We start from the raw sequence: 230686 nt of genomic DNA, 5'->3' as shown, positions 1-230686 counted from the left end.
AGCAATGGCTCGACACGGTCACGCAGGCCTACGACGAACTGGCCGCGCAATACGAGACATTCCATGTCATGGGCATGTGCCTGGGCGGCCTGCTGGCCCTGGCACTGGCCGAGCGCCGCCAGCACCGCAAGGGCCGGCTGGTGGCACTGGCCGCGCCGGTATATATCGACGGCTGGTCTACCCCCTGGTACCGCGCGCTGCGGCACGTGGTCTACCACATCCCCACGCTGCCCGCGCGCATGCGGGTGGAGGAAGATGAACCGTTCGGCATCAAGAACGATCTGGTGCGCGCCATCGTCAAGGCCAAGTTCGAGCGCGGCGACAACTTCCACTACCGCTGGGTGCCGCTGGCCTGCATCCGCCAGGTCGACCGGCTGCGCGGCTGGGTGCTGCGCGGCGCCCACCGCATCGCCTGCCCCACGCTGGTGGTGAATGCCCGCGAGGACGAGCTGACCAGCCTGCGCTCCGCCGACTTCCTGGACTCGGCGGTCCCCGACGTGCGCAAGGTGGTGGTGGAAAACAGCTATCACATGATCTGCGTGGACAACGACCGCGAGCAGGTGGTCAGCAGCGTGCTGGAGTTCCTCGGGTTCGATCCGGCGCAGGCGCGCCGCCCCGCGCGCGCCAGGGTCGAAGTGCCGATGAGCGAGGAAGCCGTCGCCGCGGTGGTCAACGAATACCTGCAGGCCCTTACCAGCGGCCACTTCGAGGCCATCTTCCCGCTGCTGGAGCCCGGCGTGCGCTGGCGTCACCACGGCGAGCATCCGCTGGCAGGCAGCTACGACGACCGCGACGCGGTGATCGGCATGTTCGCCAGGCTGCAGGCGCTGGCCGGCAAGACGGTGCGCATCGCCGTCACCGCGCCGCCGCGCATCGAGGGCAGTACCGCGGAAATCGACCTGGAGGCCTCCTCGGTCATGGACGGCGAAGCGCGCCACAGCCAGGGCACGCAAACCCTGCGCATGCGCAATGGCCGCATTTCGGCGGTGACTTTCCGGCCAAGCGATAGCACCGTAGCCGCCGCCGAAGCGCTGCCCGCGCCCGCGGGCTAGAACACGCGGCCCAGCTGCAGGTAGAGGTTCCACACGCCCTGCGGCGCCGCGGCAAAGCCGAAGTACAGCGGGCCGATCACGCTATTGCCGCCGATAAACAGGCTGGCACTGGTCTTGAACGGCCCGTTGCCGAAATTCCGGCGCCGCAGCCAGACATCGCCCGCCTCCAGGCTGGCGCCCACCACGGTGGTGCGCAGGCCCGGCAGGATGAACTCCCGCAAGTCGTTCAGGTAGGTCACGCGGCCGTACAGCAGGTAGTTGCCGGAAAACTGGTCTTGCGCATAGGCGGAAAGATGCTGGAAACCGCCCAGCGTAAAGCCCAGGCCGCCGCTGAAGCTGCTGTCGCTGCGATGGTCGCCATAGGTAACCGCGGCCTCGGCTGCCAGGTTCAGGGTGTGGCGGCCATAGCTGGTGGCCCACAGTGCCTTCGCATGGGCATCGTTGAAACGGTTGTCGGCGCCGCCGAAAGCCAGCTCGTTGGTCGCCAGCAGGTAGTAGCCTGTGCGCGGGAAGAGCGGATCGTCGAGCTGGTCGATGGTGAGCTGGGCACGCACGGTGGGCTGGCGCACACGGGCGTAGGGGAACAGCCGGCTGTTGCCGATGGGCAGGTTATAGACGGGCGAGTAGTAGACCTGTTGGTAGTTCACGCCCGCCCGGAACTCGCCCAGCCGGCCCAGCGGCACGCCCAGGTCCAGGCCCGCGACGGCGGTCTCGATCTGGTAGGCGGTGATCGGCTGGGTATTGCGGTTGGGCGCGCTGTCGCCATAGAGATCGATGTGCTTGCGCCCGTATTCCGCGTAGGGAGCGAGATAGAAGCCGAGCCGGTCGAATACCGGCTGGCGCAACTCGGTGTGCCACCTGGCCTGCTTGCTGCCCAGCACGATGTCATTGCGCCACTCCAGCCCGCCTTGCGTGAGCCACGGATAGCGATGCCCCAGTTGCAGGTTGAACACGCCCTGGCCATTGAAGGTGGTGGACACGCCAAAGCCGAACAGCAGGAACTGCGGACCCCAGGATTTCTGCTGCGCGTCGACCTTCAGCACATTGCGGCCATCCTCGGTGACGAGCTCCTGCGTCACGCTTTCGAAATCGCCCGATGTGGAGAGCTGCGCCATCTCGCGGTTAAGCGTGACCCCGTCGTAGTTGTCGCCCTCGTTCACGCCCAGGTATTTGCGAATGAAACTTGGCGGGATGCGGCCTTGCGACTGGATCTGGATGGCATCGATACGCACCGGACCCGCCATCGTCCCGGCTCCCTTGCGGGCCGCCAGGTGGGCCTGCCAGGCGTCGGCCGGCATCGCCAGCGACGCCAGCCGGGGCTCGGCCGCCAGCACCGCGTTCCAGCCGCCCTGGATGCCATCGTTGGCGCGCGAGAAGTCGGTGAAGGAAAGGTCGCCCAGCTGGGGCTCGATCAGCACGTCGCCCCGCCTGAGCTGCCCCTTCTGCGCACCCACGTTCTGGTTCATCAGGATGGTGACCATCTGTTGCGTCACCGCCGCCGGCGAGTCCAGGCTGTCGGGGTCGTCCAGCGGCGAAGCGATATTGACCGCGATGACCACATCCGCGCCCATATCGCGCGCCAGTTGCACCGGCAGGTTGCTGACCAGCCCGCCGTCGACCAGCGTGCGCCCGTTCACCTTGATCGGCGCGAACAATCCCGGCACGGCCACGCTGGCGCGGATGGCGCGCGGCAGCGAGCCATGGTCGAGCACCACCGGGGCCCCCGTGCCCAGGTCGGTGGCAATGGTGCGAAACGGCGTCGGCAGCTTGTCGAAGCTGGCTTCGGCCGGCACCTGCACCGTCCAGTTCTGCAGCAGCGCCAGCAGGCGGTTGCCCTGCACCAGGCCGGTGGGCAGCTTGATCTTGCCGTCGCCGTAGCCGGCCGAGATCCCGATCGGGTATTGCAGGTCGTCCTCGCGCTGCGATTGCGGCAGTTCGGCACGCTCGTTGCGGTCGAAAGCGATATCGCTCAGGTTGATATGCGACAACCGCGCCTCCAGCTCGTCGGCCGACAAGCCGCTGGCGTACAAGCCGCCCACCACCGCGCCCATGCTGGTGGCGGCGATGCAGTCGATCGGCACCTGCATCTTCTCGAGCGCCTTGATCACGCCGATATGCGCATAGCCGCGCGCGCCGCCCCCGGACAGCACCAGGCACACGCGCGGGCGATGGCCCGGCGCGGGCGCGTCGGCAACGCCGGGTATGGCGGCGGATTCGACGGCATGTTCGGCGACATGCCCGGCGGCCGGAGCGGACTGCGGCGCCACGGCGAGCGCCGCGGCCAGGGCCAGCAGCACCGGGAGCACCGGATAACCGCGCACCAGCGAGCGCAGGCGGCAGGCAACGCGTGAAAGATAGCGGGACATGGACAAACCGCGGCAAAACGGGACAAGACGGTGAAATCGCCGCGCAGATGTGGCGGGGAAGGACGTCACGATAGGGCAATTGCCCGAGCTTGAACAGCAGCGCATGCACCGGGAAAGTGCCGCGATTCCAACACTTGCGCCAGCACCCGCCTCGCTGCCGCGCGGCAGCAAGGCGGAGTGCGCCCCGGCGCACAGCCTGGCAAGGGGCCAAATGTATGCCGGATACAACAAAAGGAGCCGCTGGCAAGCCCGCCAGGGCCCCGTGCGCCGCCTCAGTGCTCCGCCGCAGCCTCCCAGCTGCCGGTTTGCGCCACCCACGGCGACATAGCCTCGAACTGCCAGCGCAGTGGCAGCACCCCCGAGCGCCTCACCACGCGCTCCACATGCAGGCGCACCAGCCGCTCGGCACCGTCAAAGCGCTCGACCTCCGGGCCTTCCCAGACGATTTCGCTGTGCCCGCTCAGGTGCAGCAGGCCGCCGCGCTCGAAATCCGGTACCAGCAGCCCGGCGCGCGGGTTGGCCACAAGGTTGCCAACGGTATTGAAGTAGTTGTTGCCGTTGAAATCCGGAAAGGTCACGGTCCGGGCGCCGTCGACCCGGACAAAGCCCGGCTTGCCGCCCCGGTGCGACACGTCCGCCCCGCCGCTGTGGCCAGACGCGGCATCGTGATGATGGGTGGCGATAAAGATCGTGTCGGCAGCGCGCAGCGCCTCCACAGCCTTGGTATCCAGGGCGTCGCCGTGCCACACGGCAGCGGTCCCGCTCTCGTCCGCGCCGGCCTCGCGCCAGTGCCGCAGCTGGATGTAGCGCGGGCAATTGCCGAAGCTCTGCTCCACCGCCACCGTCAGGCCGGTCTCGTCCTCCGCCGCAATGCGGCCGTTCATGCGGTTGCGGCGGCGCGTATGCAGCTCGATGCCGAGCAGGCCGATGTCGGCGCCGGCGCCCAGGGCATGCGCCAGCGGATCGTCCGCCAGCGGCCGCGCGGCAATGCGCAGGTGGCCGGGATCCGGCGCCTGCATAAAGCCCGGCGCACCGCTCAGCACGGTGGCCCAGGGCATGCCCGCGGCGTCCACGGCCCCCACCACCACGAACGGCAACTGGGCGAAGAACAGGCGATGCTGCTCGGGCATGGCGGGCCGGACCACTCGCCGTCCGGCCACCTCCATCTTCTCGCGGCTGCCGGCGCGCTGCTGCACGGCCTGCTCCCCGGCATGAAAAGGCGATTCGGCATGCGGCCATCCTTGCAGGTCCATTTCATCCTCCTTTGCGGTGCGGGGCGGGGCGGGGCGGGGCGGGGCGGCGCCTAAGCGACAGCCGCGAGGCCCACCGCCGAAACAGGCATCGGCACGAACCCCGGCAGCGCCTCCATCCTGTGCAGCCAGGCGCTCAGCGCGGGATACGGCGCCAGCGAGACATTGCCCTCCTCGGCACGCGCGATATAACTGTAGGCGGCCACATCGGCCAGCGTGGGCGACGCGCCGGCGAGGAACGGCGCCGCGGCCAGGATCGGCTCCATCACCGCGAACAGCCGCTGCGCGCGTGCAATGGCGTCATCGGCCGCCACCGGGGCACCGAACAAGGTTGCCAGCCGTGCCCGGGCAGGCCCGAAGGCGATCTCGCCCGCCGCCACCGACAGCCAGCGCTGCACCGCAGCCGCGCCCACCGGATCGCGCGGCAGCCAGCGGCCGTCGTCGTAGCGCATGGCCAGGTAGACCAGGATGGCATTGGAGTCGGCCAGCACGGTACCGTTGTCGTCGAGCACCGGAACCTGGCCAAAGGGGTTGAGCTTGAGGAAGGGCTCGCGGCGATGCTCGCCGCCGCGCAGGTCAACCTCCACGAGGCGGTACGGCAGTCCCAGCAGCGACAGCAGCAAGCGCACCCGGTGTGCGTGACCGGACAGAGACATGTGATAGAGCACCAGCGGCTCGGCCGGGGGAGCGATCGTGGTGCTATCTGGGGGGGTGGCGGACATCTCGGTTCCTGGTGGTTGGGGGGATCAAGGTCATTCTGGGCGCCTTCCAGGATGCAATAAATGGGGCAGAATGCAGTTGACTACTCCATAAACCGTAGTAATGTGACACGCATGGACAAACTCCGCGCCATGCAGACTTTCGTCAAGGTGGTCGACGAAGGCAGCCTCACCGCTGCCGCCAGCGCCCTGCACACTTCCCTGCCGGCGGTGGTGCGCACGCTCGCCGCGCTGGAGGCGGAACTGCAGGTCCGGCTGCTCAACCGCACCACGCGCCGCCAGTCGCTCACCGACGAAGGGCGCACCTACCTGGATAGCTGCCGCCGCATCCTCGCCACCATCGACGAAGCCGAGGCCGTGCTGAGCGCGCGCCATGTCGAGCCGAGCGGACAACTGGTACTGACCGCGCCGGTGCTGTTCGGCCAGATGCACGTGGCGCCGGCGGTAACCCGCTTTGTGCAGCGCTACCCCGCGGTGCACTGCCGGATGGAGTTCAGCGATCGCGTGGTCAACCTGCTGGAGGAACAGATCGACGTGGGCGTGCGCATCGGCCCGCTCGCGGACTCGACGCTGGTGGCCCGGCAGGTCGGCCGCATCCGCCGCGTGGTGGTAGCCACCCCGGACTTCCTGCGCGAGCATGGCGTGCCCGCCCACCCCGACGCACTGAGCCATGCCAGTTGCGTGCGCTTCATCGGCAATGCGGCGCACTGGTGGACTTTCCAGCAGGAAGGCCGCCCCTTCTACGTCGCCGTCAGCGGCAATCTCGAATTCAACCAGACGGCGCCCGCGGTGGCGGCCTGCGCCGCCGGCGCGGGCTTCGGGAATTTCCTGTCTTACCAGGTGGCGCCGCTGGTGGCCGAGGGAAAGCTGCGCATCGTACTGGAAGCATTCGAGCAGCCGCCCTGGCCGCTGTCGCTGATCTATCCGAACGCGCGGCTGCTGCCGGCGCGCACGCGCGTTTTCGTGGGCTGGATGAAGGACGAGCTGAGCCCGCAGTTCGGCTGAGGCGACAGCGCGTCCACGCCACGCCTTATTCGAGCTTGATCCCCGCCGACCTGATCAGCGGCCCCCACTTCGCCACCTCGGCATCGATAAACCGCGCGAACGAAGCACTGTCGCCCGCCTCCGGCTGCAACCCCAACCCGAGCAGCTTGCTGCGCATCTGCGCATCGGCCAGCACCGCGTTGGCATCGCGGTTGAGTTGCTGCACCACGGCCGCCGGCGTGCCGGCGGGCGCCATCAGGCCGAACCAGCCGTATCCGACCACGCCGGGAAATCCCTGCTCGCCAAACGTGGGCGCGTCCGGATAGACCGGCGTGCGCTGCTCCGCGGACACCGCGATCACGCGCAGCTTGCCGGCCTTGATAAACGGCAGCGCGGTGGTGATGGCGGTCAGCGTGGCATCGACCCGGCCGGCCAGCAGCTCGGTGTAGGCGGTGGAGTCGCCCCGGTAATGTACGTTGAGGCTCTTGAATTTCGCCTGGGCCGCAAAGAGTTCGGCGGTCAGGTGCGGGCCCGAGCCGACGCCCGGCGAGGCGAAAGTCACGCCGTCCTTCTTCTCGCGCGCCATGCGCACAAAGTCGGCCACCGTGCGCACCGGCGAATCGGCGTTGACGATCAGGAAGACCGGCCCCAGCACGCGCGGCCCCACGGCGACGAAATCCTTGTGGATGTCGTAGTGCTGCGAGAGTCCCGCGGCGGCATTGATGGCAAACGGCGCCGCCACCCACAGCAGCGTGTAGCCGTCCGGCGTGGCGCGGGCGAGCTGCTCGTTGGCCACGCGCGTGCCGGCGCCGGGCTTGTTCTCCACCACGAACTGTTGCTTGTACTTCCGGCTGAGCCCTTCGCCGAGCAAACGCGCCGAGATGTCGTTGGAACCACCGGGGCCGTAGGGCGAAATCAGGCGCACCGGGCGCGACGGATAGTCCTCGGCATGCAGCGGCGTCAGCATGGTGCCGCCCGCCGCGAACACCAAGGCGTTGCACGCCGCCTTGAGCACGCGCCGCCTTTGCGGATCCGGCTTCATGATGGCTCCCCGGCCGAACCCGCGCCAGCCAGCGGACGAATTGGCGGATAGACGAAGGTCTTGTCGAGATGCGCGGGCTGCGGCACGTACAGCCGCAGCGTCACGTAGAACGGGCCCGCGGGCGCCGGCAGCCAGTTGCCCTCGGCTGCGGGATCGGCCGGCGGCGACGCCGACAGGCGCAGCCGCAGGCTGCCGTCGGCGTCGTAGCGCAGGCTCGGCGAGCGGTCGCCCAGCGAGTAGCGTCCGAGCGCGTTGTCCACCAGCATGCAGTCGGTCTTGTCGTACATGGTGAGCGACCAGAACGCGCCTACCTGTGGCAGCGCATCCGCGGCAAAGGCCAGTTCGTAGCCGGCGCGGCCATCCAGCGGTGCGCCCTCGCTGTCGCGATCGGCCATGACGTACATCGCCTCTTCCACGCCAAGCGCGCCAATATAGTTGCGCGCTACCAGCGCGCGCTCGGCAAAGCGCGCGCCGAACGATTCGCGGATTTCCACCGGCAGGGTCCAGCCACCGCCAAGCTCGGAGGGCAGCGGCGCCGCCAGTTCGGCGAGCACCTCCTTGATCGCGGTGCCCAAACGCGCCAGCACGGCGTCGCCAGGCGCGGACCCGCCGCAATCCGCGCCGATGCCGGACTGCGCGAAGCCTGCCACCAGCGCGGCTTCGGCCGCCGGCGGCGGATTCTCGCGCAACGCCTGGTTGACCACTTCAGCGTAGCGACGCGGATCGCCCAGGTGCTCGCCCGGCTGCATGCCGACATCGAAGGGCCGCGCGGCGGGCGCGCCGTCGAGCGTGCTCAGGCGAAACTGGTCCTGCAGCGCGTGCACGGCCGGCAGGTCGGCCTCGCCGTCCACCAGCACGCGGCCGAGCAGCCAGACCGCGTCGGTCGGGCAGGCGATGGCGGTGGCACCCGCCGGCACATCGCCGTGCCAGCGCGGACCATGCAGCAGGAAGCGCCCGCGCCCGTTGCCGGTGGTGCGGGTGCCGATGTAGCCGAAGGGGTTGGTATAGAAGTCGAGCAGTCCGAGCACGTAGTAGCGCCCTGCGCTGTCGGGCACGTCCAGCAGCAGCGGCCCTTGCGACAGGTCGAGCCAGGCGTTGCTGTAAAGCGTGTCGTTGTTGGGCGTGACCACCTGGCGATGCTGCGGGCCGAGCAACTGGCGGGTGTGGATGAAATGATTGATCCAGCGCACCGGGGCATCGGGCTGCGGCGCGGCGAATGCACCCGCGCTGTTGCGGCGCGGACAGGTGGCGGCACGCATGCGCGCCATCTCGTAGAGTGGCAGCGTGTAGCGCACCGCATCATGGGCGGGAGTGGCGGTTCCGGTACGGGTCATGGTGGTTTCCATTGCAGGCTCCTATCAGTCGATGCGGCGCACGGCCGGGATGGTGTACTGGCCGTCCAGGAACGACCGGGCCGGATGGTAGAGCCGCAGGATCAGGTAGAACGGCCCCGCGGGCGCGGGCAGCCAGTTGTCCTCCTGCAGCGGGCGCGCATGCGAGATGGGAAGCACCAGGCTGCCGTCCGCCTCCATGCGCAGGCCCGGCGTGCGATCCCCCACCGCGTAGCGCCCGATCTCGTTGGCGCTGAAATAGCGGTCCTCGCCATACAGCGATACCGACCAGAATGCCTGCGCGGGCGGCAGCATGCCGGGTGCGAAGCGCAGTTCGTAGCGGTGACGGCCATCGAGCGGCTGGCCATCGGCGTCGAAATCGGCCATGGCGTAGATCGCCTCGTCGGCACGCAGGGCGCCGAGCCCCTTCATCGCGGTGCAGGCGCGCTGCAGCCAGTCGTCGCCGTACATGCCGAGCTTCAGGCTGTAGCCCCAGCTCTTGCGGCCCTGGCTGCGCGTATGCGCCTCGATCACCGCCATGGCCTGCGCGTAGGCGCTCTCCAGCCCGGCCACCACGGCCGGGCGCAATGCCGCCAGGTCGGTCTCGTCTTCCAGCCGGATGCCCGCTTTGCGCAGCAGGGTCAGCAGGCCGAGCTCCTCCGCCGCCGGCGGAAACTCGCGCAGCGCATTGAAAAGGTTGTGGAAGAAGTCCAGCGCGGGCCGGCCGCTGTCGCGCCATTGCGCCACGCAGCGCGGGCGCGCGGCGCCCGGCGTGCGGGTGAGCGCGAAGCCCTGCTCGAAAGCACGCGCCGCCGGCAGGTCCTGCGGCCCCTGCACCAGCACGCGGCCGAGCAGCCAGACCAGCGAGCTGGGGCATTGCACCGCGTGCTTGCCGCTGGCCTGCTCGCCCGGGCCGGTCAGCTCGATCTCGCCGCCTTCGGCAGCGACGTTACGCGGGCCCAGGTTCTCGAAGTTGTTGGTGTGGACGTCGAGCAGCTCGATCACGTAGTAGCGCCCCGCGTCGGGCAGCGGCGGAATGCGCAGCGTCACCGGGCCCTCGGCCAGGTTGATCCACCCGCAGAAGTACAGCAGGTCGTTGGCCGGGGTGACGATGTCGCGGTCCTCGTGCGTCCACTGGCGCTCGCTGGCCGACAGGGCATTCATCGGCGCGCGGCCGTAGCCCGTGGCCGCGTCGACCGAGGTCTGCAGGCGGCAGGTACGCAGCGTTTCGATCAGCGCGTAGCCATAGATCGCGAGCGGAAAGGCCGCGCCGGCGACGAGGGCCTGCTGCGGGCTGGCGTGGGTTGCCGGGGCGAGGGGCGGATTCATGTTCATGCGTTTGGCTCCTGACGATGTTATTCGAGCGCGGCACCGCTCGTCTTGACGAGGGCGGCCCAGGCGCGGATGTCTTGCTGCATTTGCGCGGCAAAGGCGGCGCGCGGCTGCTGGGTGAAGCGCATGCCCAGCGTTGCGGCCTGCGCCTGCATGGCGGGCTCGGCCATGATGGCGTCGACGGCGTGCTCCAGCCGGTCGACGATGGCCGCCGGCGTGCGGGCCGGCGCGAACAGCGCGAACCAGCTATCGATGCGGAACGGCACGCCGGACTCGGCGAAGGTCGGCACGTCGGGCAGCGCCACCGAGCGCTCCGATCCGGTGACCGCCAGCGCCCTGACCTTGCCGCTGCGGATCAGCGGCAAGGTGCCGGCCAGGTCGGACATGGCCACCGGCAGCGTGCCGCCCATCACGTCGGTCAGCATCGGGCTGACACCCTTGTACGGGATATGGCGCAGATGGATGCCGCTGCTCACGTTCAGGCTCTCGCCGGCCAGGTGGCCGCCAGAGCCGGGTCCCCAGGAGCCATAGGCCAGGTCCGCGCCGGGACGCCTGGCCTGCGCGATCAGCGCCGGCAGGTCCTTGCCCGTGAAGGCCGGGCCCGCCACCAGCACATTGCCGCCGTAGGCGAGGCGCCCCACCGGCACGAAATCGCGCACGGGATCGTAGGGCAGCCGGGGGAAGATCGCCGGCGCGATCGCATGCGTGGCGGAGATGCCCAGCAATAGCGTGTAGCCGTCCGGTGCGGCGCGCGCGACCTGCGCGGAGCCGATGGTGCCCGTGGCGCCCGCCACGTTCTCCACCAGCACGGTGCCGCCCAGCGCGGTCGAAAGCCTGGCGGCCACCAGCCGCCCGATCACGTCGGTGCCGCCGCCTGGCGGGAAAGGCACGACGAGGCGGATCGGCCGGTCGGGGAATTTGCCGGATTCCGCTGGCGCCGCATGCGCCGGTGCGGCGGTGAACGCGATCAGCATGGCGCAGGCGCCGATGGTGCGGGGAATGCTGGACGCCGGCGCGCATGCGGCCCTTGCTGCTTGCAAATGCATGATGGTTGTCTCCTGTTTTTGTCCGAGCCCATCCGCGCGCCCGGTCTGTGCCGGTCTGTGGTTGCGCGGTGGCGGTACGTTGCCTTGCTACGCCATCTCGCTCACGCCGGTGCGCCAGCCGGCAGCAAGGTGATCACGGCATCCGCCGCGACCGGCCCTTCGGCGCCGACGATGAAAGGATTGATTTCCAGCGTATCGAGCCGGGGCCCGAGCGCGGCGGCCAACTGCGATACCCGCACCAGCAAGCCGGCAGCCTGCGCCAGCGGCAGCACAGGGTTGCCGCGATGGCCCGCGAACAGCACCGCCGCGCGGCTTTGCTCCAGCATGGCAAGCGCGCGCTCCGGCGACAGCGGTGCGAGGCCGAAGGCCATCTGCCGGAAAATCTCCACGGCGGTGCCGCCGATGCCGGCCAGCACCACCAGCCCGAACACCGGATCGCGCCGCACGCCCACCATCAGCTCGCCCCAGCCGCGCACCATGCGCGCCACCAGCACGCCCTCGAAGGGCAAGGTGGCATCGGCCCGGGCCAGTGCCGCCTGCATCTGCGCAAAGGCCTGGCGCACGGCGCCGGCGTCCGTCAGGTTGAGGGCCACGCCGCCCACGTCGCTCTTGTGCAGCACCTGCGCCGAGCACAGCTTCACAACGACCGGGTAGCCGACGCGCTGCGCCAGGGCCACGGCCTCGTCGGCATTGCGGGCCAGGCCGTGCGGCGCCACCGGCACGCCGGCGTCCGCCAGCAGGCGCATGGATTCGAACTCGGACAGTGCGCTGGCGTCTTCCGGCACATCGCGCAACAGCGGAGCCATTGACACAACACGCTCGGTGGCCGACGGGCTTGCGGCCGCCGCCTCCAACGCCGCCGCGCGGGCCAGCGCGGCCACGGCCTCGATGGCGTGGGCCGGCTCGCGAAACACCAGGCAGCCGTGCGCTTCCAGCCAGGCGCGCTTGTCGTCGTCGACCACGCCGGACAGCAGCAGCGGCGCGGCGCGCTGGTCCTCGTGCAGCACGCCGATGGTGCGCTGGAGTTCTTCCCACAGGCGCGGTGCGTTGGCGCCGCCGGCCAGGAAAGCCACCACGCAGCCGTACTCGCCGCAGGTAGCCACGCCGGCCATCGCATCGAGCAGCACGGCGGGCTGGGCTACCACCTGGCCCGTGACATCGATCGGATTGGCGGTGCTGGCAAAGGGAATGCTCTTGCGCAGCGCCTGCGCGGCCGCCTCCGGCATGGGTGGCATCGGCATGCCGAGTTCCTCGGCGCGATCGGCCATCATGATGCCGACCCCGCCAGACACCGTGAGGATGGCCACCGGCGTCACGGCGTCCGCGACCAGGCCGCCCGGGCTGCTCCAGCGCGCCGGCCGCCGCCCGCGCGACAAGGTGTAGCCGAGCCGGAAGAAATCTTCCAGCGTATGGGCGCGGTGCACGCCGTATTCGTCGAACACGGCCTGGTAGACCGCATCCTCGCCGGCCAGGCTGGCCGTGTGCGATTGCGCCGAGCGCGCGCCGGCCTCGGTGGTGCCCACCTTGGTGATCACCACCGGCTTGCCGGCGGCGCGGGCGGCGGCCAGCGCCTGGCGCAGACGGTGGCCGTCGCGGCAGCCTTCCATATAGGCCAGGATCACGCGCGTGTCGTCGTCCTGCGCCATCCATTCGATCACGTCGGCCACTTGCAGCCCGGCCTCGTTGCCGGTGGTCACCCAGTGGCTCAGCCCCAGCCCGGCCTCGCGCGCCAGCGCGAAGGCATAGGCGCCGAACGCGCCGCTCTGGCTGACCAGGCCCACATCCCCCACCGGCGGCGCGCCGGTCAGCGGGATCGGCGAGAAGGTGGCGAACAGGCGCGCGCGCAGGTTCATCGCGCCCAGGCAATTGGGGCCCAGCAGTGCCACGCGGTGCCGGCGCGCGCTGTCGGCCAGCGCGAGCTGCATGGCCTGGCCTTCCTCGCCCACTTCGGCAAAGCCCGAGGTAAAGAAGATCGCGGCGCGCGTACCGTTCTGCGCCAGTTGCGCCATCACAGACTCCGTCGCCACGGCCGGCACGGCCACGATGGCAAGGTCGACGGGCTCGCCGATGGCCGCCATCGACGGGTACGCGGGCAAGCCCTGGATCTCGCCGGCGCTGGGGTGCACGGGATAGATGCGCCCGGCATAGCCAAGCTCGCGCAGCAGGCGGATGGGCATGCCGCCCACTTTGTCGGGCTGCGTGGACGCGCCGATGACCGCGACCGAACGCGGTTTCAGCAGGGAATCTAGATCGGGCATGGCTTAGTCTCCGGGTTGCCTTGAAGGCTTGATTCAGGATGGACGCCTGTACCGGCGCTGCCTGTGTGTCGTCTGGCGCGCGGCGCGGCTATTGCCGCAGCCCGGTCACCGATTCGATCGAACGCGTCATCTCCATCAGCATCGGCGCGATTTTTTTCTCCAGCATGCCGCGCCGCAATTGCGACGCCGCAACGGCGCAGTTGAACAGCAGCGGGCGGTTCAGGTAGACGATGCGCGAATACACGCCAACGCCATGCACGCCGCTGCCCGCGTCGCCTAAGTTGATGGCGAAGCCGCGCTTGGGGTAATGGGCTACGTTGTGGCAAACAGTGTCGTAGCAGGCCGCGTATTCCTCGGGACGCTCGCGCTGCGTGGCTTGCATCAGGGTTTCGAATTCCGCCTTGGACAAGGTGCTCAGGAAGGCGCGGCCCATGCCGGTGCTCAGCACCGAGCGCACCGCGCCCACGCCAGGGCGTGCGGGCGTGCCCTCGTTATGCGTGCAGGTCAGCAGGTAGGTCACGTCGAGCCGGTGCGCCACGCCCATCGACACCGCGCCCTCGATGCGGTCCGCCAGCGCCTGCATCAGCGGTCGCGCCACATGGCGCACCTGCAGGCCGGCCAGGTAGGGGTAGCCCAGCGCCAGCACCTGGGCGCCGACGAAGTACTTGTCCAGTTTGGGGTCCCAGTCCAGGTAGCCCAGTTCGAACAAGGTGCGGCAGATGCGCGACACCGTGGCGCGGGGCAGTTGCAGGCGTTCGGATAGTTCGCCGTTGCCCAGCGGCCGCGGCTCGTCGATGAAGCAGCGCAGCAGGGCAAACCCCTTGGCCAGCAGCCCGCCGAAAGAGGGGTCGTCTTTCCTGCGCTCGGCAATGAATTGTTCGACCGGCGTGTTCATCTTGTCTCCTTGCACTGCAGTGTGGGTGCGGTTTTTTTCTGTGTCAAAGATCGGAATTGATTTCCATATATTGGAAATATAGTCCTGCTCTTGACGAAACGCAGTGGTAACCATATGGTTCACAAAACCGAATCCGAATTCTCATACGGAATTTGCCATGCCTATCTCGTCCTCTGCAGCGTCCCCCGCCAAGCCCTCCAAGGGGACATCCGCGTTCCCCACCGTAGCCACCCCTTCGATCCTGCAGCCGCCGCGCCAGCGGCGTGCCCGCGAGACGGAACAAGCACTGCTCGATGCGGGCCGCGAGTTGCTGGCACAGCGGGATTTCACGGCGGTTTCCGTGGCGCAGATCGCCTCCGCCTGCGAAGTCTCCGTGGGCGCCTTCTACGGCCGCTTCCGCGACAAGCAAGCGTTCTTCGAGTCGCTGCGTACGCTGGTGATGCGGGAAACCGGAGAATCCGTGTCGCGTTACCTGCGCGTGGAGCGCTGGGAGGAAGTGTCCACCGACGTCATGCTCGAAAAAATCATGCGTTACGTGGTGCTGGGCTGCCACGCCAATCGCGGTGTGATCAAGGCTTCGCTCAAGCATGCCTCGATCCGTCCGGAGGAATGGCTGCCGCACCGGGAAAGCGGCCAGGCGGTGGTGGAGCGCATGGTGGCCCTGCTGGTGCCGCGCCTGCCGATGCCGCCCGAGCAGGCCGAACTGCGTGTGCGCTTTGCCATGCAGGCCGTGTTCAGCATCGTGGTCAATGCCATCCTCAACGATGCCGGCCCGCTGCCGCTCGACGACGAGCGCCTCCCTGGCGAAATGACCCGGCTCGTGGCCGGCTACCTGGCAATGCCCGGCTGACGCCACAACGCTCAGCTGGCATGCCGCCCCGCCCATGACTCCCGCCTGAAAGACTTCCACGGCGCGCGCACTCGCTCGGAGCGCGCGCCGGATCCAATAAAAACCCGAGGAGACAAACCATGACATTACGCAGCCCGTTCTGCGGGAAAGCTGCTGCCCTGCTCGCGTGCGCGTGCGCGGCACTGCTGCCGCTGGCCGCGCAAGCCCAGGCCGGCTACCCCAACAAACCCCTGCACCTGATCGTGCCCTACCCCGCCGGCGGCCTGACCGACACGCTCTCGCGCACGCTGGCGGAAGGCCTGGGCAAGCGGCTGGGTCAGACCGTGGTGGTAGAGAACAAAGGCGGCGCCGGCGGCATCATCGGCACCGACTATGTAGCCAAGTCCGCACCCGATGGCTACACGCTGCTGCTGACGATCCCCGGCCCCATCACCGCCAACCTGGCCCTTTACAAGAAGCTGCCCTACGATCCGCGCACCGACCTGCGGCAGGTATCCGACGTGGCGACGGCGCGCACGGTGCTGGCCGTCAACGGCGCGCTGCCGGTGAAGACGGTGGCCGAGCTGATCGCCTATGCCAGGAAGGAACCCGGCAAGCTGCGCATGGGCTCGTGGGGACCCGGCACCCAGCCGCACACCATCCAGGCCTACCTGGACAAGACCTACGGCATCGATATCCTGCACGTGCCCTATCGCGGCGAGGGTCCCATGGTGACGGACCTGCTGGCGGGCCAGGTCAATGTGACGGTCGGCTCGGTGACGTCGCTGAAGCAGCACTTCGCCAGCGGCAAGCTGCGCCCGCTGGCCGTCACCGGCAGCCGGCGCGCCAAGGCGCTGCCTGACGTGCCGACCTTTGCCGAGGCCGGCTACCCCGACGAGCCGTACAAGCTGGTCGGCCCCATCACGCTGCTGGCGCCCTCGCGCACGCCGAACGATATCGTCGAGCGCCTGGGCCGCGAGGTAAGCGCGCTGGTGAAATCGCCGGAGATCAGCCAGCGTATCGAGGACATGGGCGCCGAGCCGATCGGCAACCTGCCCGCCGAGGCCGTGAGCGCCTACAAGGCCTACCTGCCGGGGGTGCTCAAGCTGACCGCCGATACCGGGGTGACGCTGGATTAACGCCGGCCGGCGGCGGGATAATGCAGCGCGGAAATGGCCGCTATGAATCCGCCGGTGCTTCCCTTGGCCGCCATGCCCCGCGCCCATACAATGCCTGCTCCTCGCGCGGCGCCACCGCGCCGCGTGCCGATTCCCGCATTACCGCTTCCGGCGGTGCCTTCCGGCGCCGACATCACGCATGGCAACGCTCTTCCTGGTACGGCACGGTCAGGCCTCATTCGGCGCCGCCAACTACGACTGCCTCTCCGACACCGGACGGCAGCAAGCCCGCTGGCTGGGCGAGTATTTCCGCGAGCGCGGTATCTCGTTCAAGCGAGTGGTGGCCGGTTCGCTGGTGCGCCAGCAGGACACGGCGATGGAGATCCTGGCCGGCATGGGGGCTGGCGATGTGCCGGTCCAGACGGACCGGGGCGCGGTCACCACGGGCATCGAAACCCACCCCGGACTTAACGAATACGATGGCGAAGCGCTGTATCGCAGCCATACCGGTGGGGCGGATCATCGGACCCATCAGAATACGGATTACAACGACTACTGGCGGACGTTTCGCGCGGCGTATCAGGCGTGGACGATGGATCAGCTGGCGGGCATGCCGGAGTCGTGGGCTGAGTTTGGGCGGCGGATTCGCGATGGTTTGTTGCATGCGACGGACGGGGCTTCGCGAGAGGATGCGGTGTTGGTTGTTAGTTCTGGCGGGGCTATCGGGCGGGCTACCGCGGATTTGCTGGGTGCGCCGGCGCAGACTGCGATTGAGTTGAATCTGCAGTTTCGGAATACGGCTTTTTGCGAGATTATTTCTGGGCGTGGGATGCTGCGGTTGCTGAGTTTTAATGGTTTGCCGCATTTGGATCGGGTTGATCGGCGGGATGCCATTACGTTTGCTTGAGGGGTGGGTGGGGTGGTTTGCTGTTGGGGGTGGTGTTTTTTGAGCGGCGTTGGTTGTTGCACCCAACAGCGTACGACATCCCCCTGCGGGGGACGCCGGTCACTCTTCTTTGCCTCGGCAAAGAAGACTAACGAGAAGAAAGCACGACCCTGCCGGGGGCAGAGCAATCAGGCTTATGTGGGGCCGGTGGTTGCGTCGTACGGCCCTGAGTGTTGGCTAGTGTGTTCTACCGGCTTGAAGGGCAGCGCAATGGCCTGACCCATGGTTTTCGTGGTGAGGCCCCTGACCTCGTATGCGGTGCCCATTCCCGCATCTGCCGTTCGCGAGGCCAAAGGTCGCGATCCTGCCAGCCTTGCCGGTTTCGTGGTTTTGTCTCGGAGGGCGCGCGCGGTGATAGGCGAGCGCGGCCCTCGCGGACCTGGCCGTGGTGCATACCACGAATGATCAGGCGGCGATGTGGGCCTTCGCTGTTTCTTTTTGCGGCGTTGGTTGTTGCACCCAACAGCGTACGACATCCCCCTGCGGGGGACGCCGGTCACTCTTCTTTGCCTCGGCAAAGAAGACTAACGAGAAGAAAGCCGACCCTGCCGGGGGCAGAGCAATCAGGCTTATGTGGGCCGGTGGTTGCGTCGTACGGCCCTGAGTGTTGGCTAGCGTGTTCTACCGGCTTGAAGGGCATCGCAATGGCCTGACCCATGGGTTTCATGGTGGGGCCCCTGACCTCGTGCGCGGTGCCCACTCCCCCATCTGCCGTTCGCGAGGCCAAAGGTCGCGATCCTGCCAGCCCCGCTGGTTTCGTGGTTTTGTCTCTGGCGGCGAGCGCCCGGCCATTTGAGGCCCTGCCGTACCGGCGCTGACAGCTCCTTGCTATCAACTCCCTTGGTATCGTGGTGGGCATCGTGGCCCGGTTCGCGAGGGGGTGCTGCCATCAGGCGCTTGCCCTGTGAGACAAAACCACGAAACCAGCCACACCCGAAACGGCGCAGCCCCTCGCACCGCGAACGGCAGATGGGGGAATGGGCACCGCATACGAGGTCGGGGGCCCCACCACGAAACCCATGGGTCAGGCCATTGCGATACCCTGCAAGCCGGTACGGCAGATGCCAGCAGAACCGCTGGCCATACGACGAAACCAGCACCCTGCGCACCCGCGATTGCTCTGCCCCCGGCAGGGTCGGCTTTCTTCTCGTTAGTCTTCTTTGCCGAAGCAAAGAAGAGTGACCGGCGTCCCCCGCAGGGGGATGTCGTACGCTCTTGGGTGCAACAACCAACGCCGCAAAAAGAAACAGCGAAGGCAACCCAACAGCCAACAACCTACAGCCGCTCAACAATAGTCACATTAGCCATCCCACCACCCTCACACATCGTCTGCAACCCATACCGCTTACCCTGCGCATGCAGCGCATGCACAAGCGTAGTCATCAGCTTCGCCCCCGACCCCCCAAGCGGATGCCCCAACGCAATCGCCCCGCCATTCACATTCATCCGCGCCGGATCCGCACCCGTGGTCCGCAGCCACGCCAGCGGCACCGGCGCAAACGCCTCATTGATCTCGAACAGATCGATATCACCGATCTTCATGCCGGCCTTCTCCAGCGCCCGCAACGTAGCCGGCAACGGCGCTTCCAGCATGATCACAGGATCATGGCCCAGCACCGACATATGGTGAATGCGTGCCAGCGGCTTGACGCCCAGCTTCTTCAGCCCCGCTTCGCTGACCACCATCAGCCCGGCCGCGCCATCGCAGATCTGGCTGGCGCTGGCGGCGGTAACGGTGCCGCCTTCCTCGATCAGCTTGACGCTGGAGATGGACTCCAGGCTCGCTTCAAAGCGGATGCCTTCATCCACCGTGTGCAACTCGCCATTGCTGCTGCCATCAGCGGCGCGCACCGCCACCGGCACGATTTCGTCCTTGAAGCGCCCCGCCTGCGTAGCGGCGATGGCACGGCGATGGCTTTCCAGCGCGTAGCGGTCGAGATCGTCGCGCGTGAGGCCGTACTTGCGCGACATCATCTCGGCGCCGGTGAACTGGCTGAACTTCACGCCGGGATAGCGCTCCTGCATGGCCGGGCTCATCGAACTGCCAAAGCCGTTCTTGAACGGCAGCGTGGACGGCAGGCCCATCGGCACGCGCGTCATGCTTTCCACGCCGGCGGCGATGACGATGTCCATGGTGCCCGACATCACCGCCTGCGCGGCGAAGTGCAGGGCTTGTTGCGACGAGCCGCACTGGCGGTCGACCGAGGTGCCGGGCACGCTTTCCGGCAGGCGCGAGGCCAGCACGGCATTGCGCGCCACATTGCCAGCCTGTTCGCCGGCCTGCCCCACGCAGCCCATGATCACGTCGTCGATCAGCGCCGGGTCCGCGCCGCTGCGTTCCACCAGCGCATTCAGTACCTGCGCGGCGAGATCCGCCGGATGCCAGCCCGCCAGCTTGCCGCCCTTGCGCCCGCCCGCGGTCCGCGCGGCCGCTACGATGTATGCCTCTGCCATGTGTTCTCCTCTTATCGTTGCAGGCGGTTCCGCCCGTGGTGGCCGCGCGCCGGGAATGGCACGGCAAGCCTCGCTAACCTGTTGCGGATTCTGGCGCAGCAGCCGGGCGCCCGGCGTCGTCGGAAGCGACGATTGCGCGGTGCCGGCGATCGCGCCAGCGCCGGTTGCCGCTCTTCAGGTGCGGAGCGCCAGCACCGAGAAAATGGCCGTGGCGCGCAGCAGGCAGCGCTCGCCGGCCATCACGCGGCAATGGCCGAAGCGCAGCCGCGAACCCATCTTGTCGAACTCGACATGCGCCTCGATCCACTCGCCGAGGCGGGCGACATCGAAATAGTCCAGGCTGAGATTGACGGTCACGGCGGGCGGCATGCGCTCGCCCTCCATCAGCATCATCATGCCGATGGCGGTATCGGCCAGCGTGGCCAGCATGCCGCCATGCGGGATGCCGAGCGGGTTGAGGTGATGCTTGCCGATGCGCACGCCCACCGCGCGCTGCCCGCTGTCCACGTAGAGCTGGCCGAGATGGGCAAGAAAGCCGCCACTGGGACGCATGGCCTTGAAGCCCGGCGGGACCGCGTCGGCAGCGTCGGCGGCATCGGCACCAGCGGCGCCGGAAGATTGGTTGGATTCAGCCATGCCTGTCCCGCCGCCTCACGCCGCGAAATAGCGCGACGCCACGCCGAGCTGCTCGCGGCATTCGGCCACCATGCGCTCGATCAGCTCGGCACAGGTCGGGATATCGTCGATCAGGCCCACGCACTGGCCGGCGCTGATGATGCCGCCATCGGTCTCGCCGGCGGCGAGCGCGGCCTTGCCGCGCACGCCCGCCACCAGGTGCTTGACGTCCTCGAACTGGGCGCCGCCGGGCTGGCGTTCGATGGTGACGACTTCATCGGAGACCGCGTTCTTGAGCACGCGCGCCGTGTTGTGCAGCGTGCGGAAGATCAGGTTGGTGTCGCGCTCGCTCGCGTCCACCAGCGCCTGCTTGACGTTGTGGTGGATCGGCGCCTCGCGGGTGGCGCAGAAGCGCGTGCCCATGTTGACGCCTTCGGCGCCCAGCACCAGTGCCGCGGCCATGCCCCGCCCGTCGGCGATGCCGCCGGAAGCGATCACCGGAATGCCCAGCCGGCGCGCCGCCAGCGGGATCAGCACCATGCCCGGCACGTCGTCCTCGCCGGGATGGCCCGCGCACTCGAAACCGTCGATCGACACCGCGTCCACACCCAGGCGCTCGGCCGACAGCGCATGGCGGATCGCCACGCATTTGTGGATCACCTTGATGCCGGCGGCCTTGGCGCGCGCGATATGCTCCCTGGGATTGTTGCCGGCGGTTTCCAGCACCTTGATGCCGCTTTCGATGATCACGTCGAGGTAGCGCGCGTACGGCGGCGGGTTGATCGAGGGCAGCAGCGTCAGGTTGACGCCGAAGGGCTGGTCGGTCAGCTCGCGGGTGCGGCAGATCTCGGCGGCCAGGGCCTCGGGCGTGGGCTGGGTCAGCGCGGTCACCACGCCGAGCCCGCCGGCGTTGGATACCGCGGCGGCCATCTCGGCATAGCCTACCCACTGCATGCCGCCCTGGATGATCGGGTAACGGGTGCCCAGCAATTCGGTAATGCGCGTCTTCATGAGGTTCCTTCTCGCTTCTTGTCTTTCAGGTTCTTTGCCTTGCTGCCATGCCTGCGCCGCCAGGCCTCCTGGCGCCAGTCTACGGCGGGGCGGCGGCGGCTACCTCGTCGGATTCGACGATTGCAGGCGCACGATTCTGCACTACCTTAACTACCAACCCTTTCGAGCAGCCAAGGCCAGCCATGAGCAATTCCAGTTCCACGACTCCTCCCAGCTTCGAAACCCTGCAATACGCCGTCGACCGGGGTGTCGCCACCATCACCCTGCACCGCCCGGACAAGCTCAATGCCTTCACCGCGCAGATGATGCAGGAGCTGATCGATGCCTTCGACGCCACCGACGCCGACGACAACGTCCGCGCGGTGATCGTTACCGGCTCCGGGCGCGCCTTCTGCGCCGGCGCCGACCTGTCCTCGGGCGGCTCCACCTTCGACTACGAAAAGCGCTACGGCGCCAGCAAGGAAGCGGCGCACCGCGACGGCGGCGGGCGCGTGGCGCTGCGTATCTTCCGCAGCCTCAAGCCGGTGATCGCCGCGGTCAACGGGCCCGCGGTGGGCATCGGCGTGACCATGCAACTGCCGATGGATATCCGCCTGGCCTCCACCGACGCCAAGTTCGGCTTTGTGTTCGCGCGCCGCGGCATCACGCCGGAGGCGGCATCGTCGTGGTTCCTGTCGCGCGTGGTCGGCATCTCGACGGCGCTTGAGTGGTGCTATACCGGCCGCGTGTTCTCGGCGCAGGAAGCGCTGGAGCGCGGGCTGGTGCGCTCGCTGCACGCGCCCGAAGACCTGCTGCCGGCCGCGCAGGCGCTGGCCCGCGAGATCGCGGACAATGCCGCGCCGGTATCCGTCGCCATCTCGCGCCAGCTGATCTGGCGCATGGCGGGCGCCAGCCACCCGATGGAAGCGCACCGCCTGGACAGCCGCGCGATCCAGTCGCGCGGCCAGTCGGCGGACGTCAAGGAGGGCGTCAGCGCCTTCCTGGAGAAACGCCCGGCCAGCTTTCCGGAGCGCGTGTCGCAGGACATGCCGGACTTCTTCGACTGGGGCAGCGAACCGCCCTTTATCTGATGCCGTCGATCCACCGCCGAGCCCCAAGGAAAACAGCGTGAAAGTCAGCATGGCAGTCCAGACCCGCAAATCGGTACGCGGCTTCCTTCCCGCGCCGGTACCGCCGGAGATCATCCGCGACGTGCTGGAGCAGGCCGCGCGCGCGCCGTCGGGCGGCAACCTGCAACCCTGGCACCTGCACGTGGTGGGCGGCGAGCCGCTGGAGCGGCTCAAGGCCACCATGCGCGAGCGCATCGCCGGCATGCCCGGCGGCGAAGGGAGCGAGTACGACATCTACCCGCGCGAGCTGGTCTCGCCCTATCGCGAGCGCCGCTTCCAGGTGGGCGAGGACCTCTATCGCTGCCTGGGCATCCCGCGCGAGAACAAGCGGGCGCGCATGGCCCAGTTTGCCAATAATTTCACGTTCTTCGGCGCGCCGCTGGCCTTGTTCTGCACCGTGGACCGCCGCATGGGCCCGCCGCAATGGTCGGACCTGGGCATGTACCTGCAAACGGTGATGCTGCTGCTACGCGAGCATGGGCTGGACAGCTGCGCGCAGGAATGCTGGGCGATCTACCCGGAAACCATCTCGGGTTTTCTCGCCATTCCGCCCGAACGCATGCTGTTTACCGGCATGGCGATTGGCTATGAAGACACGGAAGCACCGGTCAACCAGCTGCGCGCCACGCGCGCGCCGCTCGCCGAGTTCACCGAGTTCATCGGTATCTGAGGCCCCTGCGGCAAGCAGTGGGCAGCGGCTTGCCACTATGCCGATTTCGTCATCGCCGCTGGGGAAAGGCGACAAGCCGGCAGGGGGCGGCCATGCCACGCTGTAGGGGTCATCCACACTTGGCCCCCTGGGCATTCCCGCCATGCATCCCAGCGCCCCGCCTTCCACCGCAAGCTCCACGGTGTCTTCACCGCCCGCTCCCCGCCAGATCAGGGTGATCGACTCCCACACCGGCGGCGAACCCACCCGGCTGGTCATCGACGGTTTCCCCGATCCGGGCAGCGGCGGCATGGCCGCGCGGCTGGAGCGGCTCGCGCGCGAGCACGACCGCTGGCGCGCCGCCACCGTGCTGGAGCCGCGCGGCAGCGACGTGATGGTCGGCGCGCTGCTGTGCCCGCCGGTTTCCGCCGGTGCCTGCGCGGGCGTGATCTTCTTCAACAACAGCGGCTACCTGGGCATGTGCGGCCACGGCACCATCGGGCTGGTGGCCTCGCTGGCGCATCTCGGGCGCATCGCGCCGGGCCGGCACAGCATCGATACGCCGGTGGGCACGGTGGAGGCCACGCTGCATGAGGACGGCACGGTCGGTGTGCGCAACGTGCCCGCCTGGCGCTACCGGCATGCGGTGGCCGTCGACGTGCCGGGCCACGGCCGTGTCTCCGGCGACATCGCCTGGGGCGGCAACTGGTTCTTCCTGATCGAAGCCCATGGCCAGCGCATCGAGCGCAACAACCTGGAGGCGCTAACCGCATTCGCATGGGCCGTGCGGCAGGCGCTCGAACAGGCGGGCATCGCGGCACCGGACGGCGCGCCGGTCGACCATATCGAACTGTTCTGCACGCCCGACGATGCCGATGAAGCCGACAGCCGCAATTTCGTGCTGTGCCCAGGCAAGGCGTACGACCGCTCTCCCTGCGGCACCGGCACCAGCGCCAAGCTCGCCTGCCTGGCAGCGGACGGCAAGCTCGCGCCCGGCGCGCCCTGGCGCCAGGCCAGCGTGACCGGCAGCCGCTTCGTGGCGCACTATGCGCCCGCCGATGAACCCGGCCGCATCATCCCGACCATCCACGGCCGCGCGCATGTGTATGCCGAGACCACGCTGCTGATCGCGCACGACGATCCCTTCGCCTGGGGCATCGGCGCATGAGGCCCGCGCAGGCTTGCGGCGATGTCATCGTGATCGGCGCCGGGATCGTCGGCGCGGCCTGCGCCTTCGAACTGGCCGGGCGCGGGCTGGATGTCTGCGTGCTGGACAGCCGCGCAGGCGGCGCCACCCACGCCGGCATGGGCCATCTGGTGATGATGGACGGCACCGCCGCCGAGCGTGACCTGTGCGCCTGCTCGCTCAGGCTCTGGCGGGAGCTCGCCCGCGACATGCCGGCCAGCTGCGCCTATCGCCAGTGCGGCACGCTGTGGGTGGCCAGCGACGCCGCGGAAATGGATCTGGCCCGCCAGCGGCAAGACGCGCTGCTGGCGCAGGGCATCCCTTGCGCCACGCTGGATGCCGGCGAACTGGCGCGTCAGGAGCCCATGCTGCGCTCGGGCTTGGCGGGCGCGCTCAAGGTCGCGGGCGATGCCATCGTCTACGCCCCGGCCGTGGCGTCATGGCTGCTCGCGCAGAGGGCATCGCGGATAAACGTTCTGCACGCCACGGTGAGCGCGGTGGAGGCAAACCATGTCTCCCTGGAAGACGGCAGGCGGCTGACCGCCACCGCGGTCGTCGTCGCCAACGGCATCCAGGCCACGCAACTGCTGCCCGCGCTGCCGATCCGCGCCAGGAAGGGACATCTCGTCATTACCGACCGCTACCCGGCCTGCGTGAACCATCAACTGGTCGAACTCGGCTATGCCGCGAGCGCGCACCACAGCGACGGGACCTCGGTTGCCTTCAATGTGCAGCCGCGCCCCACGGGCCAGTTGCTGATCGGCTCGTCGCGCCAGTTCGACAGCCTCGACACGGCCGTGGATAACCAGGTCATGGCCCACATGCTCCAGCGCGCCGCCGCCTACCTGCCCGCCCTCGCCGGCATGAACGCGATCCGCTGCTGGACCGGCTTTCGCGCCGCCACGCCCGACGGGCTGCCCATCGTCGGCGCCCACCCCGGTCAGCCGGGCCTGTGGCTGGCGGTGGGCCACGAGGGGCTGGGCGTGACCACCGCGCCCGGCAGCGCGCGCCTGCTGGCGGCGCTGCTGCTAGGCCAGCGGGTCCCGATAGATCCGGCGCCTTTTTCCTTCAGCCGCTTCGCCGCAGCCACGGAGACCGCTCCTGGCCCTGGCACGGAGAATACGCATGAAACGCAACCGGGCCGCTAACCCGACCGTGAACGTCCTCCTGGATGGCAGCGCGCTGCGGGTGCCGGCGGGCATCTCCGTGGCGGCGGCCATGGCCTATAGCGACCGTCCGTTCACCCGCCGCTCCTGTGGCGGCGAGCAGCGCGCGCCGTTTTGCGGCATGGGCGTTTGCCAGGAATGCCGCATGACCATCGACGGCCGGCGCCGGCTGGCGTGCCAGGCCACGTGCCGGGATGGCATGGTGCTGGAGCGCACGCCATGAGCGCGCGGCACATGGGCACCGGGCAAGCACTTGCCGCTTGCCAGCGCCGCTACGACGTATTGATCGTCGGCGCCGGGCCCGCCGGCATGGCGGCGGCGCGCGCGGCGGCCGGGAGCGGCTGCAGCGTCGCGCTCATTGACGACAACCCGGCGCCCGGCGGGCAGATCTGGCGCGATGGGCCGGGCGTGCGGCTGCCATCGCAGGCGCGCAGCCTGCGCCACGCCATCGCCGCGCACGGCCGCATCGCGCTGTACGCCTCGACGCGCGTGATCGCGGCGCCTGCGTCCCACACGCTGCTGGTCGAGAACGACGAGCGCGCCATGCACCTGCAATTCCGCAACCTGATCCTGTGCACCGGGGCGCGCGAACTGCTGCTGCCTTTTCCCGGCTGGACCCTGCCCGGCGTGACCGGAGCGGGCGGGTTGCAGGCCCTGGTCAAGGCGGGCACGCCGGTCAGGGGCGAGCGCATCGTCATTGCCGGCAGCGGGCCACTGCTGCTGGCGGCGGCCGCCACGGCGCAACGGCACGGCGCGCATGTCGCGCGCGTCGCCGAGCAGGCACCGCTGTCACGCCTGACGCGCTTCGCCGGCGCGCTGTGGCGCTGGCCGTCCAAGGCGGCACAGGCCGTCGCCCTGCTGGATGGCCACTATCGGGCGGGCTCCCATGTGGTGGAGGCACTGGGCGACGAGCGCCTGCGCGCGGTGCGCATCCGCCAGGGCGGCCGTACCGTGGCGCTTGCCTGCGACCGGCTGGCGTGCGGCTTCGGGCTGGTGCCGAATACCGGGCTGGCCGCGCTGCTGGGCTGCCCGCTCGACCCCGTATCGGATGCGATTGCCGTCGATGCGCTCCAGCGCACCGGCATTCCCCACGTCTATGCGGCGGGCGAATGCACTGGTATCGGCGGCGGCGAGCTGGCCCTGCTCGAAGGCAGGATCGCCGGCTACGCGGCAGCGGGCGCCGACGACCGGGCTGGCGCGCTGGCATGCGTTCGCGGAACAGGTGCGGACCACGTTCGCGCTCGACCCCGCGCTCAAGACCCTGGCCCGCGCCGACACACCGCTGTGCCGCTGCGAGGATGTGCCGCTATCGGCCATCCAGGCGTATCCGGATGCCTGGATGGCCAGGATGCAGACCCGCTGCGGCATGGGCGCCTGCCAGGGACGCGTCTGCGCCACGGCCGGGCGGGTCCTGTTCGGCTGGACGCAGCCCACGCCGCGCCCGCCGCTGTCTCCCGCCCGGATCGGCACATTGATGCTGGACGAGAATGGGCGAAGCTGACAGGCTGTGCCAACGCGGCTTGGAGCGCCCACCGGTAGATCCGTGGATCGACGCACACGGAAGTCCGATGAAGTAAGAAGCCATCAGGAGACAATATGCCGCCATCGCCCACCCTCTCCGCCGCCCCCTTCCCGGCCCGGCAACCCTCGCCGGCACCGGCGAGCCAGCACGAGGCCGGCAACATCGCCCACCTCGCCGACATCTGCGCGGGCATATCGAAGCAGCGCCCGCGCGACATGGCCACCCTGCTCGATACCCTCTCGCTGATCACGCCGTTGCTGAACGCCATCCCCAACGTGGTGTTCTTCATCAAGGACCGCCAGGCGCGCTACCTGGTCGCCAACCTGACGCTGGCTACCCGCTGCGGCTTCAAGCGGATCGAACCCCTGCTTGGCAAGACGTCGGCCGAGGTCTTTCCCGCCCATCTTGGCCAGCGCTACACGGAGCAGGACCGGCGCGTCCTGGATACCGGCTGCGCCATTGCGCAGCAGCTTGAGCTCCATCTCTATCCCGCGCGCGATGCGGGCTGGTGCATGACCTGCAAGCACCCCCTGCTGGATCGCGACGGCCGCATCATCGGCATGGCCGGCATCTCCCACGACCTGCAGTGCGCCAGGGACACGCATCCGGCCTACCAGCGGCTGGCGGCGGTGGACACCTATATCCGCGAGCACTACATGCGCCCCATCCTGCTGTCCGAACTGACCGGGCTGACCGGCCTGTCGGCGGCGCAACTGGAGCGCTACTGCAAGCGCATCTTCCACCTGACGCCGCGTCAAATGATCCACAAGGCGAGGCTGGAGCGCGCGTCCGAGCTGCTGTCCACCGATATGCCGATCACCGACATCGCGCTCGAGTGCGGCTATACCGATCACAGCGCCTTCACCCGGCAGTTCAAGGCCCTGACCGGACTCACGCCGCGGCAGGTCAGGCCGCCGGCCGGCAAGCCCGGCGCGCACGATTGAACGGCGAGCGCGCAACGGGCCGCTCCCGTCAAGCCCGCTTGCGCGGCCTCGCCCGATGCGGGCTCGTATTGTGCCGATTTCGTCTACCTGCTTTGCGGAAAGTCTCAAGCCCGAACGGCGCGCAACTGCGAACCTGAAGGCTGGTGGCCAGGTGATGCCCTGCCGGCACACCCCACGCACACAAAAGGAGACGATATGAGCCGCAACGCCATCCACTGGACCGGTGTATTCCCCGCCGTCAGCACGCAGTTCAAGGCCGACTACTCGCTGGATATCGAAGCCACCCACAAGGTGATGCGCAACCTGGTCGCCGACGGGGTCTCCGGCCTGGTGGTGTGCGGCACCGTGGGCGAGAACACATCGATGTCCACCCTGGAAAAGCTTGCCGTCATCGAAGCGGCGAAAGACGCCGCCAGGGGCCGCATCCCGGTCATCGCGGGCATTGCCGAATTCACCACCGCCTTCGCCCGGGACATGGTGAACGAAGCGGCGCGGGTCGGCGTCGACGGCGTGATGGTAATGCCGGCGCTGGTCTACTCCGCCAAGCCGCACGAAGCCGCCGCGCACTTCCGCGACATCGCCACCGCCACGGACCTGCCGGTCATGCTCTACAACAACCCGCTGGTCTACCGCAGCGACATCACGCCGGACATCCTGGTCTCGCTCGCCGATTGCGAGAACATCGTCTGCTTCAAGGATTCCTCCGGCGATACGCGCCGCTTCATCGACCTGCGCAACGCCGTGGGCGACCGCTTCGTGCTGTTCGCCGGGCTGGACGACGTGGTGCTGGAGAGCATTGCCGTGGGGGCCGAGGGCTGGATCTCGGGCATGTCCAACGCCTTCCCGAAGGAAGGCGAGACGCTGTTCCGCCTGGCCCGCCAACGGCGCTTCGACGAGGCGCTGGCGCTGTACCGCTGGTTCATGCCGCTGCTGCACCTGGACTCGCGCCCGGACCTGGTCCAGTGCATCAAGCTGTGCGAGGAACTCGCCGGGCGCGGGAGCGCCGTCACGCGGCCTCCGCGCTTGCCGCTGCAAGGCGAGGCACTGGAACAGGTGATGACGGTGGTCGCGCAGGCCATGGCCACGCGCCCGGTGCTGCCGGACGTCGGCCTGCGGGCCTGAGACTGCGCCGCCGGCCCGCGCGGCCGCCATCCGCCCGCCCGCCGCCCGCGTTCGCGGGCGGATGGCCGCATCGTCCGGACGGCCATCACCCGATGACCAAGGAGTCCCCATGTCTCCAGTGCAAGGCAAGTTCAAGCGGCAGCTCACCCTGACCGATCTCACCTTTATCGGCCTGGGTGCGATCTTCGGGTCGGGATGGCTGTTCGCCGCCAGCCACGTATCCGCCATCGCCGGGCCGGCCGGCATCGTCTCCTGGCTGCTGGGCGGCTTTGCCGTGCTGCTGCTCGGCATCGTCTACTGCGAGCTGGGCGCGGCGCTGCCGCGCGCGGGCGGCATCATCCGCTACCCGGTTTTTTCCCACGGCGAGCTGATGGGCTATCTGATGGGCCTGATCACGCTGATCGCCTTCTCCAGCCTGATCGCCATCGAAGTCGTGGCCGCGCGCCAGTATGCGGCGGCCTGGTTCCCCTTCCTGAGCCAGCCGGGATCGAGCGATCCCACCCCGCTCGGCTGGGCGGCGCAGTTCGCGATGCTGTGCCTGTTCTTCGTGCTCAACTACTACAGCGTCAAGACCTTCGCGCGCGCCAACAACATCGTCAGCGTGTTCAAGTTCGTGGTGCCGCTGCTGGTCATCGTGGTGCTGTTCACGCATTTCAAGCCGGCCAACCTGCAGATGCATGGCTTCGCGCCGTTCGGGCTGTCCGGCATCCAGGCCGCCGTTTCCGCCGGGGGCATCATCTTTGCCTACCTCGGGCTGACGCCGATCATCTCGGTGGCCAGCGAAGTCCGCTCGCCACAGCGCACCATTCCCATCGCGCTGATCCTGTCGGTATTGCTGTCCACCCTGATCTACGTGCTGCTGCAGATCGCCTTCCTCGGCGGCGTGCCGACCGAGACGCTGTCGGATGGCTGGCGTGGCGTCGGCAAGGCGTTCGCGCTGCCTTACCGCGATATCGCGCTGGCGCTCGGCGTGGGCTGGCTGGCCTTCCTGGTGGTCTCGGACGCGGTGATCTCGCCCAGCGGCACCGGCAATATCTACATGAACGCCACGCCCCGCGTGGTCTACGGCTGGGCGCGCGGCGGCACCTTTTTCAAGCTGTTCTCCCGTATCGATGCGCCCTCGGGCATTCCGCGGCCGGCCTTGTGGCTGACCTTCGCGCTGTCCGTGTTCTGGACCCTGCCCTTTCCCTCGTGGGAGGCCATGATCAACGTGGTGTCGGCCGCGCTGGTGCTGAGCTATGCGGTCGCGCCCGTCACGGTGGCCGCATTGCGCCGCAACGCGCCCGGCCTGCGCCGGCCGTTCCGGGTCCGGTGGCTGGCCGTGCTCGGCCCGCTCTCGTTCATCATCGCCGCGCTGATCGTGTACTGGTCCGGCTGGGGCACGGTGTCCTGGCTGCTGGGACTGCAGATCGCCATGTTCGTGGTCTACCTGCTTTGCAGGTGCGCGGTACCCACCCATCGCCTGAGCCTGGCGCAACAGGTGAAGTCCTCGCTGTGGCTGATCGCCTTTTATGTGCTGATCATCGTGGCCTCCTACCTGGGTTCCTTCGGCGGCATCAGCGCGATCGGTCATCCGTGGGACACCGCACTGGTGGCGCTTATCGCGCTGGGGATCTATGGCTGGGGAGCCCGCACCGGCATACCTTCCGCGCTGATGGATCTCGGCGCTGACGATGACGAATAGCGCTTGCCTCAACCTCAACCTCAACCCCCACCTCAACCCGGAGCCCCGATGAACGATCCCGTCGCCCCACCGCAGCACAGGCAGGCGCGCGGCACTGCCACCGAGCGCCTCTCCCTGCGCGAAGTCCGCGCGCTGGCCATCGCCGTGCTGCGGCATCACGGGTTCAGCGATCCGCATGTCGAGGCCGTGGCCGATACGCTGGTCGCCGGCGAGCGCGACGGCTGCGCTTCCCATGGCCTCTACCGGCTGCTCGGCTGCATCGCCACGCTCAAGGCCGGCAAGGTGTCGCCGGACGCCATGCCCAAGCTGCACGAGATGGCGCCCGCGCTGCTGCGGGCCGATGCCATGCGCGGCTTCTCGCAGGTGGCCTACAAGACGGCGCTGCCGCACCTGATCGGCAAGGCCCGCTCGCAGGGCATCGCGGCGCTGGGCATCAACCGCTGCGTGCATTTCTCCGCCTTGTGGGCGGACATCGAACCGCTGACCGACGCCGGCCTGGTCGCCCTGGCCTGCACGCCCAGCCATGCCTGGGTCACGCCCGCGGGCGGCAGCAAGCCGCTGTTCGGCACCAATCCGCTGGCCTTCGGCTGGCCGCGCGCCGGCCAGCCCGCTTTCATCTTCGACTTCGCCACCAGTGCGGTGGCGCGCGGCGAGATCGAACTGCATCGCCGCGCGGGCAAGCCGATCCCCGAGGGCTGGGGCATCGATGCCGACGGGAAATCCTGTACCGATGCCGCCACCGTGCTGGACCACGGCGCCATGCTGACCTTCGGCGGCCACAAGGGCGCAGCCCTCGCCGCCATGGTCGAACTGCTCGCCGGTCCGCTGATCGCCGACATGACCAGCATGGATTCGCTGGCCTACGATGCGGGCACGAAGTCGTCGCCGATGGGGGGCGAGCTGATCATCGCCATCGATCCCGCGCGCTTTCTAGGCGCGCAGTGCGAGGCGGAGCTGGCGCGGGCGGAAAGCCTGTTCGAGGCGATGCTCGGACAAGGGGCGCGGCTGCCTTCGCAGCGCCGCTATCGGGCGCGCGAAGCCAGCCTGCGCCATGGCGTGCTCATCCCGCGCGCGCTGTATGACGACGTCGTGGCCCTGCTTCCGCGCAGCGCGGCCTGAGGATCGCTACAGCAAACCCAGCTGCCGCGCGATAGCCACCGCCTGCGTGCGGTTGCTGGCGCGCAGCTTGGCGCTGATATTGCGCAGGTGGGTGCGCACTGTGGTCTCCGAGACAAAGAGCCGGTCAGCCATCGCCACATTGGAGAAGCCCTCGGCCAGCAGCTGCAGCACCTTCTGCTCCTTGGGCGTGAGCGGCTCCAGCAGGCCGTGGGGGGCCTGCATGGCGGCGGGGTCGGCTGGCTCCGGGGCGCCGCCGCAAGCCTGCAGCAACCGCTCGACGTAGCCCGCGGGCAGCGCGCTGCCCTGGCGCACGCAGGCCTCGCCCACCAGCCGCCGGATCTCGGCGCTCTCGTCGGCGAAGATGCGGATAAAGCCTTCCGCCGCCCCGAAGCGCAGTGCCTCGCCCATCGTCAGCAGCGCTCGCGCGGCATCGCCGCTGCGCTGGCAGGCCAGCGCCAGCAGGATGCGCAGCTTGAGCGCGCGCCGCATCAGTTGCGCCCGCTCGGCAGCGGCGAGTTCTCTCTCGATCGCCTCGCGCGTGGCGGCCGAGGGCTCGGTGAACAGTGCCAGCCGCAGCCGCCCCATGGGCACGTCTTCCACGTCGTTGGCAAAGGAACTGACGGCGCTGACGCCGGGCCGCGCCCGCCACAGTGCCGGGTCCGCCGCATGCAGCAGCGCCTCCTCCGCCGCATGCTGGTTGCCCTGCAGCAGGGCCAGCCGGGCGCGCTCCAGCATGGCGCCCAGCACCAGCCGCGGCAGGCCGCGATGATGGCCGAGGTGCTCGAGCGCGGCCAGCCATTCGTGCGCGCCGTCCACGTCGCCACGATCGCAGGCGATGCGGGCCAGCACGGTATGGCCGGTGATGATCTGGTCGGGCAGGCCGAGGTCGCGCGCCAGCGGTACGTACACATTAAGCAGGCGCTCCGCGCGCTCGCGCTCGTTGATCTCGTAGAGCGCTTCGGCCAGCAGGATGCCGGCCATGGCGTTGCCGTTGGTGGGACCATAGCGGTTCGGCAGCATGGTGCTGGCGGCAATGCGGAAACGCGCCAGCGCTTGCTGCAGGCGCCCCTGGCGCAGGTCGATCAGCCCCTCCACCGATTCCGAGAAAATCTTGTTGAAATTGCTGTCGGAACCGCGCACCACCTGGCGGGCCACGCCCAGCAGCCGGCGCGCCTCGCGGTAGTCGCCGGTCACCGCGGCCATGCGCGCCATCGAGGTGGCAAGGATGGAATCCGGGAACGGGTAGCCCATCGGCAGCGGCAGGGGATCGTCGCGGCTGTAGGCGCGCGCCTCGTCGAAGCGGTCCATCATGTTCAGCAGCATATGGCGCAGCGCGCGCACGTGGGCCAGCAGGTCGCCCTCGGCGCCGGCCAGCGGGATGGTCTGCAGCAGCGCGATGGCGTCCGCCGGTCCGCGCGTAAACGACAAGGCCCAGACATGGGCGATCTGCAGCTTGGGCCACGCCGCCAGCGCGTCGGCCGGCACGGCGTCCAGCCAGCGCGTCAGCAGGCGCATGCGCCCCTGCGCCAGCAGGTCGTCCACGGAGCCCGCCAGCAGCGGCAGCGCGTGGCCGACCGCGCCGGCCGCCAGCGCATGTTCGATGGCGGGCACAGGGCGGCCCTGCGCCTCGTACCAGCGCGAGGCGGCCATCTGCAGCGCCGGCACCTCGTCCGGCATGCCCTGCTGGAGTTGCGCGCGCAGGAAGCTGGAGAACAGGCTGTGATAACGGTACCAGCGCGCATTGGGTTGGGCGGGACGCTCGGCGCCGCCGTGGCGTTCGCCGTCCAGCGGCATCAGGAACAGGTTGGCCCGCTCCAGCCAGGCGAGGATTTCCTCGCTGTCGGCGGTGCCGCAGACGGCGTCGCACAGCGGCCCGCTGAGCTGGTCGAGGATGGAGGTGCGCAGCAGGAAAGCGCGCACCGCATCGGGCAGGTGCAGGTAGACGTCCTCGACGAGGTAATCGGCAATGGCTGCGTTGGAGCCGGAAAAGCCGGCGATGAAGGCGTCCGGCTGGCCGCGCCGCTCCAGCGCCACCGAGGCCAGCCACAGCGCCGTGGCCCAGCCTTCGGTACGGCGGTGCAGCGTGGAGATGGCCGCGGGTTGCAGCGCCAGGCCGCGCGCGCGGCGCAGGAAATGATCGGTTTCGTCGGCGGTAAAGCGCAGCTGGGCAGGCTCGATCTCCAGCAGTTCGCCGCGCGCGCGCAGGCGTGCCAGCCCGGAATCCGGCACCCAGCGCGTGCCGACCACCAGCCGGCCGCCAGGCGGCAATTGCTCCACCACCTGCCAGACCAGGCCGGCAACGGCGGGATTCTGCAAGGCCTCGAAGTCGTCCAGGAACAGGGTAAAGGGGCGGTCGTGGCCCGCCATGCGGTCGATCAGCGCCAGAGCCTGCTCGCCCACCGGCCGAGGCGCCGGCTGGCTGGCGGCGAGCGGCGCGCCCCCCTTGCGCAGCACCAGCTCGAAAGCGGCTTCCAGCGAGCCGAGAAACCGCGTGGCGTCGTTGTCCGCGCGGTCCAGCGTGAGCCAGGCGGTGGCAACGCCGTCGGCATCCAGCCGCGCGCGGCATTGCAGCATGGCGGTGGTCTTGCCGAAACCGGCCGGCGCGCGCACCAGCACCAGCTTGACGAAGCCGGCCGCGCACACCGCGTCGCAAATGGCGCGGCGTTCCACCTGGAACGGGGTCAGCATGGGCGGGCGCAGCTTTGCCACCAGCGTGGCCGCGCGGGCGGCGCCCCCGTGGCCCGCGCTGGTCTCCTCGATTATTGCCATTCGCCGTGTCTTCCTGTTGGCGGCGGCATCCACGCCGGGCGGATGCCGCGCGATCGGCACCGGCTTATGGTTGCCGGCTGCTGGCGCCACATGCGCCAGGGATCGAACGGCTGATTATGGCGTAAACGACCGCCTGGCACCCGGCGCACCCATGCGCGCCGGTGCCGCTGCCTAGACGAGCTTGTTCTCCCGTCCCGCCCAGTAGCGCTCGCGCAGCAGCCGCTTGAGCAGCTTGCCGGTCGGCAGCCGCGGCAGTTCGTCGGCAAAGTCCACCGAGCGCGGGCACTTGATGGGCGAAAGGTGCGTGCGGCAAAAGGCAAGCAATTCGTCGGCCAGCGCCGGGCTGGCGTGCGCCATGTCGAGTGGCTGCACCACCGCTTTGACTTCCTCCCCGAAGTCCTCGTTGGGCACGCCGATCACCGCCACGTCCATCACCTTGGGATGGGTCATCAGCAGGTTCTCGGCCTCCTGCGGATAGATGTTGACGCCGCCGGAGATGATCATGTTGGCTTTGCGGTCGGTCAGGTAGAGATAGCCGTCCTCGTCCACGTAGCCGACATCGCCCAGCGTGGTCCAGCCCGCATGCACGGGGTGGCGCGACTGCACGGTCTTCTCGGGATCGTTGTGATAGACAAAGCTGCGCCCCTCGGCGAAGTAGATGATGCCCGGCTCGCCCGGCGGCAACACGGCGCCGCTGTCGTCGCAGATACGCAACTCGCCCACCGACGCGCGGCCCACCGTGCCCTTGTGGCTGAGCCAGTCGGCGGAACCGACCGCGGTGGACCCGTTGCCCTCCGTGCCGGCGTAGTACTCCCAGATGATCGGGCCCCACCATTCGATCATCTGCTCCTTGACGGCCACCGGACAGGGCGCGGCGGCATGCACGGCAAAGCGCAGCGAGGAAACATCGTGGCGCTGGCGCACCGCCCCGGACAGCTTGAGCATGCGCGAGAACATCGTCGGCACGACCTGGGTGTGTGTGATGCGGTGCGCGGCCACCAGCCGCAGGAATGCTTCCGCGTCGAAATGCTCCATCACCACCGAGGTGCCGCCGAGTTGCTGCACCGCCATGTTGTAGCGCAGCGGCGCCGCATGATAGAGCGGTGCGGGCGAGAGGTAGCGCATGTCCGGGCCGAACTGGTAGAGCGACTGGCACATCAGCGCCAGCGTGCCCGGCACGTCGATCTGCGGGTTGGCCGGCGGCGTGAATACGCCCTTGGGGCGGCCGGTGGTGCCGGAGGAGTACAGCATGTCCGTGCCCGCGCATTCGTCCTCGATGCGCCAGCCGGGGTATTGCGCCAGGGTGGTCTCATAAGCGATGAAGCCGGGCACGGCGCCGTCCATCATCAGGCGCGCGCCCAGGCCCGGCGCTTTGGCCGCCAGCCCCTGCGCCACCGCGGCCTGCGCGTGGGAGGTGACGAGCATCCTGGCGCCGCTGTCGGCCACGATGTGCGCCGCGTCGTCCACATTGAGCCGCGTGCTGATACAGACGTAGATCAGCCCCGAGCGCTGCGCGCCCCAGCACAGCTCGAACAGGCGCGGATGGTTCTCCAGCAGGAAGGCCACGCGGTCGCCGGGCTGCAAGCCGTGATCGCGGAACAAGCGCGCCACCTGGTTGGAGCGCTCGTCAAGCTCGCGGTAGGTGACGACGGTGCCGCCCGCCATGATGATGGCCGGCTTGTCCGGGGTGCGCTGCGCGTGAACATGCGGGTGCATGACTGACCCTCCTGGAAGTGGGTGTGGCAGAACTGGCTGACTGGATGGATGCCGCGGAATCCGGCATGGAATACGACGACCCACATTGTCCGGACACGCGGCCGTCCCGGGCATCGTCCGAAGCGACGAACGCGCCTTGACGCGGTGCCGCAATCGATGCGCAGGCGCGCTTGCGCGCCGGGGACGATTCGTCGCATCGGACGATGCAGCGCCGCAGCCGCTTCGCATAATGGCAGGTGCCCTAAAGCAACCGCGCCGAGGACCCACAGTGGATTTCCAATTCAGCGAAGAACAATCAATGCTGCGCGACACGCTCGCGCGCTACCTGGCCGATCACTACGACTTCGAAACGCGCCAGGCGGCGCTCCGCTCGCCGGCCGGCTGGCGGCCCGCATGCTGGAAGGCGCTGGCGCAGGAACTGGGCCTGCTCGGCGCGGCGTTCCCGGAACGCTTCGGCGGGCTGGGCGGCGGCGCCATCGAACACATGATCGTGATGGAGCAGTTTGGCCGCCACCTGGTGGTAGAGCCCTACCTGTCAACCGTAGTGCTTGGCGGCGGCGCCTTGCTGCATGGCAGCGAAACGCTGGCGGCCAACTGGCTGCCCGCCATCATCGGCGGCGAAGCCACGGTAGCCTGGGCGCACGGCGAACCGCGCAGCCGCTATTGCCTGCACGACGTCGCGACCAGCGCCACGCGTGGCGAAGGCGGCTGGCGCCTGAGCGGGCACAAGGCCGTGGCGGTGGCCGCGCCGTGGGCCACGCACCTGGTGGTCAGCGCGCGCACCGCCGGCCAGCGCCGCGACCGCGCCGGCATCAGCTTGTTCTGGATCGAACGCAACGCGCCGGGCGTGACGCTGCTGGAATACCCCACGGTGGACGGCTCGCGCGCCGCCGACATCCTGCTCGACAACGTCTTCGTGCCGGACAGCGCCCGGCTGGGCGCCGAGGGCGACGCGCTGGCGCTGATCGAGCGCCTGAGCGACGACGCCGCCGTGGCGCTGTGCGCCGAAGCCGGCGGCGCGATGAGCCGGATGCTCGCCGATACGGTCGACTACGCGCGCCAGCGCAAGCAGTTCGGCGTGCCGATCGCCACCTTCCAGGTGCTGCAGCACCGCATGGCCGACATGTATGTGCAGCTCGAACAAACCGTGGCGCTGACCCAGGTCGCCGCCATGCAGGCAGGCGCCGATCCCACACAGCGCGCGCTTGCCGCCAGCGCCGCCAAGGCGCAGGCCGGACAGGCCGGCAAGTTCGTGGGCCAGGCCGCGGTGCAGATCCACGGTGGCATGGGCGTGACCGAAGAGCTTGCCGTCGGGCATTACTTCAAGCGCGTCACCGCCATCGACCTGCAGTTTGGCTCGGCCGAACATCACCTGCGCCGCCACGCCGACCTGCTGTATCCGGCTGCCGCGTGAGCGCACGCATCCCTGCCCGCACCGACGAACATCCCGAGGCCCACCGATGAATCTCGATTTCTCCCCGCAAGAACTGCAGTTCCGCGACGAGGTCCGCGCCTGGATCACCGAGGCCTTCGACCCCGGCCTCAAGGCCCTGATGGCGCGCACCAAGAATGGCTACCTCGACAAGGAAGGCCAGGTGCGCTGGCAGAAGAAACTGTTCGAGCGCGGCTGGGCCGCGCCCAACTGGCCCGAGGAATACGGCGGCCCCGGCTGGACGCCGGCGCAGCGCTACCTGTTCCAGGCCGAGACCGCCGCCGCCGGCTGCCCGACCGTATCGCCGATGGGCCTGAAGATGGTGGCGCCGGTGATCATGAAATACGGCAGCCCCGAGCAGAAGGCGCGTTTCCTGCCGCCCATCCTGCGCTCCGACATCTGGTGGTGCCAGGGCTACTCCGAACCCAACTCCGGCTCCGACCTGGCCTCCCTGCAGATGCGCGCCGAGCGCGGGCGCGATCAGGACGGCGAGCACTATGTCCTCAACGGCTCCAAGATCTGGACCACGCACGCGCAATGGGCCGACTGGATGTTCTGCCTGGTACGCACCAGCCGCGACGCACGCCGCCAGGACGGCATCTCCTTCGTGCTGGTGGACATGCGCACGCCCGGCATCACCGTGGCGCCGCTGCCCACGCTGGACGGCCCGGTCGCGGGCCAGCAGGAAGTCAACCAGGTCTTCTTTGAAAACGTGCGCGTGCCGGTCGAAAACCGCATCGGCGAAGAAGGCCTCGGCTGGACCTACGCCAAGTACCTGCTCGAATTCGAACGCGGCGGCAGCTATGGTCCGATGCTGCGCCAGCAACTGACCAAGGTAGCGCGCATCGCGGCGAACGAACCCGGCGAAGATGGCGGCCGCCTGCTCGACGATCCCGGCTTCCGCCGCAAACTGGCCGAGCTGCATGTACGCGCCGCCGCGCTGGAAGCGAGCGAGCTGCGGCTGTTCTCCAGCGTAGCGTCGGGCACCTCGATCGGCGCCGCCTCCAGCATGCTCAAGCTGGCAGGCACCGAAACCATCCAGGCCATCAGCGAACTGGCGGTGGAAGCCGCCGGACCTTACGCGCTGCCCTTCGTGCAGGACGGATGGGCGGAACAGCAGGGACGCCCCGCGGGGCCGCAGATAGGCCCCGACTACGCCGCACCGCTCGCGCCGCGCTACTTCAACTATCGCAAGGCATCGATCTACGCCGGCTCCAACGAAATCCAGCGCAACATCATCGCGAAGCTGGTGCTGGGGCTCTAAGGTTGAGAGCCTCGGCAGCAATCGCATGAACGGCGGACACGAGCCACCGGAAGCAAATCCGGTGGCCTCTCCAGCGCGACGACATAACGAGCGCCCGCCCTCTCCCCCGACCCCTCTCCCGCAGGCGGGAGAGGGGAGCGAACCGGCGGACCGATCGATATCACCACGCGAAAATTCGGTGTAGCCGTGCGGAGCGCCCCCAAGGGCGGGCCGCACCCCAGCGCGATGCGAAGCGAGCCGTGAAGGTGTACCAGGCCGTATGGGGCGCCTTCTTTGCCTACTTTCTTGGCAAGACAAGAAAGTAGGTCGCCCCCCGCAGGGGGGTGAAACCGCCTTTGACTTTAGGCTTTTAGGTTTTCAGGGCTTTTAAAGCTAACCCCCCCCCTCAATTAACCCTCCGCTCAAACCCCTCCCAATAAGGCTCCCTCAACTTCCTCCTCAACAACTTCCCCGACGGATTCCGCGGCAACGCATCCACAAACTCAATACTCTTGGGAATCTTGAACCCAGCCAACCGCTCCCGCGCCCAAGCCACAATGCCATCGCGGTCAGCAACCTGCCCCGCCTTTAGCACGACAATCGCCTTGACCGCCTCGCCCCACTTCTCGTCGGGCACCCCGATCACCGCCACGTCGGCCACCTGCGGGTGGCCATAGATGGCACTCTCCACCTCAGCCGGATAGACGTTCTCCCCCCCGCTGATGATCATGTCCTTGACCCGGTCGTGGATATAAACATAACCCTCGGCGTCGAGATAGCCCGCATCGCCGGTCCGCAACCACCCGTCCGCATCGATCGTCCGCGCAGTCTCATCAGGCTGCTTCCAGTACCCCGCCATATTCTGCGGCGACCGGATCATCAGTTCCCCGACTTCCCCGGGCGGCAACCGCCGGCCCTCCCAGTCCACCACCACTACCTCGACATCGGGCAAAGGCTTGCCCGCGGCCCGCATACGCGGCACATCCTCGGTCGTATGGTCCTCCGGTGGCAACGCCACCACCGTGCCGGTGGTTTCGGTCATCCCGTACTGTTGCGCGAAGCCGCACCCGAATACCTCGATGCCTTCACGCAGCAACGCCGCGGGAATCGGAGCAGCCCCGTACAGCAAGGTCTTCAGGCGGGAGTAATCGATGCTGCGCGCGCGCGGATCGCGCAATACGAACTGCATCGCGGCAGGCACCAGGAACAGCTTGCTGACACGCTCGCGCTCGAAGAAATCCAGCACCGCGGCAGGATCGAAATCGCGCGCGACCACGCCCTTGGCCCCCGCCAGCAAGCTGCGCAACCCCCAGCCGGACCCACCGATATGCGCGACCGGCATCGCCACCAGCGAGACATCGTCATCCGTCCAGCGCGACCAAGGGATATCCTCGCGCTCGCTCGCCTCGGTGCCGGCGGTGAGGTTGCGATGGGTCAGCATGGCGCCCTTGGGGCGGCCCGTGGTGCCGGAGGTGTAAAGCTGCAGCACCACGTCGTGCGCGGCAGGCTGGTGCGCCGGCGGCACGGGTGCATGCGCGTCGCGCCACGCGGCATAGGCGGGCCAGTCCGCCTGGCCGCCTTCCATGGCGATCACGCCGCGCACCAGCGGCAACGCCGGCAGCAGCTTGCGCACCAGTTCCACCGATTCCGGCCCGGCGAACAACAGCGCGGCATCGGAGTGGCCGACGATATAGCCGACCTCCGGGGGCGCCAGGCGCCAGCTTGCCGGCGCCATCACGGCGCCGATCTTGGCGGCGCCCAGCAGCAACTCGAAATAGTGATCGCAGTTCTTGCCGATATAGCCGATACGGTCCCCCGGCCCGATGCCCGCGGCCAGCAGCGCCTGGGCGACGCTGTCGGTGTGGCGGTCGAACTCGCGGTACGTCGTGAGCCTGCCCTCGAAGGCATAGGCCACGGCATCGGGCCGCCGCTGCGCGAAGTGACGCAACGCGTGCGGCAATGTCGTCAGGTAACTGAAATCCATCAGCGCCTCCTTCTCTCGGTCCTGCTGCATGCGCGCGTCCTTTTCCTTGGGGTGAGAGATCAGCGCGGCGCCATGCGGATGGCGCCGTCGAGCCTTACCGATTCGCCGTTGAAATAGCTGTTGCGGCACATCTCCAGCGCGAGCGAGGCAAACTCTTCCGGCGCGCCGAGCCGCTTCGGAAACGGCACCGAGGCGGCCAGCGCTGCCTTGACGTGCTCCTGCGCGCCTTGCAGCAGCGGCGTATTGAAGATGCCGGGCATGATGGTGTTGACGCGAATGCCTTCGCCGGACAGGTCGCGCGCAATGGGCAGGGTCATGCCGACCACGCCGGCCTTGGAGGCGGAGTACGCGGCCTGGCCCATCTGCCCGTCCTGCGCCGCCACCGAGGCGGTGTTGATGATGACGCCGCGATCGCCGTCGCGCGCGTCCAGTGTCAGCATGCCGGCGGCCGAACGCGCGAGGCAGCGGAAGGATCCGATCAGGTTGATCTGGATGATGCGCTCGAACGCATCCGAGGCAAAGAAGCGGATCTGGTCCGGCGCTTCCTTGGCCCGCGATGCGGTCTTGATGGCGTTGCCGGTGCCGGCGCAGTTGACCAGGATACGTTCCTGGCCCAGCGCCGCGCGTGCCTTGGCGAAGCCGGCTTCGACCTCGGCCTCCGAGGTCACGTTGACCTGGCAGAACACGCCGCCCAGTTCGCGTGCCACGGCTTCGCCCTTTTCCGCATTCATGTCGAACAGCGCGACGCGCACGCCGTGCGCCGCCAGCGCGCGCGCGGTGGCTTCGCCCAGGCCCGAGGCGCCACCCGTGATGACTGCCGTTACCGTTGCATCGAGTTCCATCTCTTCTCCACGTTTTCCCGTATCTGCTGAATCATTCCCGTCGGCGCGCGGCGATGCGCGGGCGGTGGAATGCCTGCGTCCGGCAGACCGCGAAGCGGCCCGGCCAGCGTGGTATGGAGATTCGGGGATGGCGGCGCGGCACGCATCGTCGGAAGCGACGAATGCATGAAAACACACCGGACGCCGCATGGCAGCGCCCATGCCGTCGCGCACGGGATGCTCCCGTGCGCAACGGCTTGCTGCGGCCTTGCGAATGGACGAACGGACGAATGGACGAGTTAATGAACTGACGAGCCGACGGACGCGCGTGTGCCCCGGAACCTAGCGCCTCGTCGCCAGGTGATACAGCAGCAACAGGATGACCGCGCCCACCACGGCACCGATAAAGCCGGCCGACTGTCCAGTCCGGTACCAGCCCAGCGCTTGCCCGAGGAACGTCGCGGCCAGCGAGCCGACAACGCCCAGGCCGGCGGTGAGGAAGAAGCCGCTCGGTCCGCGGCCCGGCGTTAGCATGCGCGCAACCAGCCCGGCGAGAAAGCCGATTAGAACGACCCAGATCAAGTGCATGTCATGCCCCCCCGGCAGCGATGTTCGTTGCTCACTTGCATGCCTTGCCGTGATCCGCATGGAAGCCTTGCGCGGTAGCATCGGCTTCACTCATGTAGGCGCCGCTCTTGGTCTTGCCATAGTACTTCGTGCCGGGGCAGTGATAGACCTTGGAACTCTTGTTGACCCATACCTGACCGGGCCCGCCACCCGGTGCGGCGGCACCGGACGCGGCGGCAGCGGGCGCGGCCGGCTTGGCCATCGGTGCGGTGGTGGCGGGCGCGGCAGGCTTGGCCATCGGCGGGGCGGCCGCGGGAGCGGCCGGCGCCGCCGGCGCGGCCTGGGCACGCGCCAGGTGCGGGATCGAGACGAAGAGCGCGGCGGCCAGCAGCATGGGCAAGCCGACGCGCCGGCTGAACATGGCGGGCGAGACGGTGACGGCTTTCATAGCATTCATGACAGGCTCCTGCGGTAACAATGCCAATGGGACAAGGAAACGACAGGGCTGCAGACAGCCGCAACCCGACCGACACGCAATACCTCACTCAACGGCCCGCATCGCCACTGCGTTGACCGCGAGCCCGGCACCGCACGCGTGCCCCGGCTTTGGGAGGGATCGGTCACACGTACGATGTGCCTCTGAATGCCCATGACGGCAAAGCGCTGGCCGAACAGGGGTGCGGTATCCGCGATGCGCTACAGTGTCAGGCATTCCCCGGCTAGGACCGGCAGCCCTCTACGTGCATGCGATGACGCTCCTGAACAGGTCCCCGAAAACGCCAATGGCCACCACCCGCGCCAGTGGCGCCGCACTGGTTCCGCTGCTGCTTGGGCTGTGGCTCGCGCTGGCCGGCGCCTTGCTGGCGCGCCCGGCGCTCGCGGCGCCGCCCGGACTGGCCACGCTGGCGGCAGCCGTCAAGGCCGACGCCGCGCCGGCCTCGCACCCCGCCGCCAGCGAGCCGCTTGCCCAGTCGCTTGATCAGGTCATCACCACGTTGCAGAGCGACAAGGATCGCAAGGCCCTGGTGGAGCAGTTGCAGACGCTGCGCCAGGGTGTCGATGCGGCCAGCGCGGCGTCGGCGCCGCAGCCGGGCCTGCTCGGGGCGATTGCCGAGGCGGTGGACCACCTCGACGCGACACTGGGCAAGGACAAGGGGCCATGGCATTACTGGCGCTGGCGGATCGATTTCGCCGGCGAGGAGTGGCAGGCCGCGCTGACCGTCAACGGGACCCGCTCGCCGTGGCAATCGGCGCGGGAGTTCTGCACGGTGCTCTCGGCCTGGTTCCTGGCCGGATGGCTGCTGCTGGAGGTCGTCAGGCGGGTGCGCCACCGGCGCATCCGGCCGGCCGTGCGCCACGAGTTGCCGACAGTACCGTCCTGGATGGACGTCGGGCTGTACATGTTGCGCAGGGTGGCGCCGTGGGTCGCGGCCTTCGCCCTGGCGATGCTGCTCTCCAGCAGCATGTTCGAGCGCTCGCCCGCCAGCGTGGCCGGCATGGTGATCGCTTATTCGGTGGTGGCGGGAGCCGTGATGGGTGCGGTGTGCCAGGTCATCTTCGCGCTGTTCAGGTCCGCGCATCGCTCCCACGCGGTGCATGACCTGCTGCTGCACTCGCGCGGGCTGCTGTTCGCCACCGGCGTCCTGGCGGCACTGGGCGACGTCACCAACGACGCCCGGGTGATCGCCTCGCTCGGCACCAACCTCTCGGCGCTGATCTCCACCGTGGCCAATATCGCCGCGGCGCTGCTGATCGCCTGTTTCACGCTGCGCTTTCGCCGGCAGATCGGCCAGATCATCGGCAACCGGCCGCTCGCCTTCCGCCAGGAACATCCCGCCATCATGGATCTGTTGCGCCTGGTGGGCTCGACCTGGCACCTGCCGGTGCTGGCGGTGGTGGTGGCCTCGGTGGCCGGCACAGTGCTGGCCACCGGCCACGCCGACATCTTCCTGCGGCGCACGGTGGGCTCGGTAGCGTTGTTCGTCGCCGCGCTGCTGCTGACGCTCATCACCGGCCGCTCGCCCAAGGCCGCGCACCGCGCGCCACGCTTTCGCGACCGCCAGCGCTCGGCCTACCTGGCGCGTTTCGGGCGCTTCGCCGTGGCGCTGGTACGGGTGGTGATCTGGTTCGCCTACTTCGAACTGGCCAGCCGCATCTGGGGCGTATCGCTGCTCTCGCTGATCGAGTCGACGCCGGTCGGCAAGCGCATCGGAGAGGCGGTGTTCAGCGTGACCAGCACGGTGCTGATGTCCTGGCTGCTGTGGCTGCTGATCGATACGGCCATCACGCAAACGCTGACGCCTGCCTATGGCCGCGGGCAGGCGCCCAGCCTGCGGGCCAAGACCATCCTGCCGCTGGTGCGCAATGCCTTGTTCGTGGCGCTGCTGGTCATCACGCTGATCGTGGTGCTGGCCAACCTCGGCGTCAATGTGACACCGCTGCTGGCCGGCGCCGGCGTGGTCGGCCTGGCGATCGGCTTCGGCGCGCAGAGCCTGGTGCAGGATCTGATCACCGGATTGTTTATCGTGGTGGAAGACTCCATCGCGATCGGCGATTCGGTGGAACTGCCCGACCATGCCGGCACGGTGGAGGCCATGACCATCCGCACCGTGAAGCTGCGCGACGGCAAGGGCGCGCTCCACGTGCTGCCGTACAGCCAGATCAAGGCCATCAAGAACATGTCGCGCGGCTATGCCTATGCCGTGTTCAACATCGGCGTGGCCTATGGCAGCGATCTCGATCGCGCCATCGAACTGATCCGCGAGACCGGCAACGAAGTAGCACGCGATTTCCGTTACGCCCGCAACCTGCTGTCCGGCCTCGATATCCTTGGCCTCGATCGCTTCGACCCCGGCGGGTCGGTGGTGCTGGCCCAGTTCAAGACCCGGCCGCTGACCCAGGCGGAAATCACGCGCGCCTTCAACCTCCGGCTCAAACGCAAGTTTGACCAGCACGGCATCAGCATGGCCACCCAACGGGTGACGGTGCAGGTCGAAGGCGGAACACTCGCCGCTGGCCAGGCAGTTCAGGCCGATGACCTGGCAGCTGGTGCCGCCGCCGCCCGCACGCCAGGCGCCCCCGCCGCCGGCTGAGCCTGCGACGGGATGCACAAGACGCACGCAGAAACGGGTACGCCTTGCCGGCCCGTGTGCCGGGCGGCGGTATTTCAGCGCTGAAATATTTTGAAATAATCGGCAAAACAACAGCTTATACAACACTGCCGTTTGCGAAGTTATGCTCGGATACGCATAATGCCGCCAGCGGTAACGCAGAGAAACGGCGCCCTGTAAAACGGGCGACCCGATCCTGTCCGGTGGCGCACGCCACATCGGAGCCGGCCATCGCGAGCCAGCCGTACCAGCTGGCCAGGAAAAAGCGCAAAGCGGAATCGGGCGAAAGCCACCGGGGAGAAAAACAATATGGGCTACCATCCATCGGCGGACGAAGACTTCCATCGTCTGATCGATTCGATTTATGAGTCGGCGCTTGATGTCACCGCCATGCCTGCCGCGCTCGGCCTCTTCTCCAGCTACACCGACACCGACAGCCCGCATTACCTGGTATGGGACAAGTTGTCCGGGCAGGCACGCCTCGGCGTCACCCCGCACGGCTGCTTCTCGGCGCAAGGCACGCATGTCCCGGAGGGCCTGCACGCGCTGGCGAACCTGCCGGCGCGCACGCTCGCCGTCGCCCACGCGGGCGAAGGCGAGGACGAAGCACCCTGGCGAGCGCCGGCGCATGGCGCCGACCTGGAGCAAGGCATCCGCCTGCTCGATACCGCCGAGGTCTGCGTGCTGATGGGCGGCACCGGCCGCGACGGCCGGCAGGGCGCCGGTTTCGGTGGCACGGACGCCTCGGCCTGCCGCAGCCGGCGTCTGGCGCGCGTGCTGCCGCACTGGGCACGCGCCGCGCGCATGCAGCAGCGCAACTTCGAACTGAGCGGCCTGGCCGCCCTTGGCCTGGCCGGGCTCGATTCGCTCGACTTCGGCGTGATGGTGCTGCAGGCCGACATGCGTGTGCGCTACGCCAATATCTGGGCCGAAGCGCTGGTGCAGGCCGACAGCCAGCTGGCGCTGGAAAACGGTGTGCTCACCGCCCACGATCCCAACCTGCACGTCACGCTGCACAAGCTGCTGGAGCGCGCCATGCATCCCCGCAGTGGCGAGGCGGCGGCCGGCTCGTGGATGCATATCACTTCGGGCGGCCAGCCCGTGCCCATCATCGTGCTGCCGCTGGTGGCGCGCCAGCCGGTGGAAGGCCCGTGGCAACTGCCGTTCGCCATGGTGCTGATGGGCAACTCGGAATCGCGCTCGGTGCTCGACACCTCGGTGCTGACCTCGCTGTTCGGCCTGTCGCGCAAGGAAAGCATCGTCGCCATCCGCCTTGCGGCCGGCGAAACCCTCAACGAAATCGCCGAACGCGAGTTTGTTTCTCCGCATACGGTACGCGTGCATATCCGCGACATCCTGCGCAAGACCGGCACCCACCGCCAAAGCGAACTGGTGCGCCTGCTACACCTGCTGCCGGGCGTGGCGCTGGAACGCGCCGGCACGCCGCGTGGCGGCCGGGTGTCCATCTGATCCAGGCCACGAGCCCGGCCTAGCCGGCCGCGGCGCGGGCTACCTCCAGCAGGCGCTGCACCTGGCGATCGTCGCTGTCGGTGGGCGTGGCCAGCGCAATGCCGATGCGCGCGGCCGGCCGCGGACTGGTCAGCCGCAGGAAACGCACGCGCCGGTTGGTATAGCGCGCCGCCACGCTGGGCACCAGCGCCACCCCCAGGCCGCTCTCCACCAGGCTGACGATGGTCTGCACCTGCACCGCCTCTTGCGTCACACGCGGCACGAAGCCCGCTTGCTGGCAAATCATCATGGCCACCGCCTGGAGGTTTGGCACATCCGCGATCGGATGCATGATGAAGGGCTCGCCGGCGAGTGCCTTGAGCGCGATCGCATCGCTCGCGGCAAAGCGGCTGTCGGCCGGCACCGCGGCCACGAATTCGTCGGTCTCCAGTGGCATGAGCGTATAGCCGCCACTGCTCAGGATGGGAAAGCGCACCAGCCCGGCATCGAGCTGATGGCGCTCCAGCCGGTCCAGGATCGCCGCCGAGGTGGATTCATGCAGGATCAGCTCGATGCCAGGGTGGGCCGCGCGGAACGCCGGGATCAGCCTGGGCAGCAAGGCATAGGTAGCCGATCCGACAAAGCCCACGCGCAACGCGCCGCGTTCGCCATGCGCCGCGGCCAGCGCCGCCGCACGCGCCTGGGCCACGTGGAACAGCGCGCGCCGGGCATCGTGCAGCGCGGCCTCGCCGGCCTGGGTCAGCCGCACCCCGCGCGAAGTGCGCACGAACAGCGGCGTGCCGAGCGAATCCTCCAGCTTGCGGATCGAAATGGATAGTGGCGGCTGCGCCATGTGCAGGCGCTCGGCCGCGCGATGGAAGTTCCCGGTCTCGGCCAGGGCAACGAACTGCTGAATTTGACGAAGGTCCACGTTGATATCCGCTGAATATCGGATCCTAAAAATCTAATATTAGACGCAAACCATTGCCCTGTTCTACCCTGTGACCATCGGCATTCGCACGGCCACACCCGGCCGCAAGCGGCAACCGGCACAAGAACAGACAGGAGACCCCAGGCATGTTGCCCCTCTCAGGCATCCGCGTGATCGACCTATCCACGGTCGTGATGGGCCCGTACGCCAGCCAGTGGCTGGCCGACCTCGGCGCCGAAGTGATCAAGGTGGAACCCCCCGAAGGCGATTCCACGCGGCGCACCGGCCCCGCCGCCGAAGACGGCATGTCGGCCATCTTCCTGGGCGTGAACCGCAGCAAGAAGAGCGTGGCGCTCAATCTCAAGCTGCCCGCGGCCCAGGCCGCGCTGGAGCGCCTGCTGGCGAGCGCCGATGTGTTCGTGCACAGCATGCGCCCGCAGAAGCTGGGCGGTCTGGGGCTGGAACCCGCCGCCGTGATGGCGCGCCATCCGCGCCTGGTCTACGTCAGCTTGCTGGGCTTTGCCGAGGAGGGTCCCTATGGCGGCCGCCCGGCCTACGACGACATCATCCAGGGCTTGTCCGGCAACGCCGCGCTGATGGCGGCGCAAACCGGCACTGTGCGCTATTTCCCCACCATCGCGGCCGACAAGACCAGTGGCCTGGTGGCGGCGCTGTCGATCTCGGCCGCCCTTGCCGGGCGCGAGCGCCAGGGCGGCAAGGGCACGCTGGTGGAAGTGCCGATGTTCGAGTCGATGGTGGCCTTCAACCTGGTCGAACATCTGTACGGCCAGCATTTCGAACCGCCGCGCGGGCCTGCCGGCTATCCGCGCGTGCTGGCGCCACTGCGCCGGCCGTACCAGACCGCCGACGGCCACGTCTGCATGATGCCGTACACCGATGCGCACTGGCGTGACTTCTTTACCGCCGCGGGCCGTCCCGACCTGGCGGCCGACGCGCGTTTCACCGGCATCGCCGCGCGCACGCAGCATATCGAAACGCTGTACGAACTGACCGGCGAAATCGTGCGCGCGCGCACCACCGACGCCTGGCTGGCGCTGTGCGAAACGCTGCAGATCCCGGTCGCGCGCGTCAACCAGCTCGCCGAACTGGTGGACGACCCGCACCTGCGCGCCACCGGCTTCTTCGACATGCTGGACGACCCGGCCATGGGCACGCTGCGCTTTCCCGGCGCACCGGTGCGGTTCGACGGTGAACGCGCGGCGCCGGCACTGCCGCCGCGCCTGGGGGAGCACACCCGCGGACTGCTCGGCGAGGCGGGCCTGACCACCCAGCAGATCGACGAGCTGGGACGGGACGGCGCAGCCTATTGCGCGCCCCCGGCCGCCGACGCCTAACCCCTGCCCCATTCCCGCTCCTAACATAAAGGAAGCCGGCCGCCGATGGCGGCCCTCACCAGGAGACGCCGTGCCCCATACCCAACTTCCCCGCCTCGGCCAGGGCTTTTATTGGCAGGACATCAAGGAAGGCCAGGCCTTCCAGACCTTTCGCCGCACCGTGACCGAGACCGACCTGGTCAACTTCATCTCGGTCACCGGCATGCTGGAGGCCATCTTTATCGAAGCGGGCTACGACGGCGGCGCCATTCATGGCCGGCCCGTGCCCGCCGCGCTGACCTACGCGATGATCGAGGGCTTCATCCTGCAGACCATGATCCAGGGCACCGGGCTGGCCATGCTGGAGCTGACCCAGAAAATCCTGGCCCCGGTGGTGGTAGGCGACACGATCTGGGCCACCGTCACCGTGACGGGCATCCGCCCGACCTCGCGCAACGGCCGCGCCGTGGTGGACTCGGACATCGAGGTCTTTAACCAGCGCCATGAACGCGTCATGACCTATTCCGCCCGGCGCCTGCTGGCCGGCCGCTAGCCCGTTGGCCCAGTTAGCCCGCGGCGCGAGCCGCCAACACCGGAGGAGACTGCATGCCAGGACAAGGCAAGAAGAAAAACGACAAGACGGATAAAGGGACCAGCGCGGCGATTCGCCGCCGCAGCCGCAGGCTCGCCCTGCTGGCCCCAGCGATCCTGGTGCTCGGCGCATTCGCAACCCCTGCCCGCGCCGCCGGCTATCCCGCCCACCCCGTCAAGCTGGTGGTGCCGTTTCCGCCGGGCGGGCCCACCGACCTGGTGTCGCGCGTCATCGCCAGGAAGATGTCGGAGGAACTGGGCCAGCAGGTGATCGTGGACAACCGGCCCGGCGCCAATGGCAATATCGCCGCGGAGCTGGTCGCCAAATCGCCGGCGGATGGCTACACGGTGCTCTACAACACCTCGTCGATCGCGCTAAGCCCGGCGTTGTACAAGCATCTGTCCTACGACGTGCGGCGCGACTTCGCCCCGGTGGCGATGACGGCGATGGTGCCGCTGGTGCTGGAGGTCAACGCCCAGGTACCGGCCACCAACCTGGCCGAGTTCATCCAGTACCTGAAAGCCAACCCCGGCAAGCTGACCTACGGCTCGGCCGGCAACGGCAACGTGACCCACCTCGCGGCCTTCCTGTTCCTGCAGGCCAACGGCCTGTCGGCGGTGCACGCGCCCTACAAGGGCAGCGCGCCGGCGCTGACCGACCTGGCCGGCGGCCAGGTGCAGTTCATGACCGACACCATCAACTCCTCGCTGCCGTTTATCCGCGACAAGCGCATGAAGGCGCTCGCGGTGACCAGCATCACGCGCAGCGCGCAACTGCCCGATGTGCCGACCGTGGCCGAGACCGTGATGCCTGGCTTTGAGGTGGGCGCCTGGCAAGGCATGCTGGTGCCGGCCAGGACGCCGCCCGAGATCGTGCAAAAACTCAACGCCGCCACGCTCAAGGCGCTGGCCGCGCCGGACGTGCGCGCCAGCCTGGCCGCGCAGGGCGCCGAGCCGCGCGGCAACAGCCCCGAAGCCTACGGGAAGTACCTGGCGCAGGAAATCACGCGCTGGCAAAAGGTGGTGAAGGACTCCGGCGTGACGCTGGAATGATCCGCCCCTTCCCCATCGCGCGCACCGCCTGTCACGGAGAACCGTCTTGACTTCCCTGCTGAGTACCTTCCAACTCACCGCCCTGCCACCGGCGGCTGCCGCCTTCCGGCGCGAGGTGAAAGCCTTCCTCGCCGAACATCTGCCCGAACTGCCGCCCGAGAAGCGCGCGCGCTCCTGGATGGGCTTCAACGCCCGTTTCAGCCGCGCGCTCGCGGGCCGCGGCTGGGTGGGCATCACCTTGCCCGCGCAATACGGCGGCGCCGGACTCGATCCGTTCTCGCGCTTCGTGCTGGTGGAGGAACTGCTGGCCTGCGGCGCCCCGGTTTCGGCCCACTGGATTGCCGACCGCCAAAGCGGGCCGCTGATCCTGCGCTACGGCAGCGACGAGCAGAAAGCCTTCTACCTGCCCCGCATCTGCAAGGGCGAGGCCTTCTTCTGCATCGGCATGAGCGAGCCCAACTCCGGCTCCGACCTCGCCAGCGTGGCCACCCGCGCCGTGCCCGAGCCGGACGGCGGCTGGCGCCTGAACGGCCGCAAGATCTGGACGACCAATGCCGACCGCTGCCACTACATGCTGGCGCTGGTGCGCACCTCCGGCAATGCCGAGGACCGCCAGCGCGGTTTGTCGCAGGTCATCGTCGACCTGTCCGCGCCAGGCGTCACGGTGCGCCCGATTCATGACCTGGCGGGCGATGCGCACTTCTCCGAAGTCAGCTTCGAGGACGTGATGCTGCCCGCGCAGGCACTGGTCGGCCGCGAAGGCAGCGGCTGGGAACAGGTCAACGCGGAGCTGGCCTTCGAGCGCAGCGGGCCGGAACGGCTGTATTCCAGCGTGGTGCTGCTCGATACCTGGATCGCGGCGCTGCGGCGCGTGCCGGAGGCGCGGCGCGACACCGTCACCATCGGCCGGCTGGCGGCCAGGCTGGCGGTGCTGCGCGCCATGTCGCTGGCGGTCACGGCCCGGCTCGCCGCTGGCGAAAGCCCGGTGGTGGAAGCCGCGCTGGTCAAGGACCTTGGCACGGAGTTCGAACAGTCCATCCCCGCGCTGGCCGAAGCCGCGCTGGGCGCCGACCCGCAACTCGCCGCCGATCCCGGCCTGTACCGCACCCTGGCCTATGTCAGCCAGGTCGCACCATCCTATTCGCTGCGCGGTGGCACGCGCGAGATCCTGCGCGGCATGATCGCCCGGGGCCTTGGCCTGCGCTGAACCGGAGTTCCAACATGCATAACGCTTACTCGGACGCGCTCGATACCGTGCTGCGCGACTGCTGCACGCCCGCCGCAGTCCGCGCCGTGGAACGCGGCGAAGATCACCAGCCGCTATGGCAGGCGCTGCAAGACAGCGGCTTTGCCGACTGCCTGCTGCCGGAGGACGCCGGCGGCGCCGGCCTGCCGCTGGACGACCTGGCGCCGGTGTTGTTTACGCTGGGCCGTCATGCGGTGCCCTTGCCGCTGGGCCAGACGCTGTTCGCCCGCGCGCTGCTGCATGCCGCCGGGCTGGCGGTGCCGCCCGAGCCCATCGCGCTCGCGAGCTTCGACAGCGGCGCGGATACCGCGCTGGTACCCGGGGGCGCGCAGGCGGCGTGGTTCCTGGTGCAGGAAGACACGCACTGCGTGCTGCTGCCGCGCGCCCAGGCACAGGCCAGCGCGACCGGCGTCCATGCGGACCTCGCCGTGAGCCTGCCGCGCCCCCCGCGCGATGGCTTGCCCGCCTTCACGCTGCCGGCCGGTGCCCTGCGCCAGACCGGCGCCTGCCTGCATGCCGCGCAACTGGCTGGCGCGATGTCGCATGTATTCGAGATGACGCTGCAATATGCCAACGACCGCCAGCAGTTCGGCCGCGCCATTGGCAAGTTCCAGGCCATCCAGCACCAGATCAGCATCATGGCCGAGCACGTCACCGCCGCGCGCATGGCCGCGCAGATCGCCTGCGCCGCCGGTGGCTGGCGGCCGGACCCGCTGCGCGCGGCCATCGGCAAGCTCAACGCCAGCGAGGCCGTCACGCCGGTGGCTGCCATCGCGCACGCCGTGCACGGCGCCATCGGCATCACCGAGGAATACGACCTGCAACTCTATACGCGCCGCCTGCATGCCTGGCGGCTGGCAGACGGGTCGGAAACGTACTGGGCGCGGGTGGTGGGTGAACTGGTGTGCGGCCAGGCCGGGCCAGGGGTGGTGGATACGGTGCGTGGCTGGAGTACCGACGCGGCCTGAACCGCAGAGCCGGCCAGGCCGGCCTAGCCGGCTTCCGGCTCGCGCTGCAGCAGGCCCCAGCACTGGCGAACGAGTTCGTCCTCCAGCGCAGGGCTGCCGAGCAGGGGCGAGCGCTCCAGCGAGGCCGCCCGCACCACGCCGAACAAGGCGCGGGTCAGCGCAAACATCTGGGCCGGGGCAGGCACCCGCAGCGCGCCCATGCCGAGCGCCTGCAGTTGCGCGCCAATCCGTTCGCTGGCCATGCGCAGCGCCGCCACGGCGTCTTCGTCGCGGTCGTGGCGCCAGGCCAGGCGGGCCAGCGCGCGGGTGTGGTCATCGTACCCGCCGAAACTGAGCACATAAGCCTGTACATAGGCGCGCAGCGCGGCGCGGGCGGCTTCCTTCCCGGACATGCCCGCCGTGGCCGGCACCGCCGCCATGCGCTCGGCCAGCATCGTTTCCAGCGCGATCATGGCGGCGTCGCGCTGTTGCTCGATCAAGGCCCGGAGGATGGCCGCGCGGTCGGCGAAGTACTGGTAGAGCGAGCCGACCGATACGCCCGCCAGGGCGGCGATCTGCTCGGTGGTAGGTTCGGGCTGGCCACGCATCTCGTGTTCCGCGAACAATTTCGCCGCGGCCTGCAAGATGGCTTGCACGGTATGTTGCGCGCGCTGCTGCGAGGGCTGGCGGCGCTTGGGCGGTTCGGTGGCGGCGGGCATGATGGAATCTGAGCGGAAAGCGAATTGGCCGGCATGCGGTAAGCCGCTAGATTGTCGCACGCTGCCCGTCACGCACGGGCCATCGAGACAGGTCCCAGATCATGCATGCCGCTTCCTCGCCGTCACCCGTTCCACCAACATCGACAGAGCCGGTTTACGCCCCCGGCGTGCACCGCGCGCCTACCGCGATCGTAGCCGGCGCCGGCATTGCCGGCCTGTGCGCGGCGGATGCACTCGCGCGTGCCGGCGTGCAGGTGCGCGTGTTCGAAGCCGCCCAGGAGGCTGGCGGCCGCATGCGCACTGAAACCTTCGGACGGCATGTGATCGAATGCGGCGCGCAGTTCCTGTCCACCGGCTATACGGTGCTAACGGCACTGGCTCGGCAGCTAGGCCTGGCTGGCGGCCTGCGCGCAGCCAGCCAGGTCAGCGCGGTGATACGGCAAGGCCGCCCGTGCCGCGTGCGCGCGCAGAGCATGCTGGACCCGCTGCGCAGCGGCCTGCTGGGACTGCCAGCCTGGCTGCGCCTGGGGCTGGCGCTGGGCCGTGAAGGCCGCGCACTGCGCACGCTCCCGCTCAACGACCTGCGCCAATGGGCTCGCTACGACGAGGAATCCGCCAGCGAGTGGCTTGACCGCCGTGGCTGCGGCGAAGCGCTCGCCTACGTCACGGAGCCATTGCTGCAAGGCTTCTATTTCCTCACGCCGGAAACATCATCCGCGGCGCTGATGCTGCTGGCCAGCGGCTTCGGCGCGCGCCGCTGCAGCACCACCTCGCTGGCCGGCGGCATGCAGAGCCTGCCGCGCGCGCTGGCGGGCCCGCTACGTGTGGAAACAGGACGGCGTGTCGATGCCATCCGCCAGCAAGACACCGGCGTGGTAGTGAGCGGTGCGGGCTTCGAAGCCCGCGCCGACTTTGTCGTGTGCGCGTTGCCGGCACCATTCGCCCGGCAAGCCTGGCCGGGCGCGGACGCGCTGGAGCGCCGCCTGCTCGCCACCGGCTACAGCCGCACCATCAACCTGTCGCTGCTCGCGCGGCCTGATTTCCGTGTGCCGCGGGCCCTGGCGGGCACCTATGGCGTGCTGGTGCCGCGTGCCGAGCGCCGCCATGTGGCCGCACTGGCACTGGATGCGGGAAAGCACCACCTTGGCGACCCCGCCAACGGACACGGACAGGTGATCCAGGTCATGCTGGAAGACCGCCCCGCCGCCGACCGGCTGGGCGCAAGCGATGCGCAAATCCTCGCCGACGTGCTGCCCGAGGTCGAGCGCCACCTGCCGGGGATTTCACGTCAGATAGAGGACTGCCTGGTCACGCGCTGGGCGCAGGCGATGCCCGCCGTGCCGGTCGGCCGCGCCGCCGATGTGCGGGCGTACCGCAGCCGTCCGCCTGCACCACGGCAACGGGTCTTCCTGGCGGGGGACTATATGAACGCGCCCTTCACGGAGGCTGCCGCGGCGACCGGGCACTGGGCCGCGGAGGCCATCATGCGGACGCTTCAGGCGGCGGCACGGGCCGGCGCGCGGCCGGCGTGACGCCGCGCGCGGACAACCGACAGCAGCCGCCCGCGCGGTAACGAAGCGATCAAGCGGCCTTGCGATGCCGGCGTTCCGGCTTGCATTCGTACTTGGATTCGCGGCGACCGTCTTCGTAGGCCACCTCCAGCCGCACCGTGAAACCCCACAGCCGCGTGACGTGGCGGATCACCTCATCGAAGTTCTGCGCCAGCGGACGGCGGTCGTTCTGCAGGTGGCGCAGCGTCAGCGAGCGGTCGCCGCCCACATCCACGTTGGTGATCTGGATATTGGGCTCCATGTTCGACAAGTCGTACTGGTTGGCCAGCAACTGCCGGATATTCCGGTAGCCCTCGTCGTCATGGATGGCGGTCACGCGCAGCTTGCCTTCGCGGTCGTCGTCGAGCACGGAGAACAGCTTGAGCTCACGGATCACGCGCGGCGACAGGAACTGCAGCAGGAAGCTCTCGTCCTTGAAGTTGCGCATGGCGAAATCGAGCGTCTTGCGCCAGTCGCTGCCGGCGAATTCCGGAGCCCAGCGATAGTCTTCCTCGGTCGGGTTCTCGCACATGCGGCGCAGGTCCTGGAACATCAGGAAACCCACGGTGTACGGGTTGAGGCCGCTGTAGTACGGGCTGTTGTACGGCGGCTGGTAAATCACGTTGGTGTGCGCCTGCAGCAATTCCATCATGAAGGCGTCGTTGACCAGGCCTTCTTCATATAGCTGGTGCAGGATGGTGTAGTGCCAGAACGTGGCCCAGCCTTCGTTCATGACCTTGGTCTGGCGCTGCGGATAGAAGTACTGCGCGATCTTGCGCACGATGCGCACGATCTCGCGCTGCCAGGGCGCGAGCTTGGGCGCATTCTTCTCGATGAAGTAGAGCAGGTTTTCCTGCGGCTCCGGCGGGAAGGGCACATCGCGCTCCAGCCCTTCATCGTCTTCGAGCGCGTGCGCGCGGTGCTTGGGCAGGGTGCGCCACAGGTCGTTGACCTGCGTCTGCAGGTAATTCTCCCGCTCGGTCTGGCGCGCCTGCTCCTCGGCAATGGAGAGCTTCTTGGGGCGCTTGTAGCGATCCACGCCGTAGTTCTGCAGCGCGTGGCAGGAATCCAGCAACTGTTCCACTTCCTGCTCGCCGTAACGCTGCTCGCATTCGGCTACATAGTTCTTGGCGAACAGCAGGTAGTCGATGATGGCGTCCGCATTGGTCCAGGTGCGGAACAGGTAGTTGCCCTTGAAGAAGGAGTTGTGGCCATAGCAGGCGTGCGCGATTGTCAGCGCCTGCATTGGCATGGTGTTCTCCTCCATCAGGTAGGCAATGCAGGGATTCGAGTTGATCACGATCTCGTAGGCCAGCCCCATATGCCCGCGCTGGTAGCTGCGCTCCGACGCCAGGAAATGCTTGCCATACGACCAGTGGTTGTAGCCGACGGGCAGCCCGGACGACGCGTACGCGTCGAGCATCTGCTCGGCGGTAATGATCTCGACCTGATTGGGATAGGTGTCCAGGCCGAAATCGCCGGCAATGCGGGCGATTTCGCGGTCATAGCGCTGGATCAGCTCGAAGGTCCACTCCGAGCCGGTGGAGAGATATGCCATTTACGACCCCCGTTGCGGGTGAAGCCCATGCCCGCGTGTCAGTCTCAAAACGACCTTGGGTTGTTCCCCTCTCCCGCGAGCGGGAGAGGGGGCGGGGAAGAGGGCGGGTGCATCGACGAAGCGTCCGCGCCTGAAAACCATCCCTCTCCCCTACCTCTCCCCAGAGGGGAGAGGGGGAAAACCTGCCTCAGCGGCTCGACGGCCAGGCCGCTTTCTTCTGGAACAGGTCATGCAGCACGGGATAGATCTCGTCCGGCCCGATGATGCGCTGCATGGCGAAGTTCTCGTAGCGCTCCTTCACCGCCAGATACTCTTCCCAGAGATTCTGCGGTTCCTCCGAAGCCACCTCCACATAGGCGTAATACTGCACCAGCGGCAGGATGGACTCGCGCAGCAAGCGCCCGCACAACTCCGAATCGCCCGCCCAGTTGTCGCCGTCCGACGCCTGGGCGCAGTAGATATTCCACTGGCTGGCGGGGTAGCGGTCGTGGATCACCTCGACCATCAGCTTGAGCGCGCTGGATACAACCGTACCACCGGATTCGCGCGAATGGAAGAAATCCTCCTCGTTGACTTCCTTCGCCACCGTGTGATGGCGAATGAACACCACGTCGATGCGATCGTAGTTGCGCTTGAGGAATAGATACAGAAGCATGAAGAAGCGCTTGGCGAGATCCTTGCGGCTCTCGTCCATGGAACCCGAGACGTCCATCAGGCAGAACATCACCGCCTGCGCCTGCGGCCGCTTCTTCAGCACGCGGTTGTTGTACCGCAGGTCGAGCTTCTCGATAAAGGGCACGCGTTCCACGCAGGAGCGCAGGTGGCGCATCTCCTTCATCAGTTCCAGCGCGCGTGCCGAATAAGGCCCGTCCTGCTCCAGCACCTCGCCATATTCCTGCTCCAGCAGCACGAGTTTTTTCTGGTAGGGGCTCGACAAGGCGATGCGCCGCCCGAGCGAGCTTCGCATCGTGCGCAGGATGGACAGATTGGAAGGGGTACCGTCGATGGAGAAGCCAGCCCTGACCTTGCGGACCTCGGCGATCTTGGCGAGGTGGCGCTTGGCCATGTCCGGCAGCGCCATGTCCTCGAAAAAGAAGTTGAGGAAATCCTCGCGCGACAGGGTGAAGACGAAATCATCCTCGCCTTCGCCCGAATCGCTCGCCTTGGAGCCGCCTCCACCGCCGCCTTGCTGCTGGCGGTCGAAGCTATCCCCCCGGACAAATTTCTTGTTGCCCGGATGGATCCACTCCCGCCGGCCGCCCTGGCCGTGGTGGAAGGCAGGTTCGGAGATGTCCTTGACCGGAATGGACACCTGCCCGCTTTGCTCGATGTCCATGATCTTCCGGCCGGACACCGCCTTCGCTACCGCCTGGCGTATCTGCTCGCGGTAGCGTTTGATGAAGCGTTGCTGGTTGACGGCACTCTTGTTGCCGCCGTTCTCGCGCCGATCGATGACCGTGGCCATATGCTTGCCCTCTTGGAGAGGCCTCGTCCAGGCGCCGTTACGATGATTTTCTTACGCGCAAATACCACTCCACAAGTAAGCGGACCTGCTTCGCCGTGTAGCCTTTCTCAACCATGCGGTTGACGAAATTCGCGTGCTTGTCCTGGTCCTCGCGAGAGGACTTGGCGTTGAACGAGATCACGGGCAGCAAGTCTTCGGTGGTGGAGAACATGCGCTTCTCGATCACCATGCGCAACTTCTCGTAGCTGGTCCACGCGGGGTTCTTGCCCGCGTTGTTGGCCCGCGCCCGCAGCACGAAGTTGACGATCTCGTTGCGGAAGTCCTTGGGGTTGGATATCCCCGCGGGTTTTTCCACTTTCTCCAGCTCGTCGTTCAGCGCATTGCGGTCGAGAATCTCGCCGGTGTTCGGGTCGCGATATTCCTGGTCCTGGATCCACAGGTCGGCAAACACCACGTAGCGGTCGAAGATGTTCTGGCCGTATTCGGAGTACGACTCCAGGTAAGCAGTCTGGATCTCCTTGCCGATGAAATCCACGAACGGCGCGGTCAGATACTCCTTGATGTAAGACCGCAGCTTGGCCTCCTGTTCCGGCGGGAACTGCTCGCGCTCGATCTGTTGCTCGAGCACATAGAGCAGGTGCACCGGATTGGCGGCCACCTCGGTGTTGTCGAAATTGAAGACCTTAGACAAGACCTTGAAGGCAAAGCGCGTGGACAAGCCGTTCATGCCTTCGTCGATGCCGGCGTAGTCGCGGTACTCCTGGTACGACTTGGCCTTGGGGTCGACGTCCTTCAGGCTCTCGCCGTCATAGACGCGCATCTTGGAGAAGATGTTCGAATTCTCCGGCTCCTTGATGCGGGTGAGCACGGCGAACTGTCCCATCATCTTCAAGGTGTTGGGCGCGCAGGGCGCGGCCGACAGCGAACTGCTGCGCAGCAGCTTGTCATAGATCTTCACCTCGTCCGACACGCGCAGGCAGTACGGCACCTTGACGATGTAGATCCGGTCGAGGAAAGCCTCGTTGTTCTTGTCCGCCTTGAAGGTCGTCCACTCGGCCTCGTTCGAGTGCGCCAGGATGACGCCGTCGAAGGGGATCGCGCCGAAGCCTTCGGTACCCTTGTAGTTTCCTTCCTGGGTGGCGGTCAGCAACGGGTGCAGGACCTTGATAGGCGCCTTGAACATTTCGACGAACTCGAGCAACCCGCGGTTGGCCAGGCAGAGGCCTCCGGAGTACGAGTAAGCATCTGGATCGTCCTGCGGGAAATCTTCCAGCTTGCGGATATCGACCTTACCGACCAGCGAGGAGATGTCCTGGTTGTTTTCATCGCCGGGCTCCGTCTTCGAGATCGCGATCTGCGAGAGCACCGAGGGACGCAGCTTGACCACACGGAAGCGCGTGATGTCACCGTTGAACTCGTGCAGGCGCTTGACGGCCCATGGCGAGGCGATGGTGTTGAGATAACGCACCGGGATGCCATAGTCCTCTTCCAGAATCTTGCCGTCCTCCTCGGGCGAGAACAGCCCGAGCGGCGATTCATGGATCGGCGAGCCCTTCAATGCGTAGATGGGAACCTGCTCCATCAGCGCCTTGAGTTTTTCCGCCAGCGAGGACTTGCCACCGCCCGGAGGCCCGAGCAGGTAGAGGATCTGCTTGCGTTCCTCGAGACCCTGGGCGGCATGCTTGAAGAACGCGACGATCTGCTCGATCGTGTCTTCCATGCCGTAGAACTCGCGGAAGGCCGGATAGATCCTGATGACCTTGTTGAAGAACAGGCGGGACAGCCGAGGATCGTGGTGGGTGTCCACCAGTTCAGGCTGACCGATGGCGGCGAGCATGCGCTCGGCCGCGGTCGCATAGGCGGAAGGATCCTTCTTGCAGATATCCAGATACTCCTGGATGCTGTATTCCTCTTCCTTGCGAGCTTCGAAGCGTGTGGCGTAGTGGCCGAAAATGTCCATACCTCACTCCCGTCAGAGTCCCGTCCGAGGCGATGGTAGATCTACTACATCTACTACAACTCAAGATTCCGCGGCAGCGCTTGCGGCTCCGCCACCCCGGCTTGGCGGTGCTGCCATGTTGCGAAATCTTTACTTAATCATAGTCAAATAACGGCAGGAACTGAGACTCGGTTGACGAACTTTGCAACTGTGCAACGGATCCGCTCGACTCACCGTACCACCACCCCAGGCCCCGCTCGCGACGGGCATTTGAACCATGTCTTGTGACACACATTACACCTTTCCTGTACTCCCTGCACAGTTGGTTTTGTAACGAGAAGCACGCATCGATACCTCCAACCCTCGCTGCGCCGGGCTTTGCGGGCAGCCTACTTCCAACGTCCTACGGCATTGGCATGAGTGGCTGCCCGCATGGCCCCTCGCGCATCAAAGCGTGCGCGCCACCAGCTCCTTCATGATCTCGTTGGAGCCGCCGTAAATCTTGCTGACCCGCGCGTTCGCATACATGCGGGCGATCGGGTATTCGAGCATATAGCCGTACCCGCCATGCAGCTGCAGGCATTCGTCGATGATTTCGCAGTTCTTCTGCGAGCACCACCACTTCGCCATCGCCGCGGTGGGGGCATCGAGTTCGCCGGCGAGCAAACGCACCATGCAATCATCGACGAAGGTTGCGGCGATGGTTGCCTCGGTCTTGCACTCCGCGAGCTTGAAGCGCGTGTTTTGCATATCGATCAGCGGTTTTCCGAACACCTGCCGCTCGCGTACGTAGTCGGTCGTGAGTTCGATGGCGCGCTGCATGCTCGCCACCGCACCGAGCGCGATGATCATGCGCTCCTGCGGCAGTTGCTGCATCAATTGATAGAAACCCTGCCCCTCCACTTCGCCCAGCAGGTTATCCACCGGCACGCAGACATCGTCGAAGAACAGCTCGGCGGTGTCCTGGCCCTTCTGTCCGATTTTTTCAAGGATACGTCCACGCCTGAAGCCGGGCAGGTCCCGGGTCTCGACCATGATGAGAGAGACGCCGCGCGCGCCGGCTTCAGGATCCGTCTTGGCCACCACGCAGATCAGGTCGGCGTGGTAGCCGTTGGTGATAAAGGTTTTTGCACCGTTGATGCGATAGATGTCTCCGTTCTGGGTCTTTTCACGCACCGCTCGGGTGCGTACCGACTTCAGATCGGAGCCCGCGCCGGGCTCCGACATGGCGATGGCGGCCACCATGGCGCCTGACGCCATCTGGGGCAGCCATTTGCGCTTCTGCGCCTCGGTACCGTAGTTGAGCAAGTAATGGGCCACGATGCCACTGTGCACGCCGTTGCCCAGGCTGGTGGCAATGGCACGCGCCATTTCGATACAGATCACCGCCTCGTGCGCAAAGTTCCCACCGCCGCCGCCGTACTCTTCCGGAATGCTGGCGCACAGCAGGCCGACTTCGCCCGCGCGGTTCCAGACTTCGCGGTCGATGTAGCCGCGTTCGGCCCAGCGGGCTTCGTTCGGCACCAGCTCGCGCTCGACGAAGCGGCGCACGGTGTCCTGGAACATGCCCAGCTCTTCATTCATCCAGGGCACCTTGCGGGCTGCCATCGCCATGTTCTTGTCGGTATTTCCCATGATGTCTCCTTGATGGATATTGCGTTGCGCGGCACGAACGAGGGTCCGCGCTGCCTGTTGCCTTCCTTTCTTCAAGCCGGTACGAGCCGTGTTGCGTTGCAGTTCCGCCTGCCCGGTCTCGCGGTCAATCAGCGCATATGTGTTGAAGGCGGCATAAATCCGCTGCCTCAGTCGAGCTGGATGTGCGCGTCGCGCACGATGCGGGCCCACTTGGGGGTATCCGTCGCGACCAACGCCGCCAGCTCTTCGGAAGAGGACCCGACCGGCTGCAGCCCCATCGCCGAGAGCTTCTGCGAGACTTCGGGCAGGCGCACAATGCGGCCGATCTCGGTCGAGAGCCGATTGACCACGTCGCGCGGCGTATTGGCCGGCAGGAACACCGAGAACCAGCCGCTTGGCTCAAACCCGGCGAAACCGGCCTCCGCGAAGGTCGGCACGGCCGCCAGCGATTTGTAGCGCTGGGTGCCGGTGATGGCGAGAATCCTGAACTTCCCGCTATTCAGATGGCTGTTGGCGGAGGTCACGTCGACGAAGGCCGAATCCACCTGCCCGCCAAGCACGTCGCTCATCAGCGGCGCGGCGCCCTTGTATGGAATGTGCGTCAGCTCCAGCCCCGCCTGCATCTTCAACAGCTCGCCGTGCAGGTGCGAGGAAGTGCCGTTGCCGTAGGAGCCGTAGCTGAGCTTGCCGGATTTGGCCAGGGCGACGAACTCGGCCAATGTATTGGCCGGCACCCGGTTGGGCACCACGAACAGGTCGGAGGACCTGGCAATCAGCGAGACCGGCGCGAAATCGCGCGTCACGTCATAGGGAATGCGCTTGTACAGGCTGGGCGACTGGATCATGGCGGTAATGCCGAGCAGCACCGTGTAGCCGTCTGGTGGCGCCTTGGCCACGATGTCGTTGCCGAGCATGCCGCTGGCGCCGGGCTTGTTGTCGACCACGACCGGCTGGCCCCAGGCCTCGGTCAGGCGCTGGCCGATCATGCGCGCGATAGTGTCGGTGCCACCGCCGGCGGGATAAGGCACCACCATGCGAATGGGCCGTGCCGGATAGTTGCCCTGCGCCAGTGCCGGCCATTGCCATCCGGCCAGCAGCACGCCGCTGCCCAGTGCTGCCGCCTGGCCCAGCCAGTTGCGTCTCGTTGCTTTCATGCTGTCTCCTCTTGTAGCGTTCAGGCCGCGCGTCCGGCGGCTTCCGGTTGCGGCGGCGGGTCCTGATCTTGTCCCTGCTCCTGCTCCTGCTCCTGCAGCGCCCGCCACTGGATCTTGCCGGTGGCGGACTTGGGCAGGGCATCGACGAAAGTGACGATGCGCGGCACCTTGTAGGCGGCCAGGCGCTCGCGGCACCACGCCATGATCTGCTCGGCGCTGGCCTCGGGCGTGCCGCGCGCTCCCGGCTTGAGCGCCACCACCGCCTTCACGGTCTCGCCCCGGCGCGCATCGCGCGCGGCGATCACGCAGGCTTCGTGGATGGCTGGATGCCCGTAGAGCAGGTTCTCCACCTCGGCCGGCCAGACCTTGAAGCCGGACGCATTGATCATGCGCTTGAGCCGGTCGCGCATGAAGAAGTAGCCTTCGGCATCCATGAAACCCAGGTCACCGGTGCGCAGGAAGCGCTTGCCATCGATCTCGACGAACGATTCGGCATCGGCCTGCGGGTTGCGCCAGTAGCCGCGCATCACCTGCGCGCCGTGGGTCACGATCTCGCCCAGTTCGCCCTGCGGCAACTCGGCCAGCGTGTGTGGGTCGATCACGCGCGCGTCCACGCCGAAGGTGGCGATGCCCAGGCATTCGCGCTTGGGCCGGTGGCGCGGGTTGGACAGCAGGAAGGCGGCGGTTTCGGTCAGGCCGTAAGCCTCCACGTAGGGCAGCCCGAAGCGCTCCTGCAGCATGGTCGCCACGGCGTCGGGCATGGCGGCGCCGCCGCCGCCCAGGTAGGCGAGGCTGGAAAGATCGCGCTCGGCGATGCCGGGCTGCGCGAAGAAGTCCACCAGCATGGCGGGTGGGGCGCCCCACGTGGAAACCTGGTAGCGCTCGATCAGGTCTGCTGCCAGCGCGCGATCCCAGCGCGGCAGCAGCACAATGGTGGCGCCCAGGTAAAGCGGTGCATGGATGCCGTTCTGCATCCCGAGCAGGTGGAACATCGGCGCGACCGACAGTGACACGCCTTCCGGGCTGGCGCCACGCCACAACTGCGAGCCCACCGCAGCGCTCATCAGCGATCCGTGCGTATGCATGCAGCCCTTCGGGTTGCCGGTGGTGCCGGATGTATAGGCCAGCATGCACAGGGTGTCGTAGCCAGCCTGGTGCTCGCGCGGGACATGGCCCGCGGCGTCGGCCTGCGTCCACTGCGCCAGCGTGGCGTTTTCCGGCACGGATGCGGGCAGCGGGGCGCGCTCGTAAAGCCAGGCGGGTATGCCGTCGGTGCCGCAGGCGCTGTCGAGCATGTCGCCGTACTGGTGCACGATCACATGCGGCAGCCTGGCGCCATGCAGCGGCGCGATGCGCGGATACAGCTCGGCCGCGACGAAGGCCGCCACCGCGCCGCTGTCCTCCACCACATGCTCCAGTTCGCCGGTCAGCCACATCGGGTTGGCAGGCACCACCACGGCCTCGGCGCGCAGGATGGCGTAGTACGCCACGATGAACTGGGGGCAGTTCTGGCTGAACAGCACCACCCGGTCGCCCGGCGCCACGCCAACTTGCTGCAGGTAGCCGGCCATGCGTTCGATCTGCGTGTGCAGGCTGGCGTAGGTGATGGGGGTATGGAGGTACTGGATCGCGGTCTTGCCGGGATAGCGCCGGGCGGCGACCTCGACGTTATAAACCAGGCTGGTGCGTGGAACGCGCACCTCGGCCGGCATGCCGGGCGGCCAGAAGGGAGAGCGGTAGGCCGGGGAGGGAGAAGCGCAAGCAACTTGATTCATGGCGAACACAAAGTAAGGAAATCGCCGGCCGCCGCCGGCTCGGCTCTAGTCAAGGCGGATATTCCGGGTGCGGATCACCTTGCCCCAGCGCGCGTAGTCGCTGCGCATGGTGTCGCCGAAGGCGTCCGGCGTGCTGCCCATGAGCACCACGCCCATCTCGCTCATGCGGCCGCGCACGGCGGGCATCGCCAGCACGCGGTTGACGTCGGCGGAGAACTTCTCCACCACCGGGCGCGGCGCGGCGGCCGGCAGCAACAGCCCGAACCAGCCCATCGCATCCATGCCCGCGATGCCGCACTCGCGGAAGGTCGGCACGTCTGGCAATTGCGGTGCGCGCGCCGGCCCGGTCACCGCGAGCGCGCGCAGCCGTCCGGTGGCGGTGTGCGGGCGGGCGCCCATGACGGAGATGATGGCGGCAGGCACCTGGCCGCCAAGCAGGTCGTTCAGCTCGGGCGCCTCGCCTTTGTAGGACACATGGGTCATGTCGAGCCCGGCGGCGTCGTTGAAGACTTCCCCGAAGAGATGGCCGCTGGAGCCGGTGCCGAAGGAGCCGTAGTTGAATTGCTTCGGCCTGGACTTCACCAGCGCGATGAACTCGGCCAGCGTGGTGGCGGGCACCGAGTTGTGCACCGCGAATACCAGGCTGGTGGTGCCAAGGTTGGACACCGGCGCAAAATCGCGCACCGGGTCGAAAGGCGCCTTGGCGTACAGGCTCGGCGCCTGGACCAGGGTGGTGATGGTCAGCAGCGCGGTATGGCCGTCGGCATCGGCCTTGGCCACCGCGTCGGCACCAATCATGCCGCTGGCGCCGGGGCGGCTTTCCACCACGATGGGACGCTGCCACATCTTGCCGAGCGGCTCGGCAATGGCGCGCGCCAGCACATCGGTGGCACCGCCCGCCGGATAGGGCACGACCAGCCGCACCGGCTTGGCCGGGAAGCTATCTGCGCGGGCCGGGCGCAAGCCTAGCCCGAGGCCACCGGCGGCGAGGGCGCCGGCTCCGATCTGCTGCAATGCCTTGCGGCGCGTGTGCTGCATCGCTGCTCCTGTCAGGTCGGTTCCAGAGGGGACCGGAGAATGCCGCCGGCTCAGTCGAGCCGGATATTGAGTTTGCGGATCACGCCGGCCCAGTAAGCCTGGTCGGCACGCGCCACCTCGGTGAACTCCTGCGGCCGCGACCCTTTCACGATCAAGCCGAGGTCGGTCATGCGCTGCTGGATATCGGGGCTGGCCAGGATGGCGTTCACATCCGCCGAAACCTTGTCCACGATGGGCCGGGGCGTGCCGGCCGGGGCGAACAGGCCGAACCAGCCGGGGCCGTCGAGGCCGCGGTAGCCCAGTTCCTGGAAGGTCGGCACATCCGGCAGCAGGGGCGCGCGGGTGTTCCCCACCACCGCCAGCGCGCGCAGTTTGCCGGTCCGCAAGTGCGGCTTGATTCCCATCACGGAAATCGTGCCCAGCGACACCTGGCCACCCAGCAGATCGTTGAGCAGCGGCGCCTCGCCTTTGTATGGCACATGGACCATGTCCAGGCCGGCGGTGCCGGTGAACACCTCCATATAGAGATGGGCACCGCTGCCGGTGCCGTAGGTGCCATAGGAATAAGCCTTGGGACGGCTCTTCGCCAACTGCACCATCTCGGCAAGGTTGCCTGGCATGGACGAGTTGGCAGCCACCACGAGGTGCGTGGTCGCCAGTTCCGACACGGCGGTCAGGTCGCGTACGGGGTCGAAGGGCGGCTTGGCGTACTGGCTGGGCAATTGCACCACGCTGGTCAGCGTCAGCAACAGCGTGTAGCCGTCGGGAGCGGCCTTGACCACCGCGTCGGCGCCGATCATGCCGCTGGCGCCGGGGCGGTTCTCCACCACCACCGTGCGTTGCCACTGCTGGCCGAGCGGAGCGGCAATGGCGCGCGCGAGCACATCGGTGGCGCCACCGGCCGGATACGGCACGACCAGACGCACGGGCCGGGCCGGATAGCCGGACGTCCCGGTGCCTTGCGCGAGCGCGCTGGCCAGCCCGGCGAAGCCGCCACCCGCGGCCAGCGAGGCCGCGCCAAACCGCAACAGGGTCCTGCGACGTTCTGACTGCATCCTGCCTCCCATCGTTGAAGCGCCCGCCACGCCCCAATGGCCTGGTGCCGGCAAGAGATGAGATTGCGCGATGCTGCACTGCGTGGACAATGACCATTCGGCCCAAAATGATTGGCCGAATCGCTCAGGAAAAAGCCTGCCTTTGGTAAATCCGGATTGTGCAGGTGCGCCGCATCGGGCTAACTGGCGAGCATGGCCGGCAGAGAACCGGCACCGAACCGGTACATGACGGGCAACGATCCGTCCGTGCGCCTGGCGCGCTGCGGTGCAGCGAAGGCGCGGATGGCCGGACTGACCGGGGCGTCCAACGAGGACAAGGAGACCATGCATATCGCCGTACTCAGAGCGCCCGCGCCTTCATCGATGCCGGCGCCGCTCGGCTCCCGCCCGGCCGGCGCGATGGCCGCGCGACTGCCGCGCGTGCACGAGGCGCCGCGCGCCGGCCAGCCGCCCGCACGCCATACCATCGCGGTCCTGCAAGTGCACCAGATCATTCAGGGGGCAAGGCGCCTGGGCTGCGACATCGACGCCTTGCTGCGCCGCGCGGCCATCTCGCCGGCCTTGCTGCAATCGCCCAGCGCGCGCGTGACCCAGGGCCAGTTTGCCGCGCTGATGCGATCCATGCGCCGCGTCATGCGCGACGAATTCTGGGGATTGCTCAGCCGACCGGTGGCGCCGGGCGTGTTCGCGCAGGCCTGCCAGGCACTGATCCATTGCGCCACGCTGGAAGACGCCCTGCACGCCGGCCTGCACCAGTACCGCCTGCACCTGGACGATTTCGTCCCGCGGTTGCAGCAGCGCGGCGGCGTCGCCACCCTGCTGCTGCTGCCGCGCGCGCCCGCCACGCCCTGCCGGCACTACGCGGAATCCACGTTTGCCTTCCAGGCCTACGGCGTGGCCAACTGGCTGGCGGCGCAGCGCATCCCGCTCGCCGGCGTGGACATGGCCGCGTCAGCCACGGGCCAGACTGGCGGACAGTCCCGCCTGACGGACACCGAACGGGTCTTCAACACGCGGGTCCGCTACGGCCAGCCGTACACCGCACTGCACTTCGATGCCGGCTGGCTGCGCCTGCCGGTAGTACAGGACGCGGGCAGCCTGCGAGAGTTCCTCCATGACACGCCGCGCAACCTGCTGACCCGCTACCGCGACGACTCCTGCCTGGCCGAGCGTATCCGCCGCCACCTGCGCTGCCACCTGGACGGCGAGTTGCCCTCGCTGGAGCAGATGGCCGAGACACTGCGCCTGACGCCGCAAACGCTGCGCCGCCGCCTGCGCGACGAAGGCCGCGGCTACCAGAGCATCAAGGACAGCCTGCGCCGCGATGCCGCCATTGCCTTCCTGGAACACACGGACTTGCCGCTGCTGCAGGTGGCGCTGCGCGTAGGATTCTCCGAGCCCAGCACCTTCCACCGGGCATTCAAGAAATGGACCGGCGTGGCGCCGGGGGAATACCGGCAGCGGCAGATGATGGAATGCGCGGCCTGAGCCGCCGGGAGATGGCCTTATGGCGGAGCGCCCGATGGTCCGCGCAGGGGGATAGCGTGAACGAGGGGGAGGTGGTGGCGGTGGTGGGGGGAGTAGCGGCGCCAGGTTGCACAAGGGCGGTCCGCTGGCATTGACCTTCCGATACGCTGCGTCTCACCCGCAAGCGGGCGAGACGCAAGCCCGTGCGCCCTCAGCGGAACACCACCACCGGGATATCGCTATGTGTCAGCACTTTCTGGGTCTCGCTGCCGAGCAGCAGGCCGCTGATGCCGCGCCGTCCATGCGAGGCCATGAAGATAACGTCGCAACCCAGCTCCGTCGCCGTGGCGATGATGCCCCGATAGGGCGCGGCCGCAATGGAGGTGGCACCTGTACACGGTACGCCCGCCTGCGCCGCGGCGGCTTCGATCTTCGCCAGTTCCTCGCGCGCTGCCGCCTCGATGCGATGCTCGAAAACCGATCTCTTCTCATGGCCCGCGTCGCTGGACTGCAGGAAGGGATATTCCTCCAGGCAAATGTAGGGCGTCAGTTTGGCGCCGGTCGTCCGTGCAAACTCGATGGCCGCCGGGGTTGCCTTTTGCGAGAGTTCCGACCCGTCAACGGGAAGCAGGATGTGTTTGAACATGTGATGGCCTTTGGTTGGCGGAGATGGAATTGGCGTCAGGAAGCCGAAGCTTTGCGCAGTATGACGTAGAGCTTGTCCTTCAAGTGTAGCTTCTCCTTCTTGAGGACTTCGATGGCGACGCCGTCGGCGGGCACCACGCCCGCCTCCATGTTCTTGATCTCCTGGTCCAGCTCGTTGTGGCGGGAAAACAGCCGCGCGAAGTGGGCGTCTTGTGTTTTGAGGATGGATATCTGGTCGCGGAATTCCGGGAACATGGGCCTCACCTTGGGTGGGAGTTGGAAGGCTTGCAATTCAGGAACATTCTGCCGGGAACCGGGCACGCCCGGCTTGATATGGATCATGTCCGGTGGACAAGCAACCGGCGGCAACGCCGGCCCGCGCTGCCCCTCAAACCACGCCTTTCCCCCGCAACGCCTTGATCCTCTCGGCCGACATCCCGAGAATCTCGCCTAGCACCGCCTCGGTATGCTCTCCCAGCCGCGGCGGCGCCGAGTCGTACCGCACCGGGGTAGCCGACAGCCGTAGCGGGCTCTTCACCGTGGGGCACACACCGCCGTCGCTGCGCAGCATATCCACCTGCAGTTCGCGATACCGGACCTGCGGATCTTCAAGCACCTGCGCATAGTCGTTGATCGGCCCGCAAGGAATCCCCTCGCGCTCCAGTGCTTCCACCCATTGCGCGGTAGTGCCCGTGCGCATATGGGCCTCCAGCAGCGGCACCAGCATGTCGCGATTGACGATGCGGCCCGTACCGGTGGTGAAGCGTTCGTCCTGGGCCAGGTCCGGGCGCCGCACACCGCGGCAATATCCCTGCCACTGCCCGTCGTTGCCGGCCGCCACGATCATGTACCCGTCGGCAGTGGCAAACACGTGATACGGCACCATGTTGGCGTGCGCGTTGCCGAAGCGCTGCGGCGTCTTGCCGGTGATCTTCTGCGCAAGGATGGGCGTGGCGCCGACCGCGACCACCGCATCGAGCAGCGCCATGTCGATACGCTGGCCTTCGCCGGTACGCTCCGCATGGCGCAGTGCGGCCAGCACGGCCACGGTGGCATACATGCCGGTGAGCATATCCACCACCGCCACGCCAACCTTCTGCGGGCCGCCGCCGGGCAGGTCGTCGCGTTCGCCGGTAATGCTCATCAGCCCGCCGATGCCCTGGAAGATGAAGTCGTAGCCCGGCTTGTGCGCGCTCGGGCCTTCCTGCCCGTAGCCGGTGATGGAGCAATAGACCAGCGACGGGTTGATGGCCTTGAGGCTGTCGTAGTCGAGCCCGTAGCGCTTCAGGTCGCCGACCTTGTAGTTCTCCAGCACGATCTGCGATTTCGCCGCCAGCTCGCGCACGATGGCCTGCCCTTCGGCGCTGGCGATATCGAGCGTGACCGAGCGCTTGCCGCGGTTGGCGCCGGCGTAATAGCTCGCATCGCGCGAGGGTTTTCCCTCCCCATCCGGCAGCCAGGGCGGGCCCCAGGAACGGGTGTCGTCGCCCACGCCGGGGCGCTCCACCTTGATCACCTCGGCGCCGAGATCCGCCAGGTTCTGCGCGCACCACGGGCCGGCCAGGATGCGGGAGAGGTCCAGCACGCGCACGCCGTCAAGCGCGCTCTTCATTGTTGTTGTCGTTGTCGTCATGCACGGAACTCCGCTACGCCGTTGCTGAGCACGGTGACGTCGCGCGCGGGCACCCGAGCGTCGAACAGCACGCGGCCGGCGCCTTCGCGCCACATGCGCACTTCGAGGGTTTCGCCGGGGAATACCGGCCGGGAGAAGCGCACGTTGAGTTCGAGCAGGCGGTCGCCATCGCCATCGGCAAGGGTATCGACCAGCGCACGGGCGGCAACGCCATAGGTGCACAGCCCATGCAGGATGGGCTTGTCGAAGCCGGCGGCGCGCGCCACTTCGGGATCGGCGTGCAGCGGGTTGGGATCGGCATTGAGGCGGTAGAGCAGCGCGGCTTGCGGCAGGATCGCCAGGCTGCGCTGCGTGTCTGGTGCGCGTGCCGGCGCCGCAGGAAGCGCCTCGGGCGCGGTATCGCCCTGGCCGAAGCCACCATCGGCGCGGCAGAACGTGGTGTGGTTCACGGTAGCCAGTTCGGCACCGGTGGCGTCGTCCACCAGCGTGCGTTCCACGATCACCAGCGCGCCCTTGTCGGCGCCCTTGTCGATCACATGCGTCACCCGTGCGCGGGCGCGCACGGTACCGGCCGCCGGCAGCGGACGATGCAGGCGCAGGCGCTGTTCGCCGTGCACGATGCGGACCCAGTCGATGCCGCTCTTCGGGTCCTGCATCCAGAAGCCAGGGTAGGCCAGCACCACGGCCTGCGTGGGAAACGCCTTGAGCCGCGCCTCGTAGACGTAGCGCAACTGGCGCGGATCGGTGGGTTGTTCGCCCAGGCCAAGGCCCAGCGCGTAGAGGATGGAATCCTTCTCGCCGTAGGTCTGCCTGACCTCCGGAAAGTCCCAGTTCTTGATGCGTTCGTAGTCGAGCGGCATGGCGTCAGATCGGGTCCCAGTTGATCACGTCGGGCGAGCGTTCGAGCTTGAAAAAGCTGTTGCGCATGGCGGGGATGGCGATCTCGGCGATGGATTCCGGGGTCCAGCCTTCGCTCATATGCACCGAGCGCACCGGACGCGGCTGGCTCATCAGCATGATCTCGTTGGCGCGCACGGCAAAGATCTGCGCATTGACTTCATGCGCGGCATCGCTGGCGAGAAAGGCGGCCATCGGCGCGACCTTGTTGGCTTCCATCTTTTGCAGCTTGAGCACGCGGGCTTTCTCTTCCGGGGTCTCGGAAGGAATCGAGCTGGTCATGCGGCTCCACGCAAACGGCGCGATGCAGTTCGAGCGCACGTTGAAGCGGGCCATATCCAGCGCGATCGACTTGGACAGCGCGGCAATGCCAAGCTTGGCGGCCGAATAATTGGCCTGGCCCAGGTTGCCGATCAGGCCGGAGGTGGAGGTCATGTGCACGTAGGCGCCACTTTCCTGGTCCTTGAAGTGGTTGGCGGCGGCGCGGCTGACAAAGAAAGTGCCGTTGAGGTGGACGTCGATCACCGAGCGCCATTCCTCTTCGTTCATCTTGAAGAACATGCGGTCGCGCAGGTTGCCGGCGTTGTTGACCACGGCGTCGATGCGGCCGAAGTTGTCGATCGCGCATTGCACGATGGCGTTGGCGCCCTGCCAGCTCGACACGCTGTCGGTATTGGCCACCGCGATGCCGCCGGCGGCAACGATCTCGTCGACCACGCGCTGCGCGGGTCCGGCATCGCCGCCTTCGCCGGTGAGCGATACGCCGATGTCGTTGACCACCACCTTGGCGCCCGCCTTGGCCAGTTCCAGCGCGACGCCGCGCCCGATGCCACCGCCCGCGCCGGTCACCAGCGCTACCTTGCCTGCCATCATTCCACTCATGCTTTGACTCCTGTCTACAGATTTGTACGGATTTGCTCGGCGGCCTGGCGCTCGCCAGGCCGGGTATTCAGTAGCTCACGTTTCACTCCAGCCGCGCGCCGGACTCCTTCACCACCTTGCTCCAGCGCGCGATCTCGGCATCGATATGCGCGCCCAGCGCGGCCGGCGTGGAGCCCACCGGCTCGTAGCCGTTGGCCGCCAGGTTGGCGCGCAGTTCGGGCTGGGCCAGCACCGCCGCGATCTCCTGGCTGAGCCGGTCGATAATCGCTGGCGGCGTGCCGGCCGGCGCCAGCACTGCGTACCAGCCGTTGATGTCGAAGCCCGGCACGCCGGCCTCCGCCAGCGTGGGCACCTCGGGCGCCAGCGTGGCGCGCCTGGCGCTGGTCACGGCCAGCGCTTTCAGGCGCCCGCTGCGGATATGCGGCATCGAGGTGGAGATGCTGTCGAAAGTCAGCTGCACCTCGCCCGCCAGCATGGCGTTGACCACCTGGGCGCTGCCCTTGTACGGCACATGGGTCATCTTGACGCCGGCCAGGCTGTCGAACAGTTCGCCGGCCAGGTGGCCGGTGTTGCCGTTGCCGGCGGAAGCAAAGGTGAGCTGTCCCGGCGCCGCCCTGGCCGCGGCGATCAGCTCCGGTACCGTCCTGGCTTTCAAGGAGGGGCTGCCGGCCAGGATCAGCGGCAGGTTGGCCACCAGCGACACCGGCGCGAAATCCTTGCGCGTGTCGTACGGCAGCTTGGGATAGAGGCTGGCGTTGATGGCATGCGCGGCCAGCACCAGGATCAGCGTATTGCCATCCGGCCTGGCGCGCGCGAGTTGCTGGCTGGCGATGGTGCCGCCGGCGCCCGGCCGGTAGTCGAGCACCACCGGCTGCCCGAGGCGCTCCTGCAGCTTGGCCGCCACCGGGCGCGCCAGCAGGTCGGCGCTGCCGCCCGGCGGATAGGGGATCAGCAGCTGGATCGGCTTGCTGGGCCAGGTGTCGGCGAGGGCAGCCGCGCTGGCGCCCAGCAGGGCCGCCGCGAAGGGGGCGATCAGCATGCCCCGGAGCCATGACCTGCGGTGGCGCGCTTTCGATGTTTCCATCATGCCTTGTCCCCTTGTTGTGTCGTGATCATGCGCGCCGTTCCGCGGCACGCCTTCATTGCTGCGGAATGCCCGTATCCTTGACCACCTTGGCCCAGCGCACCCGCTCCGCGTCGATAAACTTGCCGAAATGCTCGGGTGTGTCGCCGCCCGGCACACCGCCCAGTTCGGCCAGGCGGGTCTTGACTTCGGGCTCGGCCAGGATGCCGGCCACCATCTTCTGCAAGCGCGTGACAACTGCCGGCGGCGTGCCGGCCGGCGCCACCAGCCCGAACCATGCGGTCACCTGGAAATCGTCCAGCCCGGCCTCCTTCATGGTCGGCACGTCGGGCAACTCGGCCACGCGGGTGGCGCTGGTTACGGCCAGCGCGCGCAGCTTGCCGGACTGGATATGCGGCAGGGAGCTGGGCAGGTTGTCCACCATCATGGTCACCTGGCCGGCGATCAGGTCGGCCACGGCCGGAGCGGCACCCTTGTACGGCACATGGATGATGTCGATGCCGGTGCGTTTCTTGAACAGCTCGCCGGACAGATGCACCGACTGGCCGGTGCCCGAAGAGGCGAACGACAACTTGCCCGGCTGGGACTTCGCCAGCGCCACCAGCTCGGCCACGTTGCGGGCGGGCACCTTGGCGTTGACCACCAGCACATTGGGCACCGATACCACCATGGTGACCGGCGTGAAGTCCTCGGCACGGTAGGGAAGTTGCTTGTACAGGCCGTAGTTGATGGCATTGGGGCCGATATTGCCCATCATCAGGGTGTAGCCGTCCGGCGCGGCCTGGCGCAGCGCCTGCACGCCGACGATGCCGGCGGCGCCGGCCCGGTTCTCCACCACCACGGGCTGGCCCAGGATCTCGCCCAGCCGCTTGCCGACGAGGCGCGAGGCGATATCGGTGGTGCCGCCCGCCGCCGCGGGCACGATCAGGCGCACGGGCTTGTCGGGATACTCGGCGGCGGCAACGCCGGCGCTCATGAATGCCAGGCCCAGCATGGCGGCCAGGGCCGCCCGCCTGCGTGCGCTGTAGCGCCGAACTGTCATTTGTCGTCCTCCTGGGCGGCTTGCGGCGGCGCGGGAATTCCGCCCCGCTCGTACGGGCCTATCCGGTATTCGCCCGCGCAATACGGACGAAGCGGCCTTTCTGGTTCTATTGCCACCGCGAATACGATAAATTGATGGCGGGGACATTGCTATTCACGATTCACAATAGAGGCCTTTGGCCCAGCGAAACACATGCATTACGACCTGACCGACCTGCGCCTCTTCCTCAACGTCGGCGAAACCGAAAACCTGACCCGCGCCGCCGAGCGCAGCTTCCTTTCCCTGCCCGCCGCCAGCACCCGCATCAAGCAGCTGGAAGAAGCCTTTCAGACCCAGTTGCTGATCCGCCAGGTCAAGGGCGTGCGGCTGACGCCCGCCGGCGACGCGTTGCTGCGCCATGCGCGGGAAGTGTTCCGCGAACTGGAATGCCTGCACTCGGACCTGCGCCCCTACGCCAAGGGCGTCAAGGGCCGCGTGCGCCTGCTGGCCAACACCACCGCCACCAACTCCTTCCTCGCCACCGCGCTGTCGCGCTTCCTGGCCGAGAACCCGGACGTGGACATCGAACTGGAAGAGCAGCTTTCCCAGGCCATCGTCTCGTCCATCAGCGCCGGTGCGGCGGACCTTGGCATCGTCGCCGGCGAGGTAGCCACCAATGACCTCGAAGTCATGCAGCTATGCAGCGACGAGCTGATCGTGATCGCGCCGGTCAACCACCCGCTGCCGCAATTCACCAGCCTGCATTTCGCCGACCTGCTGGATACCTGCCGCTTTGTCGGCCTCAACCAGTTCAGCGCGATCCAGTCTTTCCTGGACCGGATCGCCAGCGGCATGGGCAAGCGCATCAGCCTGCGGATCCAGTTGGGCAGCTTCGACGCGGTGTGCCGGATGGTGGAAGCGGGCGCTGGGATCGCCATCGTGCCCAACAGCTGCGCGCGACGCTATGCAAGCCGCAAGGTGCTGCGGTTTATCCCGCTGGAAGATGAATGGGCGAAGCGCGACCTGCGCCTGGTGCGGCGGCCGGGAAGGGAACTGCCGCAGTTTGCGGAGACGCTGATCCAGTATTTGACGGAGGCGGCGCGGGAGCCGGTTTGACAAAGGAGCGGCCAGCCTGGGACGGTCCCGTCATATCGGGCATCGATACCTCAGATCATTCTTTGACCTTCTTCTTCCTGTCGCGCTCTAGCTGCTTGATGCTTTCCTTGGGTGTCGGCAGGGCTTCCGGCATGGTGCCACCCAACTCGGCAATGGTCTGGCGCACTTTCTTGCCAACCTCGAAATGCGTCTGCTTGGCCTGTTGCTTGCCACGCACCAGGTCTCGCCGCAGCTTGTCTTCAGTCTGCGTGGCGCGGAATAGATTCGCCGCAAGTTCGGTGCTACCCATGTGGTCGAGAATCTTCTGGCTCTTCTTCAAGCCCTTGATGGCGTGAATGTCCTTGGCCCCTTTGCCACCGTACAGCCCCTTGTAGCCATGATCCTGAAAGATCGCGTAGTCCAGGGGCGTCTCGACACCCGCGCCCCTGGCCGCCGCCGCCAAGTGCTTGTTGTGAGCGGCTAGCTCGTTACGGATCGCCAGCCGCTTCTCATCTTCAGTCAGCCGCGCGAAGGCCTCGTCGTCGCGAAGTTCCTGGCGACGGGTCTGCAAGGCAAAATAGGTCTGGCCATTCGCGATGACCGGCTTGCCGGGGTCACCGTTCTGGACGATCAGGTAGCAGGCATAGCGCGAGAGGCGGATGTCGGCGATCTGTCGCCTGGCCCCGAGCCGATCCCGACCATTTCGAGGACATCCTCGAAATGGTTCGCCACCGGCTGGCCGCTGTTGCGGCAGGCCTCTGTGTCAGCGACTTACCAGGCCATGGTGAATCGGCCCTTCTAACGCTGAGCAGCCAGCACGCCGGCTCCCACTCGCTCAGAGCGTCAACGTTAGTTTTCCAGTCAGCGCGCCAGGGAGCAGGGCGGAGTCGGTTTGCCGCTCACCATACGTACTGCTCGACACCCGCAACTGCCGCTCGCTCGTCAGCGCCTCCAGATGCTCGCCCAGGAAGCTGTAGATGCTGTCGTCGAACCGCATCGTGCCCAGCGGCGCCTGGATGCGGCCATCCTCCACCCAGAACGTCGCGAAGCGTGTCATGCCGGTCATGCGGCCCGCCGGCGCATCGGACCAGTTCAGGTACCAGAGATTGCCGATATAAAGACCCGTGCCCAGGGCCGCCAGCACGTCGGCCTGGGCCAGTTCGCCAGCGTCCATCGCAAGGGATAGCGGCGTTTCGCGGGCACTGGCGCAATTGGCAGCCAGATCGTACTCGCGCGCGCTGCGCGGATAGACCAGCCGGCCGGCAGGTTGTCCCGCGCGTACCAGCGTGACATCGCTGCGCGGAATGCCTTCTGGCCCGAAGGCGGGCGCCAGCATGCCACTCGCCCGCTCGTCCAGATCCAGCAGCCGGCTAAGTTGGGCGCCGCCGTCGTACAGGCGTTGCAGCGGACTTTCCTTCTGCGCCAGCGCGCGGGCCGAGAAGCCGCCCCAGGAGAGCATGCCCACCACCTCCTCGAGCGCGGCGGGGGCCAGATAAGCGCGGTAGTCGCCCGGCGACAGGACGCGCCGCGGCTGGCCCAGGTGTTCCAGTTGCCGGCGCGCATCCGCAAAGCGGCTGGCAAACTCCGCCGCGTCCCAGCGCGCGCCCGCGTAGTCGGCCTTTACCGCCTGACCGTTGGCATGGAACAGGCTCCAGTCGAAATGGAAGCCCTGCGCGGCATGCCAGCCGAAGGCGCCGAAGCTGTTGGCAAAGCCCCTGTACAGCGGGCCGGCGGCATAGATGCCCACCAGGTCGAGCCCATGCGCGGCTGCCTCGATCTGCGCCAGTACCTCCGAACTGTCTGGCGGCGCTGCCGCATTGGCCAGCACGCGCTGCCACGGGTCGCGCTCCAGCAGCAGGTAGGGGTCGGGCTGCAACTGGGCAATTGCCTCGCGCAGTTGCAGCAGCCCATCGGCAAGGCGCTGGCGATCGGTCGCCGGCTCGCCGGACAGCGCGATGCCGATGTCGGCATGACGGCCATCGCGAACCAGCTTGAGGCTCGCCGTGGCTTGCCGCACCTGCCCGGCCTGGCGCACCCGCGCCCGGTTGAAGCGAATGAACTCGGACGCCTCGGCGCTGTACCACAGGGTGAAGGCTTCACCCTCGCCCAGCGCGGCGCGCACATCTTCGGCAAGCGCCGCGAACAACGATTCCGCATCCGCCATCACGCGGCCCCTCCAAAGACTTCCACTTGCCGGAACACGCAGGCCGGCGATGCATGACCGACGCGCACCACCTGGTTGGGCTCGCCCTTGCCGCAGTAAGGCGTGCCATGCACCTCGAAGGTACTGGCGTCGCCCACGGCGGCCAGGCTGCGCCAGAAGTTGGCGGAAACGCCACGATAGTTCGGGTTCTTGACCACGCCCTTGAGCTCGCCGTCTTCGATCAGGCGCCCCCATTCGCAGCCGAACTGGAACTTGTTGCGCGCATCGTCGATGGACCATGAGCGGTTGGACGACATCAGGATGCCGCGCTCGATGCCGCCGACCAGTTGCGCCATGGTGCGGTCGCCCGGCTCCAGGTTGAGGTTGGCCATGCGGTCGATGGGCGGCCGGTTCCAGTTGCAGGCCCGGCTGTTGGCCACGCCCGGCAACCCGCTGCGCCACTGCGACAGCGCGCCGCCGAGCGGACGCAGCAGCAAGCCATCGCGGATCAGGAATTCCTTTTGCGCGGGCTGGCCCTCGTCGTCGTGGCCGTAGCTGGCCAGTTCCTCGGGGATGCCGGGGTCGAAGCTGATATTGAGCAGGGGCGAGCCATATTGATAACGGCCGAAGTCCTCCAGCCCGATAAAGCTGGCGCCGGCATAGTTGCGCTCGTCCCCGAGGATGCGGTCCAGTTCCAGCGGATGGCCGATGGATTCGTGGATCTGCAGCATCATCTGGTCCGGCATCAGCAACAGGTCGGTGGCGCCGCTGGGGGCGTTGGGTGCCAGCAGCAACTGCAGCGCCTCGTCCGCTACACGAGATGCGGCGCCGGCAAAGCCGAGACGCGCCATGACCTCGGCGCCGCCCTGCTGGCCGCTGCCGAAGCCGCCGAAGCTGCGGGTCTGGCTGTCGCCGCCGTCGAAAGCGGTCACGCTGATGCCGGGATAGACAAAGCGCAGCGCCTGCCATTGCTCGGCGCCCGCGCTATTGAGGTAAAGCTGCTCGTGGCGCTGGTGATCGAGATAAACGATCCAGTTCACCAGGCGCGAATCGGCGGGCACGGTAGCGGAGACCTCCGCCAGCAGCGCGAAGCGCTCGGCGAGACCGGGGAATTGGCCGTGCAGGCCGGGGGATTCGTAGCGGGCGTGGCCTGTCGGCGGTTCCAGTCCGCGCAGGTCGACCAGGCCGTGCGCGGCGATTCGCCGGGCGAGCGCTTCGGCGCTGTCGAGCGCGCCCTGCAGCCCGGCCAGGCTGAGATCGCTGGTGGCGGCGTAGGCTTCCACGCCATCCAGGCGCACGCTGAGCATGGCGCCCATGTCCTGCGTCAAGGAGGGCGGTTCGGCGATCCCGCGCCGCAGCATGCAATGCTCGCCGGTCTGCCTGACAAGGCGCAGCGAGTGAAACCCGGCGCGGGTGGTCAGCGCGGCGAAGTTCTGTCTGGCGCGTTCGAACAAAGAGGGCTCCGGGAACGGTTGCGGGCGAGCCAGTACTGGCCTGATCTGCTTCCAGACCGCAGCAAACGCTGACTCAGGGATCGGGAAATATTACTACCTTTGCACCGATCCGCCCCCCCCGCCTGCACTCGGCAACCCCATCACGATGCACGCGCCCAGCGCGATGGTCGGTCGCGCACACCGCCTCGTCTTATCAATCCGCCTTCACCCCCGCCGCCTTGATAATCGGCGACCATTTCTCGATCTCCGACTTCAGCCACGTACGCAGCCCTTCCGGCGTTTGCTTATCCTCCGGCACGATCTCGGCCCCCAGATCGGCGAGCCGCGCGGCCACCGCCGGGTCCTTCAACGCGGTGCGCAGCGCCCCGTTGAGCCGGTCGATGACCGCCGGCGGCGTGCCGCGCGGCGCGTAGATGCCGTGCCAGACCTTGACCTCGAAGCCCTTGATCCCGCTTTCCGCCAGCGTTGCGGTGTCAGGCAATGCCTTGATGCGCGAGGTGGTGGTGACGCCGTAGAGCCTGACCTTGTCGGCCTTGATTTGCGGCAGCGTCTGGGTGGTCTGGTCGCACAGGATATCGACCTGGCTGCCCAGCAGGGCCGTCATCGCTGGCGCGGTGCCCTGGTAGGGAATCGCGGTGAGCTCAACCCCGATGGCTTTCTGGAACAGCATGCCGCAAAGCTGCGAGACGGCGCCAAGCCCGGCATTGGCCAGGTTGACCTTGCCCTGGTTCTGGCGGATGTACGTGATCAGTTCCGGCAGCGTCCTGGCCGGCAGGTCATGACGGCCAAGCAGGGTCATGGGCACGTCGGCCACCTGGCCGACGAAGCTGAAATCCGTCAACGGCTTGTAGGAGAGCTTGCTGTACAGCGCCGGCGCGGTGGCCATGCCATTGTGGTGGATCAGGATGGTGTAGCCGTCCGGCGCGGCCTTGGCCACGTAGGCGGCGGACACGGTGCCGCCCGCGCCAAGGCGGTTCTCCACCACCACGCTCTGGCCCAGGGTCTTCGACATGGCCGCGGCCATGGTGCGCGCCACCACGTCGGTGGGGCCGCCCGCCGCAAAGGGCACCACCATGGTAATTGGCTTGGCGGGATAGGCATCGGTGGCGCGCGCCGGGGAAGGCAGCGTGAGCGTGACCGCCGCGCCCAGCGCGGCCAGCGCCATCCAGCGCCAGGGCGCCACTTTTGCGCGGGTCCGCACTGCATTCCCGCCACCAGCCTGCCACGCTTGACCCTGTTTCTTGCTACCTGCCATGGTTTTTGTCTCCTTGGACTAAGTTGGCCGGCTGATGCCGGCTCGCGCTCGCCTGCGTCGGCCCGTGGGCGGGCACGCGCGGCGTTGTGTTTGCAGGCAAGCGTGGCGACAAAGCGATGCGCATGCAATACGGATTTGCCTAAGGGTGGGCAAGGCAGGCCGGAAGGCGCCGGCGCCGTGGCGCCGCCGGGCAAGCGTGGGTGCCAGAAAGCGCACACAGCGGCTTATCCCCGCGCCCTCCTGTCGCTGTCCTGCCCCTTTATGACCCCCTGGCCATCCGCTTCCGGGGGCGCTAAGCCGCTCTTTCGCAAATCCGAATTACCGCGCGGCAGGCCCTCGGGAATAATGGCCGCAAGCTGAATCCAGTATCGTCCGTCGTCCGTCGCGTCCGTCGCGTCCGTCATTCCGCTGACTTCCATCATTTCCACAACGGGGCCCCATTTCATGTTCGCAGAACAATCGCACGACCAGCCGTATCCCGACATCCGCGAGGCCGTGCGCGCACTGTGCGCCGGCTTCGACTCCGCCTACTGGCAACGCGTGGAGGAGCAGAACGCATTCCCGGAAGAATTCGTCATCGCGCTGACCAAGGCCGGCTGGCTGTCGGCGCTGATCCCCGAGGAATTCGGCGGCTCGGGCCTGCCGCTGACCGCGGCGTCCGTCATCATGGAAGAAATCAACCGCAACGGCGGCAATTCCGGCGCCTGCCACGGCCAGATGTATGTGATGGGTTGCCTGCTGCGCCACGGCTCAGAGGCGCAGAAGCAGCGCTGGCTGCCCGGCATCGCTTCGGGCGAGCTGCGCATGCAGTCGATGGCGGTGACCGAGCCCACCACCGGCACCGACACCACCAAGCTCAAGACCACCGCTGTCAAGAAGGGCGACCGCTACGTCATCAACGGCCAGAAGGTGTGGATCTCGCGGGTGCAGCATTCGGACCTGATGCTGCTGCTGGCGCGCACCACGCCGCTGGACCAGGTCAAGCGCAAGTCGGAAGGGCTGTCGGTATTCGTGGTGGACCTGCGTGAAGCCATCGGCAAGGGCCTGACCGTGCGGCCCATCCGCAATATGGTCAACCACGAGACCAACGAACTGTTCTTCGACAACCTGGAGATCCCCGCCGAGAACCTGATCGGCGAGGAAGGCAAGGGGCTCAAGTACATCCTTGACGGCCTGAACGCCGAGCGCATCCTGATCGCTTCCGAATGCGTGGGCGACGGCTACTGGTTTATCGAGCGCGCCAGCGGCTATGCGCGCGAGCGCATCGTGTTCGACCGCCCCATCGGCCAGAACCAGGGCATCCAGTTCCCCATCGCGCGTGCCTATGTCAACGTGGAGGCCGCCAGCCTGATGCGCTACAAGGCCGCCGCGCTGTTCGACGCCGGCAAGGCCTGCGGCAAGGAGGCCAATATCTCCAAGCTGCTGGCGGCCGATGCCTCGTGGGAAGCGGCCAACGTCTGCCTGCAGACGCATGGCGGCTTCGGCTTTGCCGCCGAATACGATATCGAGCGCAAGTTCCGCGAGACGCGCCTGTACCAGGTGGCGCCGATCTCCACCAACCTGATCCTGTCGTATGTGGCCGAGCACGTGCTCGACCTGCCGCGTTCGTTCTGAGGCCCACGCATATGCTCGCTTCGCACCAGGGCATCCGCCCGCTGGACGGCATTCGCGTCGTCTCCCTCGAACATGCCGTGGCCGCGCCCTTTGCCACGCGCCAGCTGGCCGATCTCGGCGCGCGCGTGGTCAAGGTGGAGCGCCCCGGCGTGGGTGATTTCGCGCGCGGCTACGACGAGACCGTCAATGGCCAGGCTTCGCACTTCGTCTGGCTCAACCGCGGCAAGGAGAGCCTGACGCTCGACCTCAAGCAGGACGAGGCGCAATCCGTGCTGCACCGCCTGCTGGCCGATGCCGACGTGCTGGTGCAGAACCTGGCTCCCGGCGCGGCAGCGCGCATGGGACTGGATTTCGATACGCTGCACCCGCGCTACGGCAAGCTGATCGTCTGCGATATCTCGGGCTACGGCGATGCCGGGCCCTATCGCGACAAGAAGGCGTACGACCTGCTGATCCAGGCCGCCGCCGGGCTGATCGGCATCACGGGCAGCGCGGACGAACCATCGCGCGCGGGCATTTCGATTGCCGACATCGCGGCCGGCATGTACGCCTACAGCGGCATCCTCTCCGCGCTGCTGCAGCGCGGGCGCACGGGCCAGGGCCTGCGCGTGGAAGTAACCATGCTGGAGGCGCTGACCGAGTGGATGAACTACGCGCTGTACTTCGGCCACTACGGCGGCAACGCTCCGGCGCGCTTCGGCGCCTCGCATCCGGCCATCGCGCCTTACGGCGTGCACCGCACCGGCGACGGCGGCAGCGTGATCTTCGGGCTGCAGAACGAGCGCGAATGGCAGGCCTTCTGCAACAAGGTGCTGGCGCAGCCCGAATTGCTAAAGGACGAGCGTTTCTCCTCCAACTCGGGGCGCGTGAAGAATCGCGGCGAACTGACCGCGCTGATCGAGGCACGCTTCGCGCCAATGACGGTGACGCAGGTGGAAGCGCTGCTCGACGAAGCGCAGATCGCCAACGCGCCGATGAACGACATCGAGGCCGTGTGGAACCACCCGCAACTGGCGGCACGCGGGCGCTGGCGCGAAGTGGCCAGCCCCGGCGGCCCCATCGGCGCGCTGCTGCCGCCGGCCAACCTGTCGGGTGTGGAACCGGTGATGGGCGACGTGCCGGCGCTCGGCGCGCATAGCGCGGTCATCCTGGCGGAGCTGGGCTACGGCGCGGACGAAATCGCCAGGATGGCGGACAGCAAGACGATTTGAGCCTCGGAACCAGGCCATGACGTCTGCGCACAATTTCGCGCAGGCGTGGCTCCCCTCTCCCGCTGGTGTGGGAAAGGGGAGGAAAACAGAAAGACGAACAACCACCCCGAACACCGTCCGGAGCCGGCATGAGCCAAGCCACTGACCACACCTACCCTACCCGCCAGCTGTGCGAGTTCCTGGCCCGCTTCACGCTGGCCGACGTGCCCGCCGAAGTGGTGGAGCGCACCAAGGACCTCTTCCTCGACTGGATTGCCTCGGCCATCGCCGGCAAGGACGCTCCCGCCGTGCGCAAGCTGCAGGAGTTCGTCGCCGCCATGGGCCCGCAGCAGGGCCCGGCCGAAGTGCTGGTGGACCGCCGCCGCACTTCGCCCTACTTCGCCGCGCTGATCAACGGCGCGTCCTCGCACGTGGTGGAGCAGGACGACGTGCACAACAGCTCGGTGCTGCATCCCGCCGCCGTGGTGTTCCCCGCGGTGATCGCCGCCGCCCAGACTGAAGGCAAGAGCGGCGCGGACGTGCTGCTGGCCTCCATCGCCGGCTACGAAGCGGGCATCCGCATCGGCGAATTCATGGGCCGTTCGCACTATCGCGTGTTCCACACCACCGGCACCGTCGGCACGCTGGCGGCGGCCGCGGCCGTGGCCAAGCTCTACGGCATGGATGCCGAGGGCATCAACCAGGCGCTCGGCTCGGCCGGCACCCAGGCCGCCGGCCTGTGGGAATTCCTGCGCGACGCCGCGGACTCAAAGCAACTGCACACCGCCAAGGCCGCCGCCGACGGCCTGATGTCCGCGTGGATCGCGCGCGCGGGCTTCACCGGCGCCAGGCGTATCCTGGAAGGCCCGCAGGGCATGGCCGCCGGGATGTCCAGCGACGCCAACCCGGCCGCGCTGACCGACGGCCTGGGCAAGCGCTGGGCCACCGCCGAAACCTCCTTCAAGTTCTTCGCCTCGTGCCGCCACACGCACCCGGCGGCCGATGCCCTCAAGGACCTGATGCTGCGCGAGGCACTCCGCGCGGACCAGATCGCCGGCGTGACCGCGCACGTGCACCAGGGCGCCATCGACGTGCTTGGCCCGGTGACCGATCCCAAGACCATCCACCAGGCCAAGTTCTCCATGGGTACGGTACTGGGACTGGTGGCGGTGCACGCGCACGCCGGCCTGGGCGAATTCGAGGACCATGCGCTGCAGGACGCAAAGGTAGCCGCCTTCCGCGACAAGGTGGAGATGGTGCTGGACGACGAGATCAATGCCGCCTACCCGCGCCAGTGGATCGGCCGCGTTACGGTGAAGACCACCGACGGCCGCACGCTGGCGGGCCGCGTGGATGTGCCGAAGGGCGATCCGGGCAATACGCTGTCGCGCCCGGAACTCGAAGCCAAGGCGCTGCAGCTGGGCGCCTTCCGCCACGGCGCGGGCGAGGCCGAGATGCGTGCGATCATTGCCCGCGTGTGGGCGCTGGAAAAACAGGCGAACGTCAACGACTGGCTGCCCGTCACCAAGTAACGCCCCATCCTGACGAGACCCGCTTCATGTCCACCGCCATCACCTACCTGTTCGTGCCGGGCGACCGGCCCGAACGCTTCGACAAAGCGGCCGCCGCCGCGCCAGACGCGCTGATCCTCGATCTCGAGGATGCCGTGCATCCGGACGCCAAGCCAGCCGCGCGCACGGCCATTACCTCGTGGTTGCTTGAACGTGGCGCACAGGCGCAGGCCTATGTGCGCATCAACGACACCAGCTCCGCCGCCTTCGCCGCCGATATGGACTGGCTGCGCGCGCTGCCGTCCGACGCGCCGCTGGCGGGCCTGCTGGTGCCCAAGGCCGAAGACCCGGCCGCGCTTGGCGAGATCGCCCGGGCGCTGGCGCAGGTCAACCCGCAAGGCCGCATCGTGGCGATCATCGAAAGCGCGCGCGGGCTGCACGGCATCGACGCGGTCGCCACCGCGCGCGGCGTGTCGCGGCTGGCTTTCGGCTCCCTGGACTTCGCCGTGGACCTCGGCTGCGCCCATACGCGTGAAGCCTTGCTGATGGCGCGCTCGCGCATCGTGCTGGCCTCGCGCGTGGCGGCACTGCCGCCGCCCGTGGACGGCGTCACCACCGCGCTCAAGGACGAAGCCGTGCTGGCCGACGACGTGGCGCACGCGCGCGCGCTCGGCTTTGCCGCCAAGCTGTGCATCCACCCCGCCCAGCTTGCCGCGGTGCGCGCTGGCTTCCTGCCCACGGCGGAGCAACTGGACTGGGCGCAGCGCGTGCTGGCCGCCACCGCCAGTGGCAGCCACGCGGTACAGGTCGACGGCAAGATGGTCGACCGCCCCGTCATCGAACAGGCCCGGCGCATCCTCGCGCTGGCAAACCACCCCGCAGCGAACCAGCCATGACCCAACTCGAAACCCTGCGCGCCTGGATCGGCCGCAGTGAAAGCCGCACCGAGACCCTTGCCCCCGAGCCCGTGATCGGCCTCGCGGCCACCCTGGACCTCGATGGCGAAGCGCTGGTACGCGGCCCGTTGCCGCCGCTGTGGCACTGGCTCTACTTCCTGCCGCGCGCGCCGCAGCGCGAGCTCGGGCGGGACGGCCACCCGGCGCTGGGCGGCTTTATGCCGCCGGTGCCGCTGCCGCGCCGCATGTGGGCCGGCGGCGAGCTGGATTTCCACAAGCCGCTGCGGGTGGGCGATACCGTCACCCGCACGTCCACTGTGCGCAATGTCGAGCACAAGAGCGGGCGCAGCGGCGAGCTGTGGTTCGTCACCGTGGAACATGCGCTGACGGTCGACGGCGAGACCGCGCTGAGCGAGCGTCACGACCTGGTCTACCGCGCCATGCCGGAACCGGGACAGCCGCTGCCGCCGCGCCCGCGCCTGGCGCATCAGGCCCAGTGGCAGCGCCAGTTGCGCGCCGACCCGGTCATGCTGTTCCGCTTCTCGGCGCTCACCTTCAACGGCCACCGCATCCACTACGACCACGACTATGTGCGCGACGTGGAAGGCTACCCCGGCCTGGTCGTGCACGGCCCGCTGCAGGCCATGCTCACGCTGGACCTGCTGGCGCGCGAGATGCCCGGCGCCACGGTGCGCCGCTTCGGCTTCCGCGGGCTGGCGCCGATGTTCGATCACGACCTGGTGACCGTAGGCGGCACGCTCGATGCCGCCACACCTGGCAAGGTCACGCTGTGGACCGGCGACGATGCCGGCGGCCAGTCGATGGAGGCATGGGCCGTGGTGGAGAACTGACCGGCACGCAGGCGAAGGACAGCAGGACATCTACAACATCGGGGTAACGGGGAACCACATCAACAGGAGAATTCCGATGCATGCAGTCCGCAACACCCGGTCCAACATCCGGCGCAGAATCCGGCACATCGCCAGCGCCGCCCTCGTCCTGTGCGGCGCCACGCCTGCGCTCGCGCAGCCAGCGCAGCAAGCCCAGTCCTACCCCACCCGCCCGGTGACGCTGATCGTGCCCTACGCGCCCGGCGGCACCACCGACGTGGTGGTGCGCCAGTTCGCCGTGGCCTTGCAAAAGGCGCTGGGCCAGACCGTGGTGGTCGACAACAAGCCCGGCGTGGCCGGCACCATGGGCGCGCTCGCGCTCAGGCAGGCGAAGCCCGACGGCTATACGCTCTCGATGATGCCGGTGACCGTATTCCGCCAGCCCTTCATCCAGAAGACCGCCTTCGATCCGGCACACGATTTCACCTACCTCTCGCGCATCACCGGCTACACCTTCGGCGTGGTGGTGCGGGCCGATTCACCGTGGAAGAACTGGAGCGATTTCCTGCGCGACGCGCGCGCCCGGCCGGGCACCGTCAGCTACGGCTCGCCGGGCCAGTTCAGCTCGCCGCATATCACCATGATCGAGCTGGTCACCAAGGAGAAGCTGACGGTCAACCACGTCCCGTTCAAGGGCGATGCCGATTGCCTGAACTCTCTGATGGGCAACCATGTGCAGCTTTGCGCAGCCGGTAGTTCCGCCGGCACGCTGGTCGATGCGGGCAAGCTGCGCTGGATCAACCTGTGGACGGCGCAACGCTCGCCGCGCTGGCCCGACGTCCCTACGCTGCGCGAGCTGGGCTACGACATCGTCTCCAACTCGCCCTACGGCGTGGCCGGCCCGAAAGGCATGGACCCGAAAGTGGTCGGCATCCTGCAGGATGCGCTGCGGCGGGCTGCCGAAGACCCGCAGCACCTTGCCGCGCTAAAGCGGCAGGATCAGGACCTGATGTACCTGGACAGCGCCGGCTACACCCGCTTTGCCATGCAGCAGATCGCACAGGAGAAAGCGCTGGTGGAACGGCTGGGCATCAAGCCCGATTGATCCATCGCCCTCGCCGCGCCAGGCCGTGGCGCAGCGCGGGTTCTTCTGCTTGCGCGCTTCTTCGCGCCACCAACCCCGACACCAACCGATGACCATCAAGCCCTCCGCAGCGAACCCCGAAGCTGCCAGCTTCGACCCGCGCAGCCACCGCATGTGCGAACAACGCTATTTCGAAGATTTCGTGCCCGGCGAACGCTTTGTGCTTCCCTCGCGCACCATGACCGAGGCGCTGTTCGCCGCCTTCCAGCTGGCGAGCGGCGACAACCATCCCGTGCATTACGACGCGGAGTACTGCCGCGCCCACGGCATGCCGCACATGCTGGCGCACGGCTACCAGGTACTGATCCAGACCGCGGCGGGCGCCGGGCTGTTCCCGCACATGGTGGAAGAGTCGTTGAAGGGCTTTCTCGACCAGAGCAGCCGCTTCCTGCATCCGGTCTACGCGGGAGACACGCTGTACAGTACGCTGGAAGTCAGCGAACTCGCGCCGAACCGCACCACTGGCGTGCTGACCTTGCGCTCGACGGTACACAACCAGCACGGCGTGCTGGTGCTCGACGGCGTGCAGCGCTACCTGCTGCGCAAGCGCGCACCGGCCGCCTGAACGGCGCCGGGAAAAAAAGGGTTCATTCGACCGCTGCCGTAGCTCCCCTCTCCCACAATTCGGGGAGGGGAACCATCCGGCCTCAATCCACCTGGATATTCGCCGTCTTCACCACCCCGCCCCACAGCTTCAGTTCGCGCTGGATACGATCGGCCAGCGGCTTCGGCCCGGTGATATTGAGGTCATAGCCGCCCTGCGTCATGCGCTGCTGAAAGGCAGGATCATCGCCGATGGCCTTTTGCGCCTTGACCAGCTTGTCCACCACGTCGGCGGGCATTTTCTGCGGGCCGATCAGCGCGTACCAGCCGGTCAGGTCGTAATTCTTCATGCCGGACTCGACCATCGTCGGCACCGTCGGCAGCGCCGCGTTGCGCGTCTTCGACGTCACCGCCAGCGCGCGCACCTTGCCGCCCTGGATATAGCCGATGGCGGTGCCCGTGATATCGAACATGAACGTGACCTTGCCGCCGATCACATCGGCCATCGCAGGCGAATTGCCCTTGTACGGCACATGCAGCATCTTGACCCCGCTCATCTGCGCCAGCCACTCGGCCGACAAGTGGTTCGAGGCGCCGACACCGGCCGAGCCGAAGCTCACGCCCTCGGGATGCTTGCGCGCGTACTCGACCAACTCGCCTACGTCCTTCGCCGGGAAGTCCTTGTTGATCAGCAATACGTTGGTGTAATCGGTGATCAGGCCGATGTAGGTGAAATCCTTGTTCGGGTTGAAGTTCACCGACTTCTGGATCAGCGGCGTCATGGTCATGGTCGGGCTGGCCACGAAGTAGAGCGTGTAGCCGTCCGGCGTCGCGCGCGCGGTCAGGTCCGCGGCGATGGCGCCGCTGGCGCCGGCGCGGTTGTCCACCACCACCGGCTGCTTGAGCGCGCGGCCCAGGTAATCGGCATAGATGCGCGCGGCGGTATCGACCGGACCGCCAGGGGCGTAGCCCACGATCAGTTTCACGGGCCGCGTGGGATAGCTGTCCGCCATTGCCGTGCCTTGCACCAGCGCCAGCAGCGCGCCAGCCATCATCATCCATCGTTTCATCTGTCTCCTCCTTGTTGTGTGTTCTGCCAGCCCCCGTTTTGCCGGGGCGCTGGCGGCTAGTACGCTTCGACCCGCGGCGAAGCGGTGGCGGCGGCACCGGCCGCCGCAGGTCATGCCGCTACGGCGCCGCCGTCCAGCATGGCGCGCAGCGGCTGCTTCAGGAGCTTGCCGCTGGCGGTGGTGGGAATGGTCTCGATCAAGCGGATCTGCGCGGGCCGCTTGTACGGCGCCAGGCTTTCCCGCAGGTACGCTTCCAGGGCGGCGAGGTCCAGTTTCACGCCCGGTTGCGTTTCAATAAAGGCCACGACTTCTTCGTTGCCGTCGGCTGCCGCGCGCCCGACCACGGCGGACTGGCGCACGCCGGGGAAGGCATTGATGACGGACTCCACCTCGATCGGGTAGACGTTGAAGCCCGAGCGGATGATCAGGTCCTTGGAGCGGCCCACGATAAACAACGCGCCGTCTTCACCGAGGAAACCGAGATCTCCGGTGTTGAGCCAGCCGCCCGGCAGCAGCGCCTCGGCGGTCTGCTCCGCGTTGCGGAAATAGCCGCGCATCACGCCAGGCCCGCGCACGCGGATCTGGCCGCGTTCGCCGGCGGGCATCGGCTCGCCCTGCTCGTTGGTGATGTTGATCTCCACGCCTTCGACGATGTAGCCGGCCGAGCAATCGGCGCGCGGCGCATCCATGCGGGTGATGAACAGCGAACCGGCGTATTCGGTGATGCCGTAGCCGTGATGCAGCGGCTGGCCGAACCATGCCTCGGTGTCGCGCTTGAGGGTCGGGTCCAGCGGCGCGCCGCCGGTATAGAGATAGCGCAGGCGGGGAAATGCCGCGGAGCCGCTCTCCAGCGACGACTCCCGCGCCACCGCCATGATGCGCGTGAACATGGTCGGCACGCCTTGCAGCATGGTGACACCGGGCGATGCCAGCGCGGCGAAGACATCGGCGGCATCGAAGCGGGGGCGCATCACCAGGCTGGCGCCGGCGTACAGCGTGGCCATCAGCACGGTGGCGATGCCGAAGATGTGCGACAGCGGCAGCGCGCCGTAGGCGATATCGTCCGGCCCCAGGTTGCGCGAGGTTGCCGAGATCCGCGCGAAGACCGTCAGGCCGGCGTGCGGCACCATCACGCCCTTGGGCGCGCCGGTAGTGCCGGAGGTGTAGATCAGCGTGGCAACGTCGCGCGCCTGGGCGGCATCCACGCGCGCGGGCACCTGTTCGGCGCGCAGGCTGGCGAAGTCCGGATCGAGCGCGGCGCAACCGGTGGGCTGCGCCCCAAGCCGCCTGCCGTGGGCGGCGGCCACATCGGAGACATGGTTGGTAAAGAACGTCAGCAGCGGCTCGGCATGAGCGCGGATGCCGTCGATCTCGCGCGGCGAAAGCCGCGCGTTGACCTGGATCGGCCAGGCGTGCAGTGCGCTGCAGGCGAACAGCATCACCACCATCTCGGCGCAGTTCTCGCCCACCACCATCACGCGGTCGCCCTGCCCTACGCCTTGCGCGGCGAGCCAGTCGCGCGTGGCCGTGATGCGCTCCCACAGCGCGCCGTAGCTGAGCACGCCGCCGGTCTCGTACAGGCAGGGAGCCTGGGGCGATTGCTCGGCCCAGTGCCGGGGGATGTCATGGATGAACTCGGGACGGAAGGAGGACATGATGCGAGTGATGATGAGGTTGGAACCGGACGGACCCGGAAGAGACGCAGAGCAAGCTCACTGATCCAGGTGGATGTGAGCCGACTTGATCAGGCCGTCCCACTTCTGGTACTGGGTGCGCATATACGTACCGAACTGCGCCGGCGTGGAAGGAAAGGGCACGGTGCCCTGGCTTGCCAGCCGCGCCGCCAGCTCGGGCTGCGCGAGCGCAGCCACGATCTCGGCGTTGAGGCGGTCGACCACGGCCGCCGGCGTATTGGCGGGCGCCACCACACCGAACCACGCGGTCAGCTCGTAGCCGGGCACGCCGGCCGCCGCCAGCGTCGGCACGCCGGGCAACTGCCCGGACGGCGTGGCGGTGGTGACCGCCAGCGCCCGCACGCGGCCATCGCGCACATAGGGCAAGGCGGTGGAAATGCTGTCGAACATCATGGTGAGGCGCCCGCCGATGAGGTCGGTCATGGCCGGTGCGCTGCCCTTGTACGGCACATGCTCGATGCGCACGCCCGCCAGGTGGGTGAACAGTTCACCGGCGAGGTGCGAGGACGAACCGTTGCCGAAGGAGCCGTAGCTCAGCTTGCCGGGCTCGCGCCGCGCCAGCGCCAGCAGTTCGGCCACATTGCGCGCGGGCACCGCGGGGTGCACCACCAGTACGTTGGGCAGGTAGGCCACCGAGGCCACCGGCGCGAAATCCTTGAGCGGGTCGTAGCCGGGCTTGTCGTAGAGGCTCTTGTTCACGGCCAGCGAGCCGAAGGTGCCGAACAGCAGGGTGTAGCCGTCGGCCGGCGCGCGCGCCACCGCCACGGCGGCGATATTGCCGCCCGCGCCAGGCCGGTTCTCGATGACCACCGGCTGGCCCAGCCGTACTGAAAGTGCGTGGCTGACCTCGCGAGCCAGCAGGTCCGTGGCGCCACCCGGCGGGAAGGGCACGACCAGCCGCACCGGTTTGTCCGGATAGGCCGCAAACGCGCTCGCGGTGGCGGCAAGCCATCCGCAGAGCACGAACCATTTTGTCCAGCGTGACATCGCCCGTCTCCTCGGCGTTGATTGTGTTTTTGCTGCGATGGAACTGCGCCAGTGTGAGCCAGGCGCCGGTGGCGTGCTATTTGGATTTGGCTAAGGCCGTGTTCTGCCCGGCACGTGCGCCTGCGCAGGGCCGGCATCGGTTAGGAAGCGCAAAAGGACGGCTTTGTCATTCCGGAAGAAGCGAACGTCCGCCCCCCCATAGAATCGCAGCATCGTATCGAAGTGGCGGCCGGCGGCCAGCCTTTCCCAACCGAGGGGACAAGCAGATGGATTTGCGTTTCAACGCGGCGGAACAAGCGTTCCGCGAAGAGGTTCGGGGTTTTGTGCAGGGCAGCCTGCCCGCGGATATCCGGGACAAGGTGCTGGCCCACCAGCGCGTCGAGAAGGACGACTACGTGCGCTGGCACCGCATCCTGCACGCGCAGGGCTGGGGCGCGCCGACCTGGCCCACGGAATGGGGCGGCACGGGCTGGAACGCGCTGCAGCGTCTGATCTTCGAGATCGAGGCCTTCCGCGCGGGGGCGCCGCGCCTGCTGCCCTTCGGCCTGACCATGATCGGGCCGGTGCTGATGAAATATGCCAGCCAGGAACATAAGGAACGCTTCCTGCCGCGCATCCCCACGGTCGAGGATTTCTGGTGCCAGGGCTACTCCGAGCCCGGCTCCGGTTCCGACCTGGCCTCGCTCAAGACCCGCGCCGTGCGCCAGGGCGACCGCTACATCGTCAACGGCCAGAAAACCTGGACCACGATGGCGCACTTTGCCGACTGGATCTTCTGCCTGGTACGCACCGACACCGAAGCCAAGCCGCAGGAAGGCATCTCGATGCTGCTGATCGACATGAAGACGCCGGGCATGACGGTGCGCCCGATCGTCACGCTCGACGGCGGCCACGACGTCAACGAAGTCTGGTTCGAGGACGTGGAAGTGCCCGTGGGCAACCTGCTGGGCGAGGAAAACCGCGGCTGGACCTACGCCAAATACCTGCTGGGCCACGAGCGCACCGGCATTGCCGGCATCGGCCACTGCAACCGCGAACTGCGCCAGCTCAAGCATTACGCCGCGCAAGCCACCGATGGCGCCGGCCGCCCGCTGATCGACGATGTACGCATGCGCGACAAGATCGCCCGCATCGAGATGGACATCATGGCGCTGGAAATGCTGCTGCTGCGCGTCGCCACGCAAGACGCGGGCCGCGGCCCCGGCCCGGAAGCCTCCATCGTCAAGATCCGCGGCTCCGAGATCCAGCAGGACCTGGCCATGCTGCAGATGGAAGTAGCCGGCCCCAATGCCTGGCCGTATTCGCCGCGCTGGCTCGAAGCCGGCGAAGCGCCGCCGGCCGATGCGCCGCTGCACGCCCCGGCGTGGGCCGCGCCCGCCGCCTCGACGTACTTCGACATGCGCAAGACATCGATCTACGGCGGCACCACGGAAGTACAAAAGAACATCATCTCCAAGATGATCCTGGGCTTCTGAAGCCACGGAAGACGTCAGAGACTCCGCAAAACCCGGGATTCAAGGAACAGGCACAGCCATGGACTTTAACTACAGCGAAGAGCAGCAGATGCTGGCGGACAGCCTGCGCCGCTTCATCGACACCGAATACACCTTCGACAAACGCCGCAAGAACGCCCGCGGCGGCGGCAGCTTCGACCGCGCCACCTGGGCACAGCTTGCCGAGATGGGTGTGCTGGGCCTGACCGTGCCCGGCGAGTACGGCGGCTTTGGCGAAAGCGCCGCAAGCCAGCTCGTGGTGCAGCGCGAACTCGGGCGCGGCCTGGTGCTGGAACCAGTCACGCCCACTGCCGTGATGTCCGCCGCCGTGCTGAACGCCTACGGCAGCCAAGCCCAGAAAGACGAATGGCTGCCCGCGATCGCCACCGGCGAACGCGTCGTCACCCTCGCCTACCTGGAGCCCACCACCCGCTACCGCCCCGAGACCGCGCGCGCCGGCGCCGAGCGCAAGGGCGACGGCTATGTACTCAACGGCAACAAGAGCCTGGCCTGGCACGGCGAAGCCGCCGACGCCTTCCTGCTCACCGCGCGCATCGCCGGCAGCAACGAACTGGCGCTGTTCCTGGTCCCGCGCGACGCCACCGGACTCACGGTGCGCGGCTACCCCACCATGGACGGCCTGCGCGCCGCCGACCTTGCCTTGCAGAACGTCGCGGTAGACGCCACCGCGCTGGTAGGAGACGCGGCCGACGGCCTGGCCGCCCTGCTCCACGGCATCGACCACGGCATTGCCGCGCTCTGCGCGGAAGCCGCCGGCGCGATGGAAAAACTGATCGAAATCACCGGCGAATACCTGCGCACGCGGCAGCAGTTCGGCAAACCGCTGGCGGCGTTCCAGGCCCTGCAGCACCGGATGGCCGACATGCTGGTACAGAAAGAACTGGCGCTGTCGATGGCGTATGTGGCAGCGCAAGCGCTGGACGAAAGCGACCCCGCGCAACGGCGGCGAATGCTGAGCGCCGCGAAGGTAACTGTGGCCAAGGCCGGGAGAATTGTCGGCCAGCAAGCGGTGCAGCTACACGGCGGCATGGGGATGACGGATGAGCTGGAGGTAGGGGATTACTTCAAGCGATTGACGATGATCGATCCGCTGCTGGGAGACAGTGATTACCACGTGCAGCGATATGGAGAAGTAATGACAGCATGAGGAATTGAACTGGATTTCATTAAAAAATCCAGTTCAACTGCCCAGAAAAAAATGCAGGCCAAACGGCGCAACGATTATCCGTCCGGCCCTGCGGCAATCACGTCTCCGGCAGAAAAACGCATCAAAGCCTCGCAAGCCCCCCTCATCCCCGCAACGGGAAACAGGACCCAACGGGCGCGAATAAAGGCGAGGAAGCCAGGTCACAAGTCGGTGTAGCCGTGTGGAGCGCCCCCAAGGGCGGGCCACACCCCAACGCGATGCGAAGCGAGCCGTCAAGGTGTCCAGGCCGTATGGGGCGCCTCGTCGGCAGGCAAAAAGAGCGGAAAAGAGGGACCCATGTTTGAGTATCGCCTTAAGGCGATGCGAGTTTGGGTCCCGGCCGCTCTTTTTGTCTGCCGACGAGGGGGGGTCGCCCCATCCGGCGCGCTTCTTTGCCTACTTTCTTGGCAAGACAAGAAAGTAGGTCGCCTCCCCGAAGGGGAGGTGAAACTGCCTTTGACTTTAAGCCTTTAAGCCTTTAAGCCTTTAAGCCTTTAAGCCTTTGAACTTAATCAGTTGAATTTGAATTTCAAACCCTCAAATCACCAACTCAATCAAAAACGGCCCCGACCGCGCATTCGCCATACTAAACAACTCCGCAAACCGCCCCATATCCTCAGCCCGCGCAGCCTCCACCCCCATCCCATTAGCCAACTGCACCCAGTTCAGATCCGGATTCCCGATATCCAGCATATCGAGCGCAGTCTTCCCCGGACTAGCCCCGACCCCGGCCAGCTCCCCCAGCAAAATCGCATACTTCCGGTTAGCCAGGATCACCACGGTAACGTCGAGCTTCTCGCGCGCCATGGTCCACAGCGATTGCAGCGTATACATGCCGGAACCGTCAGCCTGCAACGCAACCACCCGGCGTCCGGGCGCCGCCACCGCGGCACCGGTGGCCAACGGCAGGCCATCGCCGATCGCACCGCCGGTGAGCTGCAACCAGTCATGGGGCGCGGCATGCACGGTGCCCGGATAGAAAGCACGCCCAAAGCTGACGCTCTCTTCCACCACGATGGCTTGCTCGGGCAACAACGCAGTCAATGTCTGCGCCACGGCTTCGGAAGTCACCGCGCCCTTGGCGATCTCGTGCGAGGACACGGAGGCCGGCAGCGAAACCGCCGGCGCACCCAGTTCGTCGGCAAGGCGCGCGAGCGCTTCCGCCAGGTCTTGTTCCGGACGCGCCAGCACATGGATTTCCGCATCTTCCGGGTAGGGCCGCGGCGACTTGCCCGGGTAAGCGAAGAAGGTAACCGGCGGCGGCGCGCCTACCAGGATCACATTGCGGATGCCGGCCAGCTTGGCGAGCGATGCGTCGCCGGAGTACGGCACCCGGTCCACATTGAAGCGGCCGCGGCCGCGCGTCACGCGCGCGTTGGACATCGGCGTGATCAGGCGGGCGTCGGTGGCGGCGGCAATGCGGTGCGCGTCGGCCAGCGCGGCTTCGCGCAGCGCGGTGCCGGCCAGCACGATCAGCGTGGGCTGGCCCGAGCGCAACACGCGCGCGGCTTGCCCGATGGCATCCGGGGAGACCTTGGGCAGGGGAATCGGCGCCAGCGGCGCGGCCACCTTGCCGCCGGCATCCCAGCAGACGTCGGACGGCAGGATCAGGCTGGCCACCCCGCCCGGCGCGGCGCATGCGGCCTGTACCGCAGTGGCGGCATCCGCACCTACCGAAGCGGCATGCGTGGCAGTACGGGTCCAGACCGAGACGGGACGCGCCCAGCCTTCGGTGTCGGCGGTCAGCGGCGCGTCGAGCGGGCGATGGTAGGTGGCCTGGTCGCCAACGATATTGATCACCGGCGTCTGCGCGCGGCGCGCGTTGTGCAGGTTGGCCAGGCCATTGGCCAGGCCCGGGCCGCAATGCAGCAGCGTGGCGGCCGGCTTGTCCGCCATGCGGGCGTAGCCGTCGGCCGCGCCCGTCACCACGCCTTCGAACAGGCCCAGCACACAACGCATGCCGGGAATCCGGTCGAGCGCGGCGACGAAATGCATCTCGCTGGTGCCTGGATTGGCAAAGCAGGTGTCCACGCCGCAGGCCAGCAGCGTCCTGACCAGGCTCTCGGCGCCGTTCATCTCGCCCTGCCCGTTGTCTGCCTGGCGGGCATGGTTCCCTTGGTTGCGGTCGGTAGTCTGCATCTTGTTGATTTCCAGTTGGCAGGTAATTGAGTTGGCATCAGCATTGCGCGCCCGGCGCAAGCAGGTCGAAATCCAGGCACACGAACTCGCTCGGGAATTCGATGCGCGCGTAGTAGACGATCACGCTGTCGACGCAGGCGTAGCGCCGCAGCTCGGCCACCGGCGCGCCAACCGGCAAGGCCAGCCGGGCGGCCGATTCCGCGCCCGCCGCGATGATTGACAGGCGCTGCCTGGCGGCAGTGACCTTCAGCTGCGGGAAACGGTCGAGCACCGGCACCGATGGGCCGTGGCGGAAGGCTTCGGGGTTACGCGCGAACACGCTGGCTTCGATGAAAACCTCGCCCAGCGCAAAGGGGCGCTGCTCGATCCGGTGCAGCCGGCGCAGGAAGTGATAGCCCGGCGCACGCGCCGCGCGGCAGGGCATGCCGAGGTCTTCCGGCAACGGCACGGTGCCGACGGATTCCGACAGCGCTTCGGTATCGAGCTGCTCGCCAACCGCAACCACCTGGTCCCAGCTGACTGGCAGCTTCAGCGCGCGGCGCTCACGGCAGCTTGCCTTGACGAAGGTGCCACGCCCGCGCTCGCGGGTCAGAAGGCCTTCCTCGTCCAGCAGCGAGAGTGCGTGGTGCATGGTCATGCGCGCCACGCCAAACTCGCGGCAGAGTTGCTCAAGCGACGGAATGCGCGCGCCCTGGCGCCATTCGCCGCTTTCGATATGGCGGCGGAAGATAGTGGCAAGCTGCAGGTAGACCGGCTGACGGCTGCGGGAAAGGAGATCGCTGTTGACAGGCAAGGCGGTGAAAGCTGGGTTCGGCATCTGCGGCATCTGCGGCATCTGCGGCATCTGCGGTGACGGCGGCCGTGGCGCCAGCGCGCCGCCGCTATATGGAAGCGACCTACTTTAATAAGGTCTATAAACCTAGACTACTGGGGTTTACTGCAAGGCGGACGAAAAAAAAGCGCGGGACGAAATCCCGCGCTGCCTGCATTTTTCTGGTTTGCATCCCCGGCGGGCCTGCCGCCACCCTCTTTTACGCCGCGAGCGCCTCGGGGCCTGCCGGCGCAATGACTTGCGTCAGGACCGGCGCCGGCGTCATGGCCGGTACCGCGCCGGGCGCCGCGAGCCAGTCGCGCACCGTCGCCTGGATGGACTCAACCTGTGCCAGCTTGCGCCTGTAGGCCGAGCGCTTCTTGGACGGCAGCTCCATCACATCGCGGCGCGGCTGGCTGACCGGCATCGCGACATTGCCGCAAGCCAGCGGCTCGCCGCCCGACTCCATCCAGAACCCTTCGTAGTCGCAGAGGATCTCGCGTGGGGTATGGCGCTGGCGCCCCACATGGTTGTTCCTGCAAACGCCCACGATGCGTTGCACGTCCAGCGCGGCGGCAAAGGCGAGCAGGGCCTCCATCACCACATCCTTGGGACGCAGGCCTTCGCAGGCCTTGGTCGCTTCGCGGATCAGGTCGCGGCTGTTTTCGCCCATGGGCCCTTGCAGCCCGCCCACGAAGATCTCCGGCCCGGTCTTGCCTTGCACCAGATAGAAACTAAGCTGGCTCAGGCAGACGCCAGTGGCCGTATCGCGCCAGTAGAAAGCCAGTTCGCCTTCCTTGGGATTGGGCCCGGAGTCGGCCAGGTGCAGTGCGTACCGCCCTTCGCCCACCGCGCATTCGAGGCCGCCGCCCAGGTAGATCCGCTCGTTAAGCGCCAATGGCACCAGCGTATTCAAAATCCGGTAGTGCTCCAGCACGATACGCATGCGCTCGCGGAAACGCAGCCCATATGCGCCGAGCGGACGATATGGACGCTCCAGCAGTGCGGGCCTGGCGAGGGCGACGCGCTGCATCAGCGCGCAGGAACTCACCGCTTGTAGCCAGCTGCGTACCGCCTTATGGCGGAATGCCGAGCTTCCAATCAGCTTGATACGCCTGAGCCACCACTTTCTGCCGCCCGGCGGGTGGCAGAAAGCCGACAGCGCGGCGAGAGCCCCCAGATAACGAAAATAGAAAAAAGGTCCGAGATCCAGAAAGAATCCCTTGGCACTAAGCCCCGATAGCCATTGAAGGCTCGAGATTGGTCCTTGCACGACTTGACGCTCTCCTGTTACCCAATGCAGCAAAGCCGGTGCCCGGTCTTGTGGTGCGCTGCCCTTGCGATCGACACGTCCGCGCTTGCCAGGCGGCAAGCTGCGGCCCTGCCGGGCCCGGATCACGAGGCATGGCCGGCGGCCTGGCAGAGCCTCCGGGTAAACGTATCGCCTCGTAATACTTCGTAACGAATAGTAATACTTCCGGTTGACATGAACACAAGTCATTACCGGCAGAGAGCAAAAAAAACCAGCCGACGCCGGCCGGCCATGCCCTGGGGAATGGCATAGGTCGGGCGTTCGGCGCACCGGCCGGCGTTCCGCGGCGAATTACGAGCGAGCGGCTACGGACAGGCCGACGCGCGGCCGGCCCCCGTGGGCAAAGGCCCGAATCCCGGCTTGCCCGGCGATCCGGGTTAACCAGATGTCGAAGGGCGGAATCATGTCTCAGAGGGCACAAGCTTGCTGGCGGCGCTCACGGCAGGTAGCCCAGCACCCGCCACCAGAAATAGTCCAGCGGCAACAGCACCAGCAAGGTCAGCGCGGCCAGTGCCAGGCACAGCCGGGTGCCCTCGCGCAGCCCTACCCCGCCGAGCTGCATCGCAATCACGATGGGCGGCGACTGGTAGGGGAAAAACACCGTCGAAAACACCGGTACCTGCAGCATCAGCACTGCTTCAAGAGACAAACCCGTGGCCTGCGCCAGTTGCCTGGCCAGCGGCGTCAGCACCGCCGGCAAGCCGGGCAGCGTCGTCATCAGGCCCAGGCTCGCCCCGACCGCGCCCAGCGCGGCCACGTTGGCAGCGGTATGTCCCGGCGAGAGCGGCAGCCAGCGCAGCAGCGCCGCGCTGATGGCCGTCCCCAGCCCGGTCGACTCCACCACGGCGCCCAGGCCAAGGAAGCCTGCTACATAGATGAGGGGCGTGAGATGCACCTGCTCGGCCAGCATGCGCGAGGACACCAGGCCCACGCCAGGCAGCAGGCAGACGATGCATGCAGCCAGCGAGATCCAGGCAGGCGAGATGCCGTGCAGGGTATCCGTGGCAAACCCCGCCACGGCCAGCGCCAGGATCGCCGCCAGCAGCTTTTCCTGGCGGCTCGGCGCGCCCGCTTCCTGGTGGGGCAGTGCCGCGATCGGCCCGTGCTCCGGAAACATCCGGCATACCAGCCAGACCAGCATGAAGGTCTTCAGCACGCCAAGGATGGGAAAATGCAGCAACAGGTAGCTGCCGTAGCTTAGGTTGACGCCATACAGCGAACTCGCCGCGCCGAGCAGCACGCTATTCGGGATATTGGCCGGCAGGATGGTGGTGGGCGGCATATAACTGGCCGCCGCCACGGTCAGCACCATGCCGATGCGGCCGTTGGAGCCCGGCGCGAAGCCGAGCCGGTCAGCCAGCGCCAGCACGATCGGCATCAGAAGCAGGACACGCCCGGTGGTCGAAGGCATCAGGAATGCCAGCCCCACCGCGCTCAGCGCCACGGTGCCGATCACCTGCCGGTAGCTGCCCACCCGGCCGCGGAAAATAATAGCCGCCAGCCGCTGCGCCAGCCCGGTCTGGCGCAAGGCCACCCCGGTTACGGCGCCGCCGAACATCAGCCACCACGCGGTGGAGGCGAAGCCCGAGAACACGACGGAAGCCGGCGCCACATGCAGCAGGATGGCGCACAGGAAGAACAGCAGGGTGGTGGCCGGCTCCGGCAACACGCCAAGCGCCCAGCAGCACACCGTCGACAGCACCAGCGCGGCCGCCAGCACGAGCCCGTCGGGTGCGCCGGTGGCGCGTCCCGCTAGCCACACCGCCGCCACGCACAGGGCAATGACCGTGGCGGCGCGCACGCTGTCCGATAGCTTGCCGGCCGGCGCGGTACCGGCGCCCGCCTTTGGCGCGGAAGCCGCCTGCCCGGCGAGACTGGCGGGAAGAGTGGCGGGGGGCGACAAGCCAGGCCGGCTGCTATTGCTCATGCTAAGGAACTCCGTGGTGCCGATGCGATGAGCGCCATCGTAGGGCGGCACGAAGTGGCTGAGTTACACTTCTCGGGCAATTTCTTACGAATTTCAGCCACCGCCGCGAAGCGCGGCCAATGCGGACATCGGCGGCGACAAGGAGCAACACCGGATGCCACGCACCACCTACCAGCCTGTCCCGCTGACAGAGCCCACCGCCGGGCAGCCGGTCATCGTGCACCTGCGCCTGCCACCACCCAACGCGATCATTCGCCGCCACCGGCATTCGTGGGGGCAGGTCTCCTGTCCCCTACGCGGCAGCATGCGCGTGACCGCGGCCGGGACCACCTGGGTGGTGCCGACCATGCGCGCGGTATGGATACCGCCGGACGTGGAACATGAAGTGGTCACGCTGGGCGAGGCCGCGCTCCACGCTTGCTATGTGCTGCCGGCAGCGTCGCCGCTGTCGCTCGCCACGTGCTCAGTCCTGGAAGTGTCGCCACTGATGCGCCACCTGATGATGGCCCTGACCGAAGCCGCCAGCCTGTCCGAGCGGCGGCGCCATCTGAGCGCCGCCCTGCTGATCGAGGAACTGCGTGCCGCCCCCACCCTCTGGCCGGGGCTGGCGCTGCCGACCGACCGCCGCCTCAAGGCACTGTGCGACGCCCTGATGGAGCAGCCCGGTTCGGCATTGAGCCTGGCGCAATGGGCAGAACTGACGGGCGCCAGCGAACGTACCCTGGCGCGCCTGTTCCGCACCGAGCTGCGCACCAGCTTTGCCGCGTGGCGCCAGCAGCTGCGGCTTGCGCACGCCGTCGACCTGATGAGCCGGGGCAAGCCGCTGGCGCATGTGGCATCCGAGACCGGCTATGCCAATGCCGGTGCGTTCTCCACCATGTTCCGGCGCGCGCTGGGCAAGGCGCCCCGGCACTTCATGGCGCGCAGGTCCGGCGAGTAGCACGCGGCGAAGCCACCCTGCGCGCCTCGCTGGCTGCCCGGCCGCTCAGGAACCGCCCCGCTCCTCCCCCACATCCGGGGCTGGCGCCGTGGCATCATGCGCGGCCAGCTTGAGCATGGCGTGCGCCGCCTTGCCCAGTGCATCACGCTCGCCGTCATCCAGCGCGGCGGCCAGGGCCTCCTCCAGCCACACGGTGCGGGCGTGCATATCGTTGGCCAGCACATCGCCGCCCTTGGGCGTCAGCGAGATCAGGATTTCCCTCCGGTCGGCTTCATTCCTCTCGCGCCGGATCCAGCCCGCCTGTTCCAGCTCGGCGATCAGCCGGGTGAGGGACTGGGGCGCAAGGCGCTCTTCAGCGGCCAGGCGCGACGCGGGGATCGAGCCCGTCCGTTTCAGCGTACTCGGCAGGCTGATTGCCGCGAGGCTTGCCGATCCGTCCGGGCGCTCCGCGCGCAACCGGCGGCCGAGCGCCAGGACGCCGCGCACGATCAGGCCAACTTGCTGGTTTTTCTCCGTCAAGATGACGCAGCGCGTGGCCGGAACCATCCTCGGCGTGATCGGCGCGGCCCTGCTGCTGGGCCATCAGCTCCCTTCCCGGGTCGTCGCTTTCAACGCTGGATGGCTGGCGGGCATCCGGCCGTTGCTGCGGCTGCGCAACTACCTCGTCTATTCGGCCGCGATGACCCCGCTGATGGTCATGATCATGGGGGCAAGCCGGCCCGCCGATGGCGGAATGCTGATGGACCGCGTGGCGGCCACGGTGATCGGCGCCGGCATTGTGCTGCTGGTCGACCGGATGGCAGCCAAGGCAAGAGCACTTGCCACTTAGTTAGGCGCCATATAATATGGCGCCACTATGAATACGCTCGAACAGAAATACCTGGCCCTGCTGGACGCGGCCAGACGACGCCAACTACCCGATCTGGACAGCATCCGGCTGTGCTTCCAGGCACTGTCGCTGGCGTCCGCGATCGACCGCGACTGCGCGGCGCTGCTGGCACCGCATGGGCTGTCCGAAGGCCGTTTCGTGCTGTTGTTCTTGCTGGACGCGGCCAAGGACGGACTGGCGCCCAACGCGCTCGCCGGGCAGGCTGGCGTGACTCGCGCCACCATCACCGGCCTGCTCGATGGGCTGGAGCGCGAGGCGCTGATCGAACGCCACGCCGACAGCATGGACAGGCGCGCGCTGACCATCCGGCTGACCCCCAGGGGCAAGCAAGTCGCGAGGAAGGTGTTCGACGAACACGGCCGCTGGATCGCCAGCCTGTTTGGCGACTTGTCCGCACAGGAGCGCAAGCTGCTCGCCGGGCTGCTGAACAAGGTCTCCGCGGGCATTGCCAGCCGCAGCGCCATGCCGGGGGATCCTGCATGACGCAACCGACAACACGCAAGGGCGCCGGCCGGGCGGCGGACATTCCACCCGACATCCTGGCCGCGCTGGAGCGTGGCGAACTGCAAAGCGCCACGCTGGCCGAATGCCTGGCGTTGAATCAGGCCACGCTGTTGCGAGCCGTGCTTCCAGAGCTCTCGCCACCCGCCATCCGGCAGGCCGAAGCCGCCTGCCAGCTTGGCATCCTCAAGCGCATGGCCAGCATCGGCACCGTTTTGTTCGAAGAGCTTGGCCCCGTGGGCATCGCACGCTGCCAGGCGCATCCATCGGACACCGTGCGCGGCTGGGCCTGCTTCATGGCCGGCATGCAGCCGGGACCGGACCTGAGCCAGCGGCTCGCGGCCATCCGGCCGCTGGCCGACGACCCGCATTTCGGCGTGCGCGAATGGGCCTGGATGGCCATGCGGCCGCATCTCGCCGCCGACCTCGATGCCAGCATCGCCCTGCTGGCCGCCTGGACCGCCGCACCGTCGGAAAGGCTGCGCCGTTTTGCCAGCGAAGCGTTGCGCCCGCGCGGCGTGTGGTGCGCGCACATCGCCGCGCTGAAGAAGAATCCGGCGCAAGCCCTGCCGCTCCTGGAACCGTTGAAGGCCGACACCTCGGCCTATGTACAGGACTCGGTGGCCAACTGGCTCAACGACGCTGCCAAGGATAGTCCAGACTGGGTCCGCGCACTGTGCCTGCACTGGCAGCAAGGCGAACCGGCGGCCGCCACCCGCCGCATTTGCAGCCGCGCGATGCGCAACCTGTAATGGCAGCAAGCGCCTGTCTCGCCATCTGATTGAACGCTCCGCGCCAACACCGGCCCGGCTGGCCATTGAACGCCTTCACCGCGCGAGCGGCTTGCGGAGCGTTTCGCGGGCAGCATCGGCCGAGCGAAAGCCGATAAAAAAACCCGCCACCAGGGTGACGGGTTTTTCGAGGCCGCGGGCGGCCGGAGCCGCCCGTCGATCAGGCCGGCATCGAATCCGACAGCCGGTTATCGCTCCCGTTGCCGTTTTCTTCATCCGGCCAGGTGCGTCCCACCATCCACTCATACAGCGTGGGCAGCACGATCAGCGTCAGCATGGTGGCGGTGATCAGCCCGCCGATGATGACGATGGCGAGCGGGCGCTGGGTTTCCGAGCCGATGGCGCGCGAGATGGCCATCGGGAACAAGCCCAGCATGGCCAGCAACGCGGTCATCAGCACCGTGCGCAGGCGGTCCATCGAACCGGTCAGCACGGCCTGGCGCACCGGCATGCCTTCGTCGCGCAACTGGTTGAAGTAGGTCACCATCACCACGCCGTTGAGCACGGCCTGGCCGAACAGCGCGATAAAGCCGATCGCCGCCGACACCGACAGCGGAATGCCGGTGAGGAACAGTGCGAACACGCCGCCGATCAGCGCGAACGGGATGTTCGAGATGATCAGCGTGGCGCTCTTGAACGACTTGAAGGCGTTGAACAGCAGCAGGAAGATCACCAGCACCGACAGCGGCACCACGATCGACAGGCGCGCCATGGCGCGTTCCTGGTTTTCGAACTCGCCGGACCAGCTGATCTTGACGTCGTCGGCCTTGACGTTCTTGGCCACCAGCGCCTGCATGTCCTTCACCACGCTGCCCATGTCGCGGTCGTGGATGAAGATGCCGATGGAGGTGGTGCGCTGGCCGTTCTCGCGGCTGATGTTCATCGCGCCGGAAGCGGCACGGAAGTGCACCAGCTGCGACAGCGGCACCTGCGCGCCGTCGGCGGTCTGCATGAAGATATTCGGCAGGTTGGGCAGCTCGCGCTCGTTCGGCTTGAGGCGCACCGCCACGCTGAAGTGCTTCTCGCCTTCCCACAGCTCGGTGGCTGCCTTGCCGGCCAGCGCGGTTTCCATCAGGTCCTGCACGTCGGCCACGTTGATGCCGTAGCGCGCGGCCTGGGCGCGGTCGAAGTCCAGCACGTACTGCGGCAGCTCGCCGTCACGGTCGATAAAGGCGCGCATCACACCCTTGACCGACTGCACATTGGCGAGGATCTGGTCGGCCACGCGCTTGTTCTGCTGCAGGCTGTCGCTCTGCACCTTGATCACGATCTGGCCCTTGATCTGGGAGATGCTCTCAAGAATGTTGTCGCGCACCGGCTGCGAGAAATTGGGCTCGATGCCGGGCAGCTGGCGCAGATTGTGGTTGATCTCGTTGATGATCTTGCGCTTGTCGTAGCCCGCGCGCCATTGCTTGTCGTTCTTCAGGTCGACCAGGATTTCAACGGTGTTGATCAGCTTGGGATCGGTGCCATCGTCGGGGCGGCCCACCTTGGAGATGGTGGTATTCACCTCGGGCGTCTGGCGAATGACGCCGCGCAACCGCTTGGCCTGTTCGCGCGCTTCGTTGGTCGAAACCGAAGCCGGCAGGTCGAAGCTGACCCACATCGAGCCTTCGTCCAACTCGGGCAGGAACTCGCTGCCGAGGAACTTGCCCACGCCGACGGTAGCCACCAGCAAACCCAGGGCAACGCCCACCACGGTGCGCTTGTGGTCCAGCGCCCAGGCCAGCATCGGCTCGTAGAGACGCTTGCTGTGGCGCACCATGAAGTTGTCTTCGTGGGCGATGTTCTTCGTGAGCAGCAGGTGGCACAGCAGCGGCACCAGCGTCAGCGAGATGATCAGCGAGCCGACCAGCGCCCCCGTGACGGTGTAGGCCATGGGCGCGAAGATCTTGCCCTCGTGGCGCTGCAGGGTAAAGATCGGGATGTGCGCGGCGATGATGATGATCATCGAGAACACTGTCGGGCGGCCCACTTCGGTGGTGGCTTGCAGGATCGCGTGCAGGCGCGCGCGGCTGTCCTTGATCTGCGCTTCCTTCAACTCGCCCAGCCGCTTGAAGATGTTCTCCACCACGATCACCGCGCCGTCGACGATGATACCGAAGTCCATCGCGCCGAGCGAAAGCAGGTTGGCCGGGATGCCCACCCAGGTCAGGCCGATGAAGGTGGACAGCATCGCCAGCGGGATCACGATTGCCACGATGGCCGCGGCGCGCACATTGGCCAGGAACAGGTACAGCACCGCCATCACCAGCAGCGCGCCTTCGACCAGGTTGCCGAACACGGTGTGCAAGGTCTTGTCGATCAGCGTGGAGCGGTCGTAGTAGGGCACGATCTTCACGCCCTTGGGCAGGATCGTGCTGTCGAGCAGGTCGATCTTCTTTTTGAGCGCTTCCAGCACCAGCGAGGGGTTCTCGCCCTTGCGCATCACCACGATGCCCGAGACGATGTCATCTTCGTCGTCCTGGCCCATCAGGCCCTGGGGCGGCGCGGAGCCGATGCGCACATCGGCGATGTCCTTGACCAGGATCGGCGTGCCGTTCACTTCCGACACCACCACGTTGGCAATATCGGCCGAGGTGTAGAAGCTGCCCAGCGAGCGCAGCAGGTACTGCTGTCGGCCGTGCGCGACGGCGCCGCCGCCGGCGTTGGAGTTGGCGCGCTGCAGGGCGGTGAAGAGCTGCGACAGCGAGATCTTCGCGTCGCGCATCCTCGCCAGGTTGGGGTTCACCTCGTACTGCTTGATGGTGCCGCCAATGGTCACCAGATCCGCCACGCCGGGAACCTGGCGCAGATTTTTCTCCACCACCCAGTCCTGCAGCGTGCGCAGTTCCTGCGCGGTGTAGCCCTTGCCGGTCAGGCGGAAACGGAAGATTTCGCCGATGGCGGTGGACAGCGGCGCCAGGTCGGGCTGCACGCCGTCTGGCAGGTCGACCCCGCGCAGGCGCTCGATCACCTGCTGGCGGGCCACCACGTCGGTGGCCTTGTCGTTGAAGGTGACCATCAGGAAGGACAGGCCGAACTGGGTGTGCGAAAACACCCGCACGGAATTCGGCGTGCCGGCCAGCGCGGTTTCGATCGGGATCGTGACCTGGCGTTCGACTTCCTCGGCGGCACGGCCCGGGTACAGCGTGATGACGTTGACCTGGATGTCGGAGACATCCGGGAAGGCTTCGATCGGCAGGTTCTTGAAGGCCGCCAGGCCACCCCCGATGAAGATGGCAAGGCCGAGCCAGACGAACAGCTTCTGGTGCAGCGCGAAATGGACGATACGCGAAATCATGTGGCGGTCTTCCTCACTGCTTCGCGCTGGCGCTGCTGGCTTCGCTGGCGCGGGCCGCGTTGACCGCGGTGGCGTCGCGCAAGATGTCCTGCAGGTACAGGTTGCCTTCGATCACCACCATGTCGCCATCCTTGAGGCCTTCGACCACTTCGGTGATGCCAGGCAACGACACGCCCAGCTTGACGAGACGGCGCTCGAAATGGTTCTGCGCGGTGCGCACGAACACGTAGCTGCGGTTGTCGGCCAGGAACACGGCCTTCGACGGCACGCTGATGCCCTGGAACGAGGCAGCCTGCAGCTTGGCGGTGACGAACATCTCGGCCTTCAGGCGGCGGTCCTGGTTGGGCACTGACAGTCGCACCTTGATGCTGCGCGCGGCGGGGTCGACGTAGTCGGCCACCTTGATCACCTTGCCGGCGAAGGTCTCGCCGGGGTAAGCGCTGGAGACGAGCTGCACGGTCACGCCGGGCTTGAACAGCGCCAGGTCGGACTCGGCGGCATCGACCTGCGCCCACAGCTCGCTGGGATCGGTCACCAGGAACAGCGGCGCGGTGGGCTGCTGGTCGGGACGCAGTTCCATGCCGACATTGATATTGCGCTCGACCAGCAGGCCATCGATGGGCGTGCGCAAGGCAAAGCGGTTGCTCGCGCCCTCGCCCTGCGCAGCGGCGCCGTACTGGCGCAGCGCTGCCTGGGTGCGCTGCAGGTCAGCGCTGGCACGGGCGGCGTCGGCCTGGGTCTGCTCCAGTTCCTTCTGCGCCACGATGCCGGCGTTGTACAACTCGCGCTGGCGCGCCAGCGCCTTGCCGGCGTAGGCGGAATCGGCGGCGGCCTTGCGGGCATCGGCCTGGGCGATGCCGAAGTCGGTCGAAGTCAGCGTGGCCAGCGACTGCCCGGCCTTCACATTGCTTCCCGGCTGCACCAGTACCTCGGTCACGCGGCCGGCAAACGGCGTCGTCACGCGCACGGTGCGGTCCTCGTTCCACACCAGGCGGCCGGGCAGGCTCAGCATGCGCTCGCCGCCGCTCTTGACGGCCTGGCCCGTAATGCCGGGCAGCGTCCTGACCGTGGCGGGGAATTCAATCGTATTGCCGCTGACCTTGGGCTCGTCGTTGGGGGGCGGGGCTTCCTGCTTGCCGCAGGCGGCCAGTGCCAGGGCAACCAGCGAAAACGCGGCCAGCCGCGCGGCAACGCCGTGGCGGGCCGTGGCACGGGCGGGGGACATCGAGGCAGGCGTAGCGGTCATCGAGGCGGACATCGAAGCGGACATCGGAACAGACACGGAATTAAGGACGCGGCACATCGGTACGAACCTGGGAATTGGGTGAGGACTGCAGGGCGGCGCGATAAGCCGCCAGGGATTTGGCGAATTCGCCTTGGGCGGTGACGGCATCCAGGCGCGTCTGGCGCAGCGCCCGGCGCGAATCGAGCAGGTCGAGCACGCTGCTGGCGCCCTTGGAGTAAGCGAACTCGGCACTGCCGGCAACGCTTTCCGCGGTCGGGACGACGCCTTCCATCATCTGCTTGAGCGACAGGCGCGCGGCTTCGAGCTGGTTTCGCGAGCGCTCCAGTTCGTTCTGCGCTTCGAGCAGCACGCGGTTGCGATCGTCCAGCGCGGCGTAGTAATCCACCTCCGCGCGGCGGGCTTCACCGCCAAAGCTGTGGCGCACGTAGAGCGGGATCGACACGAACACGCCGAAGCTGTTACCGCTGCCGGTCTGGTTGGAGGGCGAGGTGGGGTAGTGCTCAGCCTGCGCGCCAACGGTAACGTCGGGCACGCGGCCGGCGCGGGCCAGATCGCGCGCGCTGGCGGCGGCGGCCAGGCGGGCCTCGGCCGCGGTCACGTCGGGGCGGCGCTGCACGGTATCGGCATCGGGTTCCGGCACCGGCACATCGAGGGCAGGCCAATCGGCCACCAGGCGGTTGCTGGCCAGCGTGCCGGGCACGCCGATCGCCTGCGCCAGCGCAGCCTTGTCGCTCGCATGGTCGGCCATGGCGCTGCGCATGTCGGTCTGGGCGCGCATCACATCAAGCTGCAGCTTGCTGACATCCGCGCGCGAGACGTCGCCCGCCTTCAGCCGCGACTCATTGGCTTGCTGGGTGCGGCCATAGAGGGCCAGGGTCTCGGTGAGTACGGCGACGCGTTCCTGGCTCACCAGCGCTTCATAGAATGCCTGCTCGACAGCGCTGGTTTGCTGGGTGATCACGGCCTGCAGCACTTCGCCGGCAGCGCGGTTGTTGGCGCGCGCGGTATCCGCGCGCAATCCGCCCTTGTTGGCCGTCTCGATGGTCTGGTCCACGCGCAGGGTCGAATCGACCGTCTTGCTGCGCGGGCTGCCCGCGCCGACGCCGAGGTGGGGGTTGATATTGGCCACACCCAGGCTGAGCACCGGGTTCGGCCGCTGCGAGGCAATCTGGATATCGGCCTGGCTGGCCTCCTCGCCGCGCCGCGCCGCGATGATGTCGCGGTTGCAGCGCATCGCATCCAGGCGCACCTGGGCAATGGTCAGCGCTGCCTTGGACGGCGGCGCAACGCAGGGGCCATCCATTGGCAGGGGCGCACTTTGCGGCACATCCGAGCCGGCCATGGCAGCGCCCGCTGCGGCACTGAAGAGGCTGATCAGCAGGAAACGAGGAATGGAAAAAGACACGATCAATCTGGCTCGGTTCGACTTTAGTGTGCGGTAAACGACCATGCCCGCCAATCGGTGCACCGAGATAGCGAATATTCACGTATCTCCGTGGAACCGGCCGCGTTCTTGCCGGTATCCGGCGGTGGCAAAAGATCTTCCGAGCGCATTCAAACTGAACTGCATTACAAACGGCTTTCACGGAAGCAAATAAAACTGACGAAAGCACCGGAACATGGCAATTTCGAGGGAAAACCCTGACAAAGCCGTCGTATAGAGCACAAATCCAGCCACACCGCCGACGCTCGCCAAACCCACGTATCATTGCGCGCTTTCCGCTGCTCTTTTCCCTGTTCCGGCGGCCCGGCGGACGTTATCACGCCCCCATGCAGTGCACGCTCTTTGCGCCCCCCCAGCTTTCCATCCTCATGCCTGACCATTCCCTGCTGTCTTCCGCACTGATCTTTGGCCTCGGTGGCTTGCTGGGCGCCGTCGGCGGGCTATTCGGCATCGGCGGCGGCCTGATCGCCATTCCTGCGCTGGGGCTGCTCTACGGCATGGACCAGCAACTGGCGCAGGGCACCGCGCTGGTCATGATCGCGCCCAATGTGGTGATCGGCTTCTGGCAATACCGCCGGCGCGCGGACATCGCCCTGCGCACGGCGGCCGTACTCGGGCTGTCGGCGGTCGTGGCCACTTATGCCTCCGCGCGCCTCGCCACCGCCATCGATGCCGTGCTGCTGCGCCGCATATTTGCCTGCTTCATGATCGGGCTGGCGCTTTATTTCCTGTGGCGCCTGCTGCCGGGGCGCGCTGCCACGGTGCAGCAAAGCCGCCTGTCACCGCGCTGGATTCCGGCGCTCGGCGCGGTGGGCGGCGCATTTTCCGGGTTCTTCAGTGTCGGCGGCGGCGTGGTGGCCGCACCTGCCCTGGTGGGACTGTTCGGCTACCGGCAGGCGGCGGCGCAAGGCCTTGCGCTGGCGCTGGTCACGCCCGGCGCGGTGGTGGCACTGGCCACCTACGCCCACGCCGGCCATGTCGACTGGGCCAGCGGCATGCCGCTCTCCCTCGGCGGCATGCTGACCATCTCGTGGGGCGTGGCGCTGGCCCACCGCATGCCGGAACGGCGGCTGCGCGCGCTGTTCGCCGTGTGCCTGATCGCCACCGCCGCAATCATGCTGGCGCGCGGCTGACAGCCGCCCGGTCAAGCGCCCGTCTAGCCTTGCAGCCCCTTGCGCCGGTGCCACTCCGCCAGCGACTCGGCAGGCCAGGTACCGCAATGCACGTGGCCCCTCCCCTTGGGCACATCGACCCAGGGCGCGGCATAGTCCAGCGCGGCTTCCACCACCTCCGGCGGCCTGGGCAGCGGCGTGTCGATCGCCGACGCGTGCGGATGCACAAGTTCCGGCCAGCGCGGATCCCACAGCCATAGTGCGCTGCCGCATTTCAGGCAAAAATGCCGCCCCGCCTGCGAGCGCTGCGCACGCTGGCCCGGCTCGCGCATCACGGCGTGATAGATACCGATATGCTTCTTGCCGCGAACCTTCAGGGTGCTCGCGTCGCCGCCCAGATTGATGGCATAGCCGCCGCTGCCAGCCGTCTTGCGGCAGATCGAACAGTGACAGTGCATGAAGGGATAGGGCGAGTCCGACTCCAGGCTGAAGCTGACCGCGCCGCAATGACAGGAACCTTCGAGATGCATGAGATCTCCCGTGAGTTCGGGGAGCATTCATTCTAGGCGGCAGGCGCCGGTCCGGAAGCGATGCGCAGGGCGGCTGGCTGGACAAGGCCGTCCCGATATGGCATAAGAGATGTTGCTGCCTGTAAACACGCAGCGCTCCTGGCAGAATTTCCTACCCTTCATCCGAGACCACATGCTCCTCGTCCCGCACCTCAACGCAATCCGCCGGCATGCCATGCATGCCGCGGCCCTGCGTGCGTGCTCGGCACGGGGCGGCGTGCGCTCGTGCCGCGCCACAACGGCCGCGGCCTACTTCCATGGTTTCGCCGCCGTGCTTCTCTTGGCCGTGCGGGGAAACCAGGACTCACCAGCCCGGTCCTGACTTTCCCCGCACGGCACTTTGCCTGAGGGCGCCATCGCGCCCCTTGTCCAACGTGCAACCTGGGAGAAAGCCAATGTCTTCGTCTTCGATCTATCACAAGACCCTTTGTGCGATAGGCACCGTCGTCGCCGTCTACCTTCTCATCAATCTCTGATTGAGCACGGGGCACCGGCAAAGCCGTTGCCCCGTCATGGCCTTGCACGCCATTCCACTGCCGCGGCACGTCCGCGGCATTCATCACGCACGCCCATATCGCCATGGAGCTCACGAAGAATTTTGTCAAAGCCAAGCGCCCCTGCGCCGATGGCTACCGCTGGTTCGTCCGTAACCGCCAGGACGGCAGCGACTACCAGCGCCTGCTCGACGCCCTCGTCGAAGCCGGCCGCGTCGACGACGCCTGCTGGCTGCTGACGCAGTTCGGCCCCACCGATGCCGTACTGGCCGTGGATGCCATCGACGCAGAGGCCGTGGTCTTTGCCGGCTCGCTGCTGGTGCGCGGCGGCATCGACGTGGAGACCACGGTCAGGGCAGGCGGTGCCATCCAGGCCGGCGGCGGCATCCGCGCGGGCCGCGCCATCGTGGCCGGCGCGGACATCGTGGCCGCGGGTGGCATCCATTGCGGCGGCGTGCTGGAAACCGCCGGCGATATCAAGGCCGCATGGGGCATCGACGTGCTCGACGCCATCACTGGCGGCGGCAACCTGAAGGCGGGCTGGGATGTGCTTTGCGGCGGCAAGATCTCGCTGTCCGGCTGCGCGCTGGTTGGCCACGACCTGATTGCGCAGGCCGCCATCCATTGCGGCAAGAGCATTCGCGCCGGCGGCACGCTCGATGCGCGCCACACCATTCGCGCCGGCCACGGCATCGAGTGCGGCGCCTCGATCCGCTCCGGGATGCATCTCGAAGCGGGCTGGGGCATCAAGGCGCAAGAGGCCATCCTCGCCGAATGCGCCATCAAGGCCGGCGAGGGCCTGCAGGCGCGGGACGAAATCCGCGCGGGCGCGGGCTATGGCGTGTACGCCGGACTGGATGTGAGGGTCGATGCCTGGCCGGCGAGCGCGAAGGTGCTTGCCGCGGCGAAGCCCGAGGGTCTGGTGAGCGGCTGGTGGGAGGAACCCGCCATGCGCTGAGATGCCGCCGCGCGCGCACGGCCCTGCGTGACGCGGCGTCCCGCCTGAATCCCTTCCTTGATCCTTTCCCCGGAGGTAAAGCGATGTTCTACAAAGTCTTGCTGATCCTGGTCTTCTTCATGGTCGTGGTGTTTGCCCTGGCACGGGGCTTTCAGCACATGCCCGTTTAGCGCCTGCGCTACCTGGACCGATGATGAACCCCCATGCACCCCGCCCGGGGCGCATGGCAGCGAGGAGATTGCCATGGCCATCATGGCCCCAGTCATGACCTTCCCGTGGCTCGCGCGCAAGCTGGAACTGCGCATCGATGTCAGCCACCGTCCCGCCGAACTCGACCAGGAGTTCGGCTCCATCTACGGCCGCCTCCACCGGCCGGGCGACCGCCTGCACGATATCCCGGCGGTCGCCACGGACTCGCCCGGACTCGTGATCCGCTATCGCGAGGCCGACGGCGAGTACTACGTCTATGTGGAAGACGTCGCACGCAAGCGGCTGGCCGGCTACACCGTCTTCAACCGGCTGATCGAGGTAGGCCGGCGCGCCGATCCCCACCTGCGCGCACCGCACTCCAAATACGAGACGGCCTACCAGCGGCGCGGGCTGGCCACCGCAATCTACCGGTGGGGACTCGATGCGGGCCTCTGCCTGATGAGCGGCGCGCGGCAGTCGCCCGGCGCCAACGCGCTGTGGCACGCGCTGTCCCGGCACTATGAGCTGGGCTATGTGGATTTGCGCTGCAAGACCCTGACCTATCTCGGGCGCACGGTCAGCAGCCAGGTTCACGACGACCTGCACACGCGCATGATCCTGCTGGGCAAGGGCTGGAGCGTCGAGCGGCTGTCCGCGGCCACCGGCATGCTGTAGCGCAAGGTGTGCGGCTTCGTGAAAACCGGCTGCCGGAAGTGGATCGCCCCGCCAAGTTGTTTCTTGCCGAAACATATCGGTCGGGCGAATCGCTGATTTTTACCAAGTCGCATCTCAAGTTACAGATATGTTGCAACTTAGGCATTCCGTGCCTCTCCAGATTTCCGTGGTTGCGTCGTAATCTTCAAACGTGCCAACCAGGCGCTGCAACCAAAGGAAATCATGTCAGAACGCCTCATCATGCTCGACGTCCCCGGTGTCCTCTATTCGAGCCGCTCCGAGGCTCGGCTGGGCGGAATCCCCGATACGGGTACCCTGCGCGACGTCCGCTTCTTCGATCCCGTCGCCCTCGGTTTTGTGCGGCGGCTGTTCGGCCTGGCCGGTGCCCGCGTGGTGATCTCCGAGGCATGGCGCCGCGGCGTTCCCGCCGCCATCCTGCAGCAACTGGATCTCCAGGTCGAGGGCATGACGCCCGATGTGCCCGGCGGCCACGCCGCGCGCATCGCGGCTTACTTTGCGCACCGCCCGGCACCGCCGGCCTTCGCCATCCTGACCTGCGACACCGCATCGATGCAAGGCGAGCAATACGCGCACCTGCGTCCCCACGCGGTAGCGGTGAACCCCGCCGAGGGACTGACGCCCGCCAACTTCAGGCAGGCGCTCGATATCCTCGGTGTGGCGTGCCCGTCCACCCTCTGCCTCGACACACAGCCCGACGCTGGCCTGGAAGCCCGGCTGCAACGGCTGCGCCGCCTGGCCCGCGAAGCGCCCGCGCGTTTCGAGGTGGGCACCGTCGCCGCACCGCTGTTCCAGGCCGTGCCCGAGCTGGTCTTGCCAACGCAACGCCCGGAGACGATGCTGGCGCACGCCTGATACGCTGCCCCGCTTCGCAAAGCCGGCCCCGGCCCGCTGCGCGCCTTCAGGCGCGTTTGCGGCCGGGGCCGGTTTCGTTACCGGGCGCGCGCTTGTTCGCCGGCTTGTTCGCTGAACACCAGCACCAGCCCGAGCACGATCGCCACCATGCCCCCCATGCTCAACGCGGCAAGGCGATTACCCAGGAACAGGTAATCCATCAGCGCGGTCACGGCCGGCACCAGGTAGAACAGGCTGGTGACGTTGACCAGGCTGCCCGCCTGGATCACCTTGTAGAGCAGCAGCGTGGCGCCTACCGAAATCACCAGCGCCAGCCACGCGAGCGACAACACAAAGCCGGCCGCCGGCATCACGTCCATCGGCTGGAACGGCACGAACAACAGGCACAGCGCCAACCCCGCGCAGTACTGCAAGGGCAGCACGTCGAGCGGCGCCTGCCGGATGGTCTTCTGCAGGATGGCGCCGATCGTCATGCAGGCCAGTGCCGCCAGCGCGAAGCCCATGCCCGGCGCCGAAAAACGCGCCATGCCGATGCCCTGCCAGACCACCAGCACCAGTCCGCCCAGCGCCACGGCAAGGCCGGCCAGGCGGCGCGCTGAAAAGCGCCGCTCCACCAGCAGCAGGGTCAGGATCGGCTGCACGCCCAGCACCGTTGCCAGCACGCCAGGCGTAATGCCGCGCGCCAGCGCCAGCAGGTAGCAGATCGAGTACGCACCGGTCAGCAGCAGCCCCGCCGCTATCACTTGCAGCCGCGTGCCCGCCGCGGGCAACCAGCGGCGGCGCCATGCCGCGAGTACCAGAAGAACGGCCAGCGCAAGCGCGAAGCGCGCGACCAGCAGGGCAAAAGCGGAAGCATATTCAAGCCCCAGGCGCGCGAAGATCGCGCCGCTGCTCCATAACAGCACGAAGAGCGTGGTCGAGCCATACGCGCTCAGGGCGGTTTTGTTCAAAGCCATGAAATTCACCTGTCACGGGAAATCGATCGGCTCCGGCGCGCCCCGGCGTCACGCAGGCGCGAATTGCGCCCTGGCGCCAGTCAGGGAAAAGGCCGGAGCAGGATAAGACCGGAAAAAGCCGGAAAAGACAGGGCTGCGGATCAGCCCAGCACGGCAACGGGCGGCGGCGCAAGGCCAGCCCCCGCGCGCGGCGGCGAGGTGACAGGAGGAGCGAAAGCGGCGGCACACGGCCGGACCGCACCCGGAAGGGTGGCGATGGCGGCAAAAGCGTTGTGCGCGGCGTGGATCATGATGGTCCGTTGAAGATGGGATACCTGGCCCGCGGGCCGAAGGATGCCGCAACGTTACACCATGCCAAAGCGCAAGACAACGCCGCCTGCTTCCCGGTTGCCGGTTGCCGGTTGCCGGGCTATGCGGCTGGCTCGGGATCCACCGCCAGCCGGCTGGCGATCGCGAACAGCCACACCGCCAGCAAGGCCAGCGCCCACAGCACCAGCGCCCGGCCCGCAACCAGTTGCTCGTCGATCAGGTAGGTGCTGCATAGTTGCGCATCCGCCTCCTGGTACAGCAAGCCGGCAGTCAGCATCATCCACACGCCGTTGATGACAAAGAAGCCCTGCAGCACGGGGCCGGCAGCCTGCCAGGAAGCGCGCGCCAGCAAACCCGCGAGCACCATGCCCGCGACCTTGGCCATGCCAGCCGGGGCCGACAGCGTGGCCTCGTCAAGCGCCACCGGCAGCATCCAGTAGCTGGCGATGCACCACGCTGCCAGCAGGCCCGGCAGGCCGGCGGCATTCCATGGAGCCAGCCAATCCGCCAGCCGCCGGCCGGCGCAGCGCGCGGCCCACCAGCCCAGCAGCGCGAGCAAGGGCAATTCCAGCCCCATATGCCTGGCCATGGTGGCCTCAAGCCACGGCCGGAACAACGCGGCCAGCGCCAGCAGCACGCCGGGCAGGCAGGGTAGCCAGCCGCGCGCCGGCGCCTTCACAGCCGGCTCCGCAGTACGTCGGCCAGCGCCAGGTCCGGCCGCTCCACATCGTAGGCGGCAGCCAGCCGGCCGTCCCCGTCGACCAGGAACAGCGCGGCATTGTGCGAGTAGCCGCCCAGGCCATCGGGCAGCACGACGATGCCGAAGGCGTCGAGCAGGCTGCGCAGGCGCGCGGGTTCGGCCACCGTGGCAAAGGTCCAGAGCGCCGGATCTGCACGCAGGGTGCGTGCATAGGCGCGCAGCACAGCGGGCTGGTCATGCACCGGGTCGAAGCTCAGCGTCAGCAAGCGCACGCTGTCCTGCAAGCGGCGCTCGCGCAATTGCTGCTGCAGCCACGCCTGCCCCGAAGCACTGGTGCGGCAAACCGCCGTGCACTGCGTATAGACGAAGGTCACCAGCGTGAGCGGAGCGCCGCCCTTGGCCGCCGCCGGGCCGCCGAATGCGTGGCGCGCGCCGGCCTGGTCGAGCAGCACCAGCGCCGGCAGCTCGCGCGGTGCGCGGGCAAGATCAAGGCGGCGCGCGCCATCGGCGCTGACCGTGCGCAAGCCGCGCGTGGTGGCGAACACCGCCGCGCCGGCCGCCGCCAGCACCAGCGCCACCATCAGCAGCGTCTTGCCCCACGCGCGCGTCATGGCTTGGCGGCACCTCCCGCCCGGATGAATGCCTGCAGCGCCTCGCCGCCGTGCCAGGGCTCCTTTTGCGCGGTGGAAGCGGCGCGCGCCGCCGCTACCTGCGCGGCCTCCACCGGCGCGGCGCCGTTGCCCCACTGGCCGCGGATATGCGTGGCCAGCGCCGCGATCTCCGCGTCGGAGAACTGTTCGCCGAAGGCGGGCATGGCGCCGTTATAGGTGGTACCGAGCACGTCCAGCGGGCCGGTCATGCCGTGCAGCAAGATCTGCGCGAGCTGGTCCGGCTCGCCCGTGACCCAGGGCGAGCCGGCCAGCGGCGGGAACACGCCGGGAATGCCTTGCCCGCTGGCCTGGTGGCAAGCCTGGCAATTGGCCGCGAACAACTGCTTGCCGTCGGCCACGGTGCCCTGCCCTGCCGGCGCCGCCAGCGCGGCGACGTCGCGCCGGTCGCCCAGCGCGGCGCTGCCGTCGGCCCGCTCGATGGCGATGTAGCTGACGGCCCAGACCAGCAGGCCGCACACCAGTGCCAGCACTACCTTGGGCACCGGATTGTGCTGCTCGTGCGGATCGGCGTTCTCTGTCTTGTGGGCGGGTGGTTTCATCGGAGCGGAGCCACGCCGGCGGCGGAAGGTGCCGGCGAGCTGGAAGTGGATTGGGTGGAAGCGGCCGCACCGCGCGGGATGGACGGTGCGACCGGAAGGGAGGCAAGCGTGGCGCTGCCGGGTGCTTGCGCGGGAACGGCGGCCGCGGCGGACTGGTCCACCACAGGGTACGTGTGGCGCATGCCGATCAGGTAGGCCACCAGGTCCAGCGCCTGGGGCGTGGCCACCACCACCTTGCCGGGCGGCACCGTGCCGCCGGGCAGCGCGACAACCTTGTCGCTCTTGCTCACCGCGCCTTCCGGCTTCAGCTCGAACAGGAACGGATAACCCGGCATGATGCTGTCCGCCACGTAGGCGCGCGGCTGGTAAAGATGGCCGAGGTGCCAGTCGGCGCTGGGCTGGCGCACGCCGATATTGAACAGGTCCGGGCCGGTGCGCATGGTGCCGAGCAAGGGCGGGCTGTCGTAGTGATAGTCGGCCGCCACCGATGGGCGGCCCCAGCCGCGCTGCCCGTCGGCGCGCCCGGCGCCGGTGGAACTGGGCTGCTGGGTGTGGCAGGCAATGCAGCCGTTGGCGAGATAGACCTCGCGGCCGCGCAACTGCTCGCTGGTATAGGGCGCCAGCGCAGCGGGCGCGGGCACATCCTTGAGTTGCAGGAAGGGCACCACGATCATGGCCGAGGTGGCGAGCGAGAGCGTGACCATGGCCCCGCCCACAAGTTTGAGTTCGTTTTCCATGTTCAGGCAGCCGCTTGGGAAACCATGCGATCGGTCTGCGCAAGCGCGGAAGGACGCAAGACCATCAAGGCAAAGTGGAAGGCAAAGACAAGGTGCCCCAGCGTCATCAGCGCGCCGCCGAGCGAGCGTCCCTGCAGCCAGGGCAGCGTGACCGCCACCGAGTCCATGAAGGGGCGCGCCGGGTCCAGCAACGCCAGGCCCTGCAGTACACCGCCGATGCTCAGCGTGATGAGGTAGGTGAGGAAGCCCGCCACCACCAGCCAGAAATGCAGCGAGATCAGCGCGGGCCGGGGCCACGGCGCATCGACCATGCGCGGCAGGGCAAAGTAGATGCCGCCGAAGATCACCATCGACACGAAGCCGTACATGCCAAGGTGCGCGTGCGCTACCGTGAAGTGCGTGAAGTGCGTCACCGCGTTGAGCGAGCGCAGCGCCTCGAACGAGCCCTGCACCGATGCCAGCGTGTACATGATGGCGCCGAACACGATGAAGCGCAGCGTGGCCGAATGGCGCAGCGCGCCAAAATGCCCCTTGAGCGTCAGGTGCTGGTTCACCGAGAACGCAGTCACCGGGATGATCATCATCACGCTCTGCACGATCGACAGCGTGATCAGCCACGGGGGAATCGGCCCGCCGATCAGGTGGTGCGCGCCGACCTGGCCGTAGAAGAACGCCAGCGTCCAGAAGCCCAGCAGCGACAGGTTGTACGAGCGCACCGGGCGCCCAATCACCTTGGGCAGGAAGTAATACACGGCGGCAAGCGACAGCGGCGTATAGAACAGCCCCAGCACGTTGTGGCCGAACCACCAGTTCATCGTGGCCTGCTCCACGCCGAAGTGCACGCCGGGGATCTTGGCAACCACATACAGCACCGGAAACCAGAACAGCGCCGCGCCGATATACCAGACCGACACGTACAGATGGTGCACCCGGCGCTTCTGCAGCATGAACGCCAGCGGCAAGCCGATCAGCATCCCGCCCAGTGCGAACAGCAGGCCCACCTGCCATGGGATCTCCAGCCATTCCATGCCGGCATTGATGCCCACGGCAATGGCACCCAGCCCCGCCACCAGCCCGGCATTCCAGACCAGCGCGCCGATCATGGCGAAGCGCCCGCCCAGCAGCGGCGTGCGCAACAGCCTGGGCAGCATCCACAGCGTCAGCCCGAGCAGCCCCATCGGCGCCCAGCCGTAGGCCACCGCGTTCAGGTGCAGTGTGCGCAGGCGGCCAAAGGTCAGCCAGGCCTGCCCGGTCAGCAGGTCGGGCATGTGCAGCTTGAGCGAACTGAGCAGCCCGGCGGCGGAAGCCACCACCAGCCAGACCACGGCACAGCTCAGCATCAGCAGGGCCGGCAGGGAACTGGAGCGATCGGCCTCATGGCGCGCGGCCAGTTCGGCTTCTAGATCGGCTCGGGCCGCCGCGGCGGCGGACGCAGGCTGCCGGCTGGACGCGGCGCCGGTCCACAGCGCCTGCTGCTGCGCGGCATCGCTCGACGGCTCTTCCGGATGGCCGATTTCGCCAGACGCGAAGATGGTGCGCGCACCAGCCGACTCGAGATCGAACAGGCCCTTGCGCAGCGACCAGATAAAGGCAAACAGCCCACCTACGGACAGCAGGAAGGTAGCTAACAACAGACTCGTGGGATCCATGTTTTTCCTTGCACTCCCCACGACGGCGCCACGGCCGCCGCAGTCAACGGACAGCGCTGAATGCTAAGCAGACAAGACAGGACCGAACAGAAGCAGATCAACACGAATCGACCGGATCAGGGGGATTGGCACGCGACAAGTTGCCGCAGTGCACATATCCCGGCTGATTCGTTGCCGGCGCGGCATCGCCACTGCACCGTGCCCTTCGCTGATACGGTACAGTCATCAGAATCCGGCCATGTGCCAAACAGCGAATTCCCGAACCGCCGATGCCGCGCAGCAAACCACCCGCCTCCCGCCAGCCCCAGATGGAACCGCCCATCGGCACGCTCTATGAATTGCTGGCCGACGACATCGCGCAATCCATCCAGGCCGGCACGCTGCGGCCCGGCGACCGCCTGCCTTCGGTGCGGCAGGCCAGCGCCAGCCGCTGCCTGAGTCCGTCCACGGTGTTCCAGGCGTATTACCTGCTAGAGGCGCGCGGCCTGATCGTCGCGCGCCAGCGCTCGGGGTACTTCGTGGCGAGCACCACCCGCGTGCTGCCGCCGGAGCCCGAGGTGGCATCGCAGCCGGGAGAAGGCTCGACCGAGCTGAATGTGAGCGACCTGGTCTTCGACGTGCTGGCGTCGGCCAAGCAGCGCGACCTGGTGCCGCTGGGCTCCGCGTTCCCGAGCCCGCTGCTGTTCCCGCTGGAACGCCTGGCCAAGTCGATGTCCGGGGTGATCCAGCACCTGGACCCGTGGAGCTCGGTGGACGACATGACGCCGGGCAACGCCGGCCTGCGCCGCCAGATCGCGCTGCGCTACCTGATCGACGGGCTCACCGTGCACACCGATGAGATCGTCATCACCAACGGCGCGCTGGAAGCGCTGAACCTCTGCCTGGCGGCAGTCACGCGGCCGGGTGACGCGGTCATCATCGAGTCGCCCACCTTCTATGGTGCGCTGCAGGCGCTGGAGCGCCACGGACTGCGCGCCATCGAAGTGCCCACGCATCCGCGCGAAGGCATCGAACTCGACGCCCTCGCCCGCGCGCTGGAGCGCCATCGCCCAAGCGCATGCTGGCTGATGACCAATTTCCAGAACCCGCTGGGCAGCCTGATGCCCGACGCCAAGAAGCGCGAACTGGTGAAGCTGCTGGCGCGCTTCGAGGTGCCGCTGATCGAGGACGATGTGTACGGTGAACTGTACTTCGGCAACAAGCGGCCGACGCCGGCGAAGGCGTTCGACACGCAGGGCCTGGTGATGCATTGCGGCTCATTTTCCAAGTGCCTGGCGCCGGGATACCGGATCGGCTGGGCCGCGCCGGGACGCTTCGCGCGCGAGGTGGCACGGGCCAAGCTCACCAGCACGTTGACGGTGGCCGCGCCGACGCAGGCGGCCATTCTCAATTATCTGGAAAAGGGCGGGTATGACCGTCACCTGCGTCAGTTGCGGCAGGCGCTGGCGCAGCGGCAGGACGCGTTCGCGCAGGCCATCGCGCGGCATTTTCCGGCGGGTACCCGGGCTACGCGGCCCGCTGGCGGGTATTTCCTGTGGATTGAAATGCCGGTGGGGACCGATAGCCTTGCATTGCATCGTTTCGCGCTTTCCCATGGGATCAGTATTGCGCCCGGGCCGATTTTCTCCGCGCATGGGGGGTTTCGGCATTGCTTGCGGATTAATTGCGGGCATGATTTTGATGAGCGGAGTGACGCTGCGCTGGCTACGTTGGGGAGGTTGGCCAGGTTGACGATGGAGTAGGAGTTTGATGCATGGGGTGGCGTCGTCTTGCGCTCGGTTGTGGTTTTTTTTGGTGGCGGTGCGGGTTGGTGGACGATTGGATTTCTGCGCTGGTGGTGTTGCTTGATCGGTGTTGGTTTTTGCACCCAACAGCCATACGACATCCCCCCTGTGGGGGGCTGCCGGTGCGGGTTGGTGGACGATTGGATTTCTGCGCTGGCGGTGTTGCTTGATCGGTGTTGGTCTTTGCACCCAACAGCCATACGACATCCCCCCTGCGGGGGGCTGCCGGTCACTTTTCTTTGCGTTCGGCAAAGAAAACTAACGAAAAGAAAGCCGACCCTGCCGGGGGCAGAGCAATCAGGCTGTTCGGCGGTAGTGATTGCGTCGTACGGGCAGCGGCTTCGGCTGGCGTGCCCTACCGGCTTGAAGGGCCGCGCCACTGCGGATGGCACCGGTTTCGTGGTGCGGCCCCTGATGGCGGGCGCGGCGCCCATTCGGCCATCTGCCGTTCGCGGTGCAAGGGGCCGCTGCATTTCATACCTTGCTGGTCTCGTGGTTTTGTCTCCGACGGCAGATACCCTGCCATTTGACACCCTGCCGTACCGGCGCAAGCCGCGGCTGGAAATCGGCCATCTTCGTTTCGTGGTGGGCGCAGTGGCCCCGGGCGAACACGGTAGGGTGTAGCGATGATGTTGTGCGGTTCAGCTGCCAATTCGTGAGCGAGGCGCAGGCGACTGAATGCAGGCCACCGCGCCCACCACGAAACCCATTATTGCGAAGTTGCGCGGCGCCCAACCCTGCGAACGGCAGGGACCGAACAATCGCCGCGCTTGCCGTCGGAGACAAAACCACGGAACCAGTAAGTCTCGAAGAATCGTGGCCCGTTGCACCGCGAACGGCAGATGGTCGAATGGGCGCTGCGCCCGCCATCGGGGGCCGCACCACGAAACCGCTGGGGCATGCGGTAGTGCTGCCATTGAAGCCGGTAGGACATGCCAGCCGAAGCCGCTGCCCGTTCGACGCAATCACTACCGCCGAACAGCCTGATTGCTCTGCCCCCGGCAGGGTCGGCTTTCTTTTCGTTAGTTTTCTTTGCCGAACGCAAAGAAAAGTGACCGGCAGCCCCCCGCAGGGGGGATGTCGTATGGCTGTTGGGTGCAAAAACCAACACCGATCAAATAACACCACCAGCAAAGAAACCTCACCAAGCCCTTGAGTCCAACAGCCGACACCGCCCACTCACACCATCAACCCCCATCAAAAAGCCACCCAACCATTAAGCCTTACAATTCCCCACCCCCCAGGAAAACACAAAAATGGATTCCCGCCTGACCGAACTCGAAATCAAGGTTGCCTTCCAGGACGACCTCCTCGACAGCCTCAACCTCGCCGTAGCACGGCAACAACGCCAGATCGACCTGCTGCAAGAGCAGTTGCAGGCGCTCTACCAGCAAATGCGCTCCAGCGGCACCGGCGGCGCCGAAGGCGGCCCACAGCACGAAATCCCGCCGCATTATTGAGAACACATGGCGGCACTCCGCAACAACAAAATCCGCCTCGATTGAACAAAGCCATCACCACCGCGGTCAGACCGGGTAACGCGCAAAACGCCAACCTGGAGGCACCGCAGCATGCCGACCATGCAACCCCGCACCCGGCTCCTGCCCGCACGGTCCATCCGCGCCAGGACCTTGAAAGCCGTCACAGCACTCACCATGCTTGGCGCCGCCACCGCCTGGGCCGGCTATAACGTCTGGACCGGCGAATACACATTCACCCGCGAGGAATTGCAGGCTGCCGTGGAAAAACGCTTTCCCGCAACGCTGCGTTATGGCCAGGTAATCGACGTGCAACTGACGCATCCGCGCCTGGTATTCGACGGCGCCAATAATCGCGTGACCACCCAGATGGACGCGCAACTCGGCAATACCTTGCTGCCGGCACCGCCGATCAACGGCACGCTTTCGCTCAGCAGCGCACTCAAATACGATCCGGCAAAACGCGCCGTGCTGCTCGACAATCCATCCGTCGAGCGGGTCCAGGTAAACGGCATGCCGGCGCAATATGGGGAGCAACTGAACGCGATCGGCGCCGTGGTGGCGCAGCAGTTGCTACGCGATTACCCGCTTTACACCTTCACGCCGGAGCAATTGCGCATCGCCGGCAAAGATGTGGAGCCAGGCGCCATTACTGTGCTGCCCGATGGCATCAAGGTTCAGGTCAATACGCGTTAAACGCAATACGTATTGCGTATTCGCATCGATTGCCCCTGCCATTGCCGTGCAGGAAATGTTGTATCCGCGCACGCATTCAGCCAGGAACCACACCGATTAATATCACGGCGCGCGAGTAATGCCGCGCGACCGGTTATACTCCGCGCTCCTACAACTAACGGGTAAATACAATGGCCGTAGCTAAGAAAGTCGCACAAACCAGCGCAGCAGCAAAGACCAAGCCGGCAGCCGCCAAGAAGGCAGCAGCACCGGCAAAGAAGGCCAGCGTGCTGGCTCGCGAACTGGCAGCTGCAAAGAAGGGCCTGCTGAAGCTGCGCGCTGACGCGAAGAAGGCGATCGAAGCCGCCAAGCGCGAAATCAAGGTGGCTGCCGAAGCCGCCAAGCAAGCCGTGCTGGCAGAGCGCCAGGCCGCCAAGGAAAAGCTGGCAGCACAAAAGGCAAAGGCCAAGCCCGCTGCCAAGAAGCCGGTGGTGAAGGCCGCCGTGGCAAAGAAGGCTGCAGCCAAGCCGGCCGCCGCCAAGAAGGCCGCTGCACCGAAGGCAGCAGCTCCGAAGGCCGCCAAGCCGGCCGCCGCTCCCAAGGCAGCAGCTCCGAAGGCTCCCAGGAAGGCCGTCGTGAAGAGCGCCGCCAAGAAGCCGGCAGCACCGAAGAAGGCCGTGGCCGTCAAGGTCGAGGCAGAAGCGCCTGTCGCCGCGAAGTAAATCGCGCGAGGGCCAGCGCGGCGGGCGGCCCGGACATGCGCGCGGCAATCCGCGCCATGCTTCGACCCCCTTTCGCGCACCACTTTTGTGCGAACCGGCTGGCGCCTGGCAGGGCCAGCCGGACATCTCCTTTCGAAATTCCCCGTCTTTCCAGCAGTCCTGACCGATCGGCCAATTCGGCACGATCGCGTGAACACGCGCCCCGGTCCCCCCGCATTCCCGGCATCATTTCTGCCAGATCTCAAGCCAATACTTGAGCCAATACTTCAGCCGATGCGTCAGCCAAGAGTTAAGCGGACACCCGGCCGGAAAACCCAAATCGCCCTTTCCGCGATTACCTGCCCCCGGCATTAGCCAGCATCCATCCAGGCAAATCGGGCCGCGATCCGCCAGCATTCGGCCGGCAGTTTCCTATTTTCGGAATACCAGGCTGAAGTTATTGGCTGGCATCGGGATTGGCTCATCCATGCGGAAACCCTCGGCCTGGCCCAGCACCGCCACGTCCTCCATATTGCGCACGCCCCATTCCGGGTCGGCATTGCGCAACTGCGCATCGAACGCGGCATTGCTCGGCGCGGTGTGTTCGCCGTTGCGCCGGTAGGGGCCGTACAGGTAAAGCACGCCGCCGGCCGGCAACAGGCGCCCGGCGCCGGTGAACAGCGCCTGGGCCGCCGCCCACGGCGCGATGTGGATCATATTGATGCAGACCACCGCCTGTGCCGCTTCGATGCCCCAGGATGGCTGGCGCACGTCCAGCACCAGCGGCGCAAGCACGTTGGCCACGCCGGCATGCGCGGCCCAGCCTTCGATCGACGCGCACGCCGCCGCGTCGGGATCGCTCGGCTGCCAGGTCAGCCCCGGCAGCGCGGCGGAAAAATACGCCGCGTGCTGGCCGGTACCGCTGGCGACTTCCAGCACCAGACCGCTCTGCGGCAATACCCGGCGCAACACGGCCAGGATGGCGTCGCGATTGCGGTCGGTGGCCGGCGCGATCCGGCGTGCGTCAAGTTGGCCATCTTGGTTCGGCATGTCGTTTCTCCTGTTATGGGGACGGAATAGGGCGCGGAACATCGAGCCACCGCCAATGTGCTGCCGCAAGCGTAGCAGGCATGCCCCACCCCCCGCCACCGGGGCCGCCTTCGGCCTGTCCGGTTGCTCACGCCGCCAAACCCAGGGGGCACAAAGCAAAACGCCCCCGACGACGTTGTCATCGGGGGCGTTCAGCCACGCGGGCCTGGACCGTCCCGCGGCCAGGATTACCGTTGCTTGCGCACCGGCTTCAACCTCCGCGTGGTCCAGTCCGCACTCAGGCCTTGCTCGTCTTGAGGCTGGTGACATCGGCTGTCAGGTAGCCGACTGCCGCGCCAAAGCGGTCCTTGTAGTTGGCACGGACCAGCGGATCCAGCGCGGCCTTCACGGTGTTATGCAGGCTGCTCCAGTCGCCGGCGTGCTGGAAGTTGCTCATGATGTAGGTCCAGCCGTTGAGCTCGTCGACCGCATGCAGGCCGGTCGATTCGCCACCCGACGGCACCGACAGCAAGCGCGACAGCTTCTTGGTGTCGACGTTGTAGGCCCACAGGAAGTTGTTGACGTGCTGGCCGCTGTCTTCGCCGATAAACAGGGTGCGCAGCTTCTCCGAGAACTTGAGGTTGTCCGGATTGGCGATCGTCTCGGGGTCGCCGGTGTTGCCCAGCGCATCCGCGCCGATGTCCTTGCCGACGATCAGGGCCTTGGTATGCACCGGCACCCATTCGCTGTTGATCGCGGCGCCGTCCAGGTCCTTCTGGCCGCCGGCGAGGTTGTGCTGCATCACGCCGCCAGCCTTGAGCGCGGCGGGCAGCGAGATGCCGCTTTGCGCATTCCAGCCCTTGGCGTTGTTCGTGACCATCGAGTCCTGGATGTTCTGCAGCGCGGAGTAGGCCACCTTGTCCTTGATATTGACGGTGGTGCCTTCCATCTTGGTGAAGCCCATGCTGCCGCCCTTCAGGTAGGCGTAGCGGTGGGTTTCCAGGAAGGCGGCGGCCTTGTCCTTGCCCGGCAGGATCTTGACCCATTGCGCCTTGCCGCCGGAGAAGATCTTGGTGTATGCCGAATCGCTGGGATCGGCCCACTTGACGTCCATGACGTCGACCGGGCGGTTTGACTTGGCCATCGCCTCGACTTCTGCGCTGGTGGCATGGCCGAGCTTGACCCAGGACAGGTCCGCGCCGGAAGCCGCCGGATCGATGGAGAAGCCTGCACCGATCTTGGCAACGTACAGCGTGCCGGCGGAGAGGTCCTTCTCCTTGTCGGCCACGAACATGAACAGCCCGCTGTTGGTGGCGTCGTCACCCATCAGCACGGTGCGGTTGTCGGGCATCACCTGCACGAGTTCGTGCGAGATGCGGCCCAGGCAATAGTGCTTCCTGATGGAACCGGTGCCGTCGGGATTGACAGTCACTTCGGGCAGATGGCCATACAGATAGGGGTTGAACGCGATGTTCGCATTGCCGTACAGGTTCTTGGCGAACTTCGTGTACTGATCCGTCTGGTCGGTGTAGGTCGGAACATCCGCCGCATTGGGGAACGTTTCCGGCTCGTACTCTTCGCTGGACAGGTGGGTGTTCCACGGCGACAGGCTGGCGCCGCAGGTGATCCACAGGCCGTTGACGCCCGAGGTGTCGACGTTGTGGTACTTGACCAGCGCCAGCTTGCCGGTGGCCGGGTCCTGATCCAGCGTGAGCACGGCGATCGGCGACGGCAGGCGGCCGTAGGTGTCGGTGCCGAGCTGGTCGCGCGTGGTGTATTCGAACTGCACGACGGCGAATACGGTGTTGCCCTTCACGCCGGCCACCTTGGCGCCGTCGATCTTGAGCAGCGAGGTGCCATCCGGCGAGTCCGAGAAGAACTGGCGTTCCTTGCCGGCCACCGACGTGTCGATGATGGGCTGGTTGTTGATGTCGACATAGCCGCCCGCCAGGATGGTGCCGCCCTGGCCGTCCGGGACCATGTCGCCGGTGACGAAGAAGGGCTGGTAGGCCAGCTTGAAGGTCTGGCTGCTGCCATCGCTGAACGATACCTTCAGGCTCGAACCCACCGTGGTGGTCGCCATCGCTGCCGGGTTGGCCAGCGTGGGGGCCGCCATGCCGGTGAACTCGGCGGTGGTGAAGGTGGCGGCGGCGGGTGTGCCGGGTGCCGGTGCCGGCGCCGGCACCGGCGCGGCTACCGCGTCGCCGTCTCCGCCGCAACCGACCAGGAAGGCGGAAGCGCCAAGGCCCAGCGGCAGCATGGGTGCGCCGGCCAGGAATTTAAGCGCCTTGCGGCGGGATGCGTCCGGTTTGTCGAGCATTCTTCTTTCCCGTTTCGTTATGTGAGTGATTGGGCGGCGCGCGCTGCGCCGCCTTGCCGCGCGCTTGTGGGGAGCCGCGCGGCGTTCAGGCCGATTCGCATCCTATGAATGATTTGTTACAACTTGTTGAAAGTGTCTTAAATCGCAGACATCCAGGGACCGCCCGCGAAATCAGCCTAACCAGCGTAATCAGGGCAATCCGCGCATCCCGGACGGCCGCGGCCGCTGTTGTACACTGGCGCACGCTCCCTGCCAGGAGCTGATTCCCTTAGCTCTCAGCCCGCCGGCGCCGCTTATGGCCCGCCGTGACGCGGCCCCACCCGTGCCGACTTACACCCTCGCTTCTCCCGTCCAGGCGGACCTGGAAATCCGCAAAAGCCGTTTCATCGGCTACGCGATGCCCGTGCAGGACCGCGCAGCGGCCATGGCCGAACTACAGCGCCTGCGCGAAGCGCACGCCACCGCCACCCATGTCTGCTGGGCCTTGCTGGCAGGCGGCCAGTCCGGCATGTCGGACGATGGCGAGCCTTCCGGCACAGCCGGCCGGCCCATGCTGGAGGTATTGCGCCACCATGAACTGGAAGGCGTGCTGGCGGCCGTGGTGCGCTACTACGGCGGCATCAAGCTGGGCGCGGGCGGGCTGGTGCGGGCCTATACGGATGCCATCGCCGCGGCGCTGAAGGATGCGCAGCGCATCGAGCGCATCGCCTATGCCGAACTGGTTGCGGAGGTGGACTACGCCGACGAGGCGCGCGTGCGCCGCTGGATCGAGCAGGAGGGCCACGTGCTGGCGCATGGCGAGCATGGCGCCGCCGCCCGGCTGACGATCCGCCTGCCGGCCAGCGCGCTGGACGCGGCGCGGGCCGCGCTGCGCGACGCCACGCATGGCCGCGCCCGCTTTCCCGGCGCGGACGATGGCGAGGCGCAGCCATGAACAACGGCCCGCACGCGCCCGGTTCGGGTTCCGGCGGCGCGGCCGATGCCGCCACGCCCCCCTCGCCACCTTCGCCGGCCTTTGCCGCGCGCGTCGAACCGCTGGGCAGCAGCTTTCCCGCCTTGCCCACGCAGACGCTGCTGGAAGCCGCGCTGCTCGCCGGCGTGCAACTCCCCAGTTCCTGCCGCAATGGCACCTGCCGCACCTGCCTGTGCCGGCTGTCCGCAGGGCGGATTGCCTATCGCATCGAGTGGCCGGGCGTGAGCTTCGACGAACGCGACGAGGGCTATATCCTGCCCTGCGTGGCGTATCCCGAGAGCGATGTGGTGATAGAGGCGCCGCTGGCGCGCCTGCCGGACGCTTCCCGCGCTTAAGCCACACTGACCAACTTGCGCCTTCGCGCCGGCACGGCCCGCGCAGCGAGGCACTGCATGAAGAACTGCCACGCGATGCGCAGCGCATCCGGGCCGGAAGGATCGGCAAAGGCCTGGCTGGACGGGCCGCCGCTCCACGCATGCCCGAGCCCTTCGATCCGCACCAGGCGGACATAGGGCTGCCGCTCGCTCGACCATGCGTAGACGCTGAAGGGCCGCCGCTGCCCGCGCTGCCCCCGGCGTGGTGCGGCCAGCACGGGTGCTTGCGGCAACAACTGCTGCCACAACGCGGCCGAAGCCAGCGCGTTGTCGAAGTGCACCACGTGATCGGCATCGCCATGCAGCAGCAGCAATGGCGGCGGGCGGCGCCCCGTCAGTTGCAGCCGCGCGGCCGCCACGTCGGGGTGGCCCTTGCCTTGCATGACGCGCGCCGCCTGCGCGGCGTTGGACGCGCTCAGCGGCACCGCGCCGGAATGCGAACCCACCGCGGCGAAGCGGTCCGGATAGCGCAGCCCCAGTATCTGCGCCATGGCGCCGCCGGCCGACAGGCCAAGCGCGAACACGCGGTCGCGGCGAATCGGGCGCTGCTGGCACACATGCTCGACGATGGCCATCAGCAGGCTCGCCTCGGCCGCCACGCGCGCGGAAGCGCCGAACCAGTTCCAGCACCGCTGCGCGTTCGCGTGGGAGGATTGCTCGGGCATCAGGACCACGCAGCCCGCGCTGCGCGCCACCACCGCGGCGCGGGTACATGCGGCAAAGCTGGCCGTGTCCTGGCCGCAACCATGCAGCAGCACCAGCATAGGCGCCGGACGCGAAGCGCTCACCCCTGGCGGAATAAACAGCCGGTAACGGCGCTGCACGAGCGGCCCCAGCCCCCAGCTTCCTTCTTCCCAGCGCCCCCCGCCACGGCCTGCCGGCGCCGGCACCGGGGACACGACACCGCTCAACACGCGTTGCGTGGCCTTGCTCATGGCCTCGCCCTGCCTCACCGCCGTTTTGATTGCGGACTTCGTGACCGTGCGCTGCGCGCGCCGCATGTTGCGGGCGGCGATCTTGCCGAGGGTGCTCCAGAGTTTGCTGCCACTGCTCTTGCGACGCGTCATCGGCGGCATCTCCTGCGCGGGGTGATGGAATGCGCCGTCAGGGCGCATGGCTGGCATGGACGCGCAGCGTTTCGCTGCAGCGCACCACCAGTATGCCGTGCAGCGGGAAGTTCTGTCAGGCTTTCCCTCGCCTTCAGCAAGCCTAGAAGACCCCACGCAGCGCCAGTTCGGCGCCGAGCAGCAGCAGCCCGCAAAAGAACACCTTGCGAAACCGCGCCGGGCTGATGCGATGGCGCAGCCATTGGCCGACGAACATGCCGCCCAGCGCGGGCAACAGCGCCAGCACCGAAGCGCCCAGGACGGGCGTATGCAGCAACGCGCCATTCATCGCCAGGCTCACCGCAAGCGCGATGGTGGACACCGTGAACGACAAACCCAGTGCCTGCACCAGCGTCTCCCTGTCCAGGTCCAGGCCCTGGATGTAGGGCACCGCCGGAATCACGAACACGCCCGTGACGGCGGTGATGGCACCGGTGATCACGCCGGCCAGCGGTCCCAGCCAGGGTTCGGCGGCAGCCGGCACTTTCGGGTGGAAGGCGGCCAGGCCCAGCACCGCGTACAGCACCAGCGCCACGCCCAGCCAGGACGTGGCATGCGCCATCAGGCTGGCCGGCAGCAGCGCCGCCGCCAGCCATGTGCCCACGCAGATGGCCGCCAGCATGGGCCACATCCGTCGCATCAGCTGGCCCAGCCGCGGGCCGCTGTAGAGTTGCACCACATTGGTCACCATGGATGGCGCGACCAGCAGCGCCGCAGCCTGCGCGGGTGGCATCGCCAGGCCGAGCAGCCCCATCGCCACGGTCGGCAGGCCCAGCCCCACCACGCCCTTGACCAGCCCGGCGAGCAGGAAGGTAAAGCCGATCAGCGCCATCTGCGCGCTCAGGAACGTCGAGTCCATGGCCCGCTCACTCCGCCCGCGACGCAGGCGCCGCGATGGGCTGGTGCACCGCGCGGCTATCCGCCGGCGCCTGCTCGCGCTCGTTCAGGCCATAGTCGCGCAGCACGTGCGCCACCCGCAGGCGATAGCCCGCGAACACGCCGCCGCGCCCGGCCGACTGCGCGTGGCGGTGCTCCATCGTGTTGCGCCAGGCCATGACCGCGGCCTCGTCACGGAAGAACGAGAGCGACAGCAGCTTGCCCGGGTTGGTCAGGCTCTGGAAGCGTTCCACCGAGATAAAGCCGTCGATGGCTTCCAGCGTGGGCCGCAACTGTGCCGCGAGGCTCAGATACGTCTCCATCCGCCCCTCGGCGGGTTCGACTTCGAAGATGACTGCGATCATGGTGATTGTCCTTTTGTGATTGCGGTGTTTCAGGTGCCTGGCCGTTCAGGCACTCAGAGGAAATGCGGAATGCGCGTATTGAGCGAGGGCCGGTAGCGGAATGCCCGCACCAGCGCAGCGGGATCCGCGCCGCGTGCCAGCAGCGCGGCAACCACCGCCTGTGCCACCGAGGCGGCCAGCGCATCGCCGGGACACGCATGACGGCCGGCACCGAAGGTCCACGGCCGAGAGGCCTTGTCCGCGCACTCGCCCGGCATGCGCTCGTCGAACGAAGCGGCCGCCAGCACCAGCAGCACCCCATCGCCGGCCTTCAGGTCCGCGCCGCACAGGCGTGCATCGGTGGCCAGGAAGCGCCGTGTGTTCTGCACCGGCGGATCTTCGCGCAGCACCAGCGCGGCGACATCGCGCAACGCGCCGGATTCGTCCGGGCGCCGGCCTTGCGCCATCTCCCTGCCAAGCCGCACCAGCATGTTGCCGACCAGTCCAGCGGTGGCCTCGCACGCTTGTATCAGCAGGCCAATCGCATTGGTGGCGATCACCTCTTTCGCCACGCCGGCGGCAAGGGCTTCGCGTTGCAGCGCATCCAGCGGCCGGCCTGGCGCGGAGGGCGGCGCGCCCGCCGATAAGCTCTCGCGCATCCACGCCTGCAGCCAGGTGGCCGCCTCGCTCCCGGCGGCAATCTCCTGCGCGGTTGCCAACGGCGACATGGCCCGCGCGAATGCCGTCACCTGCGCAGCGGCCTGCATCGCCACACCGGGCTGGCCTGCTACGGCCAGGCCGAGCGCATCGGCCACGGCCAGCACCGGCAGGGAGAACATCCAGTGATTGACCGCAGCACCAGGCTGCGTCAGGTCGAAGGGCAGACCCTGCGCCAGCGCCGACACGCGCTGCCGCATGCCGCCCAGTTCCAGGGCCGCCATGCGTTTGAGCAGCACGCCCTTGAGCGGCGCGTTCCACGCGCCATCGTTCATGCGGATCAAGCCGCCAAACAGCGCGCCGGCAGGGCTGCCGGCCAGCCCGGGAGGCACTGGCTGCGCGGGCGGCCTCACGCGGCTGGCGGGATGCGCCAGCACCGCCGCGACCTCGGCAGCGCCGGCGGCAACCCACAGTCCGAGCGCCTCGTCGCGATAGAAAGGCCGGCGCGCGGCGAGGCCGCGGTAGTAGGGCGCCGGGTCGGCATGGGTGACGGCGGCAAGCGGATCTGACGGCATCGGGATCGGCATGGGCATCGGTGTGGGAACGCGGTTGATATTGGTGAGTATGCGTCTATACTGCGATCGTTGTTTCACCGCGAGATGAACTATGGAATACGCGCCCAGCATCAGCCAGATGGCCGGCCTGCTTGCCGACCCCGGACGGGCCGCCATGTTGTGGGCGCTGATGGACGGCAGCGCGCGCCCGGCTGGCGAGCTTGCTGTCATCGCCGGTTTGTCGGCATCGTCCACCAGCGGCCACCTTGCGCGGCTCAGCGAAGGGGGGCTGCTCGCGGTGCAGACGCGCGGGCGCAATCGCTACTACCGGCTTGCCACGCCCGAGATCGGCGTTGCCATCGAGGCGCTGGCCAGTGCGTCGCTGGCGAGCCAGCCGCCGCGCGTGCGCGCGGTACCCGCCTCGCGCACCGCGCCGGCGGCGCTGCGCCAGGCCCGCACCTGCTATGACCATCTCGCGGGAGAGCTTGCGGTTGCACTGTTCGAGCGCATGTCGCACGCCAACTGGATCGTGGTGGCCGGCACGGCCGTCGACCTGACCGAGAGCGGCACGCAAGGCATGGCGCAACTCGGCGTGGATCTCGACGTCGCGCGGCGCAAGCGGCGGCAGTTCGCCTGCACCTGTCCCGACTGGAGCGAACGCAAGCCGCACCTGGGCGGCGCGCTCGGCGCGGCGCTGCTCGAAAGCCTGATGGCCCGCAAATGGATAGAGCACACGTCCACCTCGCGCGCGCTGCGCGTGACGCCGCGCGGGCAACGCGAGATCTTGCGCATCGCCACTTGAGCGGCTGGCGCGCTTGCCCGGTTGGAATCCCCGTTTTCAAATGCGCCGGAACGTCATGGCGCCGCACCCATGGAGGGCTGATGCGATGAGCGATGAACTGGATGACGAAACGCACCGCGCGCTCTGGCGCCTGATCGAGCTGATCAACTTCGACGATCCCGTCATGATCGAGAAGCAGCAGACGCTGTTCGACGAGGCACTGGCCAGCTCGGACGACGCGGATGCGGTCGAGGGCCAGGAGCTGCTGTGGGTCCTCAAGGACGTCATCGACTGGGAGTCCGGCTTCTATGTGGACTGGAAAGACGCGCCGTCTTTCATCAGCTGCATGGACGAGCTTTGCGACCGCCTCGACATCGAACTCGACTGGGGCGTGGAAGATCCCGAAGACGAGGCGTTCCTGGAAAAAACCAGCGTGCCCGAGCTGATGGAACTGGCGCACGAGCAATTGCGCGTGGCCGGCATCACGCTATGGAACTGGGACACCGAGAGCGACGCCTATGCCGGCTGGCTGGCGCGCGGCGAGGACGATGAGGAAATGATCGGCCTGGGCGAAACACTGGGGCTGGAGATCAGGCCCGGCGACCAGCCGTATTGAGAGCGAGCGGATGCGGGTCCGCCTCCTCCGGGCCGGGGACGTTCCCTGTTAGTCAGTTGAAGTTGGGCTCTGTGTCGACAATTTCCGCGCCCCCAGGCCCCAACGTCTCCTCCAGCACATCGAGAAACACCCTCACGCTGGCCGGCATCAGCTTGCGCGCGGGCATCAGTACATAGACCTTGAGCGGCGCAGACGAATAAGCAGGCAACACCCGCACCAGCCGCCCCTGGTCCAGTTCGTCCTGCACATAGCGCGGCGACAGCCGCGCCACGCCCAGCCCGTCCAGGGCGGCCTTGAGCCGGATCTCCGCGTTCTGCGTGCGCATGCGCGGCTCCACCGCCAGGCTCGCCACCTCCACGCCATCGCGCAGGAACTCCCAGCGCCGGTCGTCGGCATTGCCCAGCGTCGGCCAGCTCGCCAGATCCTGCGGCGTGCGCGGCAATCCGCGCGCGCGTATCAGCGCCGGCGACGCAAAGAATCCGCGATCGATCAGCACCACGCGTTTGCTGGCGAAGGAGCTGTCGAGCAAGCCGGTGTGGGTCATCACGAACACCAGGTCGTAGCCCCGCTCGACCAGGTCGGGCTGCTCCCAGCTCACATCCACCTCGACGCGCAACTCGGGATGCAGCCGCAGCAGCCGCGTGAGGCTGGGCGACAGATGCAGCGAGCCAACCTCGTACGGAGTGGAAATGCGCAGGGTGCCGCTGACCTGCTCGCTGACGGACACCGCCTCGGCGCTGATTTCGCGCAGTTCGTTAAAGAGCGGGGCGACCCGGTCGTAGAGTTGCTGGCCCCGTTCGGTCACCCGCACGCGGCGCGTGGTGCGCTCGAACAGCCGCACACCGAGTTGCACCTCAAGCCGGGACACCGCCGCGCTGGCCGACGACTTCGGCACATCGGCCAGGTCGGCCCCTTTGGTAAAGCTCGCGCCTTCCACCACCCGGCAAAAAATCTCCCAGTCCTTCCATTCGATCGTCTTCATGCGCCAATCCCTTTTGCCGCCTTGGGCCGCCTTGGGCGCGCCATCGGTCGTGCGCGTCAATGCGGGCGATTGTCCCATATGGCGAACAATGGTGCGCCGATGTCTCCTGCAAAAGCTTTCCTTGACAATTTACATCGTAAATATACACTGTAAAACATCATCGCCAGACCATCTGACGATATGCCTCAAAAGGCATACGACATCCATCGCAGCACAACTGACAAATGGCAAAGAACCTTACCCAGGATGAAATCGAAACCTTCAAGGCGCGCCTGTGCGCGGTGGCCGAACGCCGCTTTGCCGAAGGCGGCGTAGCCAGCGTGAGCATGCGCCAGCTCGCCGAGGAAATGGGCTGCAGCCCGATGACGCCCTACCGCTACTTCAAGGACAAGGAAGACATCCTGGCGGCCGTGCGCACGGCGGCGTTCGACCGCTTCGCCGCCGCGCTGGAAGCCGCCGGCGCCAGCGTCGGCGAGCCGCGCGAGCGGGCGCGCGCGGTGGGCGAGGCCTACCTCGCCTTTGCCTTTGCCGAGCCCAACGCCTACCGGCTCATGTTCGACATGACGCAGCCGGGCGGCGACCGCTATCCCGAGCTGGAACGCGCCGGCTCCCGCGCGCACCGCACCATGAGCGCGCACCTGGAGACCATGGTGGAGCGCGGCCTGATCCACGGCGACCCGCAGGTGCTGAGCTATGTGATCTGGGCCTCGATCCACGGCCTGGTGATGCTGCACCTGGCCGGCAAGCTGCCCGGCGGGCCCGGTTTCCGGGCCATCCATGCCGAGATGATGCGGCTGCTGGCGCAAGGCATGCGCGCGCCCATCCCCGAAACCGGCGTCGAAAACGAATAAGCGAATAACGCAACAAGTAACGAAGCCAGCAACGAACCCGGCCCCCCGGCTACGCTGGAGCCAACCCCGCAGCAGACAACAAGGAGCACGAGATGAGCCAGCCGTTCCCGTCATCCCCCTATCTCAGCGGCAACTTCGCCCCCATCCTGATGGAGTGCGACGCGCCCGATCTGCCGGTGCTGGGCGAGCTGCCGCGCGCGCTGCGCGGCACGCTCTACCGCAACGGCCCGAACCCGCAATACGCGCCGCGCGACGCGCAGTACCACTGGTTTATCGGCGATGGCATGGTGCACGCCTTCCACATCGAGAATGGCCGCGCGCGCTACCGCAACCGCTGGGTGCGCACCAACAAATTCCAGCGCGAGCAGGCTGCCGGTCATGCGCTGTTCGGCAGCTGGGGCAACCCCGCCACCACCGACCCTTCGGTGCTTGGCCAGAACGACGGCGTGGCCAACACCAATATCCTCTGGCACGCTGGCCGGCTGCTGGCGCTGGAAGAAGCCGACCCGCCGGTCGAAATGGACAGCGAGAGCCTGGCCACGCGCGGCGACGTCGACTACGGCGGCAAGCTCAAGGGCGCCATGACCGCGCACCCCAAGGTGGACCCGGTCACCGGCGAGATGGTGTTCTTCGCCTATTCCGTCGATGGCCCTTTCACGCCCGGCATGCGCTACGGCGTGGTGGACCGCAACGGCCAGTTGCAGCGCCTCGAACGCTTCGAAGCGCCGTTCCCCAGCATGGTCCACGATTTCATGGTGACGCAGAACCATGTGCTGTTTCCCATCCTGCCGCTCACCGGCAGCATGGACCGCGCCATGCGCGGCGAGCCGGCCTATGCGTGGGAGCCGGAGAAGGGTTCGCACATCGGCATCATGCCGCGCAACGGCGGCACCGCGCAGATGCGCTGGTTCCGCGGCGCCGCCTGCTATGTGTTCCACGTCATGAACGCCTGGGAAGCCGGCAACAAGATCATCGCCGACGTGATGCAGTACGAGAGCGCGCCCCTGTTCAATCCGGGCGCCAATGGCGAAGGTGCGCGCCTGTGCCGCTGGACCTTTGACATGGCCGGGAAGTCCGACAGTTTCACGCGCGAGTACCTGGACGACATGCCGGGGGAATTCCCTCGCTTCGATGAGCGCTTCGCCACGCTGCCCTACCGTCACGGCTACTTCGCGTTCCGCCAGCACGAGAGCAGCGCGCGCGGCAGCTATGACAGCCTGGCGCACATCGACCTGCGCAGCGGCAAGCGCGCGGTCCATGTGCTGCCGCAAGGCGACGCCATCTCCGAGCCGGTGTTCGTGCCGCGCGCGGCCGACAGCGCCGAAGGCGACGGCTGGCTGCTGGCCACGGTCTACCGCGGCGCGCAGGCGCGCAGCGACCTGGTGGTGCTGGACGCCGGCGCGGTGGCCGACGGCCCGATCGCCACGGTACAGCTTTCGCACCGCGTGCCATTCGGCTTCCACGGCAACTGGCACGGCGCGGACTGAGCCGGCGCCTTGGCGCTTCTTTGCCTCACTGTTCATTCACGCAAGACGGCACGACACGCATCGTGCCGCATCACGACACCAAGGAGACCAGCATGGGAATGCTGACCGGCTTTGCCCCCTTCATCGCCTTCTTCATCGCCATGCGGCTGGCATCCCCGCTGGCTGGCCTGGCCTCGGCCTGCGCGGTCTCGCTGTTCATGTGCCTGCGCATGTGGCGGCGCGGCGAATCGCTAAAGGTGCTGGAAATAGGGAGCCTTGCCTTGTTCGCACTGCTGCTGCTCTATACCTTCATGGCGTCGCCCCAATGGACAGTGGCCACGGTGCGGCTCGCGGTGGATGCCGGCCTGTTTGCCATCGTGGCGATCTCGCTGGCGATCGGACGCCCGTTCACGCTGCAATATGCGCGCGAGCGCGTGCCACAGGAATACTGGAATGCGCCGCGCTTCCTGGCGGTGAACCGCCACATCACGCTGGCGTGGGCCGTCGCGCTGGCGATCATGGTGGCCGCCGACGCGTCGGCGGAATATGTCAGCGCGATCCCGTTGTGGATCGACATCGCGGCCACCGTGGCCGCCTTCGCCGGCGCCGTGATCTTTACCGTGCGCTACCCGGCGGCGGTACGGCGCGCGGCGGAGGCCGCCGCGGCGGGGCAGACACGGGCGTAGGAACAAGCGCTAGCTTCGGATTCCGTCGTGCCGGGCAAAACCGTTGGCTTCGCTTCCCGTGGCTCCTGGCCAGACCGCCCCTCACTCCAACCCTCTCCCCATGAGGGGAGAGGGCGTGAAGGCCTTCGTCATCGCGGGCGGCTTTGGCGCATCCTGGCCGCTTCGTTCGGTGCGTTGTGCGTCAGGTTTCCTGACTTCCGGCTTTCAAGGCGCCCAGCCCGTCTTCTATCTCCTGCTGGAATGCTGGCCATAGCACCTGAAAGCTATCGAGTCCCTCGCTGCGAACCACTTGCCGCATGCCGTTACAGAGTTCTGCCAGGGTCGCATTTCCCACCAGTGCGAAGCCACCGCTCAGCGAGTGCAGTGCATTGAGGACTGCGCCGGCGTCGCCCGCATGCAAGGCATCCGCAATCGCCGCCGTTGCCTCCCGCGTAGCGGAATGCATCGCCTCGCACACCTGCGGGGTGATCGGCAATTCCGCCGGCGTCTTGTCGCTATCCGGTTCTCTTCTAGGGCTTCTACCGGCACGCGCCCGCAGGACACGCTCCAGCACCGCGAGCGGCAAAGGCTTGTTCAGCACGGTGGAAATGGACGCTTCCAGACGGCGAGCCGCGTCTTCCGGCATGCTATGCGCGCTCATCGCTACAACCGGCAAGCCTGGGTACTGCTGCCGGATGGCAGATGCCAGTGCATAGCCATCCATCACCGGCATGCCGATGTCCGTCAGCACGATGTCATATTGACTGTGCGCAAGCGTCTCCAGTGCCTTCGCGCCATGTTCGACAATCGTCGCGTCAAAGCCGAGCTGTTCGAGCTGGTCGGCCAGCATGGCACGGGTTGCCGGGTGGTCTTCCGCGACAAGCACCCGGATGGGCGGCTCGCCGGCATCGGACTCCACCGCACTTGCGGCATCCGATGCCTTGGCCGACGTTGCGCCGCCGTCCTGTGACCCGTGCGAAGGCGCCTCCGTCCGTTGCAATGGCCACCTGACCGTGAACGTGGTGCCCCGCCCCGGCGCGGTGTCGACGGAAATATGGCCTTGCACTGCCTCCACGATGCGCCGGCACAGCGGCAGCCCGAGGCCAGTACCTCCGTAACGTCTGTGGATAGAGCTGTCAGCCTGCGTATAGAGCGCAAACAGCGTTGGTACAACGGCCGGATCCATCCCGATACCGGTATCCGCAATCTCGAATTGCACTTCGGATACCTCGTTGTCTTGCACGAAGCCGGCGCGAATTGCCACATGGCCTGATTCCGTAAACTTGATCGCGTTGCTGACCAGGTTGGCGATCACTTGCCGGATCCGGGTCGGATCGCCGAGGAAGTGGCCGGCGGCGCCCGGCGCGATTTCGCAAGTCAGCGCCAGGCCCTTGGCCTCCGCCAGCGGCGCGAACGTGTCGCGCACGTCTTGCAGCAACTGGTCGCAACGGAAAGGAATGGATTCGAAGGTCAGCTGCCCCGCTTCGACCTTGGAAACGTCCAGCACGTCATTGATGATGCGAAGCAGCGAAGCGGACGAAGACTCGACAATCGCCAGCCTACGCCGCTGGCCGGCAGGCAACGGTGAGCGCCCCATCAGTTCCAGGCTGCCGATCATCGCATTCAGCGGCGTACGGATCTCGTGGCTCATCGTGGCAAGGAACGTGGATTTCGCCTTGTTGGCCTGATCGGCTGCCTGGCGCGCCTCCCTGAGCTTCTGCTCCGTTTTCTTCTGCGCGCTGATGTCAAGCAGCGCGCAAAGCACTGCCGCTTCCCCTCGATACTTGACATGGGTGAAATTCACCAGCAGATGCGTCAAGGCCTGTGTGTCCGCCCCAAGGGTCAACTCCTGGCCAATCAACGGCCGGATCCGGTTTGGACGCTCTTCCGACGCACGGCGATAGAGTTCCCACAGCCGCTGGTTCAGCGGCGGCGCGCTGACCTGCTCGGCATATCGGGCCATCACGTTGTTGTCCACGATCACGCGGCCATCGCCATGCGCAAGCAGGCTAAGGCCCACGGGCGCCGTATGGATCAGCGCGCGGTTGAGCTTCTGGCTCTCCTTCAGGCGCACTGCGCGCTCGTAGGCCGGCATGAGGATCTTGCGGCGATAGATGGCAATGCGGATCCACAGCAACAGCCATCCCACCACGGCAAGGGCGCCGATCGTCAGCAGGCGATACTTGAGGCCGGCCAGGATTGCGTAAGGGCTATAAGCGTAAATGAGGGTCCAGTCCGTCCCCGGAATGCGCTCACTGACCTTGAAGATGCCATCCCTGAAGGTCTGTTGCACGCCCGGCCGCGCCGCAGCGACATGCGCGGCTGCCACACGGTTGATGAAGGCGCTCCGATCGCCGTCGGGCGTCAACAGTACCTTGCCGCGCCCGTCGAGAATGGCGAACTCGCCCCCATGGAACGGATTCTGCAGGCCATTCAGGAACCGGCCCGGACGCCTGCTGGCAACGACGATGCCGAGCGGCCTGCGATCGCTGTCGAACAGGAACTGTGCGAAGCGGACCATCAGCTCACCCGATAGCGGATCAAATTGCGGCGCCATCCAGACCACGTCCGCCGGCGCGGCTTCGGGATGCGCTACAGCAGCCTGCGTGAGGCTGACGACGTCCGGCCAGGCCTCCCTGAACAACCGGAGCGCATCGGGCAGCCGTGACGACGGTACAGCGTAGCCGCTTCCCGACCGGAGCAGCGTAGCCAGGAAATCCCCCTGTACTGAATAGAAATAGGTGTTCGCGGAAAGCTCGGGAGTCCGCGTCAGCACGATACTGGACTTGAGCTGTTTCTCCACCATTGCCAGCAGTGGCAGGAAGCTCGATGCTGGCCGGACGTCGGTGACCTCGGTGGCCACGGCATAGACGCGGCGGCCCGAATCCTGGCTGATCCACAGTTGACCGTTATGCGAAAGGTACTGTTCGCGCAAGGCTGCCGACGGTTGCCCCTGGCTATCCCACACGCCTTCTGCATAGCCCGTGCCCCGCTTCAGGACCGCGCCGGCCCCTGTCATGCTGACAAGGAGCCTGGATTCCTGCGTCAGAAAGCTGGCGCGTGCGGCCGCATTGTAGTCACTGGCCGCCATCCACACGGCCAACACCGAGCACAGCAGGATAAAAGCCGATAATGCGGCACCACCTCCGTACAGCAGGGCAAGCTGACGCCGCTTCATCAACTCGGGATTGAAGTCGCGGCGGCCGCGCATGCTGCGGTGCCTGACAAGGCGTTTCAGTTTCATGGCGAAATTGACATCACGTGGCGCGCTCGCATCACGCTTGCTCCGGGCCGTCTTCCGGCTCCTGCTGCGTTTCGTTGCCGGCGTAACGGATCAGGTCCGCATCGCGCGTGACCCCAAGCTTTTTCATGGCCGCGACCTTCTGCGCGCTGATGGTCTGCTTGCTGCGATGCAGTTGGGCGGCGATCTCGCCCACTTTGTAGCCCGCGCGGAACAATCTCACGATTTCCGCTTCGCGGACACTCAGCTTGCGAGTACCGTCCGGGGACTCCTGATCTTCGAGCAAGGACACAACGGTGGGCGACAAGTACTGCCCACCGGTATGGGCGGCATGCACAGCAGTGACGATATGCGCCATTGCATCGGATTTGCTCAGGATGCAAGTCACGCCAAGCTTCTGGATGGCACGCAGCACCGCGGGATCATCCACCATGGTGATGGTCACGATGCGGACCTCGGGATACCGCCGCAGGATCATCGAGATAAGTGCCTGTCCGTCGCCGTACTTGCCATCCGGCATGACATAGTCGAGAACCAGGACGTCGCACTGCTGCTGACTCAGGGCGTCAATCAGCTCCGTGGAACTTGAGGCTGTCCCCGCCACCTGGATTCCGCTGACCCCCTGCAGCGAATGGGCAATGCCAAGCAACGTGACAGGGTGGTCGTCCGCGACCACGACACGCAAATGAAAGTCATCCATCGAGCCCACGCTTGTAGAAAGTTGCACAAGACCCCCGGGGTGCGAATGGCAAATAGCGCAAGCTCACCACAAACAACAGTTGTCAGGCCGCACAGCGGCAGCGCTTAAATTCAACACCAAATGATAACTAAAGATCACTATTGGTCCGCCGATGTGCAAATAGGGTCATATCAATGGTATCCGATCCCAGCCAATGGCCACTTCCTCGCGACGAGGGGTATGGTAAGCGCTTCGCTCGTTCATTCATTCGGTAAGTAAGTACCTCGCCACCCCCTCAATTCAGACTCGTCCTATTCTGAAATGCCGGCCATCCTCGTATCCTGTCGGTATGAAAGGATCTCTCAATTCCCTCGCGCTTCATCAAGCCCAGGTTCATGGCAACCCAATGCACGGTTGTGGCGCACGCACCCACGCCAGGCCTGCAGGTATGGGCAGCGCGAGCCGTCATCGCATCCTGGTCGTGGAAGAGAGTCCGCAGCACCTTTCCACCACGATGCAAATGTTCGCCTGCCAGGGCCAGCATCATGTCGAAGGCTACATTGACGGAGCCAAAGCCTTGCAGCGCCTGGGCGAGTGCGCCTTCGACCTGATTGTCACCGGCCTCAATGTAGCCGGCGTCGACGGCATCCAGATCATCCAGAGCCTGCCTACGTCGCCGTTCGCACCGGCCCTGGTGGTCACCAGTGCCGCATCGGAGCCGATACTGGTCGGCGCCCGCAAGGTCGCCGAATCGCGGGGCATAGCGGTGATGGCCACGTTGCCGAAGCCGCTCGCCCAGGATGCCGTGAATGCAGCCCTCGACACATATATCGGGAGTGTCAAGCGTGCACATCCCGTCCGTTCCGGCAACATCCCGGATTTTCAGCGCGATACCCTGATCTCCGCCATGGAAAACGGCGAAATGCAGGCCTGGTTCCAGCCAAAATACGCGCTGGCCGAAAACCTGGGCCACGCCGCGGAGGCGTTGGTGCGTTGGGAGCATCCGGAATTCGGGCTGCTGCTGCCCGGCGCCTTCATGCCCGACATTGAGCGTGAAGGGCTTGAGGCCCACTTGCTGCAAACCATGCTGGCACAGACACTCGCCGCACAAAGACAGTGGAGCGCATCCGGCCACGATATTGCCGTCTCCGTGAACCTCACGACAAAGCTGCTCGACGACCCGGATCTTCCCGATCGATTGCACGCGCAGGTGAAAGCATGCAACGGCAACCCGCGTCTTATCGGTTTCGAGTTGACCGAAGACACCATGGAAGCGCAGGAAAGCAACTACTACGCTGGCGCATGCAGACTGCGCATGCACGGCTTTGGCCTGGCGCAGGATGATTTCAGCAGCGGGTTCAGTTCGTTCTACAGACTGGTGGCGACGCCCTTCACGGAACTGAAGCTGGATCGGTCCATGGTGAAAGACGCCATCATGATCGATGCCTTTCGTGCCGCCCTTTCGAGCGTGGTGCGGCTTGGACGCGAAATGGGCCTGACCGTCGTCGCGGAAGGCGTGGAAACCGAAGCCGAACTGCGCATTGTCCAGGAGGCCGGCTGTCACAGAGCCCAGGGCTTTCTGATCTCGCCCGCGATCCGGCAGGATGCAATAGTCCGCTTCTTCTCCGCAGGCTGACGGCCGCCCGGCGTCCCGTCGTCCTGTCGTCCCGTCGTCCTGTCGTCCTGTCGTCCTGTCGTCCTGTCGTCCTGTCGTCCTGTCGTCCTGCGCCACTTTGCAATTTGACCTGAAGCGGATCGCCGTGATTCGCGACGAATCATGGTGTGGCCCCTCTCTCAGCACCTTCGCTTTCGCATAGGCAACCGCGCTCCCCTTCCTTTCCTGCTCCCCTTCCCCGCCCCCGGGCACGAGGCTCTGCGGCATGCGCCGCCCCCCAGCAGGCGAGTTCGGCGCACCCTCATTGACATGGCAAGTGGCGTGTCCCAAGCCCCCAAATGCTCCCGCTTCGACCTTGATCCGCTCCTGTTTCCCGCGAGCTCGCGCCGGCATCGCCGGGCATGCCTGCGCGGCCTGCCCAGGCTGGGATGCCGCAAGATCCAAAGTGTGAACAATTCTTAAAATTAGGACTCGTCCTATTAAGTAGCGTGAATTTCGTACTTGTCCCATATTTTTGGGATCGAAAATCGGACATCATATACATATTGCAAGCCCACCCACCTACACCGTTACAGGGGATGACTATTTAATCTGCAGAAAGGCGCCAAGGTTAATATGCGTAAATTTAATATAAGCGTTGTTCTGGCTGACGACACTCCATTGATGTTGAGTGGCCTGAAATGCGCGCTGAATTCAATTTCGAAGATATCCATCTTGGCTTCGTGTGAAACGTCGCAAGAACTATTTAATACACTATCCGACATCCAGTGTGATGTTGTTATTACGAATTACGCGATTCGCGGAAGCGAATCTGGCGATGGGCTGGCTTACCTCTCTCGTCTTCGGCGTCTTCACCCAAATGTGAAAATTGTCGTCCTGACGAGCTACAAGCAGCCCGCCATTATCAAGTCTGTATTGTCCCTTGGCGTCTCCGCAATTGTAGGGTGGCAAGACGATGCAGCAGAGATAATCACCGCAATTCTTGTCAGTTCATCTGGCGGCGAATATGTTTCTTCGCAGATCCGTGCGGCGTTATCTTGTTTTGAGTCCGATATCGAACAATCGCAACCGCTTTCTCCCCGCGAATCGGAGGTTATGCGCCTCTATATCTCCGGGATGACCGTCGGTGAAATCGCAGCCCTGCTCAAGAAGGGCAAGCAGACAATAAGCTGCCAGAAGATGAGCGCCATGCGAAAGCTCGGAATAAAGAGCAATGTAGATCTCATCAGATATGGCATTGACAGCAGTGTCGGCCAGCATTGATGAATCGTAGTCGCAGAAGCCAATCATCATCTTCTGGCTGACTTCCCTGATACGGGGTCGCCCACGGTACCGGCTGTGAGCCACTCTGTACCGAGGCACGTCTCATAACAGAGTGCGTAGTCTCGACCATGCCTGAATGTAAAGCCATTCACTCGCAGCACCGCTGACTGGCTCCGCATATCAAGCGTTATTTGCAACCTTTTTCGCAACCTCCGAAAGGAAACCTAAATGAAAACGAAAATCCTGGCAATCACCCTGGCAACCGCTGGCCTGATGACCGCAGCCGGTTCGGCGCAAGCTGCCGATGGCACGATCAACTTCACCGGCAGCGTGATCGCTTCCACCTGCAAGATCAATGGCGGCACCAACGACCTGACCGTGGCGCTGCCGCGCGTGGGTACCAACACCCTGTCCAAGGCAGGCGCCACTGCTGGCCGTACGCCGTTCGTCCTCACGCTGACGGGCTGCAGCGTCGCTAAGGATGCACCCACCAAGGTCGCGGTTTCCTTCGAACCCGGCACGACCGTCAACGCCGACACGGGCCGTCTGAAGCTGCAAGGTACCGACGCCGCTACCAACGTGGAAATCGGCCTGCTGAACGATCAGTCCGCGCCGATCAAGGTGGGTGCAGCCAGCGCCGACCAGAACTCGCAGGTCGTGAACATCGATTCCACCAGCGGTGGCGCGAAGATGAGCTACGCCGCCGAATACACGGCAACTGGCGTGTCGACGGCGGGTACCGCGAACTCGTTCGTGCAATACACCCTGATGTATCCCTAAGCGCGAAGACGGATCCCTGATTTCCGGGGATTGATCGTACCAGCTTTGCAAGCCGCCCGACCCGAACGGGTCGGCGGCTTGCGACAGGAGGTATAACTCAAAGGACAGTCATATGAGACACAGCATTCCGAAGTTACTGACGGCGATGGCGATTGCGTCCGCATCGATTGTTTCCGCATCGATTGCGACATCGGCCAATGCCACGGTCGTCGTGTCAGGAACCCGCCTGATCTTTCCCGCGGAAGAGCGGGAGATGACCATCAAGCTCACGAACGATGGCAAGCTCCCTTCGCTGGTTCAGGCCTGGATCGATAAGGGAAACGGCAATGAAAATGAAACGCCGGACAAGATCGATGTGCCGTTCACGCTCACACCGACCATGTTCCGGGTCGAGCCAGGCAAAGGCCAGACCCTGCGTGTGATCCATACCAACGAGCCGATGGCGACTGACAAGGAAACGCTGTTCTGGCTCAACGTACTGGACGTTCCCCCGAAACCGAGCGCCGAAGATGAGCGCAACCTGCTCCAGGTCGCCTTTCGCACACGGATCAAACTGATGTACCGGCCGACCGGCTTGCCCGGCAAAGCCGAGGAAGCCCCCGCCCAGCTCAAATGGCAGCTCACCAGGGGCGCAAGCGATCAGCAGTATGTCTTGAAAACCGTCAACCCAACCCCTTATGTCGTCAGCCTCGGCAGCGTCCAGTTGAAGATGGGTGGGAAGACACTCGATGCCGGCATGGGCCATGTGCTGCCCGGCGCGTCGCAGACCTTCCCGGTCAAGGGGCTGGAATCGATGCCCACCACGGAAGCGACAGTCGAGTTCAGCAGCATCGACGATTGGGGCGGCAGCAGGAATGCCCAAATGCCCGTCGTCACCGACCTCCGGTAGTAGCCTGGCCGGTCAGCACGTCATCACCAGCCCCACTGCTGGGGCACCAGAAATCTCTCACAAGTAGCCGTTGCGCATCCGTGTGCCACGTACGCATGTCGGGCGGCAAGATCGGACCCTAGCTCTGATGTCGTGGTCCGATCCATGATCGCCTGAAGTTTTCCTCCCGGAGTGTTTTGTATGCCGCCGATTCAGCGTCCGAATTCCGATATTGGTCACATGCCGCAGCTGCGGCCAATATGCGCGTTGCTGCTGACCAGCCTGGCCGGCTGGCAGAGCAACGCGCACGCGGACGGCGGAACTCCGGAGGCGCTGCAGGTCGCGCAAGTCGAGTTCGAGGGCGGCTTTCTCAACAACAGCGCCGGCACCGTTGACCTGTCGAAGTTCCAGCGCGCCAATGTCGTCCAGCCGGGCACGTACAGTGTCGACCTCTATGTCGAGCAGAACTGGGTGGGGCGCGCGAGCGTTCCGTTCAAGGCCGTGCCCGGTACGGCGGATGCCCAGCCTTGCTTCAACGAAGCGCTGCTGAAGCAGGCCGGTGTCAATCTCGGCAAGTTGCCTCACCATGTGAAGGTCTCGCTCGCCGAGCCCGATGCATGCATTCGTCTCGGGCAAGCCATTCCGGACGCGAGCACCAGTTTCGATTTCAGCGAACAACGGCTCACGCTCAGCATTCCGCAGGTTTCGCTCGTGCGTAACCCGCGCGGGTACGTGAGTCCGGATCAATGGGATCAGGGCGTTCCCGTCGGGATGCTCGGCTACAACCTCAACGTCTACAGCACCAAGAACCAGGGCAGCAACACCCAGACACAGGGATATCTCGGCCTGAACACGGGCATCAACCTGGGGCCCTGGCATTTCCGTCACGACGGGTCGTACAACTGGGATGACAAAGGACGCCAGAAGTACCAGAACATTGCAACCTATGTGCAGCGGAGTCTGCCGTCGCTGTCGTCGCAGCTCGTCATCGGCGAATCCTATACCTCAGGCGAGCTGTTCGATTCCACCCAGTTCCGCGGGGTGCGCGTCTACTCGGACGACCGGATGCTGCCGGATTCGTTGCGCGGCTACGCGCCGGTCGTGCGCGGCGTGGCCAAGAGCAACGCGCGGGTCACGATTTCGCAGAACGGCGTCAAGCTCTACGAAACCACGGTCGCACCGGGCGCGTTCGAAATCGACGATCTTTACCCGACCGGGTACGGCGGCGACCTGAACGTTTCCGTCACGGAAGCGGACGGCGTCGTGCATTCGTTCTCCGTGCCGTACGCGGCGGTGCCGCTTTCGCTGCGTCCTGGCACCAACCGCTACAGCGTGGTGGCGGGAACGGTGCGCAATCAGCAGAGCTCGAAGAATCCCCTCTTCACCCAGGCCACCTGGCAGCGCGGCTTCACCAACCTGCTGACCGGCTATGGCGGTATCACCGTGGCCGAAGGCTACGTGTCCGTGATGGGCGGCGGCGTGCTGAACACCTCGTTCGGCGCAATGGGGGCCGACATCACGCAGGCACGCACCTTGATTCCGGGCGTGAAGCGGTTCGACGGCTCCAGTGTGCGGGTGAGCTATGCGAAGAACGTGGTGCAAACCGGCACCAACGTTTCGATTGCGGCTTACCGCTATTCGACAGCCGGGTATTTCGGCCTCAATGACGCCATGCTCGCACGCGAGCAGGCCGAACGCGGCAACTCGATCGACACGGTATGGCGGCAGCGCAATCGCGCATCGCTGACGCTCAACCAGCGCCTGGGCGAGCGCGGCGGCAACCTCAGCGCGACCGCCTCCACGGCAACGTACTGGAACCGCGGCGGTTCGGACGTGAATTATTCGGTGGGCTACAGCAATGCCTACAAGAATATTTCCTACAGCGTTTCGGCAACGCGCCAGCGCAGCCCGAGCGGCGGCATGAGCACGCAGTACTACGTCGGCGTGACGATTCCGCTGGGCCGCAAGACCCCCGTGACGGTGTCGGGCAACATGGTGCACGACAGCAACGGGAGAACCCAGCTGCAATCGTCGCTCTCCGGTTCGGCCGGCCTGGACAACAACTTCTCCTACGGCCTGAACGCCAATCACTCGTCCGGAGACGGCAGCTCGACGACCAATGGCGGCGCCAACGTGATGTATCGCGCGCCGGTCGCCGAGCTCAGCGCCAGTGTCAGCGGCGGCGCGGATTACCAGCAGGCCTCCGTGTCGGCGCGCGGCGCCATGGTCGCACATAGCGGCGGGATCACGCTGTCGCAGCCGCTGTCGGAGACGTTCGCGATCATCGAAGCGCCGGAAGCGGCCGGTGCGCGCGTGACCAATGCATCGGGCGTGCGGGTGGACAGCCGGGGCTACGCGATCGTGCCGTACCTCACGCCGTTCAATATGAACATGATCGAGCTGGATCCGAAGGGCTTGTCGACCGACGTCGAGCTCAAGGAGACCAGCCAGCGCGTGGCGCCGCTGGCGGGATCCGTCCCGCTGCTGAAATTTGCCACGGAGTCCGGGCGTTCCGCCCTGATCCGGTCCCGGCGGCCGGACGGCTCGCCGCTGCCCTTTGGCGCCACCGTGCTCAACGAGCAAGGGAAAGAGGTCGGCTCGGTCGGCCAGATGGGCAAGATCTTCGCGCGCGGCCTGGAGTCGCAGGGCGAGCTGACCGTCAAATGGGGCAAGGACAAATCGGCGGTGTGCCATGTCCCCTACAAGCTGCCGGAGCGGAAGAAGGAGAAGGGGCTGCAGCCGCTGCAGCGCATCGATGCGGCATGCGCGGACGGAGCAGAAAGGCCGTCCTATGCGGTGAACCGGCCGAATCGCTAAGAGGTTCGGACGAGCAGGACGCTGCGCGATGTGGGGGGCTACGCGCGCAGCGAAATCTTCGGGATCCATCAATCTTCAAAGACATACGATATCGACCCTGATGAATTGGTGGAATTGGCCTCGCTGGTCCGTATCTGCATTTGATGCAGCGCGAAAAAATTAAATTAGCAATTAAAAAATCAATTGCAAAATACAAACAACATATCACGTTGGAACAGCGATGAAAAATCTTACCAGCTATATCAATAGCCATCTCAATAAATCGATCTTGCGTCGGTATTTGATGGCATGCCTTGGCACCCTGACGCTAGGTGCGACGTTCTTGCCAAACGCTGCGCATGCGGTCTGCAAGACCACCGATACGGGATTCCCCATCAACCCCTCCTATCCCAGTTCCATTAGTACTTCACGAGATGCCGCCATCCCGGGGACTCAGCTTCCGTCAAGTACGATTGGGGCCAAGGTTTCTGGCTACTTCAACGGTTGCGCCGTAGATACGCTAACGTCGACCCCCTTGGGAATCTTGGTCCCCGGCCTTACGTTCCAAAACAGGGGGCTCACCTATCCTGTTTATGAAACGGGAATTCCCGGCATCGGCTACGTAATGGATGGGGGCCGGGACAATTTTGGGTCCGTCTCCGAGCAGAGAGCCATAGGCCCGGGAACGACGCTACTCATCCCAGAGTCGGGTACGAGTCCCATTCACAGGGTGTACCTGGTTATGACCGGGCCGCTTGTTACCGGCTCCTACAGCACGCCGACGCAAAGGATAGCGAGCTTGCGGGGAACGAACAAAGGGGTCGAAGTCGATTTCAGCCCTCCAATGTACGCACTGTTGGGGCCTCTGAATATCAAGGTGACGGCACGGGCGTGCGCTGTGACTTCCGGCGCGAACAATGCTGTCACGATGCCCACCTTGCTGGTACATAGCCTGAAAACGGTCGGCGCCGTGTCGGATGCATCGGCCTCTTTCTCCATCGCGGTGAAATGTGATGCCAACCTGGGGTTGTACGCGACGGTCACTGATGCCTCGGATCCTACCAATACCAGCAATACGCTGACGTTAGCCGGCGATTCCACCGCATCCGGCGTGGGCATTCAGATGTTTCGGTCGGGCAAGACGACGCCGCTGTTGTTCGGCCCGGATTCGTCGAAAAAGGGGAACATCAACCAATGGCTGGTCGGCAACGCGTCGGCTTCGGGCAGCACCTTCACCATTCCCATGGTTGCCAAGTATGTGAAGACCCTTCCGGTCATCAAGCCTGGCTCGGTCAGCGCGCGCAGCACGATTACGTTTTCGTATCAGTAGTGCAAATCAGATTTTGAAAGAGATGCGATGGATTTTTCGGCCGACGCGGGAAACCCCAAAGGAGATCGCAGCGCCACGAAAGGAGAGAGGCATCGCTTTCCGCTGCTAGGCAATGTTTGGCTTTGCGGCAGTCAGCTTTATCTTTTCATTTTTCGGACGAACAGGCGGCCCGCACGGTGAGATGGAAAGATGCACCCGATGACGTATTCCGATGTTCGGATGGTATTGGAAACTTTGGTGGATCCGCCACGCATCTGGCAAAGGGACTTATGATGCTATTTAAAATGACTTCGCGCGCTCCAATCCTGGGCATCATATTTCTGTCTGAATCAGCGTTTGCTGCTTGTTGGGTGGATTCAATGGGTTCCGATCAGGCATTTGCAAAACTTCCGACCTCGATCAGCACTGTTAGAGATTCGGTAGCCCCCGGGATTCAGTTTCCGTCATCGACTGCCGGATACGGCGCTAGCGGTGTTGACAGCGGCAGCTGCTGGATCGATGAAATCGTCATAACGCCGCTCGGGAAAGTGGTTCCGGGTGTGACGTTTAAGGGCGCCAGGGGCCCCGCTGCTGTATTTGAAACCGGAATTCCCGGCATAGGTTATGCCGTGGAAGGGGGGAATTTCAACCAAACTCTTTACCCTATTGGGATTGGGCCAACTGTGCTTCCGGCCGGGCCCACCGGCTCTACCGGTTGGGGTTACAACGAGAAGGTGACTCTCGTCGTAACGGGGGCTATCGAAACGGGAACCTATAGTGTCCCGGCTCAAAAAATCCTGACCATCGGCGCCATGCAGGGTGGAGCTGTCGTGACGAATCGGAGGCCGATAAGTCTGGCCGCATTGAGCATTGCCGTTACGGCAAGAACATGCACGATCACGTCCGGCGCGACCAACACGGTCGTTATGCCGCAGTTGGTGACGTATAGCCTGAAAGCGGTAGGCGATGTCTCTGCCGCCAAATCGACGCCGTTTTCGTTGGGGCTCCAATGCGATGCGAACCTCAGTGTCTATGCAACGTTGACGGATGCGACAAATCCCGCGAATACCGGCAATGTCCTTAGCCTGGCAAAGAATTCGACGGCATCTGGCTTGGGTATTCAAATAATGAAGCAAGGCACGACCATTCCATTGAATTTTGGGCCGGATTCATCGGCCAAAGGTAATACCAATCAGTGGCTGGTCGGTAAATCCGGGACATCCGCTAGTGTCATCAAGGTGCCCTTCGAAGCGCGCTATATCAAGACGGAAGAGACGATCAAGCCGGGTACCGTGAGTGCGCGCAGCACGATTACGTTCTCGTACCAGTAGCGCCAGCCGATTGCCTCGCACTTCATGCCATGCCCGGCCGCCCTCCCCGCTGGCCGCCAACCAAAAATCATAAGGAGAATCAAGATGCCACGAAAGCATCGCCTTGTTCAGAAAAGCGCCGTGCGGTGTCGCAGGGCAATACTTGGCTGCACCGCAGCATTTGCCCTTCCTGTTTCGGAGGCACTGGCGGGCTGCTCGATCATCGCCAGGGACGTCGGACCCGTCGAGTATCTCGAGGTCAGGCTCCCCTCCTGGTCGCCCTCCTCGTTTGATCCCATGGTTCCAGACGGGACGGTTCTTTTTTCCGAAAAGGGGACGGCAACCGGGCCAAGTGGCGACGTTACCTGTACATCCCTGATTGGCACGGTCAAATACGAGGGAAAAGGGGCTCCAGGGGCCTTTAATACTTATGCCACCGGCGTTCCCGGTGTCGGTGTGCGCATCGAAGGAGGGTGGATCGGATGGTGGCCGCAACAGTCCTATATCCCAAAGAACGCGGGCTGGTACCTGGGAGGCGGGGATTTCAAGGTGGAACTGGTCAAGACAGGCCCGATCACGGTGGGCGGGTCACTGTCGGGCGAAATCGGCACGACTACCGCGGTCGATCACGCGTTCGTCATCCGGCGTGTCTTCATCAACGGTTCGCTCCCCATCAGGCCGCAAATCCCCGCATGCAGGGTGATGACGCCGTCCATCTCGGTGCCGCTCGGCCAGATTCCGATCCGCGCGTTCAAGGGCGTTGGCACGACCACCGACGAGCAGCCGTTCGAGATTCGGCTGCAGTGCTCAGGGGGCACGCAGGGAACGTCCACGCGGATGTATTTCACGATGACGGACGGCACCAACTGGTCGAATCGAAGCAACCTGCTGTCCCTGTCGCGTGACTCCAAGGCAAAGGGCGTCGGCATTCAGGTACTGCGCGGGACCGACAATAGCTTGGTCAGTTATGGCCCCGATTCTTCCCAAAGCAACAATCCGAACCAGTGGTTCATCGGGCAGTTCGGCAATGTCCCGGTGACGATCCCGTTCAAGGCGCGCTACATCCAGACCGCATCTACCGTGACACCCGGAGAGGCAAAAGGCTACGCCACGTTCACGATGAGCTATCAGTAATCGCGCGGCAAGCGGGCACGCTGCCGCGCCCTCCCGATTTCCGATTTCCGGTTCACAACAACTTCACAACGACTTAAGGACTTTCAGATGCATTCGTCGAACACATGGCAGTTATGGCAGCTCGCATCGAAGGGCAGCGGGTACTGCGCGCTGGCTACCGCATCCCTGGCCAGCCTGCCGCCACAAATGCAGGCAATGGCGCAGGGCATCACGGCCAGCCTCGTGCCGCGCGACCGCTACTCCGCCCTCAAGACCGCGCTTTTGGTCCATGTCACATTGGAGCTAAGAGATGAAAACCGCCTCGAAGCTGAACGCAGTGTCGTCGGCCGCGCGTTGCACTATCTGTACGCGCCCTGGAGTTCGCGAGTGCCCAAGTATCGCCATGTCGACTACACCAATCCCGTTGGCTATCGAAAGTCCGTGGCACAGGGATCGGCTGGCAGGCCCGCTTGATCCGTCTGGTTGTGCAGCTTCAACAGTTTATTGCGACAGCGGTCGACAGATGGCGCTCCGGCGACGCCACTGGTGGCGATCGCGCGCGTGGCCGTCCCGGCAGCCATGCCCCGGCCCTCTGCAACCTGGCTTCATCAGATCGGCGGAGTCGTTCCCGGCAGCCTCATCGACCTGCCCGCCAGACGCCGACGACGAAATGCTCGTCTTCGTCTTCGTCTTCGTCCTACATTGCATCGCATTTTCTAACTTGTCCGATTGTGTTCTCTTCCTAGGACACTCAGAATATTCCTGCTTCGCTTACGACAGCAGCGACACGACACACAAGACACAGCGACTGCCACCGGGCCCACCAAGCGGCTTCGGCATCGGCGGCTGGCATTTCCGCAACAGATCCGCGCCCATGTTCCAGACATGGACGCGCAGCATTGGCAGCATGACATCCTTCCGTAAGATCGGCGGCGCAGCAGCACTGCTCCTGCTTCAGATCTCTCCCGGCATCGCACAGTCCCTGACACCGCACGCGGCGGCCGAGACCAGCGAAGCGACACGCCGACAGGCGCAGCAGGTCGACGAGGCGCTCACACGCGCCGCGGCCGCGGCGCCCGTCCTGTCCGGTGGCGAGACTTCCCCGCACGCGATACTCGCCTTTCCCGCCGAGTCGCCGTGCTTCGACATCTCGCGCCTTGAATGGAAGAACGCCGAGGCGTTCGCATGGCTCGTGCGCGCCGTGCAGGTGCAGGACGTGTGCATCGGATCCGAAGGGATCACGCGCCTGCGCGACCATCTGCGCTACCAGCTTATCGAGCGCGGCTACCTCACCACGCAAGTCCTGATTGGCCAGCAAGACGTGCGCACCGGCACGCTGGTGATCGAACTCGTGCCCGGCCGCATCGGCAGCATCGCCGAAACCGGCGACGCCCCGGGCCGCCGCCAGGCGGCGATGCCGATGGCCGAAGGCGATGTGCTCAGCCTGCGGGATCTCGACCAGACGCTGGAGAACATCCGCACCGTGGCCGGCGACGCATCGGTACGGATGGAGCTGTCGCCCGGCAAGGAATTTGGCCAGACCGATCTCGCCATTCACCATGCGCCAACGGTGCGCCGCTGGCGCGCCATCGTCACCGCCGACAACTCGGGCATCGACGCGACCGGCAAGAATCAGCTCGGCGGCGTACTGGTGGTGGATTCACCCCTGGGACTGTACGACCAGCTCATCGCTACCTACAACAATGACGCGCACTTCGGCAACCATGCCGTCGGCTCCCGCTCGATGGGCCTGCAATGGACGGTGCCGTATGGATATGGCTCCTTCTGGCTGGGCGCAAACCAGTACGATTTCCTGCAGACGGTGGCCACGAATGCCGGCGGCCTGCCCTACACGGGCCGCACGCGCACGTTCGAGGTGGGCGCCAGCCGCGTGGCTTACCGTACCGGCACGATGAAGGGCACGGTGCGCGCCAAGCTGTCGCGGCGATCGGACGATGTCTGGCTCAGCGATTGGCCGATCGGTGTGCAGACGCGCGACATCACCGGCTACACCCTCAGCTACTCCCACTATCAACGCTTGAGCCGCATGACGTTCACTGGCGGGCTCGGCCTGCGCGGGAGCATTCCCGCGTGGTCAGCCAACAGCGGCTATGTGAGCGGAAGAACGCAATGGAACGGCCGCTACAGCATCCTCAGCGCCAACGCGAGCGTCGACGCGCCCTTCTCTCTCGGCGGGCAGCGCCTGGGCTATCGCGCCAGCGTGAATGCGCAGGCCGCGCCGAATGCGATCCCAGCAACCGAAATGCTTTCGATCGGCAGCCGGTACACCGTGCGCGGCTTCGATGGCTCGCGCACCCTGGTGGGGCAAAGCGGATGGGTGCTGCGCAATGAAATCGCGGTGGCGATCGGGCGCACCGGGCAGGAAGCCTATATCGCGGCCGACACGGGCGCCGTGGGCGGCAGCGTGACGCGCGAACTGGCCGGGCGAACACTCGTTGGCGCCGCGCTCGGGGTCCGGGGCGCTTACGGCAGGCTCGGCTACGACGTGTCGGTCGGCAAGCCGGTGGCCAAGCCCGCCGGGTTCGAGGCCGCCCGGACGACCGTGGCCGTGCAGATATCCATCACGCTCTGAATCCCACATTGAAATTAATCCGCAACCTGAAGGAGGAAGCCAACCACAGCCATCACTGAATCTCCCAAGCCCTGACCCGGCATGCCTGCACCGAACCCGGCACGGATCTCCGTATGCCGGCGGCTGCCGTCTCTCCTTACTTACCATGGTCCAAACGATGAAAAAGACATCCATGATTACCCGCGCGCCCCGCTGCAGCACCCTGCTGCGCGCTCTGTTGCTGGCCGCCCCCGCGCTGCACGCCTCCGTCGCTTCCGCGCAGATCAGCGCTGCGCCTGGCGGTCCGGCTATCGGCTCGACGTCCAACGGCGTACCGCTCGTCCAGATCAACGCGCCGAACGCCGCCGGCGTATCGCACAACCAGTTCCAGAACTACAACGTCGGTGCCAATGGCCTGGTGCTCAACAACAGCGCCAACGGCGCTGCCACGCAGATCGGCGGCAACGTCGCGGGCAATGCCGCACTCGCCAATGGCGCCGCCGGCGTCATCCTGAACGAGGTGGTCGGCAACTCCCGCACCATGCTGAACGGTACGACGGAAATTGCCGGGCAGCGCGCCGCGCTGATCGTCGCCAACCCGAACGGCATCTCCGTCGATGGCGGCAGCGTGCTGAACGCCTCCCGCGTCACGCTGACCACGGGCACGCCGACGCTCACCAGCGGCGGCTCCGTGTCCGGCTTCACGGTGGCTGGCGGCGACATCGCCATCACCGGCAGGGGGTTCGATGCCAGCACGGTGGACAAGGTCGACCTGCTGTCGCGCTCCATGAAGATCGACGCGGCGGTCCGTGCCAAGGACCTGATCCGCGCCGTGGCGGGCCGCAACGATATCGCCTATGACGGCGACCGTATCGATGCCGAGCAAACCAAGGGGACCGATCACGTGCCCGTGCACGCGATCGACGTGGCCGCGCTCGGCGGCATGTACGCGAACGCCATTTCGCTGCGCAGCACCGAAGGTGGCGCCGGCGTAAACATCGCCGGCAAGGTGCAGGCGCTCACGGGCGACCTGAAGATCGAGAAGACCGGCCTGATCATCACGACGGCGGATCAGGGCGGTGGGAAGGTCAGCGACGACAAGGCTGGCGGCGAAACGGTCGGCACCGAAGTCGCGCCTGGCTTCGTCGTAGCCGAGAAGGCCACCGAGGACAAGATCAGCGTACGGGCCGGCGCGCAACTGCTGGCGGCGGGCGCCACCGATATCCGCTCGAACAGCGTGAACAATGCCGGCGCAATCAGCGGCACATCCGGCGTCAAGTTCAAGTCGGCGGTGTTGTCCAATGACGGGACCATCTCGTCGGACGGTGACATCACGCTGAACACGGCCACGTTGCAGAACACGAAGACCATCAAGGCCGGCGGCGCGCTGTCGGCCGATACTGCCACCATGGGCAATGGCGCTGGCGGCACGATGGAATCGGAGCGGGACCTTTCGGTAAAGGCGGCAACCCTGATTAACGATGGCGTGATCCGCTCCAACACCGGGAACCTCAACGTAGATGGCACAGCCACCAATAACAAGGGTACGCTCGCCAGCGTGACCGGCACCACCAAGGTGAAGGCAACCACGTTTACGAACTCCGGCAAGATCACCGCGAGCCAGAATCTTTCGGTCAATACAACGACCGGCAGGAACGAAGGCACGCTGTCCAGCGAGCACGGCAACGTTGACGTCTCCAGCCTCACGTTCGCCAACGTGGACCGCTTGTCCGCCAAGGAAGGCAAGGTGAAGGTGCAGTCGATGATCTATTCCAACTCCGGGACCATTGAGCAGGCCCCGCTGGTGGCGCAGGTCAAGCCCACGGAGCCGGCCAAGCCCGTGGAACCAGCCAAGCCGGTAGAGCAGGCCAAGCCCGTTGAGCCGACCAAGCCGGTGGAGCAGGCCAAGCCCGTTGAGCCGACCAAGCCGGTGGAGCAGGCCAAACCCGTTGCACCGACCAAGCCGGTGGAGCAGGCCAAGCCCGTTGAACCGACCAAGCCGGTGGAGCAGGCCAAGCCCGTTGAACCGGCCAAGCCGGTAGAGCAGGCCAAGCCCGTTGAACCGGCCAAGCCGGTGGAGCAGGCCAAGCCCGTTGCACCGACCAAGCCGGTAGAGCAGGCCAAGCCCGTTGAGCCGGCCAAGCCCGTGCAGCAAGCCAAGCCCGTGCAGGTCTGGCCCGGGCAGCAGGCCTGGCAGGCGCAGCAGGTCTGGCCGATGCAGCAGGTCTGGCCCGTGCAGCAGACCTGGGCCGTGCAGGCGCCCGTAGTCAACCCCTGGTGGCAAACGATGTACACCGGCTGGAATATGAATAGGGGCTGGTACTGAAGCGCTGAAGACATCCGGCCGCATTGTGCGGCCTGAATGAGCCAAGGCGAGGCGGGCGCCTTCCCGGCGCCCGCCTTTGGAATGGCGGCGAGCCCTCCCTATGTGATTCCTTGTGTCGCCATTGCCGGGTGGTTATTCCCGCGTGGCATACATACTCAATACCTTCAGGCTTTCCCATGAACGAACGACTGCCTTGCACAGCTTGCAGCGAATTCATTCTTGCAGACACCGCAGCGAGAACCGGCGGCTTGTGCATGCCGTGTAAAGGCGGCTATCGGCAACAGATTGACGACGGCAGGAAGCGCCGGGAACTCGAGCGCCAATACGAGGAGAGCGCCGAGCGGAAATACTGGATCGACCTGGTCAGCCGTGTTCACGGCGAAGGTGGCGGATTTCAGTCCCTTGTGGCACGTGAGAGAACATATTTCGCCGTGATCTGCCTCATAGGCGAGGTTTATGGCGGCGGATTCCATCAGTTCTTCTCCAACAGCGCCGGAGAACTTTACGATTGCGCTTTCGATGGCCTCCTGGAGATGGAGGCGAGCCAGTCGCCGGCGCTCCTGCTGCGCGCCAAAGAGTTGCTCTTTGGGCAACAGGTTGTGCCTCTGGAGCGCAGACGCCGCAATGAACTGCTGCCCAACCTTGAGACGTTCGACACAACGGAACTTGATGCGCTGGAGAAGGACTTCTGGGCTGACCCGGATAAGCTAGGCGATCGATGTGCGCGGTTCGCACATCGGCATGGACTGTATTCGCGCGACTGAGGTGAATAACCGGACAGCAGCCGGTCATTCCGGTTCGCCATACGCGCTATTGCCGCCCCGCATTTTCCATTATTTTGTGCGCACTTTATGGCCCGATGAGCCGATAAATGAGCGCACCACTCGTTGCACCTTGTGCGTTCGCACCCCATCAACATCGCGGCGATAGATCAAAAAGGTACCGGGCCGGTGTGATTGAGCTGGCGATAGGCAAATTGCAGACTCCAGGGCGCGTAAACGTAGTGCAGCGCTCGCCCCACGGCTGTGCCAGCGGCTTGCGGGCGGCCCTCATCGCCCACCTTATCGCCCAACTCCAGCGCGACAAGGACCAATAGCGCTGCCTTGACGTCGGAGTAACGGTCGCGTGGCAAGAGCCTGGCTGCGATGTTCTGGGCGATGTCCTGCTTTTGCGGCGGCAGGCTTGCCAGGGATACGGTGGCCAGCGCGCAGTATCCGCTGCCCTTCGAGGCAAGCTGCCACAATTGCCATTTTCTTGGGGCATTCATCTTCATCTTCATTTGAGAGTCCTTATGTCTTCAAGTCGTTGTCAGCGGGGGCGGCAGGGCAGACCGAACCGAAACCGGTTGCCGCTACGGATACGAGAACGTAATCGTGCTCCGCGGGCTAACCGTGGCTGGCTTGATGGTCGGTTCGGTCTTCACATATTTTGCAGCCGGGGGAATGTTGAGGTTGCCCCGCCGACGCCGACGAGCGGCCGACATGCCATGGGTTGGTGTTTCCCTTCGCCGCCGAATCCGGAAAGGTGGGCAACACGATGGCATTGGTCGCTCCGGATGTCACCTTGATCGTCCCGGGGGCTGAAAGATGGAGGCTATTTTCGGTGCGCCGCTTACTGTCTGCATTCCGCGGCCTTACGACGGCCATAGTCTGCAGCGGAATGGTGCAAATGCCGGCGACAAGGTGCCCTGAAGCAACCAGGATATCGAGATTGCAGGTCGTTCAGAATAGGACGAGTACTAAAATGCATGCCGTCGACGAGGATACGCTTCGTCGTTGGCGTATCGAGGGCAGGTCGATGCCGCGGTCGGTGAGCATCATTGTGTCTCCTTGCCATGCGGTGAAGATTCGCGCGGCCTTCCCCGGAACTTGGTGAGAAACCCAAAAAAAGCCCAGGCTGTCAAGGGGAGAACAGCCTGGGGTGCGAGCGCGGGCAGGAGGGGGTCACCCACTATGCAAAGGTGGATCGGCACACGCGGGCGTGCCGACCGACGAAGTCTAACGAGACTTCATCGTGCAGGGAATCGGATAAGTCCGAAATCGCAGGGGCATTCGGCGAAAATATTCAGCGCGCCGTGGCGGCGCCAACCGGGCTGATGATGAGCGGCCTGACCAGCGCGGTGATGTGTGTGGTCGCGGTGTGGTCGCGGTGTGGTCGCGGTGTGGTCGCGGTGTGGGAGAGCGTTGCGGCGGCGCGGCCGGCATGCCGTGGCGGACGGGACGACGGTGGCCTGGGCGGAGCACACCCGGGCCACGCCTGCGGCGCTCAGTGCTCGAACATGATCACCGAGCGTGCCAGTTCACCCCGGCGCAGTTCGTCGAACGCTTCGTTGATGTTTTCCAGCGGCATGCGGCGCGAGATCAGCTCGTCCAGCTTGAGCTTGCCCGACAGGTAGAAATCCACCAGGCGCGGCATATCCACCGGGAAGCGGTTGGAGCCCATCATCGAGCCCTGGATGCGCTTTTCAGCCAGGAAGTCGGTGCCCTTGATCTCGATCTTCACGCCCGGCGCGATCATGCCGATCACCGTGGCGGTGCCGCCGCGCCGCAGCATGGAGAAAGCCTGCTCGGCGGTCTGCTTCAGGCCGATGGCTTCGAAAGCGTGATGCACGCCGCCGCGCGTGAGTTCGCGCACGGCTTCCACCGCGTCCACGTCGGCGGCGTTGATCACATCGGTCGCGCCGAATTTTCTGGCCAGCTCCAGCTTGCCGGGCACGCGGTCGATGGCGATGATGCGGCCGGCGCCGGCAATGGCGGCGCCGTTGATGGTCGCCAGGCCGATGCCGCCGCAGCCGATCACCGCCACGGTTTCGCCGGGGCTCACGCGCGCGGTGTGCACCACGGCGCCGACGCCAGTGGTCACGGCGCAGCCGATCAGCGCCGCGCGGTCCAGCGGCATCTCGCGGCGGATCGCCACCAGCGCGTGCTCGTGGATCAGCATCTGCTCGGCGAACGCCGACAGGTTCAGGAACTGGTTCATCGGCGCGCCCTTGGCCAGCAGGCGCGGCTCCTCGCCTTCGCGGCGCTTGGTGTCCGGCTCGACGCACAGCGACAGGTGCCCCGTCAGGCAGTGTTCGCAATGGCCGCAATAGGCCGACAGGCAGGTGATCACATGATCGCCGGGCTTGACCGTGCGCACTTCCGAGCCCACCTGCTCCACCACCCCGGCGGCTTCATGGCCCAGCACCACCGGCATCGGAAAAGGATAGGCGCCGTCGAGAAAATGCAGGTCCGAATGGCAAACGCCCACCGCCGCCGTACGCAGCAGCACCTCGTGCGGCCCCGGCTTGCCGATGGCGACGTCTTCGATCACAAGCGGGGTCTTGGGTTGATGCAGGACAGCGGCTTTCATAGGTCTCCTCGTTGTTCGATATCGTTCGACACAGTTCGCTACGATTCCCGTCCCCGGCAAGGGCGGCGGCACGGCTACCATACAACCGAAACGCGGTTCAGTGAAGCCTTAAACGGTTCCGTCCGCGGCCAAACGCTTGAGCATCAGGAATGCGGCGCCGCCTTGTCCTGCTGTACAGGCGCGGGTTCCGCGCTGGCCGCCACCGTTGCCGACGCCAGCGCCGCGTTCCGTTGCTGGTGGTACTTGCGCAGGATCTGCTGCGCGGTCGACAGCCTCGAGGCCACCGGCACCGGGAACCGCACCAGCACATCGAGCCGGTCCGCCGCCATGGCTTCGAACATCACGCGCGGCTCGAACTGCGAGAGATCGAGAAAGCGCGAGCCGCCGTATTCCTGCAGGCTGTGCCGGGCCTCGGCCAGGAACGGCGCGCACACTTGCTCGGTGATCGCGATCAGGTCGGCCTCGACACGGTCCGGGTCGCTTTTCTCGGGCAGCGGGATGCGCAGCGTGTCCAGCGTGTACTTGCCGGACTGCGAGTGGTTGCGCACGGCCACGGTCAGCAACATGCTGTTGGGAATCTGCACCGTGGAGCCGGTGAACTGGCGCGCGCCGGCGATCTCCACCAGCGTGGTGGTCAGCGCATCCATGTCGACCACTTCGCCGGAATGCGGGCCGATTTCCACGATATCGCCAAGCTGGAAGGGGCGCGCCATCATGCGCAGGAAGGCGCCGAGGAAACACATCACCAGCTCCTTGCCACCGATCACCAGCGCCACCGCGAAGGCGGTCAGCGAGATCGCCACGCTCTTGAGCTCTGACACCCAGATACCCAGCAGCAGCAGGAACACCACCGCGGCAACCGCGTTGCGCGAGGCCACGGTCCAGGTGCGATAGCTGCCGCGATTGTCCTTGTCCCCTTGCTGGCGGGCCTGGAAGAAGCGGTTGATGAACTTCACGGCCAGCATGCCGGCCAGCACGATGCCGGCGCTCAGCGCGATGTGTAGGAGATAGCTGTCGTTGAAGGGCAGGTTCATGAGGTTCGGTCCGAATACCGCGAGGATGCAAACCCTCGATTCTAGCCATGCCGCAGTGCAACGAACGCAAATGCGGCCGCACGCGCCGCGCCGCCTTTCCCCACGCGGCGTTTTCTCTTATGATGCCGCCCAATGTACCAGCCGGTGAATGTATTCCATGTATCCCCGTTTGCCCAGGCCGGGCACGGCCGGATGCGGACGACACCGGTGAATGCGGGCGCGTCCGGCCCGGGCGCCCCAATCCTTTTCTTCTCTATGACCCGCCAGCCATCCACTCCCCACGTTCCGCCGCCCGCCCTGCGCCGCACCCTGCGCGCGCGCCATCTCACCATGATCGCCATCGGCGGCTCGATCGGCACGGGGTTGTTCGTGGCCTCGGGCGCCACCATCGCGCAAGCCGGGCCGGGCGGCGCGCTGGTGGCCTATGTGCTGATCGGGGCCATGGTGTATTTCCTGATGACCAGCCTGGGCGAACTGGCTGCGTATATGCCGGTGTCGGGCTCGTTCGCCACCTACGGCGCGCTGTATGTCGATGAAGGATTCGGCTTCGCGCTGGGCTGGAACTACTGGTACAACTGGGCGGTGACCATCGCCGTGGAGCTGGCGGCGGCGCAACTGGTGATGCAGTACTGGTTCCCCGACACGCCCGGCTTGCTGTGGAGCGCGTTGTTTCTCGGATTGATGTTCCTGCTCAACGCCATCTCCGTGCGGGGCTTCGGCGAGGCCGAGTACTGGTTCGCGCTGGTCAAGGTGGTGACGGTGGTCGCCTTTATCGTCATTGGCGTGCTGATGATCTTCGGCATCCTGCGCGGCGATACGGGCGGGGTGCCGGCGGGACTGGTGAACCTGACCGCGGGCGACGCGCCCTTCGTCGGCGGCCTGCCGGCGATGATCGGCGTGGCCATGATCGCCGGTTTTTCCTTCCAGGGGACCGAGCTGATCGGCGTGGCCGCCGGCGAATCGGCCGATCCCGCCAAGAACATCCCGCGCGCCGTGAGGCAGGTGTTCTGGCGCATCCTGCTGTTCTATGTGCTGGCGATCCTGATCATCGGCATCCTGATTCCCTACACCGATCCCAGCCTGCTCAAGAGCGATGTGGAAACGGTTGGCGTAAGCCCGTTTACGCTGGTGTTCCGCCATGCGGGACTAGCATTCGCCGCCGGCGTGATGAACGCGGTGATCCTGACGGCGGTGCTGTCCGCCGGCAACTCCGGCATGTACGCCTCCACCCGCATGCTCTACAACCTGGCGACCGAGGGCCGCGCGCCGCGCCTCTTCGCCCGCCTGACGCGCAACGGCGTGCCGATGGCGGCGCTGCTGGCTACCACCGCGGTGGGCGCGCTGTGCTTCCTGACCTCGATGTTCGAGAGCAAGTCGGTCTACCTGTGGCTGCTCAACCTGTCGGGCATGACGGGCTTTATCGCCTGGCTCGGCATTGCCATCAGCCACTACCGCTTCCGCCGCGGCTTCGTCGTGCAGGGCCTGGACCTGTCGCGCCTGCCCTATCGCTCGCCCTTCTTCCCGTACGGCCCGATCTTCGCGTTCGCGCTGTGCCTGATCGTCACGCTGGGGCAGAACTACCAGGCTTTCATGGACGGCAAGATCGACTGGGTGGCAGTGACCGCCACCTATGTCGGCATCCCCATCTTCCTGCTGATCTGGCTGGGCTACCGCATCTTGCGCAAGACGCGTTTCGTGCGCTATGCCGACATGAAATTCCCGCCGCTGCCGCCGGCGCGCAGCGAGGCAGGCGGCGCCGCCTTTCCCGCCACGGCGACGGGCGAATAAAGAGCAGTCCGCAGCAAGCAGTCAATCCTGAGAGCACATAAGAAAACCCAAGCGCTGTACCACAACAACAAGGAGAGTTGATTTGAAACACGCGATCCGCAAGAGCCTGCTGGCCCTGGCCGCCGGCACCGCCCTGTCCGCGCACGCCGCGCCCACCCTGATCGAGTCCGTGCAGGGCTACACCCTGAAGAACGACCAGGTCGCCAGCTTCACCGGCCTGGTGTTCGACCAGGGCAAGGTGCTGGCCACCGGCGACGCCGCCGCGCTGCGCGCGCAATACCCGCAGGCCAAGCGCATCGACGGGCAGGGCAAGACCCTGCTGCCGGGCCTGATCGACGCCCACGGCCACGTGTTCCGCCTGGGCTTCAAGACCACCGAGATCTCGCTGTCGGGCACCAAGGACCTAGCTGAAGCACAAGGCATGATCCGCGCCTACGGAGACAAGAATCCGCAGCGCAAATGGCTGCTGGGCTACGGCTGGAACCAGGTCAACTGGAAGCTGGGCCGCTTCCCCACCGCGGCTGAGCTGGACGCCGCCGTATCGGACCGCCCGGTGCGCCTGGTGCGCGTGGACGGCCACGCCGCCTGGCTCAACACCAAGGCCATGCAGGCCGCCGGCATCACGCGCGACACCAAGGACCCGGCAGGCGGGCGCATCGAGCGCGACGCCAGCGGCAACCCCACCGGCGTGCTGGTCGACAAGGCGATGGCGCTGGTCAACAACGTGATCCCGCCGTATTCCGACGACGACCGCCGCGCCGCGCTGGCCGCCGCGCTGGCGCACATGAACGCGCTCGGCCTGACCGGCGCGGGCGACGCCGGCGTGACCGCGCAGGAAGACCGTATCTACCGCGAGTTCGCCGACCAGGGCAAGCTGACCACGCGCATCTACGGCATGATCCGCGACACCGGCGACGACTTCAAGGCGCTCTCCGCCAAGGGCCCGCTCTCCGGCTACGGCAACGACCGCTACTACCTGCGCGCGGTCAAGCTGTACGGCGATGGCGCGCTGGGCAGCCGAGGCGCCGCGCTGATGGCGCCGTACTCCGACGACCACGTGCACAGCGGCCTGCTGTTCATGAGCGACGCCGCCATGCAGGCCAGCGTCAAGATGGCCATCAAGGCCGGCTACCAAGTCAACGTCCACGCCATCGGCGACGCCACCAACCACCAGGTGCTGGACGCGATCGAAGTCGCCTACAAGGAAGTCGGCGGCCGCGAACTGCGCAACCGCATCGAGCACGCGCAAGTGGTGGCGCTGCCCGACATCCCGCGCTTCAAGCAGCTCGACCTGATCGCCTCGATGCAGCCCACCCATGCCACCAGCGACATGAACATGGCGGAAGACCGCATCGGCAAGGAACGCATCAAGGGCGCCTACGCCTGGCAGACCATGCTCAAGCAAGGCACCGTGATCGCCGGCGGCTCGGACTTCCCGGTGGAATCGGCCAACCCTTTCTACGGCCTGCACGCGGCGGTGACGCGTACCGACCACGAAGGACGCCCGATCAAGGGCTGGCATCCGGAAGAGGCCATGACGCTGACCCAGGCCTTTCGCGCCTTCACACTGGACGCCGCCTACGCGGAGCACCAGGAGAAGACGCTGGGGTCGCTGGAGCCGGGCAAGTGGGCCGACTTCATCCTGGTCGACCAGGACCTGTTCAAGGTGGCGCCGGCCGAGATCTGGAAGACCCGCGTGACGCAGACGTGGGTGGCGGGCGAGCGGGTGTACGCGCAAGGCGAAAGGCAGTAAGCGTTACGTAGCGCCACAGGGGCCGGCGCTGCCGGCTCCGCGTGGCGGCAAGCAGCAGCACCGCCACGCTTTCAATCCCCACGCAGATGAAGAAGTAAAGCAGCGCCACCGCGGCAAACACCTGCGCCGCATACCCCACGCTGCGCCCGTTGACCTGCGTCGCCACGGTAGACAATTCCACCACGCCCACGATATAGGCCAGCGACGTATCCTTGGCCAGCGACACCCAGACATTGCCCAGCGACGGCAGCATGGCGCGCAGCGTGCGCGGCAGCACCACCAGCCACAGCGCCTGCAACGGCGTCATCCCGAGCGCCAGCGCCGCATTGCGCTGGCCCTGCCCGATCGCGGCGAAGCCGGCTTCCATCACCTGCGCGATGTAGGCCGCGCCGATCAGTGCGAGCGCCAGCACCACGGTCTGCACCTCGCCCACATGGACGCCGGCCAGCATCGGCAGCAGGAAGTAAGCCCAGAAGATCAGCATCAGCACGGGGATCGCCCGCAGGCCGGCCAGCAGCGCGCGTATCGCGCGCGCCAGCGGCGCTGGCGCCTGGTCCAGCAGCACGGCAACGCCGACGCCCAGCACGGTGGCACCGGCGCAGGCCAGCACCGCCATCCACAAGGTCAGCGCGGCGCCTGCCAGGGGGCCGTCCGGAAAGGCGCCCGAGAGCAGGTAAGGCAACTGCCCGAGCACCACGGCCCAGCCGGAGATCGCGTGATCAGGCACGTGCCGCCTCCGTCCATCCCAGCCACCGCAGCAGCAGCGGCGCGGCCGCCTGCAACAGCAGAATCAGCGCCATGTATAGCAAGGTGGCCAGGCCAAACGCCTGGAAAGTCATCAGGCTGTCCGTCTCCACCTGCCGCGCGGCGTAGGACATCTCGGCAAAGCCGATCGCCATCGCCAGCGAAGTGTTCTTGATGGTCTGGCAGAACTGCCCCGCCATCGGGCGCGCGGCAATACGCAGCGCCTGCGGCAGCACCACGCGCCAGAACGCGGCGGCGGGCGTGAAGCCCAGTGCCAGCGCTGCCGCGCTTTGGCCCGCGGGCACATTGGCCAGCCCCGCCTCCAGCTCACGCGCATAGAAGGCGCTGGCATAGAGGCCGATGCCAACCAGGCTGGCGAGCGCTTCGAGCGAAGGCGCGGGCAGGTGCAAGCCACCCAGGTGGATGCCCCGCCAGCTGTAGAGAACGCCGATCGCGTCCTCGCCGAGCAGTTGTGCCGCACCGAAATACCAGAAGAACAACTGCACCAGCAATGGCGTGCGGCGCAGGAAGCCAACCGCGCCGCGCGCTGCCACGCGCAGCGGCGCCAGCGGGCTACGCGCGAGCGCCAGCCAGAATGCGGCAAGCACGCAGCCGAGCACGAACACCGCGAGAGACAGCGCTACCGTCAGGCCGAAGCCGGCGGCAATCCAGCCGACGTACCTGGCAGGCAGCGGCTGCAGCAGGATGGCTTGCATCCCCACGGCTAGCGTTGCCCGTCGGCAAGAGGCAACGCGCTCATTTCACCGCGCTGCCAATCGTGAAATCGCGCGCCAGCGGCGCCGCGCTCTTCGGGCCGAACCACTTGTCATAGATGCGCGCGGCGGTGCCATTCTTCTCCAGGTCCGCCAGGATGCGGTCGATCTCGGCCGTCAGGCGGTCCTCGCCCTTGGGAATGCCCACGCCCATGTATTCGCGCGTCAGCGTGAACGAAGAAATCTCGAACTGATCCTTGTTCGGCAGCGTAGCCATCAGGGCACCCAGCTTCGCCCCGTCCTGCGCGAATGCCTGGATCGCGCCGCTGCGCAGCGCGGTCAGCGCCAGCGGGGAGTCGTCATAAGCGATCACGCGCGCGTCCGGATACTTCTGCCGCAGCGTGGTCTCCTGCGTGGTGCCCTTATCCACGCCCAGGCGCCACGCCCTGAGGTCATCCGGCTGCCTGAGCGTGCCCTTCTTCGCGATAAACTGCAGGCCGCTGGCGAAATACGGGGTAGAGAAGCCGATCTGCTGGCGGCGCTCATCCGTAATGGTGAAGTTCGCGGCAACGATATCCACCTTCTGCGAAGCCAGCAGCGGAATGCGGTTAGCCGGATTGGTAGCGCGGAACTCCGGCTTCACGCCCAGCCGTTTGGCGATCTCGGCGGCGTAGTCCACATCGAGGCCCACCGGCGTGGCGCTGCCCGCCTCGACAAAGCCGAACGGCGGGTTCGCATCGAACACGCCCACGCGGAGCACGCCGGCCTTCCTGATGTCATCGAGGCGGTCCGCCATGGCGGGCGTGGAGGCGAGCACGGTGAGGCCGGCCACCAGGCTTAGGGCGGCCTTGAACAACGGCGAAGGGATACGCATGGAAGTCTCGCAAAGGTTGGATGGCGAGACGATAGCGGCGGCAAGGCAGGCAGGGAACGAATGGTTTCGCAGATGGATATGCCGGCCGGCAACAGGGCTCCACTCCCGCCGCTTTCAGCCCTTTGCTCGCCCCTTCCCGATTTCCATGCAAAAATACGCCTATAACGCGCTGCAGCAAAACCATCTGCGAGCAGTACAAGCCCCCTGCAATCGACCCGCCCAGCGACCGTTACAGGAGAACCAACGACATGTACCGTGGAGAACGTTTCAACGGCTACAGCCACCTGGCAGGCGCCATTCTTGCCGCCGCCGGCACCGCCGTCCTGATCACCACCTCTGCCCTTTACCATGACGCGTGGAAGGTCGTCAGCTCGGTCGTCTACGGCACCACGCTCGTCTTCCTCTACACCATCTCCACCCTCTACCACAGCCTGCGCGGCCGCCCGAAAGACATCCTGCGCCGGCTCGACTACTGCGCCATCTACCTTCTGATCGCGGGGAGCTATACGCCCTTCGCGCTGGTCACGCTGCGCGGGCCCTGGGGCTGGACGCTGTTCGGGGTGAACTGGGGGCTGGCCGTCATCGGCATCGCGCAGGAACTATGGATCGGCCACCGCACGCGCGTGTTCTCGCTGCTGATCTATGTCCTGATGGGCTGGCTGGTGCTGTTCGCCTTCGGCCCGCTGGTGGCTGCGTTGCCGGCCGCCGGCCTGTACTGGCTGGTGGCAGGCGGCGTGCTCTATACGGCCGGCATCGTGTTCTTCCTGTTCGACGAGAAGGTGCGGCATTTTCACGGCATCTGGCACCTGTTCGTGCTGGCCGGCAGCGCCTGCCAGTTCGTCAGCATCCTCTGGTACGTGGGCTAGGGCTTGCCGGGTCCGGGTGTGCTTCCTGTCTCCTCCACGGCCAGGCGCATGGGCACATAGGCGATGCCCTTTGTCTGCGCGCGGGGGCCGGCGGACCGGAAGCCGAAACGTTCATACACAACCGTAGCGAACGGGCTCGAATTCACGGTGAATTCGCGAACCCCGCCAGACGCCATCGCCGTACGGCTGGCCACCCCCCAGAGTTGCGCGGCAACGCCTGTCCGATGCATATGCGGCGCGACGAACAGGTGGAAGAGGTGGCTACCGTCTCGCATGGCAATGACACCAGCCAACTGCTGGCCACGAAAGGCAACCTGATAATCGAAGCGCGGACTGCAGACATAGCCCGCGATCGAGTCTGGCGAGAGGCTGGCAAGGAATGATTCCGCACCCTCCCCCGACGCCTTGATGGTGAAGTAGTGTGCAACGCTCGTTGCCAGCGCGCTGATTGCGGCAGCGTCCTTGATATCGGCCCGGCGAATGATCAACGTATCCATGGTGGTAAATAATCGACTCGGTGTAGCCGTATTTCCCGCCCAAAAAGGCCGGAAGCACCCCGGCGCGATGCGAAGCGAACCGTGAAGGTGTACCTGACCGTATGGGCGCCCCGTCGGCTGACAGGAAGAACAGAAAAGAGGGACACTTGTCTGAGTATCGCTTTAATCACGCGCTGGCTGCAAATGGGACCGAAAGATATGGGGCCTGGGTTGGCCGGATGTCACCCCCTCCCGCTCCTCCCGCTCTTGTGTTGTCCTTTCATTAAACTAGACCAGCTGAACTTGGTTCAACCGAAGGATCGGCTGGAGGCACTGTATCGCCAGGTGTCAGCGGACGGCGCGACGGAGAGGCGGGCGAATTTTATAGGGTGCGCCCCACAGCCATGCCATGACGACTAAGTCCCATCGATAGCTGCTTTCAAGCGCCTCTTTCTCCACTCCGCTTCCTTGCCGATGACTGCTTTTGCGGGCAGTGCCGGCGCTTGCGTTGCGATTGAAAGCGGCATATGCTTTGGCATATGCCAGGAGAGTAATCGTGACTACCAATACCGAAAGCCGGCATGTCCGGCTATTCCGCAATGGCCGCAACCAGGCCATCCGTATCCCGCGCGAATTCGAACTGCCGGGAGACGAGGCCATCTTGCGCAAGGAGGGGACCAAACTAGTGATCGAACCCGTGCTGACGTCACCGCTGCGCGCTTTGCTAGCGCAATGGGCACCCTTGGAGGAAGGCTGGCCGGACATCGACAATTTGCCCGCCGAAGCCGTGGACTTGTGATGCCAGTGTATCTGCTCGACACTAACATCATTTCCGATGCTATCCGCAACACCCGTGGGGCCTCTGCCGCCCGCATCGGTGTGGTCGATCCCGATTCGTTGTGCACGTCAATCATCGTGGCGGCGGAACTGCGCTTCGGCGTGGCCAAGAAGGGCTCCGCAGCATTGGCTCAGCGCGTCGACCAAGCCCTGGGCGGCCTGCGGGTTCTGCCGCTTGATAGCGACGCTGACCGGCACTATGGTCAACTGCGCTCCGACTTGGAGCGCCGAGGCCAATTGATCGGCGCCAATGACATGCTGATCGCGGCGCACGCGATGGCATTGGACGCGGTGCTGGTGACGGACAATACCGGGGAGTTTTCTCGCATCGGTGGTCTACGGTTCGAGAACTGGATCGCCTGAACGGAAAGCACCGCCAAGCAATCCCCGATCGTCCAATCCCTCACTGCGGCACCAGTTCCACCCTCTCCCGGCTTTCCTTCTCCACCGCCTTGCGTGTATAGAGCAGCGGAAAATACTCGCCCCTCGCCCATAGCGGCGCAAGATCCCGGTAGTGCGGGCTGGCCGGATTCCCGGACTGCCCCGGCGCATTGATCGCCCGCGAAGCATCCCAGTTGCCCACATCCAGCACCATGCGAAACGACGCACCCGCGGTAAGCTGGTAGTCATTGTTCCGGTAGCTGGTATTCATCGGCGTAAACGCGGAGCCTCCAATCGGTCCGGCATTCACGTCATATCGCTGCCGTGCCGCGCCGTCCAGGATCGGATCCAGCGGATGACTGAACACCGCCGCATGCAGCTTGCCCCATTGCCAGGCCTTGGGGTCCGGTCCGAGCTTGCGCTCCACCTCCGCCATGGCGCTCTTGAGCGAAGCGACAATGACTTCGTTGCGGCGCTCCGGCGGCATCCATGGCTCGGGCTTCTCCAGTACCGCCAGCACGCGGCTGGCGTCGCCGTAACCCGCGAGCCTGGCGCCTTCGGCCGATAACGCCGCGCGCACTACGGCCGGACGCAGGTATTTGCTGAACCACACTTCGAACAGCGCCGCCTGCGCGCTGTCGGCGCGCTCGTTGCCATCCCAGCCGCGCAGCAGGTCCAGGGCGCGCCGCGCCTGCGGATCGTCGGTGCGCACACTGGCCAGCAACGCCACCGCGCGCAGCGCCGGCAGCGAGGTGGTGTCGTTCTGCCAGGCCATGCTGTCGGCCACCGACGAGTGCGGGTTGCCCGCGACCAGGCTCTTCAGGCGGCGCGCGCGAGCGGTGTCGCTCCATTCGTAGCCCACGCCCATCCTGGCGGCGGGGTGATTCGGCGGGATGTTGTTCTCGTTGGCGGTCACCACGAAGCCGGCGGCCGGGTTGTAGGCCCAGGGCAGTTCGTCCATGTTGCGATAGCCCGACCACTCGTAGCGGCCGTCGCCCGGTACCGGCGTAAGGCCGTCCCAGTTGGGCCGGATCACGGTCAGCCCGCCGGGAATCCAGCCGATATTGCCGTCACGGTCGGCATAGACCTGATTCTCGCCGGGCGCGCCCCAGCGGTTCATGGCGGCGCGGAACTGGTCCCAGTTCTGGGCGCGCATATAGTCCATCGAGCCGAAGTATGGCGCCATGCCCAGGTCCAGCCACGCCGCGCGCAGCGTGTAGGCGCGGTTGCCCTTGGCGTCGGCAACCAGCACCGGGCCATGGCGCGTGAAGTCGATGCTGACCTTGCGCGGCACCGGCTCGCCCTTGACGGCGATCTCCTCGGTCACCGTTTCCATCGGTTCCCAGCGGCCGCGATACTTGTATTCGTGCGCCTGCGCCGGGTTGGTCTCGTAGACGTAGAGATCTTCCTGATCCATATAGAAGCGCGTCAGGCCGAACCCGATGATGCCGTTGTGCCCGATCGAAATGCCCGGCAGGAAGGGCTCGCCGGCGCCGATCACCGACATCCCCGGCGCGTTCAGGTGGCTGATATAGCGCAGGCTGGGCGCGCCATGCGCCCGGTGCGGGTCGTTGGCCAGGATCGGGCGGCCGGTGCTGGTGCGCGAACCGGCGATGACCCAGTTGTTGGAGCCGAGGCTGCGCGCCGTGTCGCTGTTGACGTCGAGCGTGGCATAGAGCGCTTCGTGCGCGATGCCGTCCGCCTGGGCGGAGGGCCACCATTCCTTCGGGAAGCGCGGCGCGGCGGTGGCCAGCTCGTAGGCGCGGCGCAGTTCGGCCGCGGGCAGCGCGCAGGGATCCAGGCCGTCCGGCAGCTTGGGCTGGACCGGTGGATCCAGTTCGCGCTGCACCCAGTCGGTGCGGGCGGCATCGGGCTTGACCTGGCAGTAGACCTGCGCGCGATTGACCTCGCCCATGGCATTGAGCGTGAGCCCGTGATGGCGGATGCGCACGATATCTTCGGCGCGCCAGCGCGCCGGCTTGTAGTTCAGCAGGCGAAACTCGGGCGGCAGCAGTTCCGGCTTGCTCTCCGTCTGGGCCACGTAGGCGTTCACCCCCGCCACGAAGGCCTCGGCCACGCGCTTGGCGTCCGAGCCATAGGCCAGCCATTCGCGGTACATGTCGCCGCGGAACAGCACGGCGCGCGCCATGCGGTCGCCTTCCACATAGGCCGGCCCGAAGTCCCTGGCCATCTCGCCCAGGCCACGCTTGCGCCAAAGGTCGATCTGCCACAGGCGGTCGCGCGCGGCCATGAAGCCCTGCACATAGAAGGCGTCGTACAGCGTATTGGCGTAGATGTGCGGCACGCCCCAGCGGTCGACCAGGATGCTGGCGGGCTTTTCCAGGCCAGCCACCTTAAAGGTTTCGGTGGCGGGGGCCTCGGAAGCGGCGGGCGGTGCGGCCTGGGCGGCGGTTGCCGCGGTGCTCAGGACGAGCAGGGCGGCAAGGCGGCGGGCTCGGCAAACCATGATGTCTCCTTTGGGACTTGGGGATCGCATTATCGAAGCCGCGCCGGGGCCGGCACGGCGAATCGCGCCAAGGATAGCGGAAGACGCATGGGCCAGCCTGATCGGGCGGCGCTTTTTTGCCGGAAGCGCGCCCGGCGCGGGCGTCCCCGACGGCCGCCAAAGCCCGTCCGGCGCGCGCTGCATGGAATTTCAGCCGGCAAAACTTTGATGCACTGCAAAATGACGGACCGCAAATAGGAGCCTATAACCCCATAACCGGTTTCATTCAACGAAACCAGTCTATCCGGAGTGCGCGCGCGTGACGGTTCCGACCACCTCCCTACAGAAGGCCTGCAGGCTGCTGCGCGCGCTGTCGGATGCGCGCAATACGCGCCTGACCGACCTCGCCGTCGCCGCGGGCGTCGACAAGGCCTCGGCGCTGCGCCTGCTGGACACGCTGGCCGCGGAAGGCTTTATCGCCCGCGACGCCGACACCAAGGCTTTCTCGCTGGGCCCCGAATGGCTGGCGCTACGCGCGGCCAGCGTGCGCCGCATCGACCCGCGCGCCAGCGTGCGGCCCGCGCTGATCCGCCTTGCCCACGCCTTCGAGGACACCGCGATGCTGTCGGTACCGAGCGGCTGGGAATCCGTCTGCCTGGAACTGCGCCCCGGTACCTTTCCCATCCGGGCCAACTATCTGGACGTGGGCAGCCGGCGACCGCTCGGCGTCGGCGCGGGCAGCCTGGCGCTGCTGGCGGCGCTGCCCGATGCCGAGGTGGAGGCCACCTTGCAATGCATCGCGCCCGCGCTCAAGCGCTACCCGCGCATCAACGCGGCACTGCTGCTGCGCGAGGTGGAGGCCACCCGCACGCGGGGCTATGCGGTGCTGCTGGATGTGGTGGTGGAGCGCATGGGCGGGATCGCCATCGCGCTGCCGGACCCCGACGGCTATCCGCTCGGCGCCATCAGCATCGCCGCGCTCAACGAACGCATCAGCGAGCGCGAGCCCGCGCTGGCACGCGCGCTGCGGCGCGAGGCCGAGACCGTCTGCGCGGCCTGGACGCCGCCGGCACCCAATTCGACGGCGGCACGGCGCCGCGGCGGCGCGATGGCAAGGACATCGCCCGCGCGGAAGACGCCACGAACATCCACCGCGATTACCGACCTACAACCGGAGACATAGAGCATGCGCTGGAAGCAACGACCGCAGGGTTCCAACTGGGGCGATTTCGGCCCCGACGACCAGCTTGGCCGCGTCAACCTGATCGGCCCCGAGCAGGTCCGCAAGGGCGCGCGCGAGATTCAGGCCGGGCTGTCGTTCTGCCTGTCGCTGCCGCTGGACTATCCCGGCGGCAACAAGCTCAACCCGCGTCGCCATCCGCCGGTGCTGCGCCCCACGTTCCGCGACGACATCCCGTATGTGAACTTCCCGCTGGCCAAGGTGGACCCCACCGCCACCGACGTGATCAGCGACGACCAGGTGCTGCTGTCGCTGCAGTACTCCACGCAATGGGACTCCCTGGCCCACGTGGGCGCGCTGTTCGACGCCGACGGCGACGGGCGGCCGGAGCGCGTCTACTACAACGGCTATCGCGCCAACGAGCATATCGTGGGCCCGGTGGACTACGCTGAGGACGACCACTTCGCCGCCCACGCGTGCGGCCACGACCATAGCGAGGCGCGCGCGCTCGGCATCGAGAACTTCGCCGTAAAGGGCATGCAGGGGCGCGGCGTGCTGGTCGACCTGGCCCATGCCTTCGGCCAGGATTTCCGCAACGTCGGCTACGACGACCTGATGCGCGCGCTGGAGGCCGACCGCATCGAGGTGGAGACGGGCGACATGCTGTTGCTGCGTACCGGCTTTGCCGAAGTGGTGCTGTCGATGCAGCGCGAGCCGGATGAAACCGTGCTGCATCACAGCTGCTGCGCGCTGGACGGCCGCGACGACCGCCTGCTGAACTGGATCACAGACTCCGGCATCGCCGCGCTGATTGCCGACAACTACGCGGTGGAGCGCTACCCCGCGCGGCCCGCGCCGGCGGACCAGCCCAACCACCCGCTGCTGCCGCTGCACCACCACTGCCTGTTCAAGCTCGGCCTGCCGCTGGGCGAGCTTTGGTACATGAAGGAACTGGCGCAGTGGCTGCGCGCCAACCAGCGCTCGCGTTTCATGCTGACGGCGCCGCCGCTGCGGCTGCCGGGCGCGGTGGGCTCGCCTGCCACGCCGATCGCCACGGTCTAGCTAGACAAGCCGGCGCCGACGGCGCCGTGCCGTTCCCCGCTGTTTCGCCGAAGCACCATAAAGAAGCAGGCCCGAGAGGCCGCGCTGGAGGAGATCACCATGAAACGAAGCCATTCGCTGCTGCGCCGTCCATTGGGCGCACTGACCATTGCGGCCGCGCTGCTGTGCGGCGCCGGGCAGGCCAGCGCGCAAGCCGCCAAGGCCGGCATTTCCGATGACGAGGTCAAGATCGGGCTGATCCTCGACATGAGCGGCCTGTACGCCGACGTCACCGGGCGCGGCAGCGCCGCCGCCGCGCAGATGGCCATCGACGACTTCGGCGGCAAGGTGCTGGGCAAGAAGATCGAGCTGGTGGTGGCCGATCACCAGAACAAGGCCGACATCGCCGCCAGCAAGGCGCGCGAGTGGTTCGATACGGGCCACGTCGACGCCATCCTCGACGTCGCCGCCTCCGCTCCCGCGCTGGCGGTGCTGGAAGTCGCCAAGCAGAAGAACCGCATCGTGGTGTTCTCCGGCCCCGGTACCGAGCGCATTACCAACGACCTGTGCACGCCGATCTCGGTGCACTACGCGTACGACACCTACGCGCTCGCCAACTCCACCGCGCGCGCAGTGGTGCAGCGCGGCGGCAAGACCTGGTTCTTCCTGACCGCGGACTACGCCTTCGGCCACACGCTGCAGGAATCGGCCACGGCGGTGATCAACGAAACCGGCGGCAAGGTGCTGGGCGCGGCGCGCCATCCCATCGGCGCCAGCGATTTCGCCTCCTACCTGCTGCAAGCGCAGTCCAGCAAGGCGCAGGTGGTGGGCCTGGCCAACGCCGGCGGCGACGCCGTCAACGCCATCAAGGCGGCCAGCGAATTCGGCCTGACCAAGGGCGGCAACCAGCGCATGGCGGGGCTGCTGCTGTACATCAACGACATCCACGCCATCGGCCTGAAGACCGCGTCCGGGCTGCTGCTCACCGAAGGCTTCTACTGGGACATGAACGACGCCACGCGCGCATGGTCGCGCCGGTACTTCGAGAAGCTGAAGAAGATGCCGAACATGAGCCAGGCCGGGACTTACTCATCGGTGATGCATTACCTCAAGGCGATCCAGGCCGCGGGCACCGACGAGACCGCAGCGGTGATGAAGCAGATGAAGGCCATGCCGATCAACGATTTCTTCGCCAGGAACGGCCGCATCCGCGAAGACGGCCGCATGATCCACGACATGTACCTGTTCGAGGTCAAGACGCCGGCGGAGTCGAAGTACCCGTGGGACTACTACAAGCTGCTGGCCACGGTGCCGGGCGACCAGGCCTTCATGCCGGTGTCCAAGTCCCAGTGCCCGCTGCTGAAACGTGGAAATCCTGAAGCGTCGAAATCATGAAGCACTGAGCGAGGCATCATGCAACACGCAGCCTACCTGCGCGGCGCGGGCAATACGCGCTTTGGCCGTATCGAGGGCAGCACGCCGCTGACGCTGATGGCGGCCGCCACCGACGCCGCGCTGGCCGATGCGGGCCTGGCCCGCACCGATATCGACGGCGTGCTGTGCGGCTACGCCACCACCCTGCCCCACCTGATGCTGGCCACGCGCTTTTGCGAGTACGCGTCGCTCGATCCCGCTTACGCGCATGGCGTGGCCTCGGGCGGCGCGACCGGCGGCGTCATGGCGATGCTGGCGCGCGAGCTGGTGGGTGCGGGCCGCTGCCGCCATGTGCTGGTGGTGGCCGGCGAGAACCGGCTCTCCGGCCAGAGCCGCGACCAGTCGATCCAGACGCTGGCACAGGTCGGCGAGCCGGAGATGGAAGTGCCAAATGGCGCCTCCGTGCCGGCGTACTACGCCTTGCTGGCTTCGCGCTATCTTGCCGAGACCGGCATGCACGCCGACGCGCTCAGCGGCTTCGCGGTGCTGATGCGCGAGCACGCCGCGAGCCATCCCGACGCCCACCTGCGCGAGCCCATGACGCTGGACGCCGCGCGCGCCGCCAGGCCCATCGCCACGCCGCTGCGGCTGTCGGACTGCTGCCCGATCTCCGATGGCGCGGTGGCGCTGGTGGTGTCCGCCGGGCCGGGCAGCGGCACCCCGGTGCGCGTGACCGGCGCGGGCCAGGCGCATCGCCACCAGCACCTGTGCGCGCTGGAAAGCGTGCTGGCCACGGGCGCGGCCGATGCCGCGCGGCGCGCGCTGGCGGAAGCCGGCAACACGGTGGCGCAGATCGATTACCTGGCGATCTACGACTCATTCACCATCACGCTGGCGATGCTGCTGGAGGAACTTGGCGTGGCCGGGCGCGGTGCGTCCCCGGCGCGGCTGGCGGCGGGAGATTTCGGCCGCGATGGCGCGCTGCCGCTCAACACGCATGGCGGCTTGCTGGCGTTCGGACATTCGGGCGTCGCGGGCGGGCTGATGCATCTGGCGGAAGCCATGCGGCAGCTTGCGGGGAAGGCGGGCGCGCGACAGGTGCCGGCGCGCAAACGCGCGCTGTTTCACGCGGACGGGGGCGTGCTCTCGTCGCATGTGAGCCTGGTGCTGGAGGCGGGATGAGAGCGCATGCAATGCCTGATGCCTGGCTCGCTGGCAGTGAGCATCTTTGCTCTTGCGCACGCCCGCCCTCTCCCCCGCCCCCTCTCCCGCAAGCGGGAGAGGGGAGCGAACCAGCGCTGCATTTGGTGCACTCGCCAAGGACATTGTCATGAGCACAGACCATCCCTACCAGGCAGGCCTGGACGCCGGCCTCGTGCGTTACCAGGCGTGCGAGGATTGCGGCGCGTGGCAGCCGCTGCAGCGCCACGCGTGCCGCGCCTGCGGCAGCACGCGGCTGGCCTGGCGCGATGCGGGCGGCGGCGCCACCATCCATTCCGTCACCGAAGTCTCACGCGCCCCTACTGAAGAATTCCGCGCGCTGGCGCCTTACACACTGGTGCTGGCCACACTCGACGAAGGCCCGCGCGTCATGGCCCATGCCGAGCCTGGCGTGACCATCGGCGAGCGCGTGCGGGCCGCCTTCATGCGCCACGGCGAACGCACGCTGCTGCGCTTCCGGCGCGAGTAGCCGCATCGCATGACGTAGCCGCCCTGCTGGCGGGCACGATCGCGCTTGCCGCCGTGCTGCCGGCGCCGCCCGGCCTTAGCTTTTGGATCGCATCATCATGAACCAGACCTTGCAAGCCTTGCTGGCACCGCGCTCGATCGCGGTGATCGGCGCTTCCGACCATATCCACAAGATCGGCGGCCGTCCCATCCACTACATGCGCGAGCATGGCTACGCCGGCAAGCTCTACCCGGTGAACCCGCAGCGCGACACCATCCAGGGACTGCAGGCCTTTGCCTCGCTCGATGCGCTGCCCGAGGTGCCCGAACTGGCCATCGTCGTAGTGAGCGGCGATGCGGCGGTATCCGCGGTGCGCGATTGCGCTCGCCTTGGTGTGGCCGCCGCCATCGTGATTGCCTCGGGCTTCGGCGAAGCCGGCGAGGAGGGCCGCCGCCAGCAGGACGAAATGGTGCGCGTCGCGGCGGCTGCCGGACTGCGCCTGGTGGGGCCGAACAGCCAGGGCCTGGCCAACTTCGGCACCGGCACCATTGCCAGCTTCTCCACCATGTTTATCGAAGTGCCGCCGCAGGATGGCCCGGTGGCCGTGTTGAGCCAGAGCGGCGGCGTCGGCGCCATGGTCTACGGCCTGCTGCGCGGACAAGGCATCGGCGTGCGGCATATGCACGCCACCGGCAACGAGGCCGACATCACGGTGAGCGAACTGGCGCTGGCCGTGGCGCACGATCCCGATGTGCGGCTGATCCTGCTCTACCTGGAAGGCCTGACCGACCCCGCGGTGCTGGCCGAAGCCGCCGCGGTGGCGCGCCGGCGCGGCGTGCCCATCGTGGCGGTCAAGGCAGGCCGCTCCAGCGCGGGGCAGCGCGCGGCGGCATCGCATACCGGCGCCATCGCCAACGAGGACCGCGCGGTGGGGGCATTCCTGGCGCGGCACGGCATCTGGCGCGTGGACGACGCGCACGCGCTGGTGCGCTGCGCGCCGCTGTACCTGCGCGGCTGGCAGGCCAGCGGGCGGGGGCTGGTGGTGGTGAGCAATTCCGGCGCGAGCTGCGTCATGGCCGCCGACGCCGCCGAGCCGCTCGGCCTGTCGCTGGCACCGCTGGCGCAGGCCACGCAGGCGGCGCTGGGCGCGCGGCTGCCGGGGTTCGCGTCCACCGCCAATCCGGTCGACGTCACCGCTGCCCTGCTGACCAACAGCGGACTGTTTGGCGACGTGCTCCCCGTGGTGGCGGCGGACCCCTCGGCCGACCTGCTGCTGCTCGATATCCCTGTGGCCGGGATGGGCTACGACCTGCCGCGCTTCGCCCGCGATGCCGCCAGCTTTGCCGACAGCGCCGGCAAGCCGATTGCCGTCGCGGCATGGCAGGCCCCGGTGGCGGCCGCCTTCCGCGCCGTCAACGTGCCCGTGTACACGAGCGGGGCCGAGGCGCTGGCGGCCTTCGCGCAACTGGTCACGCACCAGCAGCGGCTGCGCGACATCGCCACGGAAGACACGCTGTTGCAGGCGCGCCAGCCGCCGGCTGCGGGGGCCGTATCGCGTGTTGCCGGCCACACGCTGAGCGAGGCGGCGAGCCTCGCGCGGCTGGCGTCGGCCGGCTTCCCGGTGGTGGCGCACCAGCTGTGCCACAGCGTGGACGAGGCCGTCGCGGCGTGGCGCGCGCTGCAGGGGCCGGTGGCCGTCAAGGCTAGCTCCCCACAGGTGCCGCACAAGAGCGAACATGGCCTGGTGGCGCTGAACTGCAATGACGAGCACGCGGTGGCGCATGCCTATCTCGCGCAGACCGGCATCCTGGAAACGCTCGGCGCGGCTTGCGAAGGCGTGGTCGTGGCGCGCATGGAGCGCGGCCAGCGCGAATGCATGGTGGGCGCGCACTGGGACCCGGTATTCGGGCCGGTGGTGCTGGTGGGCGACGGGGGCAAATACGTGGAGGTGCTGCGCGACACGGCGGTACTGCTGGCACCCTGCACCGAAGCCGCGGTGGAGCGCGCCGTGGCCGGCTTGCGCATCGCGCCGCTGCTGGCGGGCGTGCGCGGCGAACCTGCCGTGGACGTGGCCGCGCTGTGCCGGATCGCGGTACGCGTGGGCAACCTGATGCATGAGGCGAACGGCGCGATCCGCTCGGTCGATCTCAACCCGGTGATGGTGAGCGCGGGCGGGGCGGTGGTGGTGGATGCGCTGATGGAGGTGACGGCGGACACCGCCTGACAGGCCGGCATGGCGCTGCCGTGGCCCGATCCGCCTTCAGTAAACGTCGCGCCGGTAGCGCCCTTGCTCCCCCAGTTGCAGCAGCGCCTCTTCGCCCAGCACCTCGGCGAGCGCCTCGTTGACGCCGCCCGCCATGCCCTGCAGGCTGCCGCAAACGTAGATGGCCGCGCCCGCCCCGACCCAATCCCGCACTGCGCCGGCCAACGCGCGCACCGCGTCCTGCACGTAATGCAGGGCACCGCCGTCGCGCGAGAACACCAGATCCATCCGCTGCAAGACCCCTTCGGCCTGCCATGCGGCAAGTTCATCGCGGTGGAACGCGTCGTGCTGCGCGGTGCGCTCGCCGAACAGCAGCCAGTTGCGATGATGGCCAGCCGCTGCGCGCGCCTTGAGATGCGCGCGCAGGCCAGCCAGGCCGGTGCCATTGCCGATCAGGATCAGCGGACGGCCGTCGGCGGGCGGATGAAAGCCGCGGTTGGTGCGGATACGCAGCGCAATGCCGGCGCCCGGCTGCGCATGCGCGGTCAGCCAGCCGGAGGCCAGCCCGAGGCGGCCATCGTCATGGCGCTGCTGGCGCACCAGCAGTTCCAGCCGCCCGTCCTGCGGGATCGAGGCAATCGAATACTCGCGGTGCGGCAGCAGCGGCAACGTATCCACCAGCCGCTGCGGCGTCACCCCGGCAAGTGCGGCAAGATGCGGCTCGGGCAGGACGATGCGCGTGGCCAGCGCTTGCGCCAGCGTGGCCGACACACCGTCGCAGCGCACCGGCGTGGCGCCGTCCAGCGACAGCCTTGCCAGCATGCGTTCCACTTCGGCCGGCGCGTGGCAGGGGCCGATCTCGGCGATGTCGCCGGCTTGCCATGACGGCGCCTCGCCCGCCGGCGGCACCAGCGCCAGGTGGAAGGCCGGCGAGCCGGGGCTGCCCGGGTTGAGCAGGCGGCGCTCGTGCAGCAGCCATTCGGCGTAGCGTGGCTTTTCCCAGTCGGCGATCTCCGCGCCGCCACTGAGTGCGCTGAGGTGGTTCTGCCAGTGGCGCAGCGCGCCGGCGTCGCCGTTGTCGACCTCCACCATGTCGAAGAGCGCTTGCGCGTGCTGCCGCTGCAGCCATGCCGACAGCGTGTGGCCAAAGGCACAGAAATGGGCATAGCTGCGGTCGCCGAGCGCGAGAATGCCGTAGCGCAGTTCGCGCAGGCCGCCGGGGCCGGCCGCCGCCGTCAGCCGGCGCGCGAAGCCCGACGCGCTGTCGGGCGCATCGCCCTCACCGGTGGTGCTGACCACGAACAGGGCCTGGCGGCAGTTGCCAAGCCGGCCGGCGTCCAGCTCGGCGAAGGACAGCAACTGCGCGGGCACGCCGGCATCCTGCAGCGCCTGCGCGGTCTGCAGCGCAAGCTGCCCGGCAAACCCGCTCTGGCTGGCGTAGGCCACCAGCGTGGCACCATCCCTGGCTTGCGCCAGCAGACCGGCGCGCGCGTGCCGGCGGCGATGCCGGGCGATCACGGCCGCGCAGAACCCGGCGTAGGCGATGACCACGCCGGCGGCCATGCCCGCGCGGGTCGGCGCGAAGAAGGCGAGGGCCAGACCGGCGAGGCCTGCCAGCATGCCGAGCGCGGTTGCGATGCGGATGGCGCGCATGTGCCGCTCGGCGCGGCTGACGTGGTTCTGCGTGCGCGCGCTCTGCGCGGCGGGCGCTTCGGCCGGTAGCGAGGCAGCGGTATCCGGCGGACTCATGACAGCATGGCCTCGAAAGCCGGTGACAGGCGTTCGTCGAAGCCACCGCTATGGCGGATCAGGAAGCGCGCGGCCAGCGCATGGCGGCGCGCGAACACCATGCCGGCCTCCGGCCCCAGCACGGTCAGCGCGGTGGAGAACGCATCGGCCAGCATGCATTGCGGGTGCAGCACCGTGACCGAGGCTAGCGCATGGCTGGCCGGATACCCGGTGCGCGGGTCCAGCGTGTGGGCGTAGCGGCGCCCTTCGCTGTCGAAGTAGCGGCGGTAGTCGCCCGAGGTGGCGACCGACAGGCCATGCAGCGCGACCAGCGTCTCGTGGCCTGCCGCGCCGCCGCCGGGCGGCGTTTCCAGCGCCACCCACCACGGCAGCCCGTCGGGCTTGACGCCGCGGCCGCGCAACTCGCCGCCAATCTCGACCAGGTGGCTGCCGATGCCCTGCCCGGTCAGGTAGCGCGACACGGCGTCCACCCCGAAGCCCTTGGCGATGGCGCAGAAATCCAGCCGGAGGCCGCCCGGCTGCCGCACGCGGCAGCCGGCCTCGTCGAACGCGATACGCTGCCACCCGCACAGCGCGTGCGCCTGTTCGATCTCGGCCAGCGCCGGCGCTTCGCTGCGCCGAGGCGCCGGGCCGAAGCCCCAAAGGTCCACCAGCGGCCCCGCGCTGGGATCGTAGGCACCGCCGCTATCGCGCGCGACTTGCAGCGCGGCTTGCAGCACGTTAAAGCAGTCGGCCGGCAGCACCTGCCAGTCGCCCGCCGCGGCGCGGTTGAAGCGGCTGAGGTCCGAGGTTTCGTCCCAGTTGCTCATCTGCGCGATCACGCCGGCCAGCACGGCACGGATGCCGGCGTCGAGCGCGTCTTCGCCGATGGCGCCAGGCGGCGCGGCCCATGCTACCGACCATGTGGTGCCCATGGTCTCGCCCTGCCGCCGGCAAACGCGCGCCGCCGCATCGGGCGTGGGCGGGGCGGCGCCAAGCGAAAGGGGAACGAGGACACGCTGCATGCGGGTGAACCTGGAAAGACGATGAAAGCGAAACTACGGGAACACAAAAAGCGCACCGGCGGCCCGGGGCTTGCGCCGCCAGCCGGACGAAGGTCCGGCTGGCGGCCTGCTGTCGACAGCGATTACTGCGGCAGCACCTCGACCGTGGCCGCGTAGCTGGCGCGGCGTGTCTTGGCTTCCTTGACCGCGACCTTGTCGTCGCGGACCTCGGCTTCCATCCAGTACATGCCCGGCGCCGGCCACTTGACGCTGAACTTGCCGTCGGCGTCGGTGGTGAACGACATCTCCTGCAACTGGTCGCGATAGCGGATGCCGCCCGGCACCACCGCCACCTTGACGTTGCCGGCGGGCTTGCCGTCGAGCAGCAGGCGGAAGCTGGCGGCATCGCCCGCGACCAGGTCGTTCGGGTGCGTCACCGGCGCCAGTTCCAGCCCGCGGCCCGTAGTCTGCAGCACCTTGGCGGTCGGCTTGCCCGCCGTGACGAAGGCTTCCAGGCGGCTGTCGGCCTGCGTCACCTGCAGGTCCTGCGCGCCGGCCGGCACCTCCCTGGCGAAGGCTTCCGCCGAACCGCGCCAGCGCTTGGCCTGGCCATCCACCTTGTAGCTGGCGAACAGGCCGTGGCTGACCATGGCTACCTTGTAGGTGCCCGGCTGGGTCAGGTGCACGTCGAAGGTGCTGCGGTAGCGGCCCGTGCTGGCGTTCTCGACTTTCGCCGCGGCGCCGTCCGGCGCGGTCACGGCGAGGTTGTCCAGGCGCAGCGGGACGTGTTCGAAGTAGAACAGGTCGTTCGACACGGCTGCGTCGACCGTCACCCACGGGTCGCTGCCCGAGAGCACGGTGGCCGACGGCAACAGCCACTGGCGGTGTGCGTGAGCGGCCAGCGGCATCAGCGCGGCGAGAGCCAGCACGGCGGCCCGGACGGGCAGTTTGGTGGCGAAAGTCTTCATCGTCATGCTCCTAGGGAATGGGGGGCTCAGGGCTTCAGGTCGACCGAAACGCCACCGAGTTCATGCTCGCCTTTTGCCTTGGCCGAGGCGGCGGCCTTCGGCGGCCATGCAAAGGGCACGCGCAGCAGTTCGCGACCACCGACCTCGCGGGCGGCTTCCACCACGAGCTGGTAGTCGCCAGCGGGCAGCTTGCCCAGCGGTGCCTTGGCATCGGTGAAAGTGAGCGTGTGCTCCCCGGCTGCGCGCGTGGCGCCGGAGATGCCATCGGCGGGCATCTGCATATCGCGCCCGGCCTTGCGCCACCACTGGCGCATGTCCTTGAGCCACTTGGTGCCTTCGCCATCCTTGTGCTTGACGTCGTACCAGACCGCCAGCGTGGCGGCCGGGCTCTGGTCGGCCCGCTCGATCCACATCGAGACGTAGGGCCGGTGGTACTCCGCCACGTTCAGCCGCGGAATCTCTACCTTGACGTTCATTTCGGCCGCCACGGCCGGGCCGGCGAACGGAACCGCGGCCATGCCGGTAAGGGTGACGGTAAGCAATCGGCGCATAAACGGGTCCTCGTCTGTGAACTGTGAAACTGTGAAAGCGATCGTTAAAGGCACGGCTCGCTGGCGGTGCCGCTCAGTGGATGTACAGCAGGGCCAGCAGCAGCGGCACCACCAGGCCCAGCCCGACCAGCGGCCAGGTTGCCATGCGGCCACCGGCGTGCAGCTTGAGCAGGAACAGCCCGGTGATGCTGAAGATCAGGCAGGCCGCGGCGAACACGTCCAGGAACAGACTCCAGGCGCGGCCGGTGTTGCGGCCCTTGTGCAGGTCGTTCAGGTAGGAGATCCAGCCGCGCGTGGTCTTCTCGTACTGCACCTCGCCGCTGTCCAGCGCCAGGCTGACCCAGGCGTCGCCACCCGGCCGGGGCAGCGCGACGTAAATCTCATCGCCCGACCACTCGGCCTCGCGGCCGCCTGCGTCGATATCGAATTCCCGCGTGAGCCAGTCGCCGAGCGCCGCGGGCACCGGACCCTTGTCGGCATGCCGGGCCTGGCGCAAGGCAGCCGTCAGGCTGGCCGGCGCGGTCGCAGTGCGAGTGACCACTTGCGGGCGAGCCTCTATCTGGCCGGCGTGATTCAACGTAAAGCCGGTGACAGCAAACAGCAGCATGCCGATCAGGCAAAGCGCCGAGCTGATCCAGTGCCACTGATGCAGGTGCTTGAGCCAGAAGGCCCGCTGCTGCTGGCCTGCCCCCAGCGATGTTTCGGTCATGTCGATTTTCCGGCGCCCGGCAGCCTGTTTTTTCCTGGCGCCACACTTGTCAGCCTGCCTCAGCCGCCATGTTCCCCGGTCTCGGGTGGCGGCTTAAGCAAATAGGCGAAAGGATAATGGTTCTCATTTGAAACCGCAATGACGTGACGCATGGCAGGTGGTTACGTTCCATTACAGGCGCCTGCGATGGTGGTGGTCGCCTGCACGTTTGGACGCCACACACTCTATTCACAAACATTATATTTATCAATATAATATCAACATTGAAATTGATGGCAGACCATGAGCGAGAACCATCCCGCCATTGACCTTGGCACCATGCAAGCCGCTGCCGCGCAAGCCTGCGCGCTGCTCAAGGTGCTCGCCAATCAAGACCGCCTGCTGCTCATGTGCCAGTTGTCCCGGGGCGAGTTGTCCGTCGGCGAGCTGGAAGAACAGCTCGGCATCCGGCAACCGACGCTTTCCCAGCAGCTCGCCGTGCTACGCGAAAGCGGTCTGGTGACAACGCGCCGCGAGGGGAAGAGCATCTTCTATTCCATTGCCAGCCAGGAGGCGCTTGCCGTCATGGCTGTGCTGTATGAGCAGTTTTGCGCCAACACCAAGTAGGAGGCGGTATGTTGATTGACCTGGGTAATTTCACGCCTGCCTTATCGCTGGCCGGAGGGCTCATCATCGGCGCGGCTGCTGCCGTGCTCGTCCTGTTCAACGGCCGGATTGCGGGCATCAGCGGCATCGTCGGGGGTCTGCTCAGCTCGCCGCGCAATGACATGGCGTGGCGCGTGGCCTTCCTCGCCGGGTTGGTCGGGACTCCTGTCCTCGCCAGCCTGCTTGGCAAGCCGGCGACTCCCGACATTCAGGCCAGCTGGGGCGAAATCCTGGTCGCCGGCTTCCTGGTCGGCATAGGCACCCGCTACGCAAGCGGCTGCACGAGCGGCCATGGCGTGTGCGGTATCTCGCGCGGGTCCATGCGTTCGCTGGTCGCGACCATGACCTTCATGGCGGCGGGCTTCCTGACCGTCCTGGTGGGACGACACATGATTGGAGGCTGACATGAGCGCCGTCACTGCATTGCTGGCCGGCCTGCTCTTCGGCATCGGCCTGATGGTTTCCGGCATGGCCAATCCGGCCAAGGTGCTGGGCTTCCTCGACCTGGCGGGACGCTGGGACCCCTCCCTGGCCTTTGTGATGGCCGGAGCGATAGTCCTCGGCTCGCTCGCTTTTTTCATTGCCAAGCGCCGCAAGCGCTCGTTGCTGGGACTGCCGGTCCAACTCCCGGCCAGCACCGGGATAACGCCGAGGCTTGTCCTGGGCAGCACCGCGTTCGGCATCGGCTGGGGCCTGGCGGGCTTCTGCCCGGGTCCCGCGCTGGTTGCAATGGGTGCGGGCTATCCGAAGGCCGTGGGCTTTGTTGTCGCCATGGTGGCCGGCATGGTCGTCTTCGAGGTGGTTGAGCGAATGAAATCGGACATGCAACGGGCTTAGGCCCCGGGGCTCGCTGCAGCCTGGAGCCACCTGGGCTTGTTGATGACAACACTAGGCAAGTCATGAACAGATGGAGAGCACGCCAAGTGCAGATCCACAAAAATACAAACACAAACCCGTCGGCACACCCTTCCCGGAGGAGACACTCGTGAACACCATCAAACTTGGCATTGCGGCCATGGCCTTGCTGGCGGCAGTCAGCGCGCCAGCACTTTCGCAGCCGGCGACCGTGGCCATGCCCGTGCCTGATGAAGCATCGATTCCCAAGGGACCGATGGGCGATGCCATCAAGCGCGGCAAGGTGTTGCTGACGGACACCCATAAACAACTTCCCCGCAATGTCGGCAATGGCCTGAATTGCTCAAGCTGTCACCTCAATGCCGGGACAACGGCCTATGCGTCGCCCTGGGTGGGCCTCACCGGCGTCTTTCCGGAATACCGGTCCCGCAGCGCCAAGGTCAACTCCCTTCAGGAACGCATTAACGACTGCTTCCAGCGCTCGATGAATGGCAAGCCGCTTCCATTCGACTCGGCTGAGATGAATGCCATCCTGTCCTACATGAAGTGGCTCTCCACCGGAGTCCCGACTGGCACGAACGTGACTGGCAGAGGATTCGAAAAAATGGATACCTCGCTGGTGCCGGACCGTGTGCATGGCAAGGCGGTGTACGCAGCGCAATGTGCCTCCTGCCATGGGGCGGAAGGCCAAGGTACCAGGAACCCGCAAGGCGGCTACATTTTCCCGCCAGTCTGGGGCAAGGACTCGTTCAATGTCGGGGCCGGCATGGCACGCATGTACACGGCAGCCGCCTTCGTCAAACACAATATGCCGCTCGGCCAGGGCGGAACGCTATCGGCGCAGGATGCCGTGGATGTCGCGGCCTACTTCACCCAGCAGCCGCGTCCAGATTATGCGGGCAGGGCAAAGGACTGGCCCAAGGGCGACCGGCCGAAGGACGCCCGCTAAACGCGCCAGGCAATTGGCCCGTCCAACCGGGTCAAGTGCGCGAATATCCACGCCGTGAAAGGGATTGTGCGGCGACGCGCACGTGAGACATCCGATCGCCCTGAATCCCTTTCCACACCTGAGGAAATCCCCTAGCGCCATAGCGTCAAGTTTGCCTTCCGGTGCGCCGTTATCGCGGAGGAGTGGAGTCAATCCATATCTAAGAACCGGGGAGAAAAGATGCTGGAACGCCTGAGCCTGAGGAAGAAATTACTGTTGCCATTGCTCCTGAGCTGGGTCTGCCTGCTCGGGCTGACGCTGTGGGATGCCTGGCAGATGCGCGAGTTGCGGCTCGAAGAGAGGAAACTCGACCTGGCCCACGTCACGGATACCGCGCTGTCCGTCGTGCAGTCGTACGAGGCGCTGGCGCGCGGCGGCAAGATGCCGATGGAGGAAGCCCGGCAGCAGGCCATGGAGCGCGTGCGCGCCATGCGCTTTGGCGAAGACGGCTACTTCACGCTAATGCGCTCCGACGCGGTCGTGGTGATGCATCCATTCAAGCCCGAAATGAACGGCAAGAACATGGAGGACACCAAGGATCCGAACGGGACCTACCTGTTCCGGGAAATCGCCGCGATCGGCAAGAGCGTGGGACGCGGCTATGTGCACTACCTGTGGGCCAAACCCGGCGCCGAGGCGCCGCAGCCCAAGCTGAGCTACGTGGCGAACTTCAAGCCGTGGGACTGGAATTTCATCGCCGGCGTCTACCTGGACGATATCAATGCGGCATTCCGCCAAGCGCTGTTCAAATCCCTCGCCCTGCTGCTGGGGATCGGCACGCTCATGACCGTGGTGGTGCTGCGCATTGCCAGCGGCCTGCAGAAACAGCTTGGCGGAGAGCCTGCGCTGACTTCGCGCATCGCGGCGCGTATCGCGGAAGGCGACCTGGCCAGCGAAGTGCACACCGCCCCTGGCGACCAGCAGAGCGTGTTGTTCGCCATGCAGCAAATGCAAACCCGGCTGACCGGCGCGATCGGCAGCATCCGCGGCTCGGCCGATTCCATCGCCGGGGCGGCAAGGGAGATCGCCACCGGCAACGCCGACCTCTCGCGCCGCAGCGAGGAACAGGCGGCGTCGCTGGAGCAGACCGCGGCCAGCATGGAGCAACTCACCGGCACCGTGCGCCAGAGCGCGGATAACGCGCGCCAGGCCAGCCGGCTGGCCGAGGGCGCCTCGGAGATCGCGGTGCGCGGCGGCGCCATCGTGAGCAAGGTGGTCAACACCATGGGCGAAATCAAGACGGCCTCGGGCAAGGTCGTCGACATCATCGGCGTGATCGAAGGCATCGCGTTCCAGACCAATATCCTCGCGCTCAACGCCGCGGTGGAAGCCGCCCGGGCCGGCGACCAGGGCCGCGGCTTCGCGGTGGTGGCCGGCGAGGTGCGCAGCCTGGCCCAGCGCAGCGCCACCGCCGCCAAGGAGATCAAGGCCTTGATCGGCAACTCCGCGCAGCGGGTGGACGATGGCTCGGCACTGGTGGAAACCGCGGGCCAGGCCATGGACGAGATCGTGGAAGCCGTCAAACGCGTTACCGACCTGATGGGCGAAATGCGGGCCGCCACCGAAGAGCAGACCGGCGGCATCGAGCAGGTCAACCAGGCTGTCACGCAGATGGACCAGATGGCGCAGCAGAACGCCGCGCTGGTGGAGCAGGCGGCGGCCGCGGCGGCCTCGCTTGAAGACCAGGCCGATGCGTTGCACCGCGCAGTTGGCGCGTTCCGGCTCGCAGGCGCCTGAGGCCCGCGGGCCGTCACAAGGCAGTAGATAGCGGCGCCAGGAGCCAGCAAGCCCGGCGCCGCTAGCCGCGCATGCGTTATCGCGCGCTTCTCGTGCGCCGGGGACTTTCCCGCTGCCCGGTGCACGATTTTTGGCTCCCGCGCCCAGCCAGGGCTCACCCTGCCGCGCCCCGCCTGCTTTCGAAACAAGATGAAAATTTTCCTTGTAATGAGATTAATTCCCATTTACCATAGGTTCACTGTCTGACGCGGGGCAAGCAAAACGCTCCCCGGCGCGAGACAAGAAGGATACGAGCAAGGCCGGCGGCAAGTCCGCGGCAACCGAAATTTTGTGGTGTCGCAACGCGGCATCCATCACCGTCTTTTGTGGGGACCGCTCCGTACCGCGGAGCGTTTGGCAGTAGCCAGTCACCGGAGGATCGGGAAAGCAACCAGACCCCGCTTTCCCGATCGCCTCTTCGGCTGACAAGCCAAGCCATTTTTTTATTCCGCGAGCCGTGCCAGCACGGCTTGCAGCCGCGGGTGGCCTTCCTGCCGGGAAGCCGCCCGCCGCACTCTTACGGCACGCAATGGCGTACGTCAGCGCAAAGCGCGAGGCGGCGCGGCCGCGCCGGAGCACCTTCCTTTCCGATAGATGCGTCCGTTCCGGGCGCGAAGCCGCAGTATGCTGATGCCTCCCGACAGTATCGAACCCATTGACCTCAAGCGCGCCGGACTCAAGGCAACATCACCGCGCGTTCGCGTGCTTGAAGTCTTCCGCGCCAGCCCGCGCCGGCATCTCAGTGCCGAAGACGTCTACCGCATCCTGCTGGCGCAGGAAGTCGATGCAGGCTTGTCGACGATCTACCGCGTGCTTAACCAACTCGTGCAAGCCAATATCCTGCTACGCCACAGCTTCGAAGCCGATCATGCGGTATTCGAGCTCAATGAGGGCGGTCATCACGACCACCTCATCTGCGTAGCCTGCGGGCGCGTGGAAGAGTTTCGGGACGAAGCCATCGAAGCCCGCCAGCGTGAAGTGGCCACCGCCAATTCCTTTGTGCTGCGTGAACACATGCTGGTGCTATACGGCCTTTGCCCGGGATGCCGGGCCGACAAGGCGATCAACTGATACGGCCATCGGTTCCCCTGCTTCCGCCCCCGGAACCTCGGCCCCGCCCGGCCCCGCCCAGTCTGCTGTGAGCGCCGGCGAGCAACCGGAGTCCATGATGGATCGCCAGACCAAACCACTGCCCGAACTCAAACGCTTGCTTAACGACTGCCTGCGGGAGCAGCCTGGATGCCAAGGTTGCCAGTTGCACGCGGTGTGCTTGCACCGGCCTGACCATACCGGGTGCAACTGGAGCGCGGAAGTGGACTTTCCCGGGCGGAGCGAGGAGGAAGCCGTCAGGAGTTTGCCGCTGGCGCGGCGGGTGGTGGTGATGGTCAGGGAGAGGTTTAATGTTGAGGGGATCGGGGCGTTGGGGCTGGTTTGATGTTTTTTTGGTTCGGCTTCGATTTCGACTTCGACTTCGGCTGCATGACGTCAAAATCAACTTCAAAGGCTCAAAGTCAAAGGCAGTTTCACCACCCCTGCGGGGCGGCGACCTACTTTTTTGTCTTGCCAAAAAAGTAGGCAAAAAAGGCGCGCCGGATGGGGCGCCCCCCCTCGGGGGCGCTCCACACGACTACACCGAATCGTCGATCCGGCGATATCGCGCATCGTCGAAATCTCTCGGCTCTTCGGACGCCGAATTTCCTGTCTTCTCCCTTCCGTCTTTGTGCGCTAGCTGCCACTTGCAATCCGCTGGTTTGCTCACCCCAGCAACAAGGGAAGACGATCGCAGGAGCGAGCCGCCAAACCAACGATTGGTAGCCGTGTGGAGCGCCCCCAAGGGCGGGTCCGCACCCCAGCGCGATGCGAAGCGAGCCGTCAAGGTGTACCAGGCCGTATGGGGCGCCTCGTCGGCATGCAAAAAGAGCGGAAAAGAGGGGGCCATGTTTGAGTATCGCCTTAAGGCGATGCGAGTTTGGCCCCCGGCCGCTCTTTTTGTCTGCCGACGAGGAGGGGGTCGCCCCATCCGGCGCGCCTTCTTTGCCTACTTTCTTGGCAAGACAAAAAAGTAGGTCGCCGCCCCGCAGGGGTGGTGAAACTGCCTTTGACTTTAAGCCTTTGAAGTTGAAGTTAAGGCCCTCCCAAGTCCCAATACCCCAGCAAAAAACCAACACGATCCCCCCCGCCACGCCACCCCCACCACATCCAGCTAAAATCCCCCTGCCCCCCGCGCGCAGCGCGGCCCACAAACCGCTACCCCGCGCCCCCCATGCCCACCTACCCGGCGCCCCGCCACGCCCTCCTGGCTCTCGCCCTTTACCTGGGCACCACAGCCGCATGGGCCGCGCCCGAAATGCCCGACGTACCGGCTTCCACCGCTACCACCACCAGCAACTGGAAAATCTCCGCCGGCCCCGGCATCTACGTCGCACCGAAATTCCCCGGTGCCCGCGACTCGCTCATCTACCCGATCATCTACCAGGACATCGACTACAAAGGCCGCTTCTTCTCGCGCGGTTTCGATTTCCTAGGGATCTACGCCGTCAACAACGACATCTGGCAGGTTGGCGCGGATTTCCAGCTCGACCCGACCTGGCGCAAGAGCAAGGACGACAGCCGGCTGAACGGCCTGGGCGACGTCAACATGACCGTGCGGGCGCGGGCATTTGCGCAGGCACAGGTGTCGTTCGTGACCTTCTCGGCGGATGTCGCGCAGGATATCGCTGGCCAGGGACAAGGCCTGATCGCAAACGGCGACATACTGTTCAGCCTGCCCGCGGGTAAGTGGCTATTCACTTTGGGGCCGGGACTGACGTGGACCAACAGCAAGTACATGCAGACTTTCTTCGGTGTCACGGCGGACCAGAGCGCACGCTCCGGCTTGCCCACGCATGCCGTGGGGGCTGGCCTGCGCGAATGGCATGCGAATGGCATCGTCAGCTATGAAATCTCGCGCAACTGGTCCGCGCTGGGCTCGGTGACATTTGCACGGTTGCAGGGCGATGCGGCCAGCAGCCCTATCACCGAGCGGCGTCAGCAATGGACCGGCATGGGCGCGGTGACCTACCGCTTCCGCTAGCCGGCGGCCTTATGGCACGGCCCGCAGTCCTCAGGACCGGCCCGGCCCCGGCACTGCCGTGCCCCCGGCCGCGACCGGGGCGGTGGGCCGCAGCACCAGCCAGACGGCCAGCCCGATCAGCGCCCCGCCCGCCACATGCGCCCATGACAACTGCTCGCCAAGGAAAATGGCGCCCCAAACGATGCCGAACGGCGGGATCAGGAAGGTGACCGTCAGCGAGCGTACCGGTCCGAGGTCGGCGATCAGGCGGTAGTACAGGATGTAGGCGATGGCCGTGCAAAGCATCCCCACCCCGAGCATCGCCAGCCATACACCCGGCCCGGCAGCCGGCAACGTGTTTTCGCGCGCCAGCGCGATCGCGCAGAACGGCAGCAGGAACAGGCTCGCGCCAAACATGCTGCCAGTCGCCACCAGGCGGCTGTCCAGCCCGCCTTGCGCGGTGATCCAGCGCCGCGCAAGGAAGCCGGCCAGGCCATAGCAGGCGGTAGCCACCAGGCAGGCGGCGGCGCCGAGCATCACCTGCGGCGAAAACGCCACCGGACCGGTGCGGGTCAGCACCGCGACGCCGGCCACACCGAGGACGACCCCGCCGGCCTTGGGTAGCGTCAGGCGTTCGCCAAAGCACAGTGCGCCGATCAGGACACCCATCAGCGGCGTCATCGCATTGAACACTGCCGAGTAGCCCGCCGGCAGCCAGAGTGCCGCGAACGAGTACATGACGAAGGGGATGCCGGAGTTGATCACGCCCAGCGCCATGACCTGCCGCAACTTGCCCCGCATATCCCAGCGCACGCGCATAAGGGCCAGGCAGACCGCAAGGGTGATTGCGCCGATCAGTACACGCAGGAAGGCCGCGGTCAGCGGGCCGAGCACCGGCGCCCCGATCCGCAGGAACAGGAAACTGGCGCCCCAGATGGCGGCAAGGCTAAGCAGGCGAATCAGGTCTGCGGGTTTCATGTGAGGGCATCGAGGATGGTGTGCACGGATTAAACCCCGCAGCCGAAGTGGCCGCAAGCTGGTTTCGGACATCTCCCTGCCTGAAACAGGCGCCACGGCAAGGCACTGGAAACAGGCAAAAAAAGTGCCGCACAAGGCTCTCGCATGTAAGATTGCAACGTTCATACCCTACTGATGAGGGGACGCCCACATGTGGTACGTGACAAGTCGTATTTAGTTATTTTAAAATCTGATCTGCGCCAGAGTTAATTGACCCCTCCGACGCATTCCCGACAAGCCGCCACTCACGTGGCGGCTTCTTTTTTTGCGGCGCACGGTTCACAACTATAAATCAACGTCAACCGCAACGGGAGATGCCGCGTTTGCAGCGTCATGAAACGACAGTTCCTTGGCTTGCTAGCCCGCATCTACGTCCTCCAATTTGCCGTCGAGGTGCCGGCCACCGTGGCCATGCTGGCCGAGATGCTGATGGAGTACGGCTTCCAGGTCGACATCGGCACCGTCCGCCCCTTGCTGCGTGCCTTGCAGATGGAAGGCTATCTCGAGAGCGTCCTGCGCGACGGCATTGGCCGCGTCTACCTGATCACGGAGCGTGGCCGGGAAGAGCTGCAAAGCAGCCGCGCCCACGTCGACGATCTCCACCGCCGGCTGCACTCCCGCAACAATCCTTCGGAAATCTCCCACAGCTGATTGCCCCGGAGGCCGGCCAACGATATTGGCCGCCCCCTGGCGCCGCCACAGCCCGGTGTCGGCGCGAGCCCGTACGGGCTTCTCCGATCGCGTTTCCCCCGTACACGTCCCCCCCGCAAAATCGCCCCATGCAGGATCGCTTCGCCGCAATGCTGCATGCGATGCATAACGTACCCGTTTCTGCGTGAGGCAACATGCTTCGCGTCAATGAAGACGGCCCGGCGAGGCCGGCGCGCGGTTGCACCGGCCGCACCGGGCCTGCTGACTGACCGCTCTTGCTGGCTTACTTCTTCTCTGCCTTGCCTTCGTAGCGCTTGCTCCATTCGGCGAGGATGCGATCGCGATTGGCGCTGGCCCAGGTGAAGTCGTTCTTGATCAGGCGCTTCTCGTAGTCGGCCGGCAGCAGCGGATCCGGCTTGGCGATGCCCGGAATGGCCAGGACCGCGAAATTCTTCTCGTACAGCGCCATGGCCTCGGACGAGGCGGAGAAGTCGGCGAGCTTGCGCGCGGCGTCCAGGTTCCTGGTGCCCTTGATGATCGCGGTGGCCTCGATGTCCCAGCCCAGTCCTTCGGCGGGCAGCACGATATCGATCGGCGCGCCTTCCTTCTTGGACTTCATGGCGCGGTATTCAAACGCGATGCCGATCGGGAACTCGCCCTGGGCGGCCATCTTGCAGGGCTTGGAGCCGGAGTGCGTATACAGGCCGATGTTCTTGTGCAGGGCGTCCATGTAGGACCAGCCCTTCTGCTCGCCCATCATCTGCAGCCAGGCGCTGACATCCAGGTAGCCGGTGCCCGACGACGCCGGGTGCGGCATGACGATCTTGCCCGCGTATACCGGCTTGGTCAGGTCGGCCCACGACGTGGGCTTGGGCAAGCCCTGCTTCTGTGCCTCGATCGTGTTGAAGCAGATCGCCGCGCCCCATACGTCCATGCCGACCCATGCCGGCGGGTTGGCGGCGCTGCGGTATTGCGCATCCACCGCGGCCAGGTTCTTGGGCGCGTAGGGCTGCAGCATGCCTTCCTTGTCGAGGATGGCGAGGCTGGAGCCCGCCAGGCCCCACACCGCATCGGCGCGCGGCGCGGCCTTCTCGGCCAGCAGCTTGGCGGTCACGATGCCGGTGGAATCGCGCACCCACTTGATCTCGATCTCGGGATTGGCTTTTTCGAAGGCAGCCTTGTAGGCGGCAATCTGGTCGGCTTCGAGCGCCGTGTAGACTGTCAGCACGGTGCTGGCATGGGCGGCGCCGGCCAGCAGCGAGAAGGCGGCCACAGCGGTGGCGGTGCGGAACAGGTGAGGCATGGTTTCTCCTTGGGATGCGTGTCTTGGTGTCGGGCAAACAGGGTTGGCAGGTCTCAGCCTTGCGGCGCGCGCCAGGCTTGGGTGCGCCGCAGCCAGCCGCGCGCGGCGCCCATCAGCAGCAGGCAGGCCAGCGCGGAGGTCAGCAGGATCAGCGTGGACATGGCCGCCGCCGGCGCGGTGTCGCCGGCATCGTCCATGTTCAGCACAGAAATGGCGGCCAGCACGGTATCCGGGCTGTAGAGGAAGACCACGGCGGACACCGTGGTCATCGCCGAGACAAAGAGGTAGCGGAAGATATCGATCAGTGCCGGCAGGCAAATCGGCACCGTCACGCGCCAGCAGGTGACCAGCGGCGCCACGCCGAGCGAGAGTGCCGCGGCTTCGAACTCCGCATCGAGCTGGCGCAGCGCGGCGGCGGCAGTGAGATGGCCCGTGGTGTAGAAGTGCGCCACGTTGCAGATCACCAGCAGCGTCATGGTGCCGTACAGCGTGTGCAGCGGATTGGACGGCGCGTTGAAGAAGAACACATAGCCCAGCCCGAGGACCAGGCCGGGCACCGCCATCGGCAGCACAAAGCCTGCCCGCAGCACGCCATGCAGCCAGGCCGGCCCGCGCGTGCGTTCGGTCAGCCAGGCGCCGAAGAAAATCGCCAGCGTGCCCGCCAGCGCGGTGAGCGCGGCCAGGCGCAGGCTGTTGCGGTAGGCCAGCCAGCCGCCGCCGTCCATATTGTCGAAGTCGTAGTGCGCCAGCGTCAGCTGCAGGTTGTACGGCCACAGCTTGACCAGCGAAGCGCCCACCGCCGCGGCCAGCACAGTCAGCAGGAGCGCCCCGGTCACGATCACCACGAGCGTGCAGCAGGCGTCGCGCAGCGGGTCACGGCCAGGCACATAGACCTGCGCGCGGCTCGACATCTGCGCGCGCTGGCGGCGCTGCATGGCGATATCCACACCGAAGGTCAGCAAGGCCGGCAACAGCAGCAGCATGCCGATCAGCGCGCCGCGCGCGAACTGCTGCTGGCCTACTACCGCCTTGTAGGCTTCCAGCGCCAGCACCGGGTAGCCGCCGCCCACCACCTTGGGCACACCAAAATCCGTCACTACCAGCGTCAGTACCAGGCAGGCCGCGCCAAACAGCCCGTGGCGGGCCCCTGGCAGCGTCACCGTCAGGAACGTCCGCCACGGCGAAGCGCCCATCGCGCGCGCGGCCTCGTACAGGCGCGCGTCTGCCAGCGAGAGCGCCGCGATCAGCACCATCAGCGCGTGCGGAAAGGTGTAGAAGGCCTCGCCCAGCACGATGCCCCAGAAGCCATAGATGCCGCCCGCGCCAAACGCGCCTTTGAAAATGCCCTGGTTGCCGAACAGGTAGACCAGCGCGATGCCCGGCAGCAGCGAGGGCGCAAACAACGGCAGCAGTGCGATGCCGCGCCACAGCGGCTTGAAGGCGATACGCGAACGCTGCAGCGCATAGGCAAAGCCGAAGGCCAGCGGCACCACCAGAGCGGCCACGGTCAGGGAGACGGCGAGACTGCGCCCCAGCAGCGGTACGAAATTGGGATTGGCTGCAAGCTCCGCCATGCGCGCGGGAAGGGCCCAGTGCCCGGCCTCGTCGAACCAGGCTTGTCCGAACAGCGCCAGCAGCGGAAGCGCCAGCGCCACGGCCAGCGCTGCCAGCCAGAGCCATTTCATCGCGGCGGGCGCGCCGTGGGCGATGCGGTCCGCCAGGCTGCCGGCGCCGCGCGCGCGGCTGGCGATGGTGGCAGCATCGTTCGCTTTGGCGGCGGCCACGGGCAACGCGCGCGTCATGCGAACACCTGCAGCGCCTGGCTCGGCAGCGACACCCAGAACTTGTGGCTGCCCTGCGCCGGCAGCAGGTGGCGTTCCTCGCGCAGTACGTCGGCGAACAGCGTGATGCCCGGCAGGCGATCGGCCTCCAGCATCAGGCGGTAACGGCTGCCCAGGTAGGTCTGGTCAACGATGCGCGCCAGCAAGCGGTTAGGCTCGCCGTCGGCAGGGTGCAGCCGGACCGCTTCCGGCCGGCAGCACAGGCGAACGGCGCCATCGGCGACCTCGCCGGCGCGGGCCGGAGAAACCGCCAGCTCAAGCTCGCCCACGCTGAAGGTGTCGCGCCCGCTGAGCCGTCCCGCCAGCCAGTTGGCCTGCCCGATAAATTCAGCGACGAAAGGCGACGCCGGGCGCTCGTAGATTTCGCCGGGCGTGCCGACCTGGGCGATGCGCCCGCCCTCCATCACGGCGATGCGGTCCGCCATCGCCATGGCTTCTTCCTGGTCGTGCGTGACCATCACGGTGGTGATGTTCAGGCGGCGCTGCAACTGGCGCAGTTCCAGCCGCAGGTGCTCGCGCACGCGTGCGTCGAGCGCCGACATCGGCTCATCGAGCAGCAGCAGCGAGGGCGCCGGCGCCAGCGCGCGCGCCAGCGCCACGCGCTGCTGCTGGCCGCCGGAGAGCTGCCCGGGAAACTTGCGCTCGCTGCCGGCCAGCCCCACCAGCGCCAGCATTTCACCGACGCGTGCCTCGCGATGCGCGCGCCCCATGCCGCGGCCCTGCAGGCCGTAGGCTACGTTCTGCGCCACGGACAGGTTGGGAAACAGCGCATAGGACTGGAACAGGATGCCGTAGTCGCGCGCTTGCGGCGGCAAGCCGGTCAGCTCCCGCCCGCCGGCGTGGATGCGCCCACCGTCTTCACGCTCCAGCCCGGCGACGATCCGCAGCAAAGTGGTCTTGCCGCAACCCGACGGGCCGAGCAGGCACAACAGCTCGCCTTGCGGCACCGACAGCGAAACACCATCCAGTGCCTGGAAACCGCCTGCCCCGCCGAAACGCTTGCCTACCCCTTCGATCGCCAGGAACGCGCGCTCCGGCACGGACTCACCTGCTTGCATGAACAACCCTCTGCGCTTTGGTAACAGCGGGCAGCATAGGGAAACCGGATGCCAGGCGTGTGGCAGCCGGGCAAAGAATCCCGATAAGGGTATTGGCGGATTTTGGGGTCAGTGGCCTGTCGGCACAGCTTGCACCTTGGCGTGCATCGTCGCTTTCCCACCCGCCGCGCAGATCTCCATCAGGCCGGCGAGCGGCACCGGCTGCCAGAACAGGTAGCCCTGTACCGCGTCGCAGCCCCGGTCGCGCAGGAAGGCGAACTGCGCCGGCGACTCCACGCCTTCGGCCACCACCTGCAGATTCAGCTGGTGCCCGAGGGTGATGATGGCGGACGCCACCGCCTGGTGATGTTCATCATGGGCCACGTCGTCGACAAAGGATTTGTCGATCTTGAGCTTGTCGATCGGCAGCCGCGTGAGGTAGTTCAGGCCCGAATAGCCGGTGCCGAAATCATCGATCGACAAGCCCACGCCGAGCGCGCGCACGCGCTCGAAGGTATCGATGGTCTTGCTGCCACCCTCGATCAGGATGCCCTCGGTGACCTCGATGGTCAGGCTCGCGGCCGGCAGGCCGGCCGCCGCCAGGCATTGCGTGACCATGGCGGGAAACCCGGCCTGCCGCAGTTGCAGCGGCGAGATATTCACCGCCACCTCCAGGTCCAGCCCGAGGCTGGTGCGCAACTGCTGGATCTCGCGGCAGGCCGTGGCCAGGATCCATTCGCCCAGCGGCATGATCAGGCCGCTCTCTTCGGCGATGGGGATGAACTCGGCCGGCGGGATCACGCCGCGCTCGGGCGTGTCCCAATGAATCAGCGCCTCCACGCCGAGGATGCGCAAGCTGGCGGCATCGACGATGGGCTGGTAGCGCAGCCTGAAGGCTTGCGCGGCCAGCGCGCGCCGCAGCAGCCCCTCGATGGTGAAACGCGCCATCGACGCCTCCGCCATTTCGCTGGAGAAGCGGCTGAGTTGCGCGCCACCGCCACGCTTGGCTGCGTACATGGCGGCATCGGCGTTCTTGAGGAGGTCTGCAAGGTTGTCGCCGTCATCCGGACAGATCACCATGCCGATCGAAGGCGTCACACGCAGCCGCTGGTTGCCCAGTTGCAGGTCTTCCGACAAGCGCGCCAGGATCTTGGCGGCGACCAGCTCGGCCTCGCTGTCCTGGCTCACCGGGTCGAGCACCACCACGAACTCGTCGCCGCCCATGCGCGCGACGAGGTCGGCGTGGCGCACGGCGGCCTTGAGGCGGTCGGCGACGATGCGCAGGACCTCGTCGCCGATGTGGTGGCCGAGCGATTCGTTGATGCGCTTGAACTGGTCGAGATCGAGCAGCAGGAGCGCGATGCGCTCCCCCTTGCGCAATGCGCGCTGCAGCACCAGCTCCGTGCGTGCATGGAGCTGGGCACGGTTGGGCAAACCCGTGAGGGCGTCGTGATGCGCCAGGTGCCGGATATATTCGTCGGCACGCTTGCGCTCCGTCAGGTCATGCGCGATAGCGAGATAACCGCCGGCGTTCAGCCCCGCGATGACAGCGCCGCCGGCTACGGCAGCCGCCGGCGTATCGTCCGAGGCGCCTGGGGCGCGCGCCTCGGGCAGGGCGCTCAGCGTCAGCTGCACCGGCAAGCGCGAGCCGCCCTTGCGGACATAGGTCCACTCTTGTTCATCGGCCAGCCCAAGGCGCGCCTTGCCGACCACGGCAGGCAAGCCTGCGGCGACCGGCTCGCCCAGCTCGTTCGTCAGCGCGGCAGCGCGCACCGCGACCTCCCGGGGGTCGAGAAGATCGAGAAAGCGCATGTGCCCGGCCACCTCGCCGGCCTGGTACCACAGCATGCGCTGGGCGGCGCGGTTGATGCCCGTCACCAGGCCGTCGCGGTCGAAGGTAATGACGCTAAGCGCCGTGTGGTCAAGCACGCGTGCGCTGCGCTCGGCCTGCTCGGCGGCAGCCAGTTCGGCGCGGCGGATGGCGCTCAGGTCGGTCACCACCCACATCACGCGGCCGGGACCGGCGGCGGGCACTGACGTCACCGCTACGCGCACGGGAAAGACCGTGCCATCGGCCTTGCGGGCGCGGGTCTCGCGCCGCCCGTCCGGCGCGGGCAGCATGGCGGCGTCAGGGAGCAAGGTGGCAATGGGCGTACCGGCGAACTGGTCCGCCGCCTTGCCGAACAATGTCGTGGCAGCGGCACTGGCGATCTGGACCTGGCCATCGGCATCGCACACCAGGAAGGCATCGGTGGCACTGGCCAGGCCCGCGCGCTGCAATGCGGCGTCCGCCTGCCGGCCCTGACGGGCCCGCGCCGCGAGCCGCCACGCCCTGTCCCGCTGCCGGGCCAGCACCAGGACCAGCCACGCCGCCATCAGCGTCGCCGCCAGGCCGCCCGCCAGCGTCAGCCGGGAGCGCCGCGGGCGATGCGCCGTCTCGAAGGCTGGCAGGGGGGCGGCACGCAGGGTCCAGATCCGGCCGCCGAATGTCAATTCGCGCTCTGCCTGCTGCTCCGGCGCCGGCGCGGCCGCCGCCACGGGCTCCGCGTCGCCGGCCAGCAGCGCGCCGGGCCGGGTGTCGCGCCCGTCATAGAGCGTCAGCGACAAGGTGCCGGCGGCGGGCAAGCCGACGCTGCGCAACAAATCCTCCAGGCGCAAGGACGTATAGACGTAGCCGGTCACGGCCAGCTGGCGCTGGACCGGCGTGTTCAGCGGCAAGCCGCTGCCGTACACCGGCAGGTAGAGCACCGCGCCGCGTTGCGGCGTCTGCGTTTCGTTCTCGTGCACGAGTTCCACGCCGGTGGTCAGGCGCACCTCGCCGCTGTTGCGGGCAGCCTCGGCGGCGGCCCGGCGCACGGGGTCCGAGAGGATGTCGAAGCCAAGCGCCCGCGTGTTGCGCCCGGCGAAGGGCTCGACATAGACAACCGGCGCGTACACGTCGCGCGGGCCCAGCGGGTAGACCTCGAAGCCTGGCTGGCCCTGGTGACGTATCGTCTCGACCAGCCAGTCGAGCTCCCTGGGAGGGGTCAGGCGCGCATAGCCGATCGATTGCGTGCCGGGCGGCAGCTCGTCCAGTTGCGTGGTGTACAGGTAGTTGCGCCATTGCTCGCGCGTGGCGACGGGATCGGCGGCGAACAGCCCCGCGGTCCCGCGCAGCAATTGCTCGTTCTCCTGCAGGCGCCGTTGCAAGGCCGTAAAGACTGGCGAGAACAACGCATCGAAATCGTCGCGCACTACCCGGTCCTCCAGCGTGCGCATGCCGTACCAGGCGCCGCCCGTGGCCAGGGCGCCGGTAGCGGCAACCAGCAGGGATAGCAAGACGGGCGAAAGTGAGGGCAGTTTCATGAACAGGGGGAGCGGATGGGAGCCCTCGACGGCCTCACCCTGCCGTCGCACGGCTTCGAGCCACTATACCGTGACGTCAACGGCTCGCCCACCCCCGGCATCCCGGAGTAACGTGCGGCGCCACACGCACTCGCGCGGCACGCCCCGCGCGCCCATCCGGACTCGCGCGGGGCAGGCGCTTGTGGTAGGGTTGGCGGGCCCGCAAGCCTGCCGGAGCCCGACTCCGGCAGCTACGCGGGCCGGCCGGCCAGAAGGCACGCGCCATTCCCCGACACCGCCGGCTCGCATGCCCCAAGTTTCGCTTTCCCTGAAGGCGCGTCTCGCGCTGATTTCCACGGCGTTCGCCGCCGTACTTGGTACCGGCATCGTGCTGGCTTCGCTCTATTATGCGCACGACGACCTGCGCGCCGCGTTGCAGGACCAGCAGGACTCCATCGTCAAGCTCGCCTCGAACCAGCTCGACACCGCGATGGAAGACCGCATCACCCTGCTATCCCACGTGGCCCCGCAGCTCGCCGGGGAGCTCGGGCGCCCCGGCAACGAGCTGCGCCGCCTGCTGGAACGGCGGATTCCCGTTCCGGGCACCTTCAATTCGTTCATGGTGGCCGATGCCCAGGGCCGCATCCTGGCCCACGACGGCGTGCCAGTGAACGTCGGCGACCGCGACTATTTCCGCGAGGCCGCGCGTACCCTGGAGCCGGTGATCACGCCGCCCATCCGCGCCCGCATCAATGGCGCGACCGGGGTGCTGGTGGCCGTGCCGATCGTCTCCCCGCAAGGTGAATTCGTCGGCCTGCTGGGGGGCTGGCTCGACCTGTCGAGCGCCAACTTCCTGGTGGAAATCACGCACAACCGGCTTGGCACCACCGGCTTCTATTGCCTGGTATCGGCCGGGCGCATGCCGGTCTACGTGCGGCACCCGGATCCGGGCATGACAGCGCAACCGGCACGCGCGCTGGGCGACACCTGTGGCGTCTATGATCGCAGCAGCGCTATCGAGTTTCTCTCGCCTTTCAGGCCGCTGATTTCCCGCTACCTGATGGAGAGCACGGGATGGGAGCTGGTGGCGGTGCTGCCCGCGCGCGAGGCCTTCGCCCCGCTGCATGCCATGCAGGCGCGCTTCCTCGGGCTGGCCTTGCTGGCGCTGGCGGTGGTGGCGCTACTGATCTGGCTGACCCTGCGGCACCTGCTGGCGCCGCTCACGCGCCTGCACCAGGTGGTACGCGACAGCGCCCGTGACCTTGCCGCCTACGAACGGCTGCCGGCACTGCAGAACGACGAGATCGGCGATCTCGCGCGCGCCTTCGGGCAGTTGATGCAAGACGTGCGCGAGCGGCGCGAACAGCTCGACCTGAGCGAGCGCCAGCTGCGCGCGGTCACCGATACCCTGCCCGCGCTGCTGGCCTTTGTCGGGCCCGACGAACGCTATGTCTTCAACAACCTGGCCTATGAGCGGACCTTTGGCATTCCGGTGCAAACGCTGCGCGGCATGACCGTGCGCGAGGTGATCGGCGAAACCCGCTATGCGCGCGTCCGGCCGTTCCTGCAAAATGCCTTGTCCGGTACCTCGGTAACGTTCGAGGTGGAGGAAAGCGATCCCGAGTACCGCTGCATGGAAACCAATTTCCGCCCCGAATGGAGCGCCGACCGCAGCCAGGTGATGGGCGTGCACGTGCATGTGCAGGACGTGACCCAGCGCAAGCTGGAGACCATGCGGCTATCGCGCATCTCCCGGCTGGATCACCTGACCCAATTGCTCAATCGCGGCGCCTTCGAGTCGCTGTTGCAGGCGGCCATGGCGCGCAGCCGTGAAGATGGCCGGCTGATGGCGCTGCTTTACCTGGACATGGACCGCTTCAAGGCCGTCAATGATTTCCACGGCCATATCACCGGCGACCTGCTGTTGCAGGCCTTCGGGCGGCGGCTGCTGCGCTGCGTCCGCGAACGCGACACCGTGGCACGCCTGGGCGGAGACGAGTTCGCCGTGGTGCTGGAGGATATCGGCGCTGCCGCCAACGCGCGGCGCATCGCCCAGGCCATCGTGCATTCGGTTGGCCGGCGGTTCTTTATCGACGGCGTGTTCGCGGATGTCGACGTGAGTATCGGGGTGGCGCTCTATCAGGGGGCGCCGATGCCGGACCAGGAGCTGATGCGGCAGGCCGATACGCTGCTCTATCGTGCCAAGGCCGCGGGGCGCGGGCGGTTCGAGATGGGGCCGGATGCGCTATTGGGGGAAGGGGACGAGGACTGAGGCCAGGGCCGCGGCACGGCTTGCACAGCGTCGCGAAGCACGGCATCACCCCGATTCCCGAAACGCCGGACACGGACGGCGATGACTTGCCCCGCCTCCCGCGGCGCTTCGGAAAACGGATGTCGGCGATGGTCCGCGTGGGCGCCCGCACCCGGGCGCGGCAGGTCAATGCAAGCGCCTTTACTTTGCCGCCGCTTCCCTTTACTTGCCTTGCGGCGGCGCTGCGCCTACTCCTTCCCCTCGTTGAATGGCACGTGCTTGCCGTCCCGCGACTGATACCCAAGCTTGGTATCCGCCCCCATCATCCTCTCCCACGCCACCATCGCATCGGCCACGGCATTGGGCTCGCCCTTGAACACGAGTACATCGTTCCCGCAATTGGGACACTGCCCGCCAAACACCGCATCGATGCCACGCAGGTTAGGCGCATCGATCGCATCGAAGGTGCTGAACGCCGTCTTGCACGAGCCGCACACCAGTTGCGCGGGCCGCAGGCCCTCAAGCCGTGTGCGTGCCTGCTCGGCACGCTCTGCCTGGCTGCCCCGTCGTTTTGCTTCACCCATGATGAACTTCCTTCCACAGCCTGTTTGCTGCGCTCTCACTTGATTGATGGATCGTCGCGCGCCCGGCTCCTCCGTATGGTCCCGTGCCCATTCAAAACGGCACCGGGCCAATCGCCGATTGCGGCGCTACCGGCGGGAACGCGATCTGGCCGGTCTGGCGTTGCAGCGAATAGCGCACGTAGACGCCGGCATACCACTGGCTGTAGTCACGCGCGTTGTCGAGCCCGACCAGGCCACCCACAAACAGCTGCTGGGCCGCCTGGTACTCCACCGAGCCAACCAGATTGTAGGCCACGCCGGTCTTGGACTGGCCCGGATATACCGCCTTGGTCGAGCTGGTCAGGCCGGCCTTGAAGGCCGTCGCCGCCGCGGCATTGGCGGCCGACTGGGCGCCGGCATCGGTCGGGAAATAGTTCGAATCATCCTCGCGGAAGGCCTGCATGCCGAGCCCGCCGCGCACATTGTAGGCCAGCCGCCCGCTGCGGCCCGCCAGCGAGAGCGGCACCGTCACGGCGAAGTACGTCTGCGGGCTGAAATAACCGCCCTGCCCAAACGTGAAGTAGCGCAGGTTGTCCGAGTAGCCCATCGAGGTGAAGTTGACGCCGCTCATCAGCCGCTGCTCGGCGTTGTCGATCAAGCGCAGGTAGAAGCCACCGCCCCCTTCCCAGCGGTTGTTGCGCATGACGTTGTGCCCGGTCAGCACGCCGTAGCCGCCATAGCCGTAGAGGCCGAAGAGGCCATCGTCCCAACCAAGGTCGACGCGGCCGCCGCTGTTCATCACGCCACCCCACTGCAGGCCGACGCGATCGTCGCTGACGCCCGCGTAGGACAGCAGGCTGTCCGTCACGGGCCGGCGCGACGCGCCCAGCGACAGCGTGGTGCGCTGCGTCACCGGCAGGTTGAGGCGAGCGCCGGCGTTAACGTCGGTATAGCGGAAGCCCAGTGGCGTGCTGCCGATATCGGCCTTGAAATTGTCCGACTCGTAGGCCACACCGAGCGCCACCCCAAAAGCGTTCTGCGAGCCTGGCGAAGTGGACTGCAACGGCGTGCCATTCAGGTTGACCGGCGCCCCTCCCACCGGGAAGGCCAGCGGACCGCCGCCAAATCGCGAGGCGCTGTTGTAGTCGCCGCCCACCGAGCCGGCGTCGAGCGCGACCGGCGTCACCCGTGCCACCAGCTTGCCATTGCCGGCGGCCATCTTGGCTTCTGCCACCACCTGCATTTCGGTGAGCTGGCTCATGCCAGAGTCGCCGTTGCGTCCACGCAGCGTGGGGCCGCCAGCAAAGGTGCTGCTGCGCTGCGCCTCGATCTCGCGCAGTTCTTCTTGCGCGGTCTTGGGCCCCACCGGATTCGCCTGCGAGTCGGCATCGGCCAGCCAGGGCGCGCGAGACTGCGCGCCGATCGGCTGGCGCGCTGGCGCGGCGGGCACGGGTGCCGCCGCGTAGCCGCCGGCCGGCGCCGCGTATTGCGCCCCTGGATACTGGGGAGCCGCCGCAGCCTGCGGGGCCGGATACGGTACGCCGGGCTGCTGGGCGGCCTGCGCGTTGCCCGGATAGGCCGGATAGGCCGGATAGGCCGGGGCCGGGTAAGCGGCATAGCCTTGATTGGGCTGCGTGGCCTGGTTAGCCGCCTTGGTGCCGCCGCGCGTGCTCTTGCCACGCGTGCCGGCGGTGCTGGAGGGGGCCTGCGCCGGGGCGGGCGCCTGCTGCGGATAGTAGGCTTGCGGCTGCTGGATCACGGGAGCCATCGGCTGCCCGCCGGCGGACACCGGCGCCGGGATATAGGGCTGCGAGGGCTGCCCGCCTGCATTCATCATCACCGGCGCCGGGATCATCGCGGGCTGGGGCGCCGCCACGGCACGGCTGGGGCCTGGCACAACCGGATAGGGCGCTTGCGAGCCGGGCGGCGGCAACTGCGAGCTATCGCGCTGGCCGGGCAATCCGACAAACGGGTTGGACGGCACGCGGTCAAAGCCCGCGCCACCCGGGCGTGCGGAGCCGCTCGAAGTGCCCAGCGCGTTCTCGGCGGCCACCGCCGCGCGGAAATAGTCCGCCGCGCGCGAGGTCTTGCCCTCGGCGCGGTAGAGCCGCCCGGCGGCGGTCAGCACCTTGGGCGAGTTGGGCGCCTGCGCCAGCGCCATCTGCAGCGTGCCTTCGGCCCAGCTGTATTCCTTGGCGGCGGTGGCGGTGCCGATGGCCGCCAGCATCAGGTCGAGGTTGCGCGGATCCTTCTCCAGCACGCTCTCGTACAGCGTCAGTGCCTTCTTGTTCTCGCCGGCCTGGGCGTACATGCGCGCCAGGCTGGCACGCACGGCGCCGTTGCCCGGACGCTCGGACAGCGCCGGCGCCAGCATGTCGTAGGCGGCCACCAGGTCGCCGCTCTCGGTCAGCGCGTCGGCCTGCCGCACGATATAGGCCACGCGCAGGTCGTCGTAGTCGCGGCGCTGCGATGCGCTCATGCTGGCGTTGGCGAGCTGGCGCAGCACGCCGGCCAGTTCCACGTCCTGTTTGGTCTTGAGCAGGATGGCCGCGTACTGCAGTTGCATGCCGACATCCGGGCGCACCGTGCGGCTCATCACGTTGCGCATCAGCGACAGCGCGCGCGCCTCGTCGCCGGCATCGGCGTAGGCCAGCGCCAGCGCGCCAAGCTGGTCTGCGTCCTGCTGGGCGTAGCGCTCGGTCTGTTGCAGCACGCCAAGCGCGGCGGCTTGCTGGCCGGCGGCGGCGAGTCCGCTGGCGCGGTCGGCTTCGGCGTGCACCCACAGGCGACGCTGCAGGGTGCCCATGTCACGGGTGCGGTTCTGCGGGGGAATACGCTCCAGCGCGTCCAGCCCGCTTTGCCAGTCGCCGGTTTCGGCGGACAGCAGCGCGCTGGCGTACAGCGCGTCAGGCATATTGGGATTGGACAGCAGCAAGCCGTCCATGACGCTGCGCGCCTGCTCCTTCAAACCCATCGCGGCATAGGCGCGCGCCACGTCCAGCCGTACCCACGGGTTGGTGGGATCGGCCGCCATGGCATCTTCCAGCGCGCGGCGGGCGCCGGCGGTATCGCCGCGCTGCAGCGCGGCGCGCGCCTGGCCGCGCGCTTCTTCCGCGCGCAGCTTGCCCAGCGAGCCAACCTTGTCCTGCTGGGCCGGCGTCAGGTTCTGCACGATGGCGAGCGCTTCGGCGCTCTTGTTCTGCGCCGCCAGCACGCCGACCAGGCCGCGCGTGGCATCGGGATTGTCGGGCTGTTGCTTGAGCACCCGCCGGTAAGCCGCTTCGGCCTGGGCGTACTGGCCCTCCTCGGCCATCACGTCGGCCAGCGCCACCTGCGCCGAAGGCTCGCGCGGGTCGAGCCTGATCGCGCGCTCCAGCAGGCTGCGTGCCTCGACGCGATTGCCCGCGCTGCGCGCGGCGCTTGCCTGTTCGGACAGCAGCCAGTACGTGGCGCTGTTCTGCGCGCTGCGGTAGCGCCCGCCCGCGCCATGCTTGGCAGCCTGGTCGAGAAAGTCCACGGCCTCGGCGAACTTCTCCTGCTTGAGCCGCAGCACGCCCATGCCGCCGAGGGCATCGGCGTCGCCGGGGTGTTGGGCCAGCGCGGCCTGGAAGCGTTCGCCGGCGCGCTCGAGGTCGCCGGCATCCATCGCGTCGAAGCCCTGCTGCACGATCTGGCGCACCGGGTTGCTGGCGGCGCCGGCGACCTGCGTGGCCTGCTGCTGTTGCTGCTGACCCTTGATCGCATCGAGCTTGGCGCGGATGGTGGCATCGTCGGGATGGCTTGCCAGCCATGCCTGGTACATCGGCGCGTCGGCCGGGCGGCCGCCCAGCCAGGTCAGTGCCCGGCGCCAGCTCTCGCTGGCCGCGGCCGCTACGTCGCTGCTCTTCGAGAGCGCTTCAAGCTGGCGGATACCGTCGCGCCGGGTGGATTCGCGATAGGTCAGGTGTTGCGCCAGCGCGAGCTGGGCACGGTTGTCGGAAGGATTGGCGCGCGCCAGTTGCTCGAGGCCCTTGCGCGCCTCTTCCCAGCCTTGCGCGGTGCCGCCCAGCGTCTGGTAGTACTCCAGCGCCAGGTTGCCTTGCGGTACCGCGCCGCCCGCGGCCTGCTGGTAGCGCTTGACCGCTTCCTCGCTTTGGCCGCTGCGCGCCAGCTGGCGCGCCTGCTCGACCTGCCTGGTCTCGCCGCCGCTGCTGATCACCTGCGTCAGGCGCGCCACCAGCGGTGAGTTGGGCTGCGCCTTCTTCAGGCGCTCAAGGTAGGTGCGCGCACCGTCGGCGCGGCCCGCTTCGGTTTCGGCCACACCCATGCCGTACAGGGCTTCGGGCTGGTTCGGGTTAAGCCGCAGGATTTTCTGCCATGCTTCGGCGGCGCGATCGCTGCGCCCACGTTCCTGCCAGTACTTGCCCTGGTCCACCAGCAGCTTGACCGGGTCCTCCTGCGCGGTGGCTGCCGCGGCAAATACCGTCAGCAGGCTCAGCACCAGCGTCTTGGCGCGCAGGCCCCTGGCCCGCGCGGCGTCGCCGGAATTTGCCAGTCCGTGCGTCGCCCTGGATGCGGTCGCGCCTCCGGTCATGGCCGGGCGCTTGCGGTTCGACATGTCTTCTCCCACTCCAGCTCCAGTTGCCCCGAAGGCGCGAACCGGAAGCGGCCTTCGGCAAAGCCGAGGCCAAATAATCCCAATACGGTGTCGTAATACATGGCGGCGGGCTTGCCTTGCGCGGCATCGAGCATCGACTCGGCGCGCGTGCGTTGCACCGCTGCGGCCGGCGATCCCGCGGCCTGCAGGAAAGGCACCAGCGCGGCGGAGAAACCTGTCGGCCCTTCGCCTTCCAGCACGCCGCTGTCGGCGTGCATGCGCTCGGGCGGCGCGGCGCGCCCGGCCATGCGCTGCGCCTGCGGCGCCAGCGCCTTCATCAGCACGCGCCCGGCGGCGTCGCCGCGCGGCGTCATGCCGGCCCAGAGATAGACACGGATGGCATCGTAGCTGCTGACGTCGCCCTTGTCGGGGTCGGCAACAAAACCGCTGCCGGCATTGTCGCTGCGATAGGCCGACCAGTCCGGCACGATGCCCTGCCGGGCCACCGCCTCAACCAGCCTGCCAGTCTGCGTGGCCAGCGTGCCCCAGGGGCCGGCCGGCTCCGCGGCGGCCAGGCGGCGCAGCAGCGGGACGGGCAGGTAGCTGGCATTGAGGCGCCATTGGCGCGGGCCATCGGCCTTGCCTTGTGCGAAGCCCTGCGGCCCCGGCAACAGCATGGTGCCGAAGCCCGGCAGCGACACGACTTCGTGCTGCGCCGCCAGCTTGAGCAGCGCGCGCGCCGATTCGGCATAGCGCGGCTGGCGCCACAAGCGGGCAGCCTCGAGCAGGGCGAAGGCGAACCACAGGTCGGCGTCGGAGGCCGGATTGGCATCGATCACGCCCCACGAGCCGTCGGCGCGGTGGCCCCATTGCCAGGCGGGCAGCTTGTCCTGCAGGCTGCCCGCGCCCAGGTTGGCAATGCTCCACTGCCAGAGCCGGTCGAAGGTGGCGCGGTCGTTGGCCACCAGCGCGAACACCATGCCGTAGGACTGGCCCTCGGAGGTGCTTTGCTGCTCCTTGGTGGAAGGATCGACCACGCGCCCATCGGCCTGCACGAACCGCGACAGGAACTGCTGGTATAGCGGCCAGGCGCAGGCGGCGGGCGCGGCAGGCCTGGGCGTCGCCGCCCCTGCAAGCGCGGGCCAGCCGCCCAGTGCCGCCAGCGCGCCCAGCCCGGGCAGGCCAGCCAGCCAGCGGCGGCGCGGTTGATTCACGCGCAGTTGGTTCACGCTCACTTGTCTTCTCCCCGCTTGCGGCGGGCCGCGCGTGCCCGCAGCGACAGGAAGAGCAAGGCGGCCAGCAGCAGCGCGGACCCGCCGATCATCAGCACCATGGCCAGAGGCCGCTGCGAGAGCCACCACTGCACATAGGTCCAGGGCGGCAGCTTGCCCACGTAGTAGTTCTGCTGGGCCGCCAGGCTGTCGATCTCCTTGCCGCGCACCAGGGCCAGGCTGCCCTGCACGTTGGCGACCTGGTCGGGATCGAGCAGTACCTCCGTCATCGCCAGCAAGCCTTGCGGCGCGTTGCTGGTGACCGCGACCACGCTGCGCCCGGACGCCAGCGGCGACTCGAAGGCGCTGAGCGCGGCGTCGGTGCTGGCGCTGCTGATCGACATCCGTGCTTCCAGCGAACGGTTGCGCGTGCCGTCCGCGCCGTTCCACCAGCCTGCTACGGTCGAGACAATATCCGTCAGCGAGAAGCGCTTTTCATTGCCCCCCAGCGACACCGGCATGCGCTCGGCCCACTGCGTGAACAGCGGCTGGCTCTGCGTAGTGCCGATCACCAGCAGATCGCGCGCGGACTGCTTGTCGACCTGCGCCGCTACGCTCACGGCCACGCCGGTAGCGGGATAGCCGGTGGACTCACCCATGCGCCCCATCAGCGTGAGATAGGTCGAATAGTCCTCGGCGGCCGGATTGTCCGGCAGAATCACCGCGGTCTCGGACAGATCGGCCATCCGCGTGAACGGGAAGCCGCTGTTGCCGAACACCGCCAGGTCGGGCAGCGCGATAAAGTGCGGCAGTCCGGAGATGTTGAGGGTCGAATCCGGATCGATGGCGCCCTTGACGTTGTCGAGCAGCACGTCCTTGCAGGCACCCTGCTTGAGATAGTCGTAATAGAAGTGGAACTGCAACTGCGAGTGCGCGGGCAGCATGAACAGCGGCAGGTCGATGTGTTCGCTGACCGGCACCGAGCCATCCGGCAGCACCTTGGCCAGCAACTGGCTGGCGCGGCCATCCTGGTTCTTCACCGAGCGTAGCGGATAGGCACGCAGGAACTGGTTGCTGACGTTGATATTGAGCGTGGACTTATCCACCACCGGGCGCGGCGTATAGCGGTACTTCAGGTCGATCGGGATGCCCTTGGTGCGCCAGCCGAACAGGTCGGGCGGCAGGCGGAAATTCACGCGCACAAGGTCGGGGTTGTAGCCCGAGACGTTGAGGTCGCGCACTTCGGCGAGTTCGCCGAAACGCACCGGCCGGTCGCTGCGGATCCAGTTCGGCGCGTCGTAGGGCACGCGCGGCGCCACGTCTTCGAGCTTGTTGATGGTGGCACTCTGCCCCGACAGCGCGCGGGCGCCGAGCGTGAGCGCTCGCGCCGCGGTCTTCAGCTCGGCGCTGTCGCGCCCCATCACCAGCAGCAGCTTGGCGTTGGCATCGCCCGGATTGGGCACCACCGCGATCGACGGCCCGTTGATGGCGGGCACCTGCACGCCCGCTGGCTTTTCCTCGTTGGTAGCGAACACCACCGCATTGCCTTTGGCCGGCACCTGGTTCAGCGTGGCGGCAAACGATGCGCCGCGATAGCCGGCCAGCGCACCGAACCACGACGAGACGGTTCCCGCCGCTTCCAGCGTGGCCAGCGACGGCGCGCCGGCGAATACGAAGGGCAGCCTGAGGCGGCCGACGTCGCGGCGATCGAAGAACGGCAGCGGCAGCAGCGACAGCTCGTTGGCCAGTGCCAGCGGCGTCAGCGTGAGTTCCAGCACGCTGCTATTGCCGACGGTGGCCCACAGGCTGGAGTGGAAAGGATCCTCGCAGTCGGTGGTGTAGTGGCCGATCAGTTGCAGGTTGAGGCGGTTGAACTCGGAGATCAGCCGCGGATCGATCGGCACCTCGCGCTCCAGGCTGGTGCCAGCGGTCTCCTTGGGCACCGGTACGGTACCGGCGACCTCGCCGTTGACCATCACGTTGATATGCGACAGCGCCGGTATCAGCGCGGGCGAATAGGTGTATCGCAACTTGAGCCGGGCCGAGGTCACGATCTCGTCGGCGCGGACCGAGAACGGCACGCCATTGATGGCGTCCACGCCGCGCAACTGGAAAGGCGCGGTGGCGCCCAGTTGCTTGAGCGTGAGCTGGAGGGTGCGCGCGCCGCCGCGGGGCGCGCCCGTGGCGGCCTGCGCGGCGCTGGCGGCAGGCGCCTGCGCCGCTACGGCGTCACGTGTGGCATCGGGCACGCCGGCGCGCTGGGCGCCAGCCGGGTTGACCGTCAGCATGGCGAGCGCGAGCAGCGCACCCAGGCGGGTCAATGCTGGCAAGCGCGCGGGTGGCCTTGTGGACAAACGTGCGGGCAGGCGTGGTGTCTTGGTCAAACGCATTCTCTTCTTTCTTGCCAGTGGTCCGGTGCGTGGTCAGATCGCCGCTCCCCATGGGGCGGGGAAGCGGCACGTGGGCCGCTCAGGCCAATCAGTTTGCGGAGGCGCCAGGTTCGGGCCGACGCAGCAGGCGGCGCATTTCTCGGCCCAGGTGGAACATCACATTATGGAAACCGAGCAGGCCGATGCGCAGGATCTGGCCGGCGGCCAGCCCCGGCGCATCCACACGCTTGCGGCCCCAGGAATCGATCCACGCGTCGGCACGCGCGAAGGTGCATTGCACGAAGGCCAGTTCCTCGCGCGGACTCATCTCCGCCAGTTCCAGGCCAGTGTGCGTCTCGCCCTGGAACACCACCTTGGCGGGGAATATGTGTTCGTCGTCCTGCAGGTAAAGCGATATCTGCACCGGCTCGCCCACGGTGGCCTTCATGCCCGGCGGCAGCCGCATGCCGATGCCGCCTTCGGCAAAGTCGATGGTTTCGCACACCAGCGCGCGGCCATCGGCGAAATGGAGCGTGGCGGGCAGCTTCATCGCAACCCGGTGCGCCACGCGGATCTGGCGCGTCTCGCTGGCGACAGCGATGGAGGCACCAAGGATGATCAGGTTGTAGAACGTCCAGATCAGGTTGAGCACGACCGTGGTGGCCTCGAACTGATTCCACAGGAACAGCCGCAGGAAACCCACCACCACGCCCAGCAGGTTGAACAGCAGCAGCACCAGGTAGGGCCGTGATATCACCCAGTCGAAGTAGGCTTCCTCGATCACCCCGCCCTTCGGCGTCACGTTGAACTTGCCGGCCGCGGGGTTGACGAAGGCCACCAGCACGGGACGCATGATGTACCAGGCCAGCACGGATTCGTAGACCTCGTTCCAGAACGAATGCCGGAACTTGCCCTGGATGCGCGAGTTGGTCATGTTCGCGTGCAACAGGTGGGGCAGCGCAAAGATCGCGATGGTCAGCGCCGAGGCCTGGATCACGTGGGCGCCGAACAGCAGGTAGGCCAGCGGCGCGGTCAGGAACACCAGCCGCGGCAGGCCGTAGAAGAAGTGCAGCATGGCGTTCAGGTAGCACAGCCGCTGCGGCAGCGACAGCCCGGGCCCGAACAGCGGATTGTCGACCCGGCAGATCTGCGCCATCCCGCGCGCCCAGCGGATGCGCTGGCCCACGTGGCCGGACAGGCTCTCCGTGGCCAGCCCCGCGGCCTGAGGGATCGCCAGGTAGGCGGTACCGTAGCCCTTGCGGTGCAGCTTGAGCGCGGTGTGGGCGTCCTCGGTCACGGTTTCCACTGCGATGCCGCCCACTTCCAGCAGCGGCGCGCGGCGGATGATGGCGCACGAACCGCAGAAGAAGGTGGCGTCCCACAGGTCGTTGCCGTCCTGCACCAGGCCATAGAACAGCTCGCCCTCGTTAGGCACCTCCTGGAAGGTGTGCAGGTTCTTCTCGAACGGATCGGGCGAGAAGAAATAGTGCGGCGTCTGCAGCATGGCCAGCTTGCGGTCCTTGATGAACCAGCCCATGCAGATCTGCAGGAAGGACCGCGTGGGAATGTGGTCGCAATCGAAGATCGCCACATACTCGCCGTGCGTGCTCTTGAGCGCTTCGTTGATATTGCCGGCCTTGGCGTGGCGGTTGTGGTTGCGCGTGATGTGGGTGACGCCGACCTTCTCGCAAAATTCGCGGAATTCATCGCGCCGTCCGTCGTCCAGCACGTAGACGTTGATCTTGTCTCGCGGCCAGTCCAGCGACATGGCAGCGAACACCGTCGGCTTCACCACCGACAGCGGTTCGTTGTAGGTGGGGATGAAGATATCCACGGTGGGCCAGCTGGCGACGTCCGCAGGCATCGGAACCGGGCGGCGCTTGAGCGGCCAGGCGGTCTGGAAGTAGCCCAGCATCAGCACCACGAAAGCGTAAAGCTCGGCCAGCACCAGGCCGATGCCGAAGGCGGCGTCGAACCAGCCACCCAGCCCCACGGTTTCGGTCAGCCGCCAGTACATATAGCGGCTGGAAGCCGCGATCGACAGCACCACCATCATCAGGGTGGCAAGGTGCCCCTTGACCTTGTTCAGCCACACCGCCAGCGCGAAGCACACCGCGGCAAACCCGACCTGCTGCCAGAAATCCAGCGGCACGGTGACCACCAGCGCAAACATGGCCAGGCCGCACAGCAGCGCAAACCACCGCGCAGGGGCACTGTCCCACAAGGGAAGCTCGACGAAAGTCGTGCCGAACCGCTGCAATAGGGACGACAGCCCGTTGGGCTTGTCCTGGTCCTGGTTCTGGTCCTTGCCTTTCGCCCGCGCGCTCTTGGGCGCGGCAGTGGCTATTGCCTTGGCTGGCTTCACGCGGCTTCTCCGTGGGCGGCCAACGCTTTCCGTATCCACGCAGCGCAGCGCTGCAGGTCGTGCGTGGCCTGGCTGTGAGGGTTGTATTCGAGCACGCTGCGATCGTAGGCAAGCGCCTCGGCCACGGCCAGGTCCTGGTGGATCACGCCCAGCACGCGCTCGCCGAGCTGGGCGCGCAGCACCTGCACCACGTCCTTGCCGAGCTGGCGGCTCACGTCGACCTGGTTGATCACCAGCACGTGGCCCAGGAAATCCGGCCGGCCCTCGCAATAGGTGCGGATCAGGTCTTCCATCAGGGGCAGCGTGGCGTAGGACGCCGCATCCGGCAGCGACACCATCACGCACAGCCGCGCACACGACAGCACCTGTCGCATGTAAGGCGACGGACCGGGCGGCGTATCGATCACGACCACGTCATCGCGACCCAGGCCCAGCGCGGCAAGCTCGGTGCGCAGCCAGCCCGGGTGGGTGGCCAGGTGCGCTTCAAACGCGGAGCGGTCCGCCTCGTTCAGCGCGCCGAACGGCACCACCAGCACGCGCGAACGGCCTTTGTACATGCTCTGCTGCCAGGCTTCGCCAGCCAGGGTCGCCCGCGCATGGCCCGCGACCTCCTGTGGCGGCATGCCGAAGTGCAGGCGCAGGGCATTCTGCGGATCCAGGTCGACGGCAAGCACATTCTCGCCGGCAACGGCAAGCGCTTCGGCCAGGTTGGCCGACAACGTGGTCTTGCCCACGCCGCCCTTGGCCGAAACTACAGCAATGATCTTCACGAGCGATTCAGCCGATCAAGAAAGGAGCGGCGCGCCGGCGCGCGCTCGCTGGTTGCGCCTGGTTCCTTGCGGCCTTCAAGCCGCGCGAATACCTTGTTCAGTTCCGTGCCGGTGCCGGGGGCGTGGTTCGGATCCACCGGCGCCCACAAGCTGCTTTGCTGCGGTGCGGGAATCGCGGGGCCTGACACCGCTGCCGGTGCGGCAGGGATTGCCTGCGCCGGCGCGGCAGGCGTGAGCGGCCTCGCGGCCGGCGCCAGAGGCGCCATGCCTTCCGGCGTGCGGAATCGGGGCTCCATCCCGGAGACTGCCGTGTTCACGGCCGAAGGCGCTTCATGCCCCACATTTTCGCGGACCGGCCCCGCGGCCGGCCGCGGCTCGCTGGCGGGCACCGCGGCCCGCCACAGTGGCGCGGGCGATGCGGCCGGCTCCGCTGCCGGGCGGGCAAATTCATGCCCGGGCGGCATCGCGGGCTGGACTGCCGGCACCACGGCGGCGCGGTCGACGCGCATAGCCGACAGCAGCGGCCAGCGCTCGCGCGCTTGCGCCGCGGCGTCTTCGCGCACAATCTCTTTGTACGTCTCCGTCCTGCCGCCGAAGCGTTGGAACAGCTTGGACAAATCGTCGGATTGACTCATGGCATCTCACTCACGCAAGGATGGAGGGCGGTGCGCCGGGGCGGACCTGCGGCAAACCACCGCAGCACCTCAACGCCCAAACCGGAATTCAACGCATCCGGTGGGATCAATCGGCGTACTCTGGCTGACCCGCAGGGCCTCGGACGAGCCAAGCATACGAAACCAGTGTTGGTACGCCCCCTCCAGGAACGCCGGTGACCAGTCGTCGGCAGCGTCTCCGAGCGCCGCCTTCAGCGGTGCGCAGTAGTGCCGGATCACCAGGGCGCCGCCAGCATCCTCGATGCTGGTCCAGCCCCAGTCCACGTCCAGCCAGATTTGGGCAATGGCCCGTTCCAGTTCGGCGAGCGTGGCGCACTCGCCCGGGTCGAATCGTTGAGCAAAACGCGCACCGACGCGCCACATGACGGCGCGCAGGCTCGCCGGATCCATGCTTTCCGCCAGTTCCTCGCCCAACGCTGACAAGACGTCACGCCATTGCGATGAGCAATGGCGCTCAGTCAAATACTGAAGAATCGCTTGATTCACCCCGAGTTCCTGTTTTAAATACTCACCGAAAATATATTTATTGTTGAAGCCCATTTTGTTACCGCCCGGGCTTATCCGCAAATGCTTCGTGCGCAACAATAGTCCGTCGGCCGGCCATGTTTCATCCGTGCAACATGCAGCTCCGTGAGCTCGCAAAAAAAGATGCCCTACGATCACACCATGCAGGTTGAAATGTGTTATCAGCCACTCCGCCCCAACAGACTGGCCGGCCGGGGCGGACGGGCGTCGACAGACTGACAGCTTCCGGCTTCGGCGTGAACCCTCCCCCTCCACAAGCGGGGATATGCGACAGCTTTCGCCGCGCCGGCCCGCGACGCAGGCCGGCAGGTCCGGGGCGCAACGCGAGTTGTCCCGACATTTAGCGTTTGCATGGAATTTATGCTTGTTTCTATAAAACAAGGAGCGAAATAAGCGGCTCCCTTGTGTATTTTTTCCCCGCATACGGGGATTGACATTCATGCCTGCGGACAACGAACCGCGGCGGCGCGGCGTATTCTAAAGGCCTGAGCCCGCAACCCGCCGCTGCGGCCAGGACGCATTGCACTTCCAGCCGGCGCGGCAAAGCCAGGATCTTTTTCGGAGCCGTCCGCCGACCGAACAGGAGAATGCCATGTCCGAGCGCAAGCCAGCCGCCACCCGGATCGAAAAGGACAGCCTTGGCGACGTGCCGGTGCCGGCCGGGCACCTGTGGGGGGCGCAGACCGAGCGTTCGCGCCAGAACTTCCGCATCGGCACCGAGAAAATGCCGCCGGCGCTGATCGAAGCTTTTGCCATCCTCAAGCTCTGCGCGGCCCGCGCCAACCGCGAACTGGGCGTGCTCAAGCCCGAACTGGCCCATGCCATCGAACAGGCGGCGCAGGAGGTCATCGCCGGCAAATGGCCGGACGAATTCCCGCTCTCGGTCTGGCAGACGGGTTCCGGCACCCAGACCAACATGAACCTGAACGAGGTGATTGCCAACCGTGCGATCCAGCTGCTCGGCGGCGAGCCGGGCTCAAGGAAGCCGGTGCATCCCAACGATCACGTCAACGCCAGCCAGTCTTCCAACGACAGCTTTCCCACCGCGATGCATATCGCCGCCGCCCGCACGATCCAGTTGCTGTTGCTGCCTGCGCTGGAGACCTTGCGGCAGGCTTTCGGGCGCAAGGTGGACGCCTTCGCCGACATCGTCAAAGTGGGCCGCACGCACTTGCAGGACGCCGTGCCGCTGACGCTCGGCCAGGAATTCTCCGGCTACGAGGCCCAGGTGGGCGATGCCCAGTCGCGCCTGCAGCATGCCATGCTGCGCGCCATGCCGGTGCCCCAGGGCGGCACGGCGGTGGGCACCGGACTCAATGCGCCGCATGGCTTTGCCGCCGTGTTCGCGCGCGCGCTGGCCGACTTCACCGGCCTGCCGTTCGAGCCCGCGCCCAACCGGTACGCGTTGCAGGCCTCGCACGATGCGCTGGCCGACCTGTCGGGCGCGCTCAACACCACGGCGTCGTCCTTCCTGAAGATCGCGCGCGATTTCATGCTGCTCGGGTCCGGCCCGCGCGCCGGTCTTGCCGAACTGGTGCTGCCGGCCAACGAACCGGGCTCCTCGATCATGCCGGGGAAGGTCAACCCGACCCAGGCCGAAGCGCTGGCCATGGTGTGCTGCCGGGTGATCGGCAACCATACCGCCATCACGCTGGCCAACGGGCTTGGCACGCTGGAGCTCAACGCCTACAAACCGGTGATTGCGTACAGCCTGCTGCAATCGGTCACGTTGCTGGCCGACGCCACCGCGAGCTTTGCCACGCACATGGTGGAAGGCGTGGAACCGGATCGCGAGCGCATCGCCGAACTGCTGGCGCGCTCGCTGATGCCAGTAACCGCGCTCAATCCGCACATCGGCTACGACCGCGCCGCCGAGATTGCCAGCCTGGCGGTCAGGCGGAACCTGTCGCTGCGCGAGGCGGCACTGGCGTCGGGCCATGTTACCGAGGCCCAGTTCGACGCATGGATAGACCTGAGCGGGATGACGCAGGAAACCTGAGGTGCCGCGCCGCCCATGCGCCCCGTCCGGTGCAAAGTGCCCGGCTATCGTGGCGAAATCAGGCCGGCCCGCCGGCTCAGCGCTGCCCCATTTCGCACACGGCGCAGACGGCCACGGCAGCGCCACAGGTGAACACCAGCATCACCAGGACCACCAGGGCGTCGACAAAGCTCATGCTGCCTGGCGAACCCACGCCGACCAGCCGCCAGCAGATCCAGGCAATCCAGCCCAGCGCCGCGAGGGCACTGCAGACCGCCACGGCCACGCCGGCCCGGTGCGTCAGCCGGCGCCAGGTGGCGGCGGGCACGCGACTGCTTTCACTCTCGTTTTGGTTTTGGTTTTCGCTTTCGTGATGGGATATGACGGTCTGCATCCGGAGTCTCCTTAGCCAAACCTGCCGCCTGGATAAACCATGCCTGGACCGGCATCACATGGGCCTGAGAGGAACCCCGCGCGGCAGGTAGCGCGCCGGGCCTTGAGGACACATTGGCCGATACGCCTGGGGTACCGTCCGAGGGGAAGTATGGTTCGGCGAATGCCGAGCCGCCATAGGTAACTGTCTGACACAGCCGCACGATCCGGTCCGGCGTGCCGGGATGCAAAAGCGTACCCGTTTCTGCGCGCCTGCAAACGCGCCCGCAAGCGCCGGAAAAGCGTCTTGCCGACGGTCGGCGCGCCGGTCCGGCCAGGCCTACTTGCCCGCCGCCTTCTGGCGATAGCGTGCGAGTTCGGCGCCCAGCCAGGGGCCGCTCTCCACCGGCTGCGCCTGGCCGCACTTCACCAGGTAGGGCTTGCCGCTGACGCTGCTCTTGCTAGCCCCCAGCTCGATGAAGCGTTCGCTAGTGGTGACGGCGCCCTTGTCGGCGAGGTAGTCGTATTTCTTCTTCAGGTGAGCGGCCGCGTCTGGCGCGGAATACCAGCTGCCGTTGCGGTTGAACTGGCAATTCGAGCCGGCGAGATAGGAGAACAGGTGGCTCACCTCGGCCTGCGTCGCAGGGGACGGCGCGGCCGCCGCTGCGGGGGCGGCCGGGATCGCCATAGCAGTGGCTAACAACAAGGCAGACAGGAAGGCAGGTTTCATTGGGGGACCAGGAAGTCGCATCCGCCGCATTAGAACGGCATTCCTCAATCACTTCAAGTCATGCCGGGCCGTCCCGGCGGCAAAGCGTACCCGTTTCTGCGTGCGTTCGGCGCCTCGGTGCGAGGCTCAGCCGATGGCGCCGCCGCCATCCACCAGCACCGTCGAACCCGTCGCAAACCCCGTACCGGCCAGGTAGAGGATGGCCTGCGCCACATCCTCGGGCTTGCCGATGCGCTGCGCCGGCAGGCGCGCGGCCACGCTCTCGTACATGGCCTGGCGCGCCGCGCCGTCGAGCTTGTCCCACAACGGCGTGGCGATCAGGCCCGGAGACACGGTATTGACGCGCACCGGCGACAACTCCAGCGCCAGCCCGCGGCCCAGCGCGTCCAGCGCGGCATTGATCGCACCCTGCAGCACCGAGGCCTTGCTCGGGCGCACGCCCAGGAAACCGGACACCATCGTCAGCGAGCCCCGCGCGCGAATCGGCACTGCGCGCGCCACGCGGTAGGCGCCCCAAAACTTGCTGTCCATCGCGGCATAAGCGTCGGCCAGCGGCAACTGGCGCACCGGGCCGGTCGGCGTTTGCGCGGCGGAGATCACCACGTGGTCCCACGGTTCGGCGGTGCTCATGAATTGCGCCACGCTGGCGTCGTCGGTGATGTCCAGCGTGGCGCCCGTCACCGTGCCTGCGCTGCCAGCCAGGCCCCGCACGGCGGCATCGACCTTGTCCCGCGAGCGCGAGGCAATGGTGACGTTCGCGCCGCGGGCGGCAAAAGCGGTGGCCGTGGCCAGGCCGATGCCGGAACTGCCGCCAACCACCAGCACCCTGGCATCCTCGAAATCGGGGAACATGGCAAGACTCCTTTAATCGTCAACCGATGAGGGAGAAGGGAAGGCCTCCTCCGTTCCGGTCATTATGATCATGCGGCGCCGTCCGATCATCCACCCTGGATTGGAAGCACTCTTGGCGGAAATTTGATAATCGGCCCCCATCCGCCCCGCGCCGGCAAGCCTGGCGCAGCGCCGCTACAATGCCGCGGTGCAGCTTAGGCCCCGCCCCTGGAGCCAGCCGCCCTCTTTCCGCCCGTCGCCGGCGGTCCCAGAACATCCCGCCCAACATGAAGCCGCTCCTGCTCGTCCTCAGCCACGTCAGCACCGAACACCTTTCCTGGATTGCCGAACAATACGAGGTACGCTACGCGCCCGACAGCGCCAGCCGCACCACCCAGATCAAGGAGGCCGGCGCCAGCGTACGCGCGGTGCTGACGATCGGCTCGGCGGGCCTCACCGCCGCCGAAATCGACGCCATGCCCGCGCTGGAGTTGGTGTGCGCGCTGGGCGCCGGCTACGAGAACATCGCCGTGGCCCATGCGCGGGCGCGCGGCATCACGGTCGCCAACGGCGCCGGCACCAACGACAGCTGCGTGGCGGACCACGCCATGGCGCTGCTGCTGGCCAGCGTGCGCGCCATACCGGTGCTGGACCAGGCCACCCGCGCCGGCAAGTGGCGCACCGCGTTGCCGCTGCGCCCCAATGTGTCGGGCAAGCGCCTGGGCATCCTTGGCCTGGGCACCATCGGGCGGCGCATCGCGCAGCGCGGGCTGGGCTTCGACCTGGAAGTGGGCTATCACAACCGCACGCCGCGCGGCGATGCGCCGTTCCGCTATTTCGATACGCCTGGCGCGCTGGCCGAATGGGCCGACTACCTGGTGATCGCAACGCCCGGCGGCTCCGGCACCCGGCACCTGGTCGACGCCGGGGTGCTGGCCCGGCTTGGCCCGGGCGGCTTCGTGGTCAATATCGCGCGCGGCAGCGTGCTCGACACCGCGGCACTGGCCGACGCCCTGCGCGCAGGCAAGCTCGGCGGCGCCGGGCTCGACGTGTACGAGACCGAGCCCGAGCCGCCGGCCGAATTGTTCGACTGCCCCAATGTGGTCCTGACCCCGCACATGGCGGGCTGGTCGCCGCAAGCCATCGCGGCATCGGTGCGGCAGTTCCTGGAGAACAGCCGGCTGCACTTTGCCGGGGAGCCGGTGCTCACGCCGGTAGGCTGATACGGGAGGCGGCGCGATTCAGCCCGCGGGAAATTCGACCCGTACGCGCAGCCCCGGCGCCGCGTCTTCCAGCGCGACGCGCGCGCCGTGCGATTGCGCGATCTCCGCCACAATGGCCAGACCCAGCCCGCTGCCTCCGGTGGGGGCTTCCGGCACACGGTAGAAGCGGTCGAACACGCGCGCGCGCTCGGCGGCCGGAATCCCCGGACCGTCATCGCGCACCACGAGTTGCACCGTGTCCGCGGCCGCGCCGGCCGCCACGGCCTTCACGCGGCAGGCCTGCACATCGATCTTGCCGCCGGCCGGCACGTAGCGCAGCGCGTTGTCGACCAGGTTGGTCAGCAGGATGCGCAGCGCATCCGCATCGCCGCGCACGATAGCCGGCCCGGCATCCGCGCCGGCATCCAGCCCCAGGTCGATCTGGCGATCGAGCGCGGCCTGGGTCATCTCGGCCACCACGTCTTGCGCCAGCGCGCGCAGGTCCACCGGCTCATGCGGCGGCGCCGCGGCGCCTGGCTCCTGGCGCGCCAGCGTCAACAACTGGGCCACCAGATGCGTCAACCGCTCCAGCCCCTGACGCAGCTTGCGCACGGCCTCCTGGCGTGCCTCGGCCGTGTCGGCGCGCTCCACCAGCTGGGCTTGCAGTTGCAGCGCCGCAAGCGGCGTGCGCAGCGCGTGCGCGGCGTCGGCGACGAAGGCACGCTGGGTATCAATGGCGTGCGACAGCCGCGCCAGCAACTGGTTGAGCGCCTCGGTCAGGGGCGCTATCTCGTCGGGCATGCTGCTGACGGCCAGCGGCGCCAGAGCATTGATGTCGCGCTGTCGCACCCCGGCGGCGATCTCCCGCAAGGGCCGCAAGCCACGCCCCACGGCAAGCCAGACCACCCAGCCGATCAGCGGCAGCAGCAACAGCAACGGCGCCACAGTACGCAACGCCATGCGCGCGGCCACCTGGCTGCGCGCCGACATGGGCTGGGCGATCTGCACCACGGCAGGCCCGAGCTGCACGCTGTAGATGCGCCATTCGCCTTCGTCGGTCCTGACATTAGAGAAGCCCAGCTCGGCCCGCGGCGGCAGGGCCGGATGCGTGTGCGAGAGATAGAGGCTGCGCCCCGAGCCGTCCCAGATATGGATCACCACGTCCTCGTCCGCATGGAACAGGCTGCCGCCGGGCGGCTCCGGCGGCGTAAACAACGGCGTGACCGGATTGGCGAACTGGCTGGGCAGCGCGGCGGCTACCTGCTTCATCTGGTAATCGAACAGCGCATTGGCTTCTTGCCGGGCCTGGCCATAGATCAGCAAGGTGGCAATGGCAATGCCGGCCAGCAGGCCCAGCGCCAGCCACCACAGCAGGGTTCTCTGGATGGAACGCATCAGCCCGCGCTCCCGGACGAAGACGGCGCGCCGTCCTCCAGCTTCGGCACCACATAGCCCACGCCGCGGATATTGCGGATCAGCGCCGCGCCGAATTTCTTGCGCAGCGCGTGGATGTAGACCTCCACCGTGTTGCTGCCCACTTCGTCGCCCCAGCCGTACAGGCGCTCTTCGAGCTGCGCCACCGACCACACCTTGCCGGGCCGCGCCAGCAGCGCGGACAGCAAGCCGAACTCGCGCGCCGACAAGCGCACCGGCTCGCCGTCGAGCGTGACTTCGCGGGTGACGGGGTTGATCACGATGCCGCCATAGCGCAGCAGCGGCTCCGCGCGGCCTTCGGCGCGGCGCATCAGCGCATGCATGCGCGCGGCCAGTTCCTGCAGGTCGAAGGGCTTGACGAGGTAATCGTCGGCGCCGGCATTGAGGCCCGCGACGCGATCGGCCACCGCGTCGCGCGCGGTCAGGATCAGCACCGGCGTGTTCACGCCACGCGCGCGCAGCGCGGCCAGCACCTCCAGGCCGGAGCGGCGGGGCAGGCCGAGATCGAGCAGGATCAGCGCGTAGCAGGCTTCGCCGTCCGGTCCGCCCGACTGGGTGGCGGCGGCAAGGCCAGCCTCGCCATCCTGTACCCAGTCCACCGCGAAGCCTTCCTGGCGCAGCGCCAGCTTCACGCTATCGCCGATCATGGCGTCGTCTTCCACCAGCAGCACTCGCATTGTCAGTTCTTCCGGTTCAGGCTGGCCTGGTTGGATTGGATTGTGCGTCGGGGAGTCCGTGAGCCATCGCCTCGGCCAGCGCCTGCGCCAGTCCTGGCAGGGCCGGGAAGCCGGCGGTGATCACGTAAACCGGCAGGTTTTCCAGGTAGGCGCGCATGCGGCCCTTCGCGGCAAACCGCGCGTTGAAGGCAGACGCCCGCAGCGCGGGCACGAAGCGCGGCAGGATGCCGCCGCCCAGGTAGACGCCGCCGCGCGCGCCGAGCACTAGCGCAATATCGGCCGTCACGGACCCCAGCAGGCCGCAGAACACGGCGAGCGCGCGCTCGCAGACCGGGTCGTGCCGGTGGAGCGCGCCTTCCGTTACCTGCGCCGGTGCGAGCTGCCGCGCCAGGGGCGTACCCGTTTCTGCGTGCAGCGCGGCGTGTGTCAGCGACAGTCCCATGCCCGACAAAAGACGTTCCGCGGAGACGCGCCCGAAGGCCTGGTGGGCCGCGCGCCAGGCGGTCCATTCGTCTTCGGTCTCCGGCATCAGCTCGATATGCCCGCCCTCGCCGGCCAGCGCCACGGCCGGGCCCGAGCGCGCCGGCACCAGTCCGGACACACCCAGGCCGGTGCCGGGCCCGACCAGCGCGCGCGGCGCGCCGGCCACGGCGGTGCCCGGGCGCAATAGCGTCAGGTCCTGCTCGCCGAGGTGTTGCAGACCCAGCGCCAGCGCGGTGAAGTCGTTGATCGCGAGCAGCAGGTCGAAGCCGAGCGAGCGCTGCATCTCAGAAATGGAAAACGCCCAGGCGTGATTGGTCAGCTTGACGCGATCGCCGGTCACGGGATTGGCAAGGCCGACCGCCGCGTAGCGCGGCCTGGCGCTGCCGGGCGGCAGCCCGCCGAGGTAGTGCAGCATGGCAGCCTCAAGCGAGGGGAAATCCGCCACCTTGAGCGCGGTCACGGGGCCGATGCGCTGCGGCGCGGTCTCCAGCGCGAAGCGCACATTGGTGCCGCCGACATCGCCCAGCAAGCGCGGATAGCCTTGCATGGCGTCAGGCCGAGAAGACATCGGTGCCGTGGCGATGCCGGCTCAGCACCAGGCTGACGGGCAGCGCCGGCGTGGGCCCCTTGCAGGCGCTGGCGAACACGGCTGCCTTGGCCGGCCCCGCGAACGACAGGAAAACGCGGTCGGCCGCCAGCAACGCCGCCAGGTTCAGCGTGATGCGCGCGTGCGGCGCCTCGCGCGGATGCGTCACCAGGTAGCCCGGCTGCGTGTCGGCCAGCGCCTGCTGCAGTTCGGGGGCCTCGGGAAACAGCGAGGCGGTGTGGCCGTCCTCGCCCATGCCCAGCACCACCACGTCGGGCTGCCGCCAGGCCGCATTCAGGCGCGCCACCGCGCCCGCCGGATCGGCCACCTCGGCGGCATCGGCCACCAGCGGCACGAAGGCCGCCTTGCCCGCGGCCTCGCGCAGCAGGTGGCGGCGCACCAGCGCGCCATTGCTGTCGTCATGGTCCGGCGGCACCACGCGCTCGTCGACCAGCGTGACAGTGACCGCGTCCCAGCGGATCGTGCGGTGGCGCAGGCGCTCGAACAGCGGCACCGGCGAGCGGCCGCCCGATACCGCCAGCACCGCCCAGCCGTTTACGCCGATGGCAGTCTCCAGCGCGTGGGCCACCGAGATCGCCATCGCTTCGGCCAGGTCCGCCTCGGAAGTATGTTCGTAGCGTCGCATGGTTTCTCCTGTTCGAGTGATGGTTGGCAAGGCTTGCAAGAACCTGCAAACAAAGCCGCGGCTAGACCTCTTCGTGCCAGAGCGAGCCGTCGCGCGACATCAGCGCGGACGAAGCGGCCGGCCCCCAGGTGCCGGCGGTATACGGCTTGGGCGGCACGGTGCTGTCCGCCCAGGTATCGAGGATGGGTTCGACCCAGCGCCAGGCCTGCGCCTGCTCGTCGCGCCGCACGAACAAACCCAGCCGCCCGCGGATGACATCGAGCAGCAGGCGCTCGTAGGCGCCGGCGCGCCGCACCTTGAAGGAGTTGGCGAAGTCCAGGTCAAGCGAGGTCCCGGTGAGCGCCACGGTATCGCCGGGCTGCTTGACCAGGAAATACAGGCGAATGCTCTCCTCGGGCTGCAGCCGGATCACCAGCCGGTTCTGCGGCGACAGGGTCAGCGGACGCGGGAAGATCGCATGCGGCACATCGCGGAAGTGGATCACGATCTCCGCCACGCGCGACTGCATGCGCTTGCCGGTACGCAGGTAGAACGGCACGCCGGACCAGCGCCAGTTGGCGATCTCGGCCTTGATGGCGACGAAGGTCTCGGTATGGCTGTCGGGCGCGATGCCCTTCTCGTCCAGGTAGCCCACCACCGGCTTGCCGCCCACCGCGCCGGCGCGATACTGCCCGCGCACGGTCTTCTCGGCCACGTCCTGCGGCGTGATGGGCTTGAGTGCCTTGAGTATCTTGATCTTCTCGTCGCGGATGGCGTCTTCGGACAGGCTGGTGGGCGGCTCCATCGCCACCATGCACAGCAATTGCAGCAGGTGGTTCTGCACCATGTCGCGCAGCGCGCCGGTACTGTCGTAGAAGTCGCCGCGCGTTTCCACGCCAAGCTCCTCGGCGATGGTGATCTGCACGTCCTGCACCCATTCGCGGCGCCATAGCGGCTCGAACAGCGCATTGCCGAAGCGGATCGCCATCAGGTTCTGCACCGACTCCTTGCCGAGATAGTGGTCGATGCGATAGATCTGGTCTTCGGCGAAGAACCGCGCCACCGCCGAGTTGATCGCATCGGAAGAATGCAGGTCGTGCCCGAGCGGCTTCTCCAGCACGATGCGGACATTGGAATGATTGAGCCCCGTACGCGCCAGTTGCTCGCAGATGGGCACAAAGATGTGCGGGCCCGTGGCGAGATAGCACACCACCACTTCGGGCGCGCGCTGGAGGACCTTCTGCGCCAGCGCATCGAAGTGCGCCGGCTCGCGGGCATCCGCCTGCACGTAGCTGATGCGGGCCAGGAAACTGGCCCAGGTTTCCGGGGGCGCATGCTCAAGGCCGGGCCGCACGCTTTGCTCCAGCGAGCCGACATAGTCCTCGGTGGTCAGGGGATGGCTGCCGGTGGCAAGGATGCGCGCGTTCGGGTGCAGCAGACCCGCCCGGTGCGCATCGAACAGCGCCGGCAGCAGCTTGCGCCGCGCCAGGTCTCCGGTGCCGCCGAACAGCACCATGTCGAAATCGGGCATGCTCACCCTGTACTCCTTGTCTTGGCCAGCGTAGATGCGGCGCAAGCACCTGGCGGGGCCCGTGAGGTCCCGGCAACGCCAGTGCGCGTCACTTGACTGAGTGACACGATGTGCCGCATAAGTTCCGGCCAGTTTACGTGAGTCGCCGCCGCTTGGCGAGGCATGGTGCGCATACGCCTCCCGGCGGGCACCAGGCCGCGATCAGCCGTCCAGCAGCGTCACCCACAGGCCGCGCGCCTGTAACTGGTAGGCGCGGGTGGCCTCGATCAGGGCGCGGCGGGGCGCCGGGTCCATGATGGCCTCGGGCAGCAGCGGATCGCGCACGATGGCGCGGATGATGGCGCGGCCCACCAGCATGGTCTCGCGCGCGGCGGCGTCGGGCGCCATGCGCGCCAGCTTGGACTGGCTGCGCTCCAGCTGCGCCAGCGCGCGGCGGTAGGCCGATTGCAGCGCCGGCACGTCCCACAGTTGTTCCATGCGCGCTTCGGCATCGGCGTCGAACTCGCGGCCGACGAAGAGCAGGCTGGCACCGGCCATGCCCAGCCGGGTCAGCGCCGAGCGCGTCGCCACGGCGCCGCCGGCGAGATTGTCGGGGCGCACATTGATGCCGGCCGCCAGTGTGCGGAAGCCGCACAGCGCCAGCGCGCGCGCATGATGCCGCCACGCGGTCTTCTCGCTGCGCGCGACTGCGGCGTCCTGCACCACCAGCCAGTCGCCGGCCCAGTGTTCCAGCCGGCTTTCCTTTTCAAACCAGTGCTCGACCTCGTCATAGACCGGATTGCCCTCCGGCAGCACCGCGTAGCAGCCGCGCTCCGTCTTGACGATGCGGCCCTGGCGCTGCAGCCGCGTCAGCGCCACGCGCACGCTGGGCGTGCCGATGCCCATCACCTCGGCGCCGCGCGCCAGCGCCTGCACCGGCAGGGTTCGTTCCGGGTGGCCGAAGAGCAGGTCCAGCACCAGGTCGGTGGCGGAGGGCTCGCGGATCTCTATTTCATGCATGAGCGGCAGCGGGGGCAATAAGGGCGGCAAGAAGTGCAGTGTCGGCAGCGTGAACGGTGAAGGGTAAACCACAAATATTTCTTCTAATTCCACATATATATCATTCTATGAAATATTTTGGTATTTGGAAAAACACCTAACCAACACCCCATCGCCACTTGATAAGCACGTTAACAATCCCAGGCACCGAGGACGCGAGCATGGATATTAAGCCCAACCCGTATGTCAGGACCGAAAGCGACGGCCCGGTCTTCACCATCATTCTGGATCGCGCCGACAAGCGCAACGCCGTGGACGGTCCCATGGCGCTGGCGCTGCGCGAGTCCTTCGCGCACTTCGAGTCCGACCCGGCCCTGCGCGTGGCGGTGCTGTGGGGCGCGGGCAGCCATTTCTGCGGCGGTGCCGACCTGTCGGCGGTGGGCGACCCCGCACGGCGCCACGAACTCGATCCGCAAGGCGGCGGCGCGGGCCCGATGGGCCCGAGCCGGCTGGCCCTGTCCAAGCCGCTGATCGCGGCGGTCAGCGGCTATGCGGTGGCGGGCGGGCTGGAACTGGCGCTGCTGGCGGACTTGCGCGTGGCCGAGCGCGGCGCTGTCTTCGGCGTGTTCTGCCGGCGCTGGGGCGTGCCGCTGATCGACGGCGGCACGGTACGGCTGCCGCGCATCGTCGGCATGGGCCGCGCGCTCGACTTGATCCTCACCGGCCGCGCCGTGCCCGCCGAGGAAGCGCTGGCCATGGGACTGGCCAACCGCCTCGTAGAGCCGGGCCAGGCCCGCGCCGCCGCCGAAGCGCTGGCGCACGAACTGGCCGCCTTTCCCCAACGCTGCATGCTGACGGACCGCGCCTCCGCCTATGGGCAATGGGACCTGCCGCTGGCCGACGCCCTGCGAGCCGAAGGCGCCAGTGGCGCGCCGATCGTCTTCCAGGAAGGCATCCAGGGCGCCGCCCGCTTTGTCGGCGGCGCCGGGCGGCACGGCGATTTCACCGGCTGACACACGCACCGATACACGCGCGAATCCGGGATAAACGCAGCCCGGACGACCAAAGCGTACCCGTTTCTGCGTAAGCAATAAGACAGCCAGATGGCCCAGATCTCACTCGCGCGAGTTCCCCAACCTTCAATATCCGAGGACCAAAACAAGAGCGCAGCAACCAGACAACGATTCGGTGCAGCCGTGTGGAGCGCCCCCAAGGGCGGTCCACACCCCAGCGCGATGCGAAGCGAGCCGTCAAGGTTTACCAGGCCGTATGGGGCGTCCTCGTCGGCAGGCAAAAAGAGCGGAAAAGAGGGGGCCATGTCTGAGCATCGCCTTAAGGCGATGTGAGTTTGGCCCCCGGCCGCTCTTTTTGCC

General features: G+C 66.9%; 191 protein-coding genes and 1 pseudogene (1 of these 192 cut by a window edge). 91 read left to right on the top strand and 101 right to left on the bottom strand.

Translation table 11 applies throughout. The annotated features are described in order from the left end of the window. Positions 1-1052: the 3' portion of an alpha/beta fold hydrolase gene (locus tag AC1DS6_RS02310; protein WP_477101864.1), read on the top strand. It extends 175 nt beyond the left edge of the window; 1052 of the gene's 1227 nt are visible here — the last part of the coding sequence; the start codon falls outside the window, past its left edge; the stop codon is at positions 1050-1052. Here the strand turns inward: AC1DS6_RS02310 and AC1DS6_RS02305 are convergent. The 3 genes from AC1DS6_RS02305 to AC1DS6_RS02295 all read right to left on the bottom strand — a co-directional run bounded on the left by AC1DS6_RS02305 (position 1049) and on the right by AC1DS6_RS02295 (position 5390). Continuing rightward, on the bottom strand, positions 1049-3418 hold the full coding sequence (locus AC1DS6_RS02305; protein WP_441633290.1) for a patatin-like phospholipase family protein: 2370 nt from the start codon (positions 3416-3418) through the stop codon (positions 1049-1051). The genes AC1DS6_RS02310 and AC1DS6_RS02305 overlap by 4 nt on opposite strands. A 272-nt stretch (positions 3419-3690) precedes the next feature. After that, positions 3691-4671, bottom strand: a complete 981-nt coding sequence (locus AC1DS6_RS02300) for a pyridoxamine 5'-phosphate oxidase family protein (protein WP_477101863.1) — start codon at positions 4669-4671, stop codon at positions 3691-3693. A gap of 50 nt (positions 4672-4721) precedes the next feature. Beyond that, entirely contained in the window at positions 4722-5390 is a 669-nt protein-coding gene (locus AC1DS6_RS02295; protein WP_477101862.1) for a glutathione S-transferase family protein, read from the bottom strand. A 111-nt stretch (positions 5391-5501) separates the two neighbouring features. Between AC1DS6_RS02295 and AC1DS6_RS02290 the strand changes: the two genes are divergently transcribed. After that, positions 5502-6392 carry a LysR family transcriptional regulator gene (locus AC1DS6_RS02290; RefSeq protein WP_477101861.1) on the top strand — a complete coding sequence of 297 codons (891 nt, stop codon included), beginning with the start codon at positions 5502-5504 and terminating at the stop codon, positions 6390-6392. A 25-nt stretch (positions 6393-6417) separates the two neighbouring features. Here the strand turns inward: AC1DS6_RS02290 and AC1DS6_RS02285 are convergent, their stop codons facing one another. The 6 genes from AC1DS6_RS02285 to AC1DS6_RS02260 form a co-directional block, all read right to left on the bottom strand. Further along, positions 6418-7338, bottom strand: a complete 921-nt coding sequence (locus AC1DS6_RS02285; protein ID WP_441633321.1) for a Bug family tripartite tricarboxylate transporter substrate binding protein — start codon at positions 7336-7338, stop codon at positions 6418-6420. 71 nt (positions 7339-7409) lie between these two features. Beyond that, on the bottom strand, positions 7410-8747 hold the full coding sequence (locus tag AC1DS6_RS02280) for a DUF1254 domain-containing protein (RefSeq protein WP_477101860.1): 1338 nt from the start codon (positions 8745-8747) through the stop codon (positions 7410-7412). A gap of 24 nt (positions 8748-8771) precedes the next feature. Continuing rightward, positions 8772-10073, bottom strand: coding sequence for a DUF1254 domain-containing protein (locus AC1DS6_RS02275; protein WP_477101881.1), 1302 nt, complete (start codon positions 10071-10073; stop codon positions 8772-8774). A 26-nt stretch (positions 10074-10099) separates the two neighbouring features. Beyond that, entirely contained in the window at positions 10100-11122 is a 1023-nt protein-coding gene (locus AC1DS6_RS02270; RefSeq protein ID WP_441633281.1) for a Bug family tripartite tricarboxylate transporter substrate binding protein, read from the bottom strand. 101 nt (positions 11123-11223) lie between these two features. Then, on the bottom strand, positions 11224-13380 hold the full coding sequence (locus tag AC1DS6_RS02265; RefSeq protein ID WP_441633279.1) for an acetate--CoA ligase family protein: 2157 nt from the start codon (positions 13378-13380) through the stop codon (positions 11224-11226). 88 nt (positions 13381-13468) lie between these two features. Continuing rightward, positions 13469-14275: an IclR family transcriptional regulator gene (locus AC1DS6_RS02260; RefSeq protein WP_477101859.1), complete on the bottom strand. Its 807-nt coding sequence runs from the start codon at positions 14273-14275 to the stop codon at positions 13469-13471. Between the two features lie 157 nt (positions 14276-14432). Here AC1DS6_RS02260 and AC1DS6_RS02255 point away from each other — a divergent pair, with 157 nt between their 5' ends. The 3 genes from AC1DS6_RS02255 (at position 14433) to AC1DS6_RS02245 (ending at position 17129) form a co-directional block, all read left to right on the top strand. Beyond that, positions 14433-15125, top strand: coding sequence for a TetR/AcrR family transcriptional regulator (locus tag AC1DS6_RS02255; RefSeq protein WP_441633275.1), 693 nt, complete (start codon positions 14433-14435; stop codon positions 15123-15125). 119 nt (positions 15126-15244) lie between these two features. Further along, positions 15245-16243: a Bug family tripartite tricarboxylate transporter substrate binding protein gene (locus AC1DS6_RS02250; RefSeq protein ID WP_477101858.1), complete on the top strand. Its 999-nt coding sequence runs from the start codon at positions 15245-15247 to the stop codon at positions 16241-16243. Between the two features lie 178 nt (positions 16244-16421). Further along, a complete protein-coding gene (locus AC1DS6_RS02245) occupies positions 16422-17129 on the top strand; it encodes a histidine phosphatase family protein (protein ID WP_441633271.1) in 708 nt (235 codons plus the stop codon). Positions 17130-18443: 1314 nt separating this feature from the next. Here the strand turns inward: AC1DS6_RS02245 and AC1DS6_RS02240 are convergent. From AC1DS6_RS02240 to AC1DS6_RS02230, 3 genes are all read right to left on the bottom strand, one after another. Then, positions 18444-19622, bottom strand: coding sequence for an acetyl-CoA C-acetyltransferase (locus AC1DS6_RS02240; protein ID WP_441633269.1), 1179 nt, complete (start codon positions 19620-19622; stop codon positions 18444-18446). A 174-nt stretch (positions 19623-19796) separates the two neighbouring features. Beyond that, entirely contained in the window at positions 19797-20258 is a 462-nt protein-coding gene (locus AC1DS6_RS02235) for a PaaI family thioesterase (protein WP_477101857.1), read from the bottom strand. A gap of 15 nt (positions 20259-20273) precedes the next feature. After that, complete coding sequence (locus AC1DS6_RS02230; protein WP_477101856.1) at positions 20274-21248, bottom strand: NAD(P)H-dependent flavin oxidoreductase; 975 nt, start codon at positions 21246-21248, stop codon at positions 20274-20276. A gap of 182 nt (positions 21249-21430) precedes the next feature. Here AC1DS6_RS02230 and AC1DS6_RS02225 point away from each other — a divergent pair, with 182 nt between their 5' ends. The 10 genes and pseudogenes from AC1DS6_RS02225 (at position 21431) to AC1DS6_RS02180 (ending at position 31749) form a co-directional block, all read left to right on the top strand. Further along, on the top strand, positions 21431-22318 hold the full coding sequence (locus AC1DS6_RS02225; RefSeq protein WP_441633263.1) for a crotonase/enoyl-CoA hydratase family protein: 888 nt from the start codon (positions 21431-21433) through the stop codon (positions 22316-22318). A gap of 37 nt (positions 22319-22355) precedes the next feature. Continuing rightward, the gene (locus tag AC1DS6_RS02220) at positions 22356-23027 is read left to right on the top strand and encodes a nitroreductase (protein WP_441633261.1); all 672 of its coding nucleotides are present in this window, start codon (positions 22356-22358) and stop codon (positions 23025-23027) included. Between the two features lie 142 nt (positions 23028-23169). Continuing rightward, positions 23170-24174: a 4-hydroxyproline epimerase gene (locus AC1DS6_RS02215; RefSeq protein WP_477101855.1), complete on the top strand. Its 1005-nt coding sequence runs from the start codon at positions 23170-23172 to the stop codon at positions 24172-24174. After that, positions 24171-25340, top strand: a complete 1170-nt coding sequence (locus AC1DS6_RS02210) for an NAD(P)/FAD-dependent oxidoreductase (RefSeq protein WP_477101854.1) — start codon at positions 24171-24173, stop codon at positions 25338-25340. Before AC1DS6_RS02215 ends, AC1DS6_RS02210 begins: the two co-directional genes overlap by 4 nt. Further along, positions 25318-25581 (top strand): (2Fe-2S)-binding protein, encoded by a 264-nt coding sequence (locus tag AC1DS6_RS02205; protein ID WP_477101853.1) that lies wholly within the window; start codon positions 25318-25320, stop codon positions 25579-25581. Before AC1DS6_RS02210 ends, AC1DS6_RS02205 begins: the two co-directional genes overlap by 23 nt. Before the next feature lie 11 nt (positions 25582-25592). Next, positions 25593-26859: pseudogene (locus tag AC1DS6_RS02200) on the top strand (FAD-dependent oxidoreductase). 95 nt (positions 26860-26954) lie between these two features. Next, on the top strand, positions 26955-27824 hold the full coding sequence (locus AC1DS6_RS02195) for a helix-turn-helix domain-containing protein (protein ID WP_441636155.1): 870 nt from the start codon (positions 26955-26957) through the stop codon (positions 27822-27824). A 195-nt stretch (positions 27825-28019) separates the two neighbouring features. Further along, positions 28020-28946, top strand: coding sequence for a dihydrodipicolinate synthase family protein (locus tag AC1DS6_RS02190; RefSeq protein WP_441636153.1), 927 nt, complete (start codon positions 28020-28022; stop codon positions 28944-28946). A 109-nt stretch (positions 28947-29055) separates the two neighbouring features. Further along, on the top strand, positions 29056-30630 hold the full coding sequence (locus AC1DS6_RS02185; protein ID WP_477101852.1) for an APC family permease: 1575 nt from the start codon (positions 29056-29058) through the stop codon (positions 30628-30630). A gap of 48 nt (positions 30631-30678) precedes the next feature. Continuing rightward, positions 30679-31749, top strand: coding sequence for an Ldh family oxidoreductase (locus AC1DS6_RS02180; protein WP_441636149.1), 1071 nt, complete (start codon positions 30679-30681; stop codon positions 31747-31749). Between the two features lie 6 nt (positions 31750-31755). On the opposite strand, the gene AC1DS6_RS02175 is transcribed toward AC1DS6_RS02180, so the two are convergent. Together AC1DS6_RS02175 and AC1DS6_RS02170 are read right to left on the bottom strand one after the other, a co-directional pair. Continuing rightward, entirely contained in the window at positions 31756-34518 is a 2763-nt protein-coding gene (locus AC1DS6_RS02175; RefSeq protein WP_477101851.1) for a winged helix-turn-helix domain-containing protein, read from the bottom strand. Positions 34519-34689: 171 nt separating this feature from the next. Then, a complete protein-coding gene (locus AC1DS6_RS02170; protein ID WP_477101850.1) occupies positions 34690-36234 on the bottom strand; it encodes an AMP-binding protein in 1545 nt (514 codons plus the stop codon). A gap of 268 nt (positions 36235-36502) precedes the next feature. Between AC1DS6_RS02170 and AC1DS6_RS02165 the strand changes: the two genes are divergently transcribed. Both AC1DS6_RS02165 and AC1DS6_RS02160 read left to right on the top strand, forming a co-directional pair. After that, positions 36503-37648 carry an acyl-CoA dehydrogenase family protein gene (locus AC1DS6_RS02165; protein WP_477101849.1) on the top strand — a complete coding sequence of 382 codons (1146 nt, stop codon included), beginning with the start codon at positions 36503-36505 and terminating at the stop codon, positions 37646-37648. A 46-nt stretch (positions 37649-37694) separates the two neighbouring features. Then, entirely contained in the window at positions 37695-38930 is a 1236-nt protein-coding gene (locus AC1DS6_RS02160) for an acyl-CoA dehydrogenase family protein (RefSeq protein ID WP_428180477.1), read from the top strand. Between the two features lie 385 nt (positions 38931-39315). Here the strand turns inward: AC1DS6_RS02160 and AC1DS6_RS02155 are convergent, their stop codons facing one another. The 4 genes from AC1DS6_RS02155 to AC1DS6_RS02140 all read right to left on the bottom strand — a co-directional run bounded on the left by AC1DS6_RS02155 (position 39316) and on the right by AC1DS6_RS02140 (position 42738). After that, positions 39316-40893 (bottom strand): fatty acid--CoA ligase, encoded by a 1578-nt coding sequence (locus AC1DS6_RS02155; RefSeq protein ID WP_441636158.1) that lies wholly within the window; start codon positions 40891-40893, stop codon positions 39316-39318. Positions 40894-40952: 59 nt separating this feature from the next. Further along, a complete protein-coding gene (locus AC1DS6_RS02150; protein WP_045235399.1) occupies positions 40953-41735 on the bottom strand; it encodes an SDR family NAD(P)-dependent oxidoreductase in 783 nt (260 codons plus the stop codon). 321 nt (positions 41736-42056) lie between these two features. Then, the gene (locus tag AC1DS6_RS02145; protein ID WP_441636139.1) at positions 42057-42302 is read right to left on the bottom strand and encodes a GlsB/YeaQ/YmgE family stress response membrane protein; all 246 of its coding nucleotides are present in this window, start codon (positions 42300-42302) and stop codon (positions 42057-42059) included. A gap of 31 nt (positions 42303-42333) precedes the next feature. Beyond that, on the bottom strand, positions 42334-42738 hold the full coding sequence (locus tag AC1DS6_RS02140; protein WP_447431580.1) for a hypothetical protein: 405 nt from the start codon (positions 42736-42738) through the stop codon (positions 42334-42336). A gap of 325 nt (positions 42739-43063) precedes the next feature. On the opposite strand from AC1DS6_RS02140, the gene AC1DS6_RS02135 reads away from it, so the two are divergent. Together AC1DS6_RS02135 and AC1DS6_RS02130 are read left to right on the top strand one after the other, a co-directional pair. Then, on the top strand, positions 43064-45373 hold the full coding sequence (locus AC1DS6_RS02135) for a mechanosensitive ion channel family protein (protein WP_477101848.1): 2310 nt from the start codon (positions 43064-43066) through the stop codon (positions 45371-45373). 327 nt (positions 45374-45700) lie between these two features. Then, on the top strand, positions 45701-46861 hold the full coding sequence (locus AC1DS6_RS02130) for a helix-turn-helix transcriptional regulator (protein ID WP_477101847.1): 1161 nt from the start codon (positions 45701-45703) through the stop codon (positions 46859-46861). 19 nt (positions 46862-46880) lie between these two features. Here the strand turns inward: AC1DS6_RS02130 and AC1DS6_RS02125 are convergent, their stop codons facing one another. Next, entirely contained in the window at positions 46881-47771 is an 891-nt protein-coding gene (locus AC1DS6_RS02125) for a LysR family transcriptional regulator (protein WP_477101846.1), read from the bottom strand. Positions 47772-47917: 146 nt separating this feature from the next. Here AC1DS6_RS02125 and AC1DS6_RS02120 point away from each other — a divergent pair, with 146 nt between their 5' ends. The 5 genes from AC1DS6_RS02120 to AC1DS6_RS02100 all read left to right on the top strand — a co-directional run bounded on the left by AC1DS6_RS02120 (position 47918) and on the right by AC1DS6_RS02100 (position 52963). After that, positions 47918-49126: a CaiB/BaiF CoA transferase family protein gene (locus tag AC1DS6_RS02120; protein WP_441636863.1), complete on the top strand. Its 1209-nt coding sequence runs from the start codon at positions 47918-47920 to the stop codon at positions 49124-49126. A gap of 70 nt (positions 49127-49196) precedes the next feature. Then, positions 49197-49658, top strand: coding sequence for a MaoC family dehydratase (locus AC1DS6_RS02115; RefSeq protein ID WP_035863165.1), 462 nt, complete (start codon positions 49197-49199; stop codon positions 49656-49658). Positions 49659-49711: 53 nt separating this feature from the next. Beyond that, positions 49712-50749: a Bug family tripartite tricarboxylate transporter substrate binding protein gene (locus AC1DS6_RS02110; protein WP_441636861.1), complete on the top strand. Its 1038-nt coding sequence runs from the start codon at positions 49712-49714 to the stop codon at positions 50747-50749. Positions 50750-50795: 46 nt separating this feature from the next. Next, positions 50796-51956, top strand: a complete 1161-nt coding sequence (locus AC1DS6_RS02105) for an acyl-CoA dehydrogenase family protein (RefSeq protein WP_477101845.1) — start codon at positions 50796-50798, stop codon at positions 51954-51956. Positions 51957-51970: 14 nt separating this feature from the next. Then, positions 51971-52963: an acyl-CoA dehydrogenase family protein gene (locus AC1DS6_RS02100; protein ID WP_441636858.1), complete on the top strand. Its 993-nt coding sequence runs from the start codon at positions 51971-51973 to the stop codon at positions 52961-52963. Between the two features lie 23 nt (positions 52964-52986). On the opposite strand, the gene AC1DS6_RS02095 is transcribed toward AC1DS6_RS02100, so the two are convergent. Then, on the bottom strand, positions 52987-53661 hold the full coding sequence (locus AC1DS6_RS02095; RefSeq protein ID WP_441636856.1) for a TetR/AcrR family transcriptional regulator: 675 nt from the start codon (positions 53659-53661) through the stop codon (positions 52987-52989). A gap of 167 nt (positions 53662-53828) precedes the next feature. On the opposite strand from AC1DS6_RS02095, the gene AC1DS6_RS02090 reads away from it, so the two are divergent. After that, positions 53829-55193 carry a protoporphyrinogen/coproporphyrinogen oxidase gene (locus AC1DS6_RS02090; protein WP_477101844.1) on the top strand — a complete coding sequence of 455 codons (1365 nt, stop codon included), beginning with the start codon at positions 53829-53831 and terminating at the stop codon, positions 55191-55193. Between the two features lie 49 nt (positions 55194-55242). Here AC1DS6_RS02090 and AC1DS6_RS02085 read toward each other — a convergent pair whose 3' ends face one another. The 8 genes from AC1DS6_RS02085 to AC1DS6_RS02050 form a co-directional block, all read right to left on the bottom strand. Beyond that, complete coding sequence (locus AC1DS6_RS02085; RefSeq protein ID WP_035863177.1) at positions 55243-56769, bottom strand: SpoVR family protein; 1527 nt, start codon at positions 56767-56769, stop codon at positions 55243-55245. Positions 56770-56956: 187 nt separating this feature from the next. Then, positions 56957-58234 (bottom strand): YeaH/YhbH family protein, encoded by a 1278-nt coding sequence (locus AC1DS6_RS02080; protein WP_441630952.1) that lies wholly within the window; start codon positions 58232-58234, stop codon positions 56957-56959. A 37-nt stretch (positions 58235-58271) separates the two neighbouring features. Beyond that, positions 58272-60194, bottom strand: coding sequence for a PrkA family serine protein kinase (locus tag AC1DS6_RS02075; RefSeq protein WP_035863181.1), 1923 nt, complete (start codon positions 60192-60194; stop codon positions 58272-58274). 426 nt (positions 60195-60620) lie between these two features. Beyond that, entirely contained in the window at positions 60621-61781 is a 1161-nt protein-coding gene (locus tag AC1DS6_RS02070; RefSeq protein ID WP_441630970.1) for an acyl-CoA dehydrogenase family protein, read from the bottom strand. Positions 61782-61975: 194 nt separating this feature from the next. After that, the gene (locus tag AC1DS6_RS02065; RefSeq protein ID WP_441630949.1) at positions 61976-62962 is read right to left on the bottom strand and encodes a Bug family tripartite tricarboxylate transporter substrate binding protein; all 987 of its coding nucleotides are present in this window, start codon (positions 62960-62962) and stop codon (positions 61976-61978) included. Between the two features lie 20 nt (positions 62963-62982). Further along, complete coding sequence (locus AC1DS6_RS02060; RefSeq protein WP_441630947.1) at positions 62983-64737, bottom strand: long-chain fatty acid--CoA ligase; 1755 nt, start codon at positions 64735-64737, stop codon at positions 62983-62985. 45 nt (positions 64738-64782) lie between these two features. Then, positions 64783-65775 (bottom strand): tripartite tricarboxylate transporter substrate binding protein, encoded by a 993-nt coding sequence (locus tag AC1DS6_RS02055; protein WP_477101843.1) that lies wholly within the window; start codon positions 65773-65775, stop codon positions 64783-64785. Between the two features lie 50 nt (positions 65776-65825). After that, a complete protein-coding gene (locus AC1DS6_RS02050; RefSeq protein WP_477101842.1) occupies positions 65826-66830 on the bottom strand; it encodes a tripartite tricarboxylate transporter substrate binding protein in 1005 nt (334 codons plus the stop codon). A 324-nt stretch (positions 66831-67154) separates the two neighbouring features. Here AC1DS6_RS02050 and AC1DS6_RS02045 point away from each other — a divergent pair, with 324 nt between their 5' ends. Beyond that, entirely contained in the window at positions 67155-68318 is a 1164-nt protein-coding gene (locus AC1DS6_RS02045) for an AraC family transcriptional regulator (RefSeq protein WP_477101880.1), read from the top strand. 190 nt (positions 68319-68508) lie between these two features. On the opposite strand, the gene AC1DS6_RS02040 is transcribed toward AC1DS6_RS02045, so the two are convergent. The 7 genes from AC1DS6_RS02040 to AC1DS6_RS02010 form a co-directional block, all read right to left on the bottom strand. Further along, the gene (locus AC1DS6_RS02040; protein ID WP_045235416.1) at positions 68509-68943 is read right to left on the bottom strand and encodes a universal stress protein; all 435 of its coding nucleotides are present in this window, start codon (positions 68941-68943) and stop codon (positions 68509-68511) included. Between the two features lie 35 nt (positions 68944-68978). Next, complete coding sequence (locus AC1DS6_RS02035; RefSeq protein ID WP_477101879.1) at positions 68979-69197, bottom strand: HP1242/YdcH family protein; 219 nt, start codon at positions 69195-69197, stop codon at positions 68979-68981. Positions 69198-69330: 133 nt separating this feature from the next. Then, positions 69331-70575: a CaiB/BaiF CoA transferase family protein gene (locus AC1DS6_RS02030; RefSeq protein ID WP_441630941.1), complete on the bottom strand. Its 1245-nt coding sequence runs from the start codon at positions 70573-70575 to the stop codon at positions 69331-69333. Next, positions 70572-71435: a MaoC/PaaZ C-terminal domain-containing protein gene (locus AC1DS6_RS02025; RefSeq protein ID WP_477101841.1), complete on the bottom strand. Its 864-nt coding sequence runs from the start codon at positions 71433-71435 to the stop codon at positions 70572-70574. The genes AC1DS6_RS02030 and AC1DS6_RS02025 overlap by 4 nt, the downstream gene beginning before the upstream one ends. A 4-nt stretch (positions 71436-71439) precedes the next feature. Then, positions 71440-72354, bottom strand: a complete 915-nt coding sequence (locus AC1DS6_RS02020) for an SDR family NAD(P)-dependent oxidoreductase (RefSeq protein WP_035863195.1) — start codon at positions 72352-72354, stop codon at positions 71440-71442. An 82-nt stretch (positions 72355-72436) separates the two neighbouring features. Continuing rightward, the gene (locus AC1DS6_RS02015) at positions 72437-73393 is read right to left on the bottom strand and encodes a tripartite tricarboxylate transporter substrate binding protein (RefSeq protein ID WP_441630936.1); all 957 of its coding nucleotides are present in this window, start codon (positions 73391-73393) and stop codon (positions 72437-72439) included. Between the two features lie 100 nt (positions 73394-73493). Beyond that, the gene (locus AC1DS6_RS02010; RefSeq protein WP_441630934.1) at positions 73494-74480 is read right to left on the bottom strand and encodes a Bug family tripartite tricarboxylate transporter substrate binding protein; all 987 of its coding nucleotides are present in this window, start codon (positions 74478-74480) and stop codon (positions 73494-73496) included. 192 nt (positions 74481-74672) lie between these two features. Here AC1DS6_RS02010 and AC1DS6_RS02005 point away from each other — a divergent pair, with 192 nt between their 5' ends. Then, on the top strand, positions 74673-75575 hold the full coding sequence (locus tag AC1DS6_RS02005) for a LysR family transcriptional regulator (protein ID WP_035863199.1): 903 nt from the start codon (positions 74673-74675) through the stop codon (positions 75573-75575). 55 nt (positions 75576-75630) lie between these two features. On the opposite strand, the gene dinD is transcribed toward AC1DS6_RS02005, so the two are convergent. From dinD to AC1DS6_RS01985, 4 genes are all read right to left on the bottom strand, one after another. Continuing rightward, on the bottom strand, positions 75631-76185 hold the full coding sequence (gene dinD / locus AC1DS6_RS02000) for a DNA damage-inducible protein D (protein WP_477101878.1): 555 nt from the start codon (positions 76183-76185) through the stop codon (positions 75631-75633). Positions 76186-76389: 204 nt separating this feature from the next. Beyond that, positions 76390-77718 (bottom strand): TldD/PmbA family protein, encoded by a 1329-nt coding sequence (locus AC1DS6_RS01995; protein WP_477101877.1) that lies wholly within the window; start codon positions 77716-77718, stop codon positions 76390-76392. Further along, on the bottom strand, positions 77718-79151 hold the full coding sequence (locus tag AC1DS6_RS01990) for a TldD/PmbA family protein (RefSeq protein WP_441630932.1): 1434 nt from the start codon (positions 79149-79151) through the stop codon (positions 77718-77720). The genes AC1DS6_RS01995 and AC1DS6_RS01990 overlap by 1 nt, the downstream gene beginning before the upstream one ends. Positions 79152-79344: 193 nt before the next feature. Then, complete coding sequence (locus AC1DS6_RS01985) at positions 79345-80316, bottom strand: tripartite tricarboxylate transporter substrate-binding protein (RefSeq protein ID WP_441630960.1); 972 nt, start codon at positions 80314-80316, stop codon at positions 79345-79347. Between the two features lie 534 nt (positions 80317-80850). Here AC1DS6_RS01985 and AC1DS6_RS01980 point away from each other — a divergent pair. The 7 genes from AC1DS6_RS01980 (at position 80851) to AC1DS6_RS01950 (ending at position 88156) form a co-directional block, all read left to right on the top strand. After that, positions 80851-82020 (top strand): acyl-CoA dehydrogenase family protein, encoded by a 1170-nt coding sequence (locus AC1DS6_RS01980; RefSeq protein ID WP_447432739.1) that lies wholly within the window; start codon positions 80851-80853, stop codon positions 82018-82020. A gap of 11 nt (positions 82021-82031) precedes the next feature. Next, complete coding sequence (locus AC1DS6_RS01975) at positions 82032-83231, top strand: CaiB/BaiF CoA transferase family protein (protein ID WP_441630928.1); 1200 nt, start codon at positions 82032-82034, stop codon at positions 83229-83231. A 128-nt stretch (positions 83232-83359) separates the two neighbouring features. After that, positions 83360-84742, top strand: coding sequence for an MmgE/PrpD family protein (locus tag AC1DS6_RS01970; protein WP_477101840.1), 1383 nt, complete (start codon positions 83360-83362; stop codon positions 84740-84742). 26 nt (positions 84743-84768) lie between these two features. Next, positions 84769-85617, top strand: a complete 849-nt coding sequence (locus AC1DS6_RS01965; RefSeq protein WP_441630924.1) for an HpcH/HpaI aldolase/citrate lyase family protein — start codon at positions 84769-84771, stop codon at positions 85615-85617. Then, a complete protein-coding gene (locus AC1DS6_RS01960; RefSeq protein WP_477101839.1) occupies positions 85614-86468 on the top strand; it encodes an HTD2 family dehydratase in 855 nt (284 codons plus the stop codon). The genes AC1DS6_RS01965 and AC1DS6_RS01960 overlap by 4 nt, the downstream gene beginning before the upstream one ends. A 76-nt stretch (positions 86469-86544) precedes the next feature. Then, positions 86545-87552 (top strand): tripartite tricarboxylate transporter substrate binding protein, encoded by a 1008-nt coding sequence (locus AC1DS6_RS01955; protein WP_477101838.1) that lies wholly within the window; start codon positions 86545-86547, stop codon positions 87550-87552. A gap of 88 nt (positions 87553-87640) precedes the next feature. Next, positions 87641-88156, top strand: coding sequence for a MaoC family dehydratase (locus tag AC1DS6_RS01950; RefSeq protein ID WP_045235429.1), 516 nt, complete (start codon positions 87641-87643; stop codon positions 88154-88156). A gap of 82 nt (positions 88157-88238) precedes the next feature. Here the strand turns inward: AC1DS6_RS01950 and AC1DS6_RS01945 are convergent, their stop codons facing one another. From AC1DS6_RS01945 to AC1DS6_RS01935, 3 genes are all read right to left on the bottom strand, one after another. After that, the gene (locus AC1DS6_RS01945; protein WP_441630917.1) at positions 88239-89204 is read right to left on the bottom strand and encodes a Bug family tripartite tricarboxylate transporter substrate binding protein; all 966 of its coding nucleotides are present in this window, start codon (positions 89202-89204) and stop codon (positions 88239-88241) included. Positions 89205-89314: 110 nt separating this feature from the next. After that, on the bottom strand, positions 89315-90859 hold the full coding sequence (locus AC1DS6_RS01940) for a class I adenylate-forming enzyme family protein (protein ID WP_477101837.1): 1545 nt from the start codon (positions 90857-90859) through the stop codon (positions 89315-89317). A gap of 57 nt (positions 90860-90916) precedes the next feature. Next, entirely contained in the window at positions 90917-91885 is a 969-nt protein-coding gene (locus AC1DS6_RS01935; protein ID WP_477101836.1) for a tripartite tricarboxylate transporter substrate binding protein, read from the bottom strand. A 266-nt stretch (positions 91886-92151) separates the two neighbouring features. Between AC1DS6_RS01935 and AC1DS6_RS01930 the strand changes: the two genes are divergently transcribed. Both AC1DS6_RS01930 and AC1DS6_RS01925 read left to right on the top strand, forming a co-directional pair. After that, on the top strand, positions 92152-93360 hold the full coding sequence (locus tag AC1DS6_RS01930) for an acyl-CoA dehydrogenase family protein (RefSeq protein ID WP_477101835.1): 1209 nt from the start codon (positions 92152-92154) through the stop codon (positions 93358-93360). 58 nt (positions 93361-93418) lie between these two features. After that, positions 93419-94546: an acyl-CoA dehydrogenase family protein gene (locus tag AC1DS6_RS01925; RefSeq protein WP_441630909.1), complete on the top strand. Its 1128-nt coding sequence runs from the start codon at positions 93419-93421 to the stop codon at positions 94544-94546. A gap of 576 nt (positions 94547-95122) precedes the next feature. Here AC1DS6_RS01925 and AC1DS6_RS01920 read toward each other — a convergent pair. From AC1DS6_RS01920 to AC1DS6_RS01905, 4 genes are all read right to left on the bottom strand, one after another. After that, entirely contained in the window at positions 95123-96661 is a 1539-nt protein-coding gene (locus AC1DS6_RS01920) for an acetolactate synthase large subunit (protein ID WP_441630958.1), read from the bottom strand. 100 nt (positions 96662-96761) lie between these two features. After that, on the bottom strand, positions 96762-97541 hold the full coding sequence (locus AC1DS6_RS01915; protein ID WP_441630907.1) for a GntR family transcriptional regulator: 780 nt from the start codon (positions 97539-97541) through the stop codon (positions 96762-96764). Between the two features lie 214 nt (positions 97542-97755). Further along, positions 97756-98808 (bottom strand): DUF535 family protein, encoded by a 1053-nt coding sequence (locus tag AC1DS6_RS01910; RefSeq protein WP_477101834.1) that lies wholly within the window; start codon positions 98806-98808, stop codon positions 97756-97758. Positions 98809-99283: 475 nt separating this feature from the next. Continuing rightward, complete coding sequence (locus tag AC1DS6_RS01905; protein ID WP_477101833.1) at positions 99284-100774, bottom strand: SLC13 family permease; 1491 nt, start codon at positions 100772-100774, stop codon at positions 99284-99286. 154 nt (positions 100775-100928) lie between these two features. On the opposite strand from AC1DS6_RS01905, the gene AC1DS6_RS01900 reads away from it, so the two are divergent. Beyond that, the gene (locus tag AC1DS6_RS01900) at positions 100929-101714 is read left to right on the top strand and encodes an AraC family transcriptional regulator (protein WP_477101832.1); all 786 of its coding nucleotides are present in this window, start codon (positions 100929-100931) and stop codon (positions 101712-101714) included. A gap of 45 nt (positions 101715-101759) precedes the next feature. Here the strand turns inward: AC1DS6_RS01900 and AC1DS6_RS01895 are convergent, their stop codons facing one another. Next, positions 101760-102233, bottom strand: coding sequence for a MarR family winged helix-turn-helix transcriptional regulator (locus AC1DS6_RS01895; RefSeq protein WP_477101831.1), 474 nt, complete (start codon positions 102231-102233; stop codon positions 101760-101762). 1 nt (position 102234) lies between these two features. Here AC1DS6_RS01895 and AC1DS6_RS01890 point away from each other — a divergent pair, with 1 nt between their 5' ends. The 3 genes from AC1DS6_RS01890 to AC1DS6_RS01880 are packed head-to-tail and all read left to right on the top strand — an operon-like array spanning position 102235 to position 103856. After that, positions 102235-102543: an FUSC family protein gene (locus tag AC1DS6_RS01890; protein ID WP_477101830.1), complete on the top strand. Its 309-nt coding sequence runs from the start codon at positions 102235-102237 to the stop codon at positions 102541-102543. Between the two features lie 27 nt (positions 102544-102570). Next, positions 102571-103086, top strand: coding sequence for a MarR family winged helix-turn-helix transcriptional regulator (locus AC1DS6_RS01885; RefSeq protein ID WP_477101829.1), 516 nt, complete (start codon positions 102571-102573; stop codon positions 103084-103086). Next, a complete protein-coding gene (locus tag AC1DS6_RS01880; RefSeq protein ID WP_477101828.1) occupies positions 103083-103856 on the top strand; it encodes a DNA alkylation repair protein in 774 nt (257 codons plus the stop codon). Before AC1DS6_RS01885 ends, AC1DS6_RS01880 begins: the two co-directional genes overlap by 4 nt. Positions 103857-104055: 199 nt before the next feature. Here AC1DS6_RS01880 and AC1DS6_RS01875 read toward each other — a convergent pair whose 3' ends face one another. From AC1DS6_RS01875 to AC1DS6_RS01865, 3 genes are all read right to left on the bottom strand, one after another. Next, on the bottom strand, positions 104056-107178 hold the full coding sequence (locus AC1DS6_RS01875; RefSeq protein WP_035870375.1) for an efflux RND transporter permease subunit: 3123 nt from the start codon (positions 107176-107178) through the stop codon (positions 104056-104058). Positions 107179-107191: 13 nt separating this feature from the next. Then, positions 107192-108403, bottom strand: a complete 1212-nt coding sequence (locus AC1DS6_RS01870; protein ID WP_441630954.1) for an efflux RND transporter periplasmic adaptor subunit — start codon at positions 108401-108403, stop codon at positions 107192-107194. Positions 108404-108464: 61 nt separating this feature from the next. Further along, positions 108465-109727, bottom strand: a complete 1263-nt coding sequence (locus AC1DS6_RS01865; RefSeq protein WP_477101876.1) for a TolC family protein — start codon at positions 109725-109727, stop codon at positions 108465-108467. A 509-nt stretch (positions 109728-110236) separates the two neighbouring features. Between AC1DS6_RS01865 and AC1DS6_RS01860 the strand changes: the two genes are divergently transcribed. After that, positions 110237-111001: a sulfite exporter TauE/SafE family protein gene (locus tag AC1DS6_RS01860; RefSeq protein ID WP_441637219.1), complete on the top strand. Its 765-nt coding sequence runs from the start codon at positions 110237-110239 to the stop codon at positions 110999-111001. Positions 111002-111024: 23 nt separating this feature from the next. On the opposite strand, the gene AC1DS6_RS01855 is transcribed toward AC1DS6_RS01860, so the two are convergent. Next, the gene (locus tag AC1DS6_RS01855; RefSeq protein WP_477101827.1) at positions 111025-111510 is read right to left on the bottom strand and encodes a GFA family protein; all 486 of its coding nucleotides are present in this window, start codon (positions 111508-111510) and stop codon (positions 111025-111027) included. Positions 111511-112128: 618 nt separating this feature from the next. On the opposite strand from AC1DS6_RS01855, the gene AC1DS6_RS01850 reads away from it, so the two are divergent. From AC1DS6_RS01850 to AC1DS6_RS01840, 3 genes are all read left to right on the top strand, one after another. Next, a complete protein-coding gene (locus AC1DS6_RS01850) occupies positions 112129-113001 on the top strand; it encodes a hypothetical protein (RefSeq protein ID WP_441637222.1) in 873 nt (290 codons plus the stop codon). A 243-nt stretch (positions 113002-113244) separates the two neighbouring features. Beyond that, positions 113245-113865 carry an N-acetyltransferase gene (locus AC1DS6_RS01845; RefSeq protein WP_477101826.1) on the top strand — a complete coding sequence of 207 codons (621 nt, stop codon included), beginning with the start codon at positions 113245-113247 and terminating at the stop codon, positions 113863-113865. Between the two features lie 222 nt (positions 113866-114087). Then, positions 114088-114738: an HAD domain-containing protein gene (locus AC1DS6_RS01840; RefSeq protein ID WP_441637226.1), complete on the top strand. Its 651-nt coding sequence runs from the start codon at positions 114088-114090 to the stop codon at positions 114736-114738. Positions 114739-114815: 77 nt separating this feature from the next. Here the strand turns inward: AC1DS6_RS01840 and AC1DS6_RS01835 are convergent, their stop codons facing one another. The 6 genes from AC1DS6_RS01835 to AC1DS6_RS01810 all read right to left on the bottom strand — a co-directional run bounded on the left by AC1DS6_RS01835 (position 114816) and on the right by AC1DS6_RS01810 (position 120299). Then, the gene (locus AC1DS6_RS01835; protein WP_477101825.1) at positions 114816-115694 is read right to left on the bottom strand and encodes a DMT family transporter; all 879 of its coding nucleotides are present in this window, start codon (positions 115692-115694) and stop codon (positions 114816-114818) included. Between the two features lie 409 nt (positions 115695-116103). Then, positions 116104-116682: a hypothetical protein gene (locus AC1DS6_RS01830; protein ID WP_441637230.1), complete on the bottom strand. Its 579-nt coding sequence runs from the start codon at positions 116680-116682 to the stop codon at positions 116104-116106. Further along, the gene (locus tag AC1DS6_RS01825) at positions 116679-117314 is read right to left on the bottom strand and encodes an SCO family protein (protein WP_477101824.1); all 636 of its coding nucleotides are present in this window, start codon (positions 117312-117314) and stop codon (positions 116679-116681) included. The genes AC1DS6_RS01830 and AC1DS6_RS01825 overlap by 4 nt, the downstream gene beginning before the upstream one ends. Next, positions 117311-117913, bottom strand: coding sequence for a c-type cytochrome (locus AC1DS6_RS01820; RefSeq protein ID WP_441637439.1), 603 nt, complete (start codon positions 117911-117913; stop codon positions 117311-117313). The genes AC1DS6_RS01825 and AC1DS6_RS01820 overlap by 4 nt, the downstream gene beginning before the upstream one ends. Then, on the bottom strand, positions 117910-118650 hold the full coding sequence (locus AC1DS6_RS01815) for a cbb3-type cytochrome c oxidase subunit II (protein WP_477101823.1): 741 nt from the start codon (positions 118648-118650) through the stop codon (positions 117910-117912). The genes AC1DS6_RS01820 and AC1DS6_RS01815 overlap by 4 nt, the downstream gene beginning before the upstream one ends. 2 nt (positions 118651-118652) lie before the next feature. Beyond that, on the bottom strand, positions 118653-120299 hold the full coding sequence (locus AC1DS6_RS01810) for a cbb3-type cytochrome c oxidase subunit I (protein ID WP_477101822.1): 1647 nt from the start codon (positions 120297-120299) through the stop codon (positions 118653-118655). Positions 120300-120607: 308 nt separating this feature from the next. Here AC1DS6_RS01810 and AC1DS6_RS01805 point away from each other — a divergent pair, with 308 nt between their 5' ends. The 4 genes from AC1DS6_RS01805 (at position 120608) to AC1DS6_RS01790 (ending at position 124958) form a co-directional block, all read left to right on the top strand. Next, the gene (locus AC1DS6_RS01805; protein ID WP_477101875.1) at positions 120608-122041 is read left to right on the top strand and encodes an aminotransferase-like domain-containing protein; all 1434 of its coding nucleotides are present in this window, start codon (positions 120608-120610) and stop codon (positions 122039-122041) included. Between the two features lie 1298 nt (positions 122042-123339). Next, entirely contained in the window at positions 123340-123543 is a 204-nt protein-coding gene (locus AC1DS6_RS01800; protein WP_045236516.1) for a SlyX family protein, read from the top strand. Between the two features lie 120 nt (positions 123544-123663). Then, positions 123664-124257 (top strand): DUF1439 domain-containing protein, encoded by a 594-nt coding sequence (locus AC1DS6_RS01795; protein WP_441637445.1) that lies wholly within the window; start codon positions 123664-123666, stop codon positions 124255-124257. A gap of 170 nt (positions 124258-124427) precedes the next feature. After that, entirely contained in the window at positions 124428-124958 is a 531-nt protein-coding gene (locus tag AC1DS6_RS01790) for a fumarate hydratase (RefSeq protein WP_477101821.1), read from the top strand. A gap of 411 nt (positions 124959-125369) precedes the next feature. Here the strand turns inward: AC1DS6_RS01790 and AC1DS6_RS01785 are convergent, their stop codons facing one another. Together AC1DS6_RS01785 and AC1DS6_RS01780 are read right to left on the bottom strand one after the other, a co-directional pair. Beyond that, positions 125370-125987 (bottom strand): DUF938 domain-containing protein, encoded by a 618-nt coding sequence (locus AC1DS6_RS01785; RefSeq protein ID WP_477101820.1) that lies wholly within the window; start codon positions 125985-125987, stop codon positions 125370-125372. A gap of 277 nt (positions 125988-126264) precedes the next feature. Next, entirely contained in the window at positions 126265-128286 is a 2022-nt protein-coding gene (locus tag AC1DS6_RS01780) for a PhoX family protein (protein WP_477101819.1), read from the bottom strand. A 322-nt stretch (positions 128287-128608) separates the two neighbouring features. Here AC1DS6_RS01780 and AC1DS6_RS01775 point away from each other — a divergent pair, with 322 nt between their 5' ends. Together AC1DS6_RS01775 and AC1DS6_RS01770 are read left to right on the top strand one after the other, a co-directional pair. Then, positions 128609-129220: an IMPACT family protein gene (locus AC1DS6_RS01775; protein WP_477101874.1), complete on the top strand. Its 612-nt coding sequence runs from the start codon at positions 128609-128611 to the stop codon at positions 129218-129220. Continuing rightward, positions 129217-129594: a 2Fe-2S iron-sulfur cluster-binding protein gene (locus AC1DS6_RS01770; RefSeq protein ID WP_441637355.1), complete on the top strand. Its 378-nt coding sequence runs from the start codon at positions 129217-129219 to the stop codon at positions 129592-129594. The genes AC1DS6_RS01775 and AC1DS6_RS01770 overlap by 4 nt, the downstream gene beginning before the upstream one ends. Here AC1DS6_RS01770 and AC1DS6_RS01765 read toward each other — a convergent pair. From AC1DS6_RS01765 to AC1DS6_RS01750, 4 genes are all read right to left on the bottom strand, one after another. Then, positions 129591-130700: an extracellular catalytic domain type 1 short-chain-length polyhydroxyalkanoate depolymerase gene (locus AC1DS6_RS01765; RefSeq protein WP_477101818.1), complete on the bottom strand. Its 1110-nt coding sequence runs from the start codon at positions 130698-130700 to the stop codon at positions 129591-129593. The genes AC1DS6_RS01770 and AC1DS6_RS01765 overlap by 4 nt on opposite strands. 142 nt (positions 130701-130842) lie before the next feature. Continuing rightward, complete coding sequence (locus AC1DS6_RS01760) at positions 130843-131598, bottom strand: sulfite exporter TauE/SafE family protein (RefSeq protein ID WP_477101817.1); 756 nt, start codon at positions 131596-131598, stop codon at positions 130843-130845. A 7-nt stretch (positions 131599-131605) separates the two neighbouring features. Further along, positions 131606-131980 carry an antibiotic biosynthesis monooxygenase family protein gene (locus AC1DS6_RS01755; RefSeq protein WP_441637361.1) on the bottom strand — a complete coding sequence of 125 codons (375 nt, stop codon included), beginning with the start codon at positions 131978-131980 and terminating at the stop codon, positions 131606-131608. Between the two features lie 53 nt (positions 131981-132033). Further along, positions 132034-133191, bottom strand: coding sequence for a cytochrome P450 (locus AC1DS6_RS01750; protein WP_477101816.1), 1158 nt, complete (start codon positions 133189-133191; stop codon positions 132034-132036). 91 nt (positions 133192-133282) lie between these two features. On the opposite strand from AC1DS6_RS01750, the gene AC1DS6_RS01745 reads away from it, so the two are divergent. Together AC1DS6_RS01745 and AC1DS6_RS01740 are read left to right on the top strand one after the other, a co-directional pair. After that, positions 133283-133972, top strand: a complete 690-nt coding sequence (locus AC1DS6_RS01745) for an ArsR/SmtB family transcription factor (protein ID WP_441637365.1) — start codon at positions 133283-133285, stop codon at positions 133970-133972. 85 nt (positions 133973-134057) lie between these two features. After that, positions 134058-134567, top strand: coding sequence for a DUF6630 family protein (locus AC1DS6_RS01740; RefSeq protein ID WP_441637367.1), 510 nt, complete (start codon positions 134058-134060; stop codon positions 134565-134567). A gap of 52 nt (positions 134568-134619) precedes the next feature. On the opposite strand, the gene AC1DS6_RS01735 is transcribed toward AC1DS6_RS01740, so the two are convergent. After that, the gene (locus tag AC1DS6_RS01735; protein WP_045236505.1) at positions 134620-135549 is read right to left on the bottom strand and encodes a LysR family transcriptional regulator; all 930 of its coding nucleotides are present in this window, start codon (positions 135547-135549) and stop codon (positions 134620-134622) included. Positions 135550-135773: 224 nt separating this feature from the next. On the opposite strand from AC1DS6_RS01735, the gene AC1DS6_RS01730 reads away from it, so the two are divergent. From AC1DS6_RS01730 to AC1DS6_RS01720, 3 genes are all read left to right on the top strand, one after another. Continuing rightward, positions 135774-136400: a TetR/AcrR family transcriptional regulator gene (locus AC1DS6_RS01730; RefSeq protein WP_477101815.1), complete on the top strand. Its 627-nt coding sequence runs from the start codon at positions 135774-135776 to the stop codon at positions 136398-136400. A 92-nt stretch (positions 136401-136492) separates the two neighbouring features. Continuing rightward, positions 136493-137887 carry a carotenoid oxygenase family protein gene (locus tag AC1DS6_RS01725; RefSeq protein WP_441634338.1) on the top strand — a complete coding sequence of 465 codons (1395 nt, stop codon included), beginning with the start codon at positions 136493-136495 and terminating at the stop codon, positions 137885-137887. A 92-nt stretch (positions 137888-137979) separates the two neighbouring features. Next, positions 137980-138552, top strand: coding sequence for a hypothetical protein (locus AC1DS6_RS01720; protein ID WP_441634340.1), 573 nt, complete (start codon positions 137980-137982; stop codon positions 138550-138552). Positions 138553-138733: 181 nt separating this feature from the next. On the opposite strand, the gene AC1DS6_RS01715 is transcribed toward AC1DS6_RS01720, so the two are convergent. Together AC1DS6_RS01715 and AC1DS6_RS01710 are read right to left on the bottom strand one after the other, a co-directional pair. Continuing rightward, positions 138734-141775: an ATP-binding protein gene (locus AC1DS6_RS01715; RefSeq protein WP_477101814.1), complete on the bottom strand. Its 3042-nt coding sequence runs from the start codon at positions 141773-141775 to the stop codon at positions 138734-138736. Positions 141776-141806: 31 nt separating this feature from the next. After that, entirely contained in the window at positions 141807-142472 is a 666-nt protein-coding gene (locus AC1DS6_RS01710) for a response regulator (protein ID WP_441634383.1), read from the bottom strand. 427 nt (positions 142473-142899) lie between these two features. Between AC1DS6_RS01710 and AC1DS6_RS01705 the strand changes: the two genes are divergently transcribed. From AC1DS6_RS01705 to AC1DS6_RS01650, 12 genes are all read left to right on the top strand, one after another. After that, the gene (locus AC1DS6_RS01705) at positions 142900-144087 is read left to right on the top strand and encodes an EAL domain-containing response regulator (RefSeq protein ID WP_477101813.1); all 1188 of its coding nucleotides are present in this window, start codon (positions 142900-142902) and stop codon (positions 144085-144087) included. A gap of 594 nt (positions 144088-144681) precedes the next feature. Continuing rightward, positions 144682-145329, top strand: a complete 648-nt coding sequence (locus AC1DS6_RS01700; protein WP_477101812.1) for a response regulator — start codon at positions 144682-144684, stop codon at positions 145327-145329. A gap of 228 nt (positions 145330-145557) precedes the next feature. After that, on the top strand, positions 145558-146109 hold the full coding sequence (locus AC1DS6_RS01695) for a fimbrial protein (RefSeq protein WP_477101811.1): 552 nt from the start codon (positions 145558-145560) through the stop codon (positions 146107-146109). Positions 146110-146221: 112 nt separating this feature from the next. After that, a complete protein-coding gene (locus tag AC1DS6_RS01690; protein WP_441634350.1) occupies positions 146222-146998 on the top strand; it encodes a fimbria/pilus periplasmic chaperone in 777 nt (258 codons plus the stop codon). A gap of 180 nt (positions 146999-147178) precedes the next feature. Continuing rightward, a complete protein-coding gene (locus AC1DS6_RS01685) occupies positions 147179-149794 on the top strand; it encodes a fimbria/pilus outer membrane usher protein (protein ID WP_477101810.1) in 2616 nt (871 codons plus the stop codon). A gap of 220 nt (positions 149795-150014) precedes the next feature. Further along, a complete protein-coding gene (locus AC1DS6_RS01680) occupies positions 150015-151103 on the top strand; it encodes a fimbrial protein (protein ID WP_477101809.1) in 1089 nt (362 codons plus the stop codon). A 269-nt stretch (positions 151104-151372) separates the two neighbouring features. Continuing rightward, positions 151373-152413: a fimbrial protein gene (locus AC1DS6_RS01675; protein ID WP_477101808.1), complete on the top strand. Its 1041-nt coding sequence runs from the start codon at positions 151373-151375 to the stop codon at positions 152411-152413. Between the two features lie 84 nt (positions 152414-152497). Beyond that, the gene (locus AC1DS6_RS01670; protein WP_477101807.1) at positions 152498-153526 is read left to right on the top strand and encodes a fimbrial protein; all 1029 of its coding nucleotides are present in this window, start codon (positions 152498-152500) and stop codon (positions 153524-153526) included. An 87-nt stretch (positions 153527-153613) separates the two neighbouring features. Continuing rightward, a complete protein-coding gene (locus AC1DS6_RS01665; protein WP_477101806.1) occupies positions 153614-153979 on the top strand; it encodes a hypothetical protein in 366 nt (121 codons plus the stop codon). Between the two features lie 433 nt (positions 153980-154412). Continuing rightward, complete coding sequence (locus AC1DS6_RS01660; protein WP_477101805.1) at positions 154413-156098, top strand: ShlB/FhaC/HecB family hemolysin secretion/activation protein; 1686 nt, start codon at positions 154413-154415, stop codon at positions 156096-156098. Positions 156099-156255: 157 nt separating this feature from the next. Next, complete coding sequence (locus tag AC1DS6_RS01655; RefSeq protein ID WP_477101804.1) at positions 156256-158403, top strand: two-partner secretion domain-containing protein; 2148 nt, start codon at positions 156256-156258, stop codon at positions 158401-158403. Positions 158404-158579: 176 nt separating this feature from the next. Then, a complete protein-coding gene (locus AC1DS6_RS01650; RefSeq protein ID WP_477101803.1) occupies positions 158580-159167 on the top strand; it encodes a DMP19 family protein in 588 nt (195 codons plus the stop codon). 167 nt (positions 159168-159334) lie between these two features. Here AC1DS6_RS01650 and AC1DS6_RS01645 read toward each other — a convergent pair whose 3' ends face one another. The 3 genes from AC1DS6_RS01645 to AC1DS6_RS01635 form a co-directional block, all read right to left on the bottom strand. Beyond that, positions 159335-159682 (bottom strand): hypothetical protein, encoded by a 348-nt coding sequence (locus AC1DS6_RS01645; RefSeq protein WP_477101802.1) that lies wholly within the window; start codon positions 159680-159682, stop codon positions 159335-159337. A 986-nt stretch (positions 159683-160668) separates the two neighbouring features. Then, complete coding sequence (locus AC1DS6_RS01640) at positions 160669-161754, bottom strand: Zn-dependent alcohol dehydrogenase (RefSeq protein WP_477101801.1); 1086 nt, start codon at positions 161752-161754, stop codon at positions 160669-160671. 143 nt (positions 161755-161897) lie between these two features. Next, positions 161898-162788: a mechanosensitive ion channel family protein gene (locus tag AC1DS6_RS01635; protein WP_477101800.1), complete on the bottom strand. Its 891-nt coding sequence runs from the start codon at positions 162786-162788 to the stop codon at positions 161898-161900. A 255-nt stretch (positions 162789-163043) separates the two neighbouring features. On the opposite strand from AC1DS6_RS01635, the gene AC1DS6_RS01630 reads away from it, so the two are divergent. After that, complete coding sequence (locus AC1DS6_RS01630) at positions 163044-164576, top strand: amino acid permease (protein WP_477101799.1); 1533 nt, start codon at positions 163044-163046, stop codon at positions 164574-164576. Between the two features lie 82 nt (positions 164577-164658). Continuing rightward, positions 164659-166329 carry an amidohydrolase gene (locus AC1DS6_RS01625; protein ID WP_441634375.1) on the top strand — a complete coding sequence of 557 codons (1671 nt, stop codon included), beginning with the start codon at positions 164659-164661 and terminating at the stop codon, positions 166327-166329. On the opposite strand, the gene AC1DS6_RS01620 is transcribed toward AC1DS6_RS01625, so the two are convergent. From AC1DS6_RS01620 to AC1DS6_RS01610, 3 genes are read right to left on the bottom strand one after another with little or no spacing between them, the layout of a single operon-like run. Then, positions 166238-167056, bottom strand: coding sequence for an amino acid ABC transporter permease (locus AC1DS6_RS01620; RefSeq protein ID WP_477101798.1), 819 nt, complete (start codon positions 167054-167056; stop codon positions 166238-166240). The genes AC1DS6_RS01625 and AC1DS6_RS01620 overlap by 92 nt on opposite strands. Next, complete coding sequence (locus tag AC1DS6_RS01615) at positions 167049-167789, bottom strand: amino acid ABC transporter permease (RefSeq protein ID WP_441634379.1); 741 nt, start codon at positions 167787-167789, stop codon at positions 167049-167051. The genes AC1DS6_RS01620 and AC1DS6_RS01615 overlap by 8 nt, the downstream gene beginning before the upstream one ends. A 40-nt stretch (positions 167790-167829) precedes the next feature. Beyond that, a complete protein-coding gene (locus AC1DS6_RS01610) occupies positions 167830-168660 on the bottom strand; it encodes an ABC transporter substrate-binding protein (protein WP_477101797.1) in 831 nt (276 codons plus the stop codon). A gap of 248 nt (positions 168661-168908) precedes the next feature. Here AC1DS6_RS01610 and trhA point away from each other — a divergent pair, with 248 nt between their 5' ends. Next, positions 168909-169526 carry a PAQR family membrane homeostasis protein TrhA gene (gene trhA, locus AC1DS6_RS01605; RefSeq protein WP_045236496.1) on the top strand — a complete coding sequence of 206 codons (618 nt, stop codon included), beginning with the start codon at positions 168909-168911 and terminating at the stop codon, positions 169524-169526. Here the strand turns inward: trhA and AC1DS6_RS01600 are convergent. After that, a complete protein-coding gene (locus tag AC1DS6_RS01600) occupies positions 169523-170023 on the bottom strand; it encodes a GNAT family N-acetyltransferase (protein WP_441634274.1) in 501 nt (166 codons plus the stop codon). The genes trhA and AC1DS6_RS01600 overlap by 4 nt on opposite strands. Positions 170024-170558: 535 nt before the next feature. Between AC1DS6_RS01600 and AC1DS6_RS01595 the strand changes: the two genes are divergently transcribed. Both AC1DS6_RS01595 and AC1DS6_RS01590 read left to right on the top strand, forming a co-directional pair. Next, positions 170559-170801 (top strand): antitoxin, encoded by a 243-nt coding sequence (locus AC1DS6_RS01595; protein ID WP_441634272.1) that lies wholly within the window; start codon positions 170559-170561, stop codon positions 170799-170801. Then, positions 170801-171202 (top strand): type II toxin-antitoxin system VapC family toxin, encoded by a 402-nt coding sequence (locus AC1DS6_RS01590; protein WP_441634270.1) that lies wholly within the window; start codon positions 170801-170803, stop codon positions 171200-171202. The genes AC1DS6_RS01595 and AC1DS6_RS01590 overlap by 1 nt, the downstream gene beginning before the upstream one ends. Before the next feature lie 40 nt (positions 171203-171242). Here the strand turns inward: AC1DS6_RS01590 and AC1DS6_RS01585 are convergent, their stop codons facing one another. Next, on the bottom strand, positions 171243-173687 hold the full coding sequence (locus tag AC1DS6_RS01585; protein ID WP_477101796.1) for a penicillin acylase family protein: 2445 nt from the start codon (positions 173685-173687) through the stop codon (positions 171243-171245). A 298-nt stretch (positions 173688-173985) separates the two neighbouring features. On the opposite strand from AC1DS6_RS01585, the gene AC1DS6_RS01580 reads away from it, so the two are divergent. The 6 genes from AC1DS6_RS01580 (at position 173986) to AC1DS6_RS01555 (ending at position 181154) form a co-directional block, all read left to right on the top strand. Beyond that, positions 173986-174849, top strand: coding sequence for an IclR family transcriptional regulator (locus AC1DS6_RS01580; RefSeq protein ID WP_441634264.1), 864 nt, complete (start codon positions 173986-173988; stop codon positions 174847-174849). Positions 174850-174852: 3 nt separating this feature from the next. Continuing rightward, positions 174853-175908 (top strand): cyclase family protein, encoded by a 1056-nt coding sequence (locus AC1DS6_RS01575; RefSeq protein WP_441634262.1) that lies wholly within the window; start codon positions 174853-174855, stop codon positions 175906-175908. A 99-nt stretch (positions 175909-176007) separates the two neighbouring features. After that, the gene (locus tag AC1DS6_RS01570; protein ID WP_477101795.1) at positions 176008-177282 is read left to right on the top strand and encodes an ABC transporter substrate-binding protein; all 1275 of its coding nucleotides are present in this window, start codon (positions 176008-176010) and stop codon (positions 177280-177282) included. A gap of 18 nt (positions 177283-177300) precedes the next feature. Next, positions 177301-178443 carry a thiolase family protein gene (locus tag AC1DS6_RS01565; protein ID WP_477101794.1) on the top strand — a complete coding sequence of 381 codons (1143 nt, stop codon included), beginning with the start codon at positions 177301-177303 and terminating at the stop codon, positions 178441-178443. Between the two features lie 148 nt (positions 178444-178591). Next, on the top strand, positions 178592-178951 hold the full coding sequence (locus tag AC1DS6_RS01560; protein WP_441634256.1) for a Zn-ribbon domain-containing OB-fold protein: 360 nt from the start codon (positions 178592-178594) through the stop codon (positions 178949-178951). A 97-nt stretch (positions 178952-179048) separates the two neighbouring features. Then, positions 179049-181154: an acetate--CoA ligase family protein gene (locus AC1DS6_RS01555; protein WP_477101793.1), complete on the top strand. Its 2106-nt coding sequence runs from the start codon at positions 179049-179051 to the stop codon at positions 181152-181154. Between the two features lie 36 nt (positions 181155-181190). Here the strand turns inward: AC1DS6_RS01555 and AC1DS6_RS01550 are convergent, their stop codons facing one another. The 5 genes from AC1DS6_RS01550 to AC1DS6_RS01530 all read right to left on the bottom strand — a co-directional run bounded on the left by AC1DS6_RS01550 (position 181191) and on the right by AC1DS6_RS01530 (position 186093). Then, positions 181191-182753, bottom strand: coding sequence for a sulfite reductase subunit alpha (locus AC1DS6_RS01550; protein WP_477101873.1), 1563 nt, complete (start codon positions 182751-182753; stop codon positions 181191-181193). A 125-nt stretch (positions 182754-182878) separates the two neighbouring features. Then, positions 182879-183886 carry an FAD:protein FMN transferase gene (locus AC1DS6_RS01545; protein ID WP_441634252.1) on the bottom strand — a complete coding sequence of 336 codons (1008 nt, stop codon included), beginning with the start codon at positions 183884-183886 and terminating at the stop codon, positions 182879-182881. Between the two features lie 122 nt (positions 183887-184008). Beyond that, positions 184009-184833 carry a DUF4198 domain-containing protein gene (locus AC1DS6_RS01540; RefSeq protein WP_441634250.1) on the bottom strand — a complete coding sequence of 275 codons (825 nt, stop codon included), beginning with the start codon at positions 184831-184833 and terminating at the stop codon, positions 184009-184011. 26 nt (positions 184834-184859) lie between these two features. Continuing rightward, complete coding sequence (locus tag AC1DS6_RS01535) at positions 184860-185384, bottom strand: DUF2271 domain-containing protein (RefSeq protein ID WP_441634248.1); 525 nt, start codon at positions 185382-185384, stop codon at positions 184860-184862. 73 nt (positions 185385-185457) lie between these two features. Beyond that, positions 185458-186093, bottom strand: coding sequence for a PepSY-associated TM helix domain-containing protein (locus AC1DS6_RS01530; RefSeq protein WP_045236487.1), 636 nt, complete (start codon positions 186091-186093; stop codon positions 185458-185460). A 282-nt stretch (positions 186094-186375) separates the two neighbouring features. Between AC1DS6_RS01530 and AC1DS6_RS01525 the strand changes: the two genes are divergently transcribed. From AC1DS6_RS01525 to AC1DS6_RS01490, 8 genes are all read left to right on the top strand, one after another. Beyond that, positions 186376-186699, top strand: coding sequence for a metalloregulator ArsR/SmtB family transcription factor (locus AC1DS6_RS01525; RefSeq protein ID WP_441634245.1), 324 nt, complete (start codon positions 186376-186378; stop codon positions 186697-186699). A gap of 8 nt (positions 186700-186707) precedes the next feature. After that, positions 186708-187142, top strand: coding sequence for a YeeE/YedE family protein (locus AC1DS6_RS01520; protein WP_441634243.1), 435 nt, complete (start codon positions 186708-186710; stop codon positions 187140-187142). 1 nt (position 187143) lies between these two features. Next, on the top strand, positions 187144-187575 hold the full coding sequence (locus AC1DS6_RS01515) for a DUF6691 family protein (RefSeq protein WP_441634241.1): 432 nt from the start codon (positions 187144-187146) through the stop codon (positions 187573-187575). Positions 187576-187723: 148 nt separating this feature from the next. Continuing rightward, a complete protein-coding gene (locus AC1DS6_RS01510; protein WP_477101792.1) occupies positions 187724-188542 on the top strand; it encodes a c-type cytochrome in 819 nt (272 codons plus the stop codon). Between the two features lie 219 nt (positions 188543-188761). Further along, complete coding sequence (locus tag AC1DS6_RS01505; RefSeq protein ID WP_477101791.1) at positions 188762-190318, top strand: methyl-accepting chemotaxis protein; 1557 nt, start codon at positions 188762-188764, stop codon at positions 190316-190318. 663 nt (positions 190319-190981) lie between these two features. Beyond that, entirely contained in the window at positions 190982-191428 is a 447-nt protein-coding gene (gene fur / locus AC1DS6_RS01500) for a ferric iron uptake transcriptional regulator (RefSeq protein ID WP_276286337.1), read from the top strand. Positions 191429-191525: 97 nt separating this feature from the next. Beyond that, positions 191526-191792, top strand: coding sequence for a hypothetical protein (locus tag AC1DS6_RS01495; protein ID WP_441634296.1), 267 nt, complete (start codon positions 191526-191528; stop codon positions 191790-191792). Positions 191793-192620: 828 nt separating this feature from the next. Beyond that, positions 192621-193430, top strand: a complete 810-nt coding sequence (locus AC1DS6_RS01490) for a MipA/OmpV family protein (protein WP_441637123.1) — start codon at positions 192621-192623, stop codon at positions 193428-193430. Between the two features lie 30 nt (positions 193431-193460). On the opposite strand, the gene AC1DS6_RS01485 is transcribed toward AC1DS6_RS01490, so the two are convergent. Continuing rightward, positions 193461-194387, bottom strand: coding sequence for a DMT family transporter (locus AC1DS6_RS01485; protein ID WP_051647945.1), 927 nt, complete (start codon positions 194385-194387; stop codon positions 193461-193463). Positions 194388-194759: 372 nt separating this feature from the next. Here AC1DS6_RS01485 and AC1DS6_RS01480 point away from each other — a divergent pair, with 372 nt between their 5' ends. Then, positions 194760-195077 carry a PadR family transcriptional regulator gene (locus tag AC1DS6_RS01480; RefSeq protein WP_035858983.1) on the top strand — a complete coding sequence of 106 codons (318 nt, stop codon included), beginning with the start codon at positions 194760-194762 and terminating at the stop codon, positions 195075-195077. Between the two features lie 283 nt (positions 195078-195360). Here the strand turns inward: AC1DS6_RS01480 and AC1DS6_RS01475 are convergent, their stop codons facing one another. The 4 genes from AC1DS6_RS01475 to AC1DS6_RS01460 form a co-directional block, all read right to left on the bottom strand. Beyond that, positions 195361-196380, bottom strand: a complete 1020-nt coding sequence (locus AC1DS6_RS01475) for a putative 2-aminoethylphosphonate ABC transporter substrate-binding protein (protein WP_477101790.1) — start codon at positions 196378-196380, stop codon at positions 195361-195363. 53 nt (positions 196381-196433) lie between these two features. Next, positions 196434-198182, bottom strand: coding sequence for a putative 2-aminoethylphosphonate ABC transporter permease subunit (locus AC1DS6_RS01470; RefSeq protein ID WP_441637128.1), 1749 nt, complete (start codon positions 198180-198182; stop codon positions 196434-196436). Beyond that, entirely contained in the window at positions 198179-199279 is a 1101-nt protein-coding gene (locus tag AC1DS6_RS01465) for a putative 2-aminoethylphosphonate ABC transporter ATP-binding protein (protein WP_441637130.1), read from the bottom strand. Before AC1DS6_RS01465 ends, AC1DS6_RS01470 begins: the two co-directional genes overlap by 4 nt. Positions 199280-199387: 108 nt before the next feature. Next, complete coding sequence (locus AC1DS6_RS01460) at positions 199388-202603, bottom strand: bifunctional diguanylate cyclase/phosphodiesterase (RefSeq protein ID WP_477101789.1); 3216 nt, start codon at positions 202601-202603, stop codon at positions 199388-199390. A gap of 286 nt (positions 202604-202889) precedes the next feature. On the opposite strand from AC1DS6_RS01460, the gene AC1DS6_RS01455 reads away from it, so the two are divergent. After that, positions 202890-204854 (top strand): sensor domain-containing diguanylate cyclase, encoded by a 1965-nt coding sequence (locus AC1DS6_RS01455; RefSeq protein ID WP_441637494.1) that lies wholly within the window; start codon positions 202890-202892, stop codon positions 204852-204854. A gap of 227 nt (positions 204855-205081) precedes the next feature. On the opposite strand, the gene AC1DS6_RS01450 is transcribed toward AC1DS6_RS01455, so the two are convergent. The 8 genes from AC1DS6_RS01450 to bcsD all read right to left on the bottom strand — a co-directional run bounded on the left by AC1DS6_RS01450 (position 205082) and on the right by bcsD (position 217901). Further along, a complete protein-coding gene (locus AC1DS6_RS01450) occupies positions 205082-205417 on the bottom strand; it encodes a hypothetical protein (RefSeq protein WP_035859003.1) in 336 nt (111 codons plus the stop codon). Positions 205418-205508: 91 nt separating this feature from the next. After that, positions 205509-209993 carry a cellulose biosynthesis protein BcsC gene (locus AC1DS6_RS01445; RefSeq protein ID WP_477101788.1) on the bottom strand — a complete coding sequence of 1495 codons (4485 nt, stop codon included), beginning with the start codon at positions 209991-209993 and terminating at the stop codon, positions 205509-205511. Further along, positions 209966-211192, bottom strand: a complete 1227-nt coding sequence (gene bcsZ / locus AC1DS6_RS01440) for a cellulose synthase complex periplasmic endoglucanase BcsZ (RefSeq protein WP_477101872.1) — start codon at positions 211190-211192, stop codon at positions 209966-209968. The genes AC1DS6_RS01445 and bcsZ overlap by 28 nt, the downstream gene beginning before the upstream one ends. An 11-nt stretch (positions 211193-211203) precedes the next feature. After that, positions 211204-213471, bottom strand: coding sequence for a cellulose biosynthesis cyclic di-GMP-binding regulatory protein BcsB (gene bcsB / locus AC1DS6_RS01435; RefSeq protein WP_477101871.1), 2268 nt, complete (start codon positions 213469-213471; stop codon positions 211204-211206). Positions 213472-213661: 190 nt separating this feature from the next. Beyond that, positions 213662-215917 (bottom strand): UDP-forming cellulose synthase catalytic subunit, encoded by a 2256-nt coding sequence (gene bcsA, locus AC1DS6_RS01430; protein ID WP_477101787.1) that lies wholly within the window; start codon positions 215915-215917, stop codon positions 213662-213664. Beyond that, a complete protein-coding gene (gene bcsQ / locus AC1DS6_RS01425) occupies positions 215914-216687 on the bottom strand; it encodes a cellulose biosynthesis protein BcsQ (RefSeq protein ID WP_477101786.1) in 774 nt (257 codons plus the stop codon). Before bcsQ ends, bcsA begins: the two co-directional genes overlap by 4 nt. After that, a complete protein-coding gene (gene bcsP, locus AC1DS6_RS01420; protein WP_477101785.1) occupies positions 216684-217322 on the bottom strand; it encodes a cellulose biosynthesis protein BcsP in 639 nt (212 codons plus the stop codon). Before bcsP ends, bcsQ begins: the two co-directional genes overlap by 4 nt. Positions 217323-217391: 69 nt before the next feature. Further along, complete coding sequence (gene bcsD, locus AC1DS6_RS01415; protein ID WP_477101784.1) at positions 217392-217901, bottom strand: cellulose biosynthesis protein BcsD; 510 nt, start codon at positions 217899-217901, stop codon at positions 217392-217394. Between the two features lie 577 nt (positions 217902-218478). Between bcsD and AC1DS6_RS01410 the strand changes: the two genes are divergently transcribed. Then, positions 218479-219885 (top strand): class II fumarate hydratase, encoded by a 1407-nt coding sequence (locus AC1DS6_RS01410; protein ID WP_477101783.1) that lies wholly within the window; start codon positions 218479-218481, stop codon positions 219883-219885. Between the two features lie 76 nt (positions 219886-219961). Here AC1DS6_RS01410 and AC1DS6_RS01405 read toward each other — a convergent pair whose 3' ends face one another. The 3 genes from AC1DS6_RS01405 to AC1DS6_RS01395 form a co-directional block, all read right to left on the bottom strand. Beyond that, positions 219962-220258: a hypothetical protein gene (locus AC1DS6_RS01405; protein ID WP_477101782.1), complete on the bottom strand. Its 297-nt coding sequence runs from the start codon at positions 220256-220258 to the stop codon at positions 219962-219964. A 318-nt stretch (positions 220259-220576) separates the two neighbouring features. Further along, positions 220577-220924: a YfeK family protein gene (locus AC1DS6_RS01400; protein WP_477101781.1), complete on the bottom strand. Its 348-nt coding sequence runs from the start codon at positions 220922-220924 to the stop codon at positions 220577-220579. A 168-nt stretch (positions 220925-221092) separates the two neighbouring features. Continuing rightward, positions 221093-221818 carry an SDR family oxidoreductase gene (locus AC1DS6_RS01395; protein ID WP_477101780.1) on the bottom strand — a complete coding sequence of 242 codons (726 nt, stop codon included), beginning with the start codon at positions 221816-221818 and terminating at the stop codon, positions 221093-221095. A 266-nt stretch (positions 221819-222084) separates the two neighbouring features. Between AC1DS6_RS01395 and AC1DS6_RS01390 the strand changes: the two genes are divergently transcribed. Next, positions 222085-223020 (top strand): 2-hydroxyacid dehydrogenase, encoded by a 936-nt coding sequence (locus AC1DS6_RS01390; protein ID WP_477101779.1) that lies wholly within the window; start codon positions 222085-222087, stop codon positions 223018-223020. An 18-nt stretch (positions 223021-223038) separates the two neighbouring features. Here AC1DS6_RS01390 and AC1DS6_RS01385 read toward each other — a convergent pair whose 3' ends face one another. From AC1DS6_RS01385 to AC1DS6_RS01360, 6 genes are all read right to left on the bottom strand, one after another. Further along, entirely contained in the window at positions 223039-224394 is a 1356-nt protein-coding gene (locus tag AC1DS6_RS01385) for an ATP-binding protein (RefSeq protein ID WP_441636589.1), read from the bottom strand. After that, positions 224394-225110, bottom strand: a complete 717-nt coding sequence (locus AC1DS6_RS01380; RefSeq protein WP_441636591.1) for a response regulator transcription factor — start codon at positions 225108-225110, stop codon at positions 224394-224396. The genes AC1DS6_RS01385 and AC1DS6_RS01380 overlap by 1 nt, the downstream gene beginning before the upstream one ends. A gap of 16 nt (positions 225111-225126) precedes the next feature. Continuing rightward, positions 225127-226140 (bottom strand): glucokinase, encoded by a 1014-nt coding sequence (gene glk / locus AC1DS6_RS01375; protein ID WP_477101778.1) that lies wholly within the window; start codon positions 226138-226140, stop codon positions 225127-225129. A gap of 4 nt (positions 226141-226144) precedes the next feature. Beyond that, on the bottom strand, positions 226145-226825 hold the full coding sequence (gene pgl, locus AC1DS6_RS01370) for a 6-phosphogluconolactonase (protein ID WP_477101777.1): 681 nt from the start codon (positions 226823-226825) through the stop codon (positions 226145-226147). A 61-nt stretch (positions 226826-226886) separates the two neighbouring features. Beyond that, entirely contained in the window at positions 226887-228335 is a 1449-nt protein-coding gene (gene zwf, locus AC1DS6_RS01365) for a glucose-6-phosphate dehydrogenase (RefSeq protein ID WP_441636601.1), read from the bottom strand. A gap of 201 nt (positions 228336-228536) precedes the next feature. Then, positions 228537-229334, bottom strand: coding sequence for a PaaX family transcriptional regulator (locus tag AC1DS6_RS01360; RefSeq protein WP_441636597.1), 798 nt, complete (start codon positions 229332-229334; stop codon positions 228537-228539). 200 nt (positions 229335-229534) lie between these two features. On the opposite strand from AC1DS6_RS01360, the gene AC1DS6_RS01355 reads away from it, so the two are divergent. Beyond that, a complete protein-coding gene (locus tag AC1DS6_RS01355) occupies positions 229535-230326 on the top strand; it encodes a crotonase/enoyl-CoA hydratase family protein (RefSeq protein WP_477101776.1) in 792 nt (263 codons plus the stop codon). Positions 230327-230686 lie beyond the last annotated feature (360 nt).

The sequence above is a fragment of the Cupriavidus sp. 05L310 genome (assembly GCF_056398185.1).
This window is presented reverse-complemented; position numbering and strand designations above follow the sequence as displayed.

What these genes read in the sequence shown, in the direction of transcription:
- AC1DS6_RS02305 (WP_441633290.1), bottom strand. Translation starts at nt 3,418, where the DNA reads ATGTCCCGCTATCTTTCACGCGTTGCCTGCCGCCTGCGCTCGCTGGTG.
- AC1DS6_RS02300 (WP_477101863.1), bottom strand. Translation starts at nt 4,671, where the DNA reads ATGGACCTGCAAGGATGGCCGCATGCCGAATCGCCTTTTCATGCCGGG.
- AC1DS6_RS02295 (WP_477101862.1), bottom strand. Translation starts at nt 5,390, where the DNA reads ATGTCCGCCACCCCCCCAGATAGCACCACGATCGCTCCCCCGGCCGAG.
- AC1DS6_RS02290 (WP_477101861.1), top strand. Translation starts at nt 5,502, where the DNA reads ATGGACAAACTCCGCGCCATGCAGACTTTCGTCAAGGTGGTCGACGAA.
- AC1DS6_RS02285 (WP_441633321.1), bottom strand. Translation starts at nt 7,338, where the DNA reads ATGCTGACGCCGCTGCATGCCGAGGACTATCCGTCGCGCCCGGTGCGC.
- AC1DS6_RS02280 (WP_477101860.1), bottom strand. Translation starts at nt 8,747, where the DNA reads ATGACCCGTACCGGAACCGCCACTCCCGCCCATGATGCGGTGCGCTAC.
- AC1DS6_RS02275 (WP_477101881.1), bottom strand. Translation starts at nt 10,073, where the DNA reads ATGAATCCGCCCCTCGCCCCGGCAACCCACGCCAGCCCGCAGCAGGCC.
- AC1DS6_RS02270 (WP_441633281.1), bottom strand. Translation starts at nt 11,122, where the DNA reads ATGCATTTGCAAGCAGCAAGGGCCGCATGCGCGCCGGCGTCCAGCATT.
- AC1DS6_RS02265 (WP_441633279.1), bottom strand. Translation starts at nt 13,380, where the DNA reads ATGCCCGATCTAGATTCCCTGCTGAAACCGCGTTCGGTCGCGGTCATC.
- AC1DS6_RS02260 (WP_477101859.1), bottom strand. Translation starts at nt 14,275, where the DNA reads ATGAACACGCCGGTCGAACAATTCATTGCCGAGCGCAGGAAAGACGAC.
- AC1DS6_RS02255 (WP_441633275.1), top strand. Translation starts at nt 14,433, where the DNA reads ATGCCTATCTCGTCCTCTGCAGCGTCCCCCGCCAAGCCCTCCAAGGGG.
- AC1DS6_RS02250 (WP_477101858.1), top strand. Translation starts at nt 15,245, where the DNA reads ATGACATTACGCAGCCCGTTCTGCGGGAAAGCTGCTGCCCTGCTCGCG.
- AC1DS6_RS02245 (WP_441633271.1), top strand. Translation starts at nt 16,422, where the DNA reads ATGGCAACGCTCTTCCTGGTACGGCACGGTCAGGCCTCATTCGGCGCC.
- AC1DS6_RS02240 (WP_441633269.1), bottom strand. Translation starts at nt 19,622, where the DNA reads ATGGCAGAGGCATACATCGTAGCGGCCGCGCGGACCGCGGGCGGGCGC.
- AC1DS6_RS02235 (WP_477101857.1), bottom strand. Translation starts at nt 20,258, where the DNA reads ATGGCTGAATCCAACCAATCTTCCGGCGCCGCTGGTGCCGATGCCGCC.
- AC1DS6_RS02230 (WP_477101856.1), bottom strand. Translation starts at nt 21,248, where the DNA reads ATGAAGACGCGCATTACCGAATTGCTGGGCACCCGTTACCCGATCATC.
- AC1DS6_RS02225 (WP_441633263.1), top strand. Translation starts at nt 21,431, where the DNA reads ATGAGCAATTCCAGTTCCACGACTCCTCCCAGCTTCGAAACCCTGCAA.
- AC1DS6_RS02215 (WP_477101855.1), top strand. Translation starts at nt 23,170, where the DNA reads ATGCATCCCAGCGCCCCGCCTTCCACCGCAAGCTCCACGGTGTCTTCA.
- AC1DS6_RS02210 (WP_477101854.1), top strand. Translation starts at nt 24,171, where the DNA reads ATGAGGCCCGCGCAGGCTTGCGGCGATGTCATCGTGATCGGCGCCGGG.
- AC1DS6_RS02205 (WP_477101853.1), top strand. Translation starts at nt 25,318, where the DNA reads ATGAAACGCAACCGGGCCGCTAACCCGACCGTGAACGTCCTCCTGGAT.
- AC1DS6_RS02195 (WP_441636155.1), top strand. Translation starts at nt 26,955, where the DNA reads ATGCCGCCATCGCCCACCCTCTCCGCCGCCCCCTTCCCGGCCCGGCAA.
- AC1DS6_RS02190 (WP_441636153.1), top strand. Translation starts at nt 28,020, where the DNA reads ATGAGCCGCAACGCCATCCACTGGACCGGTGTATTCCCCGCCGTCAGC.
- AC1DS6_RS02185 (WP_477101852.1), top strand. Translation starts at nt 29,056, where the DNA reads ATGTCTCCAGTGCAAGGCAAGTTCAAGCGGCAGCTCACCCTGACCGAT.
- AC1DS6_RS02180 (WP_441636149.1), top strand. Translation starts at nt 30,679, where the DNA reads ATGAACGATCCCGTCGCCCCACCGCAGCACAGGCAGGCGCGCGGCACT.
- AC1DS6_RS02175 (WP_477101851.1), bottom strand. Translation starts at nt 34,518, where the DNA reads ATGGCAATAATCGAGGAGACCAGCGCGGGCCACGGGGGCGCCGCCCGC.
- AC1DS6_RS02170 (WP_477101850.1), bottom strand. Translation starts at nt 36,234, where the DNA reads ATGCACCCGCATGTTCACGCGCAGCGCACCCCGGACAAGCCGGCCATC.
- AC1DS6_RS02160 (WP_428180477.1), top strand. Translation starts at nt 37,695, where the DNA reads ATGAATCTCGATTTCTCCCCGCAAGAACTGCAGTTCCGCGACGAGGTC.
- AC1DS6_RS02155 (WP_441636158.1), bottom strand. Translation starts at nt 40,893, where the DNA reads ATGGATTTCAGTTACCTGACGACATTGCCGCACGCGTTGCGTCACTTC.
- AC1DS6_RS02150 (WP_045235399.1), bottom strand. Translation starts at nt 41,735, where the DNA reads ATGGAACTCGATGCAACGGTAACGGCAGTCATCACGGGTGGCGCCTCG.
- AC1DS6_RS02145 (WP_441636139.1), bottom strand. Translation starts at nt 42,302, where the DNA reads ATGCACTTGATCTGGGTCGTTCTAATCGGCTTTCTCGCCGGGCTGGTT.
- AC1DS6_RS02140 (WP_447431580.1), bottom strand. Translation starts at nt 42,738, where the DNA reads ATGAATGCTATGAAAGCCGTCACCGTCTCGCCCGCCATGTTCAGCCGG.
- AC1DS6_RS02135 (WP_477101848.1), top strand. Translation starts at nt 43,064, where the DNA reads ATGGCCACCACCCGCGCCAGTGGCGCCGCACTGGTTCCGCTGCTGCTT.
- AC1DS6_RS02130 (WP_477101847.1), top strand. Translation starts at nt 45,701, where the DNA reads ATGGGCTACCATCCATCGGCGGACGAAGACTTCCATCGTCTGATCGAT.
- AC1DS6_RS02120 (WP_441636863.1), top strand. Translation starts at nt 47,918, where the DNA reads ATGTTGCCCCTCTCAGGCATCCGCGTGATCGACCTATCCACGGTCGTG.
- AC1DS6_RS02110 (WP_441636861.1), top strand. Translation starts at nt 49,712, where the DNA reads ATGCCAGGACAAGGCAAGAAGAAAAACGACAAGACGGATAAAGGGACC.
- AC1DS6_RS02100 (WP_441636858.1), top strand. Translation starts at nt 51,971, where the DNA reads ATGCATAACGCTTACTCGGACGCGCTCGATACCGTGCTGCGCGACTGC.
- AC1DS6_RS02095 (WP_441636856.1), bottom strand. Translation starts at nt 53,661, where the DNA reads ATGCCCGCCGCCACCGAACCGCCCAAGCGCCGCCAGCCCTCGCAGCAG.
- AC1DS6_RS02085 (WP_035863177.1), bottom strand. Translation starts at nt 56,769, where the DNA reads ATGGCATATCTCTCCACCGGCTCGGAGTGGACCTTCGAGCTGATCCAG.
- AC1DS6_RS02080 (WP_441630952.1), bottom strand. Translation starts at nt 58,234, where the DNA reads ATGGCCACGGTCATCGATCGGCGCGAGAACGGCGGCAACAAGAGTGCC.
- AC1DS6_RS02075 (WP_035863181.1), bottom strand. Translation starts at nt 60,194, where the DNA reads ATGGACATTTTCGGCCACTACGCCACACGCTTCGAAGCTCGCAAGGAA.
- AC1DS6_RS02070 (WP_441630970.1), bottom strand. Translation starts at nt 61,781, where the DNA reads ATGGCAGCCCGCAAGGTGCCCTGGATGAATGAAGAGCTGGGCATGTTC.
- AC1DS6_RS02065 (WP_441630949.1), bottom strand. Translation starts at nt 62,962, where the DNA reads ATGAAAGCAACGAGACGCAACTGGCTGGGCCAGGCGGCAGCACTGGGC.
- AC1DS6_RS02060 (WP_441630947.1), bottom strand. Translation starts at nt 64,737, where the DNA reads ATGAATCAAGTTGCTTGCGCTTCTCCCTCCCCGGCCTACCGCTCTCCC.
- AC1DS6_RS02055 (WP_477101843.1), bottom strand. Translation starts at nt 65,775, where the DNA reads ATGCAGCACACGCGCCGCAAGGCATTGCAGCAGATCGGAGCCGGCGCC.
- AC1DS6_RS02050 (WP_477101842.1), bottom strand. Translation starts at nt 66,830, where the DNA reads ATGCAGTCAGAACGTCGCAGGACCCTGTTGCGGTTTGGCGCGGCCTCG.
- AC1DS6_RS02045 (WP_477101880.1), top strand. Translation starts at nt 67,155, where the DNA reads ATGCATATCGCCGTACTCAGAGCGCCCGCGCCTTCATCGATGCCGGCG.
- AC1DS6_RS02040 (WP_045235416.1), bottom strand. Translation starts at nt 68,943, where the DNA reads ATGTTCAAACACATCCTGCTTCCCGTTGACGGGTCGGAACTCTCGCAA.
- AC1DS6_RS02035 (WP_477101879.1), bottom strand. Translation starts at nt 69,197, where the DNA reads ATGTTCCCGGAATTCCGCGACCAGATATCCATCCTCAAAACACAAGAC.
- AC1DS6_RS02030 (WP_441630941.1), bottom strand. Translation starts at nt 70,575, where the DNA reads ATGACGACAACGACAACAACAATGAAGAGCGCGCTTGACGGCGTGCGC.
- AC1DS6_RS02025 (WP_477101841.1), bottom strand. Translation starts at nt 71,435, where the DNA reads ATGCCGCTCGACTACGAACGCATCAAGAACTGGGACTTTCCGGAGGTC.
- AC1DS6_RS02020 (WP_035863195.1), bottom strand. Translation starts at nt 72,354, where the DNA reads ATGAGTGGAATGATGGCAGGCAAGGTAGCGCTGGTGACCGGCGCGGGC.
- AC1DS6_RS02015 (WP_441630936.1), bottom strand. Translation starts at nt 73,393, where the DNA reads ATGCTGATCGCCCCCTTCGCGGCGGCCCTGCTGGGCGCCAGCGCGGCT.
- AC1DS6_RS02010 (WP_441630934.1), bottom strand. Translation starts at nt 74,480, where the DNA reads ATGACAGTTCGGCGCTACAGCGCACGCAGGCGGGCGGCCCTGGCCGCC.
- AC1DS6_RS02005 (WP_035863199.1), top strand. Translation starts at nt 74,673, where the DNA reads ATGCATTACGACCTGACCGACCTGCGCCTCTTCCTCAACGTCGGCGAA.
- AC1DS6_RS01995 (WP_477101877.1), bottom strand. Translation starts at nt 77,718, where the DNA reads ATGGCGGATGCGGAATCGTTGTTCGCGGCGCTTGCCGAAGATGTGCGC.
- AC1DS6_RS01985 (WP_441630960.1), bottom strand. Translation starts at nt 80,316, where the DNA reads ATGGCGCTGGCCGCGCTGGGCGCGGCGGTCACGCTCACGCTGCCTTCC.
- AC1DS6_RS01980 (WP_447432739.1), top strand. Translation starts at nt 80,851, where the DNA reads ATGTTCGCAGAACAATCGCACGACCAGCCGTATCCCGACATCCGCGAG.
- AC1DS6_RS01975 (WP_441630928.1), top strand. Translation starts at nt 82,032, where the DNA reads ATGCTCGCTTCGCACCAGGGCATCCGCCCGCTGGACGGCATTCGCGTC.
- AC1DS6_RS01970 (WP_477101840.1), top strand. Translation starts at nt 83,360, where the DNA reads ATGAGCCAAGCCACTGACCACACCTACCCTACCCGCCAGCTGTGCGAG.
- AC1DS6_RS01965 (WP_441630924.1), top strand. Translation starts at nt 84,769, where the DNA reads ATGTCCACCGCCATCACCTACCTGTTCGTGCCGGGCGACCGGCCCGAA.
- AC1DS6_RS01960 (WP_477101839.1), top strand. Translation starts at nt 85,614, where the DNA reads ATGACCCAACTCGAAACCCTGCGCGCCTGGATCGGCCGCAGTGAAAGC.
- AC1DS6_RS01955 (WP_477101838.1), top strand. Translation starts at nt 86,545, where the DNA reads ATGCATGCAGTCCGCAACACCCGGTCCAACATCCGGCGCAGAATCCGG.
- AC1DS6_RS01950 (WP_045235429.1), top strand. Translation starts at nt 87,641, where the DNA reads ATGACCATCAAGCCCTCCGCAGCGAACCCCGAAGCTGCCAGCTTCGAC.
- AC1DS6_RS01945 (WP_441630917.1), bottom strand. Translation starts at nt 89,204, where the DNA reads ATGAAACGATGGATGATGATGGCTGGCGCGCTGCTGGCGCTGGTGCAA.
- AC1DS6_RS01940 (WP_477101837.1), bottom strand. Translation starts at nt 90,859, where the DNA reads ATGTCCTCCTTCCGTCCCGAGTTCATCCATGACATCCCCCGGCACTGG.
- AC1DS6_RS01935 (WP_477101836.1), bottom strand. Translation starts at nt 91,885, where the DNA reads ATGTCACGCTGGACAAAATGGTTCGTGCTCTGCGGATGGCTTGCCGCC.
- AC1DS6_RS01930 (WP_477101835.1), top strand. Translation starts at nt 92,152, where the DNA reads ATGGATTTGCGTTTCAACGCGGCGGAACAAGCGTTCCGCGAAGAGGTT.
- AC1DS6_RS01925 (WP_441630909.1), top strand. Translation starts at nt 93,419, where the DNA reads ATGGACTTTAACTACAGCGAAGAGCAGCAGATGCTGGCGGACAGCCTG.
- AC1DS6_RS01920 (WP_441630958.1), bottom strand. Translation starts at nt 96,661, where the DNA reads ATGAACGGCGCCGAGAGCCTGGTCAGGACGCTGCTGGCCTGCGGCGTG.
- AC1DS6_RS01915 (WP_441630907.1), bottom strand. Translation starts at nt 97,541, where the DNA reads ATGCCGAACCCAGCTTTCACCGCCTTGCCTGTCAACAGCGATCTCCTT.
- AC1DS6_RS01905 (WP_477101833.1), bottom strand. Translation starts at nt 100,774, where the DNA reads ATGAGCAATAGCAGCCGGCCTGGCTTGTCGCCCCCCGCCACTCTTCCC.
- AC1DS6_RS01900 (WP_477101832.1), top strand. Translation starts at nt 100,929, where the DNA reads ATGCCACGCACCACCTACCAGCCTGTCCCGCTGACAGAGCCCACCGCC.
- AC1DS6_RS01890 (WP_477101830.1), top strand. Translation starts at nt 102,235, where the DNA reads ATGACGCAGCGCGTGGCCGGAACCATCCTCGGCGTGATCGGCGCGGCC.
- AC1DS6_RS01885 (WP_477101829.1), top strand. Translation starts at nt 102,571, where the DNA reads ATGAATACGCTCGAACAGAAATACCTGGCCCTGCTGGACGCGGCCAGA.
- AC1DS6_RS01880 (WP_477101828.1), top strand. Translation starts at nt 103,083, where the DNA reads ATGACGCAACCGACAACACGCAAGGGCGCCGGCCGGGCGGCGGACATT.
- AC1DS6_RS01875 (WP_035870375.1), bottom strand. Translation starts at nt 107,178, where the DNA reads ATGATTTCGCGTATCGTCCATTTCGCGCTGCACCAGAAGCTGTTCGTC.
- AC1DS6_RS01870 (WP_441630954.1), bottom strand. Translation starts at nt 108,403, where the DNA reads ATGTCCCCCGCCCGTGCCACGGCCCGCCACGGCGTTGCCGCGCGGCTG.
- AC1DS6_RS01865 (WP_477101876.1), bottom strand. Translation starts at nt 109,727, where the DNA reads ATGGATGGCCCCTGCGTTGCGCCGCCGTCCAAGGCAGCGCTGACCATT.
- AC1DS6_RS01860 (WP_441637219.1), top strand. Translation starts at nt 110,237, where the DNA reads ATGCCTGACCATTCCCTGCTGTCTTCCGCACTGATCTTTGGCCTCGGT.
- AC1DS6_RS01855 (WP_477101827.1), bottom strand. Translation starts at nt 111,510, where the DNA reads ATGCATCTCGAAGGTTCCTGTCATTGCGGCGCGGTCAGCTTCAGCCTG.
- AC1DS6_RS01850 (WP_441637222.1), top strand. Translation starts at nt 112,129, where the DNA reads ATGGAGCTCACGAAGAATTTTGTCAAAGCCAAGCGCCCCTGCGCCGAT.
- AC1DS6_RS01845 (WP_477101826.1), top strand. Translation starts at nt 113,245, where the DNA reads ATGGCCATCATGGCCCCAGTCATGACCTTCCCGTGGCTCGCGCGCAAG.
- AC1DS6_RS01840 (WP_441637226.1), top strand. Translation starts at nt 114,088, where the DNA reads ATGTCAGAACGCCTCATCATGCTCGACGTCCCCGGTGTCCTCTATTCG.
- AC1DS6_RS01835 (WP_477101825.1), bottom strand. Translation starts at nt 115,694, where the DNA reads ATGGCTTTGAACAAAACCGCCCTGAGCGCGTATGGCTCGACCACGCTC.
- AC1DS6_RS01825 (WP_477101824.1), bottom strand. Translation starts at nt 117,314, where the DNA reads ATGACGCGCGCGTGGGGCAAGACGCTGCTGATGGTGGCGCTGGTGCTG.
- AC1DS6_RS01820 (WP_441637439.1), bottom strand. Translation starts at nt 117,913, where the DNA reads ATGAAACCACCCGCCCACAAGACAGAGAACGCCGATCCGCACGAGCAG.
- AC1DS6_RS01815 (WP_477101823.1), bottom strand. Translation starts at nt 118,650, where the DNA reads ATGGAAAACGAACTCAAACTTGTGGGCGGGGCCATGGTCACGCTCTCG.
- AC1DS6_RS01810 (WP_477101822.1), bottom strand. Translation starts at nt 120,299, where the DNA reads ATGGATCCCACGAGTCTGTTGTTAGCTACCTTCCTGCTGTCCGTAGGT.
- AC1DS6_RS01805 (WP_477101875.1), top strand. Translation starts at nt 120,608, where the DNA reads ATGGAACCGCCCATCGGCACGCTCTATGAATTGCTGGCCGACGACATC.
- AC1DS6_RS01800 (WP_045236516.1), top strand. Translation starts at nt 123,340, where the DNA reads ATGGATTCCCGCCTGACCGAACTCGAAATCAAGGTTGCCTTCCAGGAC.
- AC1DS6_RS01795 (WP_441637445.1), top strand. Translation starts at nt 123,664, where the DNA reads ATGCAACCCCGCACCCGGCTCCTGCCCGCACGGTCCATCCGCGCCAGG.
- AC1DS6_RS01790 (WP_477101821.1), top strand. Translation starts at nt 124,428, where the DNA reads ATGGCCGTAGCTAAGAAAGTCGCACAAACCAGCGCAGCAGCAAAGACC.
- AC1DS6_RS01785 (WP_477101820.1), bottom strand. Translation starts at nt 125,987, where the DNA reads ATGCCGAACCAAGATGGCCAACTTGACGCACGCCGGATCGCGCCGGCC.
- AC1DS6_RS01780 (WP_477101819.1), bottom strand. Translation starts at nt 128,286, where the DNA reads ATGCTCGACAAACCGGACGCATCCCGCCGCAAGGCGCTTAAATTCCTG.
- AC1DS6_RS01770 (WP_441637355.1), top strand. Translation starts at nt 129,217, where the DNA reads ATGAACAACGGCCCGCACGCGCCCGGTTCGGGTTCCGGCGGCGCGGCC.
- AC1DS6_RS01765 (WP_477101818.1), bottom strand. Translation starts at nt 130,700, where the DNA reads ATGACGCGTCGCAAGAGCAGTGGCAGCAAACTCTGGAGCACCCTCGGC.
- AC1DS6_RS01760 (WP_477101817.1), bottom strand. Translation starts at nt 131,598, where the DNA reads ATGGACTCGACGTTCCTGAGCGCGCAGATGGCGCTGATCGGCTTTACC.
- AC1DS6_RS01755 (WP_441637361.1), bottom strand. Translation starts at nt 131,980, where the DNA reads ATGATCGCAGTCATCTTCGAAGTCGAACCCGCCGAGGGGCGGATGGAG.
- AC1DS6_RS01750 (WP_477101816.1), bottom strand. Translation starts at nt 133,191, where the DNA reads ATGCCGTCAGATCCGCTTGCCGCCGTCACCCATGCCGACCCGGCGCCC.
- AC1DS6_RS01745 (WP_441637365.1), top strand. Translation starts at nt 133,283, where the DNA reads ATGGAATACGCGCCCAGCATCAGCCAGATGGCCGGCCTGCTTGCCGAC.
- AC1DS6_RS01740 (WP_441637367.1), top strand. Translation starts at nt 134,058, where the DNA reads ATGAGCGATGAACTGGATGACGAAACGCACCGCGCGCTCTGGCGCCTG.
- AC1DS6_RS01735 (WP_045236505.1), bottom strand. Translation starts at nt 135,549, where the DNA reads ATGAAGACGATCGAATGGAAGGACTGGGAGATTTTTTGCCGGGTGGTG.
- AC1DS6_RS01730 (WP_477101815.1), top strand. Translation starts at nt 135,774, where the DNA reads ATGGCAAAGAACCTTACCCAGGATGAAATCGAAACCTTCAAGGCGCGC.
- AC1DS6_RS01725 (WP_441634338.1), top strand. Translation starts at nt 136,493, where the DNA reads ATGAGCCAGCCGTTCCCGTCATCCCCCTATCTCAGCGGCAACTTCGCC.
- AC1DS6_RS01720 (WP_441634340.1), top strand. Translation starts at nt 137,980, where the DNA reads ATGGGAATGCTGACCGGCTTTGCCCCCTTCATCGCCTTCTTCATCGCC.
- AC1DS6_RS01715 (WP_477101814.1), bottom strand. Translation starts at nt 141,775, where the DNA reads ATGAAACTGAAACGCCTTGTCAGGCACCGCAGCATGCGCGGCCGCCGC.
- AC1DS6_RS01710 (WP_441634383.1), bottom strand. Translation starts at nt 142,472, where the DNA reads ATGGATGACTTTCATTTGCGTGTCGTGGTCGCGGACGACCACCCTGTC.
- AC1DS6_RS01705 (WP_477101813.1), top strand. Translation starts at nt 142,900, where the DNA reads ATGGGCAGCGCGAGCCGTCATCGCATCCTGGTCGTGGAAGAGAGTCCG.
- AC1DS6_RS01700 (WP_477101812.1), top strand. Translation starts at nt 144,682, where the DNA reads ATGCGTAAATTTAATATAAGCGTTGTTCTGGCTGACGACACTCCATTG.
- AC1DS6_RS01695 (WP_477101811.1), top strand. Translation starts at nt 145,558, where the DNA reads ATGAAAACGAAAATCCTGGCAATCACCCTGGCAACCGCTGGCCTGATG.
- AC1DS6_RS01690 (WP_441634350.1), top strand. Translation starts at nt 146,222, where the DNA reads ATGAGACACAGCATTCCGAAGTTACTGACGGCGATGGCGATTGCGTCC.
- AC1DS6_RS01685 (WP_477101810.1), top strand. Translation starts at nt 147,179, where the DNA reads ATGCCGCCGATTCAGCGTCCGAATTCCGATATTGGTCACATGCCGCAG.
- AC1DS6_RS01680 (WP_477101809.1), top strand. Translation starts at nt 150,015, where the DNA reads ATGAAAAATCTTACCAGCTATATCAATAGCCATCTCAATAAATCGATC.
- AC1DS6_RS01675 (WP_477101808.1), top strand. Translation starts at nt 151,373, where the DNA reads ATGATGCTATTTAAAATGACTTCGCGCGCTCCAATCCTGGGCATCATA.
- AC1DS6_RS01670 (WP_477101807.1), top strand. Translation starts at nt 152,498, where the DNA reads ATGCCACGAAAGCATCGCCTTGTTCAGAAAAGCGCCGTGCGGTGTCGC.
- AC1DS6_RS01665 (WP_477101806.1), top strand. Translation starts at nt 153,614, where the DNA reads ATGCATTCGTCGAACACATGGCAGTTATGGCAGCTCGCATCGAAGGGC.
- AC1DS6_RS01660 (WP_477101805.1), top strand. Translation starts at nt 154,413, where the DNA reads ATGACATCCTTCCGTAAGATCGGCGGCGCAGCAGCACTGCTCCTGCTT.
- AC1DS6_RS01655 (WP_477101804.1), top strand. Translation starts at nt 156,256, where the DNA reads ATGAAAAAGACATCCATGATTACCCGCGCGCCCCGCTGCAGCACCCTG.
- AC1DS6_RS01650 (WP_477101803.1), top strand. Translation starts at nt 158,580, where the DNA reads ATGAACGAACGACTGCCTTGCACAGCTTGCAGCGAATTCATTCTTGCA.
- AC1DS6_RS01645 (WP_477101802.1), bottom strand. Translation starts at nt 159,682, where the DNA reads ATGAAGATGAAGATGAATGCCCCAAGAAAATGGCAATTGTGGCAGCTT.
- AC1DS6_RS01640 (WP_477101801.1), bottom strand. Translation starts at nt 161,754, where the DNA reads ATGAAAGCCGCTGTCCTGCATCAACCCAAGACCCCGCTTGTGATCGAA.
- AC1DS6_RS01635 (WP_477101800.1), bottom strand. Translation starts at nt 162,788, where the DNA reads ATGAACCTGCCCTTCAACGACAGCTATCTCCTACACATCGCGCTGAGC.
- AC1DS6_RS01630 (WP_477101799.1), top strand. Translation starts at nt 163,044, where the DNA reads ATGACCCGCCAGCCATCCACTCCCCACGTTCCGCCGCCCGCCCTGCGC.
- AC1DS6_RS01615 (WP_441634379.1), bottom strand. Translation starts at nt 167,789, where the DNA reads ATGCAAGCCATCCTGCTGCAGCCGCTGCCTGCCAGGTACGTCGGCTGG.
- AC1DS6_RS01610 (WP_477101797.1), bottom strand. Translation starts at nt 168,660, where the DNA reads ATGCGTATCCCTTCGCCGTTGTTCAAGGCCGCCCTAAGCCTGGTGGCC.
- trhA (WP_045236496.1), top strand. Translation starts at nt 168,909, where the DNA reads ATGTACCGTGGAGAACGTTTCAACGGCTACAGCCACCTGGCAGGCGCC.
- AC1DS6_RS01600 (WP_441634274.1), bottom strand. Translation starts at nt 170,023, where the DNA reads ATGGATACGTTGATCATTCGCCGGGCCGATATCAAGGACGCTGCCGCA.
- AC1DS6_RS01590 (WP_441634270.1), top strand. Translation starts at nt 170,801, where the DNA reads ATGCCAGTGTATCTGCTCGACACTAACATCATTTCCGATGCTATCCGC.
- AC1DS6_RS01585 (WP_477101796.1), bottom strand. Translation starts at nt 173,687, where the DNA reads ATGGTTTGCCGAGCCCGCCGCCTTGCCGCCCTGCTCGTCCTGAGCACC.
- AC1DS6_RS01575 (WP_441634262.1), top strand. Translation starts at nt 174,853, where the DNA reads ATGCGCTGGAAGCAACGACCGCAGGGTTCCAACTGGGGCGATTTCGGC.
- AC1DS6_RS01570 (WP_477101795.1), top strand. Translation starts at nt 176,008, where the DNA reads ATGAAACGAAGCCATTCGCTGCTGCGCCGTCCATTGGGCGCACTGACC.
- AC1DS6_RS01565 (WP_477101794.1), top strand. Translation starts at nt 177,301, where the DNA reads ATGCAACACGCAGCCTACCTGCGCGGCGCGGGCAATACGCGCTTTGGC.
- AC1DS6_RS01560 (WP_441634256.1), top strand. Translation starts at nt 178,592, where the DNA reads ATGAGCACAGACCATCCCTACCAGGCAGGCCTGGACGCCGGCCTCGTG.
- AC1DS6_RS01555 (WP_477101793.1), top strand. Translation starts at nt 179,049, where the DNA reads ATGAACCAGACCTTGCAAGCCTTGCTGGCACCGCGCTCGATCGCGGTG.
- AC1DS6_RS01550 (WP_477101873.1), bottom strand. Translation starts at nt 182,753, where the DNA reads ATGCTGGCAGGCCTCGCCGGTCTGGCCCTCGCCTTCTTCGCGCCGACC.
- AC1DS6_RS01545 (WP_441634252.1), bottom strand. Translation starts at nt 183,886, where the DNA reads ATGCAGCGTGTCCTCGTTCCCCTTTCGCTTGGCGCCGCCCCGCCCACG.
- AC1DS6_RS01540 (WP_441634250.1), bottom strand. Translation starts at nt 184,833, where the DNA reads ATGAAGACTTTCGCCACCAAACTGCCCGTCCGGGCCGCCGTGCTGGCT.
- AC1DS6_RS01535 (WP_441634248.1), bottom strand. Translation starts at nt 185,384, where the DNA reads ATGCGCCGATTGCTTACCGTCACCCTTACCGGCATGGCCGCGGTTCCG.
- AC1DS6_RS01530 (WP_045236487.1), bottom strand. Translation starts at nt 186,093, where the DNA reads ATGACCGAAACATCGCTGGGGGCAGGCCAGCAGCAGCGGGCCTTCTGG.
- AC1DS6_RS01525 (WP_441634245.1), top strand. Translation starts at nt 186,376, where the DNA reads ATGAGCGAGAACCATCCCGCCATTGACCTTGGCACCATGCAAGCCGCT.
- AC1DS6_RS01520 (WP_441634243.1), top strand. Translation starts at nt 186,708, where the DNA reads ATGTTGATTGACCTGGGTAATTTCACGCCTGCCTTATCGCTGGCCGGA.
- AC1DS6_RS01515 (WP_441634241.1), top strand. Translation starts at nt 187,144, where the DNA reads ATGAGCGCCGTCACTGCATTGCTGGCCGGCCTGCTCTTCGGCATCGGC.
- AC1DS6_RS01505 (WP_477101791.1), top strand. Translation starts at nt 188,762, where the DNA reads ATGCTGGAACGCCTGAGCCTGAGGAAGAAATTACTGTTGCCATTGCTC.
- fur (WP_276286337.1), top strand. Translation starts at nt 190,982, where the DNA reads ATGCTGATGCCTCCCGACAGTATCGAACCCATTGACCTCAAGCGCGCC.
- AC1DS6_RS01495 (WP_441634296.1), top strand. Translation starts at nt 191,526, where the DNA reads ATGGATCGCCAGACCAAACCACTGCCCGAACTCAAACGCTTGCTTAAC.
- AC1DS6_RS01490 (WP_441637123.1), top strand. Translation starts at nt 192,621, where the DNA reads ATGCCCACCTACCCGGCGCCCCGCCACGCCCTCCTGGCTCTCGCCCTT.
- AC1DS6_RS01485 (WP_051647945.1), bottom strand. Translation starts at nt 194,387, where the DNA reads ATGAAACCCGCAGACCTGATTCGCCTGCTTAGCCTTGCCGCCATCTGG.
- AC1DS6_RS01480 (WP_035858983.1), top strand. Translation starts at nt 194,760, where the DNA reads ATGAAACGACAGTTCCTTGGCTTGCTAGCCCGCATCTACGTCCTCCAA.
- AC1DS6_RS01475 (WP_477101790.1), bottom strand. Translation starts at nt 196,380, where the DNA reads ATGCCTCACCTGTTCCGCACCGCCACCGCTGTGGCCGCCTTCTCGCTG.
- AC1DS6_RS01470 (WP_441637128.1), bottom strand. Translation starts at nt 198,182, where the DNA reads ATGACGCGCGCGTTGCCCGTGGCCGCCGCCAAAGCGAACGATGCTGCC.
- AC1DS6_RS01465 (WP_441637130.1), bottom strand. Translation starts at nt 199,279, where the DNA reads ATGCAAGCAGGTGAGTCCGTGCCGGAGCGCGCGTTCCTGGCGATCGAA.
- AC1DS6_RS01460 (WP_477101789.1), bottom strand. Translation starts at nt 202,603, where the DNA reads ATGAAACTGCCCTCACTTTCGCCCGTCTTGCTATCCCTGCTGGTTGCC.
- AC1DS6_RS01455 (WP_441637494.1), top strand. Translation starts at nt 202,890, where the DNA reads ATGCCCCAAGTTTCGCTTTCCCTGAAGGCGCGTCTCGCGCTGATTTCC.
- AC1DS6_RS01450 (WP_035859003.1), bottom strand. Translation starts at nt 205,417, where the DNA reads ATGGGTGAAGCAAAACGACGGGGCAGCCAGGCAGAGCGTGCCGAGCAG.
- AC1DS6_RS01445 (WP_477101788.1), bottom strand. Translation starts at nt 209,993, where the DNA reads ATGTCGAACCGCAAGCGCCCGGCCATGACCGGAGGCGCGACCGCATCC.
- bcsB (WP_477101871.1), bottom strand. Translation starts at nt 213,471, where the DNA reads ATGCTGACGGTCAACCCGGCTGGCGCCCAGCGCGCCGGCGTGCCCGAT.
- bcsP (WP_477101785.1), bottom strand. Translation starts at nt 217,322, where the DNA reads ATGAGTCAATCCGACGATTTGTCCAAGCTGTTCCAACGCTTCGGCGGC.
- bcsD (WP_477101784.1), bottom strand. Translation starts at nt 217,901, where the DNA reads ATGGGCTTCAACAATAAATATATTTTCGGTGAGTATTTAAAACAGGAA.
- AC1DS6_RS01410 (WP_477101783.1), top strand. Translation starts at nt 218,479, where the DNA reads ATGTCCGAGCGCAAGCCAGCCGCCACCCGGATCGAAAAGGACAGCCTT.
- AC1DS6_RS01405 (WP_477101782.1), bottom strand. Translation starts at nt 220,258, where the DNA reads ATGCAGACCGTCATATCCCATCACGAAAGCGAAAACCAAAACCAAAAC.
- AC1DS6_RS01400 (WP_477101781.1), bottom strand. Translation starts at nt 220,924, where the DNA reads ATGGCGATCCCGGCCGCCCCCGCAGCGGCGGCCGCGCCGTCCCCTGCG.
- AC1DS6_RS01395 (WP_477101780.1), bottom strand. Translation starts at nt 221,818, where the DNA reads ATGTTCCCCGATTTCGAGGATGCCAGGGTGCTGGTGGTTGGCGGCAGT.
- AC1DS6_RS01390 (WP_477101779.1), top strand. Translation starts at nt 222,085, where the DNA reads ATGAAGCCGCTCCTGCTCGTCCTCAGCCACGTCAGCACCGAACACCTT.
- AC1DS6_RS01385 (WP_441636589.1), bottom strand. Translation starts at nt 224,394, where the DNA reads ATGCGTTCCATCCAGAGAACCCTGCTGTGGTGGCTGGCGCTGGGCCTG.
- AC1DS6_RS01380 (WP_441636591.1), bottom strand. Translation starts at nt 225,110, where the DNA reads ATGCGAGTGCTGCTGGTGGAAGACGACGCCATGATCGGCGATAGCGTG.
- glk (WP_477101778.1), bottom strand. Translation starts at nt 226,140, where the DNA reads ATGCAAGGCTATCCGCGCTTGCTGGGCGATGTCGGCGGCACCAATGTG.
- pgl (WP_477101777.1), bottom strand. Translation starts at nt 226,825, where the DNA reads ATGCGACGCTACGAACATACTTCCGAGGCGGACCTGGCCGAAGCGATG.
- zwf (WP_441636601.1), bottom strand. Translation starts at nt 228,335, where the DNA reads ATGCCCGATTTCGACATGGTGCTGTTCGGCGGCACCGGAGACCTGGCG.
- AC1DS6_RS01360 (WP_441636597.1), bottom strand. Translation starts at nt 229,334, where the DNA reads ATGCATGAAATAGAGATCCGCGAGCCCTCCGCCACCGACCTGGTGCTG.
- AC1DS6_RS01355 (WP_477101776.1), top strand. Translation starts at nt 229,535, where the DNA reads ATGGATATTAAGCCCAACCCGTATGTCAGGACCGAAAGCGACGGCCCG.